This is a genomic window from Cupriavidus taiwanensis (assembly GCF_900249755.1).
Taxonomy (GTDB): Bacteria; Pseudomonadota; Gammaproteobacteria; order Burkholderiales; family Burkholderiaceae; genus Cupriavidus; species Cupriavidus taiwanensis_D.
This window is the reverse complement of record NZ_LT976854.1, coordinates 1687861-1915430: the sequence shown is the minus strand read 5'-3', so window position 1 is coordinate 1915430 and position 227570 is coordinate 1687861. Positions and strand designations below refer to the sequence as shown.

At 69.7% G+C, this 227570-nt stretch carries 196 protein-coding genes and 1 pseudogene (2 of these 197 only partly in view); 81 read left to right on the top strand and 116 right to left on the bottom strand.

Annotated features, from left to right (window positions below; all coding sequences use genetic code 11):
• A protein-coding gene (locus tag CBM2594_RS24185) for a hypothetical protein (RefSeq protein WP_232346732.1) crosses the window boundary here: on the top strand, positions 1-172 show its 3' end. 1199 nt of this gene lie to the left of the window's left edge; the window shows 172 of its 1371 coding nt (coding positions 1200-1371); its start codon lies off the left edge, out of view; it ends in the stop codon at positions 170-172.
• A gap of 235 nt (positions 173-407) precedes the next feature.
• On the opposite strand, the gene CBM2594_RS24180 is transcribed toward CBM2594_RS24185, so the two are convergent.
• The gene (locus tag CBM2594_RS24180; RefSeq protein ID WP_116359308.1) at positions 408-1577 is read right to left on the bottom strand and encodes an NAD(P)H-dependent flavin oxidoreductase; all 1170 of its coding nucleotides are present in this window, start codon (positions 1575-1577) and stop codon (positions 408-410) included.
• A gap of 274 nt (positions 1578-1851) precedes the next feature.
• Here CBM2594_RS24180 and ubiU point away from each other — a divergent pair, with 274 nt between their 5' ends.
• The 3 genes from ubiU (at position 1852) to ubiT (ending at position 4350) form a co-directional block, all read left to right on the top strand.
• Positions 1852-2892, top strand: a complete 1041-nt coding sequence (gene ubiU / locus CBM2594_RS24175) for a ubiquinone anaerobic biosynthesis protein UbiU (RefSeq protein ID WP_198048203.1) — start codon at positions 1852-1854, stop codon at positions 2890-2892.
• 64 nt (positions 2893-2956) lie between these two features.
• The gene (locus tag CBM2594_RS24170; RefSeq protein WP_116359758.1) at positions 2957-3889 is read left to right on the top strand and encodes a U32 family peptidase; all 933 of its coding nucleotides are present in this window, start codon (positions 2957-2959) and stop codon (positions 3887-3889) included.
• On the top strand, positions 3886-4350 hold the full coding sequence (gene ubiT / locus CBM2594_RS24165) for a ubiquinone anaerobic biosynthesis accessory factor UbiT (RefSeq protein WP_116359307.1): 465 nt from the start codon (positions 3886-3888) through the stop codon (positions 4348-4350). The genes CBM2594_RS24170 and ubiT overlap by 4 nt, the downstream gene beginning before the upstream one ends.
• Before the next feature lie 7 nt (positions 4351-4357).
• Here the strand turns inward: ubiT and CBM2594_RS24160 are convergent, their stop codons facing one another.
• The 3 genes from CBM2594_RS24160 to norR all read right to left on the bottom strand — a co-directional run bounded on the left by CBM2594_RS24160 (position 4358) and on the right by norR (position 8286).
• Entirely contained in the window at positions 4358-5935 is a 1578-nt protein-coding gene (locus tag CBM2594_RS24160) for a histidine kinase N-terminal 7TM domain-containing protein (protein ID WP_116359306.1), read from the bottom strand.
• A gap of 217 nt (positions 5936-6152) precedes the next feature.
• On the bottom strand, positions 6153-6581 hold the full coding sequence (locus tag CBM2594_RS24155; protein ID WP_116359305.1) for a polyhydroxyalkanoate granule-associated phasin: 429 nt from the start codon (positions 6579-6581) through the stop codon (positions 6153-6155).
• Between the two features lie 142 nt (positions 6582-6723).
• Entirely contained in the window at positions 6724-8286 is a 1563-nt protein-coding gene (gene norR, locus CBM2594_RS24150) for a nitric oxide reductase transcriptional regulator NorR (protein ID WP_373457608.1), read from the bottom strand.
• Between the two features lie 152 nt (positions 8287-8438).
• Here norR and ytfE point away from each other — a divergent pair, with 152 nt between their 5' ends.
• Both ytfE and CBM2594_RS24140 read left to right on the top strand, forming a co-directional pair.
• Positions 8439-9191, top strand: a complete 753-nt coding sequence (ytfE, locus tag CBM2594_RS24145; protein WP_116359303.1) for an iron-sulfur cluster repair protein YtfE — start codon at positions 8439-8441, stop codon at positions 9189-9191.
• Positions 9192-9221: 30 nt separating this feature from the next.
• Positions 9222-11510 (top strand): nitric-oxide reductase large subunit, encoded by a 2289-nt coding sequence (locus CBM2594_RS24140; RefSeq protein ID WP_116359302.1) that lies wholly within the window; start codon positions 9222-9224, stop codon positions 11508-11510.
• A 5-nt stretch (positions 11511-11515) separates the two neighbouring features.
• Here the strand turns inward: CBM2594_RS24140 and CBM2594_RS24135 are convergent, their stop codons facing one another.
• Together CBM2594_RS24135 and CBM2594_RS24130 are read right to left on the bottom strand one after the other, a co-directional pair.
• A complete protein-coding gene (locus tag CBM2594_RS24135; RefSeq protein ID WP_116359301.1) occupies positions 11516-12181 on the bottom strand; it encodes a DsbA family oxidoreductase in 666 nt (221 codons plus the stop codon).
• Positions 12182-12298: 117 nt separating this feature from the next.
• On the bottom strand, positions 12299-12718 hold the full coding sequence (locus CBM2594_RS24130; RefSeq protein WP_232346731.1) for a hypothetical protein: 420 nt from the start codon (positions 12716-12718) through the stop codon (positions 12299-12301).
• Positions 12719-12888: 170 nt separating this feature from the next.
• Between CBM2594_RS24130 and CBM2594_RS24125 the strand changes: the two genes are divergently transcribed.
• Positions 12889-13269, top strand: a complete 381-nt coding sequence (locus CBM2594_RS24125) for a c-type cytochrome (protein ID WP_116359299.1) — start codon at positions 12889-12891, stop codon at positions 13267-13269.
• Here the strand turns inward: CBM2594_RS24125 and soxR are convergent.
• A complete protein-coding gene (gene soxR / locus CBM2594_RS24120) occupies positions 13262-13747 on the bottom strand; it encodes a redox-sensitive transcriptional activator SoxR (protein WP_116359298.1) in 486 nt (161 codons plus the stop codon). The genes CBM2594_RS24125 and soxR overlap by 8 nt on opposite strands.
• 132 nt (positions 13748-13879) lie before the next feature.
• Between soxR and CBM2594_RS24115 the strand changes: the two genes are divergently transcribed.
• Positions 13880-14386: a RidA family protein gene (locus tag CBM2594_RS24115; RefSeq protein ID WP_217449698.1), complete on the top strand. Its 507-nt coding sequence runs from the start codon at positions 13880-13882 to the stop codon at positions 14384-14386.
• A gap of 31 nt (positions 14387-14417) precedes the next feature.
• Here CBM2594_RS24115 and CBM2594_RS24110 read toward each other — a convergent pair whose 3' ends face one another.
• The 3 genes from CBM2594_RS24110 to CBM2594_RS24100 form a co-directional block, all read right to left on the bottom strand.
• Positions 14418-14804: a nuclear transport factor 2 family protein gene (locus CBM2594_RS24110; RefSeq protein ID WP_116359297.1), complete on the bottom strand. Its 387-nt coding sequence runs from the start codon at positions 14802-14804 to the stop codon at positions 14418-14420.
• Positions 14805-14963: 159 nt separating this feature from the next.
• Positions 14964-15947, bottom strand: coding sequence for a Bug family tripartite tricarboxylate transporter substrate binding protein (locus CBM2594_RS24105; RefSeq protein ID WP_116359296.1), 984 nt, complete (start codon positions 15945-15947; stop codon positions 14964-14966).
• A 62-nt stretch (positions 15948-16009) separates the two neighbouring features.
• Positions 16010-17500, bottom strand: coding sequence for an amidase (locus tag CBM2594_RS24100; RefSeq protein WP_198048202.1), 1491 nt, complete (start codon positions 17498-17500; stop codon positions 16010-16012).
• A gap of 121 nt (positions 17501-17621) precedes the next feature.
• Here CBM2594_RS24100 and CBM2594_RS24095 point away from each other — a divergent pair, with 121 nt between their 5' ends.
• Complete coding sequence (locus CBM2594_RS24095) at positions 17622-18539, top strand: LysR substrate-binding domain-containing protein (RefSeq protein WP_116359295.1); 918 nt, start codon at positions 17622-17624, stop codon at positions 18537-18539.
• A gap of 20 nt (positions 18540-18559) precedes the next feature.
• On the opposite strand, the gene xth is transcribed toward CBM2594_RS24095, so the two are convergent.
• Together xth and CBM2594_RS24085 are read right to left on the bottom strand one after the other, a co-directional pair.
• Entirely contained in the window at positions 18560-19372 is an 813-nt protein-coding gene (gene xth, locus CBM2594_RS24090; RefSeq protein WP_116359294.1) for an exodeoxyribonuclease III, read from the bottom strand.
• Positions 19373-19434: 62 nt separating this feature from the next.
• Positions 19435-20532, bottom strand: a complete 1098-nt coding sequence (locus CBM2594_RS24085; protein ID WP_116359293.1) for a BON domain-containing protein — start codon at positions 20530-20532, stop codon at positions 19435-19437.
• Positions 20533-21062: 530 nt separating this feature from the next.
• On the opposite strand from CBM2594_RS24085, the gene CBM2594_RS24080 reads away from it, so the two are divergent.
• From CBM2594_RS24080 to CBM2594_RS24065, 4 genes are all read left to right on the top strand, one after another.
• Entirely contained in the window at positions 21063-21734 is a 672-nt protein-coding gene (locus tag CBM2594_RS24080) for a response regulator (RefSeq protein ID WP_116359292.1), read from the top strand.
• A 7-nt stretch (positions 21735-21741) separates the two neighbouring features.
• Positions 21742-23622: a sensor histidine kinase gene (locus tag CBM2594_RS24075; RefSeq protein ID WP_116359291.1), complete on the top strand. Its 1881-nt coding sequence runs from the start codon at positions 21742-21744 to the stop codon at positions 23620-23622.
• 169 nt (positions 23623-23791) lie between these two features.
• Complete coding sequence (locus CBM2594_RS24070) at positions 23792-25054, top strand: phospholipase D-like domain-containing protein (protein ID WP_116359755.1); 1263 nt, start codon at positions 23792-23794, stop codon at positions 25052-25054.
• A gap of 167 nt (positions 25055-25221) precedes the next feature.
• On the top strand, positions 25222-27180 hold the full coding sequence (locus CBM2594_RS24065; RefSeq protein WP_116359290.1) for a methyl-accepting chemotaxis protein: 1959 nt from the start codon (positions 25222-25224) through the stop codon (positions 27178-27180).
• On the opposite strand, the gene CBM2594_RS24060 is transcribed toward CBM2594_RS24065, so the two are convergent.
• The 23 genes from CBM2594_RS24060 to CBM2594_RS23950 all read right to left on the bottom strand — a co-directional run bounded on the left by CBM2594_RS24060 (position 27177) and on the right by CBM2594_RS23950 (position 53444).
• Positions 27177-27377 (bottom strand): DUF2905 domain-containing protein, encoded by a 201-nt coding sequence (locus CBM2594_RS24060; RefSeq protein ID WP_116359289.1) that lies wholly within the window; start codon positions 27375-27377, stop codon positions 27177-27179. The two genes, CBM2594_RS24065 and CBM2594_RS24060, sit on opposite strands and share 4 nt — an antisense overlap.
• 85 nt (positions 27378-27462) lie before the next feature.
• Complete coding sequence (gene cobA / locus CBM2594_RS24055) at positions 27463-28272, bottom strand: uroporphyrinogen-III C-methyltransferase (RefSeq protein WP_198048201.1); 810 nt, start codon at positions 28270-28272, stop codon at positions 27463-27465.
• A 30-nt stretch (positions 28273-28302) separates the two neighbouring features.
• Positions 28303-29838 carry a nitrite reductase gene (locus CBM2594_RS24050; protein WP_116359288.1) on the bottom strand — a complete coding sequence of 512 codons (1536 nt, stop codon included), beginning with the start codon at positions 29836-29838 and terminating at the stop codon, positions 28303-28305.
• Positions 29835-30998, bottom strand: a complete 1164-nt coding sequence (gene nirJ / locus CBM2594_RS24045) for a heme d1 biosynthesis radical SAM protein NirJ (RefSeq protein WP_116359287.1) — start codon at positions 30996-30998, stop codon at positions 29835-29837. Before nirJ ends, CBM2594_RS24050 begins: the two co-directional genes overlap by 4 nt.
• Before the next feature lie 12 nt (positions 30999-31010).
• Entirely contained in the window at positions 31011-31553 is a 543-nt protein-coding gene (gene ahbB, locus CBM2594_RS24040; protein ID WP_116359286.1) for a siroheme decarboxylase subunit beta, read from the bottom strand.
• Entirely contained in the window at positions 31553-32044 is a 492-nt protein-coding gene (locus CBM2594_RS24035; RefSeq protein WP_116359285.1) for an AsnC family transcriptional regulator, read from the bottom strand. Before CBM2594_RS24035 ends, ahbB (CBM2594_RS24040) begins: the two co-directional genes overlap by 1 nt.
• Positions 32041-33030, bottom strand: coding sequence for a siroheme decarboxylase subunit beta (gene ahbB, locus CBM2594_RS24030; protein WP_116359284.1), 990 nt, complete (start codon positions 33028-33030; stop codon positions 32041-32043). Before ahbB (CBM2594_RS24030) ends, CBM2594_RS24035 begins: the two co-directional genes overlap by 4 nt.
• Before the next feature lie 8 nt (positions 33031-33038).
• On the bottom strand, positions 33039-34214 hold the full coding sequence (locus tag CBM2594_RS24025) for a cytochrome D1 domain-containing protein (protein WP_116359283.1): 1176 nt from the start codon (positions 34212-34214) through the stop codon (positions 33039-33041).
• A complete protein-coding gene (locus CBM2594_RS24020) occupies positions 34214-34594 on the bottom strand; it encodes a c-type cytochrome (protein ID WP_116359282.1) in 381 nt (126 codons plus the stop codon). The genes CBM2594_RS24025 and CBM2594_RS24020 overlap by 1 nt, the downstream gene beginning before the upstream one ends.
• The gene (locus CBM2594_RS24015) at positions 34576-34899 is read right to left on the bottom strand and encodes a c-type cytochrome (protein WP_174077757.1); all 324 of its coding nucleotides are present in this window, start codon (positions 34897-34899) and stop codon (positions 34576-34578) included. The genes CBM2594_RS24020 and CBM2594_RS24015 overlap by 19 nt, the downstream gene beginning before the upstream one ends.
• A gap of 72 nt (positions 34900-34971) precedes the next feature.
• Positions 34972-36648 carry a nitrite reductase gene (locus tag CBM2594_RS24010; protein ID WP_116359281.1) on the bottom strand — a complete coding sequence of 559 codons (1677 nt, stop codon included), beginning with the start codon at positions 36646-36648 and terminating at the stop codon, positions 34972-34974.
• A gap of 168 nt (positions 36649-36816) precedes the next feature.
• Positions 36817-37242: a universal stress protein gene (locus CBM2594_RS24005; protein WP_116359280.1), complete on the bottom strand. Its 426-nt coding sequence runs from the start codon at positions 37240-37242 to the stop codon at positions 36817-36819.
• Positions 37243-37252: 10 nt separating this feature from the next.
• Positions 37253-38266 carry a TerC family protein gene (locus CBM2594_RS24000; RefSeq protein WP_116359279.1) on the bottom strand — a complete coding sequence of 338 codons (1014 nt, stop codon included), beginning with the start codon at positions 38264-38266 and terminating at the stop codon, positions 37253-37255.
• Between the two features lie 51 nt (positions 38267-38317).
• The gene (locus tag CBM2594_RS23995) at positions 38318-41200 is read right to left on the bottom strand and encodes an AMP-binding protein (protein ID WP_116359278.1); all 2883 of its coding nucleotides are present in this window, start codon (positions 41198-41200) and stop codon (positions 38318-38320) included.
• A gap of 201 nt (positions 41201-41401) precedes the next feature.
• Positions 41402-41956: a molybdopterin-guanine dinucleotide biosynthesis protein B gene (gene mobB, locus CBM2594_RS23990; protein WP_116359277.1), complete on the bottom strand. Its 555-nt coding sequence runs from the start codon at positions 41954-41956 to the stop codon at positions 41402-41404.
• Complete coding sequence (locus CBM2594_RS23985; RefSeq protein ID WP_116359276.1) at positions 41953-42651, bottom strand: carbonic anhydrase; 699 nt, start codon at positions 42649-42651, stop codon at positions 41953-41955. Before CBM2594_RS23985 ends, mobB begins: the two co-directional genes overlap by 4 nt.
• Before the next feature lie 15 nt (positions 42652-42666).
• Positions 42667-43419: a peptidylprolyl isomerase gene (locus CBM2594_RS23980; RefSeq protein WP_116359275.1), complete on the bottom strand. Its 753-nt coding sequence runs from the start codon at positions 43417-43419 to the stop codon at positions 42667-42669.
• Between the two features lie 27 nt (positions 43420-43446).
• On the bottom strand, positions 43447-44130 hold the full coding sequence (gene narI, locus CBM2594_RS23975) for a respiratory nitrate reductase subunit gamma (RefSeq protein WP_062803669.1): 684 nt from the start codon (positions 44128-44130) through the stop codon (positions 43447-43449).
• A 207-nt stretch (positions 44131-44337) separates the two neighbouring features.
• Positions 44338-45003, bottom strand: a complete 666-nt coding sequence (gene narJ / locus CBM2594_RS23970; RefSeq protein WP_116359274.1) for a nitrate reductase molybdenum cofactor assembly chaperone — start codon at positions 45001-45003, stop codon at positions 44338-44340.
• 132 nt (positions 45004-45135) lie between these two features.
• Entirely contained in the window at positions 45136-46683 is a 1548-nt protein-coding gene (narH, locus tag CBM2594_RS23965; protein ID WP_116359273.1) for a nitrate reductase subunit beta, read from the bottom strand.
• 1 nt (position 46684) lies between these two features.
• A complete protein-coding gene (locus tag CBM2594_RS23960; protein WP_116359272.1) occupies positions 46685-50431 on the bottom strand; it encodes a nitrate reductase subunit alpha in 3747 nt (1248 codons plus the stop codon).
• A gap of 190 nt (positions 50432-50621) precedes the next feature.
• On the bottom strand, positions 50622-52007 hold the full coding sequence (locus CBM2594_RS23955; RefSeq protein WP_116359271.1) for a NarK family nitrate/nitrite MFS transporter: 1386 nt from the start codon (positions 52005-52007) through the stop codon (positions 50622-50624).
• Between the two features lie 156 nt (positions 52008-52163).
• Positions 52164-53444 carry an MFS transporter gene (locus CBM2594_RS23950; RefSeq protein WP_116359270.1) on the bottom strand — a complete coding sequence of 427 codons (1281 nt, stop codon included), beginning with the start codon at positions 53442-53444 and terminating at the stop codon, positions 52164-52166.
• A gap of 214 nt (positions 53445-53658) precedes the next feature.
• Here CBM2594_RS23950 and CBM2594_RS23945 point away from each other — a divergent pair, with 214 nt between their 5' ends.
• The gene (locus CBM2594_RS23945) at positions 53659-54885 is read left to right on the top strand and encodes an NnrS family protein (protein ID WP_116359269.1); all 1227 of its coding nucleotides are present in this window, start codon (positions 53659-53661) and stop codon (positions 54883-54885) included.
• Positions 54886-54919: 34 nt separating this feature from the next.
• Here the strand turns inward: CBM2594_RS23945 and CBM2594_RS23940 are convergent, their stop codons facing one another.
• Positions 54920-56149, bottom strand: a complete 1230-nt coding sequence (locus CBM2594_RS23940) for an MFS transporter (RefSeq protein WP_116359268.1) — start codon at positions 56147-56149, stop codon at positions 54920-54922.
• A gap of 105 nt (positions 56150-56254) precedes the next feature.
• Between CBM2594_RS23940 and CBM2594_RS23935 the strand changes: the two genes are divergently transcribed.
• Complete coding sequence (locus tag CBM2594_RS23935; protein WP_116359267.1) at positions 56255-57175, top strand: LysR family transcriptional regulator; 921 nt, start codon at positions 56255-56257, stop codon at positions 57173-57175.
• A gap of 13 nt (positions 57176-57188) precedes the next feature.
• On the opposite strand, the gene CBM2594_RS23930 is transcribed toward CBM2594_RS23935, so the two are convergent.
• Positions 57189-58223 carry an AraC family transcriptional regulator gene (locus CBM2594_RS23930; RefSeq protein ID WP_232346730.1) on the bottom strand — a complete coding sequence of 345 codons (1035 nt, stop codon included), beginning with the start codon at positions 58221-58223 and terminating at the stop codon, positions 57189-57191.
• A gap of 574 nt (positions 58224-58797) precedes the next feature.
• Here CBM2594_RS23930 and CBM2594_RS23925 point away from each other — a divergent pair.
• The gene (locus tag CBM2594_RS23925; protein ID WP_116359753.1) at positions 58798-59331 is read left to right on the top strand and encodes a hypothetical protein; all 534 of its coding nucleotides are present in this window, start codon (positions 58798-58800) and stop codon (positions 59329-59331) included.
• A gap of 63 nt (positions 59332-59394) precedes the next feature.
• Here CBM2594_RS23925 and CBM2594_RS23920 read toward each other — a convergent pair whose 3' ends face one another.
• Entirely contained in the window at positions 59395-59703 is a 309-nt protein-coding gene (locus CBM2594_RS23920; RefSeq protein ID WP_116359265.1) for an H-NS histone family protein, read from the bottom strand.
• A 325-nt stretch (positions 59704-60028) separates the two neighbouring features.
• Between CBM2594_RS23920 and CBM2594_RS23915 the strand changes: the two genes are divergently transcribed.
• Positions 60029-60439, top strand: coding sequence for a VOC family protein (locus CBM2594_RS23915; protein WP_116359264.1), 411 nt, complete (start codon positions 60029-60031; stop codon positions 60437-60439).
• Between the two features lie 103 nt (positions 60440-60542).
• Here the strand turns inward: CBM2594_RS23915 and CBM2594_RS23910 are convergent, their stop codons facing one another.
• Complete coding sequence (locus CBM2594_RS23910) at positions 60543-61661, bottom strand: tetratricopeptide repeat-containing glycosyltransferase (RefSeq protein WP_116359263.1); 1119 nt, start codon at positions 61659-61661, stop codon at positions 60543-60545.
• On the opposite strand from CBM2594_RS23910, the gene CBM2594_RS27180 reads away from it, so the two are divergent.
• A complete protein-coding gene (locus tag CBM2594_RS27180) occupies positions 61642-63090 on the top strand; it encodes a tail fiber protein (protein ID WP_232346729.1) in 1449 nt (482 codons plus the stop codon). The two genes, CBM2594_RS23910 and CBM2594_RS27180, sit on opposite strands and share 20 nt — an antisense overlap.
• 178 nt (positions 63091-63268) lie before the next feature.
• Here the strand turns inward: CBM2594_RS27180 and CBM2594_RS23900 are convergent, their stop codons facing one another.
• Positions 63269-64672, bottom strand: a complete 1404-nt coding sequence (locus tag CBM2594_RS23900; protein WP_116359261.1) for an NCS2 family permease — start codon at positions 64670-64672, stop codon at positions 63269-63271.
• Positions 64673-65139: 467 nt separating this feature from the next.
• On the opposite strand from CBM2594_RS23900, the gene CBM2594_RS23895 reads away from it, so the two are divergent.
• Positions 65140-65349 carry a hypothetical protein gene (locus CBM2594_RS23895; protein WP_116359260.1) on the top strand — a complete coding sequence of 70 codons (210 nt, stop codon included), beginning with the start codon at positions 65140-65142 and terminating at the stop codon, positions 65347-65349.
• 16 nt (positions 65350-65365) lie between these two features.
• Here CBM2594_RS23895 and CBM2594_RS23890 read toward each other — a convergent pair whose 3' ends face one another.
• A complete protein-coding gene (locus CBM2594_RS23890) occupies positions 65366-65989 on the bottom strand; it encodes an N-acetyltransferase (protein WP_116359259.1) in 624 nt (207 codons plus the stop codon).
• 589 nt (positions 65990-66578) lie between these two features.
• Between CBM2594_RS23890 and CBM2594_RS23885 the strand changes: the two genes are divergently transcribed.
• Together CBM2594_RS23885 and CBM2594_RS23880 are read left to right on the top strand one after the other, a co-directional pair.
• Positions 66579-67733 (top strand): glycosyl hydrolase, encoded by a 1155-nt coding sequence (locus CBM2594_RS23885; protein ID WP_116359257.1) that lies wholly within the window; start codon positions 66579-66581, stop codon positions 67731-67733.
• A 29-nt stretch (positions 67734-67762) separates the two neighbouring features.
• Positions 67763-68023, top strand: coding sequence for a MoaD/ThiS family protein (locus CBM2594_RS23880; RefSeq protein WP_010810887.1), 261 nt, complete (start codon positions 67763-67765; stop codon positions 68021-68023).
• Here the strand turns inward: CBM2594_RS23880 and CBM2594_RS23875 are convergent.
• The 8 genes from CBM2594_RS23875 to CBM2594_RS23840 are packed head-to-tail and all read right to left on the bottom strand — an operon-like array spanning position 68020 to position 75338.
• Positions 68020-68304, bottom strand: a complete 285-nt coding sequence (locus CBM2594_RS23875; protein ID WP_116359256.1) for a DUF971 domain-containing protein — start codon at positions 68302-68304, stop codon at positions 68020-68022. The genes CBM2594_RS23880 and CBM2594_RS23875 overlap by 4 nt on opposite strands.
• Positions 68301-69299, bottom strand: coding sequence for a HEAT repeat domain-containing protein (locus tag CBM2594_RS23870; RefSeq protein WP_116359255.1), 999 nt, complete (start codon positions 69297-69299; stop codon positions 68301-68303). The genes CBM2594_RS23875 and CBM2594_RS23870 overlap by 4 nt, the downstream gene beginning before the upstream one ends.
• Positions 69300-69323: 24 nt before the next feature.
• Positions 69324-70130, bottom strand: a complete 807-nt coding sequence (locus CBM2594_RS23865) for an ABC transporter ATP-binding protein (RefSeq protein ID WP_116359254.1) — start codon at positions 70128-70130, stop codon at positions 69324-69326.
• On the bottom strand, positions 70127-70972 hold the full coding sequence (locus CBM2594_RS23860; RefSeq protein WP_116359253.1) for an ABC transporter permease: 846 nt from the start codon (positions 70970-70972) through the stop codon (positions 70127-70129). The genes CBM2594_RS23865 and CBM2594_RS23860 overlap by 4 nt, the downstream gene beginning before the upstream one ends.
• A gap of 14 nt (positions 70973-70986) precedes the next feature.
• A complete protein-coding gene (locus CBM2594_RS23855) occupies positions 70987-72408 on the bottom strand; it encodes an ABC transporter substrate-binding protein (protein ID WP_116359252.1) in 1422 nt (473 codons plus the stop codon).
• A gap of 38 nt (positions 72409-72446) precedes the next feature.
• Complete coding sequence (locus CBM2594_RS23850) at positions 72447-72692, bottom strand: 4Fe-4S dicluster domain-containing protein (RefSeq protein ID WP_010810893.1); 246 nt, start codon at positions 72690-72692, stop codon at positions 72447-72449.
• A gap of 13 nt (positions 72693-72705) precedes the next feature.
• Positions 72706-74475: a fumarate reductase/succinate dehydrogenase flavoprotein subunit gene (locus tag CBM2594_RS23845; RefSeq protein ID WP_116359251.1), complete on the bottom strand. Its 1770-nt coding sequence runs from the start codon at positions 74473-74475 to the stop codon at positions 72706-72708.
• Positions 74472-75338, bottom strand: a complete 867-nt coding sequence (locus CBM2594_RS23840; protein ID WP_373457607.1) for a GntR family transcriptional regulator — start codon at positions 75336-75338, stop codon at positions 74472-74474. The genes CBM2594_RS23845 and CBM2594_RS23840 overlap by 4 nt, the downstream gene beginning before the upstream one ends.
• 241 nt (positions 75339-75579) lie before the next feature.
• Here CBM2594_RS23840 and CBM2594_RS23835 point away from each other — a divergent pair, with 241 nt between their 5' ends.
• On the top strand, positions 75580-76557 hold the full coding sequence (locus CBM2594_RS23835; protein ID WP_116359249.1) for a chemotaxis protein: 978 nt from the start codon (positions 75580-75582) through the stop codon (positions 76555-76557).
• A 314-nt stretch (positions 76558-76871) separates the two neighbouring features.
• On the opposite strand, the gene CBM2594_RS23830 is transcribed toward CBM2594_RS23835, so the two are convergent.
• Positions 76872-77528, bottom strand: coding sequence for a peroxiredoxin (locus CBM2594_RS23830; protein ID WP_116359248.1), 657 nt, complete (start codon positions 77526-77528; stop codon positions 76872-76874).
• Positions 77529-77614: 86 nt separating this feature from the next.
• Complete coding sequence (locus CBM2594_RS23825) at positions 77615-78052, bottom strand: universal stress protein (RefSeq protein ID WP_116359247.1); 438 nt, start codon at positions 78050-78052, stop codon at positions 77615-77617.
• Between the two features lie 211 nt (positions 78053-78263).
• Between CBM2594_RS23825 and CBM2594_RS23820 the strand changes: the two genes are divergently transcribed.
• Positions 78264-79949 carry a SulP family inorganic anion transporter gene (locus CBM2594_RS23820; RefSeq protein WP_116359246.1) on the top strand — a complete coding sequence of 562 codons (1686 nt, stop codon included), beginning with the start codon at positions 78264-78266 and terminating at the stop codon, positions 79947-79949.
• Between the two features lies 1 nt (position 79950).
• Here the strand turns inward: CBM2594_RS23820 and CBM2594_RS23815 are convergent, their stop codons facing one another.
• From CBM2594_RS23815 to CBM2594_RS23785, 7 genes are all read right to left on the bottom strand, one after another.
• Positions 79951-80145 (bottom strand): CopG family transcriptional regulator, encoded by a 195-nt coding sequence (locus CBM2594_RS23815; RefSeq protein WP_092314319.1) that lies wholly within the window; start codon positions 80143-80145, stop codon positions 79951-79953.
• A gap of 361 nt (positions 80146-80506) precedes the next feature.
• Positions 80507-81625: a dihydrolipoamide acetyltransferase family protein gene (locus CBM2594_RS23810; protein ID WP_116359245.1), complete on the bottom strand. Its 1119-nt coding sequence runs from the start codon at positions 81623-81625 to the stop codon at positions 80507-80509.
• 44 nt (positions 81626-81669) lie between these two features.
• Positions 81670-82647 carry an alpha-ketoacid dehydrogenase subunit beta gene (locus CBM2594_RS23805; RefSeq protein WP_116359244.1) on the bottom strand — a complete coding sequence of 326 codons (978 nt, stop codon included), beginning with the start codon at positions 82645-82647 and terminating at the stop codon, positions 81670-81672.
• Between the two features lie 68 nt (positions 82648-82715).
• Positions 82716-83801 (bottom strand): pyruvate dehydrogenase (acetyl-transferring) E1 component subunit alpha, encoded by a 1086-nt coding sequence (gene pdhA, locus CBM2594_RS23800; protein WP_116359243.1) that lies wholly within the window; start codon positions 83799-83801, stop codon positions 82716-82718.
• A gap of 212 nt (positions 83802-84013) precedes the next feature.
• Entirely contained in the window at positions 84014-84922 is a 909-nt protein-coding gene (locus tag CBM2594_RS23795) for a LysR family transcriptional regulator (protein ID WP_116359242.1), read from the bottom strand.
• Between the two features lie 77 nt (positions 84923-84999).
• A complete protein-coding gene (locus tag CBM2594_RS23790; RefSeq protein ID WP_116359241.1) occupies positions 85000-85773 on the bottom strand; it encodes an SDR family oxidoreductase in 774 nt (257 codons plus the stop codon).
• Positions 85774-85976: 203 nt separating this feature from the next.
• A complete protein-coding gene (locus tag CBM2594_RS23785) occupies positions 85977-86798 on the bottom strand; it encodes a MetQ/NlpA family ABC transporter substrate-binding protein (RefSeq protein WP_116359240.1) in 822 nt (273 codons plus the stop codon).
• A 174-nt stretch (positions 86799-86972) separates the two neighbouring features.
• On the opposite strand from CBM2594_RS23785, the gene CBM2594_RS23780 reads away from it, so the two are divergent.
• The 3 genes from CBM2594_RS23780 to CBM2594_RS23770 are packed head-to-tail and all read left to right on the top strand — an operon-like array spanning position 86973 to position 89583.
• Complete coding sequence (locus CBM2594_RS23780; RefSeq protein WP_116359239.1) at positions 86973-87329, top strand: hypothetical protein; 357 nt, start codon at positions 86973-86975, stop codon at positions 87327-87329.
• Between the two features lie 53 nt (positions 87330-87382).
• A complete protein-coding gene (clsB, locus tag CBM2594_RS23775; protein WP_116359238.1) occupies positions 87383-88627 on the top strand; it encodes a cardiolipin synthase ClsB in 1245 nt (414 codons plus the stop codon).
• On the top strand, positions 88624-89583 hold the full coding sequence (locus CBM2594_RS23770; protein WP_116359237.1) for a lysylphosphatidylglycerol synthase domain-containing protein: 960 nt from the start codon (positions 88624-88626) through the stop codon (positions 89581-89583). Before clsB ends, CBM2594_RS23770 begins: the two co-directional genes overlap by 4 nt.
• Before the next feature lie 99 nt (positions 89584-89682).
• Here the strand turns inward: CBM2594_RS23770 and CBM2594_RS23765 are convergent, their stop codons facing one another.
• Positions 89683-90957 (bottom strand): O-acetylhomoserine aminocarboxypropyltransferase/cysteine synthase family protein, encoded by a 1275-nt coding sequence (locus CBM2594_RS23765; protein WP_116359236.1) that lies wholly within the window; start codon positions 90955-90957, stop codon positions 89683-89685.
• Between the two features lie 393 nt (positions 90958-91350).
• Here CBM2594_RS23765 and soxC point away from each other — a divergent pair, with 393 nt between their 5' ends.
• The 7 genes and pseudogenes from soxC to CBM2594_RS23730 all read left to right on the top strand — a co-directional run bounded on the left by soxC (position 91351) and on the right by CBM2594_RS23730 (position 97919).
• Positions 91351-92592, top strand: coding sequence for a sulfite dehydrogenase (gene soxC, locus CBM2594_RS23760; protein ID WP_116359235.1), 1242 nt, complete (start codon positions 91351-91353; stop codon positions 92590-92592).
• Positions 92579-93165 (top strand): annotated as a pseudogene (locus CBM2594_RS23755) (c-type cytochrome). The gene soxC and the pseudogene CBM2594_RS23755 overlap by 14 nt, the downstream one beginning before the upstream one ends.
• Before the next feature lie 152 nt (positions 93166-93317).
• Complete coding sequence (locus tag CBM2594_RS23750) at positions 93318-94244, top strand: TauD/TfdA dioxygenase family protein (RefSeq protein WP_174080099.1); 927 nt, start codon at positions 93318-93320, stop codon at positions 94242-94244.
• 81 nt (positions 94245-94325) lie between these two features.
• Positions 94326-95351, top strand: coding sequence for an ABC transporter substrate-binding protein (locus tag CBM2594_RS23745; RefSeq protein ID WP_116359233.1), 1026 nt, complete (start codon positions 94326-94328; stop codon positions 95349-95351).
• Between the two features lie 2 nt (positions 95352-95353).
• Positions 95354-96190: an ABC transporter ATP-binding protein gene (locus CBM2594_RS23740; RefSeq protein ID WP_116359232.1), complete on the top strand. Its 837-nt coding sequence runs from the start codon at positions 95354-95356 to the stop codon at positions 96188-96190.
• 15 nt (positions 96191-96205) lie between these two features.
• A complete protein-coding gene (locus CBM2594_RS23735) occupies positions 96206-97087 on the top strand; it encodes an ABC transporter permease (RefSeq protein ID WP_116359231.1) in 882 nt (293 codons plus the stop codon).
• Between the two features lie 61 nt (positions 97088-97148).
• Positions 97149-97919 carry a class I SAM-dependent methyltransferase gene (locus CBM2594_RS23730; protein ID WP_116359230.1) on the top strand — a complete coding sequence of 257 codons (771 nt, stop codon included), beginning with the start codon at positions 97149-97151 and terminating at the stop codon, positions 97917-97919.
• A gap of 2 nt (positions 97920-97921) precedes the next feature.
• Here CBM2594_RS23730 and CBM2594_RS23725 read toward each other — a convergent pair whose 3' ends face one another.
• Positions 97922-98287, bottom strand: a complete 366-nt coding sequence (locus CBM2594_RS23725) for a helix-turn-helix domain-containing protein (RefSeq protein ID WP_116359752.1) — start codon at positions 98285-98287, stop codon at positions 97922-97924.
• 195 nt (positions 98288-98482) lie between these two features.
• Positions 98483-98716: an IclR family transcriptional regulator gene (locus tag CBM2594_RS23720; RefSeq protein WP_232346728.1), complete on the bottom strand. Its 234-nt coding sequence runs from the start codon at positions 98714-98716 to the stop codon at positions 98483-98485.
• A gap of 416 nt (positions 98717-99132) precedes the next feature.
• On the opposite strand from CBM2594_RS23720, the gene CBM2594_RS23715 reads away from it, so the two are divergent.
• Positions 99133-99882: a helix-turn-helix domain-containing protein gene (locus tag CBM2594_RS23715; protein WP_116359228.1), complete on the top strand. Its 750-nt coding sequence runs from the start codon at positions 99133-99135 to the stop codon at positions 99880-99882.
• A 210-nt stretch (positions 99883-100092) separates the two neighbouring features.
• Positions 100093-101346 carry a GGDEF domain-containing protein gene (locus CBM2594_RS23710; RefSeq protein WP_116359227.1) on the top strand — a complete coding sequence of 418 codons (1254 nt, stop codon included), beginning with the start codon at positions 100093-100095 and terminating at the stop codon, positions 101344-101346.
• Positions 101347-101380: 34 nt separating this feature from the next.
• Here the strand turns inward: CBM2594_RS23710 and CBM2594_RS23705 are convergent, their stop codons facing one another.
• Together CBM2594_RS23705 and CBM2594_RS23700 are read right to left on the bottom strand one after the other, a co-directional pair.
• Positions 101381-102256 carry a citryl-CoA lyase gene (locus CBM2594_RS23705; protein WP_116359226.1) on the bottom strand — a complete coding sequence of 292 codons (876 nt, stop codon included), beginning with the start codon at positions 102254-102256 and terminating at the stop codon, positions 101381-101383.
• On the bottom strand, positions 102253-103452 hold the full coding sequence (locus tag CBM2594_RS23700) for a CaiB/BaiF CoA transferase family protein (protein ID WP_116359225.1): 1200 nt from the start codon (positions 103450-103452) through the stop codon (positions 102253-102255). Before CBM2594_RS23700 ends, CBM2594_RS23705 begins: the two co-directional genes overlap by 4 nt.
• A gap of 204 nt (positions 103453-103656) precedes the next feature.
• Here CBM2594_RS23700 and CBM2594_RS23695 point away from each other — a divergent pair, with 204 nt between their 5' ends.
• On the top strand, positions 103657-104913 hold the full coding sequence (locus CBM2594_RS23695; RefSeq protein ID WP_116359751.1) for an Hsp70 family protein: 1257 nt from the start codon (positions 103657-103659) through the stop codon (positions 104911-104913).
• 500 nt (positions 104914-105413) lie between these two features.
• Here CBM2594_RS23695 and CBM2594_RS23690 read toward each other — a convergent pair whose 3' ends face one another.
• The 4 genes from CBM2594_RS23690 to CBM2594_RS23675 all read right to left on the bottom strand — a co-directional run bounded on the left by CBM2594_RS23690 (position 105414) and on the right by CBM2594_RS23675 (position 109486).
• A complete protein-coding gene (locus CBM2594_RS23690) occupies positions 105414-106097 on the bottom strand; it encodes a phosphorylase (protein ID WP_232346775.1) in 684 nt (227 codons plus the stop codon).
• Positions 106094-108127 carry a squalene--hopene cyclase gene (shc, locus tag CBM2594_RS23685; protein WP_116359223.1) on the bottom strand — a complete coding sequence of 678 codons (2034 nt, stop codon included), beginning with the start codon at positions 108125-108127 and terminating at the stop codon, positions 106094-106096. Before shc ends, CBM2594_RS23690 begins: the two co-directional genes overlap by 4 nt.
• A 60-nt stretch (positions 108128-108187) precedes the next feature.
• Positions 108188-109057, bottom strand: a complete 870-nt coding sequence (gene hpnD, locus CBM2594_RS23680; RefSeq protein WP_116359222.1) for a presqualene diphosphate synthase HpnD — start codon at positions 109055-109057, stop codon at positions 108188-108190.
• Positions 109058-109282: 225 nt separating this feature from the next.
• The gene (locus tag CBM2594_RS23675; RefSeq protein ID WP_012356773.1) at positions 109283-109486 is read right to left on the bottom strand and encodes a cold-shock protein; all 204 of its coding nucleotides are present in this window, start codon (positions 109484-109486) and stop codon (positions 109283-109285) included.
• Between the two features lie 968 nt (positions 109487-110454).
• Here CBM2594_RS23675 and CBM2594_RS23670 point away from each other — a divergent pair.
• The 10 genes from CBM2594_RS23670 (at position 110455) to CBM2594_RS23625 (ending at position 128563) form a co-directional block, all read left to right on the top strand.
• The gene (locus tag CBM2594_RS23670; protein ID WP_116359221.1) at positions 110455-113364 is read left to right on the top strand and encodes an endo alpha-1,4 polygalactosaminidase; all 2910 of its coding nucleotides are present in this window, start codon (positions 110455-110457) and stop codon (positions 113362-113364) included.
• Positions 113327-117406, top strand: coding sequence for a tetratricopeptide repeat protein (locus CBM2594_RS23665; protein WP_116359220.1), 4080 nt, complete (start codon positions 113327-113329; stop codon positions 117404-117406). The genes CBM2594_RS23670 and CBM2594_RS23665 overlap by 38 nt, the downstream gene beginning before the upstream one ends.
• Positions 117407-117461: 55 nt before the next feature.
• Entirely contained in the window at positions 117462-118037 is a 576-nt protein-coding gene (locus CBM2594_RS23660) for a penicillin-binding protein activator LpoB (protein ID WP_174079837.1), read from the top strand.
• A gap of 65 nt (positions 118038-118102) precedes the next feature.
• Positions 118103-119533: a PelD GGDEF domain-containing protein gene (locus CBM2594_RS23655; protein WP_116359219.1), complete on the top strand. Its 1431-nt coding sequence runs from the start codon at positions 118103-118105 to the stop codon at positions 119531-119533.
• Entirely contained in the window at positions 119526-120512 is a 987-nt protein-coding gene (locus tag CBM2594_RS23650; RefSeq protein ID WP_116359218.1) for a tetratricopeptide repeat protein, read from the top strand. The genes CBM2594_RS23655 and CBM2594_RS23650 overlap by 8 nt, the downstream gene beginning before the upstream one ends.
• On the top strand, positions 120509-122086 hold the full coding sequence (gene pelF / locus CBM2594_RS23645; RefSeq protein ID WP_116359217.1) for a GT4 family glycosyltransferase PelF: 1578 nt from the start codon (positions 120509-120511) through the stop codon (positions 122084-122086). Before CBM2594_RS23650 ends, pelF begins: the two co-directional genes overlap by 4 nt.
• 2 nt (positions 122087-122088) lie before the next feature.
• Positions 122089-123459 (top strand): exopolysaccharide Pel transporter PelG, encoded by a 1371-nt coding sequence (gene pelG / locus CBM2594_RS23640; RefSeq protein ID WP_116359216.1) that lies wholly within the window; start codon positions 122089-122091, stop codon positions 123457-123459.
• A gap of 254 nt (positions 123460-123713) precedes the next feature.
• The gene (locus CBM2594_RS23635; RefSeq protein WP_116359215.1) at positions 123714-124448 is read left to right on the top strand and encodes a response regulator transcription factor; all 735 of its coding nucleotides are present in this window, start codon (positions 123714-123716) and stop codon (positions 124446-124448) included.
• Positions 124441-126138, top strand: coding sequence for a FecR domain-containing protein (locus tag CBM2594_RS23630; protein WP_116359749.1), 1698 nt, complete (start codon positions 124441-124443; stop codon positions 126136-126138). Before CBM2594_RS23635 ends, CBM2594_RS23630 begins: the two co-directional genes overlap by 8 nt.
• On the top strand, positions 126116-128563 hold the full coding sequence (locus tag CBM2594_RS23625) for a CHASE2 and HATPase_c domain-containing protein (protein WP_232346727.1): 2448 nt from the start codon (positions 126116-126118) through the stop codon (positions 128561-128563). Before CBM2594_RS23630 ends, CBM2594_RS23625 begins: the two co-directional genes overlap by 23 nt.
• Positions 128564-128806: 243 nt before the next feature.
• On the opposite strand, the gene CBM2594_RS23620 is transcribed toward CBM2594_RS23625, so the two are convergent.
• Entirely contained in the window at positions 128807-130189 is a 1383-nt protein-coding gene (locus CBM2594_RS23620) for a heavy metal sensor histidine kinase (RefSeq protein ID WP_116359213.1), read from the bottom strand.
• Positions 130186-130908 (bottom strand): heavy metal response regulator transcription factor, encoded by a 723-nt coding sequence (locus CBM2594_RS23615; protein WP_116359212.1) that lies wholly within the window; start codon positions 130906-130908, stop codon positions 130186-130188. Before CBM2594_RS23615 ends, CBM2594_RS23620 begins: the two co-directional genes overlap by 4 nt.
• Positions 130909-131087: 179 nt before the next feature.
• Here CBM2594_RS23615 and CBM2594_RS23610 point away from each other — a divergent pair, with 179 nt between their 5' ends.
• The 4 genes from CBM2594_RS23610 to copD all read left to right on the top strand — a co-directional run bounded on the left by CBM2594_RS23610 (position 131088) and on the right by copD (position 135426).
• On the top strand, positions 131088-132980 hold the full coding sequence (locus CBM2594_RS23610) for a copper resistance system multicopper oxidase (RefSeq protein ID WP_232346726.1): 1893 nt from the start codon (positions 131088-131090) through the stop codon (positions 132978-132980).
• Positions 132980-134014 (top strand): copper resistance protein B, encoded by a 1035-nt coding sequence (locus tag CBM2594_RS23605; RefSeq protein ID WP_373457606.1) that lies wholly within the window; start codon positions 132980-132982, stop codon positions 134012-134014. Before CBM2594_RS23610 ends, CBM2594_RS23605 begins: the two co-directional genes overlap by 1 nt.
• A 77-nt stretch (positions 134015-134091) precedes the next feature.
• On the top strand, positions 134092-134478 hold the full coding sequence (copC, locus tag CBM2594_RS23600; RefSeq protein WP_116359210.1) for a copper homeostasis periplasmic binding protein CopC: 387 nt from the start codon (positions 134092-134094) through the stop codon (positions 134476-134478).
• Positions 134479-135426: a copper homeostasis membrane protein CopD gene (gene copD / locus CBM2594_RS23595; protein WP_116359209.1), complete on the top strand. Its 948-nt coding sequence runs from the start codon at positions 134479-134481 to the stop codon at positions 135424-135426.
• A 22-nt stretch (positions 135427-135448) separates the two neighbouring features.
• On the opposite strand, the gene CBM2594_RS23590 is transcribed toward copD, so the two are convergent.
• From CBM2594_RS23590 to CBM2594_RS23555, 8 genes are all read right to left on the bottom strand, one after another.
• Complete coding sequence (locus tag CBM2594_RS23590) at positions 135449-136600, bottom strand: HlyD family efflux transporter periplasmic adaptor subunit (protein WP_116359747.1); 1152 nt, start codon at positions 136598-136600, stop codon at positions 135449-135451.
• 41 nt (positions 136601-136641) lie between these two features.
• The gene (locus CBM2594_RS23585; protein ID WP_116359746.1) at positions 136642-138789 is read right to left on the bottom strand and encodes a type I secretion system permease/ATPase; all 2148 of its coding nucleotides are present in this window, start codon (positions 138787-138789) and stop codon (positions 136642-136644) included.
• A gap of 64 nt (positions 138790-138853) precedes the next feature.
• The gene (locus CBM2594_RS23580; protein ID WP_232346724.1) at positions 138854-140293 is read right to left on the bottom strand and encodes a TolC family protein; all 1440 of its coding nucleotides are present in this window, start codon (positions 140291-140293) and stop codon (positions 138854-138856) included.
• 171 nt (positions 140294-140464) lie between these two features.
• Positions 140465-145444, bottom strand: coding sequence for an Ig-like domain-containing protein (locus tag CBM2594_RS23575; protein ID WP_147310445.1), 4980 nt, complete (start codon positions 145442-145444; stop codon positions 140465-140467).
• A gap of 166 nt (positions 145445-145610) precedes the next feature.
• Positions 145611-146630, bottom strand: coding sequence for a helix-turn-helix transcriptional regulator (locus CBM2594_RS23570; RefSeq protein WP_147310444.1), 1020 nt, complete (start codon positions 146628-146630; stop codon positions 145611-145613).
• A 454-nt stretch (positions 146631-147084) separates the two neighbouring features.
• Positions 147085-147597: a DUF6644 family protein gene (locus CBM2594_RS23565; RefSeq protein WP_116359206.1), complete on the bottom strand. Its 513-nt coding sequence runs from the start codon at positions 147595-147597 to the stop codon at positions 147085-147087.
• 12 nt (positions 147598-147609) lie between these two features.
• Entirely contained in the window at positions 147610-147990 is a 381-nt protein-coding gene (locus tag CBM2594_RS23560) for a DUF6152 family protein (protein ID WP_116359205.1), read from the bottom strand.
• A 71-nt stretch (positions 147991-148061) separates the two neighbouring features.
• Positions 148062-149396: a tetratricopeptide repeat protein gene (locus tag CBM2594_RS23555; protein ID WP_116359204.1), complete on the bottom strand. Its 1335-nt coding sequence runs from the start codon at positions 149394-149396 to the stop codon at positions 148062-148064.
• A 218-nt stretch (positions 149397-149614) separates the two neighbouring features.
• Between CBM2594_RS23555 and CBM2594_RS23550 the strand changes: the two genes are divergently transcribed.
• On the top strand, positions 149615-150046 hold the full coding sequence (locus CBM2594_RS23550) for an FKBP-type peptidyl-prolyl cis-trans isomerase (protein ID WP_116359203.1): 432 nt from the start codon (positions 149615-149617) through the stop codon (positions 150044-150046).
• A gap of 12 nt (positions 150047-150058) precedes the next feature.
• Here the strand turns inward: CBM2594_RS23550 and CBM2594_RS23545 are convergent, their stop codons facing one another.
• Positions 150059-150847, bottom strand: coding sequence for an MlaA family lipoprotein (locus tag CBM2594_RS23545; RefSeq protein WP_116359202.1), 789 nt, complete (start codon positions 150845-150847; stop codon positions 150059-150061).
• A gap of 36 nt (positions 150848-150883) precedes the next feature.
• Complete coding sequence (locus CBM2594_RS23540; protein WP_116359744.1) at positions 150884-153520, bottom strand: MMPL family transporter; 2637 nt, start codon at positions 153518-153520, stop codon at positions 150884-150886.
• A 180-nt stretch (positions 153521-153700) separates the two neighbouring features.
• Between CBM2594_RS23540 and CBM2594_RS23535 the strand changes: the two genes are divergently transcribed.
• Complete coding sequence (locus CBM2594_RS23535; protein WP_116359201.1) at positions 153701-154345, top strand: MlaC/ttg2D family ABC transporter substrate-binding protein; 645 nt, start codon at positions 153701-153703, stop codon at positions 154343-154345.
• Between the two features lie 22 nt (positions 154346-154367).
• Here CBM2594_RS23535 and CBM2594_RS23530 read toward each other — a convergent pair whose 3' ends face one another.
• Genes CBM2594_RS23530 through ispH form a run of 6 tightly spaced genes read right to left on the bottom strand, consistent with a single transcriptional unit; the run spans position 154368 to position 161052 of the window.
• Positions 154368-155354 carry a lysylphosphatidylglycerol synthase domain-containing protein gene (locus CBM2594_RS23530; RefSeq protein ID WP_116359200.1) on the bottom strand — a complete coding sequence of 329 codons (987 nt, stop codon included), beginning with the start codon at positions 155352-155354 and terminating at the stop codon, positions 154368-154370.
• Between the two features lie 9 nt (positions 155355-155363).
• Positions 155364-156179, bottom strand: coding sequence for a hopanoid biosynthesis-associated protein HpnK (hpnK, locus tag CBM2594_RS23525; protein ID WP_116359199.1), 816 nt, complete (start codon positions 156177-156179; stop codon positions 155364-155366).
• A gap of 38 nt (positions 156180-156217) precedes the next feature.
• Positions 156218-157642 carry a hopanoid biosynthesis associated radical SAM protein HpnJ gene (gene hpnJ / locus CBM2594_RS23520; protein WP_116359198.1) on the bottom strand — a complete coding sequence of 475 codons (1425 nt, stop codon included), beginning with the start codon at positions 157640-157642 and terminating at the stop codon, positions 156218-156220.
• On the bottom strand, positions 157639-158850 hold the full coding sequence (gene hpnI / locus CBM2594_RS23515; RefSeq protein WP_116359197.1) for a bacteriohopanetetrol glucosamine biosynthesis glycosyltransferase HpnI: 1212 nt from the start codon (positions 158848-158850) through the stop codon (positions 157639-157641). Before hpnI ends, hpnJ begins: the two co-directional genes overlap by 4 nt.
• Positions 158851-158860: 10 nt before the next feature.
• Complete coding sequence (gene hpnH, locus CBM2594_RS23510; protein ID WP_116359196.1) at positions 158861-160033, bottom strand: adenosyl-hopene transferase HpnH; 1173 nt, start codon at positions 160031-160033, stop codon at positions 158861-158863.
• 20 nt (positions 160034-160053) lie between these two features.
• Positions 160054-161052, bottom strand: coding sequence for a 4-hydroxy-3-methylbut-2-enyl diphosphate reductase (gene ispH / locus CBM2594_RS23505; RefSeq protein ID WP_116359195.1), 999 nt, complete (start codon positions 161050-161052; stop codon positions 160054-160056).
• Positions 161053-161306: 254 nt separating this feature from the next.
• Here ispH and hpnA point away from each other — a divergent pair, with 254 nt between their 5' ends.
• The gene (gene hpnA, locus CBM2594_RS23500; protein WP_116359194.1) at positions 161307-162314 is read left to right on the top strand and encodes a hopanoid-associated sugar epimerase; all 1008 of its coding nucleotides are present in this window, start codon (positions 161307-161309) and stop codon (positions 162312-162314) included.
• Positions 162315-162327: 13 nt separating this feature from the next.
• Here the strand turns inward: hpnA and CBM2594_RS23495 are convergent, their stop codons facing one another.
• The 7 genes from CBM2594_RS23495 to pcaH all read right to left on the bottom strand — a co-directional run bounded on the left by CBM2594_RS23495 (position 162328) and on the right by pcaH (position 170462).
• A complete protein-coding gene (locus tag CBM2594_RS23495; RefSeq protein WP_232346723.1) occupies positions 162328-163488 on the bottom strand; it encodes a glycosyltransferase in 1161 nt (386 codons plus the stop codon).
• 95 nt (positions 163489-163583) lie between these two features.
• Positions 163584-164963: an amino acid permease gene (locus CBM2594_RS23490; RefSeq protein WP_116359193.1), complete on the bottom strand. Its 1380-nt coding sequence runs from the start codon at positions 164961-164963 to the stop codon at positions 163584-163586.
• Positions 164964-165234: 271 nt separating this feature from the next.
• The gene (gene pobA, locus CBM2594_RS23485) at positions 165235-166404 is read right to left on the bottom strand and encodes a 4-hydroxybenzoate 3-monooxygenase (protein WP_116359192.1); all 1170 of its coding nucleotides are present in this window, start codon (positions 166402-166404) and stop codon (positions 165235-165237) included.
• A 100-nt stretch (positions 166405-166504) separates the two neighbouring features.
• Entirely contained in the window at positions 166505-167695 is a 1191-nt protein-coding gene (gene pcaDC, locus CBM2594_RS23480; protein ID WP_116359191.1) for a bifunctional 3-oxoadipate enol-lactonase/4-carboxymuconolactone decarboxylase PcaDC, read from the bottom strand.
• Between the two features lie 39 nt (positions 167696-167734).
• Positions 167735-169123 (bottom strand): 3-carboxy-cis,cis-muconate cycloisomerase, encoded by a 1389-nt coding sequence (locus tag CBM2594_RS23475; RefSeq protein ID WP_116359190.1) that lies wholly within the window; start codon positions 169121-169123, stop codon positions 167735-167737.
• A gap of 63 nt (positions 169124-169186) precedes the next feature.
• Positions 169187-169756: a protocatechuate 3,4-dioxygenase subunit alpha gene (gene pcaG / locus CBM2594_RS23470; RefSeq protein ID WP_116359189.1), complete on the bottom strand. Its 570-nt coding sequence runs from the start codon at positions 169754-169756 to the stop codon at positions 169187-169189.
• 4 nt (positions 169757-169760) lie between these two features.
• Positions 169761-170462 carry a protocatechuate 3,4-dioxygenase subunit beta gene (gene pcaH, locus CBM2594_RS23465; protein WP_116359188.1) on the bottom strand — a complete coding sequence of 234 codons (702 nt, stop codon included), beginning with the start codon at positions 170460-170462 and terminating at the stop codon, positions 169761-169763.
• Positions 170463-170554: 92 nt separating this feature from the next.
• On the opposite strand from pcaH, the gene CBM2594_RS23460 reads away from it, so the two are divergent.
• Positions 170555-171544, top strand: a complete 990-nt coding sequence (locus tag CBM2594_RS23460; RefSeq protein ID WP_116359187.1) for a LysR substrate-binding domain-containing protein — start codon at positions 170555-170557, stop codon at positions 171542-171544.
• Between the two features lies 1 nt (position 171545).
• Here the strand turns inward: CBM2594_RS23460 and CBM2594_RS23455 are convergent, their stop codons facing one another.
• The 3 genes from CBM2594_RS23455 to CBM2594_RS23445 form a co-directional block, all read right to left on the bottom strand.
• Positions 171546-172922 carry an MFS transporter gene (locus CBM2594_RS23455; protein WP_116359186.1) on the bottom strand — a complete coding sequence of 459 codons (1377 nt, stop codon included), beginning with the start codon at positions 172920-172922 and terminating at the stop codon, positions 171546-171548.
• Between the two features lie 418 nt (positions 172923-173340).
• The gene (locus CBM2594_RS23450) at positions 173341-174285 is read right to left on the bottom strand and encodes a DUF808 domain-containing protein (RefSeq protein ID WP_116359185.1); all 945 of its coding nucleotides are present in this window, start codon (positions 174283-174285) and stop codon (positions 173341-173343) included.
• Positions 174286-174589: 304 nt separating this feature from the next.
• A complete protein-coding gene (locus CBM2594_RS23445; protein WP_116359184.1) occupies positions 174590-175303 on the bottom strand; it encodes a GntR family transcriptional regulator in 714 nt (237 codons plus the stop codon).
• A gap of 137 nt (positions 175304-175440) precedes the next feature.
• On the opposite strand from CBM2594_RS23445, the gene CBM2594_RS23440 reads away from it, so the two are divergent.
• From CBM2594_RS23440 to CBM2594_RS23425, 4 genes are all read left to right on the top strand, one after another.
• A complete protein-coding gene (locus CBM2594_RS23440) occupies positions 175441-176166 on the top strand; it encodes an alpha/beta fold hydrolase (protein ID WP_116359183.1) in 726 nt (241 codons plus the stop codon).
• 61 nt (positions 176167-176227) lie between these two features.
• Positions 176228-177502: an iron-containing alcohol dehydrogenase gene (locus CBM2594_RS23435; RefSeq protein WP_116359182.1), complete on the top strand. Its 1275-nt coding sequence runs from the start codon at positions 176228-176230 to the stop codon at positions 177500-177502.
• 178 nt (positions 177503-177680) lie between these two features.
• Positions 177681-179060, top strand: a complete 1380-nt coding sequence (locus tag CBM2594_RS23430; RefSeq protein ID WP_116359181.1) for an MFS transporter — start codon at positions 177681-177683, stop codon at positions 179058-179060.
• 130 nt (positions 179061-179190) lie between these two features.
• Positions 179191-179997 carry a sterol desaturase family protein gene (locus CBM2594_RS23425; RefSeq protein WP_116359180.1) on the top strand — a complete coding sequence of 269 codons (807 nt, stop codon included), beginning with the start codon at positions 179191-179193 and terminating at the stop codon, positions 179995-179997.
• A gap of 30 nt (positions 179998-180027) precedes the next feature.
• On the opposite strand, the gene CBM2594_RS23420 is transcribed toward CBM2594_RS23425, so the two are convergent.
• Together CBM2594_RS23420 and CBM2594_RS23415 are read right to left on the bottom strand one after the other, a co-directional pair.
• A complete protein-coding gene (locus CBM2594_RS23420; RefSeq protein ID WP_116359179.1) occupies positions 180028-181884 on the bottom strand; it encodes an ABC transporter ATP-binding protein in 1857 nt (618 codons plus the stop codon).
• A 158-nt stretch (positions 181885-182042) separates the two neighbouring features.
• Positions 182043-182357: a DMT family transporter gene (locus tag CBM2594_RS23415; protein WP_116359178.1), complete on the bottom strand. Its 315-nt coding sequence runs from the start codon at positions 182355-182357 to the stop codon at positions 182043-182045.
• 188 nt (positions 182358-182545) lie between these two features.
• Between CBM2594_RS23415 and CBM2594_RS23410 the strand changes: the two genes are divergently transcribed.
• A complete protein-coding gene (locus tag CBM2594_RS23410) occupies positions 182546-183694 on the top strand; it encodes a hypothetical protein (protein ID WP_116359177.1) in 1149 nt (382 codons plus the stop codon).
• 58 nt (positions 183695-183752) lie between these two features.
• Here the strand turns inward: CBM2594_RS23410 and CBM2594_RS23405 are convergent, their stop codons facing one another.
• Complete coding sequence (locus CBM2594_RS23405) at positions 183753-184640, bottom strand: LysR family transcriptional regulator (RefSeq protein ID WP_116359176.1); 888 nt, start codon at positions 184638-184640, stop codon at positions 183753-183755.
• Between the two features lie 123 nt (positions 184641-184763).
• On the opposite strand from CBM2594_RS23405, the gene CBM2594_RS23400 reads away from it, so the two are divergent.
• Positions 184764-186119 (top strand): MFS transporter, encoded by a 1356-nt coding sequence (locus CBM2594_RS23400; protein WP_116359175.1) that lies wholly within the window; start codon positions 184764-184766, stop codon positions 186117-186119.
• Positions 186116-187678 carry an FAD-dependent oxidoreductase gene (locus CBM2594_RS23395; RefSeq protein WP_116359174.1) on the top strand — a complete coding sequence of 521 codons (1563 nt, stop codon included), beginning with the start codon at positions 186116-186118 and terminating at the stop codon, positions 187676-187678. Before CBM2594_RS23400 ends, CBM2594_RS23395 begins: the two co-directional genes overlap by 4 nt.
• A 38-nt stretch (positions 187679-187716) precedes the next feature.
• Here the strand turns inward: CBM2594_RS23395 and CBM2594_RS23390 are convergent, their stop codons facing one another.
• A complete protein-coding gene (locus tag CBM2594_RS23390) occupies positions 187717-188520 on the bottom strand; it encodes a BPL-N domain-containing protein (protein ID WP_116359742.1) in 804 nt (267 codons plus the stop codon).
• Positions 188521-188736: 216 nt separating this feature from the next.
• Between CBM2594_RS23390 and CBM2594_RS23385 the strand changes: the two genes are divergently transcribed.
• Positions 188737-189183: a group I truncated hemoglobin gene (locus CBM2594_RS23385; RefSeq protein ID WP_116359173.1), complete on the top strand. Its 447-nt coding sequence runs from the start codon at positions 188737-188739 to the stop codon at positions 189181-189183.
• A gap of 33 nt (positions 189184-189216) precedes the next feature.
• On the opposite strand, the gene CBM2594_RS23380 is transcribed toward CBM2594_RS23385, so the two are convergent.
• Positions 189217-189981, bottom strand: a complete 765-nt coding sequence (locus tag CBM2594_RS23380; RefSeq protein ID WP_116359172.1) for a helix-turn-helix transcriptional regulator — start codon at positions 189979-189981, stop codon at positions 189217-189219.
• Entirely contained in the window at positions 189965-190888 is a 924-nt protein-coding gene (locus tag CBM2594_RS23375) for a DMT family transporter (RefSeq protein WP_116359171.1), read from the bottom strand. Before CBM2594_RS23375 ends, CBM2594_RS23380 begins: the two co-directional genes overlap by 17 nt.
• Before the next feature lie 198 nt (positions 190889-191086).
• Between CBM2594_RS23375 and CBM2594_RS23370 the strand changes: the two genes are divergently transcribed.
• The 4 genes from CBM2594_RS23370 (at position 191087) to CBM2594_RS23355 (ending at position 194823) form a co-directional block, all read left to right on the top strand.
• On the top strand, positions 191087-192691 hold the full coding sequence (locus CBM2594_RS23370) for a DUF1800 domain-containing protein (RefSeq protein ID WP_116359741.1): 1605 nt from the start codon (positions 191087-191089) through the stop codon (positions 192689-192691).
• A gap of 18 nt (positions 192692-192709) precedes the next feature.
• On the top strand, positions 192710-194044 hold the full coding sequence (locus CBM2594_RS23365) for a DUF1501 domain-containing protein (protein WP_116359170.1): 1335 nt from the start codon (positions 192710-192712) through the stop codon (positions 194042-194044).
• Positions 194045-194173: 129 nt separating this feature from the next.
• Complete coding sequence (locus CBM2594_RS23360) at positions 194174-194416, top strand: antitoxin (RefSeq protein ID WP_116359169.1); 243 nt, start codon at positions 194174-194176, stop codon at positions 194414-194416.
• The gene (locus CBM2594_RS23355; RefSeq protein WP_116359168.1) at positions 194416-194823 is read left to right on the top strand and encodes a type II toxin-antitoxin system VapC family toxin; all 408 of its coding nucleotides are present in this window, start codon (positions 194416-194418) and stop codon (positions 194821-194823) included. Before CBM2594_RS23360 ends, CBM2594_RS23355 begins: the two co-directional genes overlap by 1 nt.
• Before the next feature lie 49 nt (positions 194824-194872).
• Here the strand turns inward: CBM2594_RS23355 and CBM2594_RS23350 are convergent, their stop codons facing one another.
• Positions 194873-197524 (bottom strand): penicillin-binding protein 1A, encoded by a 2652-nt coding sequence (locus tag CBM2594_RS23350; protein ID WP_116359167.1) that lies wholly within the window; start codon positions 197522-197524, stop codon positions 194873-194875.
• 322 nt (positions 197525-197846) lie between these two features.
• Here CBM2594_RS23350 and CBM2594_RS23345 point away from each other — a divergent pair, with 322 nt between their 5' ends.
• Positions 197847-198914 carry a porin gene (locus CBM2594_RS23345; RefSeq protein ID WP_116359166.1) on the top strand — a complete coding sequence of 356 codons (1068 nt, stop codon included), beginning with the start codon at positions 197847-197849 and terminating at the stop codon, positions 198912-198914.
• 218 nt (positions 198915-199132) lie between these two features.
• On the opposite strand, the gene CBM2594_RS23340 is transcribed toward CBM2594_RS23345, so the two are convergent.
• A complete protein-coding gene (locus CBM2594_RS23340; RefSeq protein ID WP_116359165.1) occupies positions 199133-199606 on the bottom strand; it encodes a DM13 domain-containing protein in 474 nt (157 codons plus the stop codon).
• A 162-nt stretch (positions 199607-199768) separates the two neighbouring features.
• Between CBM2594_RS23340 and CBM2594_RS23335 the strand changes: the two genes are divergently transcribed.
• Positions 199769-200002: a CDP-diacylglycerol pyrophosphatase gene (locus CBM2594_RS23335; protein WP_116359164.1), complete on the top strand. Its 234-nt coding sequence runs from the start codon at positions 199769-199771 to the stop codon at positions 200000-200002.
• 30 nt (positions 200003-200032) lie between these two features.
• Here the strand turns inward: CBM2594_RS23335 and CBM2594_RS23330 are convergent, their stop codons facing one another.
• The 12 genes from CBM2594_RS23330 to CBM2594_RS23275 all read right to left on the bottom strand — a co-directional run bounded on the left by CBM2594_RS23330 (position 200033) and on the right by CBM2594_RS23275 (position 212641).
• Positions 200033-201580 carry a TAXI family TRAP transporter solute-binding subunit gene (locus tag CBM2594_RS23330; RefSeq protein WP_116359163.1) on the bottom strand — a complete coding sequence of 516 codons (1548 nt, stop codon included), beginning with the start codon at positions 201578-201580 and terminating at the stop codon, positions 200033-200035.
• Positions 201581-201593: 13 nt separating this feature from the next.
• Positions 201594-202784 (bottom strand): sodium/glutamate symporter, encoded by a 1191-nt coding sequence (gene gltS, locus CBM2594_RS23325; RefSeq protein ID WP_116359162.1) that lies wholly within the window; start codon positions 202782-202784, stop codon positions 201594-201596.
• A 170-nt stretch (positions 202785-202954) separates the two neighbouring features.
• The gene (locus CBM2594_RS23320) at positions 202955-204121 is read right to left on the bottom strand and encodes an ABC transporter permease (RefSeq protein ID WP_116359161.1); all 1167 of its coding nucleotides are present in this window, start codon (positions 204119-204121) and stop codon (positions 202955-202957) included.
• A 16-nt stretch (positions 204122-204137) separates the two neighbouring features.
• The gene (locus CBM2594_RS23315) at positions 204138-205292 is read right to left on the bottom strand and encodes an ABC transporter permease (RefSeq protein WP_116359160.1); all 1155 of its coding nucleotides are present in this window, start codon (positions 205290-205292) and stop codon (positions 204138-204140) included.
• Positions 205293-205304: 12 nt separating this feature from the next.
• Positions 205305-205997: an ABC transporter ATP-binding protein gene (locus CBM2594_RS23310; RefSeq protein ID WP_116359159.1), complete on the bottom strand. Its 693-nt coding sequence runs from the start codon at positions 205995-205997 to the stop codon at positions 205305-205307.
• Positions 205998-206007: 10 nt separating this feature from the next.
• Complete coding sequence (locus CBM2594_RS23305; protein ID WP_116359158.1) at positions 206008-207222, bottom strand: efflux RND transporter periplasmic adaptor subunit; 1215 nt, start codon at positions 207220-207222, stop codon at positions 206008-206010.
• 227 nt (positions 207223-207449) lie between these two features.
• Complete coding sequence (locus tag CBM2594_RS23300) at positions 207450-207797, bottom strand: ArsR/SmtB family transcription factor (protein WP_116359157.1); 348 nt, start codon at positions 207795-207797, stop codon at positions 207450-207452.
• The gene (locus CBM2594_RS23295; RefSeq protein WP_116359156.1) at positions 207778-208242 is read right to left on the bottom strand and encodes an SRPBCC family protein; all 465 of its coding nucleotides are present in this window, start codon (positions 208240-208242) and stop codon (positions 207778-207780) included. The genes CBM2594_RS23300 and CBM2594_RS23295 overlap by 20 nt, the downstream gene beginning before the upstream one ends.
• 94 nt (positions 208243-208336) lie before the next feature.
• Positions 208337-209125 carry a crotonase/enoyl-CoA hydratase family protein gene (locus tag CBM2594_RS23290; RefSeq protein WP_232346722.1) on the bottom strand — a complete coding sequence of 263 codons (789 nt, stop codon included), beginning with the start codon at positions 209123-209125 and terminating at the stop codon, positions 208337-208339.
• Between the two features lie 10 nt (positions 209126-209135).
• Positions 209136-209927: an SDR family NAD(P)-dependent oxidoreductase gene (locus CBM2594_RS23285; protein WP_116359154.1), complete on the bottom strand. Its 792-nt coding sequence runs from the start codon at positions 209925-209927 to the stop codon at positions 209136-209138.
• Positions 209924-211489 (bottom strand): class I adenylate-forming enzyme family protein, encoded by a 1566-nt coding sequence (locus CBM2594_RS23280; protein WP_116359153.1) that lies wholly within the window; start codon positions 211487-211489, stop codon positions 209924-209926. Before CBM2594_RS23280 ends, CBM2594_RS23285 begins: the two co-directional genes overlap by 4 nt.
• A 24-nt stretch (positions 211490-211513) precedes the next feature.
• A complete protein-coding gene (locus CBM2594_RS23275) occupies positions 211514-212641 on the bottom strand; it encodes an acyl-CoA dehydrogenase family protein (RefSeq protein WP_116359152.1) in 1128 nt (375 codons plus the stop codon).
• Positions 212642-212872: 231 nt separating this feature from the next.
• Here CBM2594_RS23275 and CBM2594_RS23270 point away from each other — a divergent pair, with 231 nt between their 5' ends.
• The 13 genes from CBM2594_RS23270 (at position 212873) to CBM2594_RS23210 (ending at position 227063) form a co-directional block, all read left to right on the top strand.
• Positions 212873-213271, top strand: a complete 399-nt coding sequence (locus tag CBM2594_RS23270) for a Zn-ribbon domain-containing OB-fold protein (protein ID WP_116359151.1) — start codon at positions 212873-212875, stop codon at positions 213269-213271.
• Positions 213272-213323: 52 nt separating this feature from the next.
• Positions 213324-214472, top strand: a complete 1149-nt coding sequence (locus tag CBM2594_RS23265) for a thiolase family protein (protein ID WP_116359150.1) — start codon at positions 213324-213326, stop codon at positions 214470-214472.
• A gap of 122 nt (positions 214473-214594) precedes the next feature.
• Entirely contained in the window at positions 214595-216172 is a 1578-nt protein-coding gene (locus CBM2594_RS23260) for an ABC transporter substrate-binding protein (RefSeq protein WP_116359149.1), read from the top strand.
• Positions 216169-217125 (top strand): ABC transporter permease, encoded by a 957-nt coding sequence (locus CBM2594_RS23255; RefSeq protein ID WP_116359148.1) that lies wholly within the window; start codon positions 216169-216171, stop codon positions 217123-217125. Before CBM2594_RS23260 ends, CBM2594_RS23255 begins: the two co-directional genes overlap by 4 nt.
• Positions 217126-217127: 2 nt before the next feature.
• The gene (locus tag CBM2594_RS23250; RefSeq protein ID WP_116359147.1) at positions 217128-217943 is read left to right on the top strand and encodes an ABC transporter permease; all 816 of its coding nucleotides are present in this window, start codon (positions 217128-217130) and stop codon (positions 217941-217943) included.
• Positions 217940-218944 carry an ABC transporter ATP-binding protein gene (locus tag CBM2594_RS23245; RefSeq protein ID WP_116359146.1) on the top strand — a complete coding sequence of 335 codons (1005 nt, stop codon included), beginning with the start codon at positions 217940-217942 and terminating at the stop codon, positions 218942-218944. The genes CBM2594_RS23250 and CBM2594_RS23245 overlap by 4 nt, the downstream gene beginning before the upstream one ends.
• Position 218945: 1 nt before the next feature.
• On the top strand, positions 218946-219947 hold the full coding sequence (locus CBM2594_RS23240; RefSeq protein ID WP_116359145.1) for an ABC transporter ATP-binding protein: 1002 nt from the start codon (positions 218946-218948) through the stop codon (positions 219945-219947).
• Positions 219948-219983: 36 nt separating this feature from the next.
• Positions 219984-220751 (top strand): TetR/AcrR family transcriptional regulator, encoded by a 768-nt coding sequence (locus CBM2594_RS23235; RefSeq protein WP_116359144.1) that lies wholly within the window; start codon positions 219984-219986, stop codon positions 220749-220751.
• A gap of 20 nt (positions 220752-220771) precedes the next feature.
• Positions 220772-221749, top strand: a complete 978-nt coding sequence (locus CBM2594_RS23230; RefSeq protein ID WP_116359143.1) for an NAD(P)H-dependent flavin oxidoreductase — start codon at positions 220772-220774, stop codon at positions 221747-221749.
• Between the two features lie 4 nt (positions 221750-221753).
• Entirely contained in the window at positions 221754-222782 is a 1029-nt protein-coding gene (locus tag CBM2594_RS23225; protein ID WP_116359142.1) for an NAD(P)H-dependent flavin oxidoreductase, read from the top strand.
• Between the two features lie 431 nt (positions 222783-223213).
• On the top strand, positions 223214-224167 hold the full coding sequence (locus CBM2594_RS23220; RefSeq protein WP_232346721.1) for a Bug family tripartite tricarboxylate transporter substrate binding protein: 954 nt from the start codon (positions 223214-223216) through the stop codon (positions 224165-224167).
• Between the two features lie 27 nt (positions 224168-224194).
• Positions 224195-225700, top strand: a complete 1506-nt coding sequence (locus CBM2594_RS23215) for an N-acyl-D-amino-acid deacylase family protein (RefSeq protein WP_116359140.1) — start codon at positions 224195-224197, stop codon at positions 225698-225700.
• A gap of 25 nt (positions 225701-225725) precedes the next feature.
• On the top strand, positions 225726-227063 hold the full coding sequence (locus CBM2594_RS23210; RefSeq protein WP_116359139.1) for an aspartate aminotransferase family protein: 1338 nt from the start codon (positions 225726-225728) through the stop codon (positions 227061-227063).
• Between the two features lie 358 nt (positions 227064-227421).
• Here CBM2594_RS23210 and CBM2594_RS23205 read toward each other — a convergent pair whose 3' ends face one another.
• Positions 227422-227570, bottom strand: the final stretch of a protein-coding gene (locus tag CBM2594_RS23205; protein ID WP_116359138.1) for a methyl-accepting chemotaxis protein. Its footprint extends 943 nt past the window's final position; the window shows 149 of its 1092 coding nt (coding positions 944-1092); the start codon falls outside the window, past its right edge; its stop codon occupies positions 227422-227424.

Sequence of the window (227570 nt, the reverse complement as noted above, 5' to 3'; positions counted from 1 at the left end):
GCTCGCCAACGCGTGGCTGGGGTGGCAATTGCTGGCGGCGCTGCGCTGCATGCGGCGAATGCGCAGGGGTGGGGGGTTGCCGGCGCGGGTTGCTTACCAGTTCGGCATGCCCTCTCCCCCACCCCTCTCCCGCAAGCGGGCGAGGGGAGCCTGGTTCGGGCGGCGTTGGTGAGGGCGGGCATGGTCTGGCGCGCTGCCGGTTTGCTCCCCTCTCCCGCTTGCGGGAGAGGGGCAGGGGGTGAGGGCAGGCCTTTGCATACCGCAAACGCCTGACTTCGTTGACGCGCCCGGCCCTCACCCCGACCCTCTCCCGCAAGCGGGAGAGGGAGCACACCGGCGCTGAGCGGGAGCCCATTGCACTTGCCGGCCTCACGGGTCTCTCGCTCCCATGTCCTCAGCGTTTGCTGTCAGCCTCCAGCGCGTGCCGGCGCCAGCCCCGCCGGCTTCTCCCCCGTCATCAGGTAATGCATCAACTCCGCCACCGTCCGGATCGCCTCGCCGAACGGCAGCGCCCCGCGGCCGCGGAAGAACAGGCCGCGTTCCACGTCGCCGCGCACGGCCTGCGCCAGCTTCAGGTCGATGCAGAACTGGCCGATGCGCGCGATGCCGTCGCGCAGCCCACACGCCTGCAGGCAATCGAAGCCTTCCAGGCACTCGCGCACGCGGGCGCGGCGCTGCAGGCGCGCCTCGCTGGACAGGTAGCGCTGCAGCCATGGCGTCAGCACCGCGCGCGCGGGCAGGCCTGCCACGCTGGTGAATTCGCGCAGGGTTTCCGGCCGCGCGGTGGCCAGCACTTGCTTGAAGGCGGGATGCGCATCGCATTCCTCGGTCACGGCGAAGGCCGTGCCCAGCTGCACCGCGGCGGCGCCTTCGCCCAGCCAGTGGCGCACCTTGGCGTGGCTGTCGACGCCGCCCGCGAGGATCAGCGGGATGCTGTCCCAGGCCAGGCCCAGCTGCGCGAACAGCTCGCGGCATTCGCCGAGCACGCGCGAGAACGAAAAGCGCGGCTCGGACAGGTCCTGGATGGTGGCCGCACCGAGGTGGCCGCCGGCGTGCGCGGGGTGTTCGACCACGATGGCGTCGGGCAGCCGGCCCTTCTTCATCCAGCGGCGCAGCACCAGGCCGATGCCGCGTGACTCCGACAGGATCGGGATCAGCGCTACCTTGGGATGGCCGGCGGTCAGCTCGGGCAGGTCCAGCGGCAGGCCGGCGCCCATGACGATGGCATCGGCGCCGCTTTCGCAGGCTTGCCGCACCAGCGCCGCGTGCGAGCCGACGGCCTTCATCACGTTGACGGCGATCAGGCCGCGGCCTTCGGACGCGGCGCGGGCGGCGCGGATCTCGCGGTCCAGCGCCTCGAGGTTGGCGGCTTCGATGGCCGGCTTGTCGCGGCTGCCGCGGGTGCGCGCCATCAGGTCGGGGTGGTGGTGGCGCAGGTCGATGCTGGCGATGGTGCCGACGCCGTTTTCGCGCGCGACGGCGCCGGCCAGCCGGTGCGCCGAGATGCCGATGCCCATGCCGCCCTGCACGATCGGCAGCAGGCGGCGGCCGCCCAGCTTGAGCCAGGGGTGATTCATAAACGGATCTCCGCAAGAGGATGAGCGCCGGGCCGCCACGGCGGGCCCCGGCGCGGGGATGACGCGCAAGCGTGGCACAGCGGTGCGGGCCCGCGTTTGCCGCAGGTCAACCCCGGCCGGGTGGCCTGCCATCGGCCTACGCCGTCCGGCGTAGCCCGTCGCGGCCCGGGTGCCGTTGGCGTGGGTTTGCGCGCGGTCAAGCCCATGGCGCGGACGCTTGGCTAGCATCGGCCGCTGTCTTCCTTCCCCCGCGCCGCCGCCGGCGCCATCACCGATGACCTGTTCCAACCCCGCCCGCTCCGACTCTCCGCCGCGCCGCCCGCAACTGGTGGCGCCCGCCGGCTCGCTGGCGGCGCTGCGCATGGCGCTGCAGCACGGCGCCGACGCGGTCTACCTGGGCCTGCGCGATGCCACCAACGCGCGCAATTTCGGCGGCCTGAATTTCACCGAGGCCGACATCCGCACCGGTGTGGCCGAGGCCCATGCGCGCGGCGCCGAGGTACTGTTCGCCATCAACACCTTCGCGCAGATGGGCGCGGTGGCGCAGTGGCACCGCGCTGTCGACGCGGCCGCGGAGCTTGGCGCCGACGCCGTGATCATGGCCGACGCGGGCCTGATGGGCTACGCCTGCGCGCGCCATCCCGACCTGCGGCTGCACCTGTCGGTGCAGGGCTCGGCCACGCACGCCGACGCCATCGAACTGATGCGCGAGCGCTTCAACATCCGCCGCGTGGTGCTGCCGCGCGTGCTGTCGCTGGCGCAGATCGGCAAGCTGGCGCGCCAGACCAGCGTCGAGCTGGAGGTGTTCGGCTTCGGCAGCCTGTGCGTGATGGCCGAGGGGCGTTGCCTGCTGTCTTCCTATGCCACCGGCGATTCGCCCAACAACAAGGGGGTGTGCTCGCCCGCGCATGCGGTGCGCTGGACCGAGCAGGACGGCACCATGCAGGCGCGGCTGTCGGGCATCCTGATCGACAGCTACGCGCCCGGCGAGCCGGCCGGCTATCCGACGCTGTGCAAGGGCCGCTTCGAGGTCGAGGGTGAGCGCGGCTACGTGCTGGAAGAGCCGACCAGCCTGAATGCGCTGTCGCTGCTGCCCGCGCTGGTCGACATGGGCATCGCCGCGATCAAGATCGAAGGGCGCCAGCGCAGCCCGCGCTACGTGGGCGATGTGGTCGGCGTGCTGCGCGCGGCCATCGACGCCGCCTGCGCCGATCCGGCCCGCTTCGCGCCGCGCCAGGAGTGGCAGGGCACGCTGGGGCGCCATGCCGAAGGCGACCAGGTCACGCAGGGCGCCTATGACCGCCCCTGGCGCTGACGCCATGACAGCAACCTGCCTGTATCCGGACATGCCGGCCATGCCGGCCCCGCTGGAGCTTTCCATGCCACACACCGCCGCGGCCACGATGCCGCACGCCGCCGCGATGCCGGGCTTCGGCATCGCCCTGGGTCCGCTGCTGTACTACTGGCCGCGCGAGGCCGTGCTGCAGTTCTATGCGTCGGTCGCCGATGCGCCGGTGGACCGCGTCTACCTGGGCGAAACCGTCTGCACCCGCCGCCACGAAATCCGCCATGCGCAATGGCTGGAAATCGCGCAGATGCTGCGCGAGGCCGGCAAGGAGGTGGTGCTGTGCACGCCGGTGCTGGTCGAGTCCGATACCGATATCGCCTGGATGCGGCGCGCCTGCGCGCAGGACGACTACCTGGTCGAGGCCAACGACCTGGGCGCGGTGCGATGCATGGCCGGGCGGCCCTTTGTCGGCGGCCCGCACCTCAATGCCTACCATGCCGATACGCTGGCGTGGCTGGCCGGGCTGGGCGCGGCGGGCTGCGTCGCGCCGGTGGAAATGGATGGCGCCACGCTGGCCGCGCTGGCGGCGGCGCGGCCGGGCGGCATGCAGCTGGAGGCCTTCGTCTGGGGCCGCCTGCCGCTGGCGTTCTCGGCGCGCTGCTTTACCGCGCGCCACCATCGCCTGCGCAAGGACAGTTGCGAATTCCGCTGCATGGATTATCCCGATGGCCTGGTCGCCGCCACCGGCGAAGGGCAGGCCTTCTTCACGCTGAACGGGGTGCAGACGCAGAGCGCCACCTGCCTGGACCTGTGCGGCGAGGCGCTGGCCATGGCCGCGATGGGAGTCGACATGCTGCGCGTCAGCCCGCATTCGTCGGGCACGTTCGCGGTGGTGCAGCAGCTGGCGGCCATCCGCGCGGGCCAACGCGCACCCGCGCCCAGCGGTATCACGCCGGCCGGCGCCGAGCCGTGCAACGGCTACTGGCACGGCCGCGCCGGCATCGCCTGGGAGGCCCGCACATGAGCGCGCTGCACAAGCTGATGGCGGGCGTGCACCGGCGCCTGCCGGCACGCGCGCGGGCGCTGCCGCTGGTGGCCGCGCTGGAGCTGGCGCGCCGCGCGGGCTGGCTGGAGCCGCCCGCGGCGCTGGATGGACACGCCTTCCTGCTGACGGTGCAGGACCTGGAACTGGACGTGCCGTTCCGCTGCGAAGGCGGGCGCTTTCGCGCCGGGGCGCCGGATGCCGAACCCGCGCTGACGCTGCGTGCCTGCGCGGTGGACTACCTGCGCCTGCTGGGCGGCGAGGCCGATACCGATACGCTGTTCTTCCAGCGCCGGCTGGTGATCAGCGGCGATACCGCGCTGGGGCTGGAGGTCAAGTACTGGCTCGATGCCGCGCCGCGGCCCGCGTGGGTCAGCCAGGCCGCGGCGCGGCTGGTGGCGCTGCACGGCGCCGCCGCGGGCGGGACGCGGGCGGCCTCCTGAGTGCGGCTCAGGCGTCGCCGTCCAGCATGAAGCGGTTGCGCCCGGCGCGCTTGGCGCGGTACATGGCGCTGTCGGCACGGTGCAGCAGCGGCTCCAGCCGCGGCGCTTCGGGCACGGCGCAGACCGCGCCCACGCTGATCGTCACCACCGGCTGCACCGGCGTGCCGTGGTGCGCGATGCCCAGGTCGCGCACCGCGGCCACCATGCGGCGCGCCAGCTCGCGGGTCTCGTCGCGGCTGGCGCCGGGCAGCACCGCGGCGAATTCCTCGCCGCCCAGCCGCGCGCAGAACTGCTCGCCGTGCAGCACGCCGCTGAGGGCGCAGGCGATCTGGCGCAGGCAATCGTCGCCGGCCATGTGGCCATGCAGGTCGTTGTATTGCTTGAACTGGTCCACGTCCAGGATCAGCAGCCCCAGCGGCTCGCCGCGCTCGCACGCGCGGGTCACGGCGGCGATCGATTCGCGCTGGAAATAGCGGCGGTTGCGGATGCCGGTGAGGGCGTCGATATCCAGGTCGGCCTGCACCTGCCACAGCTGCTCTTCGGTCTGGCCCAGCCTCGCGCTCAGCGCCAGTTCGCGCGACTGGAAGCGGCTGATGTCGCGCAGGAACAGCAGGCTGCCGATCTGCCGGCCGTCCAGGCGCGCGACGCGCTCGCCGGTCAGCTCGAACGGCGCGCCCGGCGGGACGAAGGGCGCGGCGGCGCTGTCGGCAGCGCGCGCCACAGCGGAAGGCCGCAGCGCAGTGTCCCAGCCGGCGGGCAGCGGATCGCCCCGGCGCAGCGCCGGCCACAGTTGCGCCGCGGCGGGATTGAATTCGACGATGGTGCCATGGCGGTCGACGATGACGCAGCCCTCGCCGAGCGCATCGAACACGCGCAGCCGCGCGTAGTGGCCGATATCGTCCAGGTGCGTGCGCAGCCCGCAGAACCACACCAGCGCCGCCATCAGCGAGAACGTTGCCGGCGTCAGGTCTCCGCCCAGCGGCCCGGTCCAGCGGCTGAGATACGCGACATTGGCCGCCAGCGGCAGGGCCAGGCCCGCGCCCAGGATGGCGCGCCCGCGGCGCGACAGGGCGCCGTTGGGTACCTCGGCCGTGACCAGGAAATACAGGCTCAGCGCCAGCAGCAGGTATGTCCACGCCGCCACCACGGCATAGCCGATGCCATGGTCGAACACCGCGCCGGGCGCGACGCCCGGCGGCATCAGCGTGATGCGCGGCCACACCAGGCCGTGGCGCTCGTTGGTAAAGACCATCACCACGGTGACCACCGCCGCCAGCACCGGCAGCCACAGCCGCGACCACGGCACCACGTAGCGCGGGCGGCTCAGGTGCACCATCGCCACCAGCCAGCCGATCGGCACGGCAACGATGCCCAGGTACTGGATCTTGGCCCACAGGATGCGCCCCGCCAGGTCGGCCGCGCTGATCTCGAGCAATCGGCCGCCGCTCCAGGTGGCCGCGCCGGCGGCGAGCACCAGGAAGGCTTGCACGGTGGGGTCGTCGCGCCGCGGCCAGGTGGCGATGGCCATGCCGATGCAGGCAACCGCGGCGACGGTGAGCAGGAGAACCAGCGAATATGAGGGCATTGAAGGCGGCGCGCGTCTTCGAGACCCGGGCGTGGGTGCCGCCGCCCGGCCAGGCGCACGCCGGCTGCGGCGCTCCGCGATCTCGTCAGCCAGCATGATACCGGGCGGCATCGCCGGCTTGGCGGCGGGTGCGCCGATGCAACAGCGGCCGCCCGAAGGCCCGGTCGCCCGGTCGCCCGGTCCGCCGGGCAAACGGCCGCGCCGGATCAGGACCCGCTCAGGCCCGCCTCGGGGTTTCCCGCACCAGCCAGAAGGGAATGTCGACCACGTCCGGCTGCAGGCCCGGCCAGTCGAAGCCCATGCCGCGCGTCAGCAGGTGGCCCCAGCCGTCGATCCACTTCTGCTGGGCCCGCGCATACAGCTCGAGCATGGCCGAAGCGTAGTGCAGCGGGCCGCCGAGCAGCGGCAGCTCGCTGGCGATTTCTCGCGCGTAGCGGGCTTCGGGGTCCGGCTCCAGCATCGTGCCCATGGCGTCGAACTGCAGGTTCTCGAACAGGGTGCGGGTGAAGTCCAGGTTGAGTTCGGCCATGCGGCGCCAGGTCCCGGCCAGGTCGTCCTGCATGGCCTCGAGCTGCTGCATGCCGGAGCAGGCGGTGGGGAGGGGCCAGAACCCCGGCGGCCAGAACATCTGCATTGCGGTCATCATCACGGGAAGCTCCTGTGGTGGGCCGTGCGCTTGGTGGGCGGCAGTTGCTGCACACGACGATGGCGCCCTGCGGCGGCATCCGGATCAGCTTATGCGGTATTGGCGCGTCCTGCCATGCCGCGAAAGCGGAGCGGGACCTCGTTCACTTGCATCCCAGCCGCCTGGCCAGCTTGTGCAGGTTGCTGGCATCCAGGCCCAGCTGGCGCGCCGCCTGCGCCCAGTTGCCGGCGTGATCGTGCAACGCCTGCGCGATGCAGGCCCGCTGGGTGTGCTCGACCGCGTCGCGCAGCGTGAGGCCTGCGGCCGGCGCCGGCGTGGCGGATGCGCGGGCCTCGCCAGCACCGGCCTGGGCGGCCGCCGGCAGTTCCAGTCCGTCGAGATCGAGCAGCTCCGGCTCCAGCGTGACGATGTCGTTGCGGCCCGCGCCGCGGCTGACCGCGCGCAGCGCGGCGCGGCTGACCACGTGTTCCAGCTCGCGCACGTTGCCGGGCCAGCGGTAGTGGCGCAGCGCGTCCTGCGCGCCGCCCGACAGCCGCAGGCTGCGCAGCCCCAGGCGGGCGCGGTTCAGCTCCAGGAAGCGCCCCGCCAGCAGCAGCACGTCGTTGCCGCGCTCGCGCAGCGGCGGGATCGGGATCGGATAGACCGACAGGCGGTGGTACAGGTCGGCGCGGAACGAGCCGTCGCGCACGTGCTCGCGCAGGTTGCGGTTGGTGGCGGCGATCACGCGCACGTTGACGCGGCGCGGGCGGTCCGAGCCCAGCCGCTGGATCTCGCCGTTCTGCAGCGTGCGCAGCAGCTTGGCCTGGATCGCCAGCGGCAGTTCGCCGACTTCATCGAGGAAGAGGGTGCCGCCGTCGGCAGCCTCGAAGCGCCCCGGGCGCTCGCCGGTGGCGCCGGAGAAAGCGCCGCGCGCGTGGCCGAACAGTTCGCTCTCGGCCAGCGATTCAGGCAGCGCGGCGCAGTTGACATGCACCAGCGGCTGCGCGCGCCGGCGCGACTGGCGGTGCAGGCGGTGCGCGAACAGTTCCTTGCCGACGCCGGTCTCGCCCAGCAGCAGCACCGGCAGGTCGGTGTCGGCGACCACTTCCAGTTCATGCAGCAGGTTGGCGATGGCCTCGCTCTGGCCGATGATCTCGGCGCCGATGTCGTGCGGGGCCGCGCCTTCGTCGGCAGCGGGGGTGCCGCGCGCCAGCTGCAGCGCGCGGATCTCGCCCTCCAGCCGGGTGGTGCGGATGGCGGCTTCGACGATCACCGTCAGCCGCTGCAGCTCGGCCTGCGCCGCGCCGTCGAAGGTGCCGACCGTCAGCGCATCCAGCGTCAGCGCGCCCCAGGGCTGTCCGTCCACTTCCAGCCGGGTGCCCATGCAGTCGTGCACCGGCAGCGGCTCGCCCACGTGCTCGTCGATCAGGCCGTCGTAGGGGTCGGGCAGCATGCTGTCGTGGTGGAAGCAGGTGACCCCGCGGCGCGCCAGGATCGCGGCCAGGCGCGGGTGCAGCCCCACCGCGAAGCGCCGGCCCAGCGCATCGCGCACCAGGCCGTCGACCGCCACCGGGCGCAGGTGGTCTTCTTCCAGCCGCAGCAGCGCCACGGCGCCGCAGCGGAAATGCGTGCGCAACGCGCTGACCAGCCGCTGCAGGCGCACCGCGTGGGGCAGGTCGGTGACGAGGTCGGCCAGCAGGTCGGGATACATGGCGCTCGGTAGCATGGTGGAAAAAACCGTAAAGGGTAATAAGTACCGCGCGAAGTATAGGGTATTTAATACCTGGCATTTTCCAAGACCTTGATTCAACGCGGCTTTTTACTGGCACGCCGCTCGCGTATGTCATGCGGTCATCACTTCCACACGGAGAAACCGCCATGACGCTGCAAGACCATTCGCTGGGCCAGCTGGCCCGCCTGATTCCCGGTGCCACCCGCATCTTCCACGACCACGGGCTGGACTTCTGCTGCGGCGGCAAGCAGACCCTGCGCGACGCCGCGCAGCAGAAAGGGCTCGATGCCGCTGCCGTGGCCGCCATCGCCGCTCAGCTGCAAGCCCTGCAGGATGAAGCCGGCCCGCTGGCGCAGGACTGGAACACGGCCGCGCCCGCGGCGCTGATCGACCATATCCTCACGCGCTTCCACGCGCGCCATCGCGAGCAGTTGCCCGAGCTGATCCGCCTGGCGCGGCGCGTCGAGCAGGTCCACGGCGACCGGCCCGACTGCCCGCTCGGCCTGGCCGACCACCTGGGCGAGATGCTGGGCGAGCTGGAATCGCACATGCAGAAGGAAGAGCAGGTGCTGTTCCCGATGCTGCTGCGCGGCCTGCATGCCGCCGCGAGCCGCCCGATCGCGGTGATGCGCGCCGAGCATGACGACCACGGCGTGGCCCTGCAGCGGCTGGCCGACCTGACCCACGACATCACGCTGCCGCGCGCGGCCTGCAATACCTGGCGCGCGCTCTACCTGGGCCTGCGCACGCTGCGCGAAGACCTGATGGAACACATCCATCTGGAAAACAACGTGCTGTTCGAAACCGCCACGGCCAGCGCTTCCGCCGCCGCGCCCGCCACCGCGCCCGCCACCACGCCCACGCAGGCCAGCGGCTGCGGCTGCTCGGCGCACGCCTGAGCCCGACACCACCCTCAACCACTTCGCATCATGGGTCCCTACCGCAAACTCTGGTTTTTGCTGATCGCCGTGCTGGCGGTCACGTTCTCCCTGCTCGGCTACTACGGCGTCGAGGTGTACCGGCAGGCCCCGCCGATCCCGGCCAAGGTGGTCACGGCCGAGGGCGGCACGCTGTTCAGCGGCGACGACATCCTCGACGGGCAGACCGCATGGCAGTCCGTCGGCGGCATGCAGCTCGGCTCGATCTGGGGCCATGGCGCCTACCAGGCGCCGGACTGGACCGCCGACTGGCTGCACCGCGAACTGACCGCCTGGCTCGACCTGGCCGCGCGCGACGGCTACGGCCGTGCGTTCGCGCAGCTCGACGCGCCGGCGCAGGCCGCCTTGCGCGAGCAACTGCGCAGCGAGTACCGCGGCAATGCCACCGATCCGGCCAGCAACGTGCTGACCGTGTCGAAGCGTCGCGCGCAGGCCATCGCCGACACCGCCGCCTACTACGACCAGCTCTTTTCCGACGCGCCGGCGCTGCACGCCACGCGCGAGCACTATGCGATGAAGGAGAACACGCTGCCGAGCGCGCAACGCCGCCAGCAGCTGACGCATTTCTTCTTCTGGACCGCGTGGGCCGCATCGACCGCGCGCCCCGGGCACGAGGCCACCTACACCAACAACTGGCCGCACGAGCCGCTGATCGGCAACCAGCCCACCAGTGAGAACGTGGTGTGGTCGGTGATCAGCGTGGTGGTGCTGCTGGCCGGCGTCGGCTTCCTGGTATGGGCGTGGGCCTTCCTGCGCGGCAAGGAAGAAACGCCGCCGCAGGCGCCGGCGCGCGACCCGCTGCTGTCCGTGGCGCTGACCCCGTCGCAACGCGCGCTCGGCAAGTACCTGTTCCTGGTGGTGGCGCTGTTCGTGTTCCAGGTGTTCCTGGGCGGCTTCACCGCGCACTACACCGTGGAAGGGCAGAAGTTCTACGGCATCGACGTGTCGCAGTGGTTCCCGTACGCGCTGGTGCGCACCTGGCATATCCAGAGCGCGCTGTTCTGGATCGCCACCGGCTTCCTGGCCGCGGGGCTGTTCCTGGCGCCGCTGATCAACGGCGGCAAGGACCCGAAGTTCCAGCGGCTGGGTGTCGACGTCCTGTTCTGGGCGCTGGTGGTCGTGGTGGTGGGGTCGTTCACCGGCAACTACCTGGCCATCGCGCAGAAGCTGCCGGCCCACCTGAACTTCTGGCTGGGCCACCAGGGCCACGAGTATGTCGACCTGGGCCGGCTGTGGCAGATCGGCAAGTTCGCCGGCATCGTGATCTGGCTGGTGCTGATGATGCGCGGGATCCTGCCGGCGCTGCGCGCGCGCGACACCGACCGCAACCTGCTGGCGCTGCTGACCTCGTCGGTGGTGGCGATCGGCCTGTTCTACGGCGCCGGCCTGGCCTACGGCGAGCGCACCAGCCTGACGGTGATGGAGTACTGGCGCTGGTGGGTGGTGCACCTGTGGGTCGAGGGCTTCTTCGAAGTCTTCGCCACCACGGCGCTGGCCTTCATCTTCTCCACGCTGGGCCTGGTGTCGCGCCCGATGGCGACGGCCGCCAGCCTGGCGTCGGCGTCGCTGTTCATGCTGGGCGGGATTCCCGGCACCTTCCACCACCTGTACTTTGCCGGCACCACCACGCCGGTGATGGCGGTGGGCGCCGCGTTCAGCGCGCTGGAAGTGGTGCCGCTGATCGTGCTGGGCCATGAGGCCTGGGAGAACTGGAGCCTGAAGCGGCGCGCGCCATGGATGGCCGACCTGAAGTGGCCGCTGATGTGCTTTGTCGGGGTCGCGTTCTGGAACATGCTGGGCGCCGGGGTGTTCGGCTTCATGATCAACCCGCCGATCGCGCTGTACTACATCCAGGGCCAGAACACCACGCCGGTCCATGCCCATGCCGCGCTGTTCGGCGTCTACGGCTTCCTGGCGCTGGGCTTCACGCTGCTGGTGCTGCGCTACGTGCGCCCGGCCTACCGTCTCAGCCCGGCGCTGATGAAGACCGCGTTCTGGGGCCTGAATGCCGGCCTGGTGCTGATGATCGGCACCAGCCTGTTGCCGATCGGGATCATCCAGTTCCTGGCCAGCGTCGAGCACGGCACCTGGTACGCGCGCAGCGAGGCCTTCATGCAGCAGCCCATGCTGCAGACGCTGCGCTGGGTGCGCACCTTCGGCGACGTGGTGTTTATCGTCGGCGCGGTGTCGTTCGCCTGGCAGGTGGTGCTGGGGCTGGCCGCGCGCACGCCGCGCATAGCCGATGCCGTCGGCGCGGGGATGAAGCCCGCGCCGCGCTGAAGCGCCTAGTCCTGCGCCGGCTGTCCCTTCTGCGCCTCGGCGGCGATCTCGCGGATGGCCTGCTCGAAGGCCTCCGCCGGCTGGCCGCCGGTCACCAGGTAGCGCTCGTTGAAGATGATCGACGGCACCGACTGGATGCCCATGCGCTGGTATTGCGCGATTTCCGCGCGCACCGCATCGGCATAGTCATCGCCCGCCAGCACCCTGCGCGCCGCCGCCGCGTCCAGGCCGACGGCCTGTGCGGCGTCGGCCAGCACGTCGTGGTTGCTCGGGTCCTTGCCCTCCGCATGGTAGGCATGCAGCAACGCCTGCTTCAGCGGCAGCTGCCTGCCTTCCAGCCCGGCCCAGTGCAGCAGGCGGTGGGCGTCGAAGGTGTTGTAGACGTGGGTGCGCGGGCCAAAGGCAAAGCCGACGGCGGCGCCGCGTTCGCGGATCATCGCCTGGGTCTCGGCGATCTGCGCCGGCGTGCGGCCGTACTTGCGGCCGAGGTAGTCGACGATGGCCTCGCCTTCCGGGCGCATGCCGGGATTCAGCTCAAACGGATGCACGACGATCTCGGCGTCGACCGCATCGCCCACGCGCTGCAGCGCCAGCTGCAGCGAAGACAGGCCGATGGCGCACCAGGGGCAGGCGATGTCGGAGACGAAGTCGATCTTGAGGGGTTGTGGCATGGCGGCTCCCGGGCATGGACCGAGCGGGGCCACGGCCCCGCACCGGATTGGAAATTGCCGACAGGGTAGCGTGACTGGCGAATCCTTGCTGGCGCGCGCCGCGGGCGGGGGACGGCTTCAGTCCCAGCGGCGCCCGTGGCCGCGGCCATGGTCATCGTGGTCGCCATGGCGGTGCGCCCATTCGCGCCCGCGCCATTCGCGTCGGTGATCGTGGTAGCCGTCGCGATAGCCTTCGCGGTAATACCCGCGATAGTAGGCGCGACGATAGCCGCGGTCATTGTCATAGCGCACCGGCACCGGCGCCACCACCACGGGGCGCGGCGCCACCACGACCGGGCGCGGCGCGTACGCCACCGGTGCGGGCGCATACACCGGCGCCGGCGCATAGACCGGGGCCGGATGGTAGACCGGCGCCGGCTGCGCCACCACCACGCCGGGCACGCCGATGCCGATATCGATATTCACACCGGCGTAAGCACCAGCGCTGGCCACCAGCATTGCACCGCCTGCTACCGCCATTGCGATGATTCGTTTCATGGCTGCCTCCCAAGGGGCGTTGGACATGGGCTCACTGTAGGGGGGCGGCCTGTAATATGGGTCGCGCCAAGTGTTGCAAGTGTGACGCGGTGTAACCCCCTGCGGCCGCGGCGTGCGGGCGCTGCCTGTATCATCCGGGCCTGCCCAGGCATTTCCCTTCCAAGCTGCTCATGCGCCGTACCGCCGCCACGTTGCTGGCACTGACCGTCTTCACCGGCCTCCCCACCGCCGCCATTGCCGCCGCCGATCTCCAGGCCGGCAAGGCGTTGTTTGCCACGCGCTGCGCGTCGTGCCACCACGTCGGGCGCAATGCGCGCGCGGGCTTTGGCCCGCAACTGAACGGCATCTTCGGCCGCGCCGCCGGCAGCACGCCGGACTTCCAGTATTCGGAGGCGATGCGCACGTCGAAGGTGGTGTGGTCGCATGACACGCTGCGTGCCTTCATCCATTCGCCCGGCAAGCTCGTGCCTGGCACGAAGATGCGCTTCTGGGGGCTCAGTGACGACAAGCAGATCAGCGATCTGCTGGCTTACCTGCAGACATTCAAGTAGGCGGGAAATGCGGCCCCGGCCCTTCCCCGGCCAGTGCGTCATGCGGATTGCGCAACGGGCAATCCTTCAACGACAGACACCCGCACCCGATACACCCATCTAGCTGGTCGCGCAATTGCGTGAGCGTGCGGATCCGTTCATCAAGGTCATCGCGCCAGCTGGCCGACAGCCGGCGCCAGTCGGCCGCGGTGGGCGCACGCCCGTCCGGCAGCTTTTGCATGGCATCGGCAATCACCGCCAGCGGCAGCCCCATGCGCTGCGCCACGCGGATCACCGCCAGGCGCCGCAGCACCGCGCGCGCATAGCGGCGCTGGTTGCCGCCGCTGCGGGTGCTGGCGATCAGGCCGCGCGCTTCATAGAAATGCAGGGCGGACACCGCAATGCCGGTGCGGGCCGAGACCTCGCCGATGGACAGAAGTTCTTCCGACGGCGCGGGGCGGCGCCGGCGGGGCGAGGCGGGCGGTTGCTTGGAGGCCATGGCAAAGGGCAGTCAACGCAGGGAACGCAGGAATGCCCATGCTATCACCATGGCCGCGCTTGACCTTAACCTAACTTGAGGTTTGATACTGGCGGCTCCCATGTCCGGGATGCCTTCCACAAGCCGATGACCATGACGATGTTTCCCTTCTCGCCCTCATCCCTGCGCTCGCCCGCCATGCCCGCATTGCCGGCATTGCCAGTCACCCCGGCGGTGCCCTTCGCGCGCCCCAATGACTCGCTGAGCCTGCTTAACCCCGAAGGCCTGTATGACCCGCGGCCCAACGGCTATTCGCATGTGGCCCTGGTCGAAGGCCCGGTGCGCATCGTCTATGTCTCGGGGCAGGGCGGGGAGGATGCGGCGGGCTGCCTGCCGCTCGATTTTCCGCGCCAGGTGGCGCGCGCCATGCAGAACCTGCGCATTGCGCTGCAGGCAGCCGGTGCCGACGTCGGCGACGTGGCCAAGCTCACGGTGCTGGTGGTCGACCATTCGCACGACCGCCTGCGCACCTTCGGCGCGGCGCTGCGCGAGATGTGGGGCGACCGGCCTACGCCGGCCTGCACGCTGATCCCGGTGCCGCGGCTGGCGCTGGACAACATGCTGTTCGAGATCGAAGCGACAGCGGTGTTGCCCGCCTGAACCGCGGCAGCCCGGGAACCGAAGCCCGGACTCAGCGCGCCGCGGCGCTGAAGGTCTTGTTGACGATCTTCCAGGCCCCGTCGATCTCGAGCAGCGTCATGTAGTCGGTGAAGGTCACGCCCGGGTATTCCAGCACCACCTTGGCCACGCCGGCGTTGCCGACCACGTCGAACTGCGTGATGAAGCGCTTGCGCTGCGCTTCATCCGCCGCCGGATGGCCGGGGCAGCGCGCCGAGGCGAATTCCTCGACCGTCAGCGAATGCAGCTTGCCGTCGCGGAACGAGACGATGCGCGCGTCGGCGGCGAAGGCCTTGTACATGAACTCTGCCTTGCCGGTGATATGGCCTTGCAGGTAGTCCTCGATCGGCGCGAGCGCGGCCACATGGCGGGACGTCAGGCCCGTTTCTGAATACGTCATGAGCTCCTCCAAAACTGGGGCGGCAAGGGGCTTGCCCTTGCCGCAATGTTGAAAGCTCTGATTGTATTCCAGTTTTGTATGCAAAAGGTGGGGCCGCAAACCGTGAGAATTCGCGGCGCGTGTGGAGGCCGCGCGGCCCTGACTGCGCGCGAGGCGGCGTTATTCGGCGCGAATATCCGCCCGCGCCGCCACTGCCCGCATCTCCGGCAATTCCTTCTCCACCCGCGCCTTCACCGCCGCCCCATTGCCATAAGCCGGCGTCAGCGCCAGCTCGACCATGCGCGCCTTCGTGGCCGGCGCGTTGGCCACGTCGGCCAGCGCCTTCTCCAGCTTCTGCTGCACCGGCGCGGGCAGACCGGCGGGTGCCAGCAGCGCGAACCAGGTGCCCATCTGGAATCCGGGGTAACCGCTTTCGGCGACGGTCGGCACCTGCGGCAGCGCGGGCAGGCGCTGCGGCGACAGCACTGCCACCGGCCGGATCTTGCCGCCCTTGATCAGCGGCAGGCTGGCCACCACGGTATCGACGGCCACCGGCACCTGTCCGCCCGCGAGCGCGGTCAGGCTGGGGGCGCTGCCGTTGAAGGGCACATGGACCATGCGGATGCCCGTGGCGGCCTTGAGCATCTCCGCGCCGAAATGGACCGAGGAGCCGGCGCCGAACGAGCCGTAGGAGAACTTGTCGGGGTGGGCCTTGGCCTGCGTCACCAGATCCTTGAGCGAGGCGATCTGCGTGTCCGGGTTGGCCACCAGCACCAGGCTCATGTCCGCCACCAGCCCCAGCGGGGTGAAGCTCTTGATGGGGTCGTAGCCGAGCTGCTGGCGGATTGCCGGGTTCAGCGTCAGCGTGGTGCTGGCCGCCAGCAGCAGCGTGTAGCCATCCGGCGCGGCCTTGGCCACCTGGTTGGCGCCGATCACGGTGCTGGCGCCGGGCTTGTTCTCGACCACCACCGACTGGCCGAGCTTTTCGCCCAGGCCGACCGCCAGCAGGCGGCCCAGCACGTCGGTGGCGCCGCCCGCGGCGAACGGCACCACCAGGCGCAGCGGGCGCTCCGGCCAGGTTTGCGCGTGCGCGGCGGGTGCAGTGGTCAGCGCGGCCACGGCGGTGGCGCAGGCGAGAAACAGCTTCGGGGGCATTGCAGTCATCGTGGGCACTCCTGCGGCAGTTATCGGAATGGAAGGCAAGCGGAAGCGATGTGCGGGCGGTCTCAGCCCAGCCAGGGGCTGCGCACGCGCGAGAAGCCGCCGGCCTGGTCGTAGGCGTGGCCAAGCTGCAGCACGGCGGCGTCGGCCTGCGCCGGGCCGATGAGCTGCAGGCCGGCGGGCAGGCCCTGCGGGCCGAAACCGGCGGGCGCGGCCAGCGCCGGCAGCCCGGCCATGGTGGCCGGCACTACCGCCTGCATCCAGCGGTGGTAGGTGTCCACGTCGCGGCCGTCGATGGCGTGCGGCCAGTCCCAGTCCGCGTCGAACGGGAATACCTGGGCGGCGGGCAGCACCAGGTAATCGAAGCGCTCGAACAGCGCGCGCAGCGCCTGGTACCACGCGCTGCGTTCGGCCATGGCCTCGTACACGCGCGTGCCTGGCAGCGCCAGCCCGCGTTCGATTTCCCAGACGGCTTCGGGCTTGAGCAGCGCGCGCCTGGCGGGGTCGCGGTACAGCGCCGCGTTGGCGCCCGCCACCGAGAAGCTGCGCAGGTCGATCCAGGCGCGCCACAGGCGTTCCAGGTCGAACTCAGGCAGCGCCGCGTCGATGGTGCAGCCGAGCGTGCGCAGGTGGGCCAGCGCCTGCACGCAGGTGTCGAGCAGGCCCGCTTCGGTCGGCAGGTGCCCGTCCAGGTCGCCGAGCCAGCCGATGCGCACGCCGCTCCAGTCGCGTTCGGGCGGCAGCGCGAAGCTGCCGGGCGGCTCGGTGCGGCGGGTCAGCGGCAGGCGCGCATCGAAGCCGGCCTGCACCGACAGCAGCAGCGCCAGGTCCGGCACGTTGCGCGCCATCGGCCCGGCCACGCTGAACTGCTGGAAGAACACTTCGTCGCCCGGGCCGTGCGGCACGCAGCCGACCGAGGTGCGCAGCCCATACACATGGTTGAACGCCGCGGGCGTGCGCAGCGAGCCCATCATGTCCGAGCCGTCGGCCACCGGCAGCATGCGCAGCGCCACGGCCACCGCGGCGCCGCCGCTGCTGCCGCCGGCGGAGCGGGCGGGATCGAAGGCATTGCGGGTGGTGCCGTAGACGGGGTTGTAGGTGTGGCCGCCGAGGCCGAATTCGGGCGAGTTGGTGCGCCCGACAAAGACTGCGCCGCCGGCGCGCATGCGCTCGAAGATCACGGCATCGGTGTCGCTGACCTGGCCGGCGAAGATCGGCGAGCCCTTGGTGGTGACCATGCCCGCGGCCGGGCTGATGTCCTTGGGCGCCTGCGGGAACCCGTGCAGCGGGCCGCGGCTGGCGCCGCGCGCCAGTTCGTCGTCGAGTTCGCGCGCCTGCCGGCGCAGCGTGTCGCGCTCCACCGGGGCGACGATGGCGTTGACGCGCGGGTTGTGGCGGTCGATCTGGCCGAGAAAGGCGTCGAGCACTTCCACGCAGGAGACCTCGCGCGCATGGATGGCGCGCGACAGCGCGACGGCATCGAGGTCGGTGATCGGGTCGGTGACCGCGGCGGTGATCGGGTCAGTCGAGTCAGCAGGGGTCTGGGCAGTCGCCATGGCGGGGTGTCTCCGGTGATGTCGGGGAAAAGCATACGGGCGCCGCACGGTTTCCCGCAATCGACGATTTTTTCAAATATCCTTGCGTAAAACGCAAACCAGGCCGGAGCCCTCAACACCCATGCTGTCGCATCGCCTGCAGGACACCTCGCTGCGCTATTTCCTGGAAGTGGTCCGCAGCGGCTCGCTGACCGAGGCGGCGCAGCGGCTCAATGTGACCGTGTCGGCGGTGAGCCGGCAGGTGGGCGCGCTCGAGGCCCGCCTCGGCGTGCCGTTGTTCGACCGCCACCCGCGCGGCATGGTGGCCAGCGCCGCCGGCGAGCTGCTGGCGGCCTACGCGCTGCGCGGCGCGCTGGAAGCCGACCGCGTGGTGTCGGAGATCGCCGCGCTGCAGGGCCTGCGCCGCGGCCGGGTGCGGGTGGCGAGTTCCGCCGGGTTTGCGATCGAGTTCCTGCCGCGCATCATTGCCGAGTTCCGCCAGCGCTATCCGGGCTTGCAGTTCCACGTGCGCGTCGCGCCGCCGGCGGAGGTCACCGGCATCGTGCTGCATGGCGATGCGGATATCGGCATCACCTACAGCCGCGCCGCCGAGCAGGGCATCCGCGTCGCGCACCGGCAGGCCGCGCCGGTGATCGCCATCATGCGCCCGGACCATCCGCTGGCGCGCTTTCGCAGCGTCACGCTGGCGCAGATGCAGCCGTATCCGCTGGCGCTGCCCGAGGGCGACAACACCGTGCGCCAGCTGTTCGACCTGGCCTGCGGCGAGCGCGGCATGGTGTTCGAGCCGGTGCTGGTGACGAACCACTTCGAGACCCTGACCAGCTTCGTGCTGCATGGCGGTGGCCTGTCGATCTCTGGCACGGTCACCGTGGGCGACCGCTTGCGCCGCGGCGAGCTGCATGCCGCGACCCTCCGCGAACGCGGCATGCGCGGCCGCGCGATCGAACTGCAGACGCTGGCGGGGCGCACGCTGCCGGAGGGGGTGCGCGCCTTCCTGGGGTTTATCCGCGACAAGCTGGTGGCCGAGGCCGCGGGCTAGCCCGGCGTCGCCGGCGACGCTCAACCCGCCCGCTTGCGCCGCGCCGGCGGACCCAGCACCACCCATGCCGGCGCATGGTCGCTGGGATGGTCTTCGCCGCGCACCCAGCGATCGACGCCGGCGTCGCGCAGCCGCGGCACCAGGTCGGCGCTCAGCAGCAGGTGGTCGATGCGCAGGCCGGAGTTGGTCTGCCAGTGCTGGCGGAAGTAGTCCCAGAAGGTGTAGATGGGCGCATCGGAATGGCGCTGGCGCAACGCATCGGTCCAGCCCTGCGCCAGCAGCCGCGCGTACGCGTCGCGGCTTTCCGGCTGCAGCAGCGCGTCCTTGCGCCACGAGCGCGGGTTGTAGATGTCGTGGTCGGTCGGCACCACGTTGTAGTCGCCGGCCAGCACCACCGGGTGGCCGCTGTCGAACAGTTCCTGCGCGTGGGCGATCAGCCGTTCGAACCACGCCAGCTTGTAGTCGAACTTGGGGCCCGGCTGCGGGTTGCCGTTCGGCAGGTAGAGGCAGCCGATCAGCATGCCCGAGACCGCCGCTTCCAGGTAGCGGCTGTGGCTGTCGTCGGGGTCGCCGGGCAGGCCGCGGCGTACTTCCACCGGTTCCGCCCCGCGCGCCAGGATGGCCACGCCGTTCCATGACTTCTGGCCGTGCCAGATAGCGCCATAGCCGGCGTCGCGGATCTCGCGCGCGGGAAAGCTCTCGTCGGCGGTCTTCAGTTCCTGCAGGCAGACGATGTCGGGCGCTTCGCGCGCGAGCCAGTGGCACAGCGCGCCCACGCGGCTGCGGATGCCGTTGATGTTGAAGGTGGCGATCTTCAGTGCGGATGCGGGCATGCGGTGCGGGCGGTGGCGCGATCGACAAAAAAGCCGGCGGAATTCTCCGCCGGCTGCCGGCCTTAGGCGCGCCAGGTGCTGCCGGTGGTGGCGCTGCTGGCGCTGCTGCCGGTGGTGCTGCTTGCACCGGTCATGCCCGTCGTGCCGGTCGTTCCGGTCGTGCTGCCCGCGCTGCTGGTGCCGCTGGACGACGACTGGCCCGGGCGTTCGCTGTCGCGGCGCACGCGGATGTCGTTGTTGACGTCCTTGACGCCGTAGGTGCCGTCGGCCATGTCCTCGATGTAGTACTTCTGGCCGCGGTCACGCACGGTGCCGGTCAAGGACACCACGCCGTCGTTGACCTCGACGCTGACATCGCTGACGTCTACGCCACGCGCATAGCTGAGCCGCTCGCAGATCTGGTCGCGGATGCGCTCGTCGCTGCGCTGGTAGCCGCGCGGGCCGGCGCGCTGCTCGCGCTCGTCGGGCGTGCCGAACCAGTCGCCGACCACTTCGCCGATGCGGCGGCCCAGGTTGTAGAGCATGCCGTGCTCGCGGTCGCCGTCGCGGTCTTCGTCCCGGTCTTCATCGGTTTCCCAGCCGCGCCGCTGCGCGTATTGGCGATAGCCCGGGCTGTGGCTCTGCACCATGTAGCGGTGCTCCTGCTCTTCGTCGTCGTCCGGGTCGGTCCAGTAGCGGCGGTCGCTGCGCAGGTCGCTGAAGTAGCGCTCGCGGCCTTCGTCGCGGGACGATCCGCGCGGCTCATAGCTCTCGCGCCCCCGCTCGCGCCCCCGGTAGTGCTCGCGCGGCTCGCGGGCGCGTTCGGCGCTCTGGCGCCACTGCTGCTCGGCGTATTCGTCGTCGCGCTCCCAGGCCTGCGGATCGCGCCATTCGCCGGCGCGTTCCCAGCCGTAGCCGCCGTTCAGGCCATAGCGCAGGTCGCTACCGTAGCGCGCGTCGCGGGGATGGTCGGGGTAGCGGCCGGCGCCGTACTGCTCGTTGAAGTCCCGGGCGGGACGTGCGGGGCCGCCGTAGCTGGTCTGGCCCGGGGTCATTTGCTGGCGCCTGCGTTGCGCCTGCCAGCGCTCGCGTTCCGATTCCGGCTGCCAGTCATCGTCTTCCCATGCCTGGCGGCGTTCACGCGGGTCGCGCGCTTCACGCTCATCGTAGTAGTAGCCCATGCTGATTTCCTGACAAGGTAACGCCATGTGCGGAAACCGGCGCAACAATGCGCCGGCACCGCGGGCGGATACCCAAGGAGGGGCAAGATTCGTACCGTGCGGCCGTTGGCGCGGCGGCCGCGGCCGGCCGGGGACCGTGGGGACGGGCATCCGTGCAACGGTTTCAGAGCGTGTAAGGGATGCACCCTGGGCTGCAAGGTGTGGCGCGGTCTCCACGCCGCGCCGAACGGGGCTAAAGGCGAGGGCGTGAACCGCGGCCCGTGCGGCCGGTGTGCCGGCGGTCTTGTCCGTCACGGCCATGCTCCGCGTATTCCCGTCTTGGCTTCGTTGCCCGCGCCGCCTCCCCAGAATATGGGATGGGCAACGGCGTGCCGCCGTGCGATCGGTACGGGCGGCGGCGTTTACCCTGAAGGGGGCCGCCGGGCCGTCCGCGCGCGGACGGGATATGTCAGAATCCGCGGTCGTGCCGGCGCAACCCGCGCACAGCGCGGCAACACAGGCGCACCGCGGCGCGGCTCGGGAAGACAGGCATGGCAAGCACAACAAGAGTCCTCATCGTCGAAGACGACCCGCTGGCGCTGCGCCGGCTGGTGCAGGCCGTCGACCTGCACGCGCCGGACGCGGCGGTGTCGGGCAGCGCAGCGACCGTGGCCGAGGCGCTGGCGTGGCTGGCGCAGCAACAGCCCGACGTGCTGCTGTGCGACCTCGGCTTGCCCGACGGCAGCGGCATCGACGTGATCCGCGCCACGCGCCAGCGCCATCCCGCCTGCGACTGCATGGTGGTGACCGTGTTCGGCGACGACCAGCATGTGCTGGCCAGCATCGAGGCCGGCGCCATCGGCTACCTGCTCAAGGATGAGACCACCGATCGCATCGCCGCCTCCATCGGCGAACTGCGCGCGGGCGGCTCGCCGATGAGCCCGCTGATCGCGCGGCAGGTGGTGAACCGGCTGCGCGGTGCGCCGGCGGAGGCGGCCGCGCGCAATGCGGGCCCTGGCGCGGTGGTGCTGTCGGTGCGCGAGAACGAGATCCTGGACCTGATCTCGCGCGGCTACACCTACGCCGAAACCGCGCGCTACCTGGGGCTGAGCGTGCATACCGTGCAATCGCACATCAAGAACATCTACGGCAAGCTGGCGGTGCGCTCGCGCGGCGAGGCCGTGTTCGAGGCGGCCAAGCTCGGCCTGCTCAAGTCCCTGTAAGCGCGCCATGCGCTCCTGGCCATGTGCACTGCGCACCGTGCTTGCCATGCTGCTGGCATGGGCCATGTTGCTGCCCGGCATGGCGGCCGCGGACACCATGGCGCTGGCCACGGCCACGCGCTCGGCCACGCTGACCGACGGCACCGTGCTGCCGGCGCAGCCGCTGGCGCTGCCCGATTACTGGGACCGGGTGATGCCGGGCAAGTCCGGCACGCTGGTCTATGAGCTGCGCTTCGACCGCAACTGGCCCGCGGCGGCGCCCGGCGGGCTGTTCGTGCCGTGGGCGGGCGGCAGCTACGAGGTGCGCCTCAACGGGGTGCTGCTCGCCGCCGGCGGGCGCCTGGACGCGCCCGCGTCGGCGCTGGCCAAGCGCCCCTATTACGTGGCCGTGCCGCCCGAGCTGGCGAACGCGCACGGCAACCTGCTGCGCATCACCGTGGCCGCGCGCGCCTATGCGCGCTCGGGCCTGCTGCCCGTGACGGTGGGCCCGGCCGCCGAGGTGCGCGCGCAGTACGAGCGGGCCTTCCTGCTGCGCGTGGCCGGCCCGCTGATCGCGGCGGTGCTCAGCGTCGTGCTGGGCGGCCTGGCGCTGCTGATCTGGTGGCGCCAGCGCGATCCCCTGTTCGGCCTGTACGGGCTGGCCGAGGTCGCCTGGAGCGTGCGCCTGCTTGACTACTTCGTCGATGACCTGGCGATTCCCGCGGAATTGCGCGGCTATATCGTCGCCGCCGCGCGCGAGGTGTTCCTGGGCGCCATCGCCAGGTTCTGCCTGCTGGTGATCCGCGTGCCCTGGCGCTGGCTGCATCGCACGCTCAACGCCTACCTGTGGCTGGCGCTGCCGGTGCTCGCGCCGCTGGCGGCCCTCTCCAGCCATCCGCTGGTGTTTCCGCTGAGCTGGCTGGCCAAGGTCGGCATCATCCTGACCGTGGCCGGCGCGATGGTGTGGGGCGCGTTGCGCCGGCCCAGCCGCGAGGCGACGCTGCTCGCCGTCACCGTGGGCGTGTCGGCGGTGCTGTTCCTGGCGGACTGGATCAAGGTCTGGCTGACCGGCGACTATTACTGGGTCCATTCCATGACCCGCTATGTCTCGGTGCCGTTCAGCGTGGTGATGGCATGGATGCTGGTGGAGCGCTACACCAGCGCGGTGCAGAGCCTGCAGAACGCCAACCAGGTGCTGACCGAGCGCGTCGCGCAGCGCGAGGCGCAGCTGCGCGCGGCCTTTGCGCGCACGCAGAAGATTGCCGCCGAGGAAACCACGCTGCGCGAGCGCGGGCGCATCCTGCGCGACATGCACGACGGCCTGGGCAGCCAGCTGGTGGCGACCCTGTCGATGCTGGAATCCGGCAAGGCCAGCGCCCCGGAGGTCGCCACGCAGGTGCGGCAGGCTCTCGATTCGCTGAAACTGTCGATCGACGCCATGCAGGACACCGGGGGCGACCTGGCCGCGGTGCTGGGCAACCTGCGCTACCGGCTGGGGCCGCGCATTGCCGATGCCGGGCTGGAGATCCGCTGGGAGGTCGAACGCCTGCCCGCGCTGCCGCATTTTTCCGCGCACAAGGTGCAGGAGCTGCAATACCTGCTGCTGGAGGGCATTACCAACGTGCTGCAGCACGCGGCGGCGCGCACGCTGACCGTGACCGCCCGGGCCGACCCGGCCGCGCAGGCGATCCGCATCACGCTGGCCGACGACGGCCGCGGGTTCGATGCCGAAGCCCCGCGCGGCGGGCGCGGGCTGCGCAACATGCAGGTGCGCGCCGCGGCGTTCGGCGGCCAGTTGCGGATCCGTTCGGCGCCAGGGGGCACGGCGCTGACGGTGGAGGTGCCGCTGGCGCCGGCGCAGGGCGATGAGGTTGACACGCCTAGGGCGGGGGCCGCGCCCGCGGCGTAGGCCCAGGCCGCGTCGGCATGCCTGCGGCCGCAGCGGAACCATGCCGGCCCATGCGGGATGCCACAACGCTGCCGATAACGCATATCCTGTATCGGTCACAACTTCCACCGGGGGCTGCGTGACCCGCCGCGTCTTTCCCAGGTTTCGCCGGCTTCGTCCCCGAAGCCGTATCCTCGTGCTGGCCGCCGCCATCGTGCTGCTGGCCCTGGCGGGCATCGTCGCCTACAACCTGGCCGGCGGCGAGAAGCGCATCGAGCGCCGCCTCGACCGCCTCTACAGCGTCGAAGACCCGCAGTTCGCGCGCGAACTCGGGGTGCTGCTCGGCCCGCCGGTGGTCGACGGCAACCGCTACCGCGTGCTGCGCAACGGCGACGAGATCTTCCCGGCGATGCTGGCCGCGATCCGCGCCGCGCAGAAGACCATCAATTTCGAGTCGTACATCTACTGGTCGGGCGCCATCGGCCATGAATTCGCGCAGGCCCTGGCCGAGCGCGCCCGGGCTGGCGTCAGCGTCAAGGTGCTGCTGGACGCGGTGGGCAGTTCCAAGATCGACAAGGGCGCGCTCGAGCTGATGACGCGTGCCGGCGTGGACGTGCGCCGCTACCACCCGGTGCGCTGGTACACCATCGGCAAGCTGAACAACCGCACCCACCGCAAGGTGCTGGTGGTCGACGGCAGGATCGGCTTTACCGGCGGCGTCGGCATCGCCCCGGAGTGGACCGGCCATGCGCAGGATCCCGATCACTGGCGCGATACGCATTTCGAGGTGGAAGGCCCGGTGGTCGGCCAGATGCAGTCGGTGTTCCTGGACAACTGGATCAAGGTCAGCGGCGCGGTGCCGCATGGCCCCGACTACTTCCCCGAACTGCCGCCGGTAGGCAACGGCCGGGCGCAGATGTTCAGCAGCTCGCCGACCGGCGGCAGCGAGAGCATGGCGCTGATGTACCACCTGGCGATCACCGCGGCGGCGCGCACCATCGACCTGTCGGCGGCGTATTTCGTGCCCGACGAACTCACCGAGAAGGCCTTGCTGGCGGCGCTGGCCAGAGGCGTGCGGGTGCGGGTGATCGTGCCGGGCGAGCATATCGACTCGGAAACCGTGCGCTCCGCGTCGCGCGCGCGCTGGGGCCAGCTGCTGAAGGCCGGCGCGCTGATCGCCGAATACGCGCCGACCATGTACCACTGCAAGGTGCTGATCGTCGATGACCTGCTGGTCTCGGTGGGATCGACCAATTTCGACAACCGCTCGTTCCGGCTCAACGACGAGGCCACGCTCAATATCCTGGATGCGGCGTTTGCCGCGCAGCAGACCCGGATCTTCGAGGAAGACCTGAAGCTGTCGCGCCCCATGAGCTATGCGGCGTGGCTCGAGCGTCCGTGGCAGGAACGATTGCGCGACCGCCTGGCATCGCTGATCGGCGCGCAGCTGTGAACGGCCCGCCAGCGGGGCACCGTGCCCCTGACTGGCGCGCCGGTTGCCCCACATCAGCGCTTTTGTCGCACCGCATTTGCGCATCGTCAAAAACCCGGAAATCTGCGCTTCAGCACCACCAAACCGGGCCGATAGCAGGGGGAAACCAAGCCCTTCTGCGACGACCCATGCCCTCTCTGTTCCTTCCCGCCGAGCGCCTGATGGCGCGCCTCAATATCCGCCGCAAGCTCGCGCTGATCGCCGTGCTGTTCCTGGTGCCATTGGCCGGCGCGCTGTCAGTGGTGCTGCGCGATGCGGCGCAAGCGCGGCGCACCACCAGCGACGAAATCCGCGGGCTGGCAGTGGTGGGGCACGCGCTCGACTTCATGCGCGCGACCCAGGTCCGGCGTGGCGCCGCGCATGCGGTGCTGTCGGGCAACGCCGCGTTCCGCGCCACCTTCGACCAGGCCGACCAGCAGGCCGCGGCCAGCCTGGCCGCGCTGGCGCGCAGCGTGGCGCAGAATCCCGGGTTTGAACTTGCGCCCGGCATGCGCCAGCTGGAGCAGGACTGGCAGCATTTGCGCGGGCTCGGCCTCGATACCCCGGCGGGGCCGCTGTTCGAGCGCCACAGCGCGCTGGTGCGCCGAACGCAGGCGTATATCGCCGACGTCGCCGAGCGCTCGCAACTGGCGCTGGACGGCGAGGCGGGCTCGTACTACCTGGTCAGCCTGCTGTCGGGCCCGATGCCGCGCCTGGCCGAGCAAAGCGCGCTGGCGCGCGGGCGCGGCGCCGGCATCATCGCGCAGGGCGGCTATGCCGATGCCGCGCAGCAGGCCGGACTGGGCGCGCTGGCCGAGGAGATCCGCGAAGGGCTGGACGCGATGCGGCGCGATATCGCGCGCGTCGGCAAGGCAGCGCCGGGTTACCGCGCGCGCATCGACGCCGCGCTGGCGCGGCTGGACGCGATGGACCGCTTCCACCGCACGCTGCAGGTGCGCATGCTGGGCTCCGCCGGCATCGACATCGATGCGCGGGCCTACTTCGACGAAGCCACCGCCGCGATCGAAGGCGTGGCGCACGCCAGCCAGGCCTTCGCCGCGATCGCCGCCGAGATGCTGGCGCAGCGCGCCGCGGCGCAGGCCCGGCAATTCGCGTGGCTGGCCGGCATTGCGCTGCTGACGGTGGGCGCCGCGTTCTACCTGTTTATCGGCTTCAGCCGCGGCATGCGTGCCGACGTGCGCGAGGTCGCCGCGATGGTCGCGCGCATCCAGGCGGGCGACCTGAGCGTGAGCCATGCGGTGCGCGGGCGCGACGAGCTGAGCGAGATCAGGCGGCACCTGCTGGCGCTGGCCGCAGGCTGGCGCACGCTGATCGGCGACACCAAGGCCGGCGCGCACAACGTGCTGGCCGCCGCGGGCGAGATCGCGCAGGGCAATATCGACCTGTCGCAGCGCACCGAGCAGCAGGCGTCGTCGCTGGAGCAGACCGCGGCCAGCATGGAGCAGCTGACCGCCACCGTGCAGCAGAATGCCGGCAACGCCGGCCAGGCCAGCGCCCTGGCGCGCGAGGCGTCCGCCGCGGCGCGCGCCGGCGGCGACGCGGTCGGCCGCATGCAGCAGACCATGCAGGCGATCGACGTCGACTCCCGGCGCATCGCCGACATCATCACGGTGATCGACGGCATTGCCTTCCAGACTAATATCCTGGCGCTGAACGCCGCGGTGGAAGCCGCGCGCGCCGGCGAGGCCGGCCGCGGCTTTGCGGTGGTGGCCAGCGAAGTGCGCGGACTGGCGCAGCGCGCCGGCGCCTCGGCCAAGGAAATCCGCATGCTGATCTCGCAATCCGGCGAGCGCGTGGCGGCGGGCAATGCGCTGGCGCTGGACGTTGCCGCGACCATGGCGGGCACCGTTACCGCCATCGGCCGCGTGACGGCGATGATGGATGAGATCAGCCAGGCCTCGCGCGAGCAGAGCACCGGCATCGGCCAGGTCAACCAGGCGGTGGCGCAGATGGACCAGGTCACGCAGCAGAACGCCGCGCTGGTGGAGCAGGCCGCGGCCGCGGCGCAGTCATTGCGGGAACAGGCGCTGCAGATGCAGCGCGCGGTGGCGGTGTTCCGCACCGAGGCGGCGCCGGCGGGCGCCTAGCGCCGCAGCAACCAGATCACGACGGAGACGAGCACCGACACCACGATGCAGGTGGTGATCGGAAAATAGAAGCTGAAGCCGTCGCGCACCACATGGATGTCGCCGGGCAGCCGCCCCAGCGGCAGCCTGGACAACCAGGGCCAGGCGGCGCCGGCTGCCAGTAGCAGGCAGCCCAGGATGATAAGCAGGCGTTGCATGATGAGCGATGGCGCGTGAGCGGTTGCGGTCCTGATGCGTTGGACCGCGATCGGTCCGCGGGATTCCTCGGCGACTCGCGCTTTCTCATGCCGTCGCCTGGTGCGTCGCGATGCACAGCGTGGCGGGTTCGGCCAATGCGACATGGCCGCAGGCCAGCTCCGGCAGCGCTTGCGCGTCGCCGACCACCGCGCCCACCACGATCACCGCCGGGCTGCCCAGTCCGGCCGCCGGCGCTTGCGCCAGCGTGCCGAGCGAGCCGGTCCAGCTGCGCGCGTGCGCGCTGCCGGCGTGCATCACCACCGCCGCCGGCGTGACGGCCGGCATGCCGGCGGCCAGCAGGCCATCGCGGATCGCGGCGATGCGGCTCATGCCCATGTAGATCACCAGGGTGGTGCCGCCGCGCACCAGCGCCTGCCAGTCGGGCGAGCCGTGGGCGCTGGTGTGGCCGGTGACGAAGGTCACGCCGTGGCAGTGCGCGCGATGCGTCAGCGCAATGCCCAGCGCCTGCGCGGCGGCCATGCCGCTGCTGATGCCGTTGACGATCTCGACCTCGATCCCGTGGCTGCGCAGGAACGCGGCTTCCTCGCCGCCGCGCCCGAACAGCAGCGGATCACCACCCTTGACGCGCGCCACCGTGCGGCCGGCCAGCGCGTGCTGCAGCGTCAGCTGCTGGATGCGCTGCTGGCTCACCGAGCAGCGCCCGCCGCGCTTGCCAACCCATTCCACATGGGTGCCGGGGCTGGCATAGCCGGCCATCTCCGGCGCGACCAGGTCATCGACCAGCCAGACCTCTGCCGCGGCCAGCGCGCGCATGGCGCGTACCGTGACCAGGTCCGCGCTGCCGGGACCGACGCCGACCAGCCAGACCTTGCCGGGCTTCAGCGGTGGATGCATGTTGGACTCCAATGGGATCTGGCCGCGCGCTCAGTGGCTGGTGCCGGCCGAGCGCGTGGTCTTGTTGAAGACGTTGTACTTGCCGATGGGCTTGTCCATCGGCAGGCGCCTGACTTCCTGCAAGGTGGCGGCGTCATACACCACGATGGCGCCGTCGCGCTCCATCAGGCTGACCAGCGCATAGCGTCCGTCGCGCGTGAACTCGACATGCGCGGCGGTGCGCCCCGGGCTGGGCGTGACGCTGCCGACTACCTGCAGGCTTTGCTTGTCGATCACCTGCAGGGTGTCGCGCCGCGGGCTCATCATGGCGTCGGCCCACGCGTAGGGCGTGCGTTCATGGCTGCGCAGGAAGAAGCCCGGGCCGTTGGTCGGCACGGTGGCGACGGTGTGCCAGTCCTGCATGTCGATCACCGTGATGCGTCCTTGCCCCAGGTCGGGCGAGGCCATCACTTCACGGCCATTGCGCTGCCAGGTGATGCCGCTGCCCAGGTGCGGCATCCCGCCCAGCGCCAGCGACGCCACCTTGCGGCCCTGCCGCAGGTCGATCACCTGCCCGCCGCCGTGGCGCGACGCGCCCAGGATATGTCGGTACGGCTGGTCGAAGAAGAAATCGTCGAGCACCTCGTCCAGCACGACCGCGCGCGGCTTCAGCAGGGCCGAGGGCGGCAGCGGCGCGCCCGCGGCGCTGGCATACGGAAGCTCCCAGACCTCGGGAATATCCTTCAGCGCGGCGATAAAGCTGTGGCGCGGCGCGGCATCATAGACCGCCGAGACGCGCGAATGCTCGCCGTTGCGCCCGGCGACGTCGATCACCCGCGCCAGCGACAGGTCGTCGGCATGCAGCAGCACCAGCGTGCGCGGCAGCGTGTTGCCGGCCAGCACCCAGCGGCCGTCGTCGCTGACGGCCACGTTGCGCGTGTTCACGCCGACCCGGATCTCGGCCACGTATTGCAGGTTCCACAGGTCATACTTGCTGACCCAGCCGTCGCGGCTGGCCATGTAGACAAAGCGGCCGTCGCGGCTGAACTTGGGCCCGCCATGCAGCGCGAAGCGCGTGGCAAAGCGATGGATCGGCGCCAGCCGGTCGCCGTCGAGCACCCTCATGTGATGGCTGCCGGCCTCGACCACGACGAACAGGTTCTGCGGGTCGGCGCTGAACACCGGCCGCGCCGGCAGGGTGCCGGGGGCGTGGTGGATGACATGGCTGGCGCGGATCGCATCGGCGTCCCATTGCGGGGTGGCGGCGGGCGCGGTGCGCAGCCAGCGTGCCAGCGCCTGCAGTCCGGCCGCGTCCAGCGTGCCGCCGAACGCCGGCATCTGCGTGGCGGCGCGGCCGTCGCGCAGCACGGTGTCGAGCTCGCCGGCGCGCAGGCGCTCCAGGCTTTCCGGCAGCAGCGCCGGGCCCATCGCCCCGAGGCGGTCGGCGCCATGGCAGGCGGCACAATGCTGGCCGTAGAGCGCGGCGGGGTCGGCAGCCGTGGCATTCGCGGCAGTCGCGGCAGCCGTTGCAGCGGGTGCGATGCAGGCGAGCGCCAGCGCGCCCAGCCAACGGATCAGCGCTGTCATGCCGAAACCTCCGCGTCCGGCACGTGCGCGATCTCGGCATCGCTCAGGTAGCAGCCCGGGTCCTCCGCCCACGGGTTTCCCGTCAGCGCAAAGGCGCGCACGCGCGTATTGCCGTTGCAGATGGCGCGATGCGCGCAGCCCGCGCAGCGCCCCTGCAGCGGACGCGGCGTGCTGGCCAGCCCCGCCATCAGCGGATCGGCGCGGTCGGCCCAGATCGCGCCGAACGGGCGCTGGCGCACGTTGCCAAGCGTCACGTGCCACCACATCGTATCGGGGTGGACATTGCCGAGGTTGTCGATATTGGCCACGCCGACGCCGGTGGCGTTGCCGCCCCAGCGCTCCAGCCGCCGGCGCATGTCGGCGACGCGGTGCGGAAAGCGGCTGGCGATCCAGTACAGCAGGTACACGCCGTCGGCATCGTTGTTGCCGGTGACGAAATCGCCCGCGCTCCCTTGCCGCGCGCGCTGCCAGACGTGGTCGAACAGCCAGTCGAGCGCGGCGCGGGTGCGGGCATGGCGCGCGTCGTCGGCGCGGTGGCTGCGCGCGCGGCCGGCATAGTTGAAGTGCGACAGGTAGAACTTGTCGATGCCTTCGCGCTCGGCCAGCGCCACCAGCTCGGGCAGCTGCGCCGCGTTGGCTTCGGTCAGCGTCATGCGCACGCCCACGCGCAGGCCCGCCGCGCGCGCCGTGCGCAGGCCCGCCAGCGCTTGCGCGAAGGCGCCGTCGCTGCGGCGGAAGCGGTCGTGCGTGGCGGGCAGGCCGTCGAGGCTGACGCCGACGTAGTCGAAGCCCGCCGCCGCCAGCCGCGCCGCGTGGCCGGCATCGAGCAGCGTGCCGTTGGACGACAGCGACAGGTGGAAGCCGAGCGCGCGCGCATGCGCGGCAATCTGGTAAAGGTCCGGGCGCAGCAGCGGTTCGCCGCCGGACAGGATCAGCGCCGGCACGCGCGCGTCATGCAGCTGGGCCAGTACATCCAGCGCTTCGGCGGTATCGAGCTCGCCCTTGAAATCGGTGTCGGCGGAGGTGGCGTAGCAATGCCGGCAGTTCAGGTTGCAGCGGCGGATCAGGTTCCAGATCACCACCGGGCCGGCGGGCGGGCGCGGCGGCGGCAGCGGGCCGTCATCGCGCAGGGCTTCCATGAAGCGGGACAGGCGGAACATGGGTGGGGCTTCCTATCGGTTTTCTTGGTCGGGTGTGGGGTCTGGACCGGGTGCCGCACCGGCTGGCGGCAGCCGCAGCCCGGTCTTCTTCAGCACGCGGGTGGACCACAGCACGTCGTGCGCGCGGCAGGCGTCGCCCAGCAGTGCGGCGATCACGGCGACCTGCGGCGCGGCGTCTTCGCGCGAGCGGGCGTGGACCATCGCGAACAGGTTGTAGGGCCAGTGCGGCAGGCGGCGCGGGCGGCGATAGCAATGGCTGACGAAGGGCAAGGCGCCGATGCGCGCACCCAGCGCTTCGACGCAGGCATCGTCCACATCCCACACCGTCATGCCGTTGGCGCGCCAGCCGAGCCGGTAGTGGTTCGGCACGGCGGCGATGCGGCGCAGCACGCCGCGCGCCTGCATCGCCGCCAGCCGCGCGATGACTTCGCTCTCAGTCAGGCCCAGTTCCGCGGCGACCGCGGCGTACGGGGCCGATACCAGCGGCAGGCCGGCCTGGGTGGCGCGGATCAGCGCCAGGTCGGTGGGATCGGCAGCGTCGGGAGGGTTCGGCATCAGGCGGGCAGGTAGAGGTTGACGAAGAACTCGCGTTCCTTCGGAAACGGCAACACCTCGACGCCGGCCGCCGCGGCGATGCGCGCGAGCACCGGCGCGACCTGCTCCGGCCGCGCCACCGCCAGCACGAACCACAGGTTCAGGTGGTGGGTGCGCGCGTAGTGGTGCGCAACTTCGGGGTGGGCGTTGATGGCGGCGATGACGGCTTCCAGCCGCGCCGCCGGCGCATGGCAGGCGCACAGCACGAAGCGCCCGCCCGCGCGCTCCACCTGGTACAGCGGGCCGAAGCGCGTCAGCACGCCCGCGTCGAGCAGTGCGCGCAGCCGCGCCAGCAGCATGGCCTCGGTGATGCCGAGCGCCGCGGCGGCCGCGGCATACGGGCGCGGCACCAGCGGCAGGCCGCGTTGCAGCGCGTTGATGATGCGGCGATCGAGCGGATCGAGCGGATCGAGCGGGGCGATGGCATCGCCAGACGCGCCGGCGCCGTTCATGCCGGCACCTGCGTGGCGTAGCGCGTGCCGCGCTGCTTGTAGCAATGCGTGCCGACCAGCACCGCGCCGGGCATGCGCTCCAGTCCGGCGGCGGCGCGGACCTGGGCCAGCGCGGGCTGCAGGTCCTGGGCGCTGCGCGCGTGGATCATCGCGAACAGGTTGTAGGGCCAGTCCGGCAGCCGGCGTTCGCGGCGGTAGCACAGCGTCACGCGCGGCTGCCGCGCCAGCCGCATGCCGATGGCGTCGACGCGGCCGTCCGGCACGTCCCACACGCACATGGCGTTGTGGCGGTAGCCGAAGCGCCCGTGGCGCAGCACCACCCCCAGGCGCCGGATCACGCCCTGCGCGGACCATTGCGCCAGCCGCTCCAGCACCTGCGGCACGGCCAGCCGCGCCTGCCTGGCCAGCGCATCGAACGGTCGCGGCGTCAGCGGCAGCCCCGCTTCCAGCGCGGCGACCAGGCGCCAGTCATCGTCGTCCAGCGCCACCGCGGCGGCCGGCGCCGCCAGCCCGGCCGGACGGCGCCGGCGGTTGCCTTGCTGGCGCGCCAGCGGAAAGCCCAGGCCGATGTGGTACTCGCGCGCCATCGGCAGGTCCAGCGGCGCCAGGCCGGTCAGGTTGCCGATCGACGCCAGCGTGGCATCGAGCATGCCGCGCTCGCGCGCGCCCGCGACAAACCACAGGTTGTACCGGTGGCCGCTGCGTGCGTAGTTGTGGCTGACCGCGGCGCAGGCGCTGACGCGCGCCGCCACCCGGTCGAGCTGCGCCGGCGGCACCGGCAGGGCGCCCAGCGTGCTGACGCCGATCACATTGGGGGCGAACACGGCGCCGACGCGGCTGATGCGTCCGGTGCCGAGATCGCGCGCCAGCAAGGTCAGCAAGGCGTGCTCGCACAGTCCGGCTTTCGCGGCCAGCGCCTGGTAGGGCCGCGGCTGCAGCGGGAAGCCGCGCTGCAGCTGGTCATAGAGGTGTTGCTCGTCGATCATGGCGCGCCCTACATGCCGAAGCGCTGCGCGCGCGCGGTGAAGAAGATGCCGCTGGGGTTGTCGGCGGGCAGCGTGGCCACGCGTTCCAGCGTGGCGGTGTCGTAGACCTCGACGCGGTTGTCGTCGCGGCAGGACAGCCACAGCGCCTCGCCCTTGGGCGTGAATTCCATGTGCAGCACGCCGCGGCAGGGGCGCAGCGTGCGCAACACCTGGCGCGTGGCGGTGTCGATCACCTGCACCGTGTCGTTGTGCGGGAAGGCGAAATTGACCCACACCTGGCGCCCGTCAGGCCGCGCCATGGCGAATACCGGCTGGCCCGCCAGCGCCACGCGCGCCGCTTCGCGCCAGCCGTTGGCGGGGTCTGCCACCAGCACTTCATGGCGCCCGACCGCCGGCAGCCACGCCATGCCCTGCGCCATGGCCCAGCCGCGCAGGTGCGGCATCTTGTAGACCGGCAGCGGGGCATTGCCGCGGCCGTAGCCGGACAGGATGCGGCGCGCCTGCGGCGGTGCCTGCCACAGGTCGACCAGCGCCAGGCCGTCTTCGCCGAACAGGCCGGCCAGGTACCAGCGCCCGTCGGGCGTGACCAGCCCGTCGTAAGGCTCGCGCCCGGCGGGCAGGCGGGTCACCTGCGGGTGGCGCGGGTCGCTGGCGTCGATGATCCAGATCTCGCCGGACTCGAACAGGCTGGCGGCGAAGCGCCGGCCGGGCAGGTCGGCCAGCCCGACCACCTTGGCGCGGCGCCCGTCGCTGCCGAGCGCCGGCAGCTCCGCCAGCGGCGCCAGCGTCTGTGCGTCGAACAGCCGGATGCCGCCCGGCGCATAGTTCTGCGCGGCGACCACGCGGCCGTCCTGCGAGATCGCGCCGCCGATGCTGTTGCCAGCCTGCAGCACGCGGTGGGTGATGCGCGCGCCGAGCAGGTCGACGCGCGTCAGCCCGCCGTCGCGGCCGAACACATAGGCGTAGCGCGCATCGCGCGAGAACACCACGCTGGCATGCGACAGGTCGCCCAGCCCTTCGACCGTGGCCAGCCGGGTCATGCCGGTGGTCTCGACGATCTGCAGCCGGCCCGCGGCGCGCTCGACCACCACGCCGAGGTCGCCGGTGCCGCGCACGGTGCCGGCGCAACCAGCGGCCAGCGCCGCCACGATCCCGGCGCACGCCGCCGCGGCCAGGCCGCGCATCAGTTGCCTTGCGGCATCACGGCCGGCGGCTGGCCGGCCTGCAGTCGATCGATCAGCCATCGGGCTTCATCCTGCGTCATGAAAGGTTGCCAGGGCGGCATCGCCGTGCCGGGCCGGCCGTACAGCACGGTGGCCACCAGACCGTCAGGCGGCTTGCCGGCCAGGCTGGCGCGCGTCAGCGGCGGGCCCAGCCCGCCGCGCAAGGTCATGCCGTGGCAGGCGCCGCAGTCGTCGCGCAGCCAGTGCGCCAGCTGCGCCTGCCGCGCCGGCGCGGGCGCATCGGCCGCGATGCCCGCGGCCGGTGCGGCAACCAGCGCGGCAACCAGCGTTCCAGCCGCCGCGCGGCGCCATGCAGCACCGCTCAGAGGGAAAGAATCCATTTGGCCAGCGTGTTGGCGTCGGCCTCGCTGACCGCGTTGGCCGGCATCGGCACCGGGCCCCAGCGGCCGCTGCTGCCTTTCAGGATGGACTGGACCATCTGCGCCTGCGCGTCCTTGCGCCCGCTGTATTTGCCCTTGATGTCCTGGAAGGCGGGGCCGACCAGCTTCTTGTCGATGGCATGGCACGCCAGGCAGGCCTTGCTCGATGCCAGCGCCTGGCTGGCGTGTGCCGGCATGGCTGCGCCGAGTGTCAGCAGGCAGCCGGATGCTGCCAGCAGCGCGGCCAGCGCGTGTTGGGTTCGCATGATGCAATCTCCGTGGAAGGAACGCGGGGGACGCGGGCCCACGCCGCGCCGCGGCGCGGCGTGGGCGCGGGCTCAGTAGACGTCGTGCTGCGTGTTGTAGGCGTTGAACTTGCCGGTCGGCGTGACCAGGCGCTTGTCCTTGATCACGGTCTTGAGCGTGCGGGTCTTGTCGTCGACCACCACCAGCGCGGACTCGCCGTCCTTGGTGCCCCACACCGAGAACCAGACCTCGTCGCCGGCCTTGTTGTATTCGGCCTGCACCACGCGCCTGGCGCCGCTGCCTTTCAGGTCGGCCCACTCGGCGATCGGCAGCACCTTGAAGCCGGCTTCCAGGTTGCGCGTATCGAACACCGCGACCGACTGGTTGAGCTTGGCATCCGGATTCAGCGGCGTATCGACCCACAGGTTGGACGACTTGGGATGGGTCTTGATAAAGAGCGAACCGCCGCCCTGGCCCTTGACCGTCTGCACCACCTTCCACGCCTGCGCGGGGTGGCCGGCGGGGTCGGTGCCGATCAGGCTGATGGTCTCGTCGCCCAGGTGGCTGGTGGCCCAGACCGGCCCGAACTGCGGATGCGTGAAGTTGGCGCCGCGGCCCGGATGCGGGGTCTTGCCCACGTCGATCAGCGCAGTGAGCTTGTCTTCCTTGGTATCGACCACGGCGATCTTGTCGGAGGCGTTGGCCGCCACCAGGAAGTAGCGCCCGGTCGAATCGAAGCCGCCGTCATGCAGGAACTTGGCCGAGTCGATGGTGGTGGTCTTCAGGTTGGCCAGGTCCGCGTAGTTGACCATCAGGATCTTGCCGGTCTCCTTGGCGTTGATGACGAATTCCGGATGGAAGTGGCTGGCCACGATCGACGCCACGCGCGGCTCGGGGTGGTATTCGTTGTCCACCGTCATGCCGCGCGTGGACACCACCTTCAGCGGCTTGAGCGTGTCGCCCTCCATGATCACGTACTGCGGCGGCCAGTAGGAGCCGGCCACGGCGTACTTGTCCTCATAGCCCTTGTACTTGGAGGTCTCGACCGAGCGCGCCTCCATGCCGATCTTCACTTCGGCGACGATATCGGGCTTGGGCAGCCACAGGTCGATCAGGTCCAGCCGCGCGTCGCGGCCGATCACGTACAGGTAGCGGCCCGACGCCGACATGCGCGAGATATGCACCGCATAGCCGGTCTTGACGATATTGATGATCTGCTTGCTGTCGCCGTCGATCAGCGCCACCTCGCCGGCGTCGCGCAGCGTGACCGAGAACAGGTTGTCCAGGTTGTACTGGTTCATCTTCTGCGTCGGGCGTTTGGCCACCGGCAGGATGTCCTTGCGGCTTTTCTCGATATCGGCGAGCGAGAATTCGGGCGGGGTGGGCGGGTCGAGCTGGATGTAGCGCGCCATCAGGTCGACTTCCTTGTCGGTCAGGTCGCCCGAGGTGCCCCAGTTGGGCATGCCGGCGGGGCTGCCGTACTTGATGAAGGTCTTCAGGTATTCGGTGCCGCGCGCGCGGGTGATGTCGGGCGTCAGCGCCTTGCCGGTCGCGCCCTTGCGCAGCACGCCGTGGCAGCCGGCGCAGCGTTCGAAGTAGATCTGCCGTGCGTGGTCGAATTCAGCGGTGGTCAGCGTGGGGATGGCGGCTTTCTGCTCGGCTTTCTGTGCGGCCTTGGGTTCTGCCTTGGTGGCAGCGTGCGCAAGGCCTAGCCAGAGTGAGAACGGCAATGCCGCGATTGCCGGGTACAGCCAGTTTTTTGCTTTCATGGGGTGCCGTGGATCAGCGGTGGGAAAGCGATTTCGCGGTGCGCAGGCGGGTGTTGCCTGGCCCTGTCGTCATGTGGCGATCATGCGCACACACTGGCGACATGGGATTGACTGGCATCAAACGAAACAGGATGCCGGCAACGCATCCGGAACAGCGCTCGCGGCGCGCTATTTCCTGACCAGCAGCACCGGGCACTGCGCGTGCGCCAGGACCCGTCTCGCCACCGAGCCCACGATGGCGTCCAGGAAGCCGCCGCGCCCATGCGAGCCCATCACGATCAGGCCGGCGCCGATCTGGTTCGCATACTCGACGATGCGCGCCGGCGCAAATCCGGTGAAGCCGTGGCGCTCGAACGCGATGCCGGCCTCGTCCAGGATGGCCGCGACCGAACCCATCGCCTTGTCGTTCTGCTCGCGATGCCAGTCATCGAGCGTGGCGCGGTCGATAAAGGTCTTGATGTCGCCGGGCACGTCGGGCTCGCAGTGCACCACGTGGACGACGAAATCGCGGCTCAGCAGCGGGCTTCGCGCCAGGTAGCGCGCCGCCGCATCGCTATAGGGCGACCCGTCGGTCGCCAGCAGGATCTTGTTCATGGCTAGCTCCTCATGTGCGCCGGTCCCCGGCGCCGCGTCCGCGCGGCGCACCGCTGCAACCCGGGTCATCGCTGGCGGCGGCGCGCCGGGTCCTGGCCTGGCTGAACAGCACGGCGACGAACAGCGTCATCGCCACCGCGCCGAGCGACCAGTGCACCGGTACGTGGAACCACGGCTCGGCCAGCATCTTGGCGCCGATGAAGGCAAGCACGATGGCCAGGCCGTATTTCAGGTAATGGAAATGCGACGCCAGGTTGGCGAGCAGGAAATACAGGGCCCGCAGGCCCATGATGGCGAAGATGTTCGAGGTGAAGACGATGAACGGGTCGGTGGTCACGGCAAAGATCGCCGGAATGCTGTCGACGGCAAAGACCAGGTCGGTGGCCTCGACCAGCAGCACCACCACGAACATCGGCGTGGCATGGCGCAGGCCGCCGATGCGCACGAAGAAGTGTTCGCCGTGATAGTCGGAGGTGATCCGCATATGCGCGCACAGGAAGCGCACGATGGGGTTGCGCGCGAGGTCGGGGGAATGCCTCGACATGAACAGCATCTTGATGCCGGTAATGACGAGGAACACGCCGAAGACGTAAAGAATCCAGGAGAACTGGCTGATCAGCCATATCCCCACCAGGATCATGAGCGCGCGCATCAGGATCGCGCCGAGCACGCCGAGCAGCAGCACCCTGCGCTGCAGCTCCGGCGGCACGGCAAAATAGCTGAAGATCATCGCGAACACGAACATGTTGTCGACCGACAGCGACAGCTCGATCAGGTAGCCGGTGTAGAACTCGAGCACCTTGCGATAGGCGGCGTCGTGGCCCGCATCTTCGGCCACCACCCACCACAGCGCAACGCCGAACAGCGCGGCCAGGGTCATCCAGGTGAGCGTCCATGCCAGCGCCTCGCGCGAGGAAACCCGGTGCGCATGCCGCCCGCCGAGGACAAAGATGTCGACGAACAGCGTGCCCATCACCAGGAGGAAGAAGCCGGCCCACATCGGGGCGGTGGCAAAGGTGTCCATGCCTTGAGGGTGTGGCGGCCGGCGGCTAGCGCACGCGCCGGCCAGCAGGGATTATGGCAGCTGCCGCGCCGTGCGCGACCGCGCAGCCTCGATCCCGGGGCGCAGCGCGTCGGGTTCGCCGCAGTAGTGCAGGATTTCGGCGCGGGCCGCGTTGCGCAGGCGCATGGCCGCCGGCCAGCCTTGCCCGTCGGGCTGCAGCGGCCGGCCGATGACGACGCTGATCGGCCCCCGGCGCGGCAGCCACTGGCCGTCGCGCAGGACCGAACGGGTGCCGCGCAGCGCCACCGGCACCACCGGCGCGCCGGCGCGGGCCGCCGCGACGAAGGCGCCCGAGCGGAAACGCTGCAGCCCGGGCTCACGGCCGAAGGTGCCTTCCGGGAACAGCAGCGCCGAGCGTCCGTCACGCACCGCCGCGACCAGGCGCTCGATGGCCTCGGACTCGCGCACGTTGTCGAAACGGTCGATGAAGTCGGCGCCGATGCTGGACAGGTAGGCGCGCGGGATGCGCTGCCCTTGCAGTTCGCGCTTGGCCACCACGCACACCGGCATCGGCAGCGCGGCGACCAGCACCATGCCGTCCAGGTAGCTGGCATGGTTCGATACCAGCACGCAGGCGCGGTGGCGCGGCAGCTGTTCCAGGCCCTGCACGAACCACGGCACCGCGGCCAGCCGCAGCAGCAGCCGGGCGGCATGGTGGCTGAGCGCCCACCCCATCGCGGGCCGGTGCACGGCCACCGAGGCCAGGCACGTCACCGGCGCCATCGCGGCGAACAGCAGCCACGCATACATCGAATACGACAAGCCCGCGGCGGCATGCCGGCCGCGCCGCAGCTGCGGCAGCAGTGCCTGCCAGCCGAAGCGCGCGATCTGCAGCCACGGCGCGGCTTCGCCCGGGCCGCTGCCGCCATGCTCGAAGCGCTCGCGGCAGGCGGCGCGGCGGATCTTGCCGCTCGACGTCTTCAGGATGGTGTGGGGCGGCACCAGCACCACGTGGTCCGGCGGCATGCCGAGCACATCGAGCGCGGTCTTCAGCACCTGCTGCTGCAGCGCGCGGCGCACCGGTTCGTCCGTTGCCGCGGTTTCCGCCATCACCACGATGTGTTCGGTGCCGCTGTCCGGATCGGCGCTGCCGAATACCGCCACACACCCTTTGCGGATGCCGGGTAGGGCGCCGATGGCCTGCTCTACTTCGTAGGGATAGAGATTGCGCCCGCCGCGGACGATGGTTTCCTTGGCGCGTCCGGTGATGAAGAGCTCGCCGTCGGCCAGATAAGCGTAATCGCCGGTGTTGAGCCAGCCGCGGTCGAACAGCTCGCGCGTCTGCGCCGGGTTGCGGAAATAGCCGCTGGTGGCCGACGGCCCGCGGAACTGCAGCAGGCCTTCGTGCCGATCGGGCAATTCGCGGCCGCTGGCATCGACGACGCGGATCTCGTGGCCGGGCAGCGGCCGCCCGCACGAGGGGATCTCCATGACGTCATGGTCGCCGTCGGCGCCGCGTGCGTTCGCATCGGCGGGAACGGCGCGTGAGGTGCGCGCAAGCGCGGCGCGGTCGATGCGGTCGGCAGCCAGTTCACGGCCCGGCGGCGGGAAGGTCAGCCCCACCGAGGCCTCCGCCAGCCCGTAGACCGGCGCCGCCGCTTGCGCGCGCAGTCCGTGCCCGGCGAAGCGCGCCGTGAACCTGCGCATGGTCTGCAGGCTGACCGGCTCGGCACCGTTGAAGGCGAAGCGCCAGCTCGACAGGTCCAACCCGGACAGGTCCGCCTGCGCCAGCCGGTGCAGGCACAGCTCATAGGCAAAGTTGGGCCCGCCGGAGAGCGTGCCGCGGTATTGGTGGATCGCCCACAGCCAGCGCTCGGGCCGCGCCAGGAAGGTCAGCGGCGACATCACCACCAGCGGGAAGGCGTAGTACAGGCTGCCCAGCCAGGCGCCGATCAGGCCCATGTCGTGATACAGCGGCAGCCAGCTGACAAAGACGTCGCGGGAATCGACCGACAGCGCCGTGCCCATCGCGCGCAGGTTGGCCAGCAGGTTGGCGTGCGTCAGCACCACGCCCTTGGGCGAGCCGGTGCTGCCCGAGGTGTATTGCAGCAGCGCGATGTCGTGCGCGCGCAGCATCGCCTGGACCGGTGGCCCGGCGGTGTCCTCCAGTTCCTGCGGTGTCAGCACGCTCTGCAGCGTGCCGGTGGCGGCCTTGAGCAGCGCGGCCAGCGGCCTGGCCTCGGCCACCGTGATCAGGACCGGTGCCTGCGCATTGGCCAGGATGCCGGCGTGGCGCTGCAGGTGGTCGCCGATCTGCGCGAGCCGCGTGGGCGGGTAGAGCGGGACGGGGATGGCGCCTGCCAGCAGGATGCCGGCAAAGCAGTAGAAATATTCTGCGCTGGTCGGCAGCATCAGCGCCACGGTGGCGCCGGCGCGCACGCCGCGCGCGGCCAGGCCGGCGGCAACGGCGCAGGCGTGCCGGTGCAGCTGGGCGAAGGTGATCGGCGTATCGTCGCCTTCACCGTCGTGCAGGATGACGTGGGTGCGGTCAGGGTGGCGGTGCAGGTGCCAGCGCAGCACATCGGTCAAGGCGGCGGCGCCGTCCGGCGCCTGCGCCGAAGTTTCCGGTGCCGGGCGGGCCAGCCGGGCGGGTGTCTCTTCGCTGCCGGGCGGCAGGTCCCGGGCGGCGAGCACGGCGCGCAGCAGCGCGCGCGGGGTGTCGGCCTGGGCCAGTACCTGCTCCGGCAGGCTGACGCCGAAGCGCTGCTCGATGCGGGTCAGCAGCTCGGCGCGCGTGAGGCTGTCGAAGCCCAGTTCGGCTTCGAGCGCGCTGTCCAGCGAGGGGGCGGTCGCGGCACCGGCTTCGGCGTGCGGCCGCATAGTGGTAGACATCTCCCCCACGATGCCGAGCAAGGCATCCTCATAGTTCTGCCGCGGGGGCGAGTCCTCGTTCATTCGCTTGGTGCTGTGTCCCGGCAATACGGCGGCGGCCGCCTGTCGCGTCAGCGAAGGCGGCAGCACCGATGGCGACGGTACTGACACCCTTAAGATAGCCGGCCTGGCGAAATTGTCGAGGCGGGTGGCGGCGCGGGCACCGGTGCAGGTGTTCTGCCGGCGCACGCACGCCGCATCGCGCACATGATGCCGGCGTTCTTGTCAGGCGGCGACCCGGTCCATCGTTGCGGGGAGAGCGCCACCGAGCGCATCGCGGTGGTTCCGCCCGCGCATGGCGAGAATGAACCGCCCCACCTGCGCGATGTCGTCCAGCGGCAGGCACGGCAGCAAGGTGTCGAGCCGCGCATCTGTGGCCACGGCGACGATCGAAGGATCGCAGGGATAGTAGGGCGCACGGCCATGCGCCGGGCGATACACCTCGAGGCGCGCAATATCCTCCTGGCGGAAGCCTTCGACCAGCGTGATATCGGCCGGGCGCAGCCGCGCCACCTGTTCGGCCAGCGTCGGCTCATCCTCGCCGGCCAGTTCGCGCACGATGGCGTAGCGGTAGGGCGAGGCCACCATCACCTCGGCCGCGCCGGCCGCGCGAAAGCGCGCGCTGTCCTTGCCCGGCGGCTCCAGTTCGAGCGGATGGTGGCTGTGCTTGATCACGTTGACGCGCAGGCCTTGCGCGCGGAACCACGGCAGCAACGCCGTGATCAGCGTGGTCTTGCCGCTGCCGGAGGTGCCGGCGATGCCGAAGATAAAGGGATTCATGGTGTGACGGGTTCGGTTGCCGCAGGCAACGGGCATACCAGCGGCAGGAAGGCATCGGCGCGCTGCGAATAGGCCAGCAGCGCACCGGCCTGGAGATCGAAATACCAGCCGTGCAGCGTCAGCGCGCCGCCTTCCAGCGCGCGCCGCACGAACGGGAAGGTCTGCAGGTTGCGCAGCGACACCAGGATCGCCGCCTGCTCGCAGGCGCGCTGGCGCTGCGCGGCGCTGGCCGAAGCGAGGGTGTCCTCCACCTGCCGCCGCGCCGGCGCGGCGATGCGCACCCAGGCGCCGAGGTAGTCCGGATCCTGGCCGTCGTCGGGCGGATCGTCGCCGGCGTCGGCCGGCTGCGCCAGCAGCGCGCGGATGCCGCCGCAGCCGCCGTGGCCCATCACGATGATGCGGGCCACGCGCAGCTGCTGCACCGCGAACTGGATCGCGGCAGAGACGCCATGCAGGCTGCCTTCGTGGCGGCCGGTGCAGGGCGGCACCAGGTTGCCGATATTGCGCACGGTAAACAGCTCGCCCGGATCGCAGCCGAGCAGCAGGCCGGGGTCGACGCGCGAGTCGCTGCAGCCGATCAGCAGCGTCGGCGGGCGCTGGCCCGCGCGCAGGGTGTCGAACAGCCCGGGTTCGTCGTCGAAATAGCGTTGCTGGAAGCGTTCGAAGCCTTTGAGCAAGTGTTCGATGTGATGCACGGCGGCCTCCGCGCGTTACTGCACCAGCGGGCTGTCGGCGCCCTCCAGCTCGATGCCTTCGATGCGTGCGCGGCCGATCAGCAGGCTGGCGTACTGCTTCCAGGCGCGGTCGCGCGCGGCGGCGCCGAGCGCGCGCGCAATCTCGCCGCGCACCGCCTCGAACGGCAGCCGCGTGCCGGGGCAACGCTCGAGGATGCGCACGATATGGAGGCCATAACGGGTCTCAAGCAACTGCGGCAGCACGCCGTCCTGCTGCGCGGCGAACAGTGCGCGCTCGAACTCGGGCGCGGTTTCGCCGCGGAACACGCGGCCGAGTCGCCCGCCGTTGGCGCCGCTGGGGCAGTTGGACAGCGCGCGGGCATGCTGCGCAAAGCTGGAGGGGTCGCCGCGCACCAGCGCCAGCGTCTGCGCCGCGACCTCGCGCAGCGCGTCCAGCGGCACGCGCGGCGTGACCTGGAACAGGATGTGGTCGGCTTCCACCCACTCGCCGTCGCGGAAGCGCTCGGGGTGGCTGTCGTAGTGGCGGCGGCAGCTGGCTTCGTCGGCCACGGGCGTGGCGGCCTCGCGCGACAGCAGCGCCTGCGCCAGCGCGTCGTCGTCCATGGCATCTGCGTCCAGGCCGATGCGCGTGGCTTCGGCGCGCATCAGCAGCCGCAGGATCGCCGAGATGGTGGCCAGCCGCGCCGGGTTGGCGGCGTCGTGATGGTGGTCCAGTTCGCGTTCGATATCGGCGTCGCGCAGTTCCACGCCGTTGACGGTGACAGGCATAGCGTTCTCCTTGTGCGGTTGCGGCGCTCAGCGGCTGCGCACCAGTTGCCAGGCGCGGCCCAGGTAGCCGAGCGAGGCAAAGCCGCTCCATACATGCACCAGCCGCGTGAACGGGAAGATCACGAACAGGGTCATGCCCATGAACAGGTGAGCCTTGAACAGCAGCGGTGCGTCGGCGATAAAGCCGGCGGCGTCGCCGCGCAGCGTGACGATGTGCTGGGCCCAGTTCATCAGCTGCACCATCATGTGGCCGTCCATATGCCCGGCCGACTCGAAGATGGTGGACAGGCCCAGCAGCAGCGTCACCAGCAGCCACAGCAGCAGCACCTTGTCGCCGGTGCGGGTCACGGCGGACACGCGGGCGTTGGTCAGGCGGCGGTGCAGCAGGATCAGCAGCCCGGCCAGGCACATGGTGCCCATCACGCCGCCGGCGGCCATCGCGACGCCCTGCTTGAAGCCGTGCGAGACCCCCAGCGCGTCCCACACCGCCACCGGCGTCAGCAGGCCCACCAGGTGGCCGAAGAACAGGCCGAGGATGCCGACATGGAACAGGATGTTGCCCGTGCGCAGGTTGCCGCGGTACAGCACCTGCGAGCTGTCGCTCTTCCAGGTGTATTGCTCGCGCTCGAAGCGGGCCAGGCTGCCGAACAGGAAGATGGCGAGCGCGATGTACGGGTAGATGCCGAAGAGGAATTGGTGGAGGGTTGCCATGGTGTCTTAGCTCGGTAAGTGGGCCAGCAAGGACGTGCGTGTGTGTCTCTGCCGACTGTGTTCCCCTCTCCCCTCAGGGGAGAGGGCAGGGTGAGGGGTGGTTTAAGCACCGGCGCTTCATCGAAGCTCCTGCCCTCACCCCCGCCCCTCTCCCGCACGCGGGAGGAGGGGAGCAAACAGTCGGCGCGCGTAAGCCGCGTAGGCATTTCAGCAAGGCAATGGCGCCGGCGCCGTGCCGCGCGGATAGAACTTCACCGCCTGCGGGCCGGCCTGCGGCGCCAGCAGCGGTTCCACGCCATCGGCGCCGGGGCCGAAGGTCTCAAGAGCCTCGTCCATGTCCCGCACCGGCGGCTCCTGCTGCGGCTGCGGCTGCACGTCGGTCAGCGTGCGCAGCACCGCGAATACGCCGGCGTAGGGACTCTGGTTGCGCGCGAGCCGGTCGCCGATCGCGGCCAGCACGTGGATGGCCTCGCCCAGCAGGTGTTCGGCGCGGGCCTCCTTGTCGTCGGCGACCAGCGCGCCGAGGAATTCCAGGAACAGCGGCACGTAGTCGGGCAGTTCCGACGCGGCCGGCTCGAAACCGTCGCGCCGGTACTCGTCGATCAGGTCGACCATGGCCTGGCCACGGTCGCGGCTTTCGCCGTGCACGTGCTCGAACAGGTGCAGCGAGTGCGAAGGGTTGCGGTCGAAGGTGGCGACGTAGTTTTCCTGCAGCGTGATCAGCGTCTCGCCGCCAAACATCGCGGTGACCGGCGCCAGCAGCGCGCGCGCCTGCGGCCATTCGGCCAGCGCGGCATCGATCTCGGGCAGCGCGTCGAGCAGTTCCTGCTCGGGATAGCCGAGCAGCGCGCTGAGGATGGGATAGAGGGGCATGATCTTTCCTTTGTGCGTTGTCTGTAGCCACAGATCCCGCCGTCATTCCCGCGCAGGCGGGAATCCAGCGTCTTTAAAGCCGCTGGGTTCCCGCTTGCGCGGGGACGACGGTGGACTGCGGCTAACGGTGTTTCATGCCACGGCCTTCTTGCGTGACCTGGGCATGTCCGCGAAATGCACGCTGCCCTGCGGCTTCTTGCCGAACAGCGCACCGTCCGAGGTGCCGCCCGAGCAGCCGTTGCCGAAGGTGAAGCCGCAGCTGGCCTTGTCGTTGAAGCTGTCCTCGACCATCTCCTTGTGCGAGGACGGGATCACGAAGCGGTCCTCGTAGTTGGCGATGGCCATGGTCTGGTACATGTCCTCGACCTGCGCGGGCGTCAGGCCGACCTGCTTCAGCACGGCCAGGTCCTGCAGGCCGTCGACCACCTGCGAGCGCTTGAACGCGCGCATCGCCAGCATGCGGTCCAGCGCCGACAGCACCGGCATCACGTCGCCCGCGGTCAGCAGGTTGGCCAGGTACTTGACCGGGATGCGCAGGCTCTTGACGTCGGGGATGATGCCGTTCATGCCCATGTGGCCGGCTTCCGCGGCCGACTGGATCGGCGACAGCGGCGGGATGTACCAGACCATCGGCAGCGTGCGGTATTCCGGGTGCAGCGGGAAGGCGACCTTCCATTCGCACGCCATCTTGTAGACCGGCGACTTGCGCGCGGCATCGAGCCAGCCTTGCGGAATGCCCTGGCGCAGCGCCTCGGCCTGGACCTTGGGGTCGTGCGGATCGAGGAACACGTCCAGCTGCGACTGGTACAGGTCGCGCTCGTCGGCCACCGACGCGGCCTGCTCGATGCGGTCGGCGTCGTACAGCATCACGCCGAGGTAGCGGATGCGGCCGACGCAGGTCTCGGAGCAGACCGTGGGCTGGCCGGCCTCGATGCGCGGATAGCAGAACAGGCATTTCTCGGCCTTGCCGCTCTGCCAGTTGAAATAGATCTTCTTGTACGGGCAGCCCGAGATGCACATGCGCCAGCCGCGGCACTTGTCCTGGTCGACCAGCACGATGCCGTCGTCCTCGCGCTTGTAGATCGAGCCCGACGGGCACGACGCCACGCAGGCGGGGTTCAGGCAGTGCTCGCACAGGCGCGGCAGGTACATCATGAAGGTGTTCTCGAAGGTCGAGTACATCTCCTTCTGCACGTCGTCGAAGAGCTTGTCGCGGCCGCGCGAGCTGAACTCGCCGCCGAGGTCGTCTTCCCAGTTCGGGCCCCACTCGATCTTTTCCATCTTGCGCCCGGTCAGCACGGACACCGGGCGCGCGGTGGGCGGGGTCTGCGACAGCGGTGCCTTCTGCAGGTGCTCGTAGTCGTAGGTGAAGGGCTCGTAGTACTCGTCGATCGCGGGCAGGTTGGGGTTGGCGAACAGGTTCGCCAGGATCTTCAGCTTGCCGCCCTGGCGCGGCTCGAGCGAGCCGTCGGCGTTGCGCTTCCAGCCGCCCTGCCATTTGTCCTGGTTCTCCCATTCCTTGGGGTAGCCGATGCCGGGCTTGGTCTCGACGTTGTTGAACCACGCGTACTCGACGCCGTCGCGGCTGGTCCAGACGTTCTTGCAGGTCACGGAGCAGGTATGGCAGCCGATGCACTTGTCGAGGTTCAGCACCATGGCCACCTGGGCGCGGATCTTCATGTCAGGCTCCTTCCTTTTCACTCAACTTCGCGTTCTTTTCCACGAGCGGTCCTTCCAGCCAGTCGACCTTCTTCATCTTGCGCAGGATCACGAACTCGTCGCGGTTGCTGCCGACGGTGCCGTAGTAGTTGAAGCCGTAGGCCAGCTGCGCGTAGCCGCCGATCATGTGGGTGGGCTTGGTCACCGCGCGCGTGACCGAGTTATGGATGCCGCCGCGCATGCCGCTGGTCTCGGCACCGGGCACGTTCACGATCTTTTCCTGGGCGTGGTACATCAGGCACATGCCCTGGGGCACGCGCTGCGACACCACCACGCGCGCGGTCAGCGTGCCGTTGACGTTGAACACCTCGACCCAGTCGTTGTCGCGGATGCCGTTGGCGCGGGCCTCGGCTTCCGAGATCCACACGTGCGGGCCGCCGCGCGACAGCGTCAGCATGCGCAGGTTGTCCGAATACGTGGAGTGGATGCCCCACTTCTGGTGCGGCGTGATCCAGTTCAGCACCAGCTCCGGGTTGCCGTTGGGCTTCTTGCCCAGCATCGGCGCCACGGTCTTGGTGTCGATGGCCGGCTTGTACACGCACGCGCCTTCGCCGAAGTCCAGCATCCAGCGGTGGTCCTGCCAGAACTGCTGGCGGCCGGTCAGCGTGCGCCAGGGGATCAGCTCGTGCACGTTGGTGTAGCCGGCGTTGTAGCTGACCTCTTCCGATTCCAGCCCCGACCACGTCGGCGCGGAGATGATCTTGCGCGGCTGCGCCTGCACGTCGCGGAAGCGGATCTTGTCGTGCTCGCGGCCTTCTGCCAGATGGGTGTGGTCGCGGCCGGTGATCTTCGACACCGCTTCCCACGCCTTGACGGCGACATGGCCGTTGGTTTCCGGCGCGAAGGTCAGGATCATCTCGGCGGCGTCGATCGCGGTTTCCAGCTTCGGCCGGCCCTGGCTGACGCCCGGTTCGGTCACCGTATGGCTCAGGTCGCCGATTTCCTTCACCTCATGCTGGGTGTTCCAGTTGATGCCCTTGCCGCCGTTGCCGAGCTTGTCGAGCAGCGGGCCGATCGAGGTGAATTTCTTGTAGATGTCGGCGTAGTTGCGCTCGACCACGGTCATCGACGGCGCGGTCTTGCCGGGAATCAGGTCGCACTCGCCTGCCTTCCAGTCCTTCGGCTCGAACGGCTGGCCCAGTTCGCCCGGGGTGTCGTGCAGCAGCGGCGTGCACACCAGGTCCTTGCGCGTGCCCAGGTAGGGGCCGGCGATCTCGCTGAACTTCTTCGCGATGGCCTTGTAGATTTCCCAGTCGGTCTTGCTTTCCCACAGCGGCTGCACGGCTTCGGACAGCGGGTGGATGAAGGGGTGCATGTCGGACGTGTTGAGGTCGTCCTTCTCGTACCACGTTGCCGTCGGCAGCACGATATCGCCGTAGAGGCAGGTGGTGCTCATGCGGAAGTCGAGCACGGTCAGCAGGTCGAGCTTGCCTTCGGCGGCCGGGCGCACGGTGACTTCGCTCGGCGTGATGGCGTCGGCCTCGTCGCCGAACACGGCGTTCTGCGTGCCGAGCAGGTATTTCAGGAAGTACTCATGCCCCTTGCCCGAGCTGCCCAGGATGTTGGAGCGCCACACGAACATATTGCGCGGGAAGTTGGCCGGATTGTCCGGGTCGTCGCAGGCAAACTGCAGCGCGCCGGACTTCAGTTGCTCGACGGTGTAGGCGACCGGGTCTTGCCCGGCGCGCTCGGCCGCGTCGACCACATCGAGCGGATTGGCGCCGAGCTGCGGCGCAGACGGCAGCCAGCCCATGCGCTCTGACTTTGCGTTCAGGTCCAGCAGCGACAGGCCGTCGTAGCGCTTGCGGTCGGCGGTCGGCGACAGGATCTCGTCGACGCCCAGCTTCTCGTGGCGCCACTGGCTGGTGTGGTTGTAGAAGAACGAAGTGCCGTTCATCTGGCGCGGCGGACGCGACCAGTCCAGGCCGAACGCCAGCGGCGCCCAGCCGAACTGCGGGCGCAGCTTTTCCTGTCCCACGTAGTGGGCCCAGCCGCCGCCGCTCTTGCCGATGCAGCCGCACATCATCAGCAGGTTGATGATGCCGCGGTAGATCATGTCGTTGTGGTACCAGTGGTTGAGCGCGGCACCGACGATCACCATGCTCTTGCCCTGCGTGCGGTCGGCGTTGTCGGCGAACTCGCGCGCGACCTGCGTCACCAGGCGGGCGGGCACGGAAGTGTGCTTTTCCTGCCAGGCGGGGGTGTAGGGGACGTCGTCTTCATACGTTGCGGCCACGTTGGGGCCGCCGAGTCCCTGATCGACGCCGTAGTTGGCCATCTGCAGGTCGTACACGGTCGCCACCAGCGCGGTGCTGCCGTCGGCCAGCGTGATCCGGCGCGCCGGCACGCGGCGGCGCAGCAGCTCGTCGTGTTCGCCGCCGAAGTAGGGGAAGCCGACTTCGACGACCTCGTCATGCTGGCCGACCAGCGACAGCCGCGGCGCGACCGCGCGGCCGCTGCCGCCGTCCTTCATTTCCAGGTTCCAGCGGCCCACCTTCGCGCCGCCGTTGTGCGCGGCTTCGCCCCAGCGGAAGCCGATCGAGCCGTTGGGGGCGACGATCTCGCCGGTGGCGTCGTCGACCAGCAGCGTCTTCCATTCCGGATGGTTGGCTTCGCCAAGGTTGTCGGCCAGGTGCGAGGCGCGCAGGAAGTGGTCGGGCACCAGCGTGTCGCCATGCCCGCGCAGCAGCACCAGCATCGGCATGTCGGTGTACTGCTTCACATAGTCGCGGAAGTACGCGGATTTGCCGCTGGCGTGGAATTCCTTGAGCACCACGTGGCCCATGGCCATCGCCAGCGCGGCATCGGTGCCTTGCTTCGGCGCCAGCCAGATATCGCCGAACTTGACCATCTCGCCGAAGTCGGACGACACCGCGACGGTCTTGGTGCCCTTGTAGCGCACTTCGGTGTAGAAGTGCGCGTCGGGCGTGCGCGTCTGCGGCACGTTGGAACCCCACACCATCAGGTAGGTGGAGTTGTACCAGTCGGCCGATTCCGGCACGTCGGTCTGTTCGCCCCAGATCTGCGGGCTGGCCGGCGGCAGGTCGCAGTACCAGTCGTAGAACGACAGGCAGGCGCCGCCCAGCAGGCTCAGGTAGCGCGCGCCTGCCGCGTACGACACCATCGACATCGCCGGGATCGGCGAGAAGCCGATCACGCGGTCGGGGCCGAACTTCTTCACGGTGAAGGCGTTGGCCGCGGCGATCATCTCGGTGGCGGTGTTCCAGTCGGCGCGCACGAAGCCGCCCTGGCCGCGCACGCTCTTGTAGCGCGCCGCCTTCTCCGGATCCTGGCTGATCGATTCCCACGCGGCGATCGGGTCCATGGTCTTGCGCGCCTCGCGCCACATCTCCATCAGCCGGCCGCGGATCATCGGGTACTTGACGCGCTGCGCGGAGTAGACGTACCAGCTGTACGAGGCGCCGCGCGGGCAGCCGCGGGGTTCATGGTTGGGCAGGTCCGGGCGCGTGCGCGGGTAGTCGGTCTGCTGCGTTTCCCAGGTGATCAGGCCGTTCTTCACGTAGACCTTCCAGGAGCAGGAGCCGGTGCAGTTCACGCCGTGGGTGGAGCGCACGATCTTGTCGTGCTGCCAGCGGCTGCGGTAGCCGTCTTCCCACTTGCGGTCTTCGTTCACCACCGCGCCGTGGCCGTCCGCATAGGTGGACTTGACGCGCGACATGAACTTCAGTCGATCCAGGAAATGACTCATTTGCTTGTTCTCCGCGAGGCTATTCTGCGGGGCTCCGACGGTTGCCCGGGAGCATTTGCAGGGACACCTTGAGCTTATGGGGGAGCGGGGCGGCGGCCAATTCGCTGGTGGAACTGGCGCCGGATGGCGATCGGGGGAGGTGGCCGGCGCGGGCCTAGTTCCGAAGAACTAGGCCGGCCGGCAAGACGGTTCAGCAGGGCATGGGGGCGTTGCGGCGCGCGTAGTACCACCACGTCACCAGCACGCAGCTGACATAGAAGGCGACAAAGCAATACAGCGCGGCGTCGGGCGCGCCGGTCAGCTCCAGCGAGGTGCCGAAGCTCTTGGGGATGAAGAAGCCGCCATAGGCGCCGATCGCGCCGGAGAAGCCCAGCACCGCGGCGGATTCCTTGCCGGCATCCTGCAGCGCCTGGCGTTGCGCGGCGTCGCCCTGGCCCCTGGCGGCGCGCTGGCGCTCGGTCAGGAAGATCACCGGGATCATGCGGAAGGTCGAGCCGTTGCCGATGCCGGTCAGCGCGAACAGCGCGATAAAGGCCGCGAGGAAGTAGGCGAAGCTGCCGCCGGCGCCGTCGTGCGGCAACGCCGCCAGCACGGCGAACACCGCCGCGATCATGCCGACGAAGGTCCACAGCGTGACGCGCGCACCGCCGAGCTTGTCGGAAATCCAGCCGCCCACCGGACGCGTCAGCGCGCCAACCAGCGGCCCGAGGAAGGCATAGGCGGTGGGATTCACGCCCGGGAACTGCGACTTGGTCAGCAGCGCCAGCCCGGCCGAGAAGCCGATGAACGAGCCGAAGGTGCCCACGTACAGCCAGCACATCAGCCAGTTGTGCTTGCGCTTGAAGATCACGGCCTGTTCGGCGAACGAGGCCTTGGCATCGGCGATGTCATGCATGCCGAACCACGCGGCCAGCGCCGACACGACGATGAACGGCACCCAGATAAAGCCCGCGTTCTGCAGCCACAGGTCGTGCGTGGCGCCGCTGGCCTGGTACTGCTGCGGCTCGCCGCCGAGCGCGCCGAACACCGCCAGCGACACCACCAGCGGCGTGACGAACTGCACCACCGACACGCCCAGGTTGCCGATGCCGGCATTCAGGCCGGTGGCCAGCCCCTTCTTCGCCTTGGGGAAGAAGAAGCTGATATTGGCCATCGACGAGCTGAAGTTGGCGCCGCCCAGCCCGCACAGCAGCGCCAGCACCAGCAGCGTGGGGTAGCCGGTGGACGGGTCGCGCAGCGCGAAGCCCATGCCCAGCGCGGGGATCAGCAGCAGCGCGGTCGAGATCGCGGTGAAGCGGCGCCCGCCGAACACCGGCACCAGGAACGAGTAGAAGATGCGCAGCGTGGCGCCGGACAGCGCCGGCAGCGCGGTCAGCCAGAACAGCTGGTTCTTGGTGAACTGGAAGCCGGCGCGGTCGAGGTTGACCGCGACCACGCTCCACAGCATCCAGACCACGAAGGCCAGCATCAGCGCGGGGATCGAGATCCACAGGTTGCGGTAGGCGATGCGCTCGCCCTCGCTTTGCCAGAACGCCGCGTTCTCGGGCTCCCAGCGGGTGAGTACGGATGAGGTCATGATTGGTGTGCCTTGGTTGAGAGCGCGCGCAAGGCGCGCTTGCAAGTGCTTGTCGGAACCGTCACCCCCGCGCACGCGGGGAGCCAGCGTCTCTTGAAGTCACTGGGTCCCCGCTTGCGCGGGGACGTTGTGTTGGTCAACAGTTGGTGTTGGCATTCAGGCGGCCTGCGTCAGGCCGACGGCCTGGGCCTTGCGCTGGCGTTCGGCGCGGTGGCTGTAGTGCATCCACACCAGGCTCACGCACACGGTGCCGTACATCAGCATGAAGCAGCTGCTGCGCACGCCGGTCAGGTCGGCCAGCATGCCGAACAGGATCGGCAGTACGAAGCCGCCCAGCCCGCCGGCCAGGCCCACCACGCCCGAGACCGCGCCGATGTTGTGGGTGAAGTCGTTGGAGATGAACTTGAACACCGAGGCCTTGCCGATGGCGAAGGCGATGCCGACCACGAACAGCAGGATGGTGAAGACCGTGGGCGTCAGCGCGATGCGGAAGGCCTGCGGGCCGCCGGTGGTCTGGATGATGAAATCGGTCTGCGGGTAGCTCAGCAGGAAGAAGCCGACCCAGCTCACCCACATCACCCACCAGGTGGTGCGGTGCGCGCCGTAGCGGTCCGAGATCCAGCCGCCGATGGCGCGCAGCACGCCGCCGGGCAGCGAGAAGCAGGCGGCGAGGAAGGCCGCCACCTTGATGTCGAAGCCGTATTCGCCGATGTAGTACTTGGTCATCCACAGCGACAGGCCGACATAGCCGCCGAACACCACCGAGTAGTACTGCGAATAGCGCCACACGCGCGGGTCGCGCATCACCGCCAGCTGCTCGCGCCAGCCCGCGCTGGACTTGACCATATGCGCCGGGTTGCTGCGCGAGAACACCCAGAACAGCAGCGCGGTGGCCAGCATCGCCACCGAATACACGCGCGGCACGATGGTCCAGGTGCCGGCCGCCAGGATCAGCGCCGGGGCGACGAACTTGGTCAGCGCCGCGCCCGAGTTGCCGGCGCCGAAGATGCCCATCGCCAGCCCCTGGCGCGAGCGCGGGAACCAGCGCGCCACGTAGGGCGTGCCCACCGAGAACGAGCCGCCGGCCAGGCCGACGAACAGCCCCAGCACCAGCAGCTGCCACAGCGTGGTCGCATACGAGATCAGCCAGATCGGGACCACGGTGGCCAGCATCAGCACGAAGAACACGATGCGGCCGCCGAAGCGGTCGGTCCACAGGCCCAGCGGCACGCGGATCAGCGAGCCGCTCAGCACCGGCGTGGCGGCGAGCAGGCCGAATTCCGTATCGTTGAGGCCGAGCTGTTGCTTGAGGGGAATGCCGAGGACCGCGAACAGCATCCAGACGGCAAAGCAGATGGTGAAGGCGAAGGTACTGGACGCCAGCGTCATTGCGGCGCCGGGCGGGATCGGCTCCGGCGCGCGGGATTGGGTGGCCATGGCCATGCTCCTGTGTCAACTTTGGCGGGGGTGATGCCAGAGTAGGGGCGGGCGCTGGTGCTGCCTATTCGCCGGCCGCACAGCGCGCGCGCCGGCGTCGCCTGCCTTTGGCAGTAGTTCTACCGGGGGAGGTCGCGGGCGCGGCGGCGGTGCTATCGTGGGGACGAACCGCGGCGTATCGCTTCGCGCCGCGCCCTCATTGCTCTCGCCAGTCATGGACACCATTCCCATCCTTCCCGCGCGGCGCACCCCGCCCTCCGGCAAGATCCCCGCGGGGCCGCCGCCGCGTGGTTTTGCCTTGTTTGCGCTGGGGTTCCGCCCGTTCTATCTGGGCGGTGCGGTGTTTGCCGCGCTGGCGCTGGCGGCATGGTCGGCGATGCTCGCCGGGGTGCACGCGGTCGCGCCGGCCGCGGCGATGCCGGCGATGTTCTGGCATGCGCACGAGATGGTGTTCGGCTTTGCCGCGGCGATCGTGGTGGGGTTCCTGTTCACGGCCGGACGCGCCTGGACCGGGCAGCCGACGCCGACCGGCGCCGCGCTGGCGGCGCTGTTCGGTCTGTGGGCGGCCGGTCGCGCCGGCCTGTGGCTGGCGCCCGGCAGCGCGGCCTTCGTGGTCGAAGCCGCGTTCCTGCCGCTGGCGGCGCTGGCCTTCACGCGCACGCTGGTGCGCGGCGGCAACCGCCGCAACTATCCGCTGGCGCTCGCGCTATGGCTGCTGGCGCTGGCCGATATCGCCAGCCTGTGGCTGCAGGCGCGCGGCCATGACGCCGGCGCGATGCTGGCCTGCCGTGCCGGCGTGGCGCTGGTGACGCTGTTCGTGGTGGTGATCGGCGGGCGCGTGATCCCGATGTTCACCACCAATGCGATTCCCGGCTTCCGGCTGCGCCAGTACCGGCAGGTGGATCGTCTGGCGATTCCGGCGGCCGTGCTCGGGCTGCCGGCGGGGTTGCTGCCGGTGCCCGCATGGCTAGTGGCGGCGCTGTCGCTGCTGGCCGCGCTGGTGCTGGGCGCGCGCGTGGCGGGGTGGCGCGGCTATGCGGTCGGCAACCGGCCGATCCTGTGGGTGCTGCACCTGGCCTACGCGTGGCTGCCGGTGGCGCTGCTGCTGCAGGCGCTGGGCGCGCTCGGCCTGCTGATGGCCGGGCTGGCGACGCACGCGTTCACCGTGGGTGTGCTTGGCGTGGCGATCATCGCCATGATCACGCGCACCGCGCTGGGCCACACCGGCCGCATGCTGGTGGCCGGCCGCGCCGAGACCGCGGCGTACTGGCTGGTGGCCGCGGCGGCGGTGTTGCGCGTGTTCGGGCCGATGGCGTGGCCGGCCGGCTACCTGCATTGGGTGTGGGGCGCGGGGGCGTGCTGGGTGGCGGGGTTCGGACTCTATGCGCTGACCTATGCGCCGCGGCTGGCACGTCCGCGCGTGGACGGCAAGCCGGGTTGAATCGCGCAGGGCGTCACGAACATCGCGCGGGCATTCAGGGGCAGGCCTGCGCCATCGGCGCACGGGCGCGCGCGCCTTGCTCCAGCTTCACGCTCAGCCACGCCACCGCCAGCGCCGCCATCGGCGCCAGTGCCGCCACCCAGGGCAGGGCCGTCAGCCCCGGCCCGTGATCGACGACCACCCCGCCCAGCCACGCGCCCAGGCCGTTGCCCAGGTTGAACGCGGCGATATTGAAGCTCGATGCCAGGTTCTCGCCGGCACCGTGGGCGTGGCGCAGCACGCGCAGCTGCAGCGGCGACACCGTGGCAAACGCCGCGACACCGAGGATGCCGACGAAGGCCACCACCAGCACCTGGCTGTGGATCGCCAGCGTCATCGCCGCCAGCACCAGCGTCAGCGCCGCCAGCGTGGCCAGCACCGCGCGGGTCGGGGTGCGGTCGGCAAAGCGGCCGCCCAGCACGTTGCCGATGATCATGCCGGCGCCGAACAGCAGCAGGATCGGCGATACCGCGGCCTCGCCAAAGCCGGACACGCGCGTCAGCAGCGGCTGCACGTAGGTGATCACGGCGAAGATGCCCATCGACTGCAGCACCGTCATCAGCAGCCCCAGCAGCACCTGCGGGCGGCCGATGGTGGCCAGCTCGTCGCGCAGCGCCACGCGCGCGCCGTGTTCCTGGCTCTTCTGTACCAGCAGCGCGATCACCGCCAGCGACAGCAGCCCGACCAGCGTCATCGCCCAGAAGGTCGAGCGCCAGCCCAGGTGCAGGCCCAGCCAGGCGCCGGCGGGCATGCCCAGCAGCGTGGCCAGGGTCAGGCCCGAGAACATCACCGAAATCGCCGAGGCGCGGCGGTGTTCCGGCACCAGCCCGGTGGCGACCACCGCGCCGACGCCAAAGAAGGTGCCATGCGTGAGCGAGGTCAGCACGCGCGCGATCATCAGCGTGGTGTAGTCCGGGGCGAGCGCGCAGGCGGCGTTGCCGACCGTATAGATCACCATCAGCGCCAGCAGCACCGCCTTGCGCGGCATGCGCCGCGTCAGCAGCGTCAGCACCGGCGCGCCGGCGAACACGCCCAGCGCGTAGCCGGACACCAGCATGCCGGCGGCGGCAATGGTCACCTGCAGGTCGGCGGCCACCTGCAGCAGCAGGCCCATGATGACGAATTCGGCGCAGCCGATGCCGAAGGAGCCGGCGGTCAGCGCGTACAGCGCCAGCGGCAGCCGGCCCGAAGCCGGGGCGGCGAGAGTGGATTGAGGGGAAGCCATGGGGGGAGGGGCGCCAAGGGAAGAGGAAGCCCGCAGTCTGGACCTTTTCGGATTCAGTAAAAACCGGCATGATCCATAATCAGCTTCAATGAAAAATTGATAATCATGGACCGGATCGGCGATATTGGCCTGTTTCTGCGCGTGCTCGACCTGGGCTCGATCAGCGCCGCGGCGCGCAGCCTGGACCTGTCGGTGGCGGTGGCGAGCCAGCGCCTGCAGCGGCTCGAGCGCGAACTCGGCGTGCGCCTGCTGCATCGCACCACGCGGCGGCTGCACGCCACGCCCGAGGGCGCCGTGCTGGCCGAGCAGGGGCGCGCGCTGGTGGATGACCTGGAGGCGCTGGGGGCGTCGCTGCGGCAGGCGGGCACCGGCATTACCGGCACCCTGCGGGTGACGACGTCGTCGTCGTTCGGGCGCCTCTACGTGTCGCCGCTGCTGCCGGAATTCCTGGCCCGGCACCCGGGGGTATTGCTCAGCGTCAACCTGTCCGACCACGTGCTGGACCTGGTCAGCGCCGGCTTTGACCTGGCGATCCGCATCGGCGCGCTCGACGACTCGGCGCTGGTCGCGCGCCGGCTGGCCAACAACCGGCGGCTGCTGTGCGCGTCGCCCGACTACCTGCGCCGGCGCGGCACGCCGCGCACGCCGCAGGACCTGGCGCGGCACGATTGCCTGCTGCTGGTGGGCAGCCACGGGCGGCAGGATGTCTGGCGGCTCGGCGACGGCGCCGGGGGCGAGATAGCCGTGCGCGTGCGCGGCCGCATCGAGGCCAATACCGGCGAGCTGCTGTCGGACGCGGCGCTGGCCGGCTTCGGCATCGCGCTGCACTCGGCCTGGCATGTCTGCGCCGACCTGCAGGCCGGCCGGCTGGTGCAGGTGCTGCCCGACTACCCGCTGGCGGACACCGGCATCTACGCGGTAATGCCGCAGCGGCGGCTGGTGCCGCCGCGCGTGCGCGCCTTTGTCGATTTCCTGGCCGAACGCTTTGGCGACAACCCGCCGTGGGAGCAGCGCCGCGGCGGGTGAGCCAGGCCCCGGGCTACGCCGGCGGCTGCGGCTGCGGCGCGGGCGTGGCGTGGCGCCGGTAGTCGCCCGGCGTCATGCCGGTCCAGCGGCGGAACGCGCGGAAGAACGAGTTGGCATCGTCAAAGCCGAGCCGGAACGCGATCTCCCCCAGCGACAGCGCGCCTTCGCTCAGGTAGTGGCCGGCCAGCTCGCGCCGCGCGTCTTCGCACAGCGTGCGGAAACTGGTGCCGGCGGCCATCAGCCGGCGCTGCAGCGTGCGCTCGCTGATGTCGAGGTGGCGGGCCACCGCGGCCAGGCTCAGCGCGCGGTCGCCGGCCAGCTGCTGCAGCGCGCTGCGCACGTCGTACAGCGAGGCCGCGGCCGGACGCAGGTCGCGGCTGGCGGGGGGCGCCGCGGGGCTGGAGCGGTCGCGCGCCATCAGCCGCAGCGCCAGGTCGCGGCGGCCGAACACGATCGCATCTTCCGGCTCGCCGAAGCGCACCGGGCAGTCGAAGGCCTCGGTATAGCGCAGGTGCCAGGCGGGCCGGCCGATGCGCAGCGACACCCGCAGCGGATGCAGCGGCTTGCGCGTGAAGCGCCGGCCGAAGGCCAGCAGCGAGCACAGCTCCATGTCGATGCGCGGGCGGCTGTCGGGCGCCTCGGGATCGCTCGGGCGGATGCAGACCCAGGCCTCGTCGCCCTGTCGGCGCAGCTCGACGCGGTCGCCGGCCAGCAGCTTCTGGTAGCGCGCGATGCGCCGCAGCGCCGTGCCCAAGGATGGACCGGCCATCGCGGGCAGCCCGGCCAGGCCGAGCAGGTCGGGCGGCATCCGGCTGCCCAGCCACAAGCCGATGGCGGGGTCGCCAGTGGCGTGATAGACAGCCAGCAGCAGGTGGATGGCCTGTTGCGGGTCGGCCGCGTGCGCGGCGGGTTGATGGTCGAAGGGGTCGGAGTCGGTGTCGGATTCCGGGGCAGGCGCGAGTGCCGATACGTCGTAACCGCCTTCACGCAGCGCGTGCAGCAGGTCACGAGGCAACGGCCCGGCCTGGATAGGCTCTTGTTGTGGCATCGTCGTTTTCTGGCTGGCAAAGTGGCGCAAGTGCGCCCGTGCAGCCCCCGGTACGAAGCAGATTACGCGGTGACGATGCCCCCTTCAAGGGCGTGCGCCGGCAGGAAGTGTGTGCCAGGCAGCTTTACGGCACTCCGATGGCGGGTTGACGGCGGCGCGGGCCGCGCCGCTGCTGGCTTGCCGGGTCGCTGCAACCCGTTGCTTAATTTTTGGGCAGCCCGGTGCGCTGGCGCACAGACCGGGGTTTTCGGACAGGGCACGGCAGGATATCCACAGATTCTGTGGATATCATGTCGCGGTTTTCAACATGGGTTTGTGCGGGCTGCCGGAGTGCGCTGGAAGCCGGTATGCTGGGCGGGTTTGGCGGCATGGCGGCGTCGCCCGGGCGTCTGCGACGACTGGCGCGGCGGGGTCGGCCATAGCGCGATCGGTCCGCATCCATTCCGCATTTTGCGTCATCGTGCCGCCGACGCCCCGCCCCGGGGCCGGCTTCCCGCCGTTGCGACTCAACCTGCCCGCCGCCATGCGCCATGCCCGGTCGTTCGCCGTCCCTGTCCGCCTTGCCGTGTTGCCGATGCTTGCCGCCGCCGTGGCGGTGTCGGGCTGCGTGGCGCAATACCGCGTGCCTGCCGGTGCGCCGTCCGCCAGCGTGCGGCTGGTGACCAGCACCGACGAAAACACCTCGTTCACCATCGTCGATCCGGCCAGGTGCCCGGATCCGGCCCGGCCGCTGGTGCTGGCGGGGATGGGCAAGCAGTTGTCGGCGATGGGAAGGGAGCGCGGCCTGGACATGGCCGGGCGTTCGCCCGAGCCGCCCGCGCGCACGCGCGAAAGGCTGGTCGAGGCGGGCCGGCGCCTCTATGTGGCGGTGACCTCGGCCGCGGCGCCGCCGCTGCCCGAGATGCGCTGCGCCGCGGGCGTGTCATTCGTGCCGGCCGCGGGCGGGCAATATGAAATCCGCTACCAGCGCGACGAGACCGCCAGCCAGTGTTCCGCGCGGATTCTGCGCCTGCAGCCGCAGCCTGACGGCGGCGCGCGCCTGACGGCGGAGCCGACCCAGCAGGGATTCAGGGCGCTGCGCAAGGACTATGTCTGCCAGGCGTTGTGAAACCCGTCCGGGCCCCCGGCTGCGGACGGGTCGCGTTGCTGCCGTCGGGCGGCAGCAACGGTGTTACTGCTCGATCAGGAAGCGCTCCGGACGCTTGCCCAGCCAGGCCGGCGCACGGCCGCGGCCCGACCACGTCTTGCCGGTCTTGGGATCCATGTATTTCGGGGGCAGGGCAGCGGCGGACTTGCGCGGGCCGCTGCCGGCGGGACGGCCACGCTTGCGCCGGGGCAGGATGTCTTCCGCGGTCAGGCCATATTCGGTCATCAGTTCGCGGATTTTATCGATCACGCCCGCCACTTCGGTTGCGCGCACTTCATTCAGCTTGGCTTCCAGCGCTTCCTTCTCAGCCAGGAGTTGCTTGTATGTCGCCATTTATATCCCCTTTCTGCAAATAGGCCGCTGCATGGTACTAGAAATCCCGGTGACAGAGCACCTGAAAAAATTTTACAAAAAATAACGCAAATTGCACGGAGAGATTGTCGGGAAGCTGGTCGGCGCGATTCTCATGCCGACTGCAAGATGGATTGCCGCAATCATCGCCGCGGCATCGCGCCATCCAATCCACGGTTTCACCGCCCGGCGCTCCGTTTTTTCCCTGATTTAGCGCCAATGGAAATACGCGCGCCGCTTTGCTTTAGCGCCTAGACTGTTTGTCTGCGCCCCGCGCAGTGCCACCTCACGACTACCGGAGCCCCCTATGAATCAGCAGATCTTTGTCAATTTGCCGGTCCGCGACCTGCAAAAGTCGATTGCCTTCTTTACCCAGCTCGGTTTTTCCTTCAATCCGCAATTTACCGACGATACCGCCACCTGCATGATCGTCGGCGAGAACATTTTCGTGATGCTGCTCACCGAAGCCAAGTTCCGCAGCTTCTCGCCCAATGAAATCTGCGATGCGCGCAAAGCCACCGAAGTGCTGGTTTGCCTGTCGATGGAAACCCGCGCGCGCGTTGATGAAATGGTCAATGCCGCGGTGCTGGCGGGCGGCAATACCTACAAGCCGCCAATGGACCTGGGCTTCATGTACGGCCATGGCTTCCAGGATCTGGACGGCCATGTCTGGGAACTGGTGTACATGGATATGGCGGCGATGCAGGCGGGGCAGTAAGGGACGCCATGGCGTTTCGGGCCGGCATGGTATGCCGGTCCTCGAAGCATGCAGGCCACCGCGCGGACCATGTTCCCGTGCGGTGCTGCCGCGATGGGGGCGATCAGAGTCCGAAGTAACGCAGATTGCCCTCGATGCGCGCACGCTCGTGCGCTGGAACGCGCGCCTCGGCCAGCAGCCGCGACAGGGCTTGCTTGCCCTGCTCGACCGCGCCCACGTAATAGGCGCTGACGGCAAGCTCGTCCAGGGCCCGCCAGGCATAGACCGATTCGTCGACGAACAGGGCGTCCGCGGGCCTGGGCAGCGCCGCGGCCTGTTGGGCAAACAAATGCGCGAGCGCGAACTCGCCGCGCAGGCGGTGATAGCGGGCAAGCTCGCACAAGGGTTCGGCGCGGCTGGGGCGGGCTTGATAGGCGTCGAGGTAGCCCTCGCGCACGGCAGCGGGGGCATCGCCGCGGCGCTCCCGCAGCACGGCGACCTGGAAGCGGGAGAACCAGGCTTCCTCGTCCCACCCGCCCATGCCGGCGCGTTCACCATATACCCGGATGCTCTCGTCGAGCTTGCCTGCATCGCGATAGCTCTGGGCCAGGTAGAAGCGATAGCGCGCATTGGACGGTTCCTTGCGCACGGCTTCCTCGAGCAGCGCGATGTCGCGCAGATAAGTATCGCCGGCGCGCGCCCGCGCGCCCTCGCGGGACACCACGATGGTCGCGCCCGGCAGGGGTTCCCAGCGGTGCGCCTGGTCTTGTGTCAGGTATTCGTGGATGACGCCTTCCCAGCGCCAGGGCATGCCGGCCGGCACCAGGGCATTGCGCAGGTAATGCCAGCCGTCGAGCTCGCAGCGGAACTGATAGCCGTGCTGCCGCAGCGCCGGCCAACCGAATCCGGGATCCAGGCGCAGCGTTTCGTCCGCGTCGATGAATAGCAGGTAATCGCTTTCACCTGGCATCTCGAGTTTTGCCAGCGCCATGGCTTGGTTGCGATTCTCCGCGAAGTTTCGCCAGGGCCGCTCGTGCAGCGTGCCGGGAACGTCTGCCATGAATTGCCGGATCAGATCCTGCGTGCCGTCGGAGGATCCGGTGTCAACGATGACCCAATGGTCGATCCATCCCTTGACGCTCTGCAGGCAGCGCGTAATCACCGGCGCTTCGTCCTTGACGATCATGTTCAGGCAGATGCGGGACACCAGATGGCCTCCATTGATGAAAATCGGCGACAGCATACCGCTGAATCAAAAACAACACCCCCCCAGAGTGTTGACTTTCGAATCGATCGGGGCGCTACCATGCACGCGCCCGGAAGACGTCCACATTTCCAATCCACAGGGCCTTGGCACTCACCGCAAACACCATCGGACTTTCCGCGCCGTGCCGCGTGCCAGGCCGATCGCGCGCCAACGCGCGCCATCAAACCAAAAAAAAGGGGTCAGAATCATGCATCAACACAAATGGGCTACCAGCCTGTCAACGGCTACCGCCATCCTGGTCGCAGGCTGCGGCGGTGGCGACGATAGCAATGGCGGCGCGCCGGCTGCCCCGGGGACGCTGCCGAGCGCCACGATTTCCGGAGTCGCCGCAACCGGCGCCCCTATCGTCAACGCAGAAGTCCTGCTCAAATGCGTGGCCGGCCAGGCCCGCACCACCACTGGCGATGACGGCAGCTGGTCGGTTTCAAGCGCTGGCCTGACGCTGCCATGCGCCGGCCGGGTCGTGACGGCGGCTGGCTTGCCGCTGCACACATTGGTGCAGGGCCCGGGCAACATCAATATCACGCCGATCACTGAACTGGTGGTGGCGTCGGCTACCGAAAACCCGGACACGGAAGCGTTCTTCACGACTTTCTCGGCTGTCGCCGCGGCGGCGGCAGGCAACCGGCTGCAGACTGCACAGACCATGGTCAAACTGCGCCTGGCCAACCTGGGCGTGGAGGCGGACAGCCTGGACCTGCTTACCCAGAAATTCTCGCCTCGCCATGGCGATGCCTACGACGACCGGCTCGAGGCGCTGCAGGCGCGCCTGGCCGCCACCAACGCCACGCTGACTGACGTGGCGGCACAGCTTGCACGGGGGGACGTGGGTGCGCCGGGAGCGACCGGCCCCACGGGCGCTACGGGCGCTACGGGCCCGCAAGGTGCCACGGGTCCGCAAGGCCCCACCGGGGCGACGGGCGCGGCGGGTGCAACGGGTGCCACAGGTCCCTCGGGCGCGACTGGTGCCACGGGCGCGACGGGTGCCACTGGAGCCGTGGGTCCCGTGGGCGAAACAGGGCCAAGCGGAGCAACGGGAGCAACGGGCGCAACGGGCGCTACGGGCGCTACGGGCGCTACGGGCGCTACGGGCGCAACGGGCGCTACGGGCGCAACCGGTACCGTGCCCGGACTAGGCACCCCAGGTGGTGCCGGCTCCTCCAGCAACGGGGTCGATTGCGTCATCGGCACGGTGTGGCTGACTGCCGCCCGCTGGGGCCAGGGCTTGCCTGCCGATGGCCGGCTTCTGCCGATCAATCTCTACACGGCCCTGTTCAGCCTGCTCGGCAACACCTACGGCGGCGATGGCACCAGCAATTTCGCGCTGCCGAACCTCGGCTCGGTCACGCCCAATGGACTGACCTACATGATCTGCGTCGAGGGCCTCTTTCCCAGCCCCAACTGACGCTGCCGCCCGGGCTGGCGCCTTGCGGTCCGCCCGGAGCGCGCCAGCGGCAAGCGCCAAAAAAAACAGCCCGGGAAAGCAGGAAGCCCGGGCTTGAAATCCACCTGGATCGCGGTGGAGGAGACATCTGGTTGTCAGCGTCCCGGCAAGGGCCGGGACGCGCTCATGCAGCTTCGGGTCAGATCGCCCAGCCGCCGGCGTAGAACGCCGCCAGCACCACCGCGATGGCGACGGTGCCGACATTGAGCTTGCGCCATTCGCCGGCGACCACGCGGCCCACCACCAGGGTGCAGAAGCCGAGCATGATGCCGGTGACGATATTGCAGGTCAGTACGATGAACACGGCGCAGACCAGGCCGGCCAGTGCATCGACCAGGTCGTCCATGTGCAGGCGGCTGACGCTCGACAGCATCAGCAGGCCCACATACATCAGCGCGGGCGCGGTGGCGTACGACGGCACCAGCGCGGCCAGCGGCGAGAAGAACATCACGGCCACGAACAGCAGGCCCACCACCACCGCGGTCAGGCCGGTCTTGGCGCCGGCGGCCACGCCGACGGTCGATTCGATATAGGCCGCGGCCGGGGCGCCGCCGAACAGGCCCGAGAAGATCGAGCTGACCGAATCCGCGGTCAGCGCGCGCCCGCCGTTGTGGATATGGCCGGCGGCATTGAGCTGCCCGGCCTGCCCGGCGACGGCGCGGATGGTGCCGGTGGCGTCGAATACCGCGGTCATCACCAGCGCCAGCACGCTCGGCAGCACGGCGGCGGTCAGCGCGCCGCGCACGTCCATCGCGCCGATCAGCGATGCCTGGCCCGGCGCGCTCAGCGACGGCAGCGCGAACACGCCGGTGAACTTCACCGCCGGATCGAAGGCCAGGCCGAGCGCGGAGATGGCGACGATCACCAGCAGGATCCCGCCCGGCACCTTGCGGCGCTCCAGCCCGAAGATCGCGGCCAGGCCCAGCACCGACATCACCACCGGGAACGAGGTGATCTTGCCCAGCGCCACCGGCAGGCCGGCATGCGTGTTCTTGACCACCAGCCCGACTTCATTCGACGCGATCAGCAGCAGGAACAGGCCGATGCCGATGCCGGTGCCGTGCGCCACCCCGGCCGGCAGGTTGCGCAGGATCCAGCTGCGCACGCCGGTGACCGAGATCGCGGTGAAGATCAGGCCCATCAGGAACACCGCGCCGAGCGCGACCGCCGGCGACAGGCCCTGCCCCAGCACCAGGCCGAAGGCCATGAACGCGGTCAGCGAGATGGCGCAGCCGATGGCGATCGGCAGCTTGGCCCACAGCCCCATCAGCAGCGAGCCGAAGGCCGTGGTCAGGCACACCGCGACAAAGACCGCGCTGGTGTCGAAGCCGGCCTTGCCCAGCATGCCCGGCACGACGAACACGGCGTAGACCATCGCCATGAAGGTGGTGACCCCGGCCACCACTTCCTGGCGCTGGGTGCTGCCGCGCGCGGTGATTTCGAAGAACGCGTCGAGCCGGCCCCGGACTTCCGGGACATGGGGGGCGTGGGGGCGTGCGGGATCGGCCTCCGCCGCGGGCGACGGATAGGGTTGTTCGATCATGATGAGCTGTCTCCTTGCGGGCGCTGCAACCTCCGTCGTGCGGAGCGTCGTCAGGCGTGTCTCACGTGGTTCTGGTCTGGGCTGGAGGCGGAATCCTGGCCAACCCCGCTGTTATCGGTGTGCCGCTTGTCGGTGCCTTCTGTGGGCGTGATCCGGGCAAGGCTGAAGGCTAGGTGAGGCGGCGCCAGCCATCATCACCGGCGCTCAATGCGCGGCATGTGCGGCGGGGAATACCGAATGTGATGTCTGGGTATCGTCGAACGGTGGAACGGCTGCAGGTGGCGTTTTCGGCGGCTGCCGTTATCAGGCGGCGCATATACGGCCTATAGGGAATGACCCGGATGCCGGACGGTCGACTTCTCTATACTAGGGATAACCCTGAATCGTCTCGCGATCCGGGCCGAAACCCGGCCGCAAGTGCTTCACGAGACACTAAATCTGTTTCCCACCGGAAAGGAAGAATCGCCATGCAAGCTCTCGCCGACACCCTCTATCGCCAGCCCGCACAGTCCACCGCCGCGACGCCCGCCGCCGCGCAACCGGCACGCGACGTTGCCTATTACGCGCGCATGGGCGGCGGCCAGTCGCTGGCCGCGCGCGTACGCGCCTACTTTGCGCAGGGCTGGACGCTGTACGCGGCCAACGCCCGCGAGGCCGCGCCGATCCGCTGGCTGTAAAGACCTGCGCGCTGCGTCAGTACATGCCGGTGCGGGCCATGAACGCGTCCAGCGTCCAGCCGCGCCCGAGCAGCAGCATGCGCGTATGCAAGTCCTCGCTGGTGGCGGCATCGACCGCAGCGCCCAGCCACGTCAGCGTCTTGCTGCGCAGATCGACATAGCCCATGGCGTAGTCGGGGGCCAGGGCCTGCCACAAGGCGTGGGCGCCGGCCGATTGCCGCGCGCCGCTCAGCAGGCATAGCCCGCCATCCAGCGCCCAGCGATAGAGCGCCCGCGCCAGGCCGCGGCGCTGGTAAGCGGGCGCAAACTTGGTATGCGGCGCCCGCACCCACGGGTCGGCCCGGCGGCCGACCTCGATCAGCCGGTTGAACACGGTATAACCGGCCAGCCGGCGCTGCATCACGTCTTCCACGTACACGTAGTACTCGCCGTCGGCCTCGCGGTAGCGCAGGCGCAGGCCCGGTGCGCCCGCCGGCAGGGCGGGCATGGCATGGAGGCGGTCGCCGGGCCGGCCGATGCGGCCGTGCAGGGCGTCCAGTTCACGCTCGATTTCGGCGGGCGGCAGTTCTACGTCGATGCGCAGTTCCAGCGCGCGTGGCAACGCCTGCGCCGGCAGGCGCAGGGCATGGAAATTCGCCATGGCAGTTTCCCGCGTGCTCAGGAATTGAGGATCAGGTAGAGGGCGGCGAGCGCCACCATGGCACAGAAGGTGTGGCGGTAGAGCGGTGACATGTCTGGCTTTCTCCTGGCTGCATGATCGAGCGGGTGCCGGATGGCATCCGCGACATGGGCCGTGCGGGAAAGCTCAGGGCTGGAGGGTGGCGCCCCGAGCTGCCCGCACGGCCAGGAAAAGCACGGCGCGGCGGACCCAGGGGCAGGCGAGTAAATGCCTGGCCAGGTCTGGAGGCAGGTCCAGGGCAAGGCCCCGCTGCGCCGCGCGCACGCGCACGCCTGCCGCCGGCCGGGCCGGGCGGTTCAGGGTGGCGAGACGGGCAATGCAGGGCATGGAGGCGGGGCGCAAGGGTTCGAAGGAACATTGCTTATGCCACACTTCAGCGTCAATGTCCAGCCAAGTTGCCGGCTTCCGCAGTGAACTCCGTTTTACTTCATGACCCCATCGGTGCCTGTGCGCTGGCTCTCAGGGGTCGTCGTCATCGTTCATTGTGAACACTGTCTACATGTACTAGACTCGGAAACATCGTTCACCCGGCCTTCTTGCAGGAGCCAAGATGACGACTTCCCCCATTCCCCAACATGCCGGCCCGGTCCGCCTGCTGGTTGCCACCACCAAGGGCGCCTGGTTCCTGACCAGCGACGCCGCGCGCCGCAGCTGGCAGATCGAAGGCCCGACCTTCCTCGGCCATACCATCCACCATGTCGTGCAGGACCCGCGCGAGCCGTCGCGCCTGCTGATGGCGGCGCGCACCGGCCATCTGGGCCCGACCGTGTTCCGCTCCGGCGACGGCGGCCGCAACTGGACCGAGGCGGCCCGCCCGCCCGCCTTCGACAAGGTGCCGGAGGGCGAGACCGGCCGCGTCGTCGACCACGTGTTCTGGCTCACCCCCGGCCATGCCAGCGAGCCCGGCACCTGGTACGCCGGCACCTCGCCGCAGGGCCTGTTCCGCAGTACCGATCATGGCGCGAACTGGGAGCCGCTGCGCGGCTTCAACGACCATCCGATGTGGCGCGCCTGGACCGGCGGCGAGCAGGACGGCACCCCCGACGGTCCCAAGCTGCATTCCGTGCTGGTCGATCCGCGCGACGCGCGTCACCTGTATATCGGCATGTCCAGCGGCGGCGTGTTCGAGAGCACCGACGCCGGCGCCGACTGGAAGCCGCTGAACCGCGGCAGCATCGCCAACTTCCTGCCCGATCCCAACCCGGAATACGGCCAGGACCCGCACTGCATGCTGCAGCATCCCGCCAACCCGGACCTGCTGTACCAGCAGAACCATTGCGGCATCTACCGGATGGACCGCCGCGAAGGCGTGTGGAAGCGCATCGGCGAGGCGATGCCGAAGGAAGTCGGCGACATCGGCTTCCCGATCGTGGCGCACCCGCGCGACCCGCGCACGGTGTGGGTGTTTCCGATGGACGGCAGCGATGTGTGGCCGCGCGTCAGCCCCGGCGGCCGGCCCGCCGCCTATGTCACGCGCGATGGCGGCGAGACCTGGCAGCGCCAGGACCGCGGCCTGCCGGCCGAGCAGGGCTGGTTCACGGTCAAGCGCCAGGCCATGGCCACCGACGGCCACGACCCGGTGGGCGTGTACTTCGGCACCACCGGCGGCGAGTTGTGGGCCAGCGCGGACGAAGGCGATGCCTGGCAATGCATCGCCCGCAACCTGCCGCAGATCTATGCGGTGAGCGTGGCGCGCCCTGCCTGAACGGCGTGCGCCGACCCGGAGGACTTCCCATGCAGGTCCGTATCGCGACGCCGCTGTTTTCCTATACCGGACAGCGCGAATACGTCGAGGCCCGCGGCGCCAGCATCGCCGAACTGCTCGACGACCTCGACCGCCAGTTCCCCGGCATGCGTTTTCGCATCGTCGATGAGCAGGGCAAGCTGCGGCCGTATATCCGTGTGTTTGTCAACCGCACGCAGCTGATGCGGCTCGATGCGCCATTGAAGGAAACCGACGAGGTGCATATCCTGCAGGCGCTGGCGGGCGGCTAGGCGCCTGCCAGCGCCTGCAGGTATGGCCACGGGTAGATGCCGCGGTCGTGCCCGTCACTGAACACGATCTGCACGCCATAGCCCATTTCGCCGAGGGCGACGATCTGCGTGTCGCCCGGCCCGGCCTCTGAAGGCTTGCTGCGGCAGGCGGCGCAACGGCACGCTGGGCGCAAGCGGCCCGGGTCCAGCGACTGGCACTGGCCGTCGGGCCAGTAGACGCGCAGCGCGCCGTTGGCGCGGGAGAGCTCCAGGCGCGTGGGTACGACCATGCCGCCGCTCATGCATGACCCTCCGGCGCGCCGATCTGCGCCAGCGCAATGCGCACGGCCTTGCGTACCTCCGGATCGGCATCGTCGGCGGCCGCGGCAAGGGCCGGCACGGCTGCCGTATCCCCCAGGCTCCCCAGCGACAGCGCGGCCTCCTTGCGCAGGTTGCTGATGGCGTGGGCCAGCTGCAGCGTCAGCGGCACCAGCGCCGCGCGGTCACGCAGCTTGCCGAGAGCCCTGGCGGCCTGCACGCGGACCTGCCAGTAGCGGTCTTCCAGCGCGTCGATCAACGGGCCCACGGCTTCAGGGAATTTCAGTTTTCCCAGCGTCTGCGCGGCTTCTTCCCGCACCTGCCAGGCGCCGTCGCGCAGGGCCGCCAGCAGCGCATCGCGCGCCGACGGGTCGGCAGCGAGGCCGAGCGCGCCGGCGGCGGCGCGCCTGACGTCGGTATCGGCGTCGCTGGTCGCAGCTTGTGCCAGCGCGGGCAGGGCTTCGCTGCGCCTGAGCCAGCCCAGCACGGCCACCGCTTCGCGGCGCACCGGGGCGGCCGCGTCGGACAGCGCCGCCATGGCCGCATCGAAGCCTGCCGCATAGCGCAGCTCGCGCAGGCCGCGCCACGCGGCCGCCCGGACAAAGGGATCGCCGTGCGTGACCCACGGCAGCAGGGCGGCACCGGAGGCGGGCTCCTTCAGTTCCGACAGTCCCTGTGCTGCCGCTTCGGCCACCTCGCGGCTGGGGTCGGCCAGTGCCGCGGCCAGCGCCGGGACGACCGCTTCCTGCTCCCAGCTGGCCAGCGTGCGCGCGGCTTCCGCGCGCACGGATCCGGCGGGGTCCGATTGCAGGCGCTGCAGCAGCAGCGGCACGCCGTCTTCATCCTCCAGGTCGGCAAGTTGCAGCACGGCCACGCGTCGAACCGCGGGGTCGGGGTCGGCCAGGCGCAGCGTCAGCGCGCCGATGGCGGGATCGAGATCAGACAGGGATTCGTCAGGCAGGGCGGAAGCTTGCGGCATGGATGGCAGTCAGGTCGATAGCGGTCAGGCGGCGGTCGCGAGCGCGCTGGCCCGGGTGTGGTCGTGCAGCAGGTCGCGGCAGCGGCGCTTGAGCCGGATGAAATCGTCGTCGGTCATCAGCTCGGCGCGGCGGGGCCGCTCGAAGGGGATGGCGAGATCTTCAAGGATGCGTCCGGGCCGTGGCGACATCACCAGCACGCGGTCGGCCAGGAACAGCGCCTCGTCGATGTCATGGGTGACGAAGACCACGGTGGTGCGCATCCGCGCCCAGACGTCGAGCAGCAGGCCTTGCATATGGGCGCGGGTCTGCGCGTCGAGCGCACCGAAGGGCTCGTCCATCAGCAGCACGCGCGGCCGGTTGATCAGCACGCGCGCAATCTCCGCGCGCTGCTGCATGCCGCCGGAAAGCTGGGCGGGGTAGCGCTGCGCGAAGCCGCCCAGGCCGACCAGGTCCAGCAGGGCCTGCGCCTCGCGCTTGCGCTCGGCGGTGGGCACGCCCTGCATCTTCAGGCCGAAGGCGACGTTGTCGAGCACGCGCTTCCACGGGAACAGCGAGTGCTGCTGGAACACCAGCCCGCGCTCCGGCGCGGGGCCGCGCACCGGCGCCCCGTCGAGCAGCAGCTCGCCCGCCGCCGCCGGCAGGTGTCCGGCGATGGCGCCCAGCAGCGTGGACTTGCCGCAGCCCGACGGCCCCAGGATGCAGACGAACTGCCCGGCGGGAATGTCGATGGATAGCTGGTGCACGGCGGTGAAGGCCGCATCGCCCTGGCCCAGCGCCACATCCAGGCCGCGCACCTGCAGGCGGCCCGCGCGGATCGGCTGGCTCGTCATGCGCGCACCTGCTGCAGGCGGGTCCACGGCATCAGCCACGCGCCGACGCGCTTGATCAGCGCGCTGCTGCCCATGCCGAAGACACCGATCAGCAGCATGCCGACGACGATGTCCGCATAGTTCTGCAGGTTGTAGGCCTCCCACGTGTAGTAGCCGATGCCGTACTGGCCGGCGATCATCTCGGCGGTGACCAGGCAGAACCAGGACGTGCCCATGCCGATCGCCAGCCCGGTGACGATACTCGGCAGCGCCGCGGGCAGCAGCACCTCGGGGAAGACGGTCCAGCGGCGCGCGCCCAGGCTGCGCGCCGTGGCGACCAGGCGCGGGTCGGTGCGCTCCACCCCGTGGATGGTGTTGAGCAGGACCGGGAACAGCGCCCCGATGAAGGTGATGAAGATCATGCTCATCTCCGAAGACGGGAACATCAGGATTGCCAGCGGAATCCACGCCACGCCGGGGATCGGGCGCAGCACCTCCAGCGGCGGCAGCAGCAGGTCTTCCAGCCAGCGCGAGCGGCCGATCGCCATGCCGAGCACGATGCCCGCCACGGCCGCCGCGCCAAAGCCGGCAAACACGCGGTACAGGCTGTTGCCCAGGTGCAGCACCAGCTTGGGTGACTGCAGCAGCTGCCAGGCCGCAGGAACCACGTCGCTGGGCGCGGGCACGTTGGCGAAGGTGACGAGGCCGAGGTGGGCCCGGTGGGACGAGGCCAGCTGCCACAGCACGATGCAGCTGGCCAGCGCGGCCAGGCGTACCAGCCAGCGTGCCAGCCGCACGCGTGCCGCGCCCGGCGCGGCCGGTGCCACCGGGGGCGCCCCCGCTTCAAGGCTGATCGAGGTCATGGGCGCGCTCCGCGTCAGTTGCTGGCCACGGCGACCGCGGCGCCGCTGACTGCGGCAAAGTCCCGCACATTGCCACCATTGGCCTTCGCCCAGCCATCCGCTGAGCCCTTGAGCAGGAAGGCGCTCACCTGCCCCTTGCCGTCCTGCACGTACCACGCCTTGCTGGCCAGCAGCTTCAGGCCGGTATTGCGGTCATGCACATACAGCACGCGCGCCTGCCTGCCCTCTTTTGCAGCCTGCCTGAGCGCGGCGAATGCTGCCGCCGGCGAGGCATAGGCGCGCACCCTGGACTCGCCCCGCAGCCACAGCTGCGCGGCCAGCTTCGGTTCGGCGATGGGTTTGCCGCTGCCTGCGTCCTTCGCCGCGAGGGGCTGTTTGTCGTAGGACTTCAGGCGCGCTTCATAGTCCAGCCCCTCCAGCCTGAAGGCTTCGCGGATGTAGCGCTCGTCGATCACGGTGTCGGCGCTGAGGTCGGCATCGGTGCGCTTGAGCAGCTTCAGCGTCTCGATCGACGTCTGCAGCGCCTGGCGGTACTCCGGCTTCCAGGTGTAGTCGCGGTTCTGCAGGCCGAGCGGGCCATGGAACAGGTAGTCCACCTCGGCGTCGATGCCGGTCACCCGGGCAATCAGCTCGCTGTATTTCTCGGGCTCGGCCGCCATCAGGCGGTCGGCCTCGATCGCGGCGCGCAGGTAGGCCACCACGATCTCCGGGTACTTCTGCGCGTATTCCGCGTTCACCAGCGCGCCGTGGAAGGTGGGGGCCTCGGCCTGGGCGCCGTCATAGATCTTGCGGGCAAAGCCGCGGAAGACAAAGAGCTCGGGGAAGGGCACGAAGTTGGCATGGCCGTCCACCTTGTGCGCCTGCAGCGCCGAGCCGCCGACCTCGGGCGACTGCGACACCAGGGTCACGTCCTTGTCCGGGTCCCAGCCCTGGCGCTTGATCGCGCGCAGCAGCATGCCGTGCGCGGTGGAGCCGAACGGCACCGAGATGGTCTTGCCCCTGAGCTCCGCCAGCGACTGGACCGGGGAATCCGCCGGCACCACGATGCCGTTGCCGGTGCCGATCGCGTTGCCCGACAGCGGCGCGATGAACAGGCTCTTCTTGCCGGCCTTCTGGAAGGCCGCGGCATTGAGTGAGCCGGGGAAATCCGCCATGGCGCCGATATCCAGCTTGTCGGCCACCATCTCGTTGGTCAGCGGCGGGCCGGAGGTGAAGTTCTTCCATTGCACGTCGTAGGTGACGTCCTTGTACTTGCCGGTGCGGGGCAGGTACTTGTCGAGCAGCTTCAGTTCGCGGATCAGCAGGCCGCCGGTGGCGCAGTTGATGGTGGTGTCCTGCGTGCCGATGGCAACGCGGATGGTTTCGGCACTGGCCGCGCCGGCCAGGCTGGCGGCGGCCAGTGCCAGGAGCAGGTGGATGCTGGTGGAGGCTTTCATGGGGTTATCTCTGTGGTGCTGTTGTCATGAAGCGGCAATCAACGCAGCAGGTACGGGATCTCGACCCTGACCGCGCCCGTCGGGCAATCCTTCTCGCAGGGCATGCAGTACCAGCACTCGTCGAACTGCATGAATGCCTTGCCTTTGGTCAGGTCGATGGCCAGCAGGTCCATCGGGCAGACATCGACGCAGACCGTGCAGCCCTTGTCGGCAATGCACTTGTCTTCATCGATGGTGACCGGCGCGCTGCTGCGCTGGGCGATCTCATGCGGGGTGTAGGCCATGGCGTGGGTTCCTTCAGGCGGCAGCCAGGGTGGCGGGTTCGGCCGTGGCGGCCGTGGCGGCAGCCTGGCCGCGGCTGACGCGCAGCCGCTGGTAGGCGGTGGCGTCGTCGCCTGCCACCGGGACGATGTACGGTTCGATCGCGCGCTTGTGGCTGACCATGCGCCCGGCTTCATCCTTGCTCAGGTGCGTATGGCAGAACCAGTCCGCATCATTGCGCTGCGGATAGTCGACGCGATGGTGGTAGAGACCCCAGCGGCTCTCGGTGCGGAACAGGGAAGCACGTGCCGCCATCTCCGCGCAGTCGCGGATCGCCATCACCTCGACCGCGCGCATCAGCTCGTGCGGATTGGCGGCGCGGATCTGGCCGATGTCGTCGGCGATGGCGTCAAAGCGCTGCAGTCCGATTTCCATCTTGCGCGTGACCTTGGGCGGCTGCAGGTAGTCGTTGACCATGCGGCGCAGCTTGTATTCCACCTGGGCGGGCGGCAGGCCACTCGCGCGCGCCAGCGGTGCGAACACGCGCGCGCGCTCCGCCTCGACCTGGGCCGCATCGGCTTCAGGCAGGCCGCGGCCGGCGACGTAGTCGGCGGCGTTGTGCCCGGCAAACCAGCCATAGGTGAAGGCGCCCAGCATGTAGTTGTGCGGCACGGCGGCCATGTCGCCGGCTGCGTACAGGCCCGGCACGGTCGTCTCGGCGCGCTCGTTCACATGCACGCCGGACGCGCTGTGGCCGCTGCAGAAGCCGATCTCCGAGATATGCATCTCCACCATCTGCCTGCGGTAGTCGGTGCCGCGCCCGGCGTGGAACTGGCCGCGGCTGGGCCGTTCGTTGGTGTGCAGGATCGTCTCGATGGTCTGGATGGTTTCTTCCGCCAGGTGGTCAAGCTTCAGGAACACCGGGCCGTCGCCGCCCTGCAGCTCCTGGTAGAACTCCCACATCATCTGGCCGCTCCAGTAGTCGCATTCGATAAAGCGCTCGCCCTTGCCGTTGGCGGTATAGCCGCCCAGCGGGCCGGTCACGTAGGCGCAGGCCGGGCCGTTGTAGTCCTTGATCAGCGGATTGATCTGGAAGCACTCCAGGTTGGCCAGCGCCGCGCCGGCGTGATAGGCCATGGCATAGCCGTCGCCGGCATTGGTCGGGTTCTCGTAGGTGCCCATCAGGTAGCCGGAAGCGGGCAGGCCCAGGCGGCCGGCCGCGCCGCAGCACAGGATCACGGCGCGCGCGCGGATCACGTGGAAGTCCGCGGTGCGGCAGTCGAAGCCCATCACGCCGCTGGCGGCGCCGCTGGCGTCGGTCAGCACGCGCGTGGCGACGATGCGGTTGGTGATCTCTACGCGCGCGCGCTTGAGCTGGCGGTACAGCACCTTCTTGACGTTGTGTCCTTCCGGCATCGGCAGCACATAGGAGCCCATGTGATGGACCTTCTTCACCGCGTAGTCGCCGGTCTCGTCCTTCTCGAACCTGACGCCCCAGCGATCCAGCTGCTCGATGGTGGCAAAGCTGTGGCGCGCGTAGGCATAAACGGTGGACTGGTCGACGATGCCGTCGTTGGCCACGGTGATTTCGCGGGTGTACTGCTCGGGCGTGGCGTGGCCGGGGATCACGGCATTGTTCAGGCCGTCCATGCCCATCGAGATGGCACCGCTGCGCTTGACGTGCGCCTTGTCGAGCAGCAGCACGCGCAGCGCGGGGTTGCGTTCCTTGGCCTTGATCGCGGCCATCGGGCCGGCGGTGCCGCCGCCGACGACAACGATGTCGTATTCGTGAGTCAGGGTATTCATGCGGAGGGCTTCCCCTTGCTGGCTGGTTTGCGGGGCCGCGAGCGGCCGGCCGGGCTGGTGACGCGGCTGGTGACGCTGGGGGCTGGCGCGGTCTTGCGCCGGTCTGCGCGCAGCCGGTACTGGAACGCGTCGCCGCGGAAGTAGAGGAACTCGTAATCGATCGGCGTGCCTTGCGCGTCATGGGTCAGGCGTTCGATGCGCAGCACCGGCGCGCCTTCCTGGATGCGCAGGGCCTGGGTCAGGTCGTCGTCGGCGAGGATGGCGTCGACACTCAGGTCGGCATGGCCGAGCTTCACGCCACAGTCGTTTTCCAGGATCAGGAAGATGTCGCGCGTGGCCAGGTCGGCAGTGAGCAGGCGGCGGCCGATGGCCTCGGGCACCCAGGTCAGCTCCAGCGACACCGGCTCGCGGTTGAGCAGGCGCACGCGCCGGATCTCCACCACCGGATCGCCTTCGCGCAGCCGCAGCTGCGTGGCAACGTGACGGCTGGCAGGTACGCATTTGCAGCTGCGTATCTGGTTCAGGATCTCGTAGCCCATGCTCGACATGGCCTCGGCAAAGCCTTGCAGCGAGGTCACGTTCTGGAAGGCGCGGGGCTTGGAGACGAAGGTGCCCTTGCCATGGATCTTGAAGATCAGCCCCTCCTTCTGCAGGTCGCCCAGCGCCTGGCGCACGGTGATGCGGCTGGCGCGAAAGCGCTCGCCCAGCTCGCTTTCCGACGGCATCTGGTGGTGCGGCGGATAGGTGCCGTCCAGGATGCTGGCGCGCAAGGCGTCCTTGATTTGCGTATAGAGCGGCAGCGGAATCGGTGCCGGCATGGCTGCGGCGGCGGGGGCGGGTACCACGTTGGTCCGGGTCGTCATGGGGATCGACATAGCGTGTTATGACAAGTTGGAAACCACTATATGGACGACGCCGTGCCGCAGGAACGAAGCAATCCGGATATGCAAGGATGAAATCCGAACATGCGCCGCGTGCGCCTCTCAACTCCCGTTGCCCCGCGCCGATATCCAGTCATGAAACCTGCCGTCCGCCATCCGCCGCGGCGGCAGCCAGATGACAACGACGGCGGCAAATACCACACGCACGGCACGGGAGCGACGCATGAGCAGTTCCATGAGGGACATCGACGAACGGACTAACCTCACCAACAACAACCAGTTCGAGCTGCTGCTGTTCCGGCTCGGCGAGGCCGAGCATTCCGGCCAGTCGGAGCTGTTCGGCATCAACGTCTTCAAAGTGCGCGAGATCCTGGTGATGCCGCCGGTGACGACCGTGGTCGGTGCCGACCCGTCGATCCTGGGCATGGCCGATATCCGCGGCCAGGTGATCCCGGTGATCGACCTGCCGCGGCTGGTGGGCTGCAAGCCGCGCAGCGGCCTGGGCATCCTGCTGGTGACGGAATACGCCCGCTCGACCCAGGGCTTCGCGGTCGAGGCGGTCGAGGAAATCGTGCGGCTGGAATGGAACCAGGTGCATTCGGCCGAGGCCAGCGTGCGCACCGGCCATGTGACCAGCATCGCCAAGCTGGAGGGCGGCACGGGAGAGGGCGCCGACGGCACCGACGCGGCGCGCCTGGTGCAGGTGCTCGACGTCGAGCAGATCCTGCGCGACGTGCTGCCCACGCGCCAGCCCGACGTGGATCCGGGCGAGGTCGGGCCGCAGCTGCAACTGCGGCCTGGCGCCAAAGTGATTGCCGCCGACGACTCGGCGCTGGCGCGCGGCCTGATCGAGCAGGGCCTGAAGGCGCTGGGCGCGCCGGTGGTGATGACCAAGTCCGGCAAGGAAGCCTGGGAACTGCTGGACCGCATCGCGACCGAGGCAGCCAGCCATGGCCGCGCGCTCCAGGACGAGGTGGCGCTGGTGCTGACCGACCTGGAAATGCCCGAGATGGACGGCTTTACGCTGACCCGCAAGATCAAGGCCGACAGCCGGCTGAAATCGCTGCCGGTGGTGATTCATTCATCACTGTCGGGCGAGGCCAGCGAAGAACATGTGCGCAAGGTGGGCGCCGACGCCTATGTCGCCAAGTTTGTCGCGAAGGAGCTGGCCGACACCATCCGCACGGTGCTGACGCGCTGACGACGCGTGTCCCGCGGCAGGCACAAAATGCAAGCGCCCGCAACCATTCCCGTACGCCGGCTGGTTGCCTATAAAACGGGCACTCCAGCGCGTTCCAGCGCGGGCGCGCCCTTCGCGGTTGTCAAGAGGGGGGATATCCACTGATCCTGTGGATATTTTCTGTGGACAAGTCGGGCCCGCCGGTGCGCTCCCGGCCGGCATCACGCGATGCCGGCCGGGAAGCCCCGACCGCGGCCTGGCGCGGGCTTCCGCGCCGCCGCGCTCCCTGGCGCCGCCGCTCCTCGCTCTCCCTGTTCCCGTCCGTTGCCGTTGCGCTACTTGGGTTGTGCCACCGTGCGCAGGTAGGGCTTCAGCGTCTTGAAGCCCTGCGGGTATTTCTTGTTCGCTTCCTCGTCCGAGACCGAGGTCGGGATGATGACGTCCTCGCCCGGCTTCCAGTTCACCGGCGTCGCCACGGTGTGCTTGGCATTGAGCTGCAGCGAATCGAGCAGCCGCAGCACCTCGTCGAAATTGCGCCCCGCGCTCATCGGGTACACCAGCATCGCCTTCACCTTCTTGTCCGGGCCGATGATGAACACCGAGCGGATGGTGGCGTTGTCAACCGCGGTGCGCGGGCCACCGCCGCTGGCCTCGGGGTGGATCATGTCGTAGAGCTTGGCCACCTTCAGGTCGGCATCGCCGATCATCGGGTAGTTGACGGTGCAGCCCTGCGTTTCCTCGATGTCCTTGACCCAGCGCTGGTGGTCGCCCACCGGATCGATGCTCAGGCCGATGATCTTGGTATTGCGCTTGTCGAATTCGGGCTTGAGCCGGGCCATGTAGCCCAGCTCGGTGGTGCACACCGGCGTGAAGTCCTTGGGATGCGAGAACAGGATCGCCCAGCCGTCGCCGATCCACTCATGGAAGTTGATCTGGCCTTCCGTGGTCTCGGCGGTGAAATCAGGGGCTTGCTCGCCCAGTCGAATCGCCATGGTTGCGCTCCTTGCAGTTGGCTTGGTTTGGAATCGCGCGTCGCCGCGCACTGTGGCCCGCTATCTCGCCGTGGCGCCGTCTCCCGCTAGCGGAACACCAGCACCGGGATCGTGCTGTGGGTCAGCACCTTGTGCGTCTCGCTGCCGATCAGCAGCGCCTGCAGCCCGCGCTTGCCGTGCGACGACATCACGATCAGGTCGCACTCGCGCTGCTGCGCGCAGTCGATGATGGCCTGCCACGGATGGTCGTCGGTGGCGGTGATGACCTCGCAGGGCACCCCGGCCTGCGCCGCGGCCTGGCTGAGCGCGGCCAGCACGGTGTCGGCGTGGCGCGCGGCCTCGGCGGCAAGGTTGCCCTGGGTGTCTTGCAGGCTGGTCAGCCGGTGGGTGAGCACGTGGTACTCGGGCAGCACATGCAGCCCCGTCACGCGGGCGCCGATGCGGCTGGCGAAGGCCATGGCGCGGCCCACCATGGCATCGGCGCGCGGGGAGCCGTCGGTCGGTACAAGGAGGTGCCGGAACATGATGAGTCTCCGCTTGCAGAGAGATGCGCGCCAGCCGGGCGCGTCCGCGTACTGGCGGGCGAGCCAATCCAGTATAGGAATTGCGCGGCATAAGGAACAGGAGACCCGGCGGCCGGAGCGCGGCGGCCCCGGCCGGCGGCGCTGGCGAGCATTAACATCCTGTTATCATCCGATGCACCTGTAGCCCCGCACCGATGGAAGGGACCGACGCATGATTGCGCTGCGCGAAGCTTGGCTGGCCGGATTGTTCCGACGCGGCAACTGGCTGCCGAACCTGGTGTCGGGCGTGATCGTCGGGGTGGTGGCACTGCCGCTGGCGATGGCGTTTGCGATTGCCTCGGGCGCCAAGCCGGAGCAGGGCCTGTACACGGCCATCGTCGCCGGGCTGGCGGTGTCGCTGTTCGGCGGCAGCCGGGTGCAGATCGCCGGGCCCACCGGCGCGTTTATCGTGGTGCTGTCCGCGGTGACCGCGCGCCACGGCATCGACGGTCTGCAGATCGCCACGCTGATGGCGGGGCTGATCCTGCTGGCGATGGGGCTGACGCGGCTGGGCAGCGTGATCCGCTACATTCCCGCGCCGGTGATCGTCGGCTTTACCGCGGGCATCGGCGTGATCATCTTTGTCGGCCAGTGGCGCGATTTCTTCGGGCTGCCGCCGGTGGCCGGCGCGCATTTCCATGAAAAGCTCTGGCACCTGCTGCAGGCGCTGCCGCAATGGCACCCGGCCACCACCGCGCTGGCGCTGGGCAGCCTGGCGCTGGTGGTGGGCGCGCCGCGCGTGCGCTGGCTGCGGCGCGTGCCGGGACCGCTGGTGGCGTTGGTGGTGATCACCGCAGTGCAGGCGCTGTTCCGCTTCGACGGCGTGGCCACCATCGGCACGGCCTTCGGCGGCCTGCCGCGCGGCTTGCCGGTGCCGGCGCTGCCGGACATCACGCTGGCGCGCGTGCTGGAACTGGCCGGGCCCGCCTTCACCATTGCCATGCTCGGCGCGATCGAATCCTTGCTGTCGGCGGTGGTGGCCGACGGCATGGCCGGCACCCGGCATGATTCGAACCAGGAACTGGTCGGCCAGGGCATCGCCAATGTGCTGGCGCCGCTGTGCGGCGGGTTTGCCGCCACCGGCGCGATCGCGCGCACCGCCACCAATATCCGCAACGGCGGCAACAGCCCGCTGGCCGGCGTGGTGCACGCGCTGACGCTGGTGCTGGTGCTGCTGTTGCTGGCGCCGCTCGCGGCCAGCGTGCCGCTGGCCGCGCTGGCCGCGATCCTGTTCGTGGTGGCCTACAACATGAGCGAGATGCGCCAGTTCGCGCGCATGGTCCGGCGCGCACCGCGCGCCGATGTGGCGATCCTGCTGATCACCTTTACGCTGACGGTGCTGACCGACCTGGTGGTGGCGGTCAATATCGGCGTGATCCTGGCCATGCTGCAGTTCCTGCGGCGCATGTCGGCATCAGTGGAGGTGGCACCGCAGGCCGCCGAGGCCGTGGCGCGCGAACTGGGCGATGCGGGCACCGGCGCGGTGGCGCCGATGCCGCGGGGCGTTCTGGTCTATGTCATCGACGGGCCGTTCTTCTTCGGTGCGGTCGAGGCCTGCGAGCGCGCGCTGGTGCAGACCCATACCGAGCCGCGCGTGCTGCTGATCCGCCTGGGCCGCGTGCCGTTCATGGACATGACCGGCCTGCAGACGCTGGAGGCGGTGATCGTCACGCTGCAGAAGCGCGGCGTCGCCGTGGTGCTGGCCGAAGCCAATGCAAGGGTCAGGGAAATGCTGGCGCGCGCCGGTGTGCTGGCGGCGCTGGGTGAGGGCAACTACGCGGATACGCTGGCGCAGGCGGCGCAACGCTGCGCCGCGCTGGCCGGGGACGAGGCAGGCGCGGGCAACGCCCCGCGCTGAGTCACTTCTTCTGGCGCGTGCTGCCCGCCGGCCTGGGCTTGGTGGCGTAATCCACGCCGTGCTGCGCCAGGTAATCGCGGATCAGCTGGCGCACCACCTGCGACGGCGTCAGGTCCTGCGCGGCGCACAGCGTTTCAAAGGCCTTCTTCTTGACCGGATCGATCAGGATGGTCAGGCGGGCGGTCTTGGATTCCATGTGGGTGTGCGGCGGTCCGGGCCGGTGGTGGCGGCGGCGATTGGATGGGGGATTATATACAGCGCCGGAGCGGTGCCTGGCGGTCGTCTGCACGCCGGTGGTTTGCTCCCCTACCCAGTAACCTTCGCTAAGCCTTCGATCTTGTTAGCGCCACCACAAAGATCAAAGACCACCGTCATTCCCGCGAAAGCGGGAACCCAGCGACTTTGAGAAGCGCTTGCGCTTCAAAGACACTGGGTCCCCGCCTACGCGGGGACGACGTGTCGGTGACTGGGAGCAAGTCGGCATGGCCAGCGTGCTCCCTCTCCCGCAAGCGGGAGAGGGAGCACACCGCCAGTGCTCGAAAAACCAGAAGTCTTCCTTATTCCGCCATCTCCAGATCCGCAATCACCGCCGCCAGGAAGCGCGCCGCTTCCCCGCCCGTGACCACACGATGGTCGAAGGTCAGGCTCAGCGGCATCACCCGGTGCACAGCGGGCGCGCCGGCGGCCGCGACCACTTCGTCGCGCACGCGCCCGGCGCCCAGGATCGCGACGGTAGGCGGCACCACGATCGGCGCAGCATAGCGCCCCGCGATCATGCCGAAGTTGGACAGCGTGATGGTGTTGCCGCGCATCTCTTCCGGGGCGATGGTGCGCGCGCGGATGTCGGCGCGCATGCGGTCGAGGCCGTGGCGCAGGTCGGCGGCGTCGCGGTTGCCGACATCGCGCAGCACCGGCACGAACAGGCCTTCGGGCAGGTCGGCGGCAATGCCGACGTCGATCTTCTTCAGCACGTGGCGGCGCCCGGTCTGCCCTTCATACCAGGCGTTGAGTCCCGGCTCGGCGCGGCAGCCGGCCACCAGAGCGCGTACCAGCCGGATGGTGACATCGGCGCCGGACTGCCAGGCGTGGATATCGGCGTCATCCATCACGGTGGCGGCGGCCACTTCGGCCTGCGCGCGCGCCATGTTCTGCGCCATCGCGCGGCGCACGCCGCGCAGTTCCTCGGGCGCGCCGAGGTCAGCCAGCGTGGCGGCGACCCGTTCCACGTCGGCGGCGGTGACCACGCCCTCGGGCCCGGACGCGGTGGCCATCGCCAGGTCGACGCCGAGCCGGCGCGCCAGCGCGCGCACCGCCGGCGTGGCCTTGACGCGCGCGGCCATGCCCGCCGCGGGCGCCGCGATGCCGGGCGGCGCGGCTTCACTGGCCACGTGCGTGCCGACCTGGACCGAGCCGACCACGGTGCCGGCGTCGGCATCCTCGCCGGCGCCCTCGAAGCCCACCAGCGGTGCGCCCAAGTGGACGATGTCGCCGGGCTGCGCAAACAGCTTGCCGATGCTGCCGGCATAGGGCGACGGAATCTCGACGATCGCCTTGGCCGTCTCCACCGACAGCAGCGGCTGGTCCGCGGCCACGGTGTCGCCGGTCTTGACGTGCCAGGCGACGATCTCGGCCTCCTGCAGGCCTTCACCCAGGTCGGGCAGCTTGAAGACTCGCATCGGTCCTCCTTGGCTAGCTTGAACGATGTGCGGCTGGCTGGCGACTACGCCGCCAGCGCCCTGCGCGCCGCATCGACGATGCGCGCGACGCCGGGCAGGTAGGTGTATTCCAGCCGCGCCAGCGGCACCACGGTATCGAAGCCGGTCACGCGCTGCACCGGCGCGGCCAGCGAGTACAGCCCGGCATCGGCCAGCTGCGCGGCGATCTCGGCGCCGAAGCCGGCGGTGCGCGGGGCCTCGTGCACGATCACGCAGCGCCCGGTGCGCGCGACCGCGTCCAGGATGGTCTGCATGTCCAGCGGCTTGAGCGTGGCCACGTCGATGACCGTCGCGGTAACGCCTTCGGCGGCCAGCGCGTCGGCGGCGGCCAGCGTTTCCTGCACCATCGCGCCCCAGCTGACCAGCGTGATGTCGCTGCCTTCGCGCAGCGTGAAGCAGGTGTCGAGCGGCAGCGCCGCGCCGTCGTCGGCCACTTCCTGGCGGAACAGGCGGTACAGCCGCGTGGGCTCGAGGAAGATCACCGGGTCCGGGTCGGCGATCGCCGCCAGCAGCAGCCCGTAGGCGCGCGCCGGCGATGACGGCACCACCACGCGGATGCCCGGCATATGCGCGAACATCGCCTCCGGGCTTTCGGAGTGGTGCTCGGGCGCGTGGATGCCGGCGCCGCACGGCGAGCGCACCACCAGCGGGCAGGTCAGCCGCCCGCGCGTGCGGTGGCGCATGCGTCCGGCGTGGTTGATGATGTGATCGACCGCCGGGTAGATAAAGCCGGTGAACTGGATCTCGGCCACCGGCTTGAGGCCCATCGCCGCCATGCCGATCGCCGCGCCGACGATGCCGCCTTCGGCCAGCGGCGTATCCATGACGCGCGCGGCGCCGAAGCGCGCCTGCAGGCCGACGGTGGCACGGAACACGCCGCCGTTGACGCCGATGTCCTCGCCCAGCAGCAGCACATCGGGATCGTGCTCCAGCGCATGGGCCAGCGCCAGGTTGACTGCTTCGACCAGATTGATTTCCGCCATGGTTCGCTCGCTGTGGGCCAGGGTCGATGGAGGCGTGCGCGCGGCGCCGGCAGCGCCGGCCGCCGCGACTAGCCGTGCTGCGCCGGGAAGCGGCGCGCGATTTCCAGCTGCGCCTGCAGCTCGGCCGGCATGGCCGCGTACAGGCAGTCGAACATCGCCGCCGGGTCTGGCGGCGGCATGGCCAGGTAGGTCTCGACGGCCTGCGCGACCTGCTGCGAGCACGCCCTGACCAGCGCTTCTTCGCGCGCCGCGTCCCAGGCATGCAGGGCCAGCAGGTGGGTGCGCAGCCGCAACAGCGGCTCGTGCTGCCAGTGCGCCTTGACGCTGGCCTCGTCGCGGTAGCGCGAGGCATCGTCGGCGGTGGTGTGGTCGCCCAGCCGGTAGGTGATGGCCTCGATCAGCGCGGGGCCGCCGCCATCGCGCGCGCGCGCGATCGCTTCGCCCACGCGATGGCGTACCGCGACCACATCGTTGCCGTCGACCTGCTCGCCCGGGATGCCGGCGGCAATGGCCTTCTGCGCCAGCGTCTGCGCCGCGGTCTGGCTGCTGCGCGGCATCGAGATCGCCCACTGGTTGTTGTTGATCACGATCACCAGCGGCGCGCGCCAGGCGCCTGCCATGTTCATGCCTTCATGGAAATCACCCTTGGAGGTGCCGCCGTCGCCCAGCAGGCAGACCGCCACGCGCGGCTCGCCGCGCAGCTGGAACGCGTAGGCGGCGCCGGCCGCGTGGCACACCTGGGTGCCGATCGGCACGCAGTTGGCAAAGTCATGCGGCGCCGCGGCAAAGCCGCTGCCGCGCTCGTCGCCGCCCCAGTAGAGCAGGCTCTCGGTCATCGTGACGCCGCGCACAAACTGCGCCGCGTGGTCGCGGTACGAGGGCACCAGCACATCTTCCGGCCGCATGGCGTAGGCCACGCCGACGCCGATGGCCTCCTGGCCGAGCGCCGAGGCGAACGTGCCGATCTTGCCGGTGCGTTGCAGCGCGATCGCCTTCAGGTCGAACTGGCGCGTCAGCACCATCGCCTGGTACAGCGGTACCAGTGCGTCAGGGTCGCTGGCGAACGGGGGCGGGGAAGCAGTGGGGGTAGAGGTGTCGCCCGGTGGGGCAAGGTAGCGGGTATAGCCGATCTCAAAGCGCGCAACCGTGGACATGGCAGGTCTCTCGATGCGGTTGTCTCGACAGGATCCGCGCGGACAGTGGCGAGGATCTTCGCAGCCATCCGCAGCAATGATCGCGTTGTGATCCCTGCCGTGCTTTTTGGGCGCGGGGGACTTGAGCTTGAGTGTAGGGCATTTGCGCGGCCGGCGCCGCGCGAAATTGTCTTGCTGCGCACAATGCGGCAGGGCCTGCCGCGCAGCGGCGCTCAGCCTTGCAGGTGCGGCTGCATCAGCGCGCGGAACCACTCCAGGAACACCGCGAGCCGTTGCGAGCGCTGGCGGCGGTGCGGGTAGAGCAGCGACACCGGCATGCCCGCCGGGCGCCAGTCGGGCATGACTTCCAGCAACTGGCCAGTGTCGAGCAGGTGCTGCACGTCGAAGCGCGGAATCTGGATCAGGCCCAGCCCGGCCAGGCAGCAGGCGATGTAGCTCTCGGCGTTGTTGACCGATACGCGCGTTGCTACCTCCGTCTCGTGCGCGCTGCCATCGGCCTCCAGGAATTCCCACGGCAGGTCGCGGCCGGTGCGCGGGCTGGCGTAGCCCACCGCGAGGTGGCCGCGGCGCAGGTCCGCCGGATCGCGGGGCTCGCCATGTTCGCGCAGGTAGGCCGGGCTGGCGCAGTTGACCAGCGCGATCCGGCCCAGCGGCCGCACCACCAGGCTGCTGTCGGCCAGCACGCCGAAGCGCACCGCGCAATCCACGCCCTGCTGCACCAGGTCGATGGTGCGGTCGCTGGAACCGAGCGACAGCTGCAGCCGCGGATGGCGCCGCAGCAGCGCGGGCAGCGCGGGTGCCACCAGCCGGCGCGCGATGCGGCTGGGCATATCGACGTTGAGCCGGCCGCTGGCCTGGCGCTGGCCGGCCTGGAACAGCTGGTCGATATCCTCGACCTCGGCCAGCAGCGGGCGCAGCCGCTCCAGCAATTGCGCGCCATCGGCGCTCAGCCGCACCTGCCGCGTGGTCCGGTGCAGCAGGCGCGTGCCCACCTGGGCTTCCAGTCCCTGCACCGCCGCCGACACCGACGCGCGCGGCAGCCCCAGCGCATGGGCGGCCTTGATAAAGCTGCCCATCTCGGCCACCTGCAGGAACACGCGGTACTGGTCGAATCTGTCCATACGCCTCGCTCGTCGATGGCGCAAGCATACCTGCATTGCGCCACCACGACGGCGCCCGGCGCGGCTTGCCGGGTGGCTTACTTGGTCGTATAGCCGCCGTTGATCAGGATGGTCTGGCCCGTGATCCACCAGCCGTCGCTGACCAGATGGCGGACAAAGGGCACCACATCCTCGATATGCGTCAGTCCGGTCGGCGAGAACGGCGACAGCGCCGCCGCGCTCTTGTGATAGGCCACGGCATCGTCGCCTTCCTGGCCGTAGAAGAACGGCGTATCCATCGGCCCCGGCCCCACCGCGGTCACCGAGATGCCGCGTGCGCCAAACTCTTTGGCGGCGGCGCGGGTAAAGTGTTCGACCGGCGCCTTGGTGCCGGCATAGGCGGCATAGAAGGGCGTGAACGCGCCCAGCAGCGAGGTCACCAGCGTCACGATCTTGCCGTGGTCATTGACGTGGCGGCCGGCCTCCTTCAGGAAGAAGAAGGCGGACTTGGCATTGACGGCCGACATCTCGTCGTACTCGGCCTCGCTGATCTCGGCGAACGGCTTCTTCAGCACCTTGCCCACCGTGTTGATGGCGATATCGGGCCGGCCCACCGCGGCCACGGCATCGGCAAACAAGCGCTCGACCGCAGCCGCGCTGCTCAGGTCCGCCTGCAGCGCCACCGCCCGGGCGCCGCTTGCCTGGATCGCCTGGACCGTGGCTTCGGCGTCGGCGCGCGAAGCGGCGCTGTGGTAGTGGATGGCGATGGCGCGCGCGCCCTGCGCGGCCAGGTCGCGCGCGATCAGCCCGCCCAGGTTCTTGGCGCCGCCGGCGATCAGCGCGACCTTGCCGCGGATGGAATGGTCAGCCATGGAAACTCTCCTGTGATGCGTCGAAGGAGGCTTCAGCTTAGGCGGCGGGGACCGTGGAATAAATCGGCGGCGGCTGGATAGATCATCCAGGAAACCAGAACAATGCGCGCGGCATCGGGACCTGACGGCGGTGCAAGGGCAAGGCGCTTGCGCACAAGGCAAAAGAGCGCCTCGCGGCGCTCCTTGCTGGCGTGGCGCGGTGCTCAGCGCTGGTAAGGCGGCGGCACGAAGCCCGCGAAGCGCTGCTGCGTCACGGCCTTGAACTCGGCCGACTGGTAGGCCTCGCGGATGTCCTTGACGAAGGGCTTGTTCAGTTCGGCGGTCTTCACCGCGACCAGGTTCATGTAGTAATCCGGAATCTTCTCCAGCGCCAGCGCCGAGGTCAGCTTCAGGCCCGACGCCAGCGCATAGTTGCCGTTGACGAAGGCATAGTCGACATCGTCGAGCGAGCGCGGCAGCTGTGCGGCCTCGAGCTGGATCAGCTTGAGCTTGTGCGGGTTGGCGTCGATATCGCGTTCGCTGGCGCGGATCGGGTCGGTGCCGGGCTTGAGCGTGACCCAGCCGATCTGCTGCAGGATGGCGATGGCGCGCGCCAGGTTGGTCGGGTCGTTCGGCAGCGACACGGTGTTGCCCGCCTTCACCTCGGCCAGCGTCTTGTGCTTGCGGCTGTAGATGCCGATCGGCGCGGTGGGCACCTGGACCACGTCGCTCAGCGCCAGCTTGCGGTCGGCCGAGAACTTCTTCAGGTAGGCCACGTGCTGGAAGGCGTTGGCGTCGATGGCCCCGTCGGCCAGCGCCAGGTTGGGCTGTACGTAGTCGCTGAACTCGATGATGGTGACCTTGTAGCCGCGCTGTTCCAGCACCGGCTTGACGCCATAGCGGATCTGGTCGGCGTAGGGGCCGGCGGTGGCCCCGAAGCGGATTTCCTTCTTGTCCGGATCGGCCGCGCCGGCGCCTTGCACCACGCCCAGCGCCAGCATGAATGCCGCCAGCCGCGCGGCCAGGCCGAATTTCCCGTATTGCATCGGATGCTCCCCTTGGATGTTGTTGGTTGCCGGCGGCGTCGCGCCGCGGCATCGGCCCATTGTAGGGAAAAGCAGCCAGGGAACGAACGAGCGATTACGCATGGTGATATGCCTGCGCGGAATAAGGCCTACGCTGTAGGAACCGCACCCGCTTGCCTGCCATGGGAGGCCGCCATGCCCGAACAACTGACCAAGCATCCCGACGTCACCATCCAGGTGCTGCGCAGCGCCGGTGCCCGCTGCGGCGAGGGCGAGACGCAGGCCATCCTGCGCAGTTGTCCGCCCGAGCGCTTCTGCAAGCTGCCGGGCGGCGAGGTCTGCGTGTATGGCCTGGATGGCGCGCCCGCGATGACGCAGTTCACTGCCGCCGACTGGCAGTCGCTCGCGCCGCTCGTGCGCGGCAGCGCCGATGACGCTGCCGCGGGACCGTGGGGCGGCATGGCGGTGGCGATCTTCGTTGCCGGCCTGGTCGCCGGGGCGCTGGCCGCCGCGATGATGGCGCGCTGGCGGCGCGGCCGTCGCGGAGCTTAGGGCGGTCGGCGTGGGGATTTCGCTGGCATGGTGTTTGCGGCGATTTGCCGGCCATGACACCGCTGCCGCCCGCTTCCGACCACTTCCGCCTGCTGGAGAACGGCGAGGAGTATTTTCCGTGCGTGTTCGACGCCATTGCGCGCGCACGCGCAAGCGTACTGCTGGAAACTTTTATCCTGTTTGAAGACGAGGTAGGCCACAAATTGCAAGCGGCGCTGGTGGCGGCCGCGCGCCGCGGCGTGCGCGTGGCGCTGACGGTGGATGGCTTCGGCTCGCATGACCTGTCGCCGGCCTTCATCACCGGGCTGGTCGATGCAGGCGTGCAGTTCTGCACATTCTCGCCGCGGCCGCGGCTGTTCGGCGTGCGCACGCACATCTTCCGCCGCATGCACCGCAAGCTGGTCGCCATCGATGCCGAAGTGGCGTTCGTCGGCGGCCTCAATTTCTCGGCGGAGCACCTGTACCAGTTCGGTCCGCTGGCCAAGCAGGACTATGCGGTGGAAATCCGCGGCCCGTTTGCACGCCAGGTGCACGACTTCCTGGTGCGCGCGATGCCCGGCGCATGCCTGCCGCCGCCCCTGCCCGCGGCGCCGGCCGCACGCGAGGGACCGCAGCCGCGCATGCCCGCGCCACGCGCCAGCCTGGTCACGCGCGACAACCACCGCCACCGCAACGACATCGAATTCGCCTACCTGGACGCGATCCGCGCGGCGCGCAGCGAGGTCATCATCGCCAACGCCTACTTCCTGCCGGGCTACCGGCTGCTGCATGCGCTGTGCGAAGCCGCCGCGCGCGGCGTGCGGGTGCGGCTGCTGTTGCAGGGCAAGCCCGACATGCCGTGGGTGGCGCGCGCCGGCGGCCTGCTCTACGCGCACCTGCAGGACGCCGGCGTGCAGATCCTGGAGTACGTCGAGCGGCCCTTCCACGGCAAGGTCGCGGTGGTGGACGACAGCTGGGCCACGGTCGGCTCCAGCAACCTGGACCCGCTGAGCCTGTCGCTGAACCTCGAGGCCAATCTCGTGATCAGCGACGAAGCCTTTGCCCGCCACCTGCGCGGCCGGCTTGAAGCGCTGATCGGCGCGCGCTGCCGCGCCGTGCCGCCGGGATTGAAGTCTCCACGCAGCCGCCTCGACGCGCTGGGCGCGACGCTGATGTTCCACTTCCTGCGCCGCTTCCCCGCCTGGGCCGGCTGGCTGCCGGCGCATGCGCCGCGGCTGGTGCAGCCGATGCCGGGCGGGCGGCGCAATGGGCGGCGCAAAGCGCGGCGCGTGGTGGTGCTGCGCGGAGGCGCGGAATGACGGGCGCCGAGGCCCTGTCGGCGATCCGCCAGCATGCGCACTGGCCGGCCTGGCGCCGCGCCATCGGCATCCTCTTCATTGCCGCCGTGCTGGCGCTGATCGCCCGCAAGCTGGGCACCATCGACTGGGACGCGGTGCTGGCCGCGCTGCGCGGCTTCAACGCGCGCAAGCTGCTGCCGGCGGCCGGCTTCGTCGCGCTGAGCGGGCTGCTGTACAGCCAGTTCGACGTGCTCGGCTGCCGCTATGCCGGGCACCCGCTGCCGCTGCGCCGGGTGATGGCGATCTCCTATGTCAGCTACACGCTCAGTCTCAACCTGGGCGCCACGCTGGGCGGCGCGGGCGTGCGCTACCGGCTGTATTCGCGCGCGGGGCTGAGCGCGCCGCAGATCTGGAGCCTGTTCGTGGTGGTGGTCACGACCAACTGGCTCGGCTATGCCGTGCTGGCAGGCGCCATCCTGGCCGGCGAACTGGTGGTGCTGCCGCCGGAGTGGGGCATTCCTTCAACGCTGACGCGGCTGCTGGGCACGCTGATGCTGGCGGTGCCCGTCGGCTACCTGGCCGCGTGCGCGCTCTGGCACGGCCGCCACCGCACCGTGCGCGACCACGACATCTATGTGCCGTCGATGCGCTTCGCGGCGTTGCAGTGCGTATTGTCGGCGGCGCACTGGATGGCGATGGGTGCGATCCTGTATGCGCTGCTGCATACGCATGCGACGTACTTCACCGTGCTTGGCGTGCTGCTGGCTTCGGGACTGGCGGGCGTGGTGGTGCGCATTCCCGGCGGCCTCGGCGTGATCGAGACCGTGTTCCTGACGATGCTGGGCGACCAGGTGCCGCACGGGCTGCTGCTCGCGGCGCTGATCGCTTACCGCGCGCTGTATTATCTGATTCCGTTGATGATCGGCGCGATCGGGTATTTTGTGCTGGAGGCGCGGGGGAAGCGTGGCGGGGGATAGGCGTGGGGTGAGGTGGTCGGCTGGTGCGAGCGCTGGCCCTCTCCCCCGGCCCCTCTCCCGCAGGCGGGAGAGGGGAGAACACAGGCGGGATGGCGGGGGTCAGGCGGCTGCCAGGGCGCGGTCCAGGTCTTCGATCAGGTCGTCGATATGCTCGATGCCGATCGACAGGCGCACCATGTCCTCGCTGACGCCGGCCGCCTGCAGTTCTGCGGCATTGAGCTGGCGGTGCGTGGTCGACGCAGGGTGGGTCGCCAGCGACTTGGCATCGCCGATATTGACCAGCCGCGTAAACAGCTGCAGCGCATCGAGGAAGCGCGCGCCGCCTTCGCGGCCGCCCTGCTTCAGCCCGAACGACAGGATGCCGGGGCCGCGGCCGCCCAGGTATTGCTGCACCAGCGCGTGGTCGGCATGGTCGGGCAGGCCGGCAAAGTTGACCCACGCCACCTTGGCGTGCTGCCGCAGGTGGCGCGCGATCGCCAGCGCGTTGTCGGTGATGCGGTCCAGCCGCAGCGCCAGCGTTTCGATGCCCTGCAGGATCAGGAACGCGTTGAACGGCGACAGCGCCGCGCCGGTATTGCGCAGCGGCACCACCCGCGCGCGGCCGATATAGGCGGCCGGCCCCAGCGCTTCCGTATAGACCACGCCGTGGTACGACACGTCGGGCTCGTTCAGGCGGCGGAAGCGCTCCTTGTGCTGTGCCCACGGGAACTTGCCGCTGTCGACGATGGCGCCGCCGACGCTGTTGCCATGGCCGCCCAGATATTTGGTCAGCGAATGCACGACGATATCCGCGCCATGCTCGAACGGCCGGCACAGGTAGGGCGACGGCACCGTGTTATCGACGATCAGCGGCACGCCGTGGTTGTGCGCGACGCGCGCGATCGCGGCGATGTCGACCACGTTGCCGAGCGGGTTGCCCACCGACTCGACGAACACCGCCTTGGTGCGCGCGTCGATCAGGTCGCCGAAGCTGGCAGGATTGCGGCCGTCGGCAAAGCGGGTCTCGATGCCGGACTGCGGCAGCGTGTGCGCCAGCAGGTTGTAGGTGCCGCCGTACAGCTGGCTGGACGAGACGATGTTGTCGCCGGCCTCGGCAATGGTCTGGATCGCATAGGTGATCGCCGCCATGCCGGACGCCAGCGCCAGCGCACCGACGCCGCCCTCGAGCGCGGCCAGGCGCTGCTCGAGCACGTCGTTGGTCGGGTTCATGATGCGGCTGTAGATATTGCCGGCCACCTTCAGGTCGAACAGGTCCGCGCCATGCTGCGCGTTGTCGAAGGCGTAGGCCACGGTCTGGTAAATGGGCACGGCCACCGCGCGCGTGGTGGGATCGGGCGAATAGCCGCCATGGACGGCCAGGGTTTCGAGTCTCATCTTGTTCTCTCTTCGTCTCGCTGTTGGGTGCCGGACCGCCGCGACAGGGCAGTGCCTGCCATGGCGCCGGTCATGCCGAGCGGGGCGCCGCGCGGGCGCACCAGGCCGTGCGATGGTACCAGCCAGCCCGTGCACGCCCCTGCGGCGTGGCCGCTATGGTTGCCGACGGCGCTCGCGCGAGGCAAGGAAACTTATTGCATTTGGATATGCGCGGTGCCGCAGCGCAGCGGTCATGCCCCGACCGCGAGCGGCGGCATTGGTTATCGCCCCCGCGCATATGGCGCGCAGCGCGGCGCTGGCATATCGGCATGCATTCTTCTTCGTTGGCCGAGTGCCGGTGCTGTCCTACAGTCTGCGCATTTTGATCGCTACCAGACTGACCCCGCCCTCACGATGAACAATGACCCGACTTCCGGCCGCCGGCGCTTCCTGCAGCGCGGGGCGGTGCTGGGCGCCGCCGCGGCCGGCGCCGCCACCGCGGCGCGCGCTGAACCGCTGACGGTTGCGCCGTGGACGCGCACGCCGGGCGAGCCCGTGCTGTGGCATGCCTACGGCCAGCCGTCCCCGTTCGAGAAAGACGTGGTGCGGCGCAGCCGCAGCGCGGCGCCGCTGCCCGGCGCCAACTCGTCGATGACGCCGCTGCAGGACCTGCGCGGCATCATCACGCCGACCGGGCTGGTGTTCGAGCGCCATCACGCCGGCATCCCGCTGATCGACCCGGCGCAGCACCGGCTGGCGGTGCACGGGCTGGTGGCGCGCCCGCGCATCTTCACCATGGACGACCTGGTGCGCCTGCCGTCGGTATCGCGCATCCATTTCCTGGAGTGCTCGGGCAACACCGGACGCGAGTGGAAGGCGCCCGGCGCCAGGTCCGTGCAGATCAGCCACGGCCTGCTGTCTTGCTGCGAGTGGACCGGCGTGCCGTTGTCCGTGGTACTCGACGAAGTCGGCGTGGCGCCGGAAGCTGCGTGGGTGCTGGCCGAAGGCGCCGACGGCGCAGCCATGACGCGCAGCGTGCCGCTGGCCAAGGCGCTGGAAGACGCATTGCTGGTCTATGCGCAGAACGGCGAGATGCTGCGGCCCGAGCATGGCTATCCGCTGCGGCTGTTCCTGCCGGGCTATGAGGGCAACATGTCCATCAAGTGGCTGCGGCGCCTGAAGCTGGGGCGCGCGCCGTTCATGTCGCGCGAAGAGACGTCGAAGTACACGGACTCCTTGCCCGACGGCAGCGCGCGGCAGTTCACCTTCCTGATGGACGTGAAGTCCGTGATCACCTTCCCCGCGCCGGACCACGAACTGCGTGAGCGCGGATTTTATGAGATCTCGGGCCTGGCGTGGTCGGGCCACGGGCGCATCCGCCGCGTCGAGGTGTCGGTCGATGGCGGCCGCAGCTGGCGCGAGGCGCAGCTGCAGGAGCCGGTGCTGGACCGCGCGCTGGTGCGTTTCCGCCTGCCGTGGCGCTGGGATGGCGGGCCGGCTTCGCTGGAGAGCCGCGCCATCGACGAAGCCGGCAACGTCCAGCCCACGCCGGACCAGCTCGTGGCCGCGCGCGGCGTGGCTTCCACCTATCACTACAACGCGATCCAGCGCTGGCGCGTGGCCGCGGACGGGAGCATTGCCAATGCGCGCGCTTGAACGATTCAGCGGTACCGTCGCGGTCCTCGCGCTGGCCTGCACCGCGCAAACGGCCGTTGCGCAGACCTATGGCATAGGCCGTCCCGCCAGCGAGCGCGACCTTGCCGCGTGGAATATCGACGTGATCCCGGACGGCACGGGCCTGCCGCCGGGCAGCGGCACGGTCGCGCGTGGCCAGCAGGTCTATGCGCAGCACTGTGCCGCATGCCACGGCGTCAATGGCGAAGGCAAGCCGGCCGATGCGCTGGTGGGCGGGCAGGGCACGCTGAAGGACGCCGCCAGGGGAAGGATCCGGTCAAGACCATCGGCAGCTTCTGGCCCTACGCGACCACGGTATTCGACTTCATCAACCGTGCCATGCCCTACAACGCGCCGCAGAGCCTGGCACCGGACGAGGTCTATGCCGTCACCGCGTGGCTGCTGCACAAGAACGGCATCCTGCCCGCAGAGGCGGTGCTTGACGCGCGCACGCTGCCGCAGGTGAAGATGCCGAACCGCGATGGCTTTGTCGCCGACGCGCGCCCGGATACTGCCAACGTGCCGTGCCGCAGCGGTTGCCCAGGCAAGCCCTGATCGCCCGCCAATGTCGAGACATGGATATGCGATAAGCGGATAAGGGCCAGCGATATGATTCGTTGACCGTGCAATGGCCGGCTCTCTACAGTGCAAGCTTGTACGCGGCATCCCGGATGCCGCATCGGTTCCCCCGTATGCCAGAGCTTGCCATGACGACCGCAACCGCCCACGCCAGTGTTTCGCGCCAGCAGAGCGCGCCGCTTTCCACCGTTTCCGCAAACGCGGGCAACTTCGAGATCCGTCCGCTGGACGCGCCGCTGGGCGCGGAAGTGATCGGGCTCGACTTGTCGCAGCCGCTGTCCGACGCGGATCTTGCGCGCATCCATCGCGCCCACCTCGACTACCACGTGGTGGTGTTCCGCGACCAGCAGATCACGCCTGCGCAGCAGATCGATTTCAGCCGCCGCTTCGGCCCGCTGCAGATCCACGTGCTGCACCAGTTCCAGTTGCCGGGCCATCCGGAAGTGCTGGTGGTGTCCAACGTGGTCGAGAACGGCAAGCCGATCGGGCTGGGCGATGCCGGCCACTTCTGGCATTCGGACCTGTCGTACAAGGAAAAGCCCAGCCTCGGTTCGCTGCTGCATGCGCGCGAGCTGCCCGCCGAAGGCGGCGACACGCTGTTCGCCAACATGCACCTGGCCTGGGAAACGCTGCCGGCGGCGCTGCAACGCGCCGTCGATGGCCTGCAGGCCGAGCACACCTACCTGGCGCGTTACGCCGAGCTGCAGCAGCGCAGCCCGTGGCGGCCCAACCTGACGCCGGAGCAGATCGCGCAGGTCAGGCCGGTGCTGCAGCCGGTGGTGCGCACCCATCCGGAAACGGGGCGCAAGGCGCTCTTTGTCAGCGAGCACTTCACCACCCGCATCGTCGGCCTGCCCGAACAGGAAAGCCGCGACCTGCTGGAGCAGTTGTTCGCGCACAGCGTCAAGCCCGCCCACATCTACCGCCACCAGTGGCAGCCACATGACCTGGTGTTCTGGGACAACCGCTCGCTGCTGCATCTTGCCGCGGGCTGTCCGCCGGAACAGCGGCGCGTGATGTACCGCACCACCATCGAAGGCGACGTGCCGCGCTGAAGGCGGCAGCGGTATCGCAGGTCATCCCAGGGCGCTCGCAGCGGCGGGCGCCAATCCACCGTATTCCCTGGAGTCCTGATCATGTTCACTCGTTTTTCCCGCAAGCTCGGCCTGCTGGCGCTGTGCGCCGGCCTGGCCATCACCGGCACCGCGCACGCCGAAGGCAAGCTGCCTACCTCCAAGCTGCGAATTGCGGAGCAGTTCGGCGTGGTCTACCTGCTGCTCAACGTGGCGCGCGACCAGCAGCTGATCGAGAAGCACGGCAAGCAGCAGGGCGTCGACATCAAGGTCGAATGGACGCAACTGTCGGGCGGCGCCGCGGTCAATGACGCGCTGCTGTCCGGTGCCATCGATATCGCCGGCGCCGGCGTGGGCCCGCTGCTGACGCTGTGGGACCGCACCCACGGCAAGCAGAACGTGCGCGGCGTGGCGTCGCTGGGCAACTTCCCGTACTACCTGGTGAGCAACAACCCCAAGGTGAAGTCGATTGCCGATTTCACCGAGAAGGACCGCATCGCGCTGCCGGCGGTGGGCGTGTCGGTGCAGTCGCGCGTGCTGCAGCTGGCTGCGGCCAGGCAATGGGGCGACAAGGAATACAACCGCCTCGACAAGTGGACCGTTGCGGTGCCGCACCCGGACGCCGCCGCGGCGATCATTTCCGGCGGCACCGAGATCACCGGCCACTTCGGCAATCCGCCGTTCCAGGAGCAGGAACTGGCGGGCAACCCCAACGCGCGCATCGTGCTGAACTCGTATGACGTGCTGGGCGGCCCAAGCTCTTCCACGGTGCTGTACGCGACCGAGAAGTTCCGCAACGACAACCCCAAGACCTATCGCGCCTTCGTCGATGCGCTGGCAGAGGCCGCCGCCTTTGCCACCGCCAATCCCGAAGCCGCCGCCGACATCTACCTGCGCCAGAGCAAGGCCCGCACCGACCGCGCGCTGCTGCTGCGCGTGCTGAAGAACCCGCAGGTGCAGTTCCGCGTGGCGCCGCAGAACACCTTTGCGCTGGCCTCGTTCATGCATCGCGTCGGCGCGATCCGCAACCAGCCGAAGTCGTGGCAGGACTATTTCTTCGCGGACCCGGTGACCGCGCAAGGGAGCTGAGCATGGCTACACACAACCTGCGCGTGGTCTCGGACCGCGCCGCGCCGCTGCTGCAGGTGGACGGCGTGTCGCTGGAATACCGCACCCCCGAGCGCATCGTGCGCGCCACGCATCGCGTCAGCTTCGACGTGCACGCGGGCGACCGCTTCGTGCTGCTGGGCCCGTCCGGCTGCGGCAAGTCGACGCTGCTGAAGGCGGTGGCGGGGTTCGTCGCGCCCAGCGAGGGCGAGATCCGGCTCGAAGGCCGGCGCGTGCAGCAGCCTGGCCCGGACCGCATCGTGGTGTTCCAGGAGTTCGACCAGCTGCCGCCCTGGAAGACGGTGCTGCAGAACGTGATATTCCCGCTGCGGCACGCGCGCGGCCTCGCGCGCGCCGAGGCGCGCGAGCTGGCGCTGGACAGCCTGCGCAAGGTGGGCCTGGCCGACTTTGCCGACGCCTATCCGCATACCTTGTCCGGCGGCATGAAGCAGCGTGTGGCCATTGCGCGCGCGCTGGCGATGCGGCCCAAGGTGCTGCTGATGGACGAGCCCTTTGCCGCGCTGGACGCGCTGACGCGCCGGCGCATGCAGGAAGAACTGCTGGCGCTGTGCGATGACGCCGCGCTGACGCTGCTGTTCGTCACCCATTCGATCGAAGAGGCGCTGGTGGTGGGCACGCGCATCCTGCTGCTGTCGCCGCATCCCGGCCGCGTGCGCGCGGAGCTCAACAGCCACCAGTTCAGCCTGGCCAGCCAGGGCGGCTCGGAATTCCAGGCCGCGGCGCAGCGCATCCATGGCCTGCTGTTCGACGCGCCGGACACCGTGACCTTGCCGCAGGCGCGCAGCGCCGCGGCGCGTTGAAACCGACCCTGCATCATGACGCAACCCACCCTGACCCTGGCCGACCCGCTGCGGCCCGAATACGAGCGCGAGCCCGAACCCTTCACCGAAGCCCCGCTGGCGCGCGCGCTGCCGTGGCACCAGCGCGCGTGGCAGCAAGACTGGCTGCGCAAGGCGCTGATCCTGCTGGCGCTGGGACTGATCTGGGAAGCGGTGGCGCGCATCCAGGACAACGACCTGCTGCTGCCTTCCTGCCTGGCCACGCTGCGCGCGTTTGGCGCGGCGGTGGCCAGCGGCGAACTGCCGGGCAAGGCGGCGATCTCGCTGTCGGTGCTGCTGCGCGGCTATGCGGCCGGGATCGTGCTGGCGTTCGTGCTGACCTCGCTGGCGGTATCGACGCGCTTCGGGCGCGACGTGCTGGACACGCTCACCGCCATGTTCAACCCGTTGCCGGCGATTGCACTGCTGCCGCTGGCGCTGCTGTGGTTCGGCCTCGGCACCGGCAGCCTGGTGTTCGTGCTGATCCATTCGGTACTGTGGCCGCTGGCGCTGAACATGTACGCGGGCTTCCGCGCGGTGCCGCCGACGCTGCGCATGGCCGGGCGCAACTACGGCCTGCGCGGGCTGCGCTATGTCGCGCTGGTGCTGGTGCCGGCGGCGCTGCCGGCGATCCTGTCCGGCCTGAAGATCGGCTGGGCCTTTGCCTGGCGCACGCTGATCGCCGCCGAACTGGTGTTCGGCGCGTCGTCGGGGCAGGGCGGTCTGGGCTGGTTCATCTTCCAGAACCGCAATGAGCTCTATACCGACCGCGTGTTCGCCGGGCTGGCCGCGGTGATCCTGATCGGGCTGCTGGTCGAGGGACTGGTGTTCACCACGCTGGAGCGGCTGACGGTGCGGCGCTGGGGCATGCAGCAATAGCCTTGTCCGATGGCGCGCGAGGGCGTAGGCTACGGCACCGGTAACGAACCGGAGCCAGCCCATGACCACCATCCACCAAGCCGCCGCCCAGGGATTCGCCAGCCAGGCCGATACCTACGCGCGCGGACGTCCGGACTATCCCGCAGAAATCGACGCCTGGCTGCGCGGCGCGCTTGGCTTAGCGGCCGGCCGCGTGGTGCTCGACCTCGGCGCGGGCACGGGGAAATTCACGCGCCGGCTGGTGCAGACCGGCGCCACGGTGATCGCGGTGGAGCCGGTGGCGCAGATGCGTGCGCAACTTGCGGCCGCGCTGGCGCCGGTGCAAGCACTGGAAGGCAGCGCCGAGGCGATCCCGCTGGCAGACGCCAGCGTCGACGCCGTGGTCTGCGCGCAGGCTTTCCACTGGTTCGCCAGCGCGCAGGCGCTGGCGCAGATCCGCCGCGTGCTGCGCCCCGGCGGCCGGCTCGGACTGGTATGGAATGTCCGCGATGAAAGCGTGGACTGGGTGGCGCAGCTGACTGCCGTCATGGCGCCGTACGAGGGCGACGCCCCGCGCTTCTACAAGGGCGATTGGAAGCGGGTGTTTCCCGCCGAGGGTTTCGGTCCGCTGGTGCTGCAAAGCCTGCCCTACGCGCATGTCGGACCGCCACAGCAGGTAATCGTGGACCGCGTCATGTCGGTCAGCTTTATCGCGTCGCTGCCCGCGCCGGAGCAGGCGCGCGTGCGTGCGCGGCTGGAGGCGCTCATCGACCGGCATCCGGCGCTGTCGGCCCGCACCGAGGTCGCCTTCCCGTACCGCACCGAGGCCTATCACTGCGAACGGCTCGCCTGAGCCTACATGGTGGCCTGCCGCACCCAGAACGCCGCGCCGACGCGCACCGCGCAGCGCTCCCGCTTCAGCTCGGCCTCGATTCCCCGCCGCGCGCGGGTGCTGGCCTGCACCTGCTCCCAGATCTCCAGCATGGCGCGGACCTTGGGCAAGGCATTGAAGCCGGCGGCCGTCGGCTGCCAGGCCGCGCTGCACGGCTCGAACAGCGCCATGCCGAGCGCGGCCTCGAGCTGGCGGATCTGGTAATGGAGCCGTTGCGGCTGGATGCCTAGCGCCTGCGCGGCGCGGCTGGCGTCGCGATGCTGCATCAGCGCGACAAAAACACGCAAGGAAAGAAAAGAGACGCGCCGGTTGATGAATCGGTAAGCCATGCCCATGTCATGGCCGGGGGGCGGTTTCGCGCTCGCGCGCTGATACGGGTCCCCGGCGGATCGAAGTGGATCGATCGTAGCGGGGCGGCGCGGGGCTGGTGGGCAGCCGGATTCAGAAATGCAGCGCGGAATCTTCCGGCGAGGTCCGCGGCAGATGCGCGGCACCTGCGCGGCACCTGCGCGGCAAGTACGCAGTCAGTGCATCGGCAACTGGCCGATCGCGGTCAGCGCCAGCACCACGTCCGGCGACAGGCGGCGTTCGCCGCACGGCACGCCGGCGGATTCCAGCGTGGTCCACAGGTCTGCGTCGCCGGTGACGATGCGTTGCCGCAGCTGGGCCAGGTATGCATATTCCGCGGACGTCAGCGGCCGCGGCGTGCTGCGCAGGTCGTCCAGGATGGCACCAAGCGAGAGTGCGGGAACGGTCATACCAAGGTCGGGGATAGCACGGGGATGAGACATTGCGGCGGAAACAGCAGGATGGCGCGGAGTTGAGCAACGCATGATTCTATCCATCCGGTGCAGCCGCCGCTGAACCGAAAGCCGCGTGGATTTGCCTGCTGATTCCGCTTGCAAAGCCAGGAGTGGCGAATAGGCTAAGCGCCCGGTGCGCGATATGTCGCATATGTTGATCCAGGGGGCGGACAAGGCGCATGCGCGCGGGCGCGTAGGTGCCCGTGACTGGCGCGCGGGTGTTGCAGAAAAACGCCACCGGGCACGCGCGCATACGGCAAAGTCCGGAACGGGTCGGCCGCCAGGCGCGCGCATTGACAAGCCCCGGAGCGTTCTATACGGTGGCGCATCGTTTTGACCCAAGGCCGTTCCAGCCTTATTCGCCGCCCGCCATGCCACGCAAAGCCGCACAGGTTTCCGAAGCCGACAAGCACGCCGCCGCCGGCGGCGCCATCGCCGTGGACCGGGCGCTGTTCGTGCTGTCGGTGTTCCGCCTGGGCGATGGCGCGCTGGCGCTGGTCGAACTGGCGCAGCGCAGCGGCCTGTACAAAAGCACGCTGCTGCGGCTGCTGGCATCGCTCGAGCACGCCGGGCTGGTGCAGCGCCATGCCGACGGTCGCTACGGGCTGGGGCCGGAGGTGGCGCGGCTGCATGCGGTCTATGCGGCGTCATTCTCGCTGGAAGCAGTGGTGATGCCGGCGCTGCGCGAACTGGTCAACGCCACGCGCGAGAGCGCGGCCTTCCATGTCGAACAGGGCGAGCACCGGCTGTGCCTGTACCGCGTCGATTCGCCCCAGCCGGTGCGCGACCACGTGCGCGCGGGCGAACTGCTGCCGCGCGACCGCGGCGCCGGCGCGCGCGTGCTGCGCGCCTTCGCCGGCGAGCCCGGCGCACTCTATGACCAGATCCGGCAAGACGGCGTGGCCGCGCTGGTCGGCGACCGCAGCCCGGATCTTGCCGGGGTGTCCGCGCCGGTGTTCGGCCCGGGCGGCGTACTGGCCGGCGCGCTCACGCTGACTTGCCCGGCGGCCCGCTACCGCGACGGTTTCCGCGCCGATGTGCTGCAGGCGGCGCGCTCGCTGACGCGCGCGCTGGGCGGCACGGCGCCGTCCGGCACGCCGGTTTCGACCGCCGCGGACTGACGCCAGGCCACGGCCGGGTGAAGCCCGCCCGACCCGGCTTGCAGGGGGTGCCAACCCGGCGCCGGAGCGGGCTATCATGCGGCTGGCATGAGAAACCGCGCACGTCACATCTTGTGGAACCAGCGCGTCCGTGCCTCGCGTCGCGCCCCGTCGCCCAATGCCCGCCGATCGATATTGACGGCAGGCGGAAGGCATCCTTGAGGAAATCCCTTGCACCTGGACCAGCAGACCATTGCGGTGGTGATGATGGTGTTTTTCTGCAGCACGCTGATCATTGCAGCGGGGCTGGTGTTCGCGCTGCGCGCGAGCACGGCGGGGCGGCTGTGGGCCTTCGGCCATGTGCTGGTGTCGGCCGCGGGCCTGGCGCTGGCGGTCAGCGCGGCCAGCGGCACCGGCCAGCTCGGCACGCTGGGCGCGTTCGCCTTCGTCGCCGGCTGGCTGCTGATCTACCGCGGCGTGCGGCTCTACTACGGCGTGCCGGCGCATCCGGGCGCGCTGGTTGGCGCGGGCGCGATCGTGCTGGGGCTGATGGCGGCGTCCAGCGGCCTGCCGGAAGGGCCGCAGCTGGTGCTGCGCATCGTCTACGGCGTGCTGGCGCTGGTGTCGCTGGCCACCTTTGCCACGCTGGCGCGCGCCGGGCGCGGGCGCCGCAGCATCGGTGCGCCGCTGGTGCTGGTGGCGAGCCTGGTGCAGCTGGCCACGCAGCTGGCCGGCTTCAGCCATGCCATGAGCCTGCCACCCGGCAGCGCAGCCGCCGGGGCCGCCGCCGCGCCGCTGACCCTGTTCTTCGCCGGTCCGGCCGGTTCGGCCTGGGTGCTGGCGCCGCTGATCGCCACGCTGCTGGGGCTGTTCGGCTTCACCGTGATGGCGATGGAGCAGATCGTCGCGCACAACGAGAGCGGCGCCCGCATCGACGCCCTGACCGGGCTGCTCAACCGCGGCGCGCTGGAGATGTCGGCGCTGTCGCTGGTGGCGCGCTGGCAGCGCGACGGCCAGCCGCTGTCGTGCCTGGTGATCGATATCGACTACTTCAAGCAGGTCAACGACAGCTGCGGCCACCACGCCGGCGATGCGGTGCTGCGCGAAGTGGCGCAGGCGCTGGACAACTCGCGCCGCGCCTCGGACGTGGCCGGCCGCTACGGCGGCGAAGAATTCTGCGTGCTGTGCCCGCACACCGACGAGCAGCAGGCGTCGGCGCTGGCCAACCGGGTGCTGCGCAAGGTGCGCGCCATCCCCTTGCCCGCCGGGCGCGGCCATGCCAGCGTCAGCATCGGCGTGGCGCAGCTGCGCGGCGGCGCGGGCGGCAGGGAGGCGCTGTGGCGGACCCTGTTTGCCGATGCCGACCGCGCGCTCTACCACGCCAAGGCGCATGGGCGTGACCGCTATGTGCTGGCGTCGTCGATGGCCGTGTCCGAGGCCGGCGCGGCGGCGCTGCTGGAGCCGGAACCGGACCTGGCCGGCTGAGCTGGCGATCCGGCCTCGCCGCGGCCCCTGCAGCTTATGCTCGCGTGCCCGGCTCCGGCACGTCGCGCGGCGGCGCGCCGTCATAGGTCCACAGGAACTGGCGCGGCATCGGGCCCTTGTTGCGCCCGCCCTCGCACTGCTGCTCCCATGCGTGCGCGAGGATGCCGACCGAGCGCGACAGGCAGAACAGCCCGCGCGCCAGCGGCGCGGCAAAGCCCAGCTCGGCGTAGATCACCGCGGTGGCGCCATCGATGTTCATCGGCACGGGCTTGCCGCGCCCGGCGCCAAGCGCCGCTTCCACCGCGCGTGCGATGACCGCGTAGCGGCCGCTCACCACGCCAGCGTCCGCGGCCTGCGCGACCAGCGCCAGCAGCCGCGGCGCGCGCGGATCGACCGGATGGAAACGGTGGCCGAAGCCGGCAACGTACTTGCCGTGCAGGTCGCGGTAGTGCCGCAGCGCATCGTCGACCGCAACCGCCATCGCGCTGCCGGCGTCGAGCCGCTGCGCCACGTCCTGGTACAGCGCCACCGCCTGCTCGCCCGCGCCGCCATGCACGTCGCCCAGCACGTTGACGGCCGACGCCATCGCGTTGTTCAGCCCCACGCCGCAGGTGGCCGCCATGCGCGCGATGGCAATGCTGGGTGCCTGCGGGCCGTGGTCGACCGCGGCCATCAGCGCCGCGTCCAGCAGTTCGCCCTGGCCCGGGCCGGGCAGCTCGCCGCGCAGCATCAGCCAGATCATCTGCGCAAACGAGACCCGGCCGATCAGCTGCTCGATCGGATAGCCGCGGTAGCGGATCTCGCCCGGGCGCATGTCGATGATGCCGGTGCGCCACCAGTCCTGCGACTGGCGCTGGCCGGCGTCGATGCCGTCGCGCCCGTTCGGGCTGCTGTTTTCACTTTCGCTCATATCGCACCCTGCTGGCTCAGTTGCTCGATATCGGCCTCGCTGTAGCCCAGGCCCTCAAGTACCTGGCGCGTATGCTGCCCTAGTTGCGGCGGCGGCGTGTCGACCGCCGGCGCCTCGCGGTTGAGCTTGAAGCCGGTGCGCACCACGCGGATGTCGCGGCCCACGCCGGGGGCGTCGGCAAATTCGCCGATCATGCCGCGCCCGCTCACCTGCGGATGGGCCAGCGTCTGCGGCACGTCCAGCACCGGCCCGGCCGGCACGCCGGCCGCGGTCAGCTGCGGCCACCACTCGGCGGCCGGCTTGCGTGCCAGTTCGGCTTCCAGCGCGTGCGTCAGCGCGGCCCGGTTGGCCAGCCGCGCCTGGCGCTGGGCGAAGCGGGCATCTCCAGCCAGGTCCGGCCGGCCCACCACGCGGCACAGCGCTTCGAACTGCTCCTGCTTGTTGGCGGCGATATTGAGCAGGCCGTCGGCGGTGCGGAAGGTGCCGGACGGGCTCGCGGTCATGTTCTCGTTGCCCATCGGCGTGGGCGCGCGGCCCGCGATCAGGTGGTTGGACACGGCCCAGCCCATCGTGGCCAGCGTCGCTTCCAGCATCGACACGTCGATGAAATAGCCCTCGGTGCGCCCGCTATCGGCCAGCGCCGCCGACACCGCCAGCGCCGCGGTCAGGCCGCCGATGGTGTCGGACACCGGGTAGCCGACCCGCAGCGGCGCGCTGTGCGCGTCGCCGGTGATCTGCATCACGCCGGCCATGCCCTGGATGATCTGGTCATAGGCGGGCAGCCCGGCGAGCGGCCCGTCCTGGCCGAAGCCCGAGATCGCGCAGTAGATCAGCCGCGGGTTGTCCTGCTTCAGCGCCTCGTAGCCAAGCCCGAGACGGTCCATCACGCCAGGCCGGAAGTTCTCGACCACCACGTCGGCGCCGCGCACCAGCTTGCGGAACACTTCCTTGCCGCGCGCGTGCTTCAGGTTGACGGTGACCGACTGCTTGCCCGGGTTCTGGGCGAGGAACGACACGCCCATCAGGCGCTGGTTCAGGTCTGCGTCCGCGCCGAGTTGGCGGGCCAGGTCGCCGGTGCCCGGGGTTTCGACCTTGATGACTTCGGCGCCGAGGTGGGCCAGCTGGTGGCAGCAGAACGGCCCGGCCAGCACATTGGTGAGGTCGAGCACGCGGATATGGCGCAGGGGTTTTTGCATGGCGGGAGGCTGACCGTTGTTGTTGTATGTTCTGTACAACGGAACAACAGTCTTTAACAAAGAACATGCGGAGCATAGGAGCGCGCTGCCTGCGTGTCAAGGCAGTGACAGCCGGCACGGACCCCGTCGCTGCCCTACAATAGCGCCCCCGCCCGCGGCCGGCTTGCGCCGCGCGGACCACTTTGCTCGCAGGGAATGGAATCGATGATGTCAAACGCATGCGGCCTGGACTTCGGCACGTCCAACTCGACGGTCGGCTGGAGCCGCCCGGGACATGCAGCCGCGCTGCTGCCGCTGGAGGATGGCAAGGCGACGCTGCCGTCGGTGATCTTCTTCCATGCCGAGGATCCGCTGGTCAGCTACGGCCGCGCCGCGCTGGGCGACTACCTTGCGGGCTACGAGGGCCGGCTGATGCGTTCGCTCAAGAGCCTGCTGGGCACCTCGATGATGGACGACAGCACCGAGGTGATGGGCCAGGCCATGCCGTTCCGCAAGCTGCTCGCGCATTTCATCGGCGAGCTGAAGACGCGCGCCGAACACGCCGCCGGCACCGCGTTCTCGCGCGCGGTGCTGGGGCGGCCGGTGTTCTTTGTCGACGAAGACCCGGTGGCCGACCAGCTGGCCGAAGACACGCTGGCCGGGATCGCGCGCGACGCGGGGTTCAGCGAGATCGCGTTCCAGTATGAGCCGATCGCGGCGGCGTTCGACTACGAGGCCGGCATCACGCGCGAGGAACTGGTGCTGGTGGCCGATATCGGCGGCGGCACCTCGGACTTCTCGCTGGTGCGGCTGTCGCCCGAGCGCGCCGCGCGCAGCGACCGTCGCGACGACATCCTCGCCAACGGCGGCGTGCATATCGGCGGCACTGACTTCGACCGCGCGCTCAGCCTGGCGCGCGCGATGCCGCTGCTGGGCCTGGGCAGCGCGCTGCGCAACGGCAAGGCGATGCCGTCGAGCCAGTATTTCGACCTGGCCAGCTGGCACACCATCAACCTGCTCTACACGCGCAAGGCGTGGTCGCTGGTGATGGACAACTATCGCGACGCCGCCGACACGGTCAAGCTAGACCGCCTGGTGCGGCTGATCCGCGAGCGCGCCGGGCACTGGCTGGCGATCCAGGTCGAAGCCGCCAAGATTGCGCTGTCGGACGCGGGCAGCACTGACGTGGACCTGCACCGGCTGGAACAAGGGCTGACGCTCACCATCACGCGCGACGAGTTCGATGCCTCGATCGACAAGCTGGTGACGCGGACCGAGCAGACCGTGCACAAGCTGCTGGCCGACGCCGGCGTGCCGGGTGCGGCGGTCGATACCATCTTCTTCACCGGCGGCTCCAGCAGCGTGCCGCTATTGCGCCAGCGGCTGGCAGCATTGCTGCCCGAGGCGCGCTGCGTGGAAGGCGACCGCTTCGGCAGCATCGGCAGCGGGCTGGCGCTGGATGCGGTGAGGAAGTTTGGGTGAGGGGCGTGCGCGCGGACGTGTAGGCCGCAGCGGGTTTGCTGCCCTCTCCCGCAAGCGGGAGAGGGAGTACCCAAGCGGGATTTGAACAGCCTGTGGCGCTTACCCATGCCGCTGGTTTGCTCCCCTCTCCCGCTTGCGGGAGAGGGGCCGGGGGTGAGGGCCCGGCGTTCGGCAAGCACGAGGCGCCCGCACTGCGTGGCAGCTCTGGCCCTCACCCCAGCCCTCTCCCGCAAGCGGGAGAGGGAGTACCCAAGCGGAATTTGCAAAGCCTGTGGCGCTTCGCCATGCCGCTGGTTTGCTCCCCTCTCCCGCTTGCGGGAGAGGGGCCCGGGGGTGAGGGCCCGGCGTTCGGCAAGCACGAGGCGCCTGCACTGCGTGGCAGCTCTGGCCCTCACCCCAGCCCTCTCCCGCAAGCGGGAGAGGGAGTACCCAGGCGGAATTTGAACAGCCTGTGGCGCTTCGCCATGCTGCTGGTTTGCCCGCATCAGTCGGTTCCAACGTCAGCTTGCTTCGAGCGCATCTCGCAACCCAAACACATCGCCCAGCGCCAGCCTTGCCGCCCGCAGCGCCCCGCGCGCGGCCGCGGCATCGCTGGCCACGCGCAGCAGCGCCGGCAAGTCCCCCGGCGCGCGCAGCAGCCCGAGCAACACCGCGCCCACATCGGTCTTGCCCTGTTCGCCCATGCCCGCCGCCGCGGCGGCCGGCACCGCTCGCGCGGCGGGATCGATGACCACGCGGCAAGCCGCGAACGGCAGCCGGCAGGCCGCTGCCATGCGCGCGGCCAGATGCGATTCCATATCGACGCACAGCGCCCCCGTGCCCCGGTGCAGCGCTGCCTTGGCAGCCACCGAGAGAACCGGCTGGTCCGCGCCGGCCGCGGTGCCGATGCGCGCGTGCGGCAGCGCCGCGTGCATGGCGCGGGTCCAGGTCATGTCGGTGTCGTAGTGCTCGCCAGGCGCGCCGACCGCATCCGCCAGCACCACATCGCCCGGCGCCAGCGTCGGGTCCAGCCCGCCCGCCACGCCGAAGCTGAGTATGCCCATGCACTGCCGGCTGGCCATCGCGGAGACCTCCTGCTCCAGCGCCACGCCGCGCAAGCCGTGCACCACGCGGCAATGCGGCCCGGCGGCGATGCGTGCCTCGAATGCCATGCCGGTAACGACCAGCACGAACGGTGCCGTCACAGTCCCCACGACACCTGGCCGCCCTGGCCGCGCTGCAGGTTGCGGTAGCGCGCCAGCGCCCACAACGGGAAGTAGCGTGCGTAGCCGTGATAGCGCAGGTAGAACACGCGCGGGAAGCCCACCGCGGTAAAGCGCGGCTCGTGCCACAGGCCGCCGGGCTGCTGCGTGCGCAGCAGGTAGTCGATGCCGCGCGCCACCGCCGGATGCTGCGCGGCGCCTGCCGCCATCAGCGCCAGCAGCGCCCACGCGGTCTGCGAGGCCACGCTCGGCGCCGGCTCGTAGCCGCGGTAGTCGAGCCGGTAGCTGCTGCCGTCCTCGCCCCAGCCGCCGTCGGCGTTCTGGATCCGCGCCAGCCACGCCACCGCGCGCCGCAGCTCGGGCGCTTCGGGCGGCAGGCCGGCGGCGTTCAGCGCGCACAGCGCGCTCCAGGTGCCATAGATATAGTTGGTGCCCCAGCGGCCGAACCAGCTGCCGTCGGGCATCTGCTCGGCCAGCAGGTAGCGCAGCGCGCGCGCGGCGGGTTCGCTTTTGCCGGGCGGGGCGCCGGTCTGGCACAGCATCGACAGGCAGCGCGCCGACACATCCGCGGTGGGCGGGTCCAGCAGCGCGCCGTGGTCGGCGAAGGGGATGTTGTTCAGGTACAGGTGCGTGTTCTCGGGCTCGAATGCGCCCCAGCCGCCGTTGCCGCTCTGCATGCCGACGATCCACTCGGTGGCGCGCGCCACCGCTTCGCCGTAGCGCCCCGGCGCATCGTGCGCGCGCATGAAGCGGTCCATCGCGGCGGCCACCACCGCGGTGTCGTCGACGTCGGGATAATAGGCGTTGGCGTACTGGAAGGCCCAGCCGCCGGGGCGCACCAGCGGGCGGCGCACCGCCCAGTCGCCGCGCAGGTCGAGCACCTGCAGCGGTTTCAGCCAGTCCAGCGCGCGCCCGGCAGCCTGCACCGCGCGCGCTTCGCCGGTTTCCAGCAGGGCGTGCGCGGCCAGCGCGGTATCCCATACCGGCGACAGGCAGGGCTGGCAATAGGCCTCGTCGCCGTGCTCGACCAGCAGGCGCTCGACCGAACGCCGCGCCACCGCGCGCGCCGGATCGTCGGGCAGCACGCCCAGCACGTCGAACATCATCACGCTGTTGGCCATGGCGGGGAAGATCGCGCCCAGGCCGTCCTCGCCGTTGAGGCGTTCGCGCACGAAGTCCTGCGCCGCGGCAATCGCGCGCCGGCGCAGCGCGCGCGGGAACAGCGGCTCGGCCACGCGCAGCAGCGCGTCCAGGCCGCGGAACACCGTGTACCAGCCGGCGTGCTGGTGGGGCGCGCGCGGCGGCAGCCGCACCGTGTGGCAGTTGCCGACGAACAGTTCCTGGATGCCGACGCCGCGCGGGTTGCGCGCCTGCGGCCGCAGGCTGTTGAGCACCAGCAGCGGCACGATCACCGTGCGCGCCCAGTACGAGACCTTGGACAGGTGGAACGGGAACCAGCGCGGCAGCAGCATGATCTCGACCGGCATCATCGGCACCGCCGTCCACGGCAGCGCGCCGTACAGCGCCAGCAGCGTGCGTGTGAACACATTGCTGGCCTCGGCGCCGCCCAGGGCGTGGATGGCCTGGCGCGCGCGCTGCATCGGCGCGGACTGCGGATCGTCGCCCGCCATCTTCAGCGCGAAATACGCCTTCACGCTGGCGCTGATGTCGGAGCGGCCCTCATGGAACAGCGGCCAGCCGCCGTCCGGGTTCTGGATGCGGCGCAGGTAGCGGGCAATGCGCGCTTCCAGGTCCAGGTCGGGCTGCTCGCCCAGGTAGTGCACCATCAGCACGTATTCGGCGGGGATGGTGGCGTCGGCTTCGAGTTCGTAGACCCAGTGCCCGTCGGAGCGCTGCTGGTGCAGCAGCGCGTCGAGCGCGCGGCCGATGCCGTGGTCCAGCGCGTGCGCCGGCGCGCGCGCTGCCGGCGGCTCGTGCGCGGCGGCCGGCTGCCGCGGCGCCGGATCCAGCTGCGGCGCGGCGTTGGCAAAGGCGGTCTCGTTCATCGACATGCAGCCTCCTTGTGCCGGTCCACGGCGTGGCCGGGCCCGGCGTGCATCGGCTTGCCGCGCTCAGCCAATGGCGTGGCGCAGCACGATCCAGAGCAATTGCGCGCGCGGCAGGCGCACGCGGCGGCGCGGCGCGCGCCATCCCTGCGCGCACAGCCGCGCCAGGATGCGGTGGTAGACCTCGGCCATGATGCGCGGCGAACGCACCTGGCGTGCCGGGCAGCGCGCCATGACGGCCCAGGCCTGCTCGTAGTGCGCCTGGGCCTCGCGCGCCACCGCCGCGCACGCCTGTCCCAGCGCGGGGTGCGCGGCCACGGCCGCGGGCGTGGCGATGGCAATGCCGGCCGCGGCGAGCGCCTCGGCCGGCAGGTAGAGCCGGCCGATGGAGGCGTCCTCGTCGATATCGCGCAGGATATTGGTCAGTTGCAGCGCGCGGCCCAGGTGGTGCGCCAGTGCGACGCCGCAATCCGCCTCCAGCCCGAACACCCGCACCGCCAGGCGGCCGACCGCGCTGGCAACGCGGTCGCAGTACAGGTCGAGGGTGGCGGCGTCGGGCGCGCGGATATCCTGCACCACGTCCATGGTCATGCCGTCGATCACGGCAAGGAAGTCAGCCTGCTGCAGGTCGAAGGCGCGGATCTGGGCGCACAGCGGCTGCAGCGGCGCGGGCGGGTTGCCGGCGTAGCAGGCGCCGATATCGCGGCGCCAGGCATCGAGCGCGGCCAGGCGCTCGGCGTGCGGCGCGCTGCCATCGGCGATATCGTCGACGGCGCGGCAGAACGCGTAGATCTCGAACATGGCCTGGCGCTGTGCCGCGGGCAGGATGCGCAGGGCGGCATGGAAGGAGCTGCCGGCCGAAGCGGCGGGCCCCGCCCGGCTGCCGGCGGCAGTGGCGGCAGGGCTGTCTGAAGCTGCGATCTGAGTACCAGCCACGTAACTCCTCGACACGCTGCTTACCGTCCCGCGCCGGCCGCGCGGCGTCGGCGCGCACCCGAGCGGGAGGTGGTTGTGGGTCGGGCGATTATAGCAATTTCCCCCGCAACGACAGGGGCGCAGCCGTGCTCCAGCACGGCTCGCCAAAAACAAAAAGCCCCGCAACGACGCTGCGGGGCTTTCGTGCCGGCCGGTCCGTCGGACCGGCCCGGGACCACACCGGTATCAGAGGGCCTGGATCTTGGTGGCTTGCTCGCCCTTCTGGCCCATGGCCTTGACGTAGCGCACCTTCTGGCCTTCCTTCAACGACTTGAAGCCCGAGCCTTCGATGGCGGAGAAGTGTGCGAACAGGTCATTGCCGCCTTCGTCCGGCGTGATGAAGCCGAAGCCCTTGGCGTCGTTGAACCACTTAACGGTACCGGTTTCCATATCTATCTCAACCTTGAATTTCAAAATGAGCGAAAACGCTCGTTATACACCGTGTGCAACGCACCCGCGGATCCCTTTATGTTCCCGCCGGTGCATTCCATATGACTTCGATATGTCGCTGTCGTGACAACCGAAACCGTCACGGAACGACAACACCAAATGACACACCGAATGAACGCTGCACAAGTGGGAATCATTCTGCCGAATTTTCCCGGTGTGTCAATCAGGCTAAGCGCCTAATCATGATGAGAGGTTCCGACAGGAGATATTAGCGTTTTCTACTTCGGCGCCGGTTCAGTGAATTCCCTGATTTTTTATTGTCGCGTTTGCCTGTGCGTGCACTGCGGCCGGGCATCGCGCCATGTTGTCGTGCATAATGGCTGCCGCCCGGTGCAGGGCCGTGCCATCTTTTTTACAAATTTTTACGGCACCGTCTCCTACCGCGTTCGGGTGAGGCCAGTCGACGCGGATATAACATTATGCGAATAAAACCGAATACCCAGGACGGCGGTCAGGTTGTGCACGCCTATACATGAGTCAATCGCCTGCATGCGCGTCCATACATAACCGAATGAACGCAAACGCTGCGGGCCGGCGGCAAACCATGCTGTACGAATTCCGGTAACGGACAGTGCCGCGCCGGGGTACGGGTATCCGGATCTTCCACCGTCCGGTTGCCACCGCCGGCGGCGCGCAACCGCCGGACCCGCCTGGGCAGCCGTTAACGCACAAGCCTGCCCAATGTCTCCTTTTCGGAACAATTGTTGACAATGGGGCCCCGGTGCCTGCTCTAGCATGCGGTTGCCGGATAACATCGGACATTTCCGAATTGACGGCCAGAACCAGACGCCAGGCGGTCACGATCCGCCTCGAAAATGTCGGGCGCCGTGCATTTTGTGCGCGCAAATAAAGAGGGAAGCACGCTTGTGAATCGACTGGGGGAAGCGCAGGGAAGCCGGGGCGGCCATATGCCGTGCCGGCCGGGGTGGGTCGCGTGGCTGGGGCGCCTGGCGCAGCGTGCAGCGCTGGCGCTCGCCCTCGGCGGGGCGGCAGCCGCCGCGGCACAGCCGGCGCCGGCCCCGGCCCCGGCCATGCCCTCGATCGCCCTGCACTATGGCGCCAGGCCGCCGGTCGATGCGCTGCAGGCCTTCGATATCGCCGTGGTCGAACCCGACAGCGGCTTCGATCCGCGCGAGGCCGCCACCCCCTCAACCGCCTGGTTCGCCTACGTCAGCGTGGGCGAGGTGCTGGACAGCCGCCCGTACTTCAAGGACATCCCCAAGAACTGGTTCGTCGGCCGCAACGACGCCTGGAACGCGCCGGTTATCGACCAGGCCGCCGACGGCTGGCCCGCCTTCTATGTCGACAAGGTGATCGCGCCGCTGTGGGCGCGGGGCTTCCGCGGCTTTTTCCTCGATACGCTGGACTCGTACCAGCTCGCCGTCCGGACCGACGCCGAGCGCGCGCGGCAGGAAGCCGGCCTGGTGCGCGTGGTGCGCGCGATCAAGGCGCGCTACCCCGACGCCCGGCTGATCTTCAACCGCGGCTTCGAGATCCTGCCGCAGGTGCATGGGCTGGCGTATGCCGTCGCCTTCGAGTCGCTGTTCCGCGGCTGGAACCAGGCCCAGGGCCGCTATGTCGAGGTGCCGCAGGCCGACCGCGACTGGCTGCTGGCGCAGGCGCGCACTATCCGCGAGCAATACCGCCTGCCGGTGGTGTCGATCGACTATTGCCCGCCGGCGGACCGCCGCTGCGCGCGCGAGACTGCGCGGCGCATCCGCGCGCTGGGCATTACGCCATACGTGGCCGATCCGGGGCTGCAGACGGTCGGCATCGGCAAGGTCGAGGTACTGCCGCGGCGCGTGCTGGTAGTGCAGGAGCGCCGCCCCGGCGTGTCGATCGACGATTCCCCGGGCGTGCGCTTTGTCTCGATGCCGCTCAACTACCTGGGCTACCGCGTCGAGTTTGCCGAGACCAGCGAGGAACTGCCGGAGATCGGGCCGGACCGCTACGCCGGCGTGGTGGTGTACCTGTCCGGCAAGGTCACGGCGCAGCCGGGCCGCTTCCACACCTGGGTGCAGGCGCGCATGGCGCAGGGCACGCCGGTGGTGTTCCTGAACGACTTCGGCGCCGATGTCAGCGGCGCGGTGGCGCGCGGTTTTGGCCTGAAGGCGGTCAAGGGCCGCGTGTCGGGTCCCGTCGAAGTGGTGGCCAGGGACCGGATGATGGGGTTCGAGATGCCGGTGGCGCCCGACCGCACCGAGGCCGTGGCGGTCCAGGTGCCTGACGGCGACGGGTTCCGCTCGCTGCTGCGCCTGCGCTCCGGCACGCTGACCTATGATGCCGCCGCGATCACGCCATGGGGCGGCTATGTGCTGGGGCCGTATGCGGTGCGCCAGAGCGGCATCGGCAACACCCAGAGCCGCTGGGTGGTGCAGCCGCTGGACTTCCTGCGCGAGGCGCTGCGCCTGCCCGCGATGCCGGTGCCCGATGTCACCACCGAGAACGGCCGGCGCCTGCTGACCATCCATATCGACGGCGACGGCTTTGCCTCGCGCGCCGAGATTCCCGGCGGCGGCTTCTCCGGCGAAGTGCTGCTGCGCGAGATCTTCGACCGCTACCGGCTGCCGATGACCATGTCCGTGATCCAGGGCGAGGTCAGCCGCGACGGCATGTACCCGAAGCTGAGCGCCGAACTGGAGCCGATCGCGCGCAAGATCTTTGCCCAGCCCTATGTCGAGGTGGCCAGCCATACGTTCTCGCACCCGTTCGAATGGGCGCGCACGGTGCCGGCGCAGCAGGGGAAACAGGGGCAGGGCGGCAACGCCGCGGTGACCGAGGGCGACGAGGCCTTCCACCTCGATATCCCCGGCTACAAGATGGACCTGAACCGCGAGATCGGCGGCTCCATCGACTACATCAACCGCACCCTGGCGCCCGCCGGCAAGCCCGTCGGCCTGCTGCTGTGGTCGGGCGACTGCCAGCCGCCGGCCGAGGCGCTGCGCCTGACCGACAAGGCGCGCGTGCTCAACATGAACGGCGGCGACACGCTGATCACGCGCAGCAACCCCAGCTGGACCGCGATCGCGCCGCTGGGCATCAACAAGCCGGGCGGCACCTTCCAGGTGTTCGCGCCCAACCAGAACGAGAACGTCTACACCAACCTGTGGCACGGGCCGTTCTACGGCTTCGAGCGCGTGATCGAGACCTTCGAGCTGACCGACCGGCCGTATCGCTTCAAGCCCGTGAACATCTACTACCACAGCTACTCGGGCACCAAGGCCGCGTCGCTGAAGGCGCTGCGCAAGGTCTATGACTACGTGCTGGCGCAGCCGCTGCTGCCGCTGCATGCGACCGACTACGTGCGCAAGGTGCTCGACTGGCAGGAGATGGCGGTGGCGCGCGAAGTGGGCGATGGCAGCGCCGACAGCGGCGGCACGCAATGGATCGTGCGCGGCGACGGCAACCTGCGCAACCTGCGCTGGAGCGGCGCGGGCGTTCCAGACGTTGCCGCCGCGCAGGGCGTGACCGGGACCTCGCCCGCGCCCGGCGGCGGTGTCTACCTGCACCTGGACGGCGGCGCCGCGCGCTTCGCCATGCGCGACGCCGCGGCACCGGCGGCGCCGGCCATGCCGCAACTGGCCGAGGCCAGCGGCATCGTGCGCGACTGGTCGCAGCGCGACGGCGTCACCCGCTTTGCCTTCAGTGGCTACTACAAGCCGTTCTTCCGTCTGGCCAACGCCGGCCACTGCCGCGTCAGCGTCGATGGCAAGGCCATGCCGGCCGTGCGCGAGCGCAATACGCTGCGCGTGGATACCGCACCCGTGACCGACCCCAATCATGTCAGGCAACAAGTCGAAGTCCGCTGCGCCGGCTGAGCGCGAGCGGCTGCTGCCGCCGACGCTGGTGCTGACCTTTACCGCGATCGTGGGCATCGGCCTGGCGCTGATGTTCCCGCGCGAGACGCTGCGCGAGCGGCTGCTCGGGCATGGCCGCACCATCGACGGGCTGACCATGGCCTACCTGGAAGCCTGGTGGCGGGTCACGCCCGACGATCCCGCCTTCATGGGCGTGCTGGCCGAGCAGTACGCGCGCACCGGCCGCCTGGAAGAGGCACAGGCCATGCTGGAGCGGATGCAGGCGGTGCAGGGCACCGACCTGTCGGGCCAGGTGCTGCGCACGCGCATCGAGATCGCGCAGCAGCGCGCCTGGGCCGCGCTGCCGGAAACGGCCGAACGTGAACAGAACCTGGTGCAGCTGCGCAGCCTGCTGGACCAGGCCGCCGGCCGCCGCTGGAGCCTGGCGGACCTGCAGGCGCTGGCGACGCAGGCACGCCAGGCCGGCGCGCAGCAGGCCATGCGCAGGTTCTACACCGCGCTGGCCGCGCAGGACCGCAATAACGCGGCGTTCTGGAACCGCCAGCTGGCAGAGATGGCGATTGCCGGCGGCGACTACCGCGACGCCGCCAACGCGCTGTTCGCGCAGCAGGCCGCCGCGACCACGCTGGCCGAGCGGCGCGCGCTGTTCCTGAAGGCGGTGCAGACGCTGCAGTCGGGCAACCTGCTGGACGAGGCGCTGGCGCAGGCCGAGCGCCACGGCGGCAAGCTGCTCGACGACCCCGAGGTGCTGCGCTACCTGACCCGGCTGGCGCTGGCGGCCAACAAGCCGGAGCAGGCCAGCCGCTATGTCGAGCGGCTGCTGAAGGTGTCGGCGCGGCTGCGCGACACCGGCCATGCGGGGCAGGCGGCGCTGGCCTCCTACCAGGCCGAGGCACGGCGCATCGCCGCCAGCCAGCCGTGGGGCGGCCACGGCGTGGTGTTTCTCGACGGGCCGCGCGGCCTGGCACTGCGCGAGGCGCTGGCCGCTGCCGGGCAGCTGGGCGTGCGCAAGATCGCGGCGCAGGAGGGCGCGCCCGCGCAGCGCGACGAGGCGAAGTTCAATGCCGAGGACTACGAGCTGGCCTATCGCGTGTTCCTGGCCGCGGGCAAGCTCGACCAGGCCCAGCGCGTGGCCGAGACCGCGGTGCGCCGGCTGCCGGCAGAGCCGGTCTGGCGCGAGCGGCTGGCGCAGGTGGCGGAATGGAACCGCCAGCCGGCCGTGGCGCTGAAGAGCTGGCTCGACTATGCCCGCGCCACCAACGACGAGCGCGCCTGGGATGCGGTGATGCGGCTTGCGCCGGGGCTGTCCGACGATCGCGCCTACCTGGCCGCGCTGCGCCACCGCGCGGGCGGCTCGGACCTGCAGACGGTGGACCAGGTGGTGGCCGCCTACGAACGCCTGGGCGAGCCGGAAGAGGCCATGCGCTTCCTGGAAGGCCTGAGCCACGGCCCCAGGGCGCGCGACATCATGGAGCGCCACGCCGCGCTGGCCGAGCGCGCCGGCAAGGACGAACGCGCCTTCCAGCTCTATACCCAGCTGCAGCAGCGCTTCGGCCCGCGCCCGGCCTATGCGCTCAAGCTGGCCAACCTGCTTTATGTGCGCGGCCGGCTGGCGCCGGCGCTGGACGCGATGCTGCCCGCGCGCGCCGCCGCGGGCCCGCGCGACCTGCTGTTCTGGCGCACGTTTACCGAGCTGGCCCGGCTCAACCAGCGCGACGACCTGCTCCAGGACGGCTACCGCCACCTGATGGTGGCGGCGGCGCAGACCCGCGACGAGCACTGCCTGCAACTGCCCGCGGGCCCGGCGCGCAACGATTGCATGGACGAGGTCCGCGACACGCAGGAAGCCGACTTCTCCAACCTGATCGCCTACTACGACAAGACGCCCATCGACGCCGGCCGCATCGCCGAGGCCGACTGGCGCCGCGGCGGCAACCCGGCTTCGCTGGAACTGGCGCTGTACTACTACACGCGCGCCCATGCCTACCGCCGCATCGAGGGCCTGCTGCAGGACATGAGCGCCGGGCAGCGCCGCGCGGCGTGGCAGTCGAGCCGCTTCCTGATGCGGCGCGCCGAGTATTACCGCGTGACCGGCCAGCGCGAGCAGGCCCTGGCCGATTTGCGTCACGCCGCCGGTCTGCCGGATGCCGACAGCGAAACGCTGGCGGCGCTGCTGTGGACGCTGGTCGACCAGGGCACCGATACCGAGGTGCGCGCGGTGATGCGCCGCGTGCAGGACCAGGCCGAAGACAATCCCGACCTGTGGGGCGCTTTCGCCGCCGGCCATATGCGCTTCCAGGACGGGCGCGCGGCGCTGCATTACCTGCGCAAGCTCAATGACGGCAAGAGCGCTGATCCGTTGTGGCTGAGCTTGCTGGCCGACGCCTATGAAGCCATCGGCCAGACCGACATGGCCTGGCGCGTGCGCCGCCAGGCCTGGGTCGACCTGCATCGCGGCTGGGCCCTGCGCGGCGCGGGCGCTGACCGCATGCGCCCGGACCACACCGACGGCGACGAGGAGCAGGAGAACGCCTCGGGCGCGCCGTCGCGCGCGGACCTGCGCCGCCAGACCGTGGCGCTGGGCCAGATCTTCGCCTCGGGCGACGTCTCGCGCGCGCTGGTGATCCAGATGCTGCGCGCCGACCGCGCCTCCACGGCGGCGCGCGAACTGGGGCCGCCAGGCGTGGGCGCGAGGTCGCAGCTGGGCGAGATCGAGGGTCTGCCGCCGCTGCGCGAGCCGGTCCCCGCCGAAGTCGTGCGCAATGCGGCGCGGCGCGAGGCGGCGCTGTCGGCCGCCGGCCGCGATACCGCGCTGGCGTGGGCGCTGTCGGCGGAATCCAGCGAGCTGGCGCGCGCGTGGCTGGCGCGCCAGTACGCCAGCCGGCTGCAGCGCCCCGCGTATGCCGAGGTGGCGATCGCGCTGGACCGGCAGGACCTGAACGGCCTGGACCGCATCCTGGAGCGCCAGGCCGGCCGCGTGCCGGTGGCAAGCCAGATCGAGGCCAACCAGCGGCTGGACCGCCTTGGCGCGGCGCAGACGCTGGCCTTCGAGACCCAGGAGCGCGCGCGCTCCGATGACGCGCTGCAGGAAACGCTGCGCGAGACGCTGCTCTTCAACGCCCAGGCGATCGAGCCGCGCGTGCGCTTCATGCACCAGAAGCCGCTGGAGTTCACCGAAGGCAGCCTGGCCGGCGGCGTGCGGCTGTGGGACGGCTACGACCTGAACCTGCGCGGCAGCTGGCGCGACCAGCGCAGCACCGACCCGCAGCAACTGGTGAACGTGCCGTCGTCGGACCGCAGCGCTGACTTGTCGCTGGGCTACCGCGACAACCACCGGCGCTGGCGCGCCAGCGCGGGCTACCGCGAGGGCCTCGACACCATGGCCACGGCGCGCTTCTTCGGCGAGTGGAACCAGCAGGGACGGCTGCAGTTCAGCACGCTGGCCGGGCTCAACCAGCCGGCCGACGAGTCCGCGCCGCTGCGCGTGGGCGGCGCCAAGGACGTGCTCGGACTGGGGGCGACGTGGCGCTTCAGCCTGCGCGAGTTCGTCGGCGCGCGCATCGAGTACAGCCGCTTCCGCGGCCAGGACCGCAGCACGCTCGGCCACGGCATGGTCTATGACGTCGAGGCCGGCTACAAGATCCGCACCGCGTATCCGGACTACACCGTGCGCGTGGTCGCCACCCATGCCAGCTACAGCACGCAGGGCAGCAGCCTGACGCCGCGGCTGGCCTCGCTGGTGCCGGCCGGCGACGCCGCGACGCCGGCGTTCTACATGCCGCAGGGCTTCACGCAGGCCGGCGTGCTGTTCGGCTTCGGCACCGAGCTGCTGGACGAATACACCCGCAAGTGGCGGCCGTTCGGCGAGGTGGGGCTGCTGCACGACACCCGCGCGCGGCAGAACTTCCGCGTGCAGGGCGGCGTGGCGGGGTCGGTGCTCGGCAACGACCACCTGGCGCTCTACGTCTCGCATGAGACCGCGGCGCGCAACGGCGGGCGGCCGATGACGGAACTGGGATTGCGCTACCGCTGGCTGTACTGAGCGGTGGCGGGGCAGGCATCAACAAGACATGGCAATACGGAAAAAGGGGATCAACATGAACAAGCAAGCAGCGGGCACGGCAGGCAAGACGGGCAGGACGGTGGCGAAGCGGCTGGCGGCATGGTGCGGCGCGCTGGGCGCGGCGCTGTGGCTGGCGGGCTGCGCGGTGACGGACGTGGGGCGCGCGCCGGCGCTGGCGCGCGGCGAGACCATCGCGGTGCTGCCGATCGTCAACTACACCGAGACGCCGCAGGCCGGACTGCGCGCCGAAGCGATTGCGGAAAGCCTGCTCAAGAGCGGCGGCGTGGCCAGCCTGAAGCGCTATCCCGCCGCGCTAAACCCCGAGACCCTGTTCGAGCCGGCCGAGCGCGAGGCGGTGGGCAAGGCGCTGGAATGGGCGCGCGCCGAGAAGGCGCGCTATGCGCTGACCGGCGCGGTGCAGGAATGGCGCTACAAGGTGGGTGTGGATGGCGAGCCGGCGGTCGGCATCTCGCTGCAGCTGCTCGACGTGAACAGCGGCGAAGTGGTCTGGTCCGCCACCGGCAGCGACAGCGGCTGGAGCCGCGCCTCGCTGTCGGGCACCGCGCAGAAGCTGCTGCGCCGGCTGCTGGCGCCGCTGATGCAGGGCTGAGGCGGCATGGCGATGCGCAGCACGACGCCGCGCCAGCGCGGCGATGGATGGGTTGAAGCAAGGGGATGAGCGTGGCCAAGACGGCTGACAACACCTATCGCGCGCGGCAGGGGCAGGGCATCGGCCTGGGCGGGCGCTATGCGCGCCTGCTCGCGCCCGCGGTCACCGGGCCCGCCGCCGTGGTGGAACTGGTAGTGGCAATGCTGGCCGCGCTGGGGCTGGCCTGGCTGGTGCTGCCGCAGAACCCGCTGCTGCTGGGCATGGGCTTTCCGTGGGCCTGGCTGCTGCCGGTGATCCTGGCGCTGCGCTACGGCACGCTGATCGGCGTGGGCGGCGTGCTGATGCTGCTGGGCGCCTGGTACCTGTACCACCAGACCGGCGTCATGACCGGCCCGTTCCCGCGCCTGTTTTTCCTCGGCGGCCTGCTGCTGGTGCTGGTGGCCGGGCAGTTCGGCGATATCTGGGGCACGCGCCTGGCGCGCGCCCGCGCCGTCAACCGCTACCTGGACGAGCGCCTGGCGGCGCTGACCAAGAACCACTACCTGCTGCGCATTTCGCACGCGCGGCTGGAAAACGACCTGCTGGCGCGGCCCACCACGCTGCGCGACACCCTGTCGCAGCTGCGCGGCGTGGCACTGGAGGAAGCGGCGCGCGGCGGCCACGTGCTGGCCGGCGCGCAGCCGGTGCTGCAGGTGGTGGCGCAGGCCTGCGCGGCCGCGCTGTACGCCTGCGATGGCGAGCGTGTCGACGCCGAGCCCGCGGCCAGCATCGGCCCGGCCTTCACGCTCGATACCACCGATCCACTGGTGCGCCACTGCCTGGACACGCGCCAGCTGGCCCACCTGCGCGCCGACGGCCTGCAGCACGAGGCCCGCACGCGCTACGTCGCGGTGGCACCGGTGCTGGCGGGCTCCGACCACCTGATCGGCCTGCTGGTGGTGGAACGCATGCCGTTCCTGTCGCTCAGCTATGAAAACCTGCAGATGCTGATGGTGCTGCTCGGCTACTACGCCGACGGCGTCGAGCATGCCGGCGCCACACGCACCATCCAGGCCGCGCTGCCGGCATGCCCGTATCCGTTTGCGCTGGACTACGCGCGCCTGTCGCGGCTGCAGCGCGAGACCGGCATCGCCAGTTCGGTGGTGGCGCTGGTGTTCGACACCGATCCCGAGCGCGACGCGCTGTTCGAGCAGGTGGTGCGCAGCCGGCGCGCGCTGGACGTGGCCTGGCCGCTGGTCAACGCCCACCACCGCGCCATGCTGACGCTGATGCCGCTGTCCGATGCGCAGGCGGTGGCGGCCTACCTGGTGCGCATCGAAGACATGCTGCGCGCGCAGTTCGGCACCGACTTCACCAGCGCCGGCATCGGCGTCTACACACTGGCGGTGCCCGCCACCGGCGCCGAAGAGGCGCTGGTCAAGCTGCTGCGCCGCGCCCAGGTGGACGGATCGGTCGCGCCATCCAGGCCGGCGGCCGGGGAAGCGCCCCATGTTTAAGCTCGGCGCCGGCGGCCTCGCCGCCCAGATCGCCGCGCTGGCGCTGCTGGCGCGCGCCGGCAACAGCACCGCGCTGCTGCTGGCGTTCCTCGGCATGCAGGCGGTGGCCGCAGCGCTGACCGGGCTGGTGCTGTGGCGGCTGCTGCCGCGGCGCCTGCGCGTGCCGTTCGGGTGGAGCTATGGCTTCCTGGCGCTGTTCTGCTTTTTCGTGCCGCTCGGCGGCGCGCTGGTATGCGTGGGCAGCTACCTGCTGTCGAAGCTGTTCCCCCGGCGCATCGATACCAGCGGCATCGGCACCGTGGGCCTGCCCGAGTTCGTCACGCACCTGATGTCGCGCGTCACGCACGGCGGCGGCGCGCGGCTGCGGGCGCAGCTGGGCAATGCCCGCGCGCCGCTGCCCGAGCGCATGACCGCGCTGGTGGCGATGCAGTCGATGCCGGCGCGCACCGTCAGCCCGGTGCTGCGCGAGCTGCTGGCCGACAGTGCCGACGATATCCGGCTGCTGGCCTACGGCATGCTGGACGGCGCCGAAAAGCAGCTGACCCAGCAGATCCTGGCCGAGCTGCCGCGGCTGGAAAGCGCCTACAGCCCGGGCGAGCGCGCCGAAATCAGCAAGCGCCTGGCCGACTTGTACTGGGAACTGATCTACCAGAACCTGGTGCAAGGCGACGTCTACCGCTATACCGCCAGCCAGGTCGAGCGCTACGCCAGCGCGGCGCTGTCGCATGACGACAGCAATGCCTCGCTGTGGTACATGCGCGGGCGCCTGGCGCTGGCGCGCAACGCCCCGCGCGAGGCGCGCGCCTGGCTGCAGCGCGCCGAAGCGCTCGGCTTCGCGCGCGAGCGCGTGCTGCCGCACCTGGCCGAAGCCGCCTACCTGGAGCGCGACTACGCCGCGGTGCGCCAGCTGATGGCATCGTTTGACAGCCCTTCGCCGCTCCCGCTGGTGCGGCCCCTGCTGCGGTACTGGCAATCATGAGCGAGATCCTGTTGAAAGCGGCGTCGGCCGACGTCATGCTGCTGCTCGAAGGCACCTTCCCGTACGTGAGCGGCGGCGTATCGAGCTGGGTCAACCAGATGATCCGCGCGTTCCCGGAGCTGCGCTTCGGCATCGTCTTCATCGGTAGCCGGCGCGAGGACTATGGCGACATGGCCTACCAGCTGCCGGCCAACGTGGTGCACCTGGAAACGCACTACCTCTATGACTTCCCGCCGCCACCGCTGGTGCAGGGCCGCAGCGGCGATGCCAGGGCCTTCGATGCCTCTGACCGCCTGCACGACCTGCTGCGCGAACCCGGCCGCGAGGCCGAGGCCGGCGCCCTGATCCGCGAACTGATGCCGGCGCTGCGCGAAGGCGGCGCGCTGGGCGAGGACGCGTTCCTGTACAGCCGCCGTGCCTGGCAGACCATCACCGACCAGTACCGGCGCTTCTGCACCGACCCGTCGTTCACGGATTACTTCTGGACCGTGCGCATCATGCACAAGCCGCTGTGGCAGCTGGTGCGGATTGCCGACGGGCTGATCCCGGCACGCGTCTATCACACCGTTTCCACCGGCTATGCGGGCTTTCTCGGTGCGCTGCTGCGCCACCGCAACCAGCGCCCGCTGCTGGTGTCGGAGCATGGCATCTACACCAAGGAACGCAAGATCGACCTGTTCCAGAGCCAGTGGATCCGCGACAACCGCAATGTGTTCGAGCGCGACATCTCCCAGATCAGCTATTTCCGCGAGCTGTGGGTGCGCTTTTTCGAAACCCTGGGCCGGGTCTGCTACGACGCCGGCGACGACATCGTCGCGCTGTACGAGGGCAACCGCCGCCGCCAGGTGCAGGACGGCGCCCCGGAGGCGCGCACGCGCAGCATTCCCAACGGCATCGACCTGCCGCGCCTGGCACCGCTGCGCGACAAGCGCCAGCCCGGCGTGCCGCCGGTGCTGTGCCTGATCGGCCGGGTGGTGCCGATCAAGGACGTCAAGACCTTTATCCGCGCGATGCTGACGGTGGTGCGCGAATACCCCGATGCCGAAGGCTGGATTGCCGGCCCGGAGGACGAAGACCCGGAATACGCGCGCGAATGCCGCAGCCTGGCCGAGAGCCTGGGGCTGGGTCAGAAGGTGAAATTCCTGGGCTTCCAGCGCATCGACGCGCTGCTGCCGCAGGTGGGCGTGCTGGTGCTCAGCTCGATCAGCGAAGCGCTGCCGCTGGTGGTGCTGGAAGGCTTTGCCGCGGGCGTGCCGTGCGTGACCACCGACGTGGGCTCATGCCGCGAGCTGCTGTTCGGCCTGCCCGGCGACGATGCCGCACTGGGCCCGGCCGGCGAGGTGGTGCGCATTGCCGACCCCGCCGCGCTGGCCGCGGCCGCGCTCGGGCTGCTGCGCGACCCGGTGCGCTGGCAGGCGGCCCAGGCCGCCGGCGTGGCGCGCGTCGAGCGCTACTACACCCAGGAGCGCATGGTGGGCAGCTACCGCGAACTGTATCAACGGCTGATGGCGCAAGCCGACGGCGCCGGGCACGGCGGGCATCCCGCGCGCTGCCCGGTCCACGGAGGAGCCTGAGCATGGCTGGCATTGGATTCGAGCTGCGCAAGATGCTGCGGCGGGACAACCTGTCCGGCATGCTGAGCGCCTATGCGTATGCCGGCATCATCAGCTCGGGGCCGTGGATCCTGTCGATCGTCGGCATCCTGCTGATCGGCATGCTGAGCCTGCCGTTCGTGGTGCCGGGAACGCTGATCACGCAGTTCCAGGTCTCGGTGACCTACCTGATCGCGGGCAGCCTGATCCTGACCGGGCCGATGCAGCTCTCGTTCACGCGCTTTACCTCCGACCGGCTGTTCGAGAAGCGCGACCACCTGATCCTGAGCAACTACCACGCGGTGGCGCTGCTGGCGACGGTGCTGTCGGGCGGCATCGGCGTGGCGTGCGCGGTGTTCAGCTTCGGCGAGCAGTCGGTGCTGTACCGGCTGCTGATGGTGGCGGGCTTCGTGGTGCTGAGCAATATCTGGATCGCGGCGATCTTCCTGTCGAGCATGAAGCAGTACAAGGCGATCGTGTGGACCTTCCTGCTGGGCTACGCGGTCTCGGTGGCGGCCGCGCTGGGGCTGCGCGGCTACGGCATGGAAGGGCTGCTGGGCGGGTTCGCCGCGGGCCAGCTGTGCCTGCTGACCGGCATGGTGACGCTGATCTACCGCAACTACACCAGCCGCCAGTTCATCTCGTTCGAAGTGTTCGAGCGCCGCTATGCCTATCCCAGCCTGGTGGCGATCGGCCTGCTGTACAACCTGGGCATCTGGATCGACAAGTTCATGTTCTGGTACGCGCCGTCCACCGGCCAGCAGGTGATCGGGCCGCTGCACGCGTCGATCATCTATGACATCCCGGTGTTCCTCGCCTACCTCGCCATCATCCCCGGCATGGCGGTGTTCCTGGTGCGCATCGAGACCGATTTCGTCGAGTACTACGACGCCTTCTACGATGCGGTGCGCGGCGGCAGCTCGCTCGAGCATATCGAGGACATGCGCAACACCATGGTCCAGACCATCCGGCTGGGCCTGTACGAGATCGTCAAGGTGCAGGCCATCGCCGCGCTGCTGCTGTTCGCGGTGGGCGTGTGGGTGCTGCGGCTGCTGGGCATCTCCGAGCTGTACCTGCCGCTGCTGTACGTCGACGTGATCGGCGCCAGCCTGCAGGTGGTGCTGCTGGGCGTGCTCAACATCTACTTCTACCTGGACCGGCGCCGCGAGGTGCTGCTGCTGACCGCGCTGTTCGTGGTGCTGAACTTCGCGCTGACGCTGGTGACGCTGCAGCTGGGGCCGGCCTGGTACGGCTATGGCTTCGCGGTGTCGCTGCTGGTGGTGGTGGCGCTGGCGCTGGCCATGCTCGACCACAAGCTGGAGCGGCTGGAGTACGAGACCTACATGCTGCAGTAATGCTGCAATGAAGCCGAAGCAAGGACCGGCGGCACGCCGCCGCACCCCCCGTCAGGGCGTCTCGACGGAATGGGCCGCGATTGGGTAACATGGCGGCAGCCGGCGGGCTTCGGCCTGGCCCGCCGGTACACATCGACGGCCGCGCCCCTTTTTTGAAGGGGGAAAACATAAAGAATGACTTGCCGGCCGGGCCGTCGACACGCCGTGGCAGAGACCGCAGTTGCAGTCGGAAGCTGGCAGAAGGGTGTAGAGGTATGCGAATTGCATCCGTGGAGGATGATCCGGATCAGGCCGAGCTGATCCGTCAGATTTTGAGCGAAGCCGGTTTCGAATGCGAATCCTTCGCCAACGGCGCCGACTTGCTGCGCGCACTGCGCGAGCGCGCCTACGACCTGCTGCTGGTCGACTGGCAGCTGCCGGGCACCAGCGGCTATGAACTGGTCAGCTGGGTACGGCAGAAATCCGGCAACATGCCGCCGATCCTGTTCGTCACCAGCCGCACCGCCGAGTCCGACATCGTCGACGGCCTGACGGTCGGCGCCGACGACTACATGCTCAAGCCCATCCGCGCCGGCGAGCTGGTCGCGCGCGTGCGCTCGCTGCTGCGCCGCGCCTACCCTGAGGCCGCGCAGGAAGTGGAGCTGATCCGGCGCGGCAACTACACCGTCGATACCCATGCGCGCACCATTGCCGTCGGCGGCGAAGCCGCGGTGCTGTCGCCGCGCGAATATGAGCTGGCGCTGTTCCTGTTCCGCAATACCGGACGCCTGCTCGCGCGCGAGGTGATGGAGCAGGCGGTGTGGGGCCGCGCCATGGGCGCGGGCTCGCGCACGCTGGATACGCATATCTCGCGGCTGCGCCTGAAGCTGGCGCTGCGCCCCGAGAACGGCGTGCGGCTGACCTCGGTGTATTCGCACGGCTATCGTTTCGAAGAGGTTTCCGCGGCCGAAGCGCAGGCGGACGAACCCAGCGATGCCGGCGATGCATAAGGCCGTGCGCGGCATCGCGCTGGCCCTGCCGGCGCTGCTCGGTGGCATGGCGGTGCCGGCGCACGCCGGGCCAGCGGGCGCGCAGGGCGCCGATTTCATCTACGTGGTCGAGCCGGGCGATACGCTGATCGGGCTGGCCTCGCGCTACATGGCATCCGAGCAGGGCTGGCGCACGCTGCAGCGCCTGAACGGCGTGGCCGATCCGTACCGGCTGGTGCCGGGTTCGCGCGTGCGCATCCCGCTCAGCCAGATTCCGGAACAGGCGGCGTCGGCGCGCGTGGTCTACGTGAGCGGCGCGGTGCGCGCCAACGGCCGGCCGGTGCAGGTCGGCATGACCCTGGACGAGGCGGCGCGCATCGAGACCCCGGCCGGCGGCTCGGCCACGCTGGAACTGCCGGACCGCACCCGCATTACCCTGCCGCCCGCGACCACGGTCGCGGTGAACCGGCTGCGCACCTTCGCGCGCAGCGGCCTGGTCGACACCGTGATCCGCATCGACCAGGGCGCGGCCGAGACCCGCGTGGCGCCCGCGGGCGGCGGTGTCGGCCGCTTCGAGCTGCATACGCCGATGATGGTGACCGGTGTGCGCGGCACGCAGTACCGGGTTTCGGCTGACGCGGGCGGCAGCCGCAGCGAGGTGCTGCAAGGCCGTGTCGGCGTCAGTGCCACGCGCGGCACGCGTGCGCGGCCGGCGCCGGACCGTGCCATGACCGCGGCGGCGTCCATCGATGCTGGCTATGGCATCGGCGTCTCGGCCGGCGGCAAGCTGTCGCAGCCAGTGGCGCTGCTGCCGGCGCCGGCCCTGCTGCCGCCCGCTGAAACCGTGCTGGGGCCGTCGTTCGAGGCGGCCTGGCAGCCGGTGCCGGGCGCCGTCGGCTACCGCGTGCGGGTGGCGCGCGATGCGGCGCTCAGCGAGCTGGTCTGGAGCGGCACCGCCAGCGGCGCCGATGCCGCCCGGGTCCGGGTCGACGGCCTGCCGGAAGGCACGCTGTACCTGAGCGTCAGCGCCATCGACAAGCACCAGCTGACCGGCCATGACGCGCAGGCGCCGGTATCGGTACGGCTGAACCCGCCGGCACCGTTCACGCAGCAGCCTGCCGCGGACGCGGTGCGCTACGCCGACTCTGTGACCTTCGAATGGGCCACGGTGCCGGGCGCGGCCAGCTATGAACTGGCGCTTGCCGCCGATGCCGCCTTCACCCGCGACGCCACCGTCCACGAAGCCGCCGCGTCGCCGGCCACGCAGGCGCTGGCGCCGGGCCGCTGGTGGTGGCGCGTGCGCAGCGTCGATGCGGCCGGCCTGCCGGGCCCGTGGTCGGACGCGGTGCCGTTCCGCATCGAGCCCAAGCCGCCGGTCCCCACCCTGCAGGACGACGGCGGCGCGCTGCATATCGGCTGGCCCGATAGCGGCGGCGGCCCGGGCTACCGGGTGCAGATGGCGGCCGACGCCGGCTTTGCCACGCTGCTGGCCGACCAGCACACCGCCACCAACGCCATCGACCTGCCGCGCCCCGCGCCGGGCGTCTATTTCATCCGCGTGGCGCGCGCCGCGCCCGGCGCGGCGCCTGACCCGGCCGCGTTCTCGGCGCCGCAGCGCATCGAAGTCATCGCCATGCTGCGCGATGGGCAGGGCGGCGCAATCGGCTCGGGCGACCGGCCGGACGGCGGTGGCCGCATCCGGCTCCGCTGACGCACGCGGTGCGCCGGCCACGCGCGCGGCGGGGCGCGCATTCGGCCGGCGCACGCTGGTCGAATGGTGCCTGCTGGCCGCCGCGGTCCTGGCGCTGGTGATGCTGGCCGCGCGCGAGGGCTGGACCGAGCGCGCCGACCTGGCCGCCTACGACATCGCCATCGGCGCCCAGCATCATCCCGCCCGCGACGACATCGTCATCGTCGGCATCGACGACGCCAGCATCACCGCCATCGGCCGCTGGCCCTGGCGGCGCGCGGTGCTGGCGCAACTGGTCGAGCGCATTGCCGCCGGCGGCCCGCGCGTGATCGGCGTCGACGTGATCCTGGCCGAGCGCGACACCCGCTATCCGCAAGACGACGCCGTGCTGGCGCGCAGCATGGCGCTGGCCGGCAACGTGGTGCTGCCGGTGCTGGCCGAGCCCGGCCCCGCCGGCATGCTGGTGCGCTACCCGCTGGCCGGGCTGGGCGCCGCCGTCGGCCATATCAACATGGTGGTCGATACCGATGGCGTGGCGCGCCAGGTCTACCTGCGCGAAGGCCCGCACCCGGTGGCCGCCGCCGGCGTGCCGCACCTGGCCGCGGTGATGGCGGGCTTCGGCCGCGGCGGCGCGCTGCCCGCCGGCGTGCGCCAGGAGCCCGCCGTGGTCGCCGAAGCCAATGGCTGGGAACGCAGCGGCCGGCTGCGCATTCCCTACGCCGGCCCGCCGGGCACTTTCGCCCGCGTGTCGGTGCGCGACGTGCTGGAGGGACGCATCGACCCGGCCAGGTTTGCCGGCAAGGCGGTACTGATCGGCGCGCTTGCCACCGGCATGGGCGACGTGCTGCCGACGCCGGTGTCGCGCGATGGCCGCGGCATGAGCGGCGTCGAGATCCTGGCCAACACCGTGCAGGCGCTGACCGACGGCGATGCCATCGTCGCGGTATCCCCTGCATGGCAGGCCGGCGGCACGCTGCTGGCGGTGCTGCTGGCGGCGCTGGCCGCGCTGCGGCTGCCGCCGCGCGGCGCGCTGGTGGCCACCGGGCTGCTGCTGGCGGGGCTGCTGCTGGGATCGCTGGCATTGCTGGCGCTGGCGCGGCTGTGGTTTGCGCCGGCCGCGGCGGTGCTGGGCTGCGTGCTGTTCTATCCGCTGTGGAGCTGGCTGCGCCAGGAGGCGGCGCTGCGCTTCCTGAGCGACGAACTGGCGCGGCTGGAGCGCGAGCCCGGCGCGATGCCGGCGCCGCGCCACGCCGGCGCCACCCTCGACAGCCGCATGCGCGCGGTCTACGGCGTCAGCGCACAGTTGCGCGGCCTGCGGCGTTTCCTGTCCGACGGCCTGGAAAGCCTGCCCGATGCCACCGCCATCTGCGACCTGGACGGCGGCGTGCTGCTGGCCAACCGGCGCTGCGTGGCGCTGGCCCCGGGCGTGCTGGGGCATGGCGGTCAGAACCCCGGCATCCGCGCGCTGATCGAGGCGGTCTGCCCGGCGCCGGCGCCGGCGCTGGCCTACTGGCAGGCGCTGCACGACCGCTACGCCGGCGCGCCGCTTGCCCCGGCCCCGGTGCCGGGACCGGTGCCGGAGGGCGGCATCGAAGTGTCCGGGCGCGGCGACCGCCGCTACCTGCTGCATGGCGCGCCGCTGCATGGCGAGACTGGCGCGGTGGCCGGCCTGATCGTCAGCGTGATCGACATCACCGCGATCCGCCTGGCGGAGCGCCAGCGCGAGCAGATGCTGCGCTTCCTGTCGCACGACATGCGCTCGCCGCAGGCGTCGATCCTGGCGCTGATCGAACTGCAGGAGCGCCGCGCGGGCCAGGCGGCGGCCAGTACTACCGGCGACGCCGCCCCGGACAGCGGCGTGCTGGCCCGCATCGCAGCGCATGCGCGCCGCACGCTGGCGCTGGCCGACGATTTCATCAGCGTCGCGCGCGCGGAGTCGAAGGCGCTGGCATTCATGGAGGTGGAGCTGGGCGGGCTGGTGCTCGACGCCACCGACCAGCTTTGGGCGCTGGCCAGTGCCCGCGAGGTCACGCTGCAGATCGACCTGCCCGACGACCCCGCGGTGCTGCAGGGCGACCCGACCTTGCTGGCGCGCGCCATTGCCAACCTGGTCAGCAATGCGATCAAGTTCAGCCCGGCGGGCGGGACCGTGACGGTCTCGCTGACGTGCGAGCCGGAGCGCTTCGTGGTGGCCGTGCAGGACCAGGGGCCGGGCATTGCCGAAGCCGACCAGGCCCGGCTGTTCGAACCCTTTGCGCGGCTGCATGAAGGCCAGCAGGGCGCGCCGGAAGGGACCGGGCTGGGCCTGGTGCTGGTGCGCGCCGTGGCCGAGCGGCATGGCGGCCGCGCCAGCGTGCGCAGCCAGGCCGGCGCGGGGGCCGAGTTCCGCATCGAGCTGCCGGCGCCACCCACCGCGCCGCCCGCCGCGCCACCCACCGCACCGTAAGCGCGACACAGCCCGCAGCAGGCCTGGACCCGTTCAGGGACACTGCCTGTTACGGCCGCCGACACAATTGTTGGCAGTCGCAAACGGGGGTTTTGCGTAGCATCGGAGCACCGCTGGAGCCGCATCCGGTGGTCTTCACGCCCACGCCAGCTCCCCCAGAGCAATACCTGGCGTGGGCGGCTTTTTTTCGTGACTGGCGCAAAAAGCAGGCGCAGAAAGCAGGCGCAAAAAGCGGGCGCGAACCTAAGCGCGAAACGTCAGCGTAAAGCGGGTCTTGCCTGCCTCCGATGCCACGCCGATGGCGCCGCCGTGCGCGGCGACGATGGCCTGCGTGATCGCCAGCCCCAGCCCCAGTCCCGCGCCGTCGGACTCGGGCCGCTGGCGCGACTTGTCGGCGCGGAAGAAGCGGTCGAACAGCACGGGCAGCAACTCGGGGCGGATGGTCTCGCCTTCGTTCTCGACCACCACCTGCACCGCATCGGCGCCCGGCGTGATCTCCACCACGATGCCCTTGCCCGCGGGCGTATGCCGCAACGCGTTCGACAACAGGTTGCTGAGCGCGCGCCGCAGCATCAGCCGGTCGCCGGTGATGCGCCCGCGCCCGCGCAGGGCGAGCCGCACGCCCTTGTCCTCGGCCAGCGCATCGTAGAAATCGAACAGCGCCGCGACTTCGTCGGCCACCTCGATCGGCTCCGCGTTGGGCAGCGTGATGCCGTGCTCGGTCTTGGCCAGGTACAGCATGTCCGACACCATGCGCGAGAGCCGCTGCAGCTCTTCCACGTTGGAGGCCAGCACGTCGCGGTAGCGGTCCGCATCGCGCGGCTGCGACAGCACCACCTGGGTCTGCGTCATCAGGTTGGTGATCGGCGTGCGCAGCTCGTGCGCGAGGTCCGACGAGAATTCCGACAGGCGCGCGAAGTCGCGCTGCAGGCGCTCCAGCATTGCGTTGAGGGTGGCGGCCAGGTCGGCCATCTCCACCGGCACGGCGTCGACCGGCATGCGCTCGTCCAGCTTGTGCGCGGTGACCGTGCGCGCGCGCGAGGCCATGGTGCGCAGCGGCGCCAGCCCGCGGCGCGCCGCCCACCAGCCCAGCAGCCCGCTTGCCAATGCCGCCAGCGTGCCGTAGAAGGCCAGCGAGCTGCGGAACGCGTGCAGGAAGTGGTCATGCAGCGCCGTGTCCATGCCGACCAGCACCTGCAGCGCGCCGGGTTGTCCGCCGGCGGGCGCAACCGGCAACTGCGCGCGCAGGCCGCGGTAAGTCTGGCCATCCTGTTCCCACGCAAACGCGTCGTTTCCCGCCGCCAACTTCGCAGCGGCGGCCTGCGCCAGGCCGAAGTCGAAATCCTGCGTGGCGTACAGCCGCTTGCCATCGGCGCCACGCACTTCGGCGACGAAACCGGCGTGGTGTTCCAGTGCCGGCCCCAGCCGTTGCGGCAGCGTCGCCGCCGGGCCGTCGGCCGCGATCTTTTCGATCAGCCGCACGTTGTCGCCCAGCACGGCGTAGTCCTCGTCGGCGAAATGATCGTCGATCGCCAGCCAGATCAGCACGCCCAGGCCCAGCAGCACCGCCGCCGACGACAGCGAGAACAGGATGGTCAGCCGGGCCGTCAGCGACAGGCGCTTCATGCGCGCTGCCCGCCGGTGGCCGCTTCGTCGGTTTCGTCCGGCGCTTCGGGCGCTTCCAGCACGTAGCCCATGCCGCGCACGGTCTGGATCAGCCTGGCCTCGAAGCCGTCGTCGATCTTGGCGCGCAGGCGGCGGATGGCGACGTCGATGACATTGCTGTCGCTGTCGAAGTTCATGTCCCACACCTGCGACGCGATCAGCGAGCGCGGCAGCACCTCGCCGCGGCGGCGCGCCAGCAGTTCGAGCAGCGCGAACTCCTTGCTGGTCAGCGTGATGCGGCGCCCGGCGCGGGTAGCGCGGCGGCGGGTCAGGTCCAGCACCAGGTCGGCCACCTGGATGCGGTCCAGCGTCATCTGCGCGGTGCCGCGGCGCAGCAGCGTGCGCACGCGCGCCAGCAGCTCGGAGAAGGCGAACGGCTTGACCAGGTAGTCGTCCGCGCCCAGTTCCAGGCCCTTGACGCGGTCGGCCACGCTGTCGCGCGCGGTCAGGAACAGCACCGGCACCGGGTTCTGTCCCGCGCGCAGCGCCTGCACGATGCGCCAGCCATCCACGTCCGGCAGCATCACGTCCAGGATGACCAGGTCGTAGGGCTCGGTCATGGCCATATGCTGGCCGTCCAGCCCGTTGCGCACCAGGTCGACGACGAAGCCCGCCTCGGTCAGCCCCTGGCGCAGGTATTCGCCGGTCTTGGATTCGTCCTCCACCACAAGCAGTTTCATCAGCACTTTCCTTACGCGATCGGTCCTGCCGAGCGCTGTTCCACACGGCCAGGCCACTCTACGCCGGCGTTGCCGGCGCCAACATGACCGCAAGATTACCGGATTGTCATGTTCCGGTCAGACCTCGGTAGGGTGGCGCTGGCTACGCTTGGCGGGCCAACTAACCGAACCGACGTGACATGCGACGCCATCCAAGCCCCGGCCGCCCAGCGCTGCCCCTCTTGCTGCCTGACCCGCTTTCCGGCTTGCCCGACCTGCGGCGCCGCCGCTTCGTGCAGGGGCTGGCCGCCGGCGGCGTGGTCGCCGGCCTGGGGCTGGGCGGCAGCGCCTGGGCGCAGCATGCGGGGCACGGCGGCGGCGCGCGCGAAGGGCAGCCTGCGCCCGTGGGCAGCGGTGCCGGCCCGGTGCTGCGCGGCACCGAGTTCGACCTGGTGATCGGCGAATCGCTGGTCAACTACACCGGCAAGCCTGCCATCGCCACCACCATCAACGGCATGCTGCCCGGCCCCACGCTGCGCTGGCGCGAGGGCGACACCGTCACCATCCGCGTGACCAACCGCCTGCGCGAGGCCACCTCGATCCACTGGCACGGCATCATCCTGCCCTACCAGATGGACGGCGTGCCCGGCATCAGCTTTCCCGGCATCGCGCCCGGCGAGACCTTCACCTACCGCTTCAAGGTCGCGCAGACCGGCAGTTACTGGTACCACTCGCACTCCGGCTTCCAGGAGATGACCGGCGTGTACGGCGGCATCGTCATCGATCCCGCTTCCGGGCACGAGCGCGCGCACGCCGACCGCGACCATACCGTGCTGCTGTCGGACTGGACCGACGAAGACCCGATGCGGGTGCTGAACAAGCTCAAGATCCAGGGCGACTACTACAACTACAACCAGCCCACGGTGGTCGACTTCTTCCGCGACGTGTCGCGCGACGGGCTGACGCAGGCGCTGGACAAGCGCCGCATGTGGAACCAGATGCGGATGAGCCCGACCGACCTGGCCGACCTGTCCAGCGCCACGCTGACCCACCTGGCCAACGGCGTCACGCCGGCGGGCAACTGGACCGCCCTGTTCCAGCGCGGCGAGACCGTGCGGCTGCGCTTTATCAACGGCTCGGGCAACACCTTCTACGACGTGCGCATCCCCGGGCTCAAGCTGCGCGTGGTGCAGGTCGACGGGCAGGACATCGAGCCCGTCACCGTCGACGAATTCCGCTTCGGCCCGGGCGAGACCTGCGACGCCATCGTGACGCCGCGCGACGATGCCTACACGCTGTTCGCGCAGTCGATGGACCGCACCGGCTATGCGCGCGGCACGCTGGCGGTGCGGCAAGGGCTGTCGGCGCCGGTGCCCGCGCTGGACCGCGCCGAATGGCTGACCATGACCGACATGATGGGCGCGATGACGGGCCACGGCGGACATGGCGGACATGGCGGACATGGCGCCCACGCCGCGCATGCGGCCATGCCGATGACGGGCATGGACCACGCCGGCATGGACCACAGCCAGCACGCGATGGCGCCCGCCGATGCGCTGCGGGTGCCTAGCCAGACCGCGCGCCATGCCCGCACCGAATACGGCGCCGGCACCGACATGCGCGTCGACATGGCCCGCACCAACCTGGACGACCCCGGCATCGGCCTGCGCAACAACGGCAGGCGCGTGCTGACGCTGGCCGACCAGCACACCATCGGCGGACCGATGGATGCGCGCGGCCCGGGACGCGAGGTGGAGCTGCACCTGACCGGCAATATGGAGCGCTATACGTGGTCGTTCGATGGCGTCGAGTTCGGCAAGTCCACACCGGTCTACTTCAGGCATGGCGAGCGGCTGCGCGTGATCCTGCACAACGACACCATGATGACCCACCCGATGCACCTGCACGGCATGTGGAGCGAACTGGAGGCGCCCGACGGCAGCTTCCAGGCGCGGCGCCATACCATCCCGGTGCAGCCGGCGCAGCGCATCAGCTTCCTGGTCACCGCCGATGCCCTGGGCCGCTGGGCCTGGCATTGCCACCTGATGCTGCATATGGACGCGGGCATGTTCCGCGAAGTGGTGGTGGCGTGATGACGCAACGCGAACGATCGATCCCGATGCCCGGACACAAGAAGACCTTGCTGGCCGCGGCGCTGGCACTCGGCGCCATCGGCGCAGCCTTTGCGCAGGACCCGCACGCCGGTCACGCGCATGGACATGCGCATGGTCACGAACAGCAGGCCGCGCCTGCGACGATGCAGGGCATGGACCACGGCCAGATGCAAGGCATGGACCAGCCGGAAATCCAGACCATGGACGGCGCCAACGCGCCGCCGCAAGACGCCGCGCCGGCGATGGACCATGGCGACATGAAGATGCAGGGCGGCAGCGCGCCGCCCGACGCGCGCGACCCGCACGCTTATTCCGGCGGCTACCAGCTCGGCGTCGGCCAGTACGCGCTGGGCGACAAGCGCCAGCTGGCGATGGCCGACGAGCACCTGTTCACGTCAGTGCTGGTCGACCGCCTGGAATGGGCCCATGCCAACGGCAACAACGCCGCCGCCTACGAGGCGCAGGCGTGGTTCGGCAACAGCTTCGACAAGCTGGTGCTCAAGGCCGAGGGCGAGGCTTCCAAGGGCAAGCTGCACGAGGCCCGCACCGAACTGCTGTGGGGCCACGCCGTGGCCAGCTACTGGGACACCCAGCTGGGCCTGCGCAACGACGCCGGCAGCGGGCGCCCCGCGCGCAACTGGCTGGCGTTCGGCGTGCAGGGGCTGGCGCCGTACTGGTTCGAGGTCGACGCCACCGCCTATGTCGGCACCAGCGGCCGCACCGCGCTGCGGCTGTCGGCGGAATATGAGCTGCTGCTGACGCAGCGCCTGATCCTGCAGCCGCGCCTCGAAGCCAACCTGTACGGCAAGAGCGATCCGGAAGTGGGCATCGGCAGCGGCTTGTCCAACGGCACCGTCGGGCTGCGGCTGCGCTATGAATTCAGCCGGCAGTTCGCACCGTATATCGGCGTGGAGCGCTACCAGACCTTCGGCAATACCGCCGACATGATCCGGACCGCGGGCGGCAAGTCGGGCGAGACCCGCTTCGTCGCCGGCGTCCGCGTCTGGTTCTGACGCGACCGCCTCGACCGCCTCGACCACCTCGACCACCTTGACCAACTCGATTTCCACGTCCCTGAGCGGAGACCCCCATGCATGCCCATCGCCCCCTGATCCACGCCATGATCGCGGCCGCCGCCGCGCTGGCCAGCAGCGCCGCCCTTGCGCACCCGAAGCTGGAAGCATCGTCGCCCGCCGACAAGGCCGAGGTGGCGGCGCCGCAGAAGATCGAACTGCGTTTCTCCGAGAACCTCGTGACGCAATTCTCCGGCGCCAACCTGGTGATGACCGGCATGCCGGGCATGGCCAACCATGCGCCGATGAAGATGGCCGCGAAGGTCTCCGGCAGCGATGACCCGAAGACCATGGTCATCACGCCAACCCAGCCGCTGCCGCCGGGCAGCTACCGGGTGGACTGGCGCGCGGTCTCGTCCGACACCCATCCCGTCAATGGCAACGTCACCTTCACGGTGAAGTAATTGCCGCAGCCGCAGTGGCTGGCCGCCGGGCTGCGCCTGGCGCTTTATCTCGACCTCGCCCTGGTGTTCGGGCTGCCGCTGTTCTGCCTCTATGCGCTGCACCGCGACGAGCGCGCCGGCCGCTTCGCGCGGCGTTGCCGCGCGCTGTCGCTGGGCGGCGCCGCGGCGGGCATCGCGCTGTCGCTGGCGGCGCTGGTGGAGATGGCGCGCGCCATGACGGGTGCGTCCGACTATGCCGCCCTGCAGGGCCATGTGCTGGCGATGATCGTCACCGGGACGGATTTCGGCGTGGCCTGGTGCGTGCGCGTGGCGGCGCTGCTGCTGTTCATGCTGGCCGGCATGAACCTGCGCCGCCTGCACCGATTGCGCGCGCCCTGCGCCGTGCTGGCCGCGTATGGCGGCGTCGCGCTGGCCACGCTGGCGTGGAGCGGTCATGGCGCGATGCACGACGGCGCAGTGCGCTACCTGCACCTGGCGTCTGACGTAACCCACCTGCTGGCCGCGGGCGCATGGGTGGGAGCGCTGGCGGCGTTCCTGCTGCTGGCGTGGCCAAGGTCGACTCTGCACGGCGAGGCCCTGGCGCTGCTGAGCCGCAGCGCCAACGGCTTCGCGCGCATCGGCACCGGCATCGTCGCGTTGCTGGTGATCACCGGCGCGCTCAACTACTGGCTGATCGCCGGGCCGGTCATGCCGGAGTTTGCGCCGATGTCGTACGGCGGGCTGCTGGCCGCCAAGCTCGTGCTGTTTGCCGCCATGCTCGGGCTGGCGGCGGCGAACCGGTTTGCGCTGGCGCCGCGCCTGGCAGCGGCCGCGCGCGCGGGCGACCCGCCAGCGGCGCTGCGCGCGATACAGGCGCTGCGGCGCAGCCTGCTGCTGGAAGCCGGCGCTGCCGCGCTGGTGCTGGCGCTGGTGGCGGTGCTGGGCATGCTGTCGCCCGCGCCGGGGTGACGGCCGCGCTTGCGCACCGGCGCTAGCGCTCGCGCAAGGCCTCGGCGGCGCGGCGCAGCGGCTTGAGCAGGTAGTCGAGCACGGTGCGGCGGCCGGTGCGGATCTCGGTGGTGGCGACCATGCCGGGCAGGATCGGGTGGCGCTTGCCGTCGCTGGTTTCCAGGTAGGCGTGGTCGGTCAGCACATAGACGCGGTAGTAGTAGACGCGCTTGTCGACCTGGTCTTCGATGGTGTCGGGCGAGATCCGGTCGACGCGCGCCGGCAGCGTGCCGTAGATCGACGGCTCGAAGGCCGTGATCTTGACCGTGGCCGGCTGCGCCGGATGGATGAAGGCGATGTCGCGCGGGCTCAGCCGCGCCTCGATCAGCAACTGGTCGCCCAGCGGCACGATTTCCATCAGCACGCCGCCGGGGCTGACCACGCCGCCGATGGTGGAAACGCGGATGTCCTTGACGATGCCGCGCGCCGGCGAGTTGATGGCGGTGCGGCGCAGCTGGTCGGCACGGCCTTCGCGCACCTTCAGCAGCGGACCGAGGTCGGCCATGGTGGTGGCATAGTCGGCCTTCAGCGCGACGTAGTATTCGCTTTGCGTGGCGGCCAGCCGGGTCGAGAATTCCGCCACCTTCTGCCGCAGCCGCAGCACCTCGACTTCATTGGTGGCGCCGGTGCGCAGCAGCGGAATGGCGATCTGCAGCTCGTTCTCGGCCAGCCGCAGCTGCTCGCGCAGGTTGCCGACATTCTCGCGGAAGGCGCGCCGGTTGGCGGTAAAGAGCTGGCGCTCGCGATCGACCACCGCGGCATTGCCGGCCAGCTCGGCCGGGAAGGCAACGCTGGCGGCATCGTTCATTTCCGCGTGCAGCCGCGCCGCGCGCGCCTGCAGCGCGGCGATCCGCTCCAGCGTCTCTTCCATCGAGGCGCGCGCCTGCACCGGGTCGAGCGTGGCCAGCTGCTGTCCGGCTTCGACCACGTCGCCCTCGCGCACCGCCAGCTCGGCCAGGATGCCGCCCTCCAGGCTCTGGATGATCTGGCCCTTGGAGGCGGGCGTCACGCGGCCTTCGCCGATCGCCACTTCATCCAGCCCGGCCAGCGCCGCCCATAGCAGGAACAGCGTCAGCGCGCCCACGATTACCCACAGCAGGTAGCGCGGACCCGCGGGCGCCCCGCCGGTGCGCATCCAGTCCGCGGTCCCGGCCGCTTTGGTTCCCATGCCCATGTTCAGTCTCCTGCCGGCTGCGGCGCGCCGCCGGCCTGCGCGCCCTTGCCGCGCAGCGCGGCCAGCACCGCATCCCTGGGGCCGTCGCGCACGATGCGCCCGTTGTCGACGACGATAATGCGCTCGACCAGCGCCAGCACCGCGTAGCGGTGCGTGGCCACCACCAGCGTGCGCTGGCCCAGCCAGGGCCGCAGCCGCGCGATCACGGCCTGCTCGGTGGCCTCGTCCAGCGACGCGGTGGGCTCGTCCAGCAGCAGCACGTTGGGCGCGCGCAGCAGCGTGCGCGCCAGGATCAGCGCCTGCTTCTGCCCGCCGGACAGGCCCACGCCGTTCTCGCGGATGGCCAGGTCCAGCCCGTGCACCTGGTTGAGCAGCAGCCGGTCGGCGCACGCCAGCCGCAGCGCCTGCAGCATCGCTTCATCGGTGGCGAGCGGGTCGGCCACCAGCAGGTTGTCGCGCAATGTTCCGTAGAACAGGCTGGATTCCTGCATCACCATGCCGACGTCGCGGCGCACGTCGGCCGGGTCGATCAGCGGCAGCGGCGTGTCGTTGAACAGGATGCGGCCCTGCACCGGCGTCGCCAGCCCGCCCAGCAGCCGCAGCAGGGTGGACTTGCCGGCGCCCACGCGGCCCAGCACCGCAATGCGCTCGCCGGGCGCGATCTGCAGTTGCGGGATGTTCAGCACCGGCTTTTCCTGCGGATCGAAGCCGTACACCACCTGCTCGAAGCGATAGCGCCCCACCAGCGCGGGCCGGTGGTACGCGTCGCGCGCCGGGTCGTGGTCCAGCGGCAGGCCCAGCAGCGCGTCCAGCCCCTTCTTGCCGACGCGCGCGTTCTGGATGCGTCCCAGCACCGCGGGAATCTGCGACAGCGGCGCGATGGTGCGGCTGGTCAGGATCGAGCAGGCCAGCACCGCGCCGAACGACAGGCCGCCATCCAGAATGCCATGCACGCCGGCCACCAGCACCCCGACATAGGCCAGTTGCTGCACCGTCTGCGACAGGTTCAGCAGCAGCCCGGCGATAAAGCGCTGCTTCAGGCCGATCTCGCCGTTGACTGCATTGACCTGGTCCCACAGCTTGCGAAAGCGCGGCTCGGCCTGCAGGGTCTTGATGTCCTCGGCCCGGTAGATCGATTCCATCAGGATCGCGTTGCGCAGCGCGGCCTCGCTCATGCCCTGGTTCGACAGCCGCGCCAGCGGAATCTGCGCCACAAGCCCGGGCAGCACCAGCAGCGGTATGGCCACCAGCGGCACCAGCACCAGCCAGCCACCCAGCAGCCAGATGATGAACAGGAAGCCGGCCACGAAGGGCAGGTCGATCAGCACCCCGAGCGTGCTGGAGGTCAGCAGCTCGCGCAGCTGCTCCAGGTCGCGCAGCTGCGCCACCAGCGTGCCGGGCGAGCGCGGGCGCGCGTCGTTGCGGATATCCAGCACGCGTGCAAAGAACATGGCCGACAGCCGCTGGTCGACCTGCTTGCCGAAATGGTCGGCAATGGAAACGCGCACCGTGCGGATCAGCAGTTCCAGCACCAGTGCCAGCGCCACGCCGCTGGCCAGCACCCACAGCGTATGCAGCGAGCGCGCCGGCACCACGCGGTCCCATACCTGCATCGCGAACAGCGAGGTGCCCACCGCCAGCAGGTTGCCGAACAGCGAGCCCGCGCCAAGCTCCGCCAGCGTGCGCCAGTTGGCGGTAAAGATGCTGCCGAGCCAGCCTTCCGGACGCGCCGCCAGGTAGGCGTCGAGGCGGCCGCTGCGCGGCGCCACCCGTTCGCGCACCAGCAGCAGGCGCACGGTGCCGTCGGCCGGCCGCGCCAGCGCTGCCAGCGCGGGGGTGCGCTCGATGGTGCCGGCCTCGGTGGGCAGCTGCAGCACCGCCTTGCCGTCGGCAATGCTCGTCAGCAGGCCCACCTGCGCGCCGTCCAGCACCACCAGCGCGGGCAGCAGCAGCGGCGACAGCGCGGCCGCTGGCAGGTCGGCAAATTGGGCCGACAACCCGGCGGCAGCCGCCATCTCGACCACGGCGCGGTCGGCGTCGGCACGATCGGCCCACGCGGCCGCGCCGCGCACCAGCTGCGGTGAAGGCGACAGCCCGAGATGGCGTGCCGCCAGCAGCAGGGCCTCGGCCCAGGCGCCTGGCGGCTGCACCGGCTGCGCGGGTGCGCCGGCATCGGGTTTGGCGGCGCCGGGCGTGGTGCCGGCATCCGGTGCGTCAAGGGTGGCTTGCACTGTCGTGCTCCCGCAGCAAGGCCACGAACCTGCCGGTGGCGGCGTGCGCCTTGATGCGCGCCAGCATGCCGTCGGCGACCGCGCCGATCCATTCCTGCTCGGCCAGGAAGATCTCGCGCTCGGGATTGAGCACGTCGGTCAGGGTCCGCTTGTTGAGGATGTATTCCTGCCAGTACAGGTCGCGCGAGGCGCGCAGCAGCGCGATCATCTGCGCGTAGCTTTGCGTGCGCGCCGCGGCGCCGGCCGCCTCGGTGGCGGCCGAATGCAGCGTGGTGCGGGCCAGCAGCCGTTCATTGTCCAGCGCCTGCTGCGCGGCGCGCTGGCCGGCGCGGGCGGCGTCGATGCGGTGCCGGTTCAGTCCGCCCAGCGAGAAGTCGCCGGCGATCGCCACCCCGATCCATGTGTCATCGTTGGCGTTGGCGCGCCCGGTCGACACCGAGCGGCTGACGCCCACGCTGACCGACGGGAAGCGCTCGGCCTCGGCCAGCGTCACGCGGGCGTGCGCGGCGTCGGCCGCCGCCGCGGCGGCCAGCACCTTGGGCGTGTGCTCGATGTCGTCGCCCTCGTCGCCCAGGCCGCGGACCTCGTCTTCGGTGCGCGCCAGTTCGGCCACGCGCTCGGGCCGCACGCCGATCAGCTCGGCCAGGCGCGACGCGGCCACGTCGAAACGGGTGCGCGCGCGCAGCACCTCGGTGCGGGCGCGCTGGATCGCCACGTCCGCCATGGTGCCGTCCGAGCTGACCGACAGCCCCGCGCGCACGCGCTGGCCGATCTTGTCGCGCGTGAGCGCAAGCGTTTCGAGCTGGCGCTGCGCGGCCGCCATCACCGCCTGGCTTGCGACCAGTTCGATATAGATCGAGGCAGTGTTGTAGGCGATCTGCTCGACCGTGTCGGACAGCTCATGGCGGCGCTGCACCAGCGAGGCGTCGGCGGCCGAGACCTTGCTGGCGGTGCGGCCGAAGTCGTACAGCAGCTGGCTGACGCCGACCGAGGCGCGCGCGCCCATGTCGTTGCCGCCGCTGCCAAAGCTGCCGCCATAGCCGGGACGCACGCCGTATTCGAGCTTCGGGTACCACGCCGCCCGCGCCACCGCGATCTCGGCCTCGCTCTGCGCCACCACCGCGTTGGCGCGGCCGATATCCGGATGGCGCGAGATGGCGATGCCGACGGCCTCGTGCAGCGCCATGCCGGCCAGCGGGATGCGCAGGGTTGCCGGCATGCCGGCCGAGGCGGCCGCAGTCGGCGCCGGCGCCGGCGCGGCAGCCAGCGTCGCCGTTGCCGCCAGCGCCGGCACGCCGGCCGGCCCGGGCACCGGCGCGGCGGCGGCCGGCAACGCCACCGACAGGGAGGCCAGCAGTGTGGCGAGCCGTGTGCCCGGAAACGTCCTTGCCGCGCGCGAGGCGGCGGGGTTGGGAAACAGCATGTGGCCGAAGCCGGGGCCGGCGCTCGCGCCGGTGTCAAGGGTCAGTCTGACTGGGAACAAAATTGCGATGCCATCCGGTGTGTCGATTGCGCCGGCAGGCATGCACGCATGGCTGCCGGCGCCACGGCCGGCCCGGCTGCTCGCGCACGCCGCCGGGCCGGGGGCTCAGGGTCAGACCAGGATCTGTTGGTTGGCCAGCAAGGTCTCCAGGTTGGTGTTCACGTTGGCCAGCGTCACCAGCGTTTGCGCGCTGTAGTCCAGGCCGGCGCCGTCACGGTCGATGGTGATCACGGTGTCGGCACCCTGCTGGGTGGCGCTGAGGTAGTCGCCGATGTTGTCGCCCGCGTCGATGCTGGCCACGCCGTTCTGGTAGTGGGCGGGGCCGTTGGCGTCGGCGGCGTAGTTTTCCAGCAGCGCGGACACATCGAGCACGTCGTTGCCGGCTTGCCCGGGCGCGGTGCCCACGGTGAAGTCCGTGATCACGTCGCTGCCGTTGGCGCCGGTGTTGTCGTTGCCGCGGTCTTCCCACAGGAACACATCGGTGCCGGCGCCACCGCTCATGGTGTCGTTGCCGGCGCCGCCGATCAGCACGTCGTTGCCGGCCTCGCCATTCAGCGTGTCGTCGCCCGCGCCGCCGCGCACCAGGTCGCTGCCGTCGCCGGCGTTGATGGTGTCATTGCCGCCGTAGCCGTAGAGCCGGTCATTGCCAGCGCTGCCCGTGAGCGTATTGCCGGCGGCGTCGCCTTCGATGATGGCCGATGGCTGGCTTGCGCCGAGCAGGTCGGTCAGCACGCCGGCGCTGACCAGCTGGCTGCCGGTCGATGTGGTGGTCAGCCCGGTGGTGTCGGTGGCGGTGATCGTCATCGCATCGAGCAGGCTTACGCTGACGCCGAGCAGGCCGCCTTCCAGCGTGATCGAGCCGAGCAGTTCGTTCAGGCTCAGGTTGTCGATCGGGCCGCCGTCCAGCGCCGTGACCGTCAGCGTGGACGACGGGCCGATGACCCCGAGAAGGCCGGGGTCGTTGTCCACGGCGAAGGCCAGCCCCAGTTCCGCAGCCAGCGCCTGGCTGGCATTGAGCCGCTGCATGCCAACGCCCAGCAGGCCGCCGTACGTGATCTCAACGCTCTGGATGTTCTCGTTGTAGTCGCTGGCGGTGAAGAACTGCTGCGCGCTCAGGTCGATCAGCCCCAGCAGGTTGGCATCGGCAATGCCCAGCAAGCCGCCGGCTTCATTCACGGCCGCCTCTGGCGCCGCCTGCTGCGCAACGGTGAAGCTCTGCGTGGTGACCGTGCCGAGGTTGCCGGCGCTGTCGGTCACGTGCGTGGTGATCGTATAGGTGCCGTCCGCGAGCTGGCCGGGGGGAAACCATTGCCACGTGGTGCCGGTGATCACGGCATCGGCCCAGGTGGCGCCGCCGTCGATGCTGACCTGCAGCGTCTCGTTGGCGGCCAGCGCCGCGCTGAGCGTGCCGCTGACCACGGGGGTGGTGTCGGCGGTGATCCAGTCGCCGGCGGTGCCGGTATCGTCGGTGAGCGCGGTGACCGTCGCGGTGGCGGTCGGCGCGGCCGTATCGACCGTCAGGTTGAAAGCGGCGGTCGGGCTGCTGACGTTGCCCGCCGCATCGGTGGCGGTAGCAGTCAGCGCATGGGGACCGTCGGCCAGCTCGGTGGTCGGCGTGAAGCTCCACGCGCCGGTGGTGGCATCGGCGACGGCGGTGCCGAGCAGCGTGGCGCCGTTGTAGATGCTGATGGTGCTGCCGGCATCGGCGGTGCCGGTAAGCGTCGGCGTGCTGTCGTTGGTGCTGTCGCCCGACGCAAGCGGGCTGGCGACCGGGTTGTCGTCGGTGACGCTGGTGATCGCCGGGATCGCGGGCGGCAGGGCATCGATGGTCACCGTCGCAGGGCCGCTGGTATTGCCCGCGGCATCGGTGGCGGTGACGCTGGCGACCGCGCCATCGGGCAGCCCGCCGGCGGGCGAATAGGACCAGTCGCCGGTGGTGGCATCGGCGGTGACGGTGCCTTCGGGGGTGCCATCGCCGTCCAGGTCGATGTTGATGGTGCTGCCGGGATCGGCTGTGCCCGCGATCGTGGTGCCGTTGGCAGTGGTGATGCTCGGGTCAGCCGGCGGCGACGTATCGACCGTGAGGTCGAAGGCGGCAGTCGGCGCGCTGATGTTACCGGCTGCATCGGTGGCGGTAGCGGTCAACGCGTAGGGGCCGTCGGTCAGCTCGGTGGTGGGCGTGAAGCTCCACGCGCCAGTGGTGGCATCGGCAACGGCGGTGCCGAGCAGCGTGGCGCCGTTGTAGATGCTGATGGTGCTGCCGGCATCGGCGGTGCCGGTAAGCGTCGGCGTGCTGTCGTTGGTGCTGTCGCCGGAGGTCAGTGGGGTGCTGACCGGATTGTCGTCGGTAACGCTGGTGATGAGCGGGACCGCGGGCGGCAGGGCATCGATGGTCGCCGTCGCGGCGCCGCTAGTATTGCCTGCGGCATCGGTGGCGGTGATCCTGGCGACCGCGCCATCGGGCAGCCCGCCAGCGGGCGAGTAGGTCCAGTCGCCAGTGGTGGCATCGGCGGCGACAGTGCCTTCGGGGGTGCCATCACCATCCAGGTCGATATTGACCGTGCTGCCAGCCTCGGCGGTGCCGGCGAGTGTGGTGCCGTTGGCAATGGTGATGCCCGGAGCCGCCGGAGGCGCTGTATCGACCGTCAGGTTGAAGGCGGCCGTCGGCGCGCTGACGTTGCCGGCTGCATCGGTGGCGGTAGCGGTCAGCGCATGGGGACCGTCGGCCAGCTCCGTCGTCGGCGTGAAGCTCCACGCGCCGGTGGTGGCATCGGCGACGGCGGTGCCGAGCAGCGTGGCGCCGTTGTAGATGCTGATGGTGCTGCCGGCATCGGCGGTGCCGCTAAGCGTCGGCGTGCTGTCGTTGGTGCTGTCGCCGGAGGCCAGCGGGGTGCTGACCGGGTTGTCGTCGGTGACGCTGGTGATGGCCGGAACCGCAGGCGGCGCCGCGTCGACCGTGGCGGTGGCCGGTGCGCTGGCGTTGCCGGCGGCGTCGGTGGCGGTAACGCTGATCGCGGTGCCGTCGGGCAGCGGTGTGGCGGGCGAATAGGTCCAGTCGCCGGTGGTGGCATCGGCGGTGACAGTGGCGTCCGGGGTGCCGTCGCCATCCAGGTCGATATCGATCGCGCTGCCGGGATCGGCAGTGCCCGAGATGGTGGTGCCGCTGGCAATGGTGATGCTCGGAGCCGCCGGCGGCGCCGTATCGACCGTCAGGTTGAAGGCGGCGGTCGGCGCGCTGACGTTGCCCGCTGCATCGGTGGCGGTAGCGGTCAGTGCATTGGGGCCATCGGTCAGCGGCGTGCCCGGCGTGAAGCTCCAGGCGCCGGTGGTGGCATCCGCGACGGTGGTGCCGAGCAGCGTGGCGCCGCTGTAGATGCTGATGGTGCTGCCGGCATCGGCGGTGCCGGAAAGCGTCGGCGTGCTGTCGTTGGTGCTGTCGCCCGACGCAAGCGGGGTGGCGACCGGGTTGTCGTCGGTGACGCTGGCGATGGCCGGAATCGCTGGCGGCGTGGCATCCAGCGTCAAGGTGAAGGCAGTGCTGGGCGCGCTGGTATTGCCGGCGGCATCGGTGGCGGTGACGGTCAGGCTCACGGCGCCATCGGGCAGCGCTGTTGTCGGCGTGAAACTCCAGGCGCCGGTGGTGGCGTCTGCCGTGGTGGTGCCGATCAGCGTGGTGCCGTTGTAGACGCTGATGGTGCTGCCGGCCTCGGCGGTACCGGAAAGGGTCGGGGTGCCGTCGTTGGTGGCATCGCCGTCTGCGAGCGGGCCGGTCGACGGCGTAGCGTCATCCACGACGCCGGCGAGCGCCGGCGTGGCCGGCGCGCTGGCATCGACCGTGGCGGTGGCCGGCGTGCTGGTATTGCCTGGGGCGTCGGTGGCGGTGACGCTGACGACGGTGCCGTCGCCCAGTGCCGGCGATGGGGTGTAGGTCCAGGTGCCGCCGGCGTTGGCGGTGACCGTGGCGTCGGGCGTGCCGTCGCCATTCAGGTCGATATGGACGGTGCTGCCGGGTTCGGCGGTGCCAGCGATCACGGTGCCGTTGCTCGGCGTGATCGTTGGCGCCGTGGGCGCGGCCGTATCGACCGTGAGCAGGAACGGTGCGCTGGCGGGGCCGGTATTGCCGACCGCATCGGTGGCGGTGACCGTCAGCGCATAGTTGCCGTCGGACAGGCCCGACGGCGGCGTGAAGGTCCAGTGCCCGGCCGCGTCGGCGGTGGTGGTGCCGAGCAGGGTGGTGCCGTGGTAGACGCTGATGGTGCTGCCCGCTTCGGCGTCGCCGGACAGCGTGGGCGTTGTGTCGCTGGTGCTGCCTCCGGCAACGATCGCCGTGCCGGCATCGTTGCTGGCCGCGTTGATGGTGGGCGCTGCCGGCGCCGCGCCATCGACGGTCACCGTGGCCGGCGGGCTGGTATTGCCGGAGCCATCGGTGGCGGTCACGCTGACCACGGTGCCGTCGGCAAGCCGCTGCGGCGGCGTGTAGGTCCAGTTGCCCGCGGCATCGGCGGTGACCGTTGCATCGGCCTTGCCGTCGCCGCTGAAGTCGATGCCGACCGTGCTGCCGGCCGGCGCGGTGCCGGACAGCGTGGCGCCGTTGGTGGGCGCAACCGTGGGCGTGGCCGGCGCGACGCCCCCGCCTGCTCCGACGCCGCTACTGCCGCTGCCGCCACCATCGCCACCGCCGCTGCTGGCCGCGGCCGCGATGATGCCGGCACCGGCCGCAGCGCCCAGCACCCCGAGCAGCACTGCCGTGGAGCTGCTGTCGCCGATCGGCTCGAACAGCATCGCCGCCTCGGCCACGCCATCGCCCTGCGCGCCGAGCGCCTGGCTGAAGTCGGCCAGCCATTGGCCGTCTTCCTGCACGAACACCAGGTTGTTGAACTGTGCGCCGTGGGTGAAGAAGCCCTGGATGCGCAGCGTGCTGCCATCGCGCATGGTCAGCAGCAGGTCGTTGCCTTCGCGCGCGTAGTTGGCGACGCTGTCGCGCTGCGCGGCGATCAGGAAGTTGGCCGGGCCCTCAGGTGAGGCAACGCTGCGGGTGCCAGGGGCGACAGGAACATCCGTGTGGTTGAGCAGAACGCCTGACGAAGCCATGCTGAGTCTCCTTCATCCTGAGTGACCGGTAGGTAGTGCATGCACAGTATTCGCGCGCACACACATTCGTCCATGCGAGATCTGTTTCAGATTCGATACAGTGCGCCGGTTTGATAGGCGCTGCGCAATCCCGATAGCGGCAGGGCCGGTGCCGCGTGCGCGCGGCTCAGCCGGGCACGCCGCCGCGGCTGGCGAAGGCGTCGTCATTGGACGCGCCCAGGCGTGTGCGCCGGGTTTCGGATGGCGTTTCGCCGAAGGCCATCCGGTAGTCATGGGCGAACTGGCCGAGGTGGCTGAAGCCCCATTGCCGCGCGATCTGCGCGACCGAGTGCTCGAGCTCGCCGCCGCGCAAGGCGCCATAGACGCCTTCGAGCCGCACGCGCTTGGCATACTGCATCGGCGAGCAGCCCTGGAAGCGGGCGAAGCCGGCCTGCAGCGTGCGCACGCTGACGCGTGCCGCGCGGGCAATGTCGTCCAGCGCCAGCACGGCGCGGGCATTGGCATGGATATAGTCGATCGCGCGCTTGACGTGGCGCGGCGACGGTCCGGCGTGGCGCTGCTCCAGCAGCAGCGAGTAGTTGTGCGGGATATCGTCCAGCACGGCGTAGACCAGCGCGTCGGCCAGGCTCAGCGCCAGCTCCGCCGCGCAGGCGCGCATGCGTTCGTCATCGCGCCGCAAGCCGGGCGCGGCGCCGGCCAGCGCGCGTGCCAGCTGCAGCGCCGGGGCATCGGCCGGAATCGACTGGTGGAATTTCACGCGCTGCACCAGTGGGCGTTCCAGCAGGTGCCGCAGCCGGTTATGCAGGCGTGCGCCGTCGATCATGACCATGTCGTAGCTGCCGGGCTGCCAGCGCCAGACCCCCACCTGCTGCATGTCGAGCACAAACGATGCCGGCGTTGGCGACAGCGGTGCGCACGCGGTCCTGCCGGTCTCGAGGCCGGCGCCCTGCGCGGCGGTCAGCAGCAAGTAGCCGTCGACACGCTGCGCCAGATCCAGTTGAATTGCCGCGGTGGTCGAGAGCCGGATCACCGCCAGTTCGCCGAACTGGTGTTGCTGCAGCTCGAAGTCCAATGCTGGCGACGCCGTGTGTACCGCAACGCCGGGATAGAGTTGCGACAGCGCTGCGCGGACCTGGTCCGGGCTGTTCCCCGCGATGCGCGCGGTCTGGATCGTGGCCTTGGTCATGTGCCGATGCGTTTCCTGGGTAAGGCCGAAGCCGGCCTGGCGGCGCGAATGCACCGCCAGGTTTTCCCCCACGAAAACCACGGCAACGCCGTGATGGCAAACCGGACCTCATGATGACCCGCCCCTTGCCGGCCTATGCCATGCAGAGGGGTCCCCCATGCGTCGCGACGTTCGGCGCTGCCTGCAAAGCTCGCCGCGCCCCGGTTTCGGGCCGCATCCGCGGGAGCCAATGTGCTGCCAGACAGGACCGCCGCCGGTCCTTCTTATTTGCAAACCAGATTTAAATAAAAATAATATCCGGTAGCGAAATTTGCATTTACGACGATATGTATCACTTTAATCGAATATTGGATTTCGCGAATGGATTGTGCGTGCGCGGATTCATGGCGGGGATTGGCGTTTACGCGCATGCGGAGGACCAGGGAGCGGCGTGCGCCCGTGCCGGCGCGCCGATTCAGACGTAAGCGATCAGCCGCCCGGCGCAGATCACCAGCAACCATACGGCGATCGACAAAATGGCATTCAGGCGGGCGCCGGCAGGCGGCGGGGCGTCGGCGTCCCAGCCGTGCTCGCGGTCGTGCAGGCTGCGGCTCGGGCCCGCGTGGAACCACAGCACGTTGGCAAGCGCCAGCGCGATCAGGCCCAGCTTGGCCAGGAAGGCGGGATTGGCGGCCAGTTCGTCGGCATGGGCCACGAACAGCAGCACGCCGCTGGCCGCGACGGCGATGAAGGCGCCGATGGTGAAGGGCAGCGCATGGCGCAGCAGCAGGCTCACCGGCAGCCGCCGGCCCAGCCCGGCCAGCCGCATGTCGACCACGAAGATGGAGCCGAACAGCAGCGCCATGCCGGCGAGGTGGACGATCTCCACCGCGGGGTAGGCCCACGCCGAACTGCGCAGCGCGGTTGCGAACGGCAGCCGCGCCAGCGTGCTGGCCCATTCGGTCCAGGCGGCGAACAGCGCCGGCATGCGGCGTGCGGCTCAGCGCAGCTCGACTGTCTTGCCGTCCATCGTGATGCGCTCGGCGCGCAGCTCGTCCGGTTTTTCCTTGCTGGCGTAGCCGACCAGCGTGACCTCGCGCCCCACCGCGACCTTGTCCGAGGTCGCACCGCGCGCTTCCATGCGCGATACCGGTGCCAGCACCGCCAGCCAGCGCTTGCCGCCAGCGTCGATGCGGATGTGCGCGTGCGGGTTCTCGTAATGGCTTTCGACGATCTTGCCGGTCAGCGTCAGCGGCCGGGTCTCGTCATAGGTCGACCAGCCGTGGTGGGCGATGGCGGGGACGGCCGCCACGGCCAGGGCGGCGGCGCTCAGGGCGCGACGGAACAGGGCGGGGCGGAACAGGGCGCGAATGCTGGGCATGGCGGGTCTCCGGTCAGGACAGGTGCAGTATAGGCGCCGATTCCTGACCTTGCCGCAGCGCACCCTGCCCGTCAGGGTTGCGCGCGGCAGGTGTCGGCGCGCTGCACCAGCCGGCGCAGGCCCGGGCTCATGGGCTTGAGCGCGGCGCGCTCGGCCGTCAGCGCGAGCGCCAGGTTGCGGCGGTTGCTGCGCAGCGCCGCTTCGAGCAGTGTCAGCCCGATCACGTCGCGCTGCGCGTGGCTGCCGCCGAAGCGGTGCGCGAGCAGGCGCACCGGCAGCAGCAGTTCGATGGCGGCGGCGTAGTCGCCCTGCCCGAACGCGATCAGCGCATCGGCCACCGGCAGCCCCACCTCGCGTGACATCATCGCGTTGGTGCCGTTGCCCAGCGCGGCACGCTCCAGCGCGGCGCGCACCTGGTCGGCCGCCGCGGGGCGCTGCGCGCCCACGCTTGCCATCACCGCATGCACGTCGTTGAAGGCGTAATAGCCGGCCGCGCCGCGGCCGAGCCAGTCATCGGCCACGGCCTGCCAGCGCCGGCCCACGTCGACGCCGCGCAGGTGCAGCCGCCACAGCAGCGCGGAGGCGTCGACCAGGTCCAGCGCGATCGCCGGCGCGGGCCGGCTGATGGCGCGGTCGTACAGCGCCAGCACTTCGTCGGTCCGGTCGTCCTCCAGCAGAAACAGCGCGAGGTGCCACCAGTTATGCACGGCCAGCATGTTGTCGTCGGCCCAGTCCTGGCGGCGGCCTTCGAGCCAGGCAATGCCATCGGCGCGCCGGCCCTGCATCTCCATCACGTGCGCCACCGCGTGCACCGCCCACGGGTCGCGCGGCTGGCATTCCAGCGCGCGCCGGCCGGCTTCCTCGGCGCGCTCGTAGAGCTGGGTTTCTTCCAGGCCGAACGCGTGCATGCCAAGCACATAGCCATAGCCGGGCATGGCGGCGTCCCAGTGCGGCAGGGCCTGCGCCACGCGGTCGCGCAGCATGGTCGACTGGCCCAGCAGGAAGTCGCCCAGGTGGGCGGTCTGCAGCGCCAGCAGGTCGCGTGGATGATCGATCACGATGTCGCCATAGCCGCGCACGGCGCGCTCGAAATCCCCGCCGAGCCAGGCGCGGGCCGCGGCGATATGGCGGCGCTCGCGCTCGTTGGCGCGGGCGTGCAGGGCTTCGCCGGCTTCGACGCTCTGGCGCAGCAGGGGCTCGGCGGTGCCGTCGCCCGAAGTCAGCATCAGCGCGGCGCGCAGGGCGTGGCCCATGGCGAAGCCGGGGTCGTCGGCCAGCGCCGCGTCGATCACGGCGAGCGGGTCGCCGTAGTAGCCGTTCAGCAGGCGCAGGGCGGTCTCGTACTGCGCCACCGAGCGCGTGTTCAAGGTCGAGACCGCGAGGTCCCGGGAATCCGTCAGTGCCATGACCGTCTCCGTGCGCCCGCGCGGCGGCGGGCTGTCACGAACCATCGTAGACGGCAAAACGCCCGGTGTAACGGGCGCGGCGCGGTGCGGCGCACCATGCCTGCCGGCGGCGCGCGTGGAATGCGCGATATGCCGCCGCCGTCATACCGCGACCATACCGCTCGCGTGCGTCGGTTAAACTGCCGCATCCCCAATCAGACCTCGAGACCAGGCCTTCCATGAAAACACTCGCGCTTTTCCTTGGCACCCTGACCTTTGCCGGCGCCGCGTGCGCCGCCGGGCCGGCCGCTTCGGCGCCTGCCGCCGCGTCAGCGCCGCAGACGCTGGCGTCGGGCATGACCATCCAGCACCTGATCAAGGGCAACGGCGCCTCGCCCAAGGCCACCGACACGGTACAGGTGCACTACCGCGGCACGCTCGCCGACGGCACCGAGTTCGACAGCTCGTACAAGCGCGGCCAGCCGATCTCGTTTCCGCTCAACCGCGTGATCCCGTGCTGGACCGAGGGCGTGCAGGCCATGCAGGTGGGCGGCAAGGCCCGCCTGACCTGCCCCCCGGGCACCGCCTACGGCGCGCGCGGCGTGCCGGGCACGATCCCGCCGAATGCCACGCTGACCTTCGAGGTGGTGCTGCTGGGCGTCGGCGGCTAAGCGCCAGCGCCTTCAGCGCGGCGACTGCGGCTGCGCGGGCGCCGGCGTGCCCGCGGATGCTGCCGCTGCGGGGTCGGCGCCGGCGTCCTCGTCGTCGCCGTAGTCCGGCAACGCGGTGTTTTCGCCGAGCAGGTAGCGCCGCCGCTGCAGGTACGCGTCGCGCACAAAGGCGTACCTGTCCAGCGCCGCCAGCCTGAGCAGGTCGGTGGCGCCGAGCAGGTTGGTGCGCACGTCGACCACGTTCATCCCGTACAGCGAGTTGCGCACCGCCGGCTCGGCATAAGTGGTGGGATCGAACCAGAAATTCACATACAGTCCCGCGCCGTCGCGGATCGAGCTGGGCCCGAACACCGGCAGAACCAGGTAGGGCCCTGACGGCACGCCCCACGTGCCCAGCGTCAGCCCGAAGTCCTGCGAGTGCTTCGGCAGCCCGGCCGGCGTGGCGATGTCGATCAGTCCGCCCAGTCCCAGCACGGAATTCATCGCCACCCGCATAAAGCTCTCCGCGGCCGCCACGCCCTTGCCCTGCAGCAGGTTGTTGGCAAAGTTGCCGATGTCCGCGAGGTTCGAATAGAAATTGCTGACCGCCGTGCGCACCGGTTGCGGCGTGACCGCCTGGTAGCCCCTGGCCACCGGCATCGCGACATACTGGTCCAGCTTGTCGTTGACGGTGAAGATGGCGCGGTTCATCGGCTCCAGCGGATCGTCCGGGCTGGCTTGCGGTCCGGTGGCGCAGGCCGCGAGCAGGGCGGCGGCGATGACGGGGGTGGCAAGCGTCGGAAAGCGAAGCGGAACAGGCATCGAGGCAAACAGGGTCGGTCAGGCGCGAAGCGAGGTTCAGGGCAGGGCCGGCTGGTCGGGTCCTGGATGGCTGCCTTCGCGCGGGCGGCCCATCAGGATCGGCTGGAAGAACACCGCGCCGACCAGCGTGCACGCCAGCGCCAGCGCCAGCAGCTTGCCCATGCTGGCGGTGCCGGGATGCTGCGACAGCCACAGGCTGCCGAAGGCGACGGCGGTGGTCGCGGCGCTGTACAGCACCGCGTGCGTCAGGCTGGACTGCAGCAGCCGGGTCTTGCCGTGCCGCCAGGCAATCACGTAGTAGATCTTGAAGGCGACGCCCACGCCGAGCAGCAGCGGCAGCGCGATCACGTTGGCAAAGTTCAGCGCAATGCCGAATACCACGCACAGCTCCAGCGTGACGATGGCCGACACCAGCAGCGGGACCAGCGTGCGCAGCACGTCGCCGAAGCGGCGCAGCGTGATCCACAGCAGCAGGGTGATCGACAGCACCGCCCACGCGCCGGCCTGCGCGAACGCGGTCATGATGGTATCGGCCGAGCCGCGGATCGAGATCGGCCCGCCGGTGGCGTCGGGCGCGACGCGCTGCACCGCGGCGATAAAGCGCGCCAGCGCGGCTTCGCGCTGCGCGCTGCCCTGCTCGGGCAGCCTGGGGCTGACGCTGACCAGCGCGCGTCCGTCCGGCGTGATCCAGTCGCGCACCAGTTCCGGCGGCAAGGTCTGCAGGCTGACGGGTTGGGGGCTCAGCGCCAGCTTCAGCCTGGCCAGCGCCAGTTGCAGCGGCAGCGCGATGGCGCGCTCGGCGCGGTCGCGCGTGGGCGCATCCGCGCCGGCCAGCTTTTTCAGCGTGGCGGACAGGTGCGCCGCTTCGGCGGCGCCCGGGCCGGGATGTTCGTCGGCGGCGATGGCGAGTTGCCGCGCGGCGTTGCGCAGCGCATTGACGCGCGCGCCGTCGGTCGCGGGCGCCGCGGCGGGCTGCGTCAGCGCCGGCATCAGCGCGGCCGAGGCCTGGCCGATGGCCTGCAGCCTGGGCGGCTGGTCGTCCGGGATAAAGCTCTGCAGCGTGACCGCGCGCGCCACTTCGGGCAGCGCCGCGAGCCGGCCCGCAAGCGCGTGCGCGGCCGGCAGCGACGGTGCCAGCACGCTGACATCGTCGGTGCCGGCCTGCGGCGCGTCCTTGAGCGCCAGCAGCGTGGCCATCGATTCGGACTGCGGATCCTTCAGGTGCAGCGGGTCGAAGTCGAAGCGCAGGTGCGGCAGCAGCGGCGCGCCCGCCAGGATGGCGAGCAGCGTGACCCCCAGCACCGGCTTGCGGTAGCGTTCGAAGAAGCGGTCCGCGGGCGCCAGCCAGGCAAAGCCCGGCGACGCGGATTCGCCGCCGGGCTTCAGCACCGCGATCAGCGCCGGCAGCAGCGTGAAGGTGGTGATGAACGCCACCATCATGCCGACGCCGGCGATCAGGCCCAGTTCGGCGACGCCGCGGTAGTCGGTGGGCAGGAAGCAGAAGAACGCCGCCGCGGTGGCCGCGGCGGCCAGCGCCAGCGGTGCGCCCACCGCGCGCGCGGCCAGCCCCAGCGCATCGACGATGTGGTCGCGGTCATGGCGCTCGGCGCGGTAGCGCACGCCGAACTGGATGCCGAAGTCCACGCCCAGCCCGACGAACAGCACCGCGAAGGCCACCGAGATCATGTTGAGCGCGCCGACCATGGCCAGCCCCAGCGCGGCGGTGACCAGCAGCCCGGCGAACAGGCTCGCCAGCACCGCGACGATCAGCCGCGCCGAACGCAGCGCGAGCCACAGGATCAGCACCACCGCCAGCACGGTCAGCACGCCGTTGAGCACGGCGCCGTCGCTGACCGAGGCGAACTCGTCGTCGGCCAGCGCCTGCGGGCCGGTCAGCCGCACCGAGGCCTGGTAGCGCTGCGCCAGCCGCAGTTCGGCCGCGGCGTGCCGGATCGCGCGCGCGGCGGCGGCGCCGGCTTTCAGGTCGCTGTAGTCGAGTACCGGGCTGAGCGCGACATAGCGGTAGACCTGGCCGTCGGCGCCGGGCCTGAGGCTGTCGTCGAGCAGTCCCGCCCACGACAGCGCGGCGGGCTGGCCGGCCAGCACCTGGTCCAGCGTGCGCGCGCTGCTGCCCAGCAGCGCGGCCATGTCGCCCAGCCTGACCTGCCCCATCTGCAGCGGCAGCGCCAGCGTGGTGGCGAGCACATCGGACAGGCCGCGCAGCGTCGGGTCGTGCGCGAGGGCGTTGATCAGCGGGCGCGCCTGCACGAGCTGCTGCGTCAGCTGGCGGACTTGATCGGTGCCGGCGAAGAGCAGGCCGTTGCGTGCGAAGAAGGCGCCGCCGCCGGGCTGGCTGACGGCGGTGAAGCGCGCCGGCTGCTGGCGCAAGGCTTCGGCCAGCGCATCGGCGGCGGCATCGGCCAGTTCCGCGGCGGGCGCCTGCACCACCGCCAGGATCATCTGGCCACGCTGGGGGAAGGCCTTGCCGATGGCCTCGTCGCGCAGCGCCCACGGCGCGTCGGAATCCAGCAGGCGGCCGATGTCGGTGTTGATGGCAAAGTTGCGGGCCACGTAGACGCCGCTGGCCGCCGTCAGCAATGCCGCCAGCAGGATGACGCGCCACGGCCAGGCGGTGGCAAGCCGGACGATGCGTGTCAGCAGCGAAGTCAGCATGGACGGATCCGGAAGGAGCACGAACCGCGAGTATATCGGCTGGCGCCGTGCGGCATGCGCCATGCGGCGTCGGCGCTGCCGCGATGCGGGCGGATCCGCTATACACTGTCGGCCGGGTGTCGGCGCGCTGGTCCGGCGCCGCCGCCTCACCGTTCTCTGTTGGTTCCCGCTCTTGCATCCATGACGATTCACCGTTTGCTTTCCGTGGCGCCGCTGGCAGCGATGGCCATGGCATCCGTCGTGCACGCCCAGGCAGTCCAGCCCGGCGACCTGCGCGCCAGCCCCGAGCGGCTGGTGCAGGCCGCGGTGGAGGGCGTGATCGGCACCATCCAGTCGCAGCCCGACACGCGCGCCGGCGACCTCGGCAAGATCACCGCGGTCGTGCAGAAGCAGTTCCTGCCCTACACCGATTTCCAGCGCACCACGCGGCTGGCGCTGGGCAGCGCCTGGCGCACCGCCACGCCGGAGCAGCAGCAACAGCTGTACGAGCAGTTCCAGACGCTGCTGGTGCGCAGCTATGCGGTTTCGCTGGCGCAGCTGCGCGAGCAGAACGTCAGGTTCCGCTACCAGCCGTCCAAGGCCGGCAGCGGCGCCACCGATGTGGTGGTGCAGACGAGCGTGATCAACAATGCCGACGAGATGCAGATCGACTACCGGCTGCAGCGCACCGCGACCGGGTGGAAGATCTATGACATCAACATGATGGGCGCGTGGCTGATCGAGGTGTACCGCAAGCAGTTTGCCGACATCGTCGCGCGCAACGGCATCGACGGGCTGGTGAAGTACCTGACCACGCATAACGCGCGCCAGGCGTCGGAGATCTGAGCGGGCGCCTGCCGCGGCCGCACTAGCGGCGTGCGCGCCGCCAGCGGCGCAGTTCCACCCACTGCCATGACAGCAGCGCCGGCACGCCGAACAGGATCTCGCGCGCGCGCCTGACCAGCGCCAGTGCCAGCGCCACCTGCGTGTCCATCCCCAGCAGCTGGCCCAGCAGCACCACCACGGCTTCCTGCACGCCCAGCCCGGCCGGCACGAAAAACGCCACGTGGCGCGCGGCCTGCGTCAGCGACTCGATCGCCAGCGCCTGCCAGAGCGGCACCGGATGGCACAGCAGCCACAACGCCAGCCAGATCTCCAGCGTGCCGCTGAGCAGTCCGGCCAGTTGCCAGCCCAGGGCCTGCGCCAGCTCGCGGTGGCGCTGGTTGAGCGCGCGGATCTGCGCGTCCAGGCGCGCGCCGTCGATCATCGCGACGATGCGGTGGTCGGCGCCGAACAGCCGGCGCGCCGCGCCTTCCAGTTTCTCGAAGAGCGCGGCGTGGCGCAGCGACAGCGCGAACAGTACCGGCACCGGCAGCGACAGCAGCAAGCCGGCCAGGATGATCGACGCGCTGGCGCGCTGCTGCAGCGCGAGTACCAGCATCAGCACGCCGGTGGCGGCGAACAGGTATTGCGAGAACATGGTCAGCATCACTTCGACCACTACGCTGGCGGTGACCGCGGTGGTGTCGCGGATGCGCAGCCGCGTCAGGCGAATGCCGACCAACTCGCCGCCCACGCCCACGGTGGGCAGCAGGCGGCCCACCGCCTCGCGCACCGCGGCGACCCACCACAGGAAGCCGATGCCGGCCTGTTCATCGGGATCGGCGGAAGTCAGCAGCACGCGCCAGCCCTGCGCGTCGAGCAGCAGCGGCAGCGCGTGCAGCGGCACCAGCAGCAACAGCGGCCAGCCACCCTGCGCCATCACGGCGGCGACATCGCCGGCGCCCTGGTGGATCACCAGCGCGGTCAGCGCCAGCAGCCCGAGCAGTCCCATCAGGTAAGCCAGGCGTTTCATCGGCAGGCGTCAGGACAACGTGCTGCCGCCGAGCACATCGGCAAAACCGCCGCGCCGGCCGGCCGCGCGCTCCAGCGCCGCGCGCACGCGCGGCGACAGCAGCGCGGCGAGTTCGTCGGCATGGCGGTAGGCGTGCATCGACGGGGCGATGGCCGCGCCGGAGACCACCGCCGGATGCAGGTAGATCTCGCCCACGCCCGGGGGCAGCTGCGCCAGCGCCTGCAGCAGCGCGGTCTCGTCCATCTGGCCGCTGCGCGCGATGCCGACCACGTAGTCATTGTGCGCAATGCCGGCGCGGTCCAGCCTGCGGCGCAGCAGCGCCAGCCACGGACGCAGCGGCCAGGGCGCGCCGGCCTCGCGCGGCAGCCGCATCGCGCGCAGGCCGTACTCGCGCCCGATCGACAGGATCAGCGACAGCACCGTCGGATGCAGGTGGAAATGCTTGTGCGTGTTGACGTGGTCGAGCGGCAGGCCGGTGGCGGCGAAGGCGTCGAACTGCGCGCGGATTTCCGCGGCGAGCTGGCGGCGCACCGCGGGCAGGAAAAAGAAGCGGCAGCCGTCCAGCGCCATGGCCGAGCCGAAGCGGCCGTGCGCATCGACCAGCGCGGGAATGCGCGCGCGCGGCAACGTGGCCGCGCCATCGGCCAGCACCACGTGCAGCCCCACGCGCAACGCGGGCAGCCGGCGCGCGCGCGCTACCGCATCCGCCGCCGCGGGCGCGCCCACCATCAGGCTGGCGGCGTTGAGCACGCCGTCGCGGTGGGCCAGTTCCACCGCTTCGTTGACGGCCGGGTGCAGGCCGAAGTCGTCGGCGGTGACGATCAGCGCGCGTGGTGCCGCGGCGTAAAGCGCCCGGGCCAGGATCAGGCCTCGTGCGAGCGCAGGAAGCGGAAGAACTCCACGCCTTCGCGCAGGCGCCGCTTCATCATGTCCCAGCTGCCCAGCATCTCGCGCACGATTTCCCAGATCTTGCCGGGGCGGAAGTAGAAGCGCTTATAGAAGGTTTCCACGCCGTGGTAGATGTCCTCCTTCGACAAGTGCGGGTAGCTGATCGCGGCCAGCTGCACGCCCTGGTCGTTGACCAGGTTGATGACCTTGTTTTCCTCGAGCCAGCCGTTCTCGACCGCCTGGCGGTACAGCGTGGTGCCGGGGTAGGGCGCCGCCAGCGAGACCTGGATGGTGTGCGGGTTGATTTCCTTGGCGTACTCGATGGTCTTCTCGATGGTCTCGCGGGTCTCGCCCGGCAGGCCCAGGATGAAGGTGCCGTGGATCTGGATGCCGAGCTTGCGGCAGTCTTCGGTGAAGCGGCGCGCGATGTCGGTGCGCAGCCCCTTCTTGATGTTCAGCAGGATCTGGTCGTCGCCGGATTCATAGCCCACCAGCAGCAGGCGCAGCCCGTTCTCCTTCATGATCTTTAGCGTGCTGTACGGCACGTTGGCCTTGGCGTTGCACGACCACGTCACGCCCAGTTGGCCGAGCCCGCGCGCAATCTCTTCGACGCGGGGCTTGAAGTCGGTGAAGGTGTCGTCGTCGAACATGATCTCCTTGACCTCGGGCATGTTCTCCTTGATCCATTTCACCTCGGCGATCACGCTTGCGGCCGAGCGCGTGCGGTAGCGGTGCCCGCCCACGGTCTGCGGCCACAGGCAGAAGGTGCAGCGCGAGCGGCAGCCGCGGCCGGTGTAGATCGATACATAAGGATGCTTCAGGTAGCCGATGAAGTAGTTCTCGATCTTGAGGTCGCGCTGGTAGACCGGCGCGACGAACGGCAGCTCGTCCATGTCCTCGATCATGGGGCGCTGGCCGTTGTGTTCGAGCGAGCCGTCCGGCAGGCGATAGCTCAGCCCCAGGATGTCCTGGAGCGGCTTGCCCGCGGCGACGTCCTGGCAGGTGTAGTCGAACTCCTCGCGGCAGACGAAGTCGATGGCGTCGCTGGCGCCCAGCGTGCCGCCGGGATCGACCGCGGGCTTGGCGCCGACCATGCCGATCATCACCCCGGGGTTGCGCTGCTTCAGTTCCTCGGCAAATTTTGCGTCGGTGGGGAACGACGGCGTGCTGGTGTGGATGATCACCAGTTCATAGCCTGCGGCGATCTCCAGCGTCTGCTGCACGGTCAGGCCGTCGGCCGGGGCATCGAGCACGCGGCTGCCGGGCACCAGCGCGGCGGGCTGCGCCAGCCAGGTCGGGTACCAGAACGACTTGATCTCGCGCTTGGCCTGGTAGCGCGAACCGGCGCCGCCATCGAAGCCGTCGAAGGACGGGGCCTGCAGGAACAGGGTTTTTTTCATGACGGCCTCTTGGTATGGATGCCGGTGAACGGTGAAGTGTCAGGGGAGGACTGCGCTGGTTTTCTCCCCTCTCCCGCTTGCGGGAGAGGGGCGGGGGAGAGGGCCGGCGCGCGACCGGAGTGTTGCGAATCAAGTACGGACAGCTCCTGCTCCCGCCACCGCACCCGCCTGCCAGCCATCGCAAACACCCACCCCGCCAGCAGCAAGCCATCGCGCAACGGCGCCCGCAATGCCGCCGCGGCGCTGCCCGCCAGCACGCTGCGCGCCGCCACACCGACGACTGCCGCGGCCATCACCGGCGGCAGCGGTGCCAGCCACACCCCCAGCGCCAGCGCCGGCCAGGTGAACGTGACGAAGGTAAAGGCAAAGCCAGCCGGGTTCAGCGACCGGATCGTGCGCAGCCAGCGCAGCTCATGCCGCCACAGCTCGCTAAAGCGGTCTTCGGTGACGTCGGTCGTCACCACCACATCCGACAGCACCGTTTGCAAGCCCTGCCGCCGCGTCAGCTCGCCCAGCCAGAAATCATCCGCCAGCCGGTCGCGCAAGGCGTCGAAACCGCCGATGGCGGCCAGCGTGTCGCGGCGCAGCGCAATGGTCGCGCCAAAGGCAAAGCGCCGCGAGCCGCCCGCATGCGCGATGCGCACCGCCGGCGCGAACCAGTCGTCGATGAACTGCGCGCCGAGGCCCGGCCAGAAGCCGCCGATGGCGTGGCCGCGGTACAGGCAGGTGACCACGCCGACGCCGGCCTGTGCCAGTGGCGCCGTCACGCGCGCCAGGTAATCCGGCGCGACCGCGACATCGCTGTCGGCGATGACCAGCGCATCGTGCCGGGCCGCGCCGAACAGGTTGATCAGGTTGCTGACCTTGAGGTTGCTGCCATGCACCTGCGGATCGATCACCAGCGCGATATCGCAGGCAGGGAAGTCGCGCCGCAGCCGCTCGACCACGGCGATGGCGGGATCGTCCGCGGCGCGCACGCCGAACACCAGCTGGAAGCATGGATGCCGCTGCCGGCAGAAGGTGGCCAGGTTGGCGTAGAGCCGGGGTTCGGCGCCGCACAGCGGCTTGAGCACGCTGACCGGCGTGGCGGCCATGGCCGCGCTTGGCGCGGGCCCGCGGCGCGACAGCCAGGCCGCGGCCAGCGCATAGCCGGCCGCCGCGCAGACCAGCGCTGCGCCGGGCAGGATGGCGGCAAGTGCGGCGGCCATCGCGATGGCTTCAGTGCGTGGCGGCCCCGGCCGGCGCCTCGGCCGCCCGCGGCCGGTTGGAAGACGGGCGCTTGCGCTGGATTTCCTCGAGCTTGATCTCGACGTGGCGCGAGAACACGTATTCCGCCGGCCGCTGCCGGTCCAGCGCAATGTCCGGCGCCATCGGGCCGCTGGTGCGCACGCCGCGCAGGCTGACGCCGAGCGCCTTGAGCGGATGGGCAAAGGTGTCGGCGACGGCGGTGGCTTCGTAGCCGCTGTGCACCATGCAGTCGGCGCATTTCTCGTAGTTGCCGGTGCCGTAGGCGTCCCAGTCGGTCTCTTCCATCAGCTCGCGGAAGGTCGCGGCATAGCCTTCGCCCACCAGGTAGCACGGGCGCTGCCAGCCGAATACCGTGCGTGCCGGGTTGCCCCACGGGGTGCAGTGGTAGGTCTGGTTGCCGGCAAGGAAGTCCAGGAACAGCGTCGACTGGCTGAACGCCCAGTTCTTGCCCGCGCGGCCGCGGCTGAGGATGTCGCGGAACAGCTGGCGGGTCTTGCCGCGGTTCAGGAAGTGCTGCTGGTCCGGCGCGCGTTCATAGGCATAGCCCGGCGACACGGTGATGCCATCGACGCCCAGCGCCTTGACCGAGTCGAAGAACTTCGCCACGCGCTCGGGCTGCGCGTCGTTGAACAGCGTGCAATTGATATTGACGCGGAAGCCGCGGGCCTTGGCCGCGCGGATCGCCTCGACGCAGCGGTCGTACACGCCTTCCTGGCACACCGAGCGGTCGTGCATCTCGCGGTCGCCGTCCAGGTGCACCGACCAGATGAAATACGGGCTGGGCTGGTACTGGTCCAGCTTCTTTTCCATCAGCAGCGCATTGGTGCACAGGTAGACAAACTTGCGCCGCGCGATGATGCCCTGCACGATCTGCGGCATGTCCTTGTGCAGCAGCGGCTCGCCGCCGGCAATGGAAACCACCGGCGCCCCGCACTCATCGACCGCCTCCAGGCATTCCTGCACCGACAGGCGCTGGTTCAGGATGGGATCCGGGTAATCGATCTTGCCGCAGCCCGAGCACGCCAGGTTGCAGCGGAACAGCGGTTCCAGCATCAGCGCAAGCGGGTAGCGCTTTTGCCGCGACAGGTGCTTGCCGACGATATAGGCGCCCACGCGGGCAACCTGCAGGAGCGGAATGGCCACGACAGCTTCCTCTGGTTGGTTCAGCCTGCAATGTTCTCGTTGGCGGGGGCCGGCGCGGGATCGGTGCCGGACTGGAGGGATGCCGATGGCGGCTTCACGTCGGCCAGCTCGGGCGGCAGCCGGAATTCGGCATGCTCTTCGCGCCCGGCCATGGTGCTCACTTCGACCGGGCCCAGCCGGCGCAGCGCCGCGATCACGTCTTCGACCATGGCCTCGGGCGCCGACGCGCCCGCGGTGATGCCGACCACGTTGGCGTCGCGCACCCAGGCCGGGTCGAGTTCGCTGCCATCGGCGATCAGGTAGCTGGGCACGCCGCTTTCGGTGCCGATCTCGCGCAGGCGGTTGGAGTTGGAGCTGTTGGTCGCGCCGATCACCAGGATCACGTCGGCCAGCTTGCACAGGTCGCGCACCGCGCTCTGGCGGTTCTGCGTGGCGTAGCAGATGTCGCGCGTATCGGGGCCGACCAGGTTGCTGAAGCGCCGTGCGAGGGCAGAGATGATGTTGCGGGTGTCGTCCACGCTCAGCGTGGTCTGGGTGACGTAGGCAACCGGGGTGTCGTCGGGCAGGTCGAGCCTGGCGACGTCGGCCTCGTTCTGCACCAGGATCACCTTGCCCGGGATCTGGCCCATGGTGCCTTCGACCTCGGGGTGGCCGGCATGGCCGATCAGGATTACCGTGCGGCCGCTGGCGGCGTACTGGCGGCCCTGGGTGTGGACCTTGATCACCAGCGGGCAGGTGGCGTCAATGGCATGCAGCTGGCGCTGGCTGGCATCGGCGACCACCGCGCGCGACACCCCGTGCGCGCTGAAGATGGTCACCGCGCCGGCCGGCACTTCGTCCAGTTCCTCGACGAAACGCGCGCCCTTGTCTTTCAGTCCCTGTACGACGTGCTTGTTATGCACGATCTCATGCCGCACGAACACCGGCGCACCGTGCTTGACGAGGGCGCGGTCGACGATCTCGATCGCGCGCACCACGCCGGCACAGAAGCCCCGGGGCTGAGCAAGAATCACCTGCATGGAGTAGGCCCCCGACCCTTTGCTACGGGTTTCAGTGTTTGGGATCGCGCAACGGAAAACGATGCCCCGGACGATGCCCGAAGCGATGCCCGGCAGCGATGCCCGGTATCAAGCCAGACCCACCGGAGATCCGCCGCGGATCACATTTTCCTCGCACGGTGGTTACTATATACCCGACACGCCGGCTTTGTCTGGCGCCGCCATGATCGGCGCAGGGCCGGTGCCGGCAATGCCGTCTTACGGGAAACGGGTTGATGACCAAAATCGATGACGTGCTGGTGACAGGGGCAGCGGGTTTCCTGGGATCGGCGGTGGCGCGCCAGGCGCTGGCGCGCGGCTGGCGCGTGCGCGTGCTGGTGCGCGCGCACAGCCCCCGCACCAATCTTGCCGGGCTGCCGGTGAACGTGGTTCAGGGCGACATGCGCGATGCCGCGGCGGTGGCCGCGGCGCTGCAGGGCGTGCGCTACCTGTTCCATGTTGCCGCCGACTACCGGCTGTGGGCGCGCGACCCGGAAGACATCGTGCGCACCAACGTCGACGGCACCCTGGCGGTGATGGAAGCCGCGCAGCGGGCCGGCGTCGAGCGCGTGGTCTATACCAGCAGCGTGGCGACGCTGCGCGTCGCCGGCGCGCAGGCGCCGGTGGACGAGACCGCGGCGCTGCGCCCGCACGAGGCCATCGGCGCGTACAAGCGCAGCAAGGTGCTGGCCGAGCGCGTGGTCGAGCAACGGATCGCCGAACACGGCCTGCCGGCGGTCATCGTCAACCCGTCCACGCCCATCGGCCCGCGCGACGTGCGGCCCACGCCGACCGGCCGCATCATCGTCGAGGCCGCCACCGGCAAGATCCCGGCCTTCGTCGATACCGGGCTGAACCTGGCCCATGTGGACGACGTGGCCGAGGGGCATTTGCTGGCGCTGGAGCGCGGCCGCACCGGCGAGCGCTACATCCTGGGCGGGCAGGACGTGATGCTGCAGCAGATGCTGCGCGATATCGCCGAACTGTGCGGCCGGCGCCCGCCGACGCTGCAGCTGCCGCGCTGGCCGCTGTATCCGCTGGCCTACGGCGCGGAAGCGGCGGCGCGGCTCACGGGCAAGGCCCCGTTCCTGACTGTCGATGGACTCAATATGTCCCGCTACCGGATGTTCTTTACTTCGGACAAGGCGCGCAAGGAGCTGGGATATCAGCCGCGCCCGTACCAGGACGGGCTGCGCGACGCGCTGGCGTGGTTCCGCGCGCACGGATACCTGGGCAACCCGTGATCCGGCTGCGCGCTTACGGGCGCAGCGGCGCCTGGCTGCGGCCCTTCCACTGCCCGCCGCGACGCAGCCGGTAGCGCCGCGCCGAGTCGATGGTCGCCCCCAGATAGAACAGCGCCGTGACCGGCAGCAGCGGCGCCAGCCACCACGGCTGCCGGTACTCGCGCAGCATCGGCAGGTAGGCCAGCGCCATCGCGGCCCACGCCAGCCATGCCGGCCACAGCCGCCAGCCCAGCGCCAGCACCGGCGGCACCAGGTAGGTCAGCGCCATGCCCGCGACCGCGCCTGCCAGCCGCAGCGGTGAATAGCGCAATTGCGTGTAGGCGCTGCGCGCGATCATGTCCCACAGGCTGCGCCAGCCGTCATAGGGCCGCAGCGACACGCTGTCGTCGGCCAGGTCGAGCCGGATCGCGCCGCCGGGCTTGATGCGCGCGGCCAGGCTGCAGTCGTCGATCAGCTCGCCGCGGATCGCGGCAAAGCCGCCGATGCGCGCCAGCGCCGCGCGGCTTGCCAGCATGCAGCCGCCCGCCGCGGCGGCAACGCGGCTGCGCGGATCGCGCACGCGGGCGAACGGGTAGAGCTTGGCGAAGAAAAAGACAAAGGCCGGCACCACCAGCCGCTCCCACGCCGAGACGCAGCGCAGCCGCACCATCAGCGAGACCAGGTCGCGCCGCTCGGACTCGGCGCGCGCGACCAGCGCGGCCAGCACGCCCGGCCCGTGGCGGATGTCGGCATCGGTCAGCCAGACATAGCGTGCCTGTGGGGCGATCCGGTCGGCGGCGGCCAGGCCTTCGGACTGGGCCCAGACCTTGCCGCTCCAGCCGGCGGGCAACTCGCGCGCGCCGATGACGGTGAGCGCGTGCGGGCGCGCGGTGGTCGCCGCGGCGGCGCGGGCGATATCGGCGGTGCCGTCGGTACTGTGGTCGTCCACCACCACCAGCGCGAGTGGGCCCGGGTAGCGCTGGCCCAGCACCGCCGCGACCGCGCTGCCGATGACATCGGCCTCGTCGCGCGCGGGAATGATGGCGACCACTTCCGGCCAGTGCGCCGGCGCCGGCGCGGCCGGCGGCTTGCGCGCGCGCCAGAATCCGGCGCGCCCGAACAGCAGCACCGCCCAGATCGCGAGCGACAGCAGCGACAGCGCCATGGCGGCGCCGGGCACGGTGGTCTCAGTCATGCGGCCCCCTGCGGTGGCATGGTTCGGGGGCCATTTTAGGCGATGGCCAGCCGGCGGGCGCGGGCCCGCCGTTGGGGCGCGGACCCGCCGGTGGCTCAGGCGCGGTAGCTTACCGGCCCGCGCGAGCGCATGTCGAGCGCGTAGTAGCACACCGTCAGCAGCACCAGCCAGCCCGGCCCCACGTACAGCGCCACGCGCGTATCGGGGAAGTAGGCCATCAGCGCCACCACCAGCGCCAGGAACGCCAGCGCGATATACGAGCCATACGGCCAGAACGGCATGCGGAACGCCAGCGCCTGGCGTGCCGCCGGCGCCAGCGAGCGGCGGAACTGGATCTGCGTGACCAGGATGATGGCCCAGGTCCAGACCGCGCCGAAGGTGGAGATCGCGGTCACCCAGACAAAGACCTTCTCCGGCACCAGGTAGTTGAGCAGCACGCCCGCCAGCAGCGCGGCGATCGACACCAGCAGCGCGCGGCGCGGCACGCCGTTGCGGTCGACGCGGGCGAACGCGGCCGGCGCCTGGCCCTGCTGCGCCAGGTTGTACAGCATGCGCCCGGTGCTGAAGATGCCGCCGTTGCACGACGACAGCGCCGCGGTCAGCACCACGAAGTTGATGATGCCGGCGGCGGTCTTGATGCCCAGGCGCTCGAAGGTCAGCACGAACGGGCTGCCCTGCGCGCCGATCTCGTTCCACGGGTACAGCGCGAGGATCACGAACAGCGCGCCGACGTAGAAAATCAGGATGCGCCAGAACACCGAGTTGATCGCGTCCGGGATCGACTTCTTCGGATTGCGCGCCTCGCCGGCGGTCAGGCCGATCATCTCGACGCCGAGGTAGGCGAACATCACCATCTGCAGCGACATCAGCACGCCCGACGCGCCATTGGGCATAAAGCCGCCGTGCGCCCACAGGTTGGAGATGCCGGTGGCCACGCCGCCGTTGCCGAAGCCGAACACGATCATCGCGCCGCCGCCGATCAGCATCAGCACGATGGTGACGATCTTGATCATGGCGAACCAGAACTCGAACTCGCCGTAGGCCTTGACCGCCATCAGGTTGACCGAGCCCATCGCCGCCAGCGCCGCCAGCGCCCAGATCCAGCGCGGCACGTCGGGGAACCACATGCCCATGTAGATGGCCACGGCGGTAATTTCGGCGACACAGGTCACCAGCCACAGGAACCAGTAGTTCCAGCCGGTCAGGTAGCCCGCCAGCGGGCCCATGTGGTCCTGCGCGTAGCGGCAGAACGAACCCGCCACCGGGTTGTGCACGGCCATCTCGCCCAGCGCGCGCATGATCAGGAAGATCACCGCGCCGCCGATCAGGTAGGCCAGCATGATGGCGGGTCCGGCCATCTTGATGGCATTGCCGGCGCCCAGGAACAGGCCTACGCCGATGGCCGAACCCAGCGCCATCAGCCGGATATGGCGTTCGCCCAGGCCGCGTTGCAGATGCTCTGCGCTTGCACTCATGTGTCGTTGTCTCCGTGTCATCTGAATGGCCGCGCGGCCCTTGTGGGGCTGGCGCGGGCAGCGGAATTTCGCGCTTGCGGCGCGCGCAAACGGAAAAGAGCCGGCAGGTTAATCAGATCGCGGGGATATTTGTTGCTGAAATGAAGCGCAAAGACAGGAAAAAATGCTGAGCTTGCAAGATGCTGCGGCTGGCGCGCAATGTCCTGCCAGGCGTGCGCGCCCCGCACCGGGCCGGCCCTTCAGCCGTCGGCGCGGGACATGCCTTTGCCCTTCAGAGCGGTTGCCCGACATAGTTCTCCGCCAGCGCCCGGCACGCGGCTTCGGACCCCACCAGCTCTTCCAGTTCCGCCTGCTGGATGCGCGACGAGAAACCATCGGCATCGGCAAACCGGTGCAGCAGCGAAGTCATCCACCACGAGAAACGCTCGGCCTTCCAGATGCGGCGCAGGCGCGTCTCGGAGTAGGTGTCCAGCGCGGCCGGGTCGTTGTCGCGGTAGCGCGCCGTGAGGGCATCGGAAAGACTGGCCACGTCGCCCGCGGCAAGGTTCAGGCCCTTGGCGCCGGTGGGCGGCACGATATGCGCGGCGTCCCCGGCAAGGAACAGCCGGCCGAAGCGCAGCGGCTCGCACACGAAGCTGCGCAACGGGGCGATGCTTTTCTCGAGCGCGGGGCCGGTCTGCAGCGACGCGGCGGCTTGCGGATCGAGCCGGCTGCGCAATTCGTTCCAGAAGCGCTCGTCCGACCAGTCTTCCACGCGCTCGCTCGACGGCACCTGCACGTAGTAGCGGCTGCGCGTGCGCGAACGCATGCTGCACAGCGCGAAACCGCGCTCGTGGCTGGCGTAGACCAGCTCGTCCGCAAGCGGGGGCGTATCGGAGAGGACCCCGAGCCATCCGAACGGGTAGACCCGTTCGAACTGGCGCATCGATGCCGGCGGCACGCTTTGCCGGCTGACACCGTGAAAGCCGTCGCAGCCGGCAATGTAGTCGCATGCAATCTCGTGCGTGCTGCCATCCTTGCGATAGCGCACCAGCGGGCGCTCGCCGTCGAAACCGTGCAGGCTGACGCCGTCGGCCTCATAGATGGTGCGCGCGCCCAGGGCCTCGCGCGCGGCCATCAGGTCGCGGGTGACCTCGGTCTGGCCGTACACCGTGACCTTGCGTCCGGTGAGCGCGTGCAGGTCGATGCGATGGCGGCGGCCATGCCATGACAGCTCGATGCCTTCGTGCGGCAGGCCTTCGTCATGCAGCCGCGCCGCGGCGCCGGCGCGCTCCAGCGCCTGCACGGTCCCGCATTCCAGGATGCCGGCGCGGATCCGCCCCAGCACGTAATCGGGACTGCGTTGCTCAACGATGATGTTGTCGATGCCGGCCTTGCCGAGCAATTGCCCGAGCAGCAGTCCGGCGGGGCCGGCGCCGATGATGGCAACCTGGGTACGCATGGCTTGTCTCCGTATGCGTGGTTCTGATGGCTGGGCGCGCGCGCTTGCGTTCGCCGGGGGGGCGGGCATAGCCGGCGTTGTGGTCTTGGCCTCAGTGCGTTCAGGCCGGTGGCTTGCCGGCCGCGTCGTCCATGGCCGCGAACACTTCCCCGGCCAGATGGAAAGCCGCATTGGCGGCCGGCACGCCGCAGTAGATGGCGGTCTGCAGCAGCACTTCCTTGATCTGCTGGCGGGTCACGCCGTTGTTGGCGGCGGCGCGCAGGTGCAGCCTGAGTTCGTCCGGGCGGTTCAGCGCCACCATCATGGCAATGGTCAGCAGGCTGCGCGTGTGCCGCGGCAAGCCTTCGCGGGTCCAGATCTCGCCCCAGGCATAGCGCGTGATCAGGTGCTGGAATTCTTCGTTGAGCGGCGACAGTTGCGCCAGCGAGCGGTCGACGTGCGCGTTGCCCAGCACCTCGCGCCGCACCGCCAGGCCGGACTCGTAGCGGGCGGTGTCGTCGGTAACGGGCAGGCGGCCGTGGATGAAGTCGAGCAGCGCCGCGGTGAAGCGGCCCGCTTGCTCGATATTCGAAATATGCGCGGCCGGCAGTTCGACGAAGCGCGCGTCCGGAATCGCTGCGGCCAGTTCGCGGCCTTGCTGCGCGGTGGTCGACGGATCGTCGCTGCCGGCGATCACCAGCACCGGAACCGTGATGGTGCGCACGGCCTCGCGGAAATCCGCATCGCGCACCGCCGCGCAGCAGGCGGCATAGCCGCGCGGGTCCAGCCCGGCCAGCGTCGCGCGCAGCGGATCGAGCGCACGGCTGGCGCTGGCGGCAAAGTCCGGCGTGAACCAGCGCTGCATCGACGGCTCCACCATCATGGCCATGCCGTCGCGCAGCACGTTCCCGATGCGGGTGTTCCAGCTGTCGGCATCGCCGATCCTGGCCGCGGTATTGGCCAGCACGATCCTGCGGAAGCGCTGGGGTGCATGCACGCCCAGCCACATGCCGGTCAGCCCGCCCAGCGACACGCCGCAGAAGACGGCCTGTCCGATGCCCAGCGCATCGAGGATGGCCAGCACGTCGCCGCCCAGCTGATCGATGGTGAAGGCGTCGCCCGACGCGTTCGAGCGTCCGTGGCCGCGCGTGTCGTAGCGCACCACGCGGAAGCGCCCGGCCAGCGCGTCGGCCTGCGGCTGCCACATGGTGTGGTCGGTGCCGAGCGAATTGGAGAAGACGATGGCGGGCGCATGGTCCGGGCCGTCGACGGTGTAGAAAAGCCGGGCACCGGCGTGGTCGAGAAAGGGCAAGGCGGTCTCCTGGAGTCTGGTCGGGGGCGAGTTGTTGGATCAGTCGGCGTCGCGCTGCGCCAGCGCCGCGTGCCATGCCAGCACCGCGGCGTCCGCGAAGGTGGCGGACTGGCCGGCATAGTTGGCGGGATCGGCCAGCCGGTCGAGTGCGGCATCGTCGAGCAGCCCGGCGTGGGCCGGGTTGTCGCCGAGCGTCTGCGCCAGCGCCTCGCGCAGGGTGGACTGGTTTGAGACCGCGCGGCGCGACGCCTGCTCGACCACGTGATGCGCTTCGAGCCGGCCGATGCGGCTGCCGAGTTCGAGCATCGCGGCCTCGCCAAGGATCAGTCCGTGCGTCAGGTCGAGGTTGGCACGCATGCGGGCGGTATCCACCTGCAGGCCGGCGGCCACCTCGACCATCTGGCGCAGCGCCCCGGCGGCCAGCGTGACGATCTGCGGCAAGGTGTCCCATTCCGCCTGCCAGCCGCCCAGCGCGCGCTCATGCTCCTGCACCATGCCGGCCAGCATGGTCGCGACCAACTGCGGCATCCGCACGGCTGCGCTCAGCACGGCGGCGCAGCCCACCGGGTTGCGTTTGTGCGGCATGGTGCTGGAGCCGCCGCGCCCCGGGCCGGAAGGTTCGGCCGCTTCGGCGACTTCGGTCTGCATCATCAGCGACAGATCGCGCGCGATCTTGCCGAGAGTGCCGGTGAGCATGCCGAGGCTGGTTGCCACCTCGACCAGGCGGTCGCGCTGGGCGTGCCAGGGCAGGGCGGGCAGGTCTAGCCTGAGTTCAGCGGCCAGCTCACGCGCCACCGCCGGCGCCGATGCGCCCAGGCTGGCCAGCGTGCCCGCCGCGCCGCCGAACTGCAGCGCGCCGGCGTGGCGCTGCGCCGCGTCCAGTCGCGCCAGGTCGCGGCGCAGCGCGTCCAGCCAGCCGGCGGCCTTCAGGCCGAAGGTGGTGGGCAAGGCGTGCTGCAGCCAGGTGCGGGCGACCATCGGCGTGTCGCGGTGGTCCTGCGCCAGCGCGGCGCACGCGTGCCCGAGCGCGAGCAGGTCTGCCTGAAGCGCGGGCAGCGCATCGCCAAGCTGCAACACCAGCGCCGTGTCCAGGATGTCCTGGCTGGTCGCGCCCCAGTGGACGAAGCGCGCCGCGTCGGCGTCGCGCGCGGCCACCGCGGCGGTCAGCTGCCTGACGAAGGGAATCGCCAGGTTGCCGGCGGCGACGGCGTGCTGTGCGAGCGTTGCCAGGTCGATTACGGCAGGGTCGGCGCAGACTTCGGTGATGACCGATGCCGCCGCGGCGGGAATCACGCCACAGCGCGCTTCGGCCCGGGCCAGCGCGGCTTCGACGGCCAGCATGCGTTGCACCATGCCGCTATCGGAGAAGATCTCCAGCGTGGCCGGGGTGCCTGACATCGGATCGGTGAGGCGGGAAGAACCTGGCATGTGGGGGCGCGGAACAAGTGTGCCGCCGCGTCGTTGCGCGGCGGCAGCGGGTTGCAGGGAACGTCAGATGTCGAAGAACACCGTCTCGCCGGGACCCTGCAGCACCACGTCCCAGCGCAGCGTGCCGTTGGCCTGCGCGGCGGCGATCAGCGTGCCGCGCCGATCGGCCGGCACGCGTGCCAGCACGCCGTCGGCGGCATTGGCGGCCGCCTCGTCAGGAAAGTACATGCGCGTGGCCACGTGCCTGAGCAGCCCGCGCATAAAAACCGACACCACGATGTGCGGCGCCTGCGGCTTGCCGTCTTCGCCGGGCACCGCGCCCGGCTTGACGGTGACGAAGCGGAACGAGCCGTCCTCGGCGGTGGGCACGCGGCCGAAGCCGGTGAAGCCCGGCACCAGCGGCAGCTCGCGCGTGTCCTCGGGATGGCGGTAGCGGCCGGCCGGGTTGGCCTGCCAGATCTCGACCATGCCGTCGGGCACCGGCGCGCCCAGGCCATCGGTCACGCGGCCTTCGATGACGATGCGCTGGCCGGCGAGTTCCGGGGCGTCGGCGGTCAGGTCGGCGCAGTTCAGGCCGCTCAGGCCGATATGCAGGTAAGGGCCGACGGTCTGCGAAGCGGTGGCATACAGCATGGTCTTACTCCATCGGCGTGGCATCGCGGCCACGCAGCACGATATCGAAACGGTAGCCCAGCGCGAACTCCGGCTGCGTGGTCTCCCAGTCGAGGCTGGCGATCAGCCGATCGCGCGCCTTCTCGTCCGGTACGCAGTTGAAGATCGGATCGAACGGCAGCAGCGGGTCGCCGGGGAAATACATCTGCGTCACCAGCCGCGTGGCGTACGCGTTACCGAACAGCGAGAAGTGGATATGCTGCGGCCGCCAGGCGTTGTGGTGGTTGCGCCAGGGATAGGCGCCGGGCTTGATGGTCTTGAACTGGTAGCGGCCGCTGGCATCGGTCACCACGCGCCCTTCGCCGGAGAAATGCGGATCGAGCGGGGCGTCGTGCTGGTCGCGCTTGTGCACGTAGCGGCCGGCGGCGTTGGCCTGCCAGATCTCGATCAGCGCGTTCGGCACCGGGCGGCCGTTCTCGTCGAGCACGCGGCCCGTGACCAGGATGCGCTCGCCGATCGGCTCGCCGCCGTTGCCGATCGTCAGGTCGTTGTCGCCGGCGCGCACGAACTCGGCGCCGAAGCACGGGCCGGTCACTTCGGACAGCGACTGCCCGATCCGGACCAGCGGCTGGGACGGCGAGCGCAGCGCGGTCGAGGCATAGGGATCGAAGCGGTAGGCGGGCTGGGTGTCCCAGTAGGGACGGCGGTAGGGGGCCGTGCGAGGCATCGGTTGTCTCCGTGTCGGTGGGTGGAATGACTTTAGGAGACACGCAAAGTCATGTAAATTGAGATATTGGACAAGTTAGATGAATTTTCGATATGAAACCATCGCAGGACGCGAAGCCCCCGGGGCCGGCCGCACAGGACATCTTTCGCAACCGCGTGCGCCTGCGGCATCTGTACTGCTTCGTGGCGGTATCGCAGACCCAGCACCTGGGGCGTGCCGCTGACCGCCTCGGGCTGACCCAGCCGGCGGTCTCCAAGACCCTGAGCGAACTGGAAGAGCTGGCCGGCAGCCAGCTGCTGCTGCGGCGCCGGGCGGGTACCGAACTGACCACGGCGGGCACGCGTTTCCTGCGTCACGCGCTGCGCATCCTGGCCGACATCGACGCCGCCGCCGGCAGCGTCATCGGCGAGCAGGCGCGGCCGCTGGAACGTATCCGCCTGGGCGCGCTGCCCAGCGTGGTGCCCGCGGTATTGACCGAGGCGCTGCTGCGCTTCCGCGCCGCGCATCCCGACGTCGGCCTTGCCGTCCAGGCCGGCATGAACCGCAACCTGATCGACCAGCTCAAGGCCGACGTGCTGGACCTCGCGATCGGCCGCATGGATGACCCGGTGGTCATGGAAAGCCTGTGGTTCGAGTCGCTGGGTCCGGACCCGCTGGTGGCGGCGGTCCGTCCCGCCCATGCACTGGCGCAGGCGTCGCGCCCCACCTTGCTGGACTGCCTGGCGTGGCCGCTGGTCGTTCCGGCCGCGGGCTCGATTCCGCGGCACAACACCGAAAGCCTGCTGGCACGCCATGGCCTGCGCCTGCCGGACCACTGCATGGAAACCTCGGATGCCTACCTGGGGCGGCTGCTGACCGAGCAGAGCGACGCCGTGTGGATCGCGCCGATGTCGGCCGGCCGGCGCGCGACGGATCAGGGCAGCCTGGTCGCGCTCGCCATCGATATCCAGGGCACGGAAGAGCCGGTCGGCCTGCTGCGGCACAAGGACCGCACCCTGACCCCGATGGCAGAGGCGCTGGCCGATTGCATCCGCGCGGCCGCGCATCCGGACAACGCACGCGGCGCGCGCGGCGCGCCTTAGCTCAGTGCGAGGCGACCGCCCGGCCACCGCTCTCGCCAGCCGGCGCCGGGCGGGTGCAGGCATGCTTCGCCAGCAGCGCGCCCGCGGCCAGCAGCGCAGGCAGGGACAGCAGCGTGAAGATGGTGTCGAAGCCCAGTTGCAGCCGCAGCAGTTCCGCGCCGAGCAGCGCGCCGGCAATGCCGCCGAAGCGGCCGATACCAAGCATCCACGCCACGCCCGTGGCGCGCCCCTGGGTCGGATAGAACGCCGCGGCCAGCGAGGGCATGGACGACTGCGCGCCGTTCATCGCCGTGCCGGCGAGGAAGATCAGCACGCCCAGCAGCCACTGGTTGCCGCTGCCTTGGCCCACGGCGCAGATCAGCGCGCCGGTAATGGCGTAGGCCAGCGCAATGACCTTGTTCGGGTTGAAGCGGTCCATCAGCCAGCCCGCGGCAATGGTGCCGATGCCGCCGCCGAGCGGAAACAGCGCGGTCAGGAACGACGCGCGCTGGATCGAGAAGCCGGCGTCCTTCATCAGCGTGGGCATCCAGCTGGTCAGCAGATAGAAGATCAGCAGGCCCATGAAATACGTGGCCCACAGCATGGCCGATCCCAGACGGTAGCCCGGCGACAGCACCGTCCCCACGCCCGACCGTGCTGCAGGCGCCTGCTCTCCGATGACATAGCTGGTCGTTGCCGCCGGCAGCACACCGGTGACGCGCTGCAGCACCTTGCCGATCTGTTCGGCCGGATAGCGGCGCAGCACCATATAGCGCACCGATTCCGGCAGCAGCAGGACCAGCACGCAGGCCAGCACAACCGGCACCACGCCGCCCACCAGCAGCACGCTGTGCCAGCCGAAATGCGGAATCATCGCCGCCGCGATAAAGCCGCCCAGCGCGGACCCAAGCGGAAAGCCGCAGAACATGGTGTTCACCAGCACCGCGCGGCGGCGCTGCGGCGCGAACTCGGCGGTCAGCGTCACCGCGTTCGGCATGGCGGCGCCCAGCCCCAGGCCGGTCAGGAAACGCCATGCCGTCAGCCAGCCCAGGCTGGGCGCATAGGCGGTGGCCAGGCTGCAGAGCCCGAAGAAGAAAACCGAAACCACCAGCACCCGCTTGCGGCCGATGCGATCAGCGAGCGGCCCGGCAAAGAGCGCGCCAAAGGCCAGCCCGAACAGCGCGGCACTCATCACCGGGCCCAGCGACGATTTCTGGATGTCCCAGTCCTGCACCAGCGCCGGCGCGATATAGCCGATGGCGGCGGTGTCGAAGCCGTCGACCGCGACGATCAGGAAACACAGGATCAGGATCAGCCATTGGTAGCCGGTGAACGGCCGTTCGTCGATCAAGGCCTGGACGTCCGTGACGTTACCGCTTGTCGGGTTGGAGTGGGGCACCTTTGTCTCCGTTGGAATGGGGCCGTGGGAACGGCTGCGCGTGAGCGGCGAACCGTTGTTCTAATCGCGAACGATGGCTCCCAACAGGAACGGATGGTAGGTGCGGGACAACGACGGCCAGAACCCGGGTTAACCCCCTGCATCGGGGCACCGATCGGTTAGCCGGGACTTTGAGCCGGCGCCGAATATCGCCGGTTATGCGAACAGAAATTGCCGGAAGGAACGGGCGGATGCCAGGGAAAGCGCGGGGCGTTCGAGGTATCGCGCAATCCGGTGCCGTGCAGGTTGGCGGGCATTCGCGCTATATGCGCAAATTTCATCGTCACCACGGCAAATGTCATGCTCCAGGCCATGACGCCGTGGTTACGATGTGCAAAGCGGTCACCAGTGCGCGTCCTGATGCCGCCACTGCCAGCAACTAGCCCGCCGAAGGGCGCACTGCCCGCATTCCCGCCTTCACCACGCTCACTACCGCCAGCACCAGCCCCCCGGCGACGATGCCGGCAATGCCGTCGAGCAGCACCGGCGCCAGCACCGCCAGCACGCCGCCGACTGCCGGCACCCCAGCCGCAGCCAGGGCCACGGCTTCGGTCACGTGGTGCATGGCCGGGATGCCGTGCATCAGGATGCCGCCGCCGACCAGGAACATCGCCGCCGTCCCGGCGAACGACAAGGTCTTCATCAGCAGCGGCGCCAGCCGCAGCAGGCCTTGCCCCAGCCAGCGCAGTGCCGCCGATGCCTGCTTGCTCAGGTACAGGCCCGCGTCATCGAGCTTGACGATTCCCGCCACCAGGCCATAGACGCCGACCGTCATGATCACCGCGATCGCGCACAAGACCGCGAGCCGCTGTCCGAAAGGAGCGTTGGCGACCGTGCCCAGCGAGATCACGATGATCTCCGCCGACAGGATGAAGTCGGTGCGGACCGCGCCTTTGATCTTCTCTTTCTCGAAGGCCACCATGTCGACGGCCGGGTCCGCCACGGCCTGGACTTTACGGGCATGGTGGGCGGCGTCCTCGGCCTTGCTGTGCAAGAACCGGTGTGCCAGTTTTTCAAAGCCTTCGTAGCAAAGGAACGCGCCACCCACCATCAGCAACGGCACCACGGCCCACGGGGCCCAGGCGCTGATCGCCAGCGCCGCCGGCACCAGGATCACCTTGTTGTGGATCGACCCCAGCGCGACCGCCCATACCACCGGCAGCTCGCGCTCCGCCCTGACGCCGCTGACCTGCTGCGCATTCAGCGCCAGGTCATCGCCCAGCACGCCCGCGGTCTTCTTGGCCGCCATTTTGCTCATCACCGCGACATCGTCCAGGATGGTGGCGATGTCGTCGATCAATACCAGCAAGCTGGAACCGGCCATGTCAGGACCTCCGCGCGCGGCAACGCTGCCGCGCATGCAGCGAATTTGTCATTCGGTCATGCTCCTAGATGTGGTTGGTCTGGACGAAGCAGGTTTCGGGCCTTGCAACAGTCGATGTTGCACCGCCGGCGTCGGCCATGGTGGCCGGCCGCCCGGAAGTGCCGTGGGTATCGCGGGGTTTCGGGCTCGGCCGGCGAGATTGTAGAACAGGGGACCACCTCCGCACCGGCGTGTATCACGGCCCGGATAAGGCTTGCGCACGACATGGCGTGGCGCAATCCGGCCACGGTGCATGGACCACGGGCTAACGATAGTCGCCCAGCACTGTGGCCCGCGTGAATTCCTCAATATTGTCCAGCAGCGCGTCGAGCGCAGCGCCGGCGCCGTCGACTTCGCCGCGCGCAATCGCCGAGGCCACGGCGGCGTGCAGCTTCGACATGGTAGGCAGGTCCGCGGCTTCCTTGTAGTGCAGGTACCAGAACCGGCGCGACAGGCCGTGCATCAGCCGCATGGCGCCTTCGGCGAATTCATTGCGCGCCGCCACCAGGCAAAGTTCGTTGAATTCCCGATCGGCACGGACGAACGCGACATCGTCGCCATGGCGCGATGACTGTTCGAATTCCTTTGCCAGCCGCTTGAAGTGATCGCGCTGCTCGGGCGTCGCGCGCCGGGCGGCGCAGCGGCAGATCAGGCGTTCCACTTCGCGGCGGGTCTCGAGCAGGCGCAGTTGCTTGCCGACGTCGATCGGCGCGATCAGCAAGCCGCGCTGCGGCAGCACCATGATCAGGTGCTCCCGCGCCAGCCGCTGGATGGCTTCGCGAATGGGCGTGCGGCCGATGCCCGTCATTTCGCTCAGCTGGAGCTCGGATACCGAACTGCCCGGCGCCAGCTGCAGCGTCACGATGGCTTCCTCGATCTGCTCATAGGCCAGGTCGGTCAGCTTGCCGCGCTGGCTGGCGGTTTCTTCAGGCTCTGGTGTGGCCGCTGCGCGCGGGCGGGTGGCAGTTCTTGCGTTCATGGCCAAGGGTCTGGGAGCAAGGAAAGCCCATTGTATATGAGCCGTACGCAGCTTTTGTACACAGCGCACCCGAAGCTTGCGCACACGCTGTTTTCTGCTACTATCCTACTAATATATTAGATGTGTGCGGAGACGGCATGGCGGAGGACGACGTATTGGTCGTAGGGCAGGGCGCGGTGACGGTGGTCGCCTTGCACGGCATCCAGGGCACGCGCGCCGCATGGCTGCCGCTGGCGGAGCAGCTGGCCGATCGGTGCACCTTCGTCCTGCCCAACCTGCCCGGGCGCGGCGGGGCATCGGCGCCGGGCTGTGCGCAGGCGTGCTCGCTCGATGCCTGCGCCGAAGTCTTGCGCCGCACGCTTCGCAGCCACGTGCGCGGCACCTTCGTGCTGGCCGGATGGAGCATGGGTGTTTCGGTGGCGCTGGCCTATCTTGCCGGTGCCGGCAAGAACCCCGGCCAGCCGGTGCCTGCAGAGCTGCTGCTGGTCTCCGGTACGCCGCAGCTGAATGCGGTGCAGTGGTTCGAGCCCGCGCCGCCCGGGGCGTTGCTGGAAGCCATTGCCATGCGCGAACGGCGGCTGGGGCTGCGCGAGGCAGCGGACCACCGCACCGTGGCATGGACGTGGGAATCGATTCGCCACACCGACCAGCGCGGCACGCTCGCGCAGGTGCGTTGCCGCACGCTGGTCATCCACGGCAGCGAAGACGAAGACTGTCCGCTCGCCCACGGCGCGATGCTGGCAAATGGCATTGCCGACGCGCAATTGCTCGTGCTCGACGGCGCCGGGCACGGCGTGCTGACGCAACGCACGCAGCAGATCGCGCGCCACCTGCGGGCGCGCTGGCCCGCGCAGCCGGCATAGCGGCGCCGGCATCCGCCATCCCGCCATGCAGACAGGCCGATCTCACCCCACAGGAGACAGCATGAGAGTGGAAGACCTCGTATATTTCTGCGCCCCGGCGCGGCTCGTCATGGGCGCCGGATGCCGCGCCCAGTTGCCCGCGCTGCTGCGCCGGCTCGGCTATCGCCGCGGCCTGCTGGTGACGGACACGTTCTTCTCCGGCGCCACGCCGTGGGTCGACGAACTCGTCGCGGGGGCCCGCGCGCAGGGCGTGGAACTGCTGGTCTATGACGGCGGCATGCCCGATCCCACCACCACGCTGTGCGACGCGGCCACGGCGGCAGTGCGCGAACGGCTGGCCGGCGTGCCGGTCGACCATGTCATCGCGCTGGGCGGCGGCAGCAATATCGACCTGGCCAAGGCGTTGTGCCTGACCCTGCCCGGCGGCAGCGCCGTGCGCGCGTTCCTTGGCAAAATCGATGCCGGCACCCCCATCCTGCCGCTGGTTGCCATGCCCACCACGGCCGGCACGGGCTCGGAGGCGACGCCCGGCGCGATCCTGGTCGATCCCGACAACGCAACCAAGGTGGCAGTCATGGACAACCGGCTGCGTCCGGCCGTGGCGCTGGTCGATCCTGAATTCACCTACACCTGCCCGCCACGCGTCACCGCGGATGCGGGCATCGATGCGCTGACCCATGCGATCGAGTCCTACCTGACGCTTGATTCCGCCATCTTTGACCGCGGCGGCGAAGCGGACCCGGGCTACAGCGGCCGCAACGCGCTGACGATGCTGTTCGCGCATGAATCGATCCGCTTGTGCGGCCGATACCTGTTGCGCAGCGTTCAGGACGGCGGCGACCGCGAAGCGCGCATCGGCATGAGCTATGCCAGCGTCTATGCGGCGCTGTCATACGGCAGTGCGGGACTCAACGCCGTGCATGGCATTGCCTACGCCGTCGCGGGGCAGACGCACCTGTCGCATGGCACCACCAACGCGGTGATGCTGCCGTACGTGCTGGATGCGCTGGGCGACGTGCGCCGCGAGGAGATGCTGGCCATTGCCCGGCTGCTGGACATCGCCGAAACCGATCCGGATATCGCGGCGGCACGCGTGCCCGGCGTGGTGCGCGAGCTGGTGGCGGCCGTTGGCCTGCCGACCACTCTCCGGGATTGCGGCATCGAACAGCGCGATGTCGACGCGCTGGTGCGCGATGCACTGGATGTGGCCCGGCTGGCCAAGGCCTTTCCCGTGCCCGACGTTTCCGCGCGCTACGACGCCATGGTCCGCAAGGCGTGGGCGGGCACGCTGACCGCTGAGGCGGGCGCCTCCGTGCAACGGCGGCGGGCAGCGTAGCGCCGGCAGAGCGCTTTTTCGACGCTTCTTCCCCCTTTTCCGCGGGCATTCCCTGTGCGCTCGCCCCGGCCGCAGATTCGGGTGGCGGTAAACCATTACTTGAACACTACAGATGTGCAACTAATATATTACGAAGCGCGCCGCCACAGAGCGCGTCTCACTGACACAGGAGACAACCATGGATATGTCTGCAGGCGCCCTCAAGCTGGAAGCGGGTATCGCGGCGCGGCTGGAACGATTGCCGATGACCGGCTACCAGCGCTCGCTGTTCGGCATCATCGCCACCGCGTGGTTTTTCGATTCGATGGATCTGGGCCTGATGACCTTCGTGCTGGGCTCGATCAAGGCGGAATTCGGCCTGAGCGCCGCGCAGGCCGGCCTGCTTGCGAGTTCCAGCTTCCTGGGCATGTTCCTCGGCGCGGCGATCGCCGGCCTGCTGGCGGACCGCTTCGGCCGCAAGCCGGTGTTCCAGGTCAGCATGATCTTCTGGGGCGTGGGCAGCCTGATGTGCGGGCTGGCTGACAGTGTGACGTCGCTGATGATCTATCGCGTGCTGCTCGGATTCGGCATGGGCATGGAGTTTCCGATCGGCCTGTCGATGGTATCGGAGATCGTGCCCGCGAAGAGCCGCGGCAAGTATGTCGCGATCCTCGAGGGCTTCTGGCCGATCGGCTTTATCGCGGCCGGGGTGCTGACCTACCTGCTGCTGCCCGTGATTGGCTGGCGCGGCATCTTTATCGCGCTGGCGGTGCCGGCGGTGTTCGTGTTCGTGGTGCGGCGCATGGTGCCCGAGTCGCCGCGCTGGCTCGAGGATGTCGGGCGCAAGGCCGAGGCCGACACCGTGATGGCCGGCATCGAACAGCGCGTGGAACGCGCATCGGGCCGTCCGCTGCCGGCGGTTTCCGCCACCTTCGGCGGCACGCACGCACCGAGCCGCAAGGCCCGCTTCATGGAACTGTGGAGCGGCCCCTATGCGCGCCGCACCATCATGCTGTGGTCGGTCTGGTTCTTTGCGCTGCTGGGCTACTACGGCCTGACCACCTGGCTCGGCGCGCTGCTGCAGCAGGCCGGTTATGCCGTGACCAAGTCCGTGCTCTACACCGTCTATATCTCGCTGGCCGGCATTCCCGGATTCATCTTCTCGGCGTGGCTGCTGGAAAAATGGGGCCGCAAGCCCACCTGCGCGCTCATGCTGATCGGCAGCGCCGTGGCCGCGTATGCCTATGGCCAGGCGGCCGTGCACAGGCTGCCGGTGGAGCAGTTGATCGCCGCCGGCTTGTGCATGCAGTTCTTCCTGTTCGGCATGTGGTCGGTGCTGTATGCCTACACGCCCGAACTGTACCCCACGCGCTCGCGCGCCACCGGCTCGGGCTTCGCTTCATCGATCGGCCGCATTGGCTCGCTGGCCGGGCCATACCTGGTCGGCGTGCTGTTGCCGGTGGCAGGGCAGGGCGGGGTGTTCACGCTCGGCGCCTTGTCCTTCGCGGTGGCGGCGGCGGTGGTGCTGCTGCTCGGCGTCGAAACCCGCGGCAAGGCGCTGGAAGAGGTGTCGCAGTAACGGCTCGCGGCGCGGCGCGCAGTCCGCGCCCCGCCCTGGCGCCCCTGGCCACCAGGGGCATTTTTTGAGTCGCCGCATTTTTATATCCAACTGATATGTTAGTGCGGCGCAGTGTACCGGAGACGCAATCATGATGACCGAACGTCAACGCAAATTCAGGGAGCAATACAAGGCGGACATCAGCCCCCTTTACAACGGGTTGCTGCATATCGCCGTGATCTATGGCGTCGGCGCCGGCGCGCTGTGGTGGGCCATCCAGCGGCTGCACGACGTGACCTGGGAGTGGGCGCTGATCCTGCCGGTATTCCTTGCCGGCAACTTCGTGGAGTGGTTCCTGCACAGCTATGTCATGCACCGCCGGATCAACGTCTTTGCGCTGCGCGCCATCTATGAGCGCCACACGCGCCAGCACCACCAGTACTTCACCGACCAGGAGCCCACCATCGACACCACGCGCGAATTCCGCATCGTGTTCTTCCCGTGGCGCGTGCTGGCAACGCTCGGCGTGGGCGGCGGCGGGCTGGGCTACCTGGCATCGCTGATCTTCAATGCCAACGCCGGCTACTTCGTCTTCATCACGATGGTGGCGCAGTACCTGGTCTACGAGACCTTCCACTATTGCTGCCACGTGCACGACAACTGGTTCGTGCGCAACATGCCGTTCATCAACACGATCCGGCGCCACCACACCGCGCACCACAACATGGGCATCATGATGAAGTACAACATGAACCTCACGTTCCCGATCGCCGACTACATCATGGGGACCTCCGACCTGCGCCGCGGCCTGTTCGGGCACCTGTTCAACGGATACAGCGAAGCGCACGTCAAGGAAGAGCTGAAGCCGATCATCCGGAAATTCCGCACCGACCACTCGCGCGTGACGCTCGATGGCCCCGTGCTGGACGAAGAGGAGCGCCGCGCGATGGCGGCCTAGCCGCAGCGTTCCGGACTGTCACCCGCCGCGCTATTGCACCGAGTCCGCCGTCTCGTCCTGCTCTTCACCCAGGAAGCCACCGCTCTGGTGCCGCCACAGCCGCGCATAGGTGCCGTTCCTTGCCAGCAACTCCGCGTGGGTTCCCTGCTCGATGATGCGCCCCTGGTCCATCACGATCAGGCGGTCCATGGCGGCGATGGTGGAAAGGCGGTGGGCGATCGCGATCACGGTCTTGCCCTCCATGATCTCGTCCAGGCTTTCCTGGATGGCGGCCTCCACTTCGGAGTCCAGCGCGCTGGTGGCTTCGTCGAGCAGCAGGATGGGCGCGTTCTTGAGCAGCACGCGCGCAATCGCGATGCGCTGGCGCTGGCCGCCCGAGAGCTTGACGCCGCGTTCGCCGACCAGCGTGTCGTAGCCGGTGTGGCCATGCTGGTCGCTCAGCTGGCGGATGAAGTCATCGGCCTGCGCGTGCACGGCGGCGTGGCGAATCTCCGCATCGGTGGCGTTGGGGCGGCCGTAGGCGATGTTGTCGCGGATCGAGCGATGCAGCAGCGAGGTGTCCTGGGTGACCATGCCGATGGCGCTGCGCAGGCTGTCCTGCGTGACCTTGGCGATGTCCTGCCCGTCGATGCGGATGCGGCCGCTGTCCACGTCGTAGAAGCGCAGCAGCAGGTTGATGAGGGTAGATTTGCCCGCGCCGGAGCGACCCACCAGTCCGATCTTCTCGCCGGGACGCACCGTCAGGCTGAGGCCGTCGAGCACCTGGCGCTCGCCGTTGTAGTTGAAGCTGACCTGGTCGAACTCCACTTCGCCGCGCTGGATCTGCAGCGCGGGCGCGCCGGGCGCATCCTGCACCTTGGCCACGTGCGTCAGCGTGGCAATGCCGTCCTGCACCGTGCCGATGTTCTCGAACAGCGAAGCCATCTGCCACATGATCCAGTGCGACATGCCGTTGATGCGCAGGGCCATGGCGGTGACCGCGGCGACCGCGCCGGTGCCGATCTCGCCCCCGTGCCACAGCCACAGCGCATAGCCGCCCGCCGCCAGGATCAATCCCACCACCAGCGCCTGGTTGACGATCTCGAACTGGCTGACGAGACGCATCTGCCGGAACCCCGTCTCCTTGAAATCCTCCATCGCCGCCCGCGCGAAGTGGGCCTCGCGCCGGGTGTGCGAGAACAGCTTGACGGTGGTGATGTTGGTGTAGGCGTCAGTGACGCGCCCGGTCATCGACGAGCGGGCATGGGCCTGCTCCTGCCCGACCTTGCCCAGCCGCGGCACGAAATACAGCATGGCAAGGCCGAACAGCACGATCCAGCCGATGAACGGCAGCATCAGCCGGATATCGAAGCCGCCGGCCAGCGCGATGATGGTGATGAAGTACACGCCGATGGCGAGCACGATCTCGATGAAGGTGAACAGCACCTCGCGCACCGCCAGCGCCGTCTGCATGACCTTGGTGGTGACCCGCCCGGCGAATTCATCGGCAAAGAAGGACAGGCTCTGCCTGAGCATGAGGCGATGGAATTCCCAGCGCAGCCGCAGCGGCAGGTTGATCGCCAGCACCTGGTGCTGCACCATGGTGCGCAGCGCCACCAGTCCGATGCTGGCCACCAGCACGATGCCGATGCCCCACAGCACGCGCTGTTCCTCGGCCGAAGCCTGCCGGCCGGCCTGCCAGGCCGACAGCAAATCGACCACTTGCCCGAGGAACGAGAACAGCCACGCTTCGTAGATCGACACGCTGGCACTGAGCACCGCCAGCGCGACGAAATAGCGGCGTGTCCCGCGGGTGCAGGCCCACAGGAAGGCCGCCAGGCCCTTGGGCGGCAGCGGCGCCTCGTCGGGGGGGAATGGATCAAGCAGACGTTCGAACGCGCGCAGCAAGGGGACCTCCGAAACGACAGAAGGCCCGCTATTCAGCTGACACGCGGAGCAGCGGGCCCTCTTCGGTGTGAGGCGCAGATTTTACTCCCGGACGCGGGGCGCTGCAGGGCGCGGCGCCGGCGTCCGCAGCCCGGCGCAAGCCGCCCATGCCCCGGCCTTCAGGACGCCATCTTCATCATCACCAACCCGCTGACAATCAGCGCCGCCGCCAGGATCCTGGCCGCGCTGGCCGGTTCGCCCAGCACGAACAATCCCACCAGGAACGCGCCAACGGCGCCGATGCCGGTCCAGATGGTGTAGGCCGTGCCGAGCGGCAGGCTTTTCATTGACAGCGAGAGCAGGGCGAAGCTGGCAATCATGGCCACGATGGTGATGGCCGAGTAGCCGGGGCGGGTGAAGCCTTCGGACAGCTTCATGGAGTAGGCCCAAAGCACTTCGAGCACTCCGGCGATGACGAGAAATATCCAAGCCATGACGGCTCCTTGATCAAGAGCCGGGCCGTCCCGGACATTCATACCCGGTGCGGGCGAGGTCGTCCTCGAAAGCGGGGATTTTACCGGATTGCGCGGGCCGCCGTGCGTCGGGCGATGTGCAGCGTGGTATCGTCGGCAATGTCGTGGTCATGCCCTGGGACATCCGCAAGTCGGGGGAAAGAATGAGAATGAGGCTGGTGCTCTGGTTCGTCGCGCTGGCGGTGCTCTTGCCGCGGCTGGCCGCGGCCGACGGATTCGGCAGCAAGGGCGGGCCGGAGCCTGCCAATATCGAACAGATCGCGGCGCGGCTGCGCGAAGACCCTTATGACCTGGAGCTGCTGATCAGCTTCGGCACGTCCAAGGGCGGGTCGGCCGGCCATATCGCGCTGGCGTTGCGTGACGACGCGGCTGGCGACGAGGTGGTGTATTCGGCCAATTTCTATGCGGACCGGGATCCCGCGCACGCAAGCGGCCGCTACACCGCGGACCTGATGGTCGCCATACCCAAGCAGGAGTATCTGTTCAAGACCGTTTCCACGGTCGCCGAAACCGCATCGTTCGGGCTCGACTTCGGCGAAATCTACAAGCGCTCGGTCATCGGGGTGCGGGTCTACGGCGTGCCGGCGGCGGACAAGGCGGCGCTGGCCACCTATTTTCGCCGCATCAACGACGACTATCACCAGCAACGCAGCAACACGGAATATCACTCGGGCCCGATCCGGTATGACTACCTGCGCCTGAACTGCGCCAAGACCATCGGCGCCGCCTTCAAGTTCGGCGCAGGCTACCGCGACCTCGCGGTGACCAGCGCCGGGGTGTTGTCAGGAACGCGCGTGGTTGCGGCAGCGACTGCCAATATCCCGACCGAGATGGCGATGAAGCTGGTGAGCGAATGGGGCCGGCGCAACTACGGCATGGACGTGGTGCTGTACAAGAAGTACCGCGGCTCGACCTATGTCGATCCGCAAGAGGAAGAGCAGGTCGCGTTCAGGGACCTGCCCGACCGCTTTCCCTCGGTGCTGTCGCTGGACTTCCGCCGCGAAGCCGGGGCTTACCAGGACTATGACAACCTGCTGGCGATGTACCTGCTGTTCAACCTCGGCAAATACAGCGTGCGGGTCAACGAACAGATCTTGCTGCTCGAGATCGAAAGATCGAAGGACCCCATGCCCTACGCCGTCGCGCTGCAGGCCGCCGAGCGCGACGCGCGGGCCGACAGCGAAAAATTCCGGCGCCATATCGAATTCCGTCCGAGCGGCGAGGGCATCAGCGAGGCGCCGGACAATACGCACCTTTATTACTTTACCGAGGATGCGGAAGCGAAGTTGGCGCGCTAGGCGTTCCAAGGCCGACCCGTTATTCCGAACGCCTCGGAGGTTGAGCACACCGTGCCGCTCATGCCTGGCCCGATGCTTCCAGGGCGCCGAGTGCCATCTCGATCAGCTGCTGCTGGCGAGCGCCGCCGTCGCCGCTGCCGTGCTTTCGCATGATCATGTAAAGGGAAAGCGGATCGGGAGGATCTGACGCGACCCGATGGATCGTGCATCCCGCCTGCTGCGCCAATGGCGTGGCCAGGAAGCTCGGCACGATTGCCCAGGCGCCGTTCCTGAGCATCGGCGCAAGCATGTGGGCTTTTTCCACCCAGTTCACGTGCCGCGACAATCCGCGCCGGTTGCGCCAGAGGTCGAACTGCGCCGACCACGGCAGATAGATTTCCCTCGACGGCTCCAGGTCCTGGATTTCCAGCGCTTCGGGTAACGGGCTGGTGCCGGACGACGCGCAGGCTACCAGCATGGGGTAGTCGCGAATCCTCCTCGAAACCAGGTCCACATGCTCGGCCGGGGACAGCGTGAAGGCGACGTCGAGATGGCCGGATGCGACGCGGTTGGCGAGCTGGAAATAGACGGCGCTTTCCATATGCAGGCGCACCGGCGGCTGCGCGTCGCAAAGCGCGGCGACGAACGGCGGCAGCACATTGATCGCCACCGCGTCCACCGAGCCGAGCGCAAGGTGCCGCTCCTGATTGGCCTGCAGCTGTTCCGCTTCCAGTTCCAGCATTCTCCAGCGCTCGGCAATGTCCAGAAAGCGCTCGCCTGCCAACGTCAGCGAAACGTTGCGCGTGCCACGGGAACGCAGCAGCAACGGATGTCCGATCCGGCGTTCGAGCGACTGGATGCGATAGGACACGGTGGACTGCGTTGTCGAAACGATCTCGGCGGCCTGGAGCAGGCTGCCCGACTGGACCACCGCCAGGAACGTCGTTATCTCATCGCTGAATAACATATCTAATCCTTCGATATATGGTGCATAAAATTCTACATTGACCGATATTTTGCCTGTCCCTAGACTCGCCCAACCGTTGCACAAAAACATTCGATAAGGGTCGGTCTGACCCAGGAGGGACATATGGCAAACACACTCATCGGCATCGAGGATCTTCCTACCAGCCGCTTTCATAAAAGGATCGCCCTGGTGGCGGCAGGCGGCCCGTTCTGCGACGGCTACCTGCTCGGCATCATCGTGGTGGCATTGCCGTTCATTGCCCAGGACCTGGCATTGAACGCGCTGCAGATCGGCCTGGTCGGCGCAGCCAGCCTGGTCGGCATGTTCGTCGGCGGGGTCGTGTTCGGGCCGATGACGGACCGCTTCGGTCGCCAGAAGATGTACGTGCTGAATCTGGCGGTCTTCGTGATCTGCTCGCTTGCGCACCTGGTGGTGGAGGATGTCACGGCATTGTTTGTGCTGCGCTTCGTCATGGGCATCGCCCTCGGCGCGGATTATCCGATTGCGACCGCTCTCGCCGCCGAGTTCCTGCCCCGGAAGCTGCGCGGCCCGGTGCTCGCCAGCCTGGTGCTGCTGCTGTGGGTGGGCTACACGCTGAGCCTCGCCACGGGTTTGCTCGTCAGCGACAGCCCGAGCAGCGTCTGGCGCTACATCCTGGCAAGCGCCGCGATCCCTTCCATGATCTTCCTGCTGCTGCGCCTGAACGTTCCGGAATCTCCGCGCTGGCTGATCTCGGCGGGACGCACCGAGGACGCGCGCCGGGTCGTGGCCGAACATCTTGGCAAGCAGGTGGATTTCGCAGCGCTCGTTGCCGAAACCCGCGTCAGCACGTCAAGGCGGGGTCTGGGACTGTCGAGCATTCGCGAACTCCTTGCGCGCGGCTACGGACGCATGCTGGTGTTCTGCTCGATCTTCTGGATGTGCCAGATCGCGCCTTCGTTCGCCATCAAGACGTTCCAGCCGATGTTGCTGAAGTCGCTCGGTGTCACGCAGCCTCTGGCCGGCTCGCTCGTGATCATTTCATTCGCCATCGTCGGTACCGCCATCGGCATGTTCATTGTCAACCGGGTTGGGCGGCGCACGCTTTGCCTGGCGTCTTTCGTCCTGGCAACGCTTGCGCTCTTCCTGCTGGGTACGCCGATGTCCGGCATCGCGGCCGTTGCGATCGGGCTCTTTATTCTGTTCACGATGGCTGAAGCGGCCGGCTCCGGCCTGCAGTTCATCTATCCCAACGAGATTTTCCCGACCGACCTGCGCGCGACCGGAATGGGGCTTGCCATGTCCGCAAGCCGTATTGGCGCGGCAGCCGGCACCTTTCTGCTGCCTACCGTGCTGACCCGCTTTGGCAGCGCTACCGGGCTGATGATTGCAGGCGGCATCAGCCTGGTCGGGCTGCTGTTGTCGGTCCGCATGGCGCCCGAAACGCGCGACGTCTCACTCGGCGGTGAACAAGCAACCCCTGGAGTGAGTGCAAGATGATGGGCCGAATTGCTAGCAAGGACCTGGACGGGTGCCAGTTTGACGTCGTCATCATCGGTGGCGGTATCAACGGCGCGGCGGGTGCACAGCAGCTCGCCGCCCGTGGACATAGCGTCCTGCTGGTTGAAAAGGGCGACTTCGGCTCGGGCTCCAGCAGCCGCTCCAGCCGCCTGCTGCACTGCGGATTGCGATACCTTGCGCCAGGCCGTTCCCCCTGGGAGTTCGCGATCAAGCCGTCGCGGCTGGTCACCGGCGTGAAGATGGCGCGCATGGCCATCGACGCGCGCGACGAGTTCATTGCGACCACGCCAACGCGGGTCCAGCTGGCGAAACTGTATTTCCCGATTTTCAAAGGCGGCGCGTACTCGGGCTGGCAGGTTGACGCTGCCTTCAAAGTGCTGGAGTACTTCAACCGGGGCAAGACACCGCTCAATTACCGCCGCATCACGGGCCGCAGCGCGGCTGCGATTCCGCTGGTGAACAGGTTGGGCGACTTCAATTTGCTGGACAGCGTTGCTTGCTACGACGAGTATCAGATTTCCTGGCCGGAGCGCGTGACGGCCGACATTGCCATCGATGCGCAGCGCATGGGCGCGACAACGCTCAATTACACCAGGGCGGACTTGCTGGAACGGCATGCCGCCGGCTGGACCATACGGCTCAAGGACATGGCCGGAACGGACCAGGTCACGGTGACTGCCACGTGCGTGGTCAATACGGCGGGAATCTGGATCGATCAGGTGCTGGCGCAGCACCGCTCGGGCAAGCCGCCCAAGATACTCGGCACCAAGGGCTCTCATATCGTTGTGCGCCTGCCGGACGATTGCCGTGGCGTTGGCGTGGCGACCATCAACTCGAAGAACGAGCCCTTTTATTGCCTGCCGTGGGGCGAGCATCACTACATCGGGCCGACCGAGGTGGTCTACCGGGATAGCCTCGACGACATCCGTACCGCCGAAGCGGAAAGGGACTGGCTGCTTGCGGAAGCGAACCAGCTTTTCCCGACATTCAATCTGTCCGCCAGGGACGTGATTTTTACATGGTCCGGCGTGCGGCCTCTGACATGGGACCCGAATCTTCCTGGCGGAAACCGCAACCGGGTGCTCCATGACCTGTCGGGCGACGGCCTGGAAGGTGTCTTTGCGATGACTGGCGGCCCGCTCATGACGCATCGCTCGGCCGGCGTCGAAATCGCTGACGCGGTCTGCGCTCGATTATCGGACCCCTCTGGTCCCGCCGGCACGCCACGCTTCGCGTCCGCGTTCCCGACGCTGTCGCCCGACGACATCCATGCGGCGCTGACTGGCGCAGTCCCGGCACCGCAGTGGCTGAAGACGATGGCGAAAGAGGAAATGATCGTCCATCTCTCCGATGCGCTGCTGCGGCGTAGCGGCCTGCCATGGTTCAGGAAGCTGGAGGAAGCCGAATGCGACGGGATTGGCCGAAACCTTGGCAGCTTGCTAGGCTGGAATGAAAGCCGCGTCGCCGATGAAGTGGCGCTTTGCAAGGCCGAGTTGGCCGCGCTGCAGCGTGCGGCTTCTCAGAGCCAGGCCGTGTAGTGCGGTTCCGCAGCGGCATGACGGCAAGGTCGCGCCACTCAATCCAGCGCAAGCCCGCCCCGCGCCAGCAATTGCCGAAACACTGCCAGGCGTGCAGCGCCGGTGTCCGCCAGCCGGTCGCACACATGGAGGTATCGGGACATGTCGCTGTGTCCGCGCAGGGCGTCCTTGCACTCCCGCTCGGAGATTTCCAGGTGGACGCCGGTCAGCAGCGCGCGTCCCTTGCCCACCTGTGCGCTGACGATGGCGGGCGGCGTGCCGGCAACGCCTGCATAGACGGCCAGGATTTCGGTGCCGGGGCCGGGCGCATCGGCGAAGTCGAAACGGCAGCCGCCGTGATAATGCGTGTAGAGCGACATCGGGACCTCGGTCAGCTTGTCCGTGGTCCGCAGTTCCACCGCGGCCGTGGTGCGCGGCGTGCCGTCATAGAGCTGGCCGCCGGTCAGTTCGGGCAGCGAGCCGACTGCCACCGCATCGACCAGCCGCAGTTCGCGTGGGCCGCAGATTGCGCCCCGGGTGCCGGCATGAAAGGCCAGTTCGCGACAGGCGTAGTAAGCGCCAGCGCAGATGCCGAGGTAGACGCCGCCCTGCTCGACAAACTGCCGGATGCGCGTGTTCGGGGCGCCGTTCAGCAGGGCGCAATAGGGCAGGTCGGCGCCGCCCGGCATGACGAACATCACCGCATCGTCGAACAGCGTGGCGTCGTGCCGGATCTCGCTGGCCATCACCGCGCGCAGTTCATAAGCCCCGGCGGGAAGCTGATGGCCGATGGTTCGCATCAGGCATGCGGTCCAGTCTGAAGCGCCGGCGTCGACATAGGTAAGGATCTGAGGCTTCGGCATCGGCCGCATCCGTGTGTTGTCGTCTCCGACTCTAGCCGTTCGGTATCGAAAACGCCATGCCGCGGCCCGGCCTGGAAAGCAAGGCGGTACCAACCTGCTATGCTGGAAAAGCCGAAGCCGGCGCTGTCGGCGCAATCCCGCAGGGCGTCAATGCAAATTGCGCCGCGCGGCACTGGCTCCAATCCGGAAGCTACCGGGTAACGGAAGGAGGCGGCCATGCGTATCCCTGCTGTTCTTTGCGGATTTCTTCTGACGGCGCTGCTCGGGCTTGCCGGTTGCGCATCCCCGGATCGTGCTCAGCCAGCCACGACATCGCTATACAACCGGCTTGGCGGCATGCCGGCCATTACCGCGGTGGTCGACGATTTTGTCGGCAACGTGGCGACCGACACGCGCATCAACGCCAGGTTCGCCAATGCCAATATCCCGCGGCTGAAGACGCGGCTGGTCGAACAGATCTGTGCGGGCTCGGGCGGGCCTTGCACGTATGGCGGGCTCGATATGAAAACTGCCCATGCCGGCATGGCCATCACCAATGCCGAGTTCGACGCGCTCGTTGACGACCTGGTCAAATCCCTCAACAAGTTCAAGGTGCCGGAGCGGGAACAGAAGGAGTTGCTGGGCATTCTCGGGCCGATGCGCAAGGACATTGTGTCGCGGTGACCCAGTTGCGCAAGGCGGTCCGCTCCTCCGGTCTCACCCCCGCACCGCCGCCCGCCACGCCCCCGGCGGCAGCCCGAAGCGCCGCGTGAAGCTGCGCGTGAACGTGGTCTGGTCCGGGTAGCCGGACATCAGCGCGATCTCGGCCAGCGGCAACGTTGAGTTCGACAGCCACTGCAGCGCGCGGTCCAGCCGCAGGCGGGTCTGGTAGCGGTGCGGGGTATCGCCGAAGGCTTCGGCGAACAGGGTCTGGAAGCGTCGCACGCTCCAGCCGAAATGCCCGGCCAGTTCCGGCACGCGCAGCGGCGCGGCCAGGTTGGCGCGCAGGTAGGCATCGACGGCCATCAGCGGGAACACTTCGCGGTCGGCGGGCATGCCAAGGCGGTCGGCCAGCGCCGCGGCCAGGGTGGCGGCGACTTGCCAGTCGCGCTGCGGCCCGTGTGCCGCGGCTTTTGCGCGCCACGCCGCCAGCGCGCGTACGCGGCTGCCGAAGGCGCCGTCGAGCGCGAAGGTTCGCGGGCGCGCCAGCAACCGCGCGGGCAGCGCTACCGAATGCGCCGGGAAGTCCGCCACCAGTTGCAGGTTGCCGTCGTGGCCCATGTAGTCATGGTGGCTGCCGGCCGGCACGATCAGGCCGGTGCGGTCGTCGACGCGGTAGACGTGGCCGTCGAGCTCCAGCTCGGTGGCGCCGGCCAGGCCGAACAGCAGCTGGTGGTAGCCGTGCTGGTGGCCGTCGGGCTGCGGCTGGTAGCGCCGGTGCTCGACCAGCGGCGCGGCGCGGGCTTCAACGGGCTTCGGCATGTCGCATCCTGCCCGGGGTCTGGCACAGCCAGACGCCGGCCCCGGCCACCGCCATGCCCAGCGCCTGCACCCCGCCCAGTCGTTCGCCGAACAACAGCCAGGCCTGCAGCGCCGCCAGCGGCGGCGCCAGGAACATCAGCGCCGCGGCATTGGCGGCCTGACCGCGCCGCACCAGGCTGACCAGCAGCCAGGTGCCGGCGCCGGACAGGCCGATGGCCGCCCAGGCCAGGCCGGCCCACAGCGCCGGCCCGCCGTGCCAGTGCAGCGGCGCGCTGGCGGCGTGGATCGCCGCCAGCGCGGCGGCGACCAGCATCGCGCCCAGGCTTTGCCAGGCGGCGCTGGCGCGCAGGTCACAGGTGGCGATGGCGGTTTTCTGCAACAGGGTTCCCATGGTGATGGAGACAATGGCCAGCACGCCCAGCAGCACGATCCACGGCGATACCGCTGCAGCAGCGCCGTGCAGGCCGGCCTGCATCGCGGGCGCGACCACCAGCGCGACGCCCAGCGCACCCAGCGCCAGCCCTTGCCAGGTCCGCCTGGAAGGTAGCTCTTTCAGCAGGGGGATGGCAAGCAGCGCGGTCAGCAGCGGCTGCAGCGCGCCCAGCAGGGCCATGATCGCCGGCGGCAGGCCCTGGGCCACGGCGCCGTAGCCGGCGCACAGGTAGATGCCCTGCATCAGCGCCCCGGCCAGCAAGTGGCGCGGCGCCTCGCGCAGCGGCGGCCATGCCGCGCGCGCGGCCAGCGACCACGCCACGAACATCAGCCCGGCCACGGCAAAGCGGCCCAGCAGGAACAGGCTGGTGTCGGCCAGCGGCACGATGGCCTTGCCGACGATAAAGCCGGTGGACCAGATCAGGACAAAGGCTGCCGTGGGCAGCCAGGCGGCGAGGGCAAGGGGGCGCGACATGAAAGCAGGCGTTTCCGCCCGGGGGGGCGGACAGGACAGGGCAAAGCGCAAGGCTAGCGAGGCCCGGCGCCGCTGTCTTGGCAAATCCGGCAATCGCGCTGAAAGCATTGGTAACACTCGCGGGGCGGCGCCGCGTCAACCGGTCCGGGCTTGCCACGTAACATGGAGATGGCGACCGAACCGGACGAGGTGAATCACATGGATCCAACGCAGCACCAGAGACTGCCCGGCCGCGGGCGCCTGCCCGCGTGGCGCGCCGCCGCGGCGCTGGCGCTGGCCGCGTGCCTGGCAGGCTGTGCCCAGTTGCCGGCCGGGACGGGAAACGCCGACGATAAAGGCGCCACGGCCGCCGCCGACCTGCGCTGGCTCAATACCGTCAGCTACGGCGCCGACCAGGCTTCGCTGGACGCGCTGCGCCGGCTGGGCCGCAAGGGCTACCTCGCGCAGCAACTGGCGATGCCGCTGGCCGATCCGCCCGAGCTGGCCGCCGCCATCGCCGCCTTGCCCAGCCTGCGCGACGGCGCCGACGCACAAGTCCAGGCCGCGCGCGAGGCGCGCCAGCGCATCGACACCCTGCCTGACGAGGCCAGCAAGCAGCAGGCACGCCAGGCGCTGAACGCGCAGGGCCGCGAGCTCGTCGCCGATGCCAGCCGGCGCCACCTGCTGCGCGCGTTGTATTCGCCGGCGCAGCTGCGCGAGCAGATGACGTGGTTCTGGATGAACCATTTCAACGTCTACTCGGGCAAGGGCCAGGTCCGGCTGCTGCTGGCCGACTACGAAGAGCGCGCGATCCGCCCGCACGCGCTGGGCCGGTTCCGCGACCTGCTGATGGCCACGGTGACCGCGCCGGCGATGCTGGTCTATCTCGACAATGCCCAGAGCAGCGCCAACCGCGTCAATGAAAACTACGCGCGCGAACTGATGGAGCTGCACACGCTGGGCGTGTCCGGCGGGCCCAGCGGCTCGCGCTATACGCAGCAGGACGTGCAGGAGCTGGCGCGGGTGCTGACCGGTGTCGGCGTGAACCTGCGCGGCACGCCGCCGCCGAAGCTGCCGCCGGCGCGCGCGGGACTGTACCGCAGTGACGGTCTGTTCGAGTTCAACCCGGCACGCCATGACTTCGGCGCCAAGACGCTGCTGGGGCAGCGCATCGAGCCGTCGGGCTTCGACGAAGTGGTGCGCGCGGTGTCGATCCTGGCAAGTGAGCCGGCTACGGCGCGCCATGTCAGTGCCAGGCTGGCTGCGTACTTCATCGCCGACGACCCGCCGCCCGCGCTGGTCGAGCGCATGGCGCAGACCTTCACGCGCACCGACGGCGATATCGCCGCGGTGCTGCGCACCATGCTGCTGGCGCCCGAACTGGAGCGGCAGGGGGGCGCGGCCGCGCGCAAGTTCAAGGATCCGATGGTCTATGTGGTGTCGTCGCTGCGGCTGGCGTATGAGGGCCGCCCGGTGGCCAACCTGCGCCCGGTGATGAACTGGCTGAACCAGCTGGGCGAGCCGCTGTACGGCCACGTCACGCCCGACGGCTACCCGTCGGCGGAAAGCGCGTGGGCCAGTTCGGGGCAGATGGTGCGGCGCTTCGAGATCGCGCGCGGGATCGGCTCCGGGCCGGCCGGGTTGTTCGCCGGCGATAGCACTACGCCGCGCGGCGCGCGCTTCCCGATGATCGGCAACAAGCTGTACTACGAGGCCATCGAAGCCACCCTGGGCCCCGCCACGCGCGCCGCGCTGGCGCAGGCGCCATCGCAGGCCGAATGGAACACCTTGCTGCTGAGTTCGCCCGAATGGATGCAGCGCTGAAGCCAAAGGAGAGCACGCATGCAACGCCGACAATGGCTCAAGACGATGGGAAGCGCCGCGCTGGGGCTGGCGCTGCCCGCCATCGCCTCGCGCGTCTACGCGCTGCCGGCGCAGGCGGGGGCGCGCTTCCTGCTGGTATTCCTGCGCGGCGGCTATGACGCCGCCAGCGTGCTGGTGCCGGCCGGCAGCGATTTCTACTATGCGGCGCGGCCCAATATCGCCATCCGCCGCCCGCCCGCGCCGGGTGCGGACGCCGATCCCAATGCGGCGGTGGCGCTGGCTTCGGCCTTTAGCGCAGACAGCGCCGCGCGTGCCATCGGCGACTGGGCCCTGCATCCGGCGCTGGCGCCGAGCCTGCTGCCGTTGTGGCAGCAGGGCCAGCTGGCCTTCGTGCCGTTCGCCGGCACGCAGGACCTGTCGCGCAGCCACTTCGAGACCCAGGACGGCATCGAGGCCGGCCTGCCCGGCGACGGCACCGACCGCCAGGCACTGGCCGCGCTGCGCGGCAGCGGCTTCCTCAACCGGCTGGCGCAGGCCATGGGCGGACAGGGCGCACCGGTGGCGTTCACCGACGGGCTGCCGCTGGTGCTGGCCGGCCCGCGCGACGTGCCCAATGTCTCGCTGAAGGGCACCGGCCGCGCCCCGTTCGACGCGCGCCAGGCCAGCTTGCTGGCGCAGATGTACCGCGGCACGCGCTTCGAGTCATTGATCGACGAGGGCTTCGAGCTGCGCGAGACGGTCGCGCGCCAGGCGCAGGCCGAGGTGCAGGGCGGCGGCATGGCCGGCGTCGGCCAGGCCACGACGGCATCGCGCCAGCAGGAGATGCAGGCCGCCAGCCGCCGCGCGCTCAGCGCCCGCGGCTTCGAAGTCGAGGCGCGGCGCATGGCGGGGCTGATGCGCGAGCGCTTCAACCTGGGCTTTATCGACGTGGGCGGCTGGGACACCCACGTCAACCAGGGCGGCGCGCAGGGCCAGCTGGCCGGGCTGCTCGACAACCTGGGCCGCGGCCTGTCGGCCTTTGCCGCGGAGATGGGCCCCGCATGGAACCAGACCACCGTGGTGGTGCTGTCCGAGTTCGGCCGCACCTTCCGCGAGAACGGCACGCGCGGCACCGACCACGGCCACGGCACGGTCTACTGGGTGCTGGGCGGCACCGTGCGCGGCGGCCGCATCGCTGGCGAGCAGGTGGCGGTGGAAGCGGCCACGCTCAACCAGAATCGGGACTGGCCGGTGCGCAACGAGTACCGGGCGCTGCTGGGCGGGCTGTTCCGCAGGTTGTACGGGCTGGATACGGGGCGGCTGGCGCAGGTGTTTCCGGGGGTGGCGGCGGGGCGGGAGATTGGGTTGGTGTGACCAGACGGGCAACTGGCCAACATTCGCGTTTCGGGACTTTGAGGGAAAAGTGAGGCGATAAGGGCCCGTCGGCTCATTGCCTTCGCAGGATAATTGGCATATGCTTTGGCATATGCTTAGGAGTTGCTGATGACCCGGATAGACGAAATCCGCCATGTAAGACTGTTTCGCAATGGCCGCAACCAGGCGATCCGCATCCCGCGGGAGTTCGAGTTGCCGGGACAGGAAGCCATCCTGCGCCGTGAAGGGAACCACCTCATCATCGAGCCCGTTGCGGCGATGCCGTTGCGAGCCCTGCTGGCGCAATGGGAGCCTATCGACGTGGAGTGGCCAGCGATCGATAACCTGCCTGCCGAGGATGTCGATCTCTGATGGACTTATTTCTGCTCGATACCAACGTTATTTCCGACGCCATTCGCAATACGCGCGGACCCTGTGCCGGGCGGATTGCTTCGCTTGAGCCTGACAGCCTGTGCACCTCTATCATTGTCGCAGCCGAACTCCGCTTCGGCGCAGCCAAGAAGGGTTCCGCAGCGCTGAGCGAGCGTGTCAGCCATGCCTTGGCGGGTTTACGGGTATTACCGCTGGACGAAGGTGCCGATATTCGCTACGGCGACTTGCGTGCTGCCCTGGAACGCACCGGTCAGGTGATTGGCGCCAATGACATGCTGATAGCCGCGCACGCGCTCTCGCTAAATGCCGTGCTGGTCACCGACAATATTGGAGAATTTGCGCGCGTGAAGGGATTGCGCTGTGAAAACTGGCTGAAACCGACCTAGAAACCGGCGCGCAGTTTTTCGTCCGCCACGAAGCGGCACGATGTTCGCATCAGGCCGGTGCGGCGCCTGGCAGGGGGGCGCTTGCCGGCGCGGGCGCAGTCGTCGGTGACGGATCTGTCGGCGGGGCGCTGTTCCGCGGCGCAGCAGGCACAGGCACCGCTGGCGGGACAGGGGCTGCGGGATGGGCGGAGATACCCGGATACGAGGCCGAACCTGCAGCCCCGGGCGGCACCGCTGCCGAAGCGGCCGGCGTCTCCGCACCACTTGCCGCCGAGGCGTCCGCAGTGAAACCCGGCGGCACCGCCACCACCGTCTCCCCCCGGTCCAGCGCCAGGCTGGATTCATCGTGATCGGCGTCAGCCGCCACAGCCGAGGCCGCGCCCGCGGGCGGCGGCAGTTCGGCTTCCTGCGCCGGCAACGCCGGACGGCGCGGCGCCGGCCGCGGGGCCGGGTTCTCGCTGGCCTTGTCGCGCGTGAACAGCTGGCTGAACCAGCCGCGCAGCTGCGTGCCCAGCGAGGCGAACAAGTGGGTCTCCTCATGCTCGGCAAAGCGCGCCCGGCCGTCGATGATGCGGGCGCGCAGCGCGCGCTGGTAGAAGTCGCCCACCATCGGCAGCGCGCTGTGCGCGCCCTGGCCCCAGTAGTCGCTGCGCAGCGTGATGCGGCTGTCGTTGAAGCCGACCCAGGCGCCCGCCACCAGTTCCGGATGCATCAGGATGAACCAGCCGTCGGCATTGTCCTGGGTGGTGCCGGTCTTGCCGGCGACGTCGGCGCGGATGCCGAAGCGCGAGCGGATGCCGGCGCCGGTGCCGCGGTCGATCACGTCGCGCATCACGTCGAGCAGGGTTTGCGTGGCGGCGGCGGGCAGCGCGTGCTCGGCGCGCGCCGGGCGGAATACCTGCAGCACATTGCCCTGGCGGTCTTCGATGCGCGTCACCATGGTCGGCGCGATGTAGTCGCCGGCATTGGCGATGGTGCCGTAGGCGGCCACCATCTCCTTGAGCGTGACCGGGCTGGTGCCCAGCGCCAGCGACGGCACCACGTCGAGCTGGCTGTCGCGCACGCCCATGTCGCGCGCCAGCCGCGCCACGCGCGCGGGGCCCACTTCCTGCATCAGCTGCGCGGTGATGGTGTTGCGCGAATAGACCAGGCCCTCGCGCAGCGTCATGGCGCGGCCGGTGGGGCGGCCTTCATCGGTGGGACGCCAGACCTCGCCGCCGGCCAGCTCGATTTCCACCGGCTGGTCCACCAGCGTGTCGTCGGGCGTCTTGCCCTCGTCGAAGGCAGCGCCGTAGACAAAGGGCTTGAAGGTCGAGCCCGGCTGGCGGCGCGCCTGCTGCACGTGGTCGAACGCGTCCTGGGTGTAGTCGCGGCTGCCGACCCAGGCGCGGATCTCGCCGTTGCGCGGGTCGATGGCCAGGAAGCCGGCCTGGATGCGGGTCTTGCTCTGGTGCAGCGCGCGCAGGAAGGCGCTGTCTGACATCAGTTGGCGCAGCGCCTCGTCCGGCGCGGTGCCGGCGGCGACGGCGGCGCGGTATTCCGGCGTCTCGCGCACGAAGGCCTGCACCAGCGGCTTGTTGGCGGCCCAGCCCGCGCGCGGCGCCCAGGCGGCGTTGGCGACCGCCTGCAGCCGGTTGCCCTGCTGCACCACGGCCTGCGTGGCCATGGCCTGCAGGCGCGCGTCGATGGTGGTGTGGACCACCAGGCCGTCGGCGTAGATGTCGTAGCCGTTGCGGTCGGCCCAGCCGATCAGCCATTTGCGCAGTTGCTGCGCAAAGTGCGGCGCGGGGCCGGGCGGCTCGGTCTGCCGTTCGAAATCGATGCGCAGCGGGCGCTTTTTCAGCTGCTCGTAGCGCGCTGCGTCGAGCTTGCCGCGCTTGACCATCTGCCCCAGCACGGTATTGCGCCGGTCCAGCGCGCGCTCCGGGTTGAGTACCGGGTTGTAGTAGCTGTTGCCCTTGAGCATGCCGATCAGCGTGGCGCTCTGCAGCACGTCGAGCGTCCGGGCGGGGCGGTCGAAGTAGGTGCGCGCCGCCATCTCGATGCCGAAGGCGTTGTACAGGAACGGCACCGTGTTGAGATAGGTCTCGAGGATCTCGTCCTTGGTGTAGAGCGCCTCGATCTTCAGCGCGGTGATCGCTTCCTTGAGCTTGCGCGTCAGCGTGGGGGCACGGCCGATCTCGTCGGGATAGAGGTTGCGCGCCAGCTGCTGGGTGATGGTCGAGCCGCCCTGGCGGTCGCCGGAAAAGGTATGCAGCGCGGCCGAGGCGATGCGGCGCCAGTCCAGCCCGTGGTGCTGGTAAAAGCGATGGTCCTCGGTCGAGATCAGCGCCGCCACCACGTTGGGCGAGATCTGCTTCAGTGGCACCCAGTCGCGGTTGGCCCACTTGAACACCGCCAGCTCCTTGCCGTCGGCGGACAGCACCTGGGCCGGCTGCTCGGACTTGGCCTTGCGGATATCGCTGATGCCCGGCGTGAACGGGATCAGCGCCAGCACATAGAGCAGCAAGGCCGCCGGGATTGCAGCCAGGCCGGCCAGCAGGCCGCGCCGGGTGGGGCGCAGGGTGCCGGGCCGGGTCAGGCCCGCGCGCGCGGTGCGCGCCGCCAGTCGGGACAGGCCTTGTTGCAGGGGGGCAGGCAATGAAGCCTGGAACGAGGCAAGCAGCGGGGCAAGCCGGGTCTTGATCTCAGCCAGCCTCATGAGGCGAAGCGGTCGAGGCACAGGCGCGGGGCGGCACGGGACACTGGCATTACCGTCGTCGGAAAAGCCTGCATCCTACCAAAACGTTCCCGCCGGTTACAGGGAAAACCCCCATCGGGGCGCGATGCGCCACTTCCTGCTGCCAAGCATAGGTCACAAAGCTTTCATATTGCGCCGCCACAATGCCGGGGCCGCCACTCGTGCGGACGATGCACCGTTGCCGGGTTGCCCGGCTGGGCCGGATCACCATGACGTTCATGGGCGGTCGCGGCCATGGGTCCGGTGCGGTGTCGTGCCTCAAACAGAACACAGAGAAACTACAGTGAAGAAAGCTCTCCTTGCAATGACGGCAGCAGCGGCCGCGTCGGCCGCATCCGGGGTGGCGTCGGCCCAGACCACGTCCAACGTGACGCTCTACGGCATCGTCGATGCCGGCGTCGAAGTGATCAGCAACGTGCCGGGCAGCGGCGGCGCCGAAGGCACGGCCGTGCGCCTGAACTCGGGCAACCTGTCGGGTTCGCGCTGGGGCCTGCGCGGCACCGAAGACCTCGGCGGCGGCCTGAAGGGCATCTTCGTGCTGGAAAGCGGCTTCGACGTCGACACCGGCACCTCGGGCCAGGGCAACCGCCTGTTCGGGCGCCAGGCCTACGTCGGCCTGCAGGGCGGCTGGGGCGCGCTCACGCTGGGCCGCCAGCAGAACGCGCTATACGACCTGTTCGGCGCCTTCGACCCGATGGGCGTGGGCCCGCGCTACTCGCTGAACAGCGTGGACTCGGCCTTCAACGGCCGCGCCGACAACGCCGTCAAGTACACCGGCAAGTTCGGCGGCCTGACCGCCACCGGCTTCTACAGCTTCGGCCGCGACAACACCGAAATCCCGGGCGAGACCAAGGTCGGGCGCAACTTCGGCGGCGGCCTGTCGTATGCGGCGGGCGGCTTGTCGGTCGGCGCCGCCTACGACCAGTTCCAGGGCGGCACGGTGGCGCTGCAGGACCGCGCCGCCAAGCGCGCGGCCGTGGGCGCGGCCTACGCCTTCGGCGGCGCCAAGGTGTTCGCCGGCTACCGCTGGCTGCGCGACGACGGCGTGTCCAGCGCCACCGCGGCCGCGACCCGCAGCAATGTCTACTGGGCCGGCGCACAGTACCGCTTCACGCCGGCGTTCCTGCTGACCGGCGCGGCGTACTACAACGACACCCGCAACAGCGACGCGGATCCGTGGATGTTCGTGCTGTCGGCGGACTACTCGCTGTCCAAGCGCACCGACGTGTACCTGAACGTGGGCTACTCGAAGAACAAGTCCGGCTCGGCGCTGGGCCTGAACGGCGTGGGCACCGTGGTTGCCGGCGAGAACCAGACCGGCGCCACCATCGGCCTGCGTCACCGCTTCTGAGTCTCACCGCCTGATAACCGCCCGGCAGGCTCCATGGCCTGCACGGGCGGGTGCTTGACGCTCATATCGACACCTGCGGCTGTCTTGCGGGGTTCGTTGGGCCGGTTGCGTTGATCGGCCCTTTTTTCCTTTGAGCCGGGGCTTCGCGCTGCCGGCGGGGCAATCTGCTATCCGCAGTCCTACCCGCAGTTCCTACCCGCGGTTCCTGCCCGCGGTTCCTACCGATACCCGGCCGCCCCAATAAACTGCCCGAACCTCTCGCACCAGATCACCACCGCCGCATACTGCGCCGGGTCCACCCCCGCCGGCAACGCCACGGTGAAATTGCCGAAGGTCTTGAGTTCACCCACCTGCAGCGACCGGTTCTTGATCTGCAAGAAGGCCGCCTTGTTGTCGACAAACGTCGGCGCCAGGTAGATCCGGTAATCCGGCCCCGGTGCCACGCTGCCTTCAAAGGCGAGCGCATTGGCCGAGACATGGAGCCGCCCGCTGGCCCAGTGCAGCGCGTCGCTGCCTGGCAGGTCCTTGCGGAAGGTGCCGGAATAGCGCGCCTGTTGCGATACCGCCTGCACCTGCCCGGCACTGGCGCCGGGCTGCGCCGTCAGGATCGGCAGCACGTAGATGCCCGCGGCGAAGCCGGCGGCCAGCATGGCGAGGTGGGACAGGACGAGGATGGCGGGCCGGGCTGGCATGTGTGGCTCCAGAGGGCAGGAAGATGCCGGTATGTCGGCGCCGGTGGCGGAACCTGACAGCGCCCTGGCAATCTGGCGGCCTTTGCACATTCGCAACGGTTTCACCAATCCAACACATGGAAGTGGTTATGATCTGGTAGTTGCCCTGTCGAGAAGCTGCCTATGACCCTCCACGTCACGATCCGCACCATCCGTACCGGCACCATGCAATCCGCGCGCTACCAGGCGCGCGTCTACCTGACCACCGATGCCGAGGCCCTGCCGTTGCTGGCAACGGAGTGGAGCGAGCGCGAGGCCGAAGCCTTCCGTACCGCACAGTTCTGGGCGCAGCGCCACGCTTATGTGGTGTCTAATCCACGCGCAGGAACGTTCTACGGCGTCTCTTGCCGGCGTTGAAGCCGGCCGGCGCATCCCCCGGCGCATCTCTTATCTGACCTGCGTCCCGGACGCGGCAGGCGGCCTGGCGGGCCGTGCGGGAGCCGGCGTGCTGCCAGACTGGCCCATGGCGTCCAGTGCCTTGGCCGCGGCCAGATGTTGCGGAATCATCAGGCCCTGGCGCGCCGTCGCCACGGCGATCTGACCGCCCTGGGCGCTGCCGCGCGCGACCAGGTCCCGCCCATTGCGGTAGACCAGCCGCGTCAGGTCGGCCACTTCGGCATCGGACAGGTCTGGTCCGGTCACCAGCACGGCCGCGGTGGCGATGGTGCGCACCGGCGCGCTCAGGCCGGGATAGGTGCCCGGCGCTATCACTGCGCGGAAATAAGCGGCCTGGCGGCCAACCAGCGCGGCGATGGCCTTTTCGTCCAGCGGCAGCAGCCGCAGCGGCATTTCCGCCAGTGCATCGCGGATGCTGTCGGCGGGCACGCCGATCACCTGGATCACGGCGTCGACCTGGTTCTGGCGCAGCGCGACCAGTCCGGTGCCCAGCCCCACTTCCTCGGCCTTGAAGTCCTTGTCCGCCAGGCCATGCGCGGCCAGCACGCGCAGCGCGGTGCCGCGCGAGGCCGAGCCGCGCTCGCCCACCGCGATGCGCTTGCCGCGCAGGTCCGACACCGAGCGCGCGGTATCGCCGTCGCGCACCAGCACATGCACGGGCTCCGGATAGAGGCTGCCGATGGCGCGCAGCGACGCCTGCGGGCCGTCTCCGGCGAAGGCGTCCTTGCCCTCGTACGCATCCAGCGCGGCATCGCCCTGCGCCAGCGCCACCGAGACCTTGCCCGCACGCAGCAGGCGCAGGTTCTCGTCGCCGCCGTGGGTAACCAGCGGGATCGCGCGCACGCGCGTGCCGGCCACCAGCGCCTGCGCAAAGCGCAAGTACTGGCCGTGCTCGGCGCCCGCGGCGATGGCATAGCCTTCATTGACCCGCGCCAGCCGCGCGCGGATATTGGCGTGCGCGGTGGTCAGCTCCTGCTCGATCACCGCGCGCTGCGCCGGCGAGGCATCCTTCTGCACGGAATCGATCACCTTGCGCATCGCGTCCAGGATCGCCGCCGGGCCGGTCGGCGTATTGGTGGCGACGGACGGCGCCTCGGCCGGGCGGTAGCCGGCCGGCAGCACGCCGACCCAGCGTTCGCCGTCGCGACGGTACAGCGCGGTGCCGTGGGCGCGGATGATGTCGCCGGCCTTGTTGCCGCCGCTGGTGATGCCGGTGATGCCGCGCGGGCCCGCGCCCAGCGCCGATACCAGCCCGGCCACGCCGGGCGAATCCCAGGCGCCGAAGTCATAGTCGCGCAGCAGCTTCAGCTCGGCGTCGAAATAGACGATGCGGCGCGTTTCACCGGCCGGCGCCTTGGTATCGGCCTGCGAGCCGCGGCGCTCCAGCTCCACCACCTGGACCGTGCCCGGCGGCAGCGCCAGCGCCAGCCGCTCCTCCACGCCGCTGCGAATGCCGTCGGCGGGCGGGCCGCCGCCGCATGCGGCCAGCCAGGCGCTGGCCAGCACGGCGAACAGCAGGGTCAGCAGGGCGCGGCGCATGTCAGGCCCCATCTCAGCCCCCGATCAGCGGCAGCGCCAGCATCATGGTCAGCACGAACGCATTCATCAGGTCGACGAAGAACGCGCCGGCCAGCGGCGTGATCAGGTAGCTGGTGGGCGCCGGTCCGTAGCGCGCGGTGATGGCGCGCATATTGGCCATGGCGGTGGCGGTCGAGCCCATGTTGAAGCCGATGAACGCGGCCGAGCTGACCGCGGCCTCGTAGTCGCGCCCCATGAAGCGGAAGCACACCAGCACCACGTAGAGGATGATGAACACCACCTGCATCGCGATGATCAGCAGGAACGGACCCGCGGAAAGCGCCACGTCGGCCAGGTCCAGCGCCATCATCGTCATCACCAGGAACAGCGACAGGCAGACATTGGTGATCAGGTCGGTGGCGCGGTCGTCGAAGCGCATGCCGGCAAAGGGCAGCAGGTTGCGCAGCGCGATGCCGAGCATCATGCACCACAGGAAGCCCGGGATGGTGATGGCCCCGGTCGGCATCTGCGCGGCAATCCAGCGCCCGCCGATCACCGCGGCGAGGATGCCGGCCAGCGACGCCAGCGCGCCCACGGTGGTGATGGGCGACAGCGCCGCTGCTTCTTCCTCGGTGTCGCCGGCCTCGCGCGCGGTCGAGCGCAGCTGGTAGCGCGAGATCAGGTACTGCGCCACCGGCCCGCCGATGATGCCGCCGACGACCAGGCCGACCGTGGCCACCGTCATCGACAGGTCCATCACCGCCTGCAGGTTGTTGACCTCGGCAAAGCGCTCGGCATAGGCGGCGCCGGTGCCGTGCCCGCCCACCAGCGTGATGGAGCCGCTCACCAGGCCAAAGATCGGGTGCAGGTCCAGCACCCGCGCCATGGCCACGCCCACCACGTTCTGCACCACGATATAGGGCAGCAGGATGGCCAGGAAGATCACCAGCGCCTTGCCGCCGCGCCTGAGCATGCGCAGGTCGGCGCAGAGGCCGACGCCGCCGAAGAACATCAGCAGCAGCACCGGCTTCATGCCGGGATCGATCACCACGCGGAAGTTCACCGTCGCCAGCGCCGTCGACGCGACGATCGCGAACAGCAGGCCGCCGGTGACGGGATCGGGAATGTTGTAGCGCGACAGCACGCCGACGCTGCGGTTGACCAGCGTACCGATCAGCAGCACCACCACGGCGGTCAGCAATGAGGCCAGCAGGTCAAGGTTCATCGGGGGCGTCCTGACGCGTAGCATGCATCACTACGGGTTTTAGTCGGACGTTGGGGAGAAGGCAAGGAAAGGATGGGGCTGGGCAGGGCTGCGGCGTTCTGAGATGCCGAAGTCCTGCTCCCTCTCCCGCTTGCGGGAGAGGGAAGCAAACCGGCAGCGGCGTGCATAACTCAACGCGCCCGCAACGCCTCCACGATATTCATCCGCGCCGCCCGCACCGCCGGCAGGAAGCCCCCCACCAGCCCCATCGCCATCGAGAACGCCAGCGTCTGCAGCGCAATCGCCGGCGTCAGGATAAAGCGGAACGACAGGTCGGCGAAGGTCTGGAAGTTGGTGGTCGAGAACGAGGCGAACTGCATCAGCGCCGCGCAGGCCAGCCCCGCGGCGCCGCCGACCAGCCCCAGCAGCGCCGCTTCGGCCAGGAACGCGGCCAGCACGCTGGCGCGCTGGAAGCCCAGCGCGCGCAGCGTGCCGATCTCCGCCACGCGGTTCGCCACCGACGCGTACATGGTGATCATGGCGCCGATCATCGCCGCGATCGAGAAGATGGTCGACAGCGTGAAGCCCAGGATATTGATAAAGCCGGACAGGGCCTTGGACTGGTCGCTGTAGAACGCCTGCTCGCGCTTGGCCTCGTCGGCCAGGCGCGGGTCGACGTCGAGATCGGCGCGAAAGCGTTCGAACAGCGCCGAATCAGCCAGCCTGACCACCATCGACGAGTACGCGTTGCGCCGGAACGATTGCATCAACTGGTCGACGTCGCCCCAGATCTCGGAATCGAAGCCGCTGCCGCCGGCGTCGAAGTGGCCCACCACGGTCCAGTCGCGCTGCGCAAAGCGCAGGTGCTCGCCGATCTGCACCCCGGCAAAGCCGCCGGCAATGCTGCTGCCGACGATGATCTCGGACGAGCCCGGCCGGAACATGCGCCCCGCCACCAGCCGCACCTGCGGGCGCAGGTCCATGCCCGGCGGCAAGATGCCGCGGATCACCACGTTGGACGGCTGGCCGGTGCTGGCCTTGGTCAGCGAGATCAGCACCACGGCCTCGCGCGACGCCAGCGGCCGGCCGGCGCCGCTGATGGCCACCGCCGGGTGCATCTCGATGATGCTGGCCTGGTCGCGGTTGACCGCGCTCTGGATCTCGGTCTCGGCGCCCTTGCGGATCACGACCACGTTGTCGTGCTCGCCGGTGGTGACCAGGGTTTTCTTCAGGCCGGCGTCGAGCATCAGCATGGTGGCGAAGACGAACACCACCAGCGCCAGCCCCGCCGCGGTCAGCGCGGTGGTCAGGCGCCTGGCCCACAGGTTGCGCGCAATATAGGTCAGCGGGATGGCCACGGCAGTCTTCCCCGCGCTAGCCGATGGCCCGCAGGCCTTCGACGATGCGCACGCGCGCCGCCTGCACCGCCGGCACGATGCCGGCGAAGACGCCCACCGCCAGCGCGCATGCCGCCTGCAGCTGCATGGTCTGCGGCGATACCGTGAACACCGGGAACACGCCGCCCACCGCCTGCTTGAAGGCAGTGGCCACCGGCGGCGTGGCCAGCATGCCGAGCGCGCCGCCGGCCACGCACAGCGCCAGCGATTCGCCGAACACCAGCAGCGCCAGGAAGCCGGGGCCGAAGCCCAGTGCCTTGAGCGTGGCGTATTCGACGGTGCGCTCGCGCGCGCTCATCGCCATCGCGTTGGCCATCACCGCCATGATGATCACGATCACCACGTAGGACACCACGCGGATCGCCGCGATGATCTGGTTCGACATCGCGACAAAGCCCAGCTGGAAGGCCTGCTCGGTTTCGGTCAGGGTTTCGGCCAGCGAATTGCGGAATACGCCGTCGACCTGGCGCGAGATCGCCGCGGTGTTGTCGGGGTTGTCGACGCCCAGCACGTAGACGCCGACCTGGTCGGCCTGGCGCGGGGTGCGCTTGCGCACGGTCTCGTTCAGGTATTCCCAGTGGAACACCATCTGGCGCGTGATGGTGCTTTCGTCGCGCCCGTCCATGATGCCGCGCACCACGAATTCCCAGGTGCCGGGGTAGATGGTGCCCTTGATCGGGATCACGTCGCCGACCTTGAAGCCGAACTGGTCGGCCAGCTGGCGTCCTACCAGCGCGCCCTTGCGGTCGCGCTGGTAGTCGGCGCGCTGCGCCTCAGGCACGATGAATTCGGGGTACAGGTCGAGGTAGTTGTCCGAGACCGCGAACTGCGCGAAGAAGTTCTTGGGGTCGCGATAGACCCCGCCGAACCAGTTGGAGCGCGCCACCAGCGTCACGCCGTCGATGCCCTTGATGCGGTTCTCGTAGCTGAGCGGCAGCGGGAACACCAGCGAGATGGCATTGCGCGTGACCAGCCGCGCGCTCGACGCGGCCGAAGCGCCCGCATACCAGGCATCGATCACGGTCTGCAGCAGCCCGAACGCCAGCACCGCGATCACCAGCCCGAACACCGTCAGCGTGGTGCGCAGCTTGTGCCGCAGCGCATTGCGGGCAATCAGCTTGAGCGCGTACATGGTGACTGGAGGCTACGCCGGTTCGCCACGGATCAGTTCCCCCTTTTCCAGATGCACCAGCGAGCCGGCCGCGGCGGCGGCGTGCGCGTCGTGCGTGACCATGATGATGGTCTTGCCGGCATCGGCATTGAGCCGCTGCATCATCGCCAGGATCTCGGCGGCGGAGGTGCGGTCGAGGTCGCCGGTGGGCTCGTCGGCGACGATCAGCGTGGGGTCGGTGATCAGCGCGCGCGCGATCGCCACGCGCTGCTGCTGCCCGCCCGACAGCTCCGACGGGTAGTGGCTCATGCGGTCGGCCAGGTTGACCATGTCGAGCACCAGTTCCACGCGCGCGCGCCGCTCCGCGCGCGGCAGGCGGGTCAGCATCAGCGGCAGCTCGACATTTTCGAACGCGGTCAGCACCGGCATCAGGTTGTAGAACTGGAAGATAAAGCCGACGTTGGCGGCACGCCAGTCGGCCAGTGCTGCTTCGGGCAACTGCGTGATGTCCAGTCCCGCGACGCGCAGCGTGCCGCTGTCAGGCCGGTCGATGCCGGCAATCAGGTTCAGCAGCGTGCTCTTGCCCGAGCCGGACGGCCCCATCAGCGCGACGAAATCGCCTTCGCCGATCTCCAGCGAGATATCGGTCAGCACCGGCACGGTCTGCACGCCGCGCCGGTAGGACTTGGCGACGTGGTCGATCTGCACCAGCGGCGCGGCGCTCATGCGGGCCTCCTCATGGCTTGGCCGTGCTGACGCGGCTGCCGTCGCCGATCTGCTCGCTCGGCGACAGCACCACCACGTCGCCCGGCTTGACGCCCTGCACGGCCACCAGTTCGCCCAGCTTGTCGCCGGTCTTGACCGTCATCTCGTGCGCCTTGCCGTCGCGGACCACGTAGACCACCTGGCGGCCGTCGCGCGTGGCCACCGCCGCCGGCTGCACCGCGACCACCGGCTCGCGGTCCTGCGCGGTGGCGGCACGCGACAGGAAGGCGATCTTGGCGCTCATGTCCGGCAGCACGCGCGCATCGCGGTCGACAAAGCGCACCTTGACCAGCACGGTAGCCTTGGAGCGGTCCACCGTCGGCACGATGCGCGAGACCTGCCCGGCCAGCCGCAGGCCGGGCAGCGCGTCGAGCAGCAGCTCGCAGGGCTGGTCGGGGCGGATCCTGGCGATATTGGATTCGGCGACATCGGCCTCGACTTCCAGCGTCTCCATGTCGGCGATGGTGACGATCGCCCCCTTGGTGTCGGCGGCGGCGGAGAACGGCGTGATGTTGTCGCCCACGTTGGCATGCTTGACCAGCACCACGCCGTCGAACGGCGCGCGCACCACGGTCTGTTCCACCGCCACCTCGGCCGCGCGCGCATTGGCCCGCGCCGAGGCGATCGAGGCGCGCGAGCTGTTCACCGAAGCCCGCGCCTTGTCATAGCGCGCCACGTCGGCGTCGTACTGGGTGCGCGATATGGCGTTCGGCACGATCAGCAACTTGGAGCGATGCAGGTTCACCTCCGCGTCCTTCAGCTCGGCCTGCTGCAGCGCCAGGTTGGCCTGCGCCACCTGGACCTGCGCCTGCGCCTGCGCGAACGAGGCGGCCACGTCCTTGCTTTCCAGCCGCGCGATGATCTCGTCCTTCTTCACGCGCGAGCCTTCGAGCACGCCCAGCCATTCCAGCCGGCCCTGCGCCTTCGACGCGACCGCCGCCTTGCGCTGCGGCACGACATAGCCGGTGGCGTTCAGCAGCGTGAAGTTCTGCGTGGGGTAGGCGGAGGTGACCGTGGCGGTCTGCACCGGCCGCGGCCCGGCCAGCCGGATGGCAATGCCGGCCAGGACCAGCAGCACCAGCGCGATGGCCGCGTAGCGCAGCCATTTTCGACGGGGGCGGGTGCGGACGCCGGCCGCGGCGGGATTGCGGTCGATCTTGAGCCTGGACAGGTCGTGGTCAGCCACTGCGCGCTTCCTCTCGCTGGGATGGGCGGGGCTGTCAGTATAGCGGTGATAAGGAGGGACTTCGCGACCTGCGCGCCAGCCAACGACCGCTTGTTTGCTCTCTCTCCCGCTTGCGGGAGAGGGTTGGGGTGAGGGCGGGAGCGTCCACGAGGTAAAGGCGATTGGTATGCCAGCGCCGGCCCTCTCCCTCGGCCTCTCTCCCGCAAGCGGGCGAGGGAGCAAGGCAGCTAGTGCTTTCCCTCCACCGCCACCTTCAGCTTGCCCAGCGCAAACTCCCACTGCCGCCCGATCGCTTCCAGCGACCGGCGCGCGGCCTCGAGCTGGCCCGGCTCGAACTGCCACAGGCGCTCGCGTCCGGCGCGGCTGTCATGCACCAGCCCGGCCTGAGCCAGCACCTGCAGGTGCTTGGTCACCGCCTGCCGCGTCATGGCGCTGCCCGCGGTCAGCTGCGCGATCGACATCGCGCCGCCGGCGCACAGCGCCGCCACCAGCCGCAGCCGGGTTTCATCGCCGAGCGCGGCAAAGACGGCGGCGGATTGCCGCAGTTCGGGCGCGTCAGGCAGCGCCGGCGACATGCTTGCGGATATTGTCGACCTGCGCATCCCAGCCGCCGCTGTTGATGCGGAACGCTTCCTGGCGGCGTTCCGGCGCAATCCGGTCAAAGCCGGACTCGACCACCGTCAGCATGGTGCCGCCTTCCACCTCGCGCAGCGTAAATTCCACCAGCGTCGCCGGCTCGTCCGAGTAGACGCGTCCGCGTTCCAGCGGAGCCGGATGCCAGCGCCACGACAGCAGCCGTTGCGGCTCCATGCGGTCCACCTGCACGTCGAACTTCAGGTACTCGTAACCCGGATAGGTGATGCTGCCCACCACATGCGCGCCGGGGGCGAAGGTGGCGCCGTCAAAGCGGACGCCGAACCAGCTGCCGAAGGTATCGGCATCGGTCAGTGCGTGCCAGACGCGCGCCACGGGGGCTTCGATCAGGATGCTGCGTTCGATGCGGTCGGTGTCGGAAGGCATGGGCGGTCTCCTGGGGTGGATCGATGTGCAACTAAGTGGTTGCATATTAGGCGACGCGATCGGTTACCGCAACCGATGCCTTCCGTCCTGCCCGCTACATCCCGCGCCAGACCGGCTTGCGCTTCTCCACGAACGCCTTCAGTCCTTCCTTGCGGTCCTCGGATTCGATCGCCACGGCGGCGATCGGCATCTGCCTGTCCCAGCCCTCTTCGTCGGTCCAGTTGGCGGACTGGAAGATGATTTCCTTGGCGGCGGCGAGGCCGGTCGGGCCGTTGGCCATCAGGCGTTCGGCCAGGGCCAGCGCTTCGCTCAGCGCCTGGCCAGGCTCGACCACCCGGTTGACCAGGCCCACCGCCGCGAAGAAGGCGGGATCCTTCAGGTCGCCGGTCAGCGCCAGTTCCATGGCGATGTGGTAGGGGATGCGCCGCGGCAGCCGGAACAGCCCGCCGCCGATGGCGGCCAGGTTGTGGCGGACTTCCGGCAGGCCCATGCGGGCGTTCTTCGCGGCGACGATCAGGTCGCACGACAGGCACAGCTCCAGCCCGCCGCCGACCGCCACGCCTTCGACCGCCGCGATCAAGGGCTTGCGCGCGGGTCGTTTGAATACGCCGAAGCCGCCGCGCGGCGGACTTTCGCGCAGCTCGCCGCGCGCAGCCGCTTTCAGGTCGGCGCCGGCGGAGAAGTCGCCGCCGGCGCCGGTGACGATGCCGACGAACAGGCTGGGGTCGTGGTCGAGCTGGTCCATGGCCGCGTTCATCTCCAGCGCGGTCTTGCCGTCGCAGGCGTTCTTCACTTCCGGCCGGTTGATGGTGATGACCAGCACATGGCCGTGGCGCTCGGTCAGCACGCGCGGCATAGCGGTGTCTGCATTGGTGTCTGACATGCCGTCTCCTTTACAGGGCGAACGAGAAGCCGCCATTGACCGGATAAGTCTGGCCGGTGATCCAGCTGCTGGCGTCCGAGGCGAGGAAGGTCACCATATTGGCGACGTCGTTGGGCCGGCCCGGGCGCCGGATCACGTATTTCTCCATGATTTTCTTGGTGCGCTCGGGGTCGGCCTTCAGCCGTTCCTCGATGGCCGGGGTCATGGTGGCGGAGATCGCGACGCAGTTCGCGGTGACGTGGTAGCGGCCCATGGCGCGCGCCACGCCGCGCATGAAGCCGGCCGCGCCGGCCTTGGCGCCCGAATACACCTCCAGGTTCGCTTCGCCCATGCGGCCGGCGTCGGAGATGATGGTGATGATGCGGCCCGACTGGCGCGCGATCATGTCCGGTATGGCGGCTGCGGTGCAATGGATCACGCCGTAGAAGTTGACGCCGATGAAGCTGTTCCAGGCATCGGGGCCGGTTTCCCAGAACGGCTTGCGTGCATCGGCGTTGGGCGTGGCGCCGGCGTTGCCGGCGTTGTTCACCAGCACGTCGACGCGGCCATAGGCCTCGCGGGCCCTGGCAAACATCGCCTGCACGCTTTCGTGGCTGGTCACGTCCGCCTGCACGGCGATGGCGCGTCCACCGGCGGCGCGGATTTCCTCGGCCACCGCTTCGGCGCGGTCGAGGAAGTAGTCGTTGACCACCACGCCTTCGGCATCCTGGGCGGCGGCGTGCAGCGCGATCTGGCGGCCGACGCCTTGCCCGGCACCGGTCACCAGCATCACGCGTTCGCTGAGGCTGAGCAGGTTGTTCATACGTTTTTCTCCTTGTCTTTCCAGAAGGGGGCGCGCAGGTCGCGCTTGAGCAGCTTGCCGACGGTGTTGCGCGGCAGTTCGTCGACGATGCGGATGTTGCGGGGGCGCTTGTACGAGGCGAGCTGGCCGACGCAGTGCTCCAGCAGCGCGCGTTCATCGACGCTCAGGCCGGGCTTGATCTCGCAGAACGCCATCACGCTCTCGCCGAACTCTTCATCGGGAATGCCGATGACCGCGGCGTCGGCAACGGCAGGGTGGGTTTGCAGCGCCGCCTCGATCTCGGCCGGGTAGATGTTCACGCCGCCGGAAATGATCATGTCCTTGGCGCGGTCGCTGATGTAGAGATAGCCCTCTTCGTCCAGCCGCCCCACATCGCCGGTGCGGAAGAAGCCGCGTGGGTCGCGCGTGTCGGTGCCGAGCGCCGCGGCGTTCAGGTAGTTGCGGATGACCACCGGCGTCCACGCCCAGATCTCGCCCGTCTCGCCGACAGGTAGTACCTGGCCGGCGGCGTCGCGGATCTCGATGCGCACGTGGCGGTATGGCCGGCCGCTGGAGCCGGGCTTGCGCCCCTGGTCGCCGGCCATCATGCGGCTGACCATGCCGGTCTCGGTCGAGCCGTAGCCTTCGTAGAGGCAGTCGCCAAGATGCGTGATGATCCATTGCTTGAGCGCGTCCGACACCGGCGCCGCGCCCACCGTGATCGACTGCAGCGACGACAGGTCGTGCTGTGCCACCGTGCCGGGCGGCAGCGCGGCCAGCCGCTTGAACATGGTCGGCACGCCGGTCCAGTGGCTCACGCGGTAGCGCTGGATGGCGTCGAGCACCGCAAGCGGGTCGTAGCGCCGGATCATCACCGTGAGCGCGCCGGCCTTCTGCGCCGCCCAGACCTGCGACGGACCCGAGCCGTGGTGCACCGGCATGGTTAGCAGGAAGCGGGCATCTGCCGAGGTGGTGCGGTGCGCGCCGACATCGGCCAGGTACTCGGCCACGATGGGATCGGACATGTCGGCGCTGCCGCGCAGCAGCACGCCCTTGGGCAGGCCGGTGGTGCCGGAGGTGTAGATGATCAGGCCCGGCTGGCCGGCGGAAAACCGTGCCGGGCCGGGGGCGGCGACGAGATCGGTGTAGCGATCGAAGCCGGCGGCGGCCACGTCCAGCGACACCGCGGCCTTCAGCGGCTGGCCGTCAAAGGCCGGCAGCAGCGCGGCCGGGTCGGCGTCGTCGCACAGGATGGCGTTGGCGCGGCTGTTGTTGAGCACGTAGCGCACCTCGGCCGGCGTCAGCCGCCAGTTCATGCCCAGCAGCGAGCAGCCGAGCTTGCCGCAGGCCGCGGCGATGGCCATCCACTCCAGCCGGATCTGGGTACGGACCACGACGATGTCGCCCGGGCCCAGCCCACGCGCGGCGAGGCCATGCGCGAGCCGGTTGGCCTGGTCGTTCAGCGCGGCCCACGTCAGCGCGCGGTCGCCCTCGATGGCGGCGAGCGCGTCGGGCCGCTCGCGCGCCCAGTGCTCGACGGTGCCGGGCTGCGGCGTGCGCGCAGCCTCTGCAGAAACTTGCATGTTGTCTCCTTGGATCCCGGATGGTCACGACAGCAGGTGGCGGGCCAGCACGCGGTACTTGTGCAGCTCGGTCGGACCTTCGTAGATGCGCGCGAGGCGCTGGTGGTTGTACCAGTGCGCCAGCGGGTTATCGAGCGCGCAGCCGGCGGCGCCGTAGAGCTGGATGGCGCGATCGATCACGCGGTCGACCATCTCGGTGCAGGTCATCTTGACCATGCCGGCTTCGATGCGCGTGTCTTCGCCGGCGTCGTGGCGCTCGGCGCTGCGGTAGACCAGCAGGCGGTTCTGCTGGATTTCCACCCAGGAGTCGACGATGGCCGACTGCGTCGCCTGCAGCGTCGCAAGCGGTTCGCCGAAGACTTTCCGCTCCTTGCTATAGGCAATCATCATGTCGAGGCAGCGCTGCGCGATGCCGAGCGCGCGCGCGGCCACGTCGAAGCGCGCCGCCGACAGCGCCTGCTGCGCCTGGCGGAAGCCGCCGCCCTCGCTGCTGACCAGCGCATGCGCCGGCACCCGGCAGTCGTCGAAGATCAGCTCATGCGTGACGAAGCCGCCGAGCATCGGGATCTCGCGCCGGATCATGCCGGGGTTGTCGGCCTCCACCGCGAACATGGAGATGCCGCCGGCGCGCTTTGCCTTGTCGGTGCGCGCCACCACGAAGACCAGATCGGCGTCGGCCACATTGCTGATGAACACCTTGGTGCCGTTGAGTGCCCAGCCGTCACCCTCGCGGCGGGCAAAGGTCTGGATGGCGCCGGCCGGGTCGGCGCCGCCGCCCGGCTCGGTCTGGGCAAAGGCCAGGGCCTTGGTGTCGTTGAGGAAGGGCTCCAGGTAGCGTTCGCGCTGTTCGCCCTGCAGGCCGTACAGGTTGGCCAGGGCCCGGCCGCCGAAGCGCAGCGGCGTCAGGCAGCGGAAATTCTCTTCGGTGATGGCCAGCAGCGTGACCAGCGGTAACCCGGCGCCACCCAGGTCTTGCGGCACCCCCAGCCGCCACAGGCCAGCCTCCTTGGCCGCGCGGCGTCCCGGCGCGTAATCGGCGCGGCTGAGTTTGTCTCCCCGGAGAACACGCGCCTCTAGTGGCATCTGGAAATCGTCGACCAGCCGCCGGACCAGCTCCCGGATGGCGCGCGTCTCCTCGCTGAATGCATACATCGTGGTTCGCTCCTTGTTGGACGGCGTGCTGATATCCCAGCGCGCTAATTTATTAGATAGTGGACTAGGAAATTATGTAAACCTCGGGATAAACCCTAGCGGCCACGACGAAAATCGGCCGAAGTAGGGAAATACCCGCGAATCGATGTGTTTCCTCGATTGGATACTTGCAGTGAATCTAATAAGTTAAGAGACTAAACGGAACGCACCCAACGTTCCGGATACCGTCCCATGCCCGACTTCCTGAAACCCCAGCTCTATGCCCTGCCCGCCGACGGCCGGCCGGTGCTGCGCGGTGGCCGTTGCTGCTGCGGCCATGTGTTCTTTCCCATGCAGGCCTACGGCTGCGAAGCCTGTGGCGCGACCGGCGAGGCGCTGACCCCGGTGCCGCTGGCGGGGCGAGGCCGGCTGGTCGCCTCGGCGCGGGTCATGCTGCATGCGCGCAAGGACCGCGAGCCGCCGTTCACGGTCGTTACCGTCAAGCTCGACGACGGTCCGGTGCTGCGCACCTTGCTCGATGGCAATCCCGAGGCGCCGCTACGCGCAGGCCAGCCGCTCTACGCCACGCTGGCCGAGGTCAATGGCCCCGACGGTCCCGCACTCGACCTGCGCTTCACGCCGACGCCCTGAGTTCCGCCGATCCGAATTCCCGAGTTCCCAATTCCCGAATACCCAAAGGCCCATGCAACGCACCCTCAAGGACATGCGCCCGGTCTACGTGATCGGCGCCGGCTGGCACCGTTACCAGCCGCTCAGCGAAGACACTTACGCCACGCTTGGCCTGGCCGCCGTGCGCGGCGCACTGGCTGACGCCGGCATCGAATGGCCGGCGGTGGAATCCGCCTACTTCGCCAAGGCGCTGCTGCCGATGGCGCCTGGCCGGCCGATGCTGCGCCACCTCGGCGCCACCGGGATTCCGGTGATGCACGTGGAAAACGCCTCGGCGTCGGGCTCGGCGGCGTTTCGCCAGGCGTGCATGGAGGTGGCCAGCGGCATGTGCGACGTGGCGCTCGCGGTGGGGGTCGACAAGCCCGCGCCGGTAACGCGGGCCGAGGCCGCGATGGGCATTGCGCAACTGGCCGAGGACGCCATCGTCCCGTTCACGCACTTCGCCCTGCTGGCCGACCAGTACGCCCAGCGCCACGGCGTGGACCAGGAAGACTTTGCCCGCGTGGCCGTGAAGAACCACGGCAACGGCGCGCGCAACCCTCACGCCCACCGGCAGCAGGCCCGCACGCTGGACGAGGTGCTCGGTGGCCGCCCGGTGTCCGGCAGCCTGACCACGCTGCAGTGCTGCCCGGTGGGCGAGGGCGCGGCGGCGGTGATCGTCGCGTCCGAAGACGCCATCCGCCGCCTCGGCGTGGGCGGCGGCAAGCCGGTGCGCGTGACGGCCTCCGCTGCGCGCAGCCAGCGGCTGTATGAAGACGCCACCCGCTTCGACGCCAACCTGACCGAGGAAACCACGCGCCTTGCGCTGCAGCAGGCCGGCCTGCGTCCGGAGCAGATCGACGTGCTCGAACTGCACGACGCGTTCACCGTGGAAGAAGTCGAGTATGTCGAGGCCATGGGCCTGTGCGGCGCCGGTCGCGCCGTGCCGCTGCTCAAGGAGGGCGCGTGGGACATCGGCGGGCGCTGCGCCGTGAATCCGTCGGGCGGGCTGATCGCCATGGGCCACCCGATCGGCCCGACCGGTATCGGCCAGATCGGCGAAATCGCGCTGCAGTTGCGCGGCGACGCCGGTGAGCGCCAGCACGCCGGCGCGCGCGTGGGCCTGGCGCACATGGTGGGCGTGGGCGCGGTGTGCTACGTGCATACGCTGCAGCGCGATTGAGCCGCGACGGCGCGCGGCCAGCGGCGCGCCGGCCTGGCATCGGGGAAGGAATCCGCGCACAGACGCGGCAGCAGGAGCACCGGCAGGCGCCAGACCGGCCGGGCATCACCAAAGGAGACAACATGGGTTGGACAAGACGCACGCGCCATCCGCTGGCGCGCGCCGGTATCGCGCTGATGGCGGCGCTTGCCGGCGCGGCGGCAGCTTCGGCCGCCGAAGACCCCGCCCCGCGCCGCGGCGGCACGCTGACGGTCGGGCTGGCGCAGGACCCGGCCGTGGTCGACCCGATCCGTACCGGCACCTTCACCGAGCGGCAATTGTCGACGCCGGTCTATGAATCGCTGTTCGACATCGACACCCGTGGCCGGGCGGTGCCGTGGCTGGCGCAAAGCTACACCGTGTCCGAAGACGGGCTGCGCTACCGCATCCGCCTGCGCCAGGGCATCCGTTTCCACGACGGCACCCCGTTCGACGCCGAGGCGGTGGTGGCCAACCTGCAGCGCACGCGCAACCCGGCCAACCGCTGCCGCTGCCTGAGCAGCATGCGCGAAATCCGCGAGGTGCGCGCGCTCGATGCGTCCACCGTGGAATTCGTGCTGAACGAGCCCAATGCCGCGCTGCCGACGGTGCTTGCCGATGCCGCGGGCATCATGGTCTCGCCCACGGCCTTCAAGGCCGACCCGGCCGGCATCGGCACGCGCCCGGTCGGCACCGGCCCGTTCCGCTTCGTCGAATGGGTGCGCAACAGCCGCTTCGTGGTGGCCCGCAATCCGGACTACTGGCGCCCCGGCGAGCCTTACCTCGACCGCGTGGTGTTCCGCGGCATGCAGAACCCCGAGACCCGGGAATCGGCGTTCCTGTCAGGCCAGACCGACATGATCCTGCAGCCCACCGCGCGCTTCGTCTACACCATCCGCACCGACAAGCGCGTGGCGCTGTACTACCCGGACGGCTTCGGCACCGAGGGCGTCTACTTCAATTTCAACCAGCCGCCGCTGGATGACCTGCGCGTGCGCAAGGCCGTGGCCCACGCCATCGACCGCCCGCTGCTGGCGCGCACGCTGGGCTTCGGCGTGCCGACCCTGGCCTACAGCCCGTTCGGCAAAGGCGTGGCCGGCATCACCCAGCCCACCGATGTCTATCCGGCCTACGACCTGGCCCGCGCCAGGGCACTGCTGGCCGACTACGGCAAGCCCGTGTCGTTCACGCTGCAATACAACAACAGCCCCGACACCCGCAACCTGGCGCAGGCGCTGCAGCAGATGTGGGAAGAGGCCGGCATCAAGGTCGAGCTGGTGCCGTTCGACCAGAACCGGCTGGTGCAGAACATGAGCTCGCACCAGTTCGAGGCCAGCATTTACCGCTTCACCGGCCGGGCCGACCCGCATTCCAACGCGTTTATCTTCTTCCACTCGCGCTTCGCGCCGGTCAAGCCGAGCAGCAACTACGGCGGCTACCGCAACGCCCGCGCCGACCGCCTGCTGGAGGACGGCATGCGCACCAGCGACCCCGCGCGCCGCGCCGCGATCTACAGCGACTTCGCCCGCGTGCTGGTGACCGAGGTCATGCCCTACGCCTTTCTCTACAACGTGGGCGACACCATCGCCGCGCGCAAGACCGTGCGCGGCATTACCGTGGTGCCGGATGGCCTGGTCCGCTTCGGCGGCATCTGGCGCGAAACAGGAGGCCATGCGCGATGAAACTCAAACGCTTGCTGACCGGCTTGCTGACCGTGGCCGCCACCCTGGTTGCGGTCTCCATGGTGAGCTTCCTGCTGGTGGCGCTGCTGCCCGGCGATATCGCCCTGATCATCCTGGGCGACGCCGCCACGCCCGAGCGCGTTGCCGCGCTGCGCCACGATCTCGGGCTGGACCAGCCGCTGCCGCTGCGCTACCTGAGCTGGCTGTGGAACGTGCTGCAGGGCGACCTCGGTCACGCCATCCATTCCGGCGAGGCCACGCTGGACGTGATCCTGTCGCGCCTGCCGGTGACGGTCGAACTGGTGCTGCTGACGCAGGTCGTCGCGCTCGGGCTGGCGGTGCCGCTCGGCATCCTCAGCGCCTACCGGCGCGGCAGCAAGCTGGACCACGGCGTGCTGGCCGGCTGCCTGGCGCTGCTGTCCACGCCCGCCTTCGTGCTGGCGCTGGGGCTGGTCTACGTGCTGGCGCTCAGGCTGCAGTGGCTGCCGGCCACCGGCTACGTCAGCCTGTCGGAAAGTCTCTCCGGCAACCTGGAGAGCATGGTGATGCCGGTGCTGTCGCTGGCGCTGATCGAAGTGCCGGTCTACCTGCGCCTGCTGCGCAGCGAGATGGTCGGCACGCTGCAGCAGAACTACATCGCGCTGGCGCGCGGCATGGGCCTGCCGACGTGGCGCATCCTGTTCGAGAACGCGCTGCGGCCGTCTTCGCTCAACCTGATCACCGTGGTCGGCGTCAACATGGGCCGGCTGATGGGCGGCGCCATCGTCATCGAGACGCTGTTCGCGCTGCCCGGCGTGGGGCAGTTGCTGGTCGAGTCGATCTACCAGCAGGAGTACCTGATGACGCAGGGCATCGTGCTCTTCGTCGCCATCCTGTTCATTCTCGTCAACCTGCTGACGGACCTGGCCTACGCGCTGGTCGACCCCCGTCTGCTCCGCGATGCCGAAGGCTGACCATGCGCCGATCCTCGAAGCTCTACCTGTTCTCGGTGGCCTGGCTGGTGCTGGTGGCCGGCGCCACGCTGCTGGCCGACTGGCTGCCGCTGCGCGACCCCATGCGCCTGCACCTGGCCGACATGCTGGCGCCGCCCGGCGCCAGCCGCTGGTTCGGCGCCGATTCGCTCGGCCGCGACGTGCTGGCCCGCACGCTGTACGGCTTTCGCATCACCGCCGTGGTCAGCCTGGGCTCGGTGGCGCTGGCGCTGCTGATCGGCGGCACGCTGGGCGTGTGCGCGGGATACTTCCGCGGCTGGGTCGAGCGCGCCATCCTGATGCTGTCGAACGTGATGCTGGCGTTTCCGCCGCTGGTGCTGGTGATCGCCATGGTGGCCTATCCCGGGCCGCCGCTGGTAAAGGTGGTGGTGGCGCTCGGCATCGTGTTCGTGCCGGCGGTGATCCGTATCGCCCGCGCCAACACGCTGCGGCTGGGTGAGCAGCAGTTCGTCACCGCCGCGCGGGCGGCCGGCATGGGCCATGCCCGGCTGATCGTGCGCGAACTGCTGCCCAACCTGGTGCCGGCGCTGCTGGCCTACAGCCTGCTGCTGCTTGCCATCGGCGCCCTTGCCGAGGCCGCGCTGAGCTTTCTCGGGCTCGGGGTGCCGCCGCCGGCGCCGTCGCTGGGCTCGATGATGGCGAGCGAGCAGTCGCGCGTGGTGGAGGGGCCGCATGCGGTGTTCTTTCCCGCCGGCATGCTGTTCCTGACCATATTCGCGCTCAACCAGGTGGGCGAAGAACTGCAGCGCCGTCTCGACGGCAGGGCGAGGGCCGCATGATCACAACCAATTCCGCATCCGCAAGCAGGCCGCTGCTGGAAGTCGCCGACCTGCAGACCGAATTCGTGCTGCCGCAAGGCGTGCTGCGCGCCGTCGACGGCGTGTCGTTCACGCTCGAAGCCGGCAAGACGCTCGGCGTGGTGGGCGAATCGGGCTCGGGCAAGTCGGTGCTGGCGCGCAGCCTGATCGGCCTGCTGCCGGCGGGCGTTGCCCGCACCCCGGGCGGGCGCATCGATTTCAACGGGCGCGACCTGCGCCAGCTTGGCGAGCGCGACATGCGCGCCGTGCGCGGCAAGGAGATCGCCATGATCTTCCAGGACCCGCTGACCTCGCTGAACCCGGTGCTGACCATCGGCCGACAGCTCGAGCAGGTGCTGCGCCAGCATACCGACCTGCCGGCGCGCGCCGCGCGCGAGCGGGCGGTGGAGCTGCTGGACGACGTCGGCATCGCCGATCCGCGCCAGCGTGCCCGCGAGTACGCCCACCGGCTGTCGGGCGGCATGCGCCAGCGCGTGGTGATCGCCATCGCGCTGGCCTGCGCGCCGCGCCTGCTGATCGCCGACGAGCCCACCACCGCGCTCGACGTCACCGTGCAGGCGCAGATCCTGGACCTGCTGCGCCGCCTGCAGCAGCGCCACGCCATGGCGATGCTGCTGATCACCCACAACTTTGGCGTGGTCGCCGAAATGTGCGACGACGTCGCCGTGATGTACGCCGGCCGCATGGTGGAGCAAGGCAGCGTCGCCGACGTGCTGCAGCGCCCGCGCATGCGCTATACGCACGCGCTGCTGCAGTCGGTGCCGCGCGCGGATGCCGAACCGCATGCCCGCCTGCCCGCCATCCCGGGCCAGCCCCCCGACCTGACCGCGCCGCCCGCCGGCTGCCGCTTCGCCCCGCGCTGCGCGGCACGGGGCGGGCAATGCGACAGCGCCGCCCCGGATACCCGGCCCGCCGGCGGCGGCCATTTCTACGCCTGTTGGCACCCTGTGCAGGAGACCTGACGTGACCGCCCGACTTCCTACCCCGGTGCAAGACACCGTCACGCTGGTGCGCGCCCGCAACCTGGTGCAGACCTACCATGCCAAGGGCGGCCGGCGCGTGCAGGCGCTCTCGGACGTCTCCTTCGACCTGCGCCGCGGCGAAACGCTCGGCGTGGTGGGCGAGTCCGGCTCGGGCAAATCGACCCTGGCGCGCGCGCTGATGGCATTGCCGGCGCCGCAGTCCGGCTCGGTCGATTTCGACGGCGTGCCGCTGGCCCAGGCCCGCGGCGCCGCCTTGCGCAGCCTGCGCCGGCGCATGCAGATGGTGTTCCAGGACCCGCTGTCATCGCTCAACCCGGGCCAGCGCATCCTCGACATCGTGCAGATGCCGCTGGTGGTGGCGGGCGAGGGCAGCGCCGCCGAGCGCCGCGCCCGCGCCGCGCAGGCGCTGGCGGACGTGGGGCTCGATGCCGGCGTGGTCGGCGCCCGCCGGCCGTGGGAGCTGTCCGGCGGCCAGTGCCAGCGCGTCAGCATCGCCCGCGCGCTGGTGCTGCGCCCGCAGCTGCTGGTGTGCGATGAACCGGTCTCGGCGCTCGATGTCTCGGTGCAGGCGCAGGTGCTCAACCTGCTCGAAGACGCCAAGGCGGCCCATGGCCTGACCCTGCTGTTTATCTCGCACGACCTGGGCGTGGTGCGCAGCATCAGCGACCGGGTCATGGTGATGTATCTTGGCAAGGTGTGCGAACTGGCGCCGGCGGGCTCGCTTTACCGCGCGCCGCGCCATCCGTACACTGCCACGCTGCTGGCCTCGGTGCCGTCGCCGGACCCTGCGCGGCGCCTGCTGCGGCCGGTGCTGGCGCACGGCGAGACGCCGTCGCCGCTGGACGTGCCATCCGGCTGCCGCTTCCGCACGCGCTGCGCCAGCGCCAGCGCGCGCTGCGCGCAGGAAGCTCCCGCGCTGCAGGCGTGCGCGGACGCGCCCGGGCACGCCGTTGCCTGTCATCACCCGCTGCCGCTGTCATGACCATGGACAGCGCTGCCAGACATTCAGAGAGTCGCCATGAGTTTGCAGTCCGATTCCGACGCCCGCGCCCAGCACCCGGCCTCCGCGGCCCCCGCGGCCGATGCTGAAAGCAAGACCAACGCCGAGCTGCGCGAGGCCGCCATCAGCCGCATGATCCACGTCGCGATCCAGCTGATCGCCAGGAATGGCGCGTCCCGGCTGTCGCTGGTCGACGTGGGGCGCGAGGCCGGCTACAGCCATTCGCTGCCCAACTATTACTTCAAGAGCAAGACGCGGCTGCTGCTGCAGGTCTACCAGTACATCGTCGACCGTTTCCGGCGCCGCTTTGCGCAGTGGTCGCGCGAGCACAGCCCGGTGCGCGTGCGGCCGGGGCTGACCAACCTCGAAGCCACGGTGCGCGCCTATGTCGGCATGGCCGGTGCGGACCCGGTGCCGTCGCGCGCGCTGCACATCCTGTGGGGCGAGTCGTTTTCGTCGATGCCCGAGCTGCAGCAAATGGCGCGGCCCATCAATGCCGAGAGCGTCGCGGCGTTCGCCGCGCAGGTGCGCATCGGCATTGCGCGCGGCGAGATCGCCAGCGACGTCGACCCGGAGATGTTCGGCCTGATCCTGCTGGGCACGCTGCGCGGCGTGACCGCGCAATCGCTGATCGATCCCGAGCACGTGGACCTTCCCGCGCTGGGCGAAATGCTGATCCGCATCTTCCGGCAGGGCATCGTCGCGCCGGCGGCGCCTGCCAGCCCCGACGCGGCGGCCCCGGAGGCCCCGGACGCTGCCGCGCCGGCGCCGCTGCCTCCCGACTGAATCCCCAGGAATCCATCGCCATGACCTTGCCCGCCTCGCTCTCCGGCCGCCTGCGGCTGCCCCTGATCGCCGCGCCGATGCTGCGCGTTTCCGGCCCCGAGCTGGTCTCGGCCGCGTGCCGCAGCGGCGTGATCGGATCGTTTCCTACCGTCAACGCACGCTCGGCCGAAGAACTGGATGCGTGGCTCACGCGGGTGGCCGCGGACTGCGCCGAAGCCGAAGCCCCGACCGCCCCGGCCTGCCCCAACCTGATCATGCGCCGCAAGCCGGAGATGCTGGCCGAAGACGTGGCGATCCTGGTCAGGCACAAGGTCGAGATGGTGATCGCCAGCGTCGGTTCGCCGGCGGCGGTGGTCAAGCCGCTGCACGACGTCGGCTGCATGGTGCTGGCCGACGTGGCCACGCTGCGCCATGCCGAGAAGGCGCTGCAAGCGGGCGCCGACGGGCTGGTGCTGCTGACCGCCGGCGCCGGCGGCCAGACCGGCTGGCTCAATACCTTCGCTTTCGTACGCGCGGTGCGCCAGATGTTCGATGGCCCGCTGGTGCTGTCGGGCGGCATTTCCGACGGCGCCGCGCTGTGGGCGGCGCGCGTGCTGGGCTGCGACCTCGGCTGCATGGGGACGCGCTTTATCGCCACGCCCGAGAGCATGGCCAGCGACGCGTACCGCCAGATGCTGGTCGACAGTTCGCTCGACGATGTCATGCTGACGCAGGCTTTCACTGGGCTGGACACCAATATGCTGCGCCCGTCGGTGGTCGCCGCCGGCCTCGATCCCAAGGCGCTGGCAGGCCCCATCACGCCGCAGCGGGCCGCCGAGCTGTACAGCGAGCACCACAACGGCGGGCGCGCGCCGCGCCGCTGGGTCGATATCTGGAGCGCGGGCCATTCGGTGTCGGGGGTCGACGCGGTGCGGGACGTGGCCGGGCTGGTGGAGGAGCTGCTGTCCCAGTACAAGGCTGCGCAGCACGACACCACCGGCCTGCTGGCCGCGGCCTGACGCCATGGACGCACGCGCCACCGGCCCGACGCCGGACTCCGTACTGCAGACCCGCCTGACCGCGCTGCTGGGCATCCGCCACCCCATCCTGCTCGGCGGCATGCATCACCTCGGCACATCCGGCGTGGTCGCCGCGGTCGTCAACGCCGGCGCCATGGGCTTCATCACGGCGCGTTCGTTCGAATCGCTGGACGACTACCGCGCCGACCTGCGCCGCTGCCGCACGCTGACCGGCGGGCTGCCGTTCGGCGTCAACCTGACGATGTCCCGGCGCGAGGACTACAACCGGCTGGTGCCGGACTGGATCCGCATTGCCTTCGAGGAGGGTGTGCGCCTGTTCGAAAGCGCCGGCAGTTCGCCCGAAGCGCTGGTCGGCCCCATCCACGACGGCGGCGGCATTCTCGTCCACAAATGTCCGAGCGTGCGCCACGCGGTGACCGCGCAGCGGCTGGGCGTCGACGCGGTGGCGCTGGTGGGGCTGGAGGAGGGCGGCCACCCTGGCGCCAACCAGTTGTCGGCCTTCGTCAATGGCGCCTTTGCGCTGGAGCGGCTGGACCTGCCGCTCGTGATCGGCGGCGGCATCGGCAGCGGCCGGCAGATCGCGGCCGCGCTGGCCTTGGGCGCCGACGGCGTGGTGATGGGCAGCCGCTTCATGGTGGCCAGCGAAATCGCCGCGCACGATGCGCTCAAGCACCGCATCGTCGCGTCGGACGAGCATTGCTCGACCACCATCCTCGGCAGCCTGGGCGATACCTGGCGCGTGCTCGCCAACGACAGCGCGCGTGCAGTGCAGCGCCTGGAGGCGCAAGGGGCGAGCGATCATGCGGCCTTCGGCGACCTGATCCTGTCGTCGCGCACCCGGCAGCGCGTCTATCAGCGCGGCGAGGTCGAGGCGGGCATCGTCTCGCTCGGTCCGGCGGGCGGTTTCGCCGATGCGATCGAACCCGCCGGCCGGATCGTGGCGCGGCTGGTGGCCGATGCGCGCGCCGCGTGCGACGCGCTGGCTGGCCGGAGGGTGGGGTTGCCGGCGTGAGCGGCGTCATTCCCGCTGGCGCATCCATGACCGGCGCGTCGCAGGACGTCAGCCCCTGACGGGGTGCAAACGCTGGCCGGCAGCCGTGACAGGCGATTACGGGGCGGCAGACATGCCGCCCCTTTTTTTTGCTTTGTCTCAATGACGGCGTCGCGACGGAAAGTCCGGCGCTGGCGGGCGGCACGTTTATCGAGCTGCAAGGCTGCAACGATGTAACGATGTAACGATTGTTGCATTGATAAGCGTGCATTGCGGTATCACTTTTGTTGGAACCCGCATCTTATTTTGTTTCCTTCTAACCGGGGAGAGAAACAAATGTTGCATTGCCTTGGGCCGTGCCCCTATACTGCAAACGCGTAGCCGGGTCCAACCCAGGTACTGAACGGGATAACGAGATGCAAGAGCAAAGGCAGCAGCAAAAGCGACGGTTCATGGCCACCCTGTTGTGGCTGGGCGCCGCGGGCTTGGCTGGCCCGGCAATGGCCGACAGCTATCCGTCGCGCCCGATCCGCCTGGTGGTGCCGTCAGCCGCCGGCGGCAGTCCCGACGTGCTGATGCGCGCACTGGGCGCCGAAGTCGGCAAGTCGCTGGGCCAGTCGTTCGTGATCGACAACAAGCCCGGCGCTTCGGGCGTGATCGGCATCTCCGAACTGGAACGCGCCGCGCCTGACGGCTACACGCTCGGCTATGCCAACAACGTGACGCTGTCGATCAACAAGAGCACCTTCCGCAAGCTGCCGTACCGGCCCGATGCCTTCGTGCCGGTGGTGCTGCTGTTCAAGGTGCCGAATGTGATCGCGGTCAAGCCGGAGATGCCGGTGAAGACCTTTGCCGAGCTGGTGGCCTACGTCAAGGCCAACCCGGACAAGGTCACCTATGCCTCGCCGGGGCAAGGCACGTCCGGCCACCTGACCGGCCAGCTGCTCGCGGACAAGGCGGGGCTGGCCTGGACGCACGTCGGCTACAAGGGCAGCCCGCAGGCCGCCACCGATGTGATGGGCGGCCAGGTCAATGTGCTGATCGACAACATGCCGACCATCCTGCCGCTGATCAAGGCCGGCAAGCTCAAGCCGCTGGCAGTGACCAGCCTGGCGCGCTCGCCGCTGCTGCCGGCGCTGCCCACCATCGCGGAGTCCGGCGTGCCGGGTTTCGAAGGGGTGGCCTGGGGCGGCCTGGTCGCGCCGCAAGGCACGCCCGCCGGGGTGGTGGGCAAGCTCAACGGCGCCTTCAACCGCGCGCTGGCGGATCCGGCCATCAAGGACAAGTTCGCCGCGCTGGGCGCCGAGACGGTCGGCGGCACGCCGCAGGCACTGGCCAGCTATGCCGCGCGTGAAACCGACAAATGGGCGGCCGTGGTCAGGCAGGCCGGCATCACGCCGCAGTAAGGCCCGCCGACGAGACAAGGATTGACGATGGCATCGCAACCAGCCGCGCCCAGGCGCGCCGACCTGATCTTCCGCAACGCCACGGTGGTGGACGGCACGGGCGCAACCCGCCGCGTGGCCGATGTGGCAGTCGCGGGCGACCGCATCGTCGCCGTGGGCGGCTGCGCTGACATGACCGCGGAACATACCGTGGACGCAGCCGGCCGCGTGCTGGCGCCGGGCTTTATCGATGCCCACACGCACGACGATGGCTACCTGCTGGTGCATCGGGACATGACCCCCAAGGTGTCGCAGGGCATCACCACGGTGGTGACCGGCAACTGCGGCATCAGCGTGGCGCCGCTGATCAGCAGCGCGCCGCCGCAGCCGCTGGACCTGCTGGGGCCGCCCGCGCTGTTCCGCTTCGATACCTTCGCGCAGTGGCTCGACGCGCTGCGCGCGACGCCGGCCAATGTCAACGTGGTGCCGCTGCTCGGGCATTCGACGTTGCGCGTGCGCGCGATGCCGGAGCTGAACCGGGCCGCCAATGCAGCGGAAATCGCCGCGATGCGCGATGAGGTCAGGCTGGCGATGGAGGCGGGCGCCTTCGGTGTCTCGACCGGCACGTTCTATCCGCCCGCCGCAGCCGCCACCGAAGCCGAGATCATCGCCGTGTGCGAGCCCGTCCGCAGCCACAGCGGCATCTATTCCACCCACCTGCGCGACGAGACCGACGACATCGTGCCGTCGATCGAAGAAGCGCTGCGCATTGGCCGCGCACTCGACTGCCCGGTGGTGTTCTCCCACCACAAGGTCGCGGGCAAGCGCAACCACGGGCGTTCGGTCGAAACCCTCGGTCTGCTGGCTGAAGCCGCACGCCTGCAGCCGCTGTGCCTGGACTGCCATCCCTATCCCGCGACCTCGACCATGCTGCGGCTGGACCGCGTGCGCCAGTCCACGCGCACCATGATCACCTGGTCCACCGGCTACCCGGCCGCGGGCGGCCGCGACTTCCACGAACTGATGCAGGTGCTTGGCCTGGACGAAGACGCGCTGCTGGCAAAGCTGCGCCCCGCCGCGGCGATCTACTTCATCATGGATGAGCGCGACGTCGAGCGCATTGCGCAGTTTCCGCTGACCATCTTCGGCTCCGACGGCCTGCCGTTCGATCCGCGCCCGCATCCGCGGCAGTGGGGCACCTTCCCGCGCATCCTCGCGCGCATGGTGCGCGAAGACCGGCTGATGACGCTGGAAACCGCAATCCACAAGATGTCCGGGCTGGCCGCGCAGCAATACGGGCTGGCAGACCGCGGCCGGATCGCGCCGGGCGCGTTTGCCGACCTGGTGCTGTTCGATGCGGACCGGGTGCAGGACCATGCCACCTTTGAAGACCCGCTGCAACTGAGCACCGGCATCCACGGCGTCTGGGTCAACGGCGCCAGGGTCTGGGAACAGTCCACGCAGGCGCACAGCGAAGGCAGCGCACTGCCCGCCTTTTCCGGCCGCGTGCTGGAGCGCCGCCCCACCGACACCAATTCTGCTCTGCGCCGCTGACGCGCGGCACCACCACCACACCATCATGACCCACGTATTCCATCGCAATCCGCGCCAGAAGCTGCCCGTTGCCGTTGCCGGGCAGGGCATCGAACTGATCGACAGCGAGGGCCGGCGCTATCTCGACGCCTCCGGCGGTGCCGCCGTGTCGTGCCTGGGGCACGGCCATCCGTGCGTGATCGAGGCGATCAAGGCGCAGCTGGACACCATCGCTTACGCGCACACCTCGTTCTTCACCACCGAGGTGTCGGAGACGCTGGCGAATACGCTGGCACAGGCCGCGCCGGGCGATCTCGACCATGTGTACTTCGTCTCGGGCGGCTCCGAGGCGGTGGAAGCGGCGCTGAAGCTGGCGCGCCAATACTTTGTCGAAGTGGGGCAGCCCGCTCGCCGCCACTTCATCGCGCGCCGCCAGAGCTATCACGGCAACACGCTCGGCGCGCTCGCCATCGGCGGCAACGCCTGGCGGCGCGAGCCCTTCCTGCCGCTGCTGGTGCCGGCGCACCACGTGTCGCCGTGCTACGCCTACCGTGACCGGCACGCGGGCGAGAGCGATGCACAGTACGCGCAGCGCCTGGCCGACGAACTCGAAGCCAAGATCCTGGACCTGGGCCCTGAAACCGTTGCGGCGTTCGTTGCGGAGACCGTGGTCGGCGCCACCGCCGGCGCGGTGCCGCCGGTGGGGGACTACCTGAAGCGCATCCGCGCGGTGTGCGACAAGTACGGCGTGCTGCTGATCCTCGATGAAGTGATGTCAGGCATGGGACGCACCGGCTACCTGTTCGCTTGCGAAGAGGATGGCGTGGTGCCGGACATCGTCACCATCGCCAAGGGCCTGGGCGCGGGCTACCAGCCCATCGGCGCGATGCTGTCGACGCGCCGGATCTATGACGCCATCGTCGGCGGCAGCGGCTTCTTCCAGCACGGCCACACTTATATCGGCCATGCCACCGCCTGCGCCGCGGCGCTGGCGGTACAGCGCACCATTGTCGAGGAAGGGCTGCTGGCCAACGTGCTGGCCCGCGGCGAGCAACTGCGCAGCCGCCTGAGCGAGGCGCTGGGCGAGCACCCAAACCTGGGCGATGTGCGCGGACGCGGCCTGTTCGTCGGCGTGGAGTTCGTCGCCGACCGCGACAGCAAGGCCACGCTCGATCCCGCGCTGAAGACGCATGCGCGGCTGAAATCGGCGGCGATGCAGAATGGTTTGCTGGTCTATCCGATGGGCGGCACGGTCGATGGCGTGCATGGCGACCACGTGTTGTTCGCGCCGCCGTTTATTTGCACGGCGGGGGATATCGACCGGATTGTGGAGCGCTTTGCGGCGGCGGTGCAGACGGTGTTGCCGGCGAACGTCACGGTCTGAACGACTGAAAAGCACCGCTTGCTGCCGGTTTGCTCCCCTCTCCCGCTTTGCGGGAGAGGGGAGCACGCAATCTGGAGTTTGGAAGGCCGAGGCCAATTGAAGCCGCTGCCGGTTTGCTCCCCTCTCCCGCTTGCGGGAGAGGGGCCGGGGGTGAGGGCCGGCGCTGGCAATAGCGACAGCTTTCACTTCGTGGAAGCTCCCGCCCTCACCCCAACCCTCTCCCGCAAGCCGGAGAGGGAGTACACAAGCGGGGATTTGGAAGGCTCGCGGTGACGTTGCTGCTTCGGGTTTGCTCCCCTCGCCCGCACGCAGGAGAGCAAGCACACAATCGGTCGCAATACCTGCATCGCCCTCAACCCTACAACCTGAACTCCCCCACCACCTGCTGCAATTCCGTGGCCTGCCCCGCCAGCGCCTGCGAGGCGCTGGCCGCCTGTTCCACCAGCGCCGCGTTCTGCTGCGTCACCGTGTCCATCTGCGCCACGGCCTCGTTGACCTGCGCGATGC

Bases quoted from the DNA above. Each gene is read 5' to 3' on its own strand.
- CBM2594_RS24130 (WP_232346731.1), bottom strand. From the start codon at position 12,718: ATGAAACGAATCATCGCAATGGCGGTAGCAGGCGGTGCAATGCTGGTG.
- CBM2594_RS23895 (WP_116359260.1), top strand. From the start codon at position 65,140: ATGCAAGCTCTCGCCGACACCCTCTATCGCCAGCCCGCACAGTCCACC.
- CBM2594_RS23400 (WP_116359175.1), top strand. From the start codon at position 184,764: ATGGCAAACACACTCATCGGCATCGAGGATCTTCCTACCAGCCGCTTT.
- CBM2594_RS23580 (WP_232346724.1), bottom strand. From the start codon at position 140,293: ATGCTGTTTCCCAACCCCGCCGCCTCGCGCGCGGCAAGGACGTTTCCG.
- shc (WP_116359223.1), bottom strand. From the start codon at position 108,127: ATGTCGATGAACGAGACCGCCTTTGCCAACGCCGCGCCGCAGCTGGAT.
- CBM2594_RS23245 (WP_116359146.1), top strand. From the start codon at position 217,940: ATGATCACAACCAATTCCGCATCCGCAAGCAGGCCGCTGCTGGAAGTC.
- CBM2594_RS23785 (WP_116359240.1), bottom strand. From the start codon at position 86,798: ATGCAATACGGGAAATTCGGCCTGGCCGCGCGGCTGGCGGCATTCATG.
- CBM2594_RS23850 (WP_010810893.1), bottom strand. From the start codon at position 72,692: ATGGCCTACACCCCGCATGAGATCGCCCAGCGCAGCAGCGCGCCGGTC.
- CBM2594_RS23235 (WP_116359144.1), top strand. From the start codon at position 219,984: ATGAGTTTGCAGTCCGATTCCGACGCCCGCGCCCAGCACCCGGCCTCC.
- soxR (WP_116359298.1), bottom strand. From the start codon at position 13,747: ATGGCCTCCAAGCAACCGCCCGCCTCGCCCCGCCGGCGCCGCCCCGCG.
- CBM2594_RS23615 (WP_116359212.1), bottom strand. From the start codon at position 130,908: ATGAAACTGCTTGTGGTGGAGGACGAATCCAAGACCGGCGAATACCTG.
- norR (WP_373457608.1), bottom strand. From the start codon at position 8,286: ATGCTACCGAGCGCCATGTATCCCGACCTGCTGGCCGACCTCGTCACC.
- CBM2594_RS23860 (WP_116359253.1), bottom strand. From the start codon at position 70,972: ATGACCTCGATCAGCCTTGAAGCGGGGGCGCCCCCGGTGGCACCGGCC.
- CBM2594_RS24160 (WP_116359306.1), bottom strand. From the start codon at position 5,935: ATGCCCTCATATTCGCTGGTTCTCCTGCTCACCGTCGCCGCGGTTGCC.
- CBM2594_RS24100 (WP_198048202.1), bottom strand. From the start codon at position 17,500: ATGGCGACTGCCCAGACCCCTGCTGACTCGACTGACCCGATCACCGCC.
- CBM2594_RS23540 (WP_116359744.1), bottom strand. From the start codon at position 153,520: ATGCTGACTTCGCTGCTGACACGCATCGTCCGGCTTGCCACCGCCTGG.
- CBM2594_RS27180 (WP_232346729.1), top strand. From the start codon at position 61,642: ATGAAAATCGGCGACAGCATACCGCTGAATCAAAAACAACACCCCCCC.
- CBM2594_RS24075 (WP_116359291.1), top strand. From the start codon at position 21,742: ATGCGCTCCTGGCCATGTGCACTGCGCACCGTGCTTGCCATGCTGCTG.
- CBM2594_RS23830 (WP_116359248.1), bottom strand. From the start codon at position 77,528: ATGGCGATTCGACTGGGCGAGCAAGCCCCTGATTTCACCGCCGAGACC.
- CBM2594_RS23560 (WP_116359205.1), bottom strand. From the start codon at position 147,990: ATGCCCAGCATTCGCGCCCTGTTCCGCCCCGCCCTGTTCCGTCGCGCC.
- CBM2594_RS24170 (WP_116359758.1), top strand. From the start codon at position 2,957: ATGCCACACACCGCCGCGGCCACGATGCCGCACGCCGCCGCGATGCCG.
- CBM2594_RS24155 (WP_116359305.1), bottom strand. From the start codon at position 6,581: ATGATGACCGCAATGCAGATGTTCTGGCCGCCGGGGTTCTGGCCCCTC.
- CBM2594_RS23845 (WP_116359251.1), bottom strand. From the start codon at position 74,475: ATGAATACCCTGACTCACGAATACGACATCGTTGTCGTCGGCGGCGGC.
- pcaH (WP_116359188.1), bottom strand. From the start codon at position 170,462: ATGCCTCGCACGGCCCCCTACCGCCGTCCCTACTGGGACACCCAGCCC.
- CBM2594_RS23620 (WP_116359213.1), bottom strand. From the start codon at position 130,189: ATGAAGCGCCTGTCGCTGACGGCCCGGCTGACCATCCTGTTCTCGCTG.
- CBM2594_RS24020 (WP_116359282.1), bottom strand. From the start codon at position 34,594: ATGGATTCTTTCCCTCTGAGCGGTGCTGCATGGCGCCGCGCGGCGGCT.
- CBM2594_RS23295 (WP_116359156.1), bottom strand. From the start codon at position 208,242: ATGCCTTCCGACACCGACCGCATCGAACGCAGCATCCTGATCGAAGCC.
- CBM2594_RS23900 (WP_116359261.1), bottom strand. From the start codon at position 64,672: ATGATCGAACAACCCTATCCGTCGCCCGCGGCGGAGGCCGATCCCGCA.
- CBM2594_RS23885 (WP_116359257.1), top strand. From the start codon at position 66,579: ATGACGACTTCCCCCATTCCCCAACATGCCGGCCCGGTCCGCCTGCTG.
- CBM2594_RS23265 (WP_116359150.1), top strand. From the start codon at position 213,324: ATGCAACGCACCCTCAAGGACATGCGCCCGGTCTACGTGATCGGCGCC.
- CBM2594_RS23840 (WP_373457607.1), bottom strand. From the start codon at position 75,338: ATGACGACCCGGACCAACGTGGTACCCGCCCCCGCCGCCGCAGCCATG.
- CBM2594_RS23255 (WP_116359148.1), top strand. From the start codon at position 216,169: ATGAAACTCAAACGCTTGCTGACCGGCTTGCTGACCGTGGCCGCCACC.
- CBM2594_RS23955 (WP_116359271.1), bottom strand. From the start codon at position 52,007: ATGACCTCATCCGTACTCACCCGCTGGGAGCCCGAGAACGCGGCGTTC.
- nirJ (WP_116359287.1), bottom strand. From the start codon at position 30,998: ATGTTCCGCCTGTCCCGCTTCATGGAAGCCCTGCGCGATGACGGCCCG.
- CBM2594_RS23930 (WP_232346730.1), bottom strand. From the start codon at position 58,223: ATGCCACAACAAGAGCCTATCCAGGCCGGGCCGTTGCCTCGTGACCTG.
- soxC (WP_116359235.1), top strand. From the start codon at position 91,351: ATGAACAATGACCCGACTTCCGGCCGCCGGCGCTTCCTGCAGCGCGGG.
- CBM2594_RS23450 (WP_116359185.1), bottom strand. From the start codon at position 174,285: ATGGCCGGTTCCAGCTTGCTGGTATTGATCGACGACATCGCCACCATC.
- CBM2594_RS23915 (WP_116359264.1), top strand. From the start codon at position 60,029: ATGAATCAGCAGATCTTTGTCAATTTGCCGGTCCGCGACCTGCAAAAG.
- CBM2594_RS24035 (WP_116359285.1), bottom strand. From the start codon at position 32,044: ATGAACGGCGCCGGCGCGTCTGGCGATGCCATCGCCCCGCTCGATCCG.
- CBM2594_RS23410 (WP_116359177.1), top strand. From the start codon at position 182,546: ATGAGGCTGGTGCTCTGGTTCGTCGCGCTGGCGGTGCTCTTGCCGCGG.
- CBM2594_RS23855 (WP_116359252.1), bottom strand. From the start codon at position 72,408: ATGAAAGCCTCCACCAGCATCCACCTGCTCCTGGCACTGGCCGCCGCC.
- CBM2594_RS23350 (WP_116359167.1), bottom strand. From the start codon at position 197,524: ATGAGGCTGGCTGAGATCAAGACCCGGCTTGCCCCGCTGCTTGCCTCG.
- CBM2594_RS23945 (WP_116359269.1), top strand. From the start codon at position 53,659: ATGGACACCATTCCCATCCTTCCCGCGCGGCGCACCCCGCCCTCCGGC.
- CBM2594_RS23825 (WP_116359247.1), bottom strand. From the start codon at position 78,052: ATGTTCCGGCACCTCCTTGTACCGACCGACGGCTCCCCGCGCGCCGAT.
- CBM2594_RS23370 (WP_116359741.1), top strand. From the start codon at position 191,087: ATGGATCCAACGCAGCACCAGAGACTGCCCGGCCGCGGGCGCCTGCCC.
- CBM2594_RS23750 (WP_174080099.1), top strand. From the start codon at position 93,318: ATGACGACCGCAACCGCCCACGCCAGTGTTTCGCGCCAGCAGAGCGCG.
- CBM2594_RS24085 (WP_116359293.1), bottom strand. From the start codon at position 20,532: ATGGGCTACTACTACGATGAGCGTGAAGCGCGCGACCCGCGTGAACGC.
- CBM2594_RS23220 (WP_232346721.1), top strand. From the start codon at position 223,214: ATGGCCACCCTGTTGTGGCTGGGCGCCGCGGGCTTGGCTGGCCCGGCA.
- CBM2594_RS24000 (WP_116359279.1), bottom strand. From the start codon at position 38,266: ATGGACACCTTTGCCACCGCCCCGATGTGGGCCGGCTTCTTCCTCCTG.
- CBM2594_RS23365 (WP_116359170.1), top strand. From the start codon at position 192,710: ATGCAACGCCGACAATGGCTCAAGACGATGGGAAGCGCCGCGCTGGGG.
- hpnA (WP_116359194.1), top strand. From the start codon at position 161,307: ATGACCAAAATCGATGACGTGCTGGTGACAGGGGCAGCGGGTTTCCTG.
- CBM2594_RS23925 (WP_116359753.1), top strand. From the start codon at position 58,798: ATGCTTGCCGCCGCCGTGGCGGTGTCGGGCTGCGTGGCGCAATACCGC.
- CBM2594_RS23715 (WP_116359228.1), top strand. From the start codon at position 99,133: ATGCCACGCAAAGCCGCACAGGTTTCCGAAGCCGACAAGCACGCCGCC.
- CBM2594_RS24025 (WP_116359283.1), bottom strand. From the start codon at position 34,214: ATGCGCGGCCTGGCCGCGGCGGCGTGCGCCGGGATCGTGGCGGCGCTG.
- CBM2594_RS23360 (WP_116359169.1), top strand. From the start codon at position 194,174: ATGACCCGGATAGACGAAATCCGCCATGTAAGACTGTTTCGCAATGGC.
- CBM2594_RS23890 (WP_116359259.1), bottom strand. From the start codon at position 65,989: ATGGCGAATTTCCATGCCCTGCGCCTGCCGGCGCAGGCGTTGCCACGC.
- CBM2594_RS23380 (WP_116359172.1), bottom strand. From the start codon at position 189,981: ATGCCGAAGCCCGTTGAAGCCCGCGCCGCGCCGCTGGTCGAGCACCGG.
- CBM2594_RS23475 (WP_116359190.1), bottom strand. From the start codon at position 169,123: ATGCCAGGTTCTTCCCGCCTCACCGATCCGATGTCAGGCACCCCGGCC.
- ahbB (WP_116359286.1), bottom strand. From the start codon at position 31,553: ATGCCGAACCCTCCCGACGCTGCCGATCCCACCGACCTGGCGCTGATC.
- narJ (WP_116359274.1), bottom strand. From the start codon at position 45,003: ATGCCCCTCTATCCCATCCTCAGCGCGCTGCTCGGCTATCCCGAGCAG.
- CBM2594_RS23225 (WP_116359142.1), top strand. From the start codon at position 221,754: ATGGACGCACGCGCCACCGGCCCGACGCCGGACTCCGTACTGCAGACC.
- ispH (WP_116359195.1), bottom strand. From the start codon at position 161,052: ATGCAGGTGATTCTTGCTCAGCCCCGGGGCTTCTGTGCCGGCGTGGTG.
- CBM2594_RS24135 (WP_116359301.1), bottom strand. From the start codon at position 12,181: ATGCCACAACCCCTCAAGATCGACTTCGTCTCCGACATCGCCTGCCCC.
- CBM2594_RS23535 (WP_116359201.1), top strand. From the start codon at position 153,701: ATGACGATTCACCGTTTGCTTTCCGTGGCGCCGCTGGCAGCGATGGCC.
- pelG (WP_116359216.1), top strand. From the start codon at position 122,089: ATGGCTGGCATTGGATTCGAGCTGCGCAAGATGCTGCGGCGGGACAAC.
- CBM2594_RS23815 (WP_092314319.1), bottom strand. From the start codon at position 80,145: ATGGAATCCAAGACCGCCCGCCTGACCATCCTGATCGATCCGGTCAAG.
- CBM2594_RS23720 (WP_232346728.1), bottom strand. From the start codon at position 98,716: ATGACCGTTCCCGCACTCTCGCTTGGTGCCATCCTGGACGACCTGCGC.
- pelF (WP_116359217.1), top strand. From the start codon at position 120,509: ATGAGCGAGATCCTGTTGAAAGCGGCGTCGGCCGACGTCATGCTGCTG.
- CBM2594_RS23920 (WP_116359265.1), bottom strand. From the start codon at position 59,703: ATGGCGACATACAAGCAACTCCTGGCTGAGAAGGAAGCGCTGGAAGCC.
- CBM2594_RS23290 (WP_232346722.1), bottom strand. From the start codon at position 209,125: ATGTCAGACACCAATGCAGACACCGCTATGCCGCGCGTGCTGACCGAG.
- CBM2594_RS23315 (WP_116359160.1), bottom strand. From the start codon at position 205,292: ATGTACGCGCTCAAGCTGATTGCCCGCAATGCGCTGCGGCACAAGCTG.
- CBM2594_RS23725 (WP_116359752.1), bottom strand. From the start codon at position 98,287: ATGGCTTACCGATTCATCAACCGGCGCGTCTCTTTTCTTTCCTTGCGT.
- CBM2594_RS23650 (WP_116359218.1), top strand. From the start codon at position 119,526: ATGTTTAAGCTCGGCGCCGGCGGCCTCGCCGCCCAGATCGCCGCGCTG.
- CBM2594_RS23590 (WP_116359747.1), bottom strand. From the start codon at position 136,600: ATGCGCACCGGCGGGGCGCCCGCGGGTCCGCGCTACCTGCTGTGGGTA.
- CBM2594_RS24140 (WP_116359302.1), top strand. From the start codon at position 9,222: ATGGGTCCCTACCGCAAACTCTGGTTTTTGCTGATCGCCGTGCTGGCG.
- CBM2594_RS23810 (WP_116359245.1), bottom strand. From the start codon at position 81,625: ATGCGAGTCTTCAAGCTGCCCGACCTGGGTGAAGGCCTGCAGGAGGCC.
- pobA (WP_116359192.1), bottom strand. From the start codon at position 166,404: ATGCGTACCCAGGTTGCCATCATCGGCGCCGGCCCCGCCGGACTGCTG.
- CBM2594_RS23940 (WP_116359268.1), bottom strand. From the start codon at position 56,149: ATGGCTTCCCCTCAATCCACTCTCGCCGCCCCGGCTTCGGGCCGGCTG.
- CBM2594_RS23875 (WP_116359256.1), bottom strand. From the start codon at position 68,304: ATGAGCGGCGGCATGGTCGTACCCACGCGCCTGGAGCTCTCCCGCGCC.
- CBM2594_RS23390 (WP_116359742.1), bottom strand. From the start codon at position 188,520: ATGCCGAAGCCTCAGATCCTTACCTATGTCGACGCCGGCGCTTCAGAC.
- CBM2594_RS23735 (WP_116359231.1), top strand. From the start codon at position 96,206: ATGACGCAACCCACCCTGACCCTGGCCGACCCGCTGCGGCCCGAATAC.
- CBM2594_RS23280 (WP_116359153.1), bottom strand. From the start codon at position 211,489: ATGCAAGTTTCTGCAGAGGCTGCGCGCACGCCGCAGCCCGGCACCGTC.
- CBM2594_RS23495 (WP_232346723.1), bottom strand. From the start codon at position 163,488: ATGACTGAGACCACCGTGCCCGGCGCCGCCATGGCGCTGTCGCTGCTG.
- ubiU (WP_198048203.1), top strand. From the start codon at position 1,852: ATGACCTGTTCCAACCCCGCCCGCTCCGACTCTCCGCCGCGCCGCCCG.
- CBM2594_RS24005 (WP_116359280.1), bottom strand. From the start codon at position 37,242: ATGAACAAGATCCTGCTGGCGACCGACGGGTCGCCCTATAGCGATGCG.
- CBM2594_RS24015 (WP_174077757.1), bottom strand. From the start codon at position 34,899: ATGCGAACCCAACACGCGCTGGCCGCGCTGCTGGCAGCATCCGGCTGC.
- CBM2594_RS23770 (WP_116359237.1), top strand. From the start codon at position 88,624: ATGACGGGCGCCGAGGCCCTGTCGGCGATCCGCCAGCATGCGCACTGG.
- xth (WP_116359294.1), bottom strand. From the start codon at position 19,372: ATGCCCGCATCCGCACTGAAGATCGCCACCTTCAACATCAACGGCATC.
- CBM2594_RS23425 (WP_116359180.1), top strand. From the start codon at position 179,191: ATGATGACCGAACGTCAACGCAAATTCAGGGAGCAATACAAGGCGGAC.
- CBM2594_RS24060 (WP_116359289.1), bottom strand. From the start codon at position 27,377: ATGCAACGCCTGCTTATCATCCTGGGCTGCCTGCTACTGGCAGCCGGC.
- CBM2594_RS23375 (WP_116359171.1), bottom strand. From the start codon at position 190,888: ATGTCGCGCCCCCTTGCCCTCGCCGCCTGGCTGCCCACGGCAGCCTTT.
- CBM2594_RS23865 (WP_116359254.1), bottom strand. From the start codon at position 70,130: ATGACGAGCCAGCCGATCCGCGCGGGCCGCCTGCAGGTGCGCGGCCTG.
- CBM2594_RS23530 (WP_116359200.1), bottom strand. From the start codon at position 155,354: ATGAAACGCCTGGCTTACCTGATGGGACTGCTCGGGCTGCTGGCGCTG.
- CBM2594_RS23740 (WP_116359232.1), top strand. From the start codon at position 95,354: ATGGCTACACACAACCTGCGCGTGGTCTCGGACCGCGCCGCGCCGCTG.
- CBM2594_RS23440 (WP_116359183.1), top strand. From the start codon at position 175,441: ATGGCGGAGGACGACGTATTGGTCGTAGGGCAGGGCGCGGTGACGGTG.
- CBM2594_RS23550 (WP_116359203.1), top strand. From the start codon at position 149,615: ATGAAAACACTCGCGCTTTTCCTTGGCACCCTGACCTTTGCCGGCGCC.
- CBM2594_RS23790 (WP_116359241.1), bottom strand. From the start codon at position 85,773: ATGGCTGACCATTCCATCCGCGGCAAGGTCGCGCTGATCGCCGGCGGC.
- CBM2594_RS23795 (WP_116359242.1), bottom strand. From the start codon at position 84,922: ATGGACAGATTCGACCAGTACCGCGTGTTCCTGCAGGTGGCCGAGATG.
- CBM2594_RS23910 (WP_116359263.1), bottom strand. From the start codon at position 61,661: ATGCTGTCGCCGATTTTCATCAATGGAGGCCATCTGGTGTCCCGCATC.
- mobB (WP_116359277.1), bottom strand. From the start codon at position 41,956: ATGAATCCCTTTATCTTCGGCATCGCCGGCACCTCCGGCAGCGGCAAG.
- CBM2594_RS23655 (WP_116359219.1), top strand. From the start codon at position 118,103: ATGAGCGTGGCCAAGACGGCTGACAACACCTATCGCGCGCGGCAGGGG.
- CBM2594_RS23765 (WP_116359236.1), bottom strand. From the start codon at position 90,957: ATGAGACTCGAAACCCTGGCCGTCCATGGCGGCTATTCGCCCGATCCC.
- CBM2594_RS23435 (WP_116359182.1), top strand. From the start codon at position 176,228: ATGAGAGTGGAAGACCTCGTATATTTCTGCGCCCCGGCGCGGCTCGTC.
- CBM2594_RS23275 (WP_116359152.1), bottom strand. From the start codon at position 212,641: ATGTATGCATTCAGCGAGGAGACGCGCGCCATCCGGGAGCTGGTCCGG.
- CBM2594_RS24080 (WP_116359292.1), top strand. From the start codon at position 21,063: ATGGCAAGCACAACAAGAGTCCTCATCGTCGAAGACGACCCGCTGGCG.
- pdhA (WP_116359243.1), bottom strand. From the start codon at position 83,801: ATGTCCACGGTTGCGCGCTTTGAGATCGGCTATACCCGCTACCTTGCC.
- CBM2594_RS23335 (WP_116359164.1), top strand. From the start codon at position 199,769: ATGACCCTCCACGTCACGATCCGCACCATCCGTACCGGCACCATGCAA.
- CBM2594_RS23310 (WP_116359159.1), bottom strand. From the start codon at position 205,997: ATGAGCGCCGCGCCGCTGGTGCAGATCGACCACGTCGCCAAGTCCTAC.
- CBM2594_RS23705 (WP_116359226.1), bottom strand. From the start codon at position 102,256: ATGAGCGAAAGTGAAAACAGCAGCCCGAACGGGCGCGACGGCATCGAC.
- CBM2594_RS23820 (WP_116359246.1), top strand. From the start codon at position 78,264: ATGATTGCGCTGCGCGAAGCTTGGCTGGCCGGATTGTTCCGACGCGGC.
- CBM2594_RS23660 (WP_174079837.1), top strand. From the start codon at position 117,462: ATGAACAAGCAAGCAGCGGGCACGGCAGGCAAGACGGGCAGGACGGTG.
- CBM2594_RS23490 (WP_116359193.1), bottom strand. From the start codon at position 164,963: ATGAGTGCAAGCGCAGAGCATCTGCAACGCGGCCTGGGCGAACGCCAT.
- CBM2594_RS23330 (WP_116359163.1), bottom strand. From the start codon at position 201,580: ATGCGCCGCGCCCTGCTGACCCTGCTGTTCGCCGTGCTGGCCAGCGCC.
- ubiT (WP_116359307.1), top strand. From the start codon at position 3,886: ATGAGCGCGCTGCACAAGCTGATGGCGGGCGTGCACCGGCGCCTGCCG.
- narI (WP_062803669.1), bottom strand. From the start codon at position 44,130: ATGGCAACCCTCCACCAATTCCTCTTCGGCATCTACCCGTACATCGCG.
- CBM2594_RS23960 (WP_116359272.1), bottom strand. From the start codon at position 50,431: ATGAGTCATTTCCTGGATCGACTGAAGTTCATGTCGCGCGTCAAGTCC.
- CBM2594_RS23695 (WP_116359751.1), top strand. From the start codon at position 103,657: ATGATGTCAAACGCATGCGGCCTGGACTTCGGCACGTCCAACTCGACG.
- CBM2594_RS23230 (WP_116359143.1), top strand. From the start codon at position 220,772: ATGACCTTGCCCGCCTCGCTCTCCGGCCGCCTGCGGCTGCCCCTGATC.
- CBM2594_RS23250 (WP_116359147.1), top strand. From the start codon at position 217,128: ATGCGCCGATCCTCGAAGCTCTACCTGTTCTCGGTGGCCTGGCTGGTG.
- CBM2594_RS23565 (WP_116359206.1), bottom strand. From the start codon at position 147,597: ATGCCGGCGCTGTTCGCCGCCTGGACCGAATGGGCCAGCACGCTGGCG.
- narH (WP_116359273.1), bottom strand. From the start codon at position 46,683: ATGAAGATCCGCGCCCAGGTGGCCATGGTGCTGAACCTCGACAAGTGC.
- CBM2594_RS23340 (WP_116359165.1), bottom strand. From the start codon at position 199,606: ATGCCAGCCCGGCCCGCCATCCTCGTCCTGTCCCACCTCGCCATGCTG.
- CBM2594_RS23355 (WP_116359168.1), top strand. From the start codon at position 194,416: ATGGACTTATTTCTGCTCGATACCAACGTTATTTCCGACGCCATTCGC.
- CBM2594_RS23575 (WP_147310445.1), bottom strand. From the start codon at position 145,444: ATGGCTTCGTCAGGCGTTCTGCTCAACCACACGGATGTTCCTGTCGCC.
- CBM2594_RS23300 (WP_116359157.1), bottom strand. From the start codon at position 207,797: ATGTCGCCGGCGCTGCCTGACGCGCCCGAACTGCGGCAATCCGCCGCC.
- CBM2594_RS23880 (WP_010810887.1), top strand. From the start codon at position 67,763: ATGCAGGTCCGTATCGCGACGCCGCTGTTTTCCTATACCGGACAGCGC.
- ytfE (WP_116359303.1), top strand. From the start codon at position 8,439: ATGACGCTGCAAGACCATTCGCTGGGCCAGCTGGCCCGCCTGATTCCC.
- CBM2594_RS23780 (WP_116359239.1), top strand. From the start codon at position 86,973: ATGCCCGAACAACTGACCAAGCATCCCGACGTCACCATCCAGGTGCTG.
- CBM2594_RS23385 (WP_116359173.1), top strand. From the start codon at position 188,737: ATGCGTATCCCTGCTGTTCTTTGCGGATTTCTTCTGACGGCGCTGCTC.
- pcaG (WP_116359189.1), bottom strand. From the start codon at position 169,756: ATGCTGTATGCCACCGCTTCGCAGACCGTCGGCCCTTACCTGCATATC.
- cobA (WP_198048201.1), bottom strand. From the start codon at position 28,272: ATGCATCCACCGCTGAAGCCCGGCAAGGTCTGGCTGGTCGGCGTCGGT.
- hpnI (WP_116359197.1), bottom strand. From the start codon at position 158,850: ATGGCCGCCGCACTTGCCGCCATCCTGCCCGGCGCAGCGCTGGTCTGC.
- CBM2594_RS23635 (WP_116359215.1), top strand. From the start codon at position 123,714: ATGCGAATTGCATCCGTGGAGGATGATCCGGATCAGGCCGAGCTGATC.
- CBM2594_RS23415 (WP_116359178.1), bottom strand. From the start codon at position 182,357: ATGGCTTGGATATTTCTCGTCATCGCCGGAGTGCTCGAAGTGCTTTGG.
- CBM2594_RS23210 (WP_116359139.1), top strand. From the start codon at position 225,726: ATGACCCACGTATTCCATCGCAATCCGCGCCAGAAGCTGCCCGTTGCC.
- CBM2594_RS23805 (WP_116359244.1), bottom strand. From the start codon at position 82,647: ATGGCGGAAATCAATCTGGTCGAAGCAGTCAACCTGGCGCTGGCCCAT.
- CBM2594_RS23665 (WP_116359220.1), top strand. From the start codon at position 113,327: ATGTCAGGCAACAAGTCGAAGTCCGCTGCGCCGGCTGAGCGCGAGCGG.
- CBM2594_RS23745 (WP_116359233.1), top strand. From the start codon at position 94,326: ATGTTCACTCGTTTTTCCCGCAAGCTCGGCCTGCTGGCGCTGTGCGCC.
- CBM2594_RS23555 (WP_116359204.1), bottom strand. From the start codon at position 149,396: ATGGCACTGACGGATTCCCGGGACCTCGCGGTCTCGACCTTGAACACG.
- CBM2594_RS23980 (WP_116359275.1), bottom strand. From the start codon at position 43,419: ATGCCTGTCACCGTCAACGGCGTGGAACTGCGCGACGCCGATATCGAA.
- CBM2594_RS23835 (WP_116359249.1), top strand. From the start codon at position 75,580: ATGAGCAGTTCCATGAGGGACATCGACGAACGGACTAACCTCACCAAC.
- CBM2594_RS23405 (WP_116359176.1), bottom strand. From the start codon at position 184,640: ATGTTATTCAGCGATGAGATAACGACGTTCCTGGCGGTGGTCCAGTCG.
- CBM2594_RS24125 (WP_116359299.1), top strand. From the start codon at position 12,889: ATGCGCCGTACCGCCGCCACGTTGCTGGCACTGACCGTCTTCACCGGC.
- CBM2594_RS23215 (WP_116359140.1), top strand. From the start codon at position 224,195: ATGGCATCGCAACCAGCCGCGCCCAGGCGCGCCGACCTGATCTTCCGC.
- copC (WP_116359210.1), top strand. From the start codon at position 134,092: ATGCATGCCCATCGCCCCCTGATCCACGCCATGATCGCGGCCGCCGCC.
- CBM2594_RS23610 (WP_232346726.1), top strand. From the start codon at position 131,088: ATGCGACGCCATCCAAGCCCCGGCCGCCCAGCGCTGCCCCTCTTGCTG.
- hpnJ (WP_116359198.1), bottom strand. From the start codon at position 157,642: ATGAAAAAAACCCTGTTCCTGCAGGCCCCGTCCTTCGACGGCTTCGAT.
- clsB (WP_116359238.1), top strand. From the start codon at position 87,383: ATGACACCGCTGCCGCCCGCTTCCGACCACTTCCGCCTGCTGGAGAAC.
- CBM2594_RS24065 (WP_116359290.1), top strand. From the start codon at position 25,222: ATGCCCTCTCTGTTCCTTCCCGCCGAGCGCCTGATGGCGCGCCTCAAT.
- CBM2594_RS23285 (WP_116359154.1), bottom strand. From the start codon at position 209,927: ATGAACAACCTGCTCAGCCTCAGCGAACGCGTGATGCTGGTGACCGGT.
- CBM2594_RS23935 (WP_116359267.1), top strand. From the start codon at position 56,255: ATGGACCGGATCGGCGATATTGGCCTGTTTCTGCGCGTGCTCGACCTG.
- CBM2594_RS24110 (WP_116359297.1), bottom strand. From the start codon at position 14,804: ATGACGTATTCAGAAACGGGCCTGACGTCCCGCCATGTGGCCGCGCTC.
- CBM2594_RS23870 (WP_116359255.1), bottom strand. From the start codon at position 69,299: ATGCCGCAAGCTTCCGCCCTGCCTGACGAATCCCTGTCTGATCTCGAT.
- CBM2594_RS23700 (WP_116359225.1), bottom strand. From the start codon at position 103,452: ATGCAAAAACCCCTGCGCCATATCCGCGTGCTCGACCTCACCAATGTG.
- CBM2594_RS23630 (WP_116359749.1), top strand. From the start codon at position 124,441: ATGCATAAGGCCGTGCGCGGCATCGCGCTGGCCCTGCCGGCGCTGCTC.
- CBM2594_RS23995 (WP_116359278.1), bottom strand. From the start codon at position 41,200: ATGAACGAGGACTCGCCCCCGCGGCAGAACTATGAGGATGCCTTGCTC.
- CBM2594_RS23675 (WP_012356773.1), bottom strand. From the start codon at position 109,486: ATGGAAACCGGTACCGTTAAGTGGTTCAACGACGCCAAGGGCTTCGGC.
- CBM2594_RS23730 (WP_116359230.1), top strand. From the start codon at position 97,149: ATGACCACCATCCACCAAGCCGCCGCCCAGGGATTCGCCAGCCAGGCC.
- CBM2594_RS24050 (WP_116359288.1), bottom strand. From the start codon at position 29,838: ATGACAGCGCTGATCCGTTGGCTGGGCGCGCTGGCGCTCGCCTGCATC.
- CBM2594_RS23570 (WP_147310444.1), bottom strand. From the start codon at position 146,630: ATGACCAAGGCCACGATCCAGACCGCGCGCATCGCGGGGAACAGCCCG.
- CBM2594_RS24010 (WP_116359281.1), bottom strand. From the start codon at position 36,648: ATGAAAGCAAAAAACTGGCTGTACCCGGCAATCGCGGCATTGCCGTTC.
- CBM2594_RS23950 (WP_116359270.1), bottom strand. From the start codon at position 53,444: ATGGCCACCCAATCCCGCGCGCCGGAGCCGATCCCGCCCGGCGCCGCA.
- CBM2594_RS23605 (WP_373457606.1), top strand. From the start codon at position 132,980: ATGACGCAACGCGAACGATCGATCCCGATGCCCGGACACAAGAAGACC.
- CBM2594_RS23270 (WP_116359151.1), top strand. From the start codon at position 212,873: ATGCCCGACTTCCTGAAACCCCAGCTCTATGCCCTGCCCGCCGACGGC.
- CBM2594_RS24180 (WP_116359308.1), bottom strand. From the start codon at position 1,577: ATGAATCACCCCTGGCTCAAGCTGGGCGGCCGCCGCCTGCTGCCGATC.
- CBM2594_RS24105 (WP_116359296.1), bottom strand. From the start codon at position 15,947: ATGACTGCAATGCCCCCGAAGCTGTTTCTCGCCTGCGCCACCGCCGTG.
- CBM2594_RS23395 (WP_116359174.1), top strand. From the start codon at position 186,116: ATGATGGGCCGAATTGCTAGCAAGGACCTGGACGGGTGCCAGTTTGAC.
- CBM2594_RS23430 (WP_116359181.1), top strand. From the start codon at position 177,681: ATGGATATGTCTGCAGGCGCCCTCAAGCTGGAAGCGGGTATCGCGGCG.
- CBM2594_RS23545 (WP_116359202.1), bottom strand. From the start codon at position 150,847: ATGCCTGTTCCGCTTCGCTTTCCGACGCTTGCCACCCCCGTCATCGCC.
- CBM2594_RS24095 (WP_116359295.1), top strand. From the start codon at position 17,622: ATGCTGTCGCATCGCCTGCAGGACACCTCGCTGCGCTATTTCCTGGAA.
- CBM2594_RS23460 (WP_116359187.1), top strand. From the start codon at position 170,555: ATGAAACCATCGCAGGACGCGAAGCCCCCGGGGCCGGCCGCACAGGAC.
- CBM2594_RS23445 (WP_116359184.1), bottom strand. From the start codon at position 175,303: ATGAACGCAAGAACTGCCACCCGCCCGCGCGCAGCGGCCACACCAGAG.
- CBM2594_RS24115 (WP_217449698.1), top strand. From the start codon at position 13,880: ATGACGATGTTTCCCTTCTCGCCCTCATCCCTGCGCTCGCCCGCCATG.
- gltS (WP_116359162.1), bottom strand. From the start codon at position 202,784: ATGAACCTTGACCTGCTGGCCTCATTGCTGACCGCCGTGGTGGTGCTG.
- ahbB (WP_116359284.1), bottom strand. From the start codon at position 33,030: ATGATCGACGAGCAACACCTCTATGACCAGCTGCAGCGCGGCTTCCCG.
- CBM2594_RS23260 (WP_116359149.1), top strand. From the start codon at position 214,595: ATGGGTTGGACAAGACGCACGCGCCATCCGCTGGCGCGCGCCGGTATC.
- CBM2594_RS23670 (WP_116359221.1), top strand. From the start codon at position 110,455: ATGCCGTGCCGGCCGGGGTGGGTCGCGTGGCTGGGGCGCCTGGCGCAG.